The organism is Acanthopleuribacter pedis (assembly GCF_017377855.1).
In the GTDB taxonomy this organism is placed as follows: Bacteria; Acidobacteriota; Holophagae; order Acanthopleuribacterales; family Acanthopleuribacteraceae; genus Acanthopleuribacter; species Acanthopleuribacter pedis.
Genome location: NZ_JAFREP010000011.1, coordinates 1 through 230,686, shown reverse-complemented (window position 1 = coordinate 230,686; position 230,686 = coordinate 1). Strand labels below are relative to the sequence as shown.

General features: G+C 59.6%; 107 protein-coding genes and 1 CRISPR repeat array. Of the genes, 53 read left to right on the top strand and 54 right to left on the bottom strand.

The features are described from left to right. The first annotated feature begins 232 nt into the window (after window positions 1-232). Together J3U88_RS13490 and J3U88_RS13485 are read left to right on the top strand one after the other, a co-directional pair. Entirely contained in the window at window positions 233-754 is a 522-nt protein-coding gene (locus J3U88_RS13490; protein WP_207859346.1) for a hypothetical protein, read from the top strand. Then, window positions 751-2,271, top strand: a complete 1,521-nt coding sequence (locus tag J3U88_RS13485) for a Vgb family protein (RefSeq protein WP_207859345.1) — start codon at window positions 751-753, stop codon at window positions 2,269-2,271. The genes J3U88_RS13490 and J3U88_RS13485 overlap by 4 nt, the downstream gene beginning before the upstream one ends. Before the next feature lie 513 nt (window positions 2,272-2,784). Here the strand turns inward: J3U88_RS13485 and norR are convergent. After that, entirely contained in the window at window positions 2,785-4,302 is a 1,518-nt protein-coding gene (norR, locus tag J3U88_RS13480; protein WP_207859343.1) for a nitric oxide reductase transcriptional regulator NorR, read from the bottom strand. 173 nt (window positions 4,303-4,475) lie between these two features. Here norR and J3U88_RS13475 point away from each other — a divergent pair, with 173 nt between their 5' ends. Further along, the gene (locus J3U88_RS13475) at window positions 4,476-6,767 is read left to right on the top strand and encodes a nitric-oxide reductase large subunit (protein WP_207859341.1); all 2,292 of its coding nucleotides are present in this window, start codon (window positions 4,476-4,478) and stop codon (window positions 6,765-6,767) included. A 69-nt stretch (window positions 6,768-6,836) separates the two neighbouring features. Here the strand turns inward: J3U88_RS13475 and J3U88_RS13470 are convergent, their stop codons facing one another. Genes J3U88_RS13470 through J3U88_RS13460 form a run of 3 tightly spaced genes read right to left on the bottom strand, consistent with a single transcriptional unit; the run spans window position 6,837 to window position 11,844 of the window. Then, window positions 6,837-8,720 carry a serine hydrolase domain-containing protein gene (locus J3U88_RS13470; RefSeq protein ID WP_207859339.1) on the bottom strand — a complete coding sequence of 628 codons (1,884 nt, stop codon included), beginning with the start codon at window positions 8,718-8,720 and terminating at the stop codon, window positions 6,837-6,839. 12 nt (window positions 8,721-8,732) lie between these two features. Continuing rightward, a complete protein-coding gene (locus J3U88_RS13465) occupies window positions 8,733-11,096 on the bottom strand; it encodes an ABC transporter permease (protein WP_207859337.1) in 2,364 nt (787 codons plus the stop codon). A 1-nt stretch (window position 11,097) separates the two neighbouring features. Then, window positions 11,098-11,844 (bottom strand): ABC transporter ATP-binding protein, encoded by a 747-nt coding sequence (locus J3U88_RS13460; RefSeq protein WP_207859336.1) that lies wholly within the window; start codon window positions 11,842-11,844, stop codon window positions 11,098-11,100. Window positions 11,845-12,106: 262 nt separating this feature from the next. Here J3U88_RS13460 and J3U88_RS13455 point away from each other — a divergent pair, with 262 nt between their 5' ends. The 3 genes from J3U88_RS13455 to J3U88_RS13445 all read left to right on the top strand — a co-directional run bounded on the left by J3U88_RS13455 (window position 12,107) and on the right by J3U88_RS13445 (window position 24,773). Next, window positions 12,107-13,192 (top strand): sensor histidine kinase, encoded by a 1,086-nt coding sequence (locus tag J3U88_RS13455; RefSeq protein ID WP_207859334.1) that lies wholly within the window; start codon window positions 12,107-12,109, stop codon window positions 13,190-13,192. Then, window positions 13,173-13,904, top strand: coding sequence for a response regulator (locus tag J3U88_RS13450; protein ID WP_207859333.1), 732 nt, complete (start codon window positions 13,173-13,175; stop codon window positions 13,902-13,904). The genes J3U88_RS13455 and J3U88_RS13450 overlap by 20 nt, the downstream gene beginning before the upstream one ends. A gap of 675 nt (window positions 13,905-14,579) precedes the next feature. Continuing rightward, complete coding sequence (locus tag J3U88_RS13445; RefSeq protein ID WP_207859331.1) at window positions 14,580-24,773, top strand: SpvB/TcaC N-terminal domain-containing protein; 10,194 nt, start codon at window positions 14,580-14,582, stop codon at window positions 24,771-24,773. 96 nt (window positions 24,774-24,869) lie between these two features. On the opposite strand, the gene J3U88_RS13440 is transcribed toward J3U88_RS13445, so the two are convergent. The 3 genes from J3U88_RS13440 to J3U88_RS13430 all read right to left on the bottom strand — a co-directional run bounded on the left by J3U88_RS13440 (window position 24,870) and on the right by J3U88_RS13430 (window position 36,839). After that, the gene (locus tag J3U88_RS13440; RefSeq protein ID WP_207859329.1) at window positions 24,870-29,882 is read right to left on the bottom strand and encodes a WD40 domain-containing protein; all 5,013 of its coding nucleotides are present in this window, start codon (window positions 29,880-29,882) and stop codon (window positions 24,870-24,872) included. 184 nt (window positions 29,883-30,066) lie between these two features. Beyond that, the gene (locus J3U88_RS13435; RefSeq protein WP_207859328.1) at window positions 30,067-32,040 is read right to left on the bottom strand and encodes a caspase family protein; all 1,974 of its coding nucleotides are present in this window, start codon (window positions 32,038-32,040) and stop codon (window positions 30,067-30,069) included. Then, a complete protein-coding gene (locus J3U88_RS13430) occupies window positions 32,037-36,839 on the bottom strand; it encodes a CHAT domain-containing protein (RefSeq protein WP_207859326.1) in 4,803 nt (1,600 codons plus the stop codon). The genes J3U88_RS13435 and J3U88_RS13430 overlap by 4 nt, the downstream gene beginning before the upstream one ends. A 443-nt stretch (window positions 36,840-37,282) precedes the next feature. Between J3U88_RS13430 and J3U88_RS13425 the strand changes: the two genes are divergently transcribed. From J3U88_RS13425 to J3U88_RS13415, 3 genes are all read left to right on the top strand, one after another. Continuing rightward, on the top strand, window positions 37,283-37,465 hold the full coding sequence (locus tag J3U88_RS13425; protein WP_207859324.1) for a hypothetical protein: 183 nt from the start codon (window positions 37,283-37,285) through the stop codon (window positions 37,463-37,465). A 448-nt stretch (window positions 37,466-37,913) separates the two neighbouring features. Beyond that, window positions 37,914-38,972, top strand: coding sequence for a BMP family ABC transporter substrate-binding protein (locus J3U88_RS13420; protein ID WP_207859323.1), 1,059 nt, complete (start codon window positions 37,914-37,916; stop codon window positions 38,970-38,972). 2 nt (window positions 38,973-38,974) lie between these two features. Next, window positions 38,975-41,803 (top strand): ATP-binding protein, encoded by a 2,829-nt coding sequence (locus J3U88_RS13415; protein WP_207859321.1) that lies wholly within the window; start codon window positions 38,975-38,977, stop codon window positions 41,801-41,803. Between the two features lie 1,478 nt (window positions 41,804-43,281). Here the strand turns inward: J3U88_RS13415 and J3U88_RS13410 are convergent. Together J3U88_RS13410 and J3U88_RS13405 are read right to left on the bottom strand one after the other, a co-directional pair. Continuing rightward, a complete protein-coding gene (locus J3U88_RS13410; protein WP_207859319.1) occupies window positions 43,282-46,962 on the bottom strand; it encodes an ABC transporter permease/M1 family aminopeptidase in 3,681 nt (1,226 codons plus the stop codon). Further along, entirely contained in the window at window positions 46,952-47,854 is a 903-nt protein-coding gene (locus J3U88_RS13405; RefSeq protein WP_207859317.1) for an ABC transporter ATP-binding protein, read from the bottom strand. Before J3U88_RS13405 ends, J3U88_RS13410 begins: the two co-directional genes overlap by 11 nt. Window positions 47,855-48,103: 249 nt before the next feature. Here J3U88_RS13405 and J3U88_RS13400 point away from each other — a divergent pair, with 249 nt between their 5' ends. Both J3U88_RS13400 and J3U88_RS13395 read left to right on the top strand, forming a co-directional pair. Then, the gene (locus J3U88_RS13400; protein ID WP_207859315.1) at window positions 48,104-49,615 is read left to right on the top strand and encodes a sensor histidine kinase; all 1,512 of its coding nucleotides are present in this window, start codon (window positions 48,104-48,106) and stop codon (window positions 49,613-49,615) included. Between the two features lie 60 nt (window positions 49,616-49,675). Then, on the top strand, window positions 49,676-50,404 hold the full coding sequence (locus tag J3U88_RS13395; protein ID WP_207859313.1) for a LytR/AlgR family response regulator transcription factor: 729 nt from the start codon (window positions 49,676-49,678) through the stop codon (window positions 50,402-50,404). A 59-nt stretch (window positions 50,405-50,463) separates the two neighbouring features. Here the strand turns inward: J3U88_RS13395 and J3U88_RS13390 are convergent, their stop codons facing one another. The 3 genes from J3U88_RS13390 to J3U88_RS13380 all read right to left on the bottom strand — a co-directional run bounded on the left by J3U88_RS13390 (window position 50,464) and on the right by J3U88_RS13380 (window position 54,971). Then, window positions 50,464-51,369 carry a TolB-like translocation protein gene (locus J3U88_RS13390; RefSeq protein WP_207859312.1) on the bottom strand — a complete coding sequence of 302 codons (906 nt, stop codon included), beginning with the start codon at window positions 51,367-51,369 and terminating at the stop codon, window positions 50,464-50,466. 386 nt (window positions 51,370-51,755) lie between these two features. Beyond that, window positions 51,756-53,177 (bottom strand): right-handed parallel beta-helix repeat-containing protein, encoded by a 1,422-nt coding sequence (locus J3U88_RS13385; protein WP_207859310.1) that lies wholly within the window; start codon window positions 53,175-53,177, stop codon window positions 51,756-51,758. A 243-nt stretch (window positions 53,178-53,420) separates the two neighbouring features. Beyond that, on the bottom strand, window positions 53,421-54,971 hold the full coding sequence (locus J3U88_RS13380) for a S41 family peptidase (protein ID WP_207859308.1): 1,551 nt from the start codon (window positions 54,969-54,971) through the stop codon (window positions 53,421-53,423). Between the two features lie 627 nt (window positions 54,972-55,598). Between J3U88_RS13380 and J3U88_RS13375 the strand changes: the two genes are divergently transcribed. Beyond that, window positions 55,599-56,342, top strand: a complete 744-nt coding sequence (locus J3U88_RS13375; protein ID WP_207859306.1) for a hypothetical protein — start codon at window positions 55,599-55,601, stop codon at window positions 56,340-56,342. A gap of 31 nt (window positions 56,343-56,373) precedes the next feature. On the opposite strand, the gene J3U88_RS13370 is transcribed toward J3U88_RS13375, so the two are convergent. Next, window positions 56,374-58,875, bottom strand: a complete 2,502-nt coding sequence (locus tag J3U88_RS13370; protein WP_207859305.1) for an amidohydrolase family protein — start codon at window positions 58,873-58,875, stop codon at window positions 56,374-56,376. A gap of 26 nt (window positions 58,876-58,901) precedes the next feature. Continuing rightward, window positions 58,902-61,871: an ATP-binding protein gene (locus J3U88_RS13365; RefSeq protein WP_207859303.1), complete on the bottom strand. Its 2,970-nt coding sequence runs from the start codon at window positions 61,869-61,871 to the stop codon at window positions 58,902-58,904. Between the two features lie 619 nt (window positions 61,872-62,490). Between J3U88_RS13365 and J3U88_RS13360 the strand changes: the two genes are divergently transcribed. From J3U88_RS13360 to J3U88_RS13345, 4 genes are all read left to right on the top strand, one after another. Then, a complete protein-coding gene (locus tag J3U88_RS13360) occupies window positions 62,491-63,318 on the top strand; it encodes a S8 family serine peptidase (protein WP_207859301.1) in 828 nt (275 codons plus the stop codon). Next, on the top strand, window positions 63,315-65,276 hold the full coding sequence (locus J3U88_RS13355) for a S8 family serine peptidase (RefSeq protein ID WP_207859299.1): 1,962 nt from the start codon (window positions 63,315-63,317) through the stop codon (window positions 65,274-65,276). The genes J3U88_RS13360 and J3U88_RS13355 overlap by 4 nt, the downstream gene beginning before the upstream one ends. 375 nt (window positions 65,277-65,651) lie before the next feature. Beyond that, window positions 65,652-66,848, top strand: a complete 1,197-nt coding sequence (locus J3U88_RS13350; RefSeq protein WP_207859298.1) for a serine hydrolase domain-containing protein — start codon at window positions 65,652-65,654, stop codon at window positions 66,846-66,848. 1,321 nt (window positions 66,849-68,169) lie between these two features. Next, window positions 68,170-69,078 (top strand): 6-bladed beta-propeller, encoded by a 909-nt coding sequence (locus J3U88_RS13345; RefSeq protein ID WP_207859296.1) that lies wholly within the window; start codon window positions 68,170-68,172, stop codon window positions 69,076-69,078. 132 nt (window positions 69,079-69,210) lie between these two features. Further along, a CRISPR array of direct repeats spans window positions 69,211-70,363; the repeat unit is 37 nt; unit sequence GTTTCCATCCGCGCAACGACCCGGAGGCCGTTGCGAC. A gap of 188 nt (window positions 70,364-70,551) precedes the next feature. On the opposite strand, the gene cas2 is transcribed toward J3U88_RS13345, so the two are convergent. From cas2 to tnpA, 8 genes are all read right to left on the bottom strand, one after another. Next, complete coding sequence (cas2, locus tag J3U88_RS13340; RefSeq protein ID WP_207859295.1) at window positions 70,552-70,842, bottom strand: CRISPR-associated endonuclease Cas2; 291 nt, start codon at window positions 70,840-70,842, stop codon at window positions 70,552-70,554. Continuing rightward, window positions 70,836-71,873 carry a type I-C CRISPR-associated endonuclease Cas1c gene (gene cas1c / locus J3U88_RS13335; protein ID WP_207859293.1) on the bottom strand — a complete coding sequence of 346 codons (1,038 nt, stop codon included), beginning with the start codon at window positions 71,871-71,873 and terminating at the stop codon, window positions 70,836-70,838. Before cas1c ends, cas2 begins: the two co-directional genes overlap by 7 nt. Next, window positions 71,857-72,498, bottom strand: coding sequence for a CRISPR-associated protein Cas4 (gene cas4 / locus J3U88_RS13330; protein WP_207859291.1), 642 nt, complete (start codon window positions 72,496-72,498; stop codon window positions 71,857-71,859). Before cas4 ends, cas1c begins: the two co-directional genes overlap by 17 nt. Window positions 72,499-72,501: 3 nt before the next feature. Then, a complete protein-coding gene (gene cas7c / locus J3U88_RS13325) occupies window positions 72,502-73,509 on the bottom strand; it encodes a type I-C CRISPR-associated protein Cas7/Csd2 (RefSeq protein ID WP_207859289.1) in 1,008 nt (335 codons plus the stop codon). Window positions 73,510-73,511: 2 nt separating this feature from the next. Next, a complete protein-coding gene (cas8c, locus tag J3U88_RS13320) occupies window positions 73,512-75,395 on the bottom strand; it encodes a type I-C CRISPR-associated protein Cas8c/Csd1 (protein ID WP_207859288.1) in 1,884 nt (627 codons plus the stop codon). Further along, window positions 75,392-76,102, bottom strand: coding sequence for a type I-C CRISPR-associated protein Cas5c (gene cas5c, locus J3U88_RS13315; RefSeq protein WP_207859285.1), 711 nt, complete (start codon window positions 76,100-76,102; stop codon window positions 75,392-75,394). Before cas5c ends, cas8c begins: the two co-directional genes overlap by 4 nt. A 146-nt stretch (window positions 76,103-76,248) precedes the next feature. Further along, window positions 76,249-78,702: a CRISPR-associated helicase Cas3' gene (gene cas3 / locus J3U88_RS13310; protein ID WP_207859284.1), complete on the bottom strand. Its 2,454-nt coding sequence runs from the start codon at window positions 78,700-78,702 to the stop codon at window positions 76,249-76,251. A gap of 666 nt (window positions 78,703-79,368) precedes the next feature. Continuing rightward, a complete protein-coding gene (gene tnpA / locus J3U88_RS13305) occupies window positions 79,369-79,824 on the bottom strand; it encodes an IS200/IS605 family transposase (RefSeq protein WP_207859282.1) in 456 nt (151 codons plus the stop codon). A gap of 812 nt (window positions 79,825-80,636) precedes the next feature. Between tnpA and J3U88_RS13300 the strand changes: the two genes are divergently transcribed. Then, window positions 80,637-81,305 (top strand): hypothetical protein, encoded by a 669-nt coding sequence (locus J3U88_RS13300; RefSeq protein WP_207859280.1) that lies wholly within the window; start codon window positions 80,637-80,639, stop codon window positions 81,303-81,305. A gap of 401 nt (window positions 81,306-81,706) precedes the next feature. Here the strand turns inward: J3U88_RS13300 and J3U88_RS35310 are convergent, their stop codons facing one another. The 5 genes from J3U88_RS35310 to J3U88_RS13275 all read right to left on the bottom strand — a co-directional run bounded on the left by J3U88_RS35310 (window position 81,707) and on the right by J3U88_RS13275 (window position 89,844). Then, window positions 81,707-82,066 (bottom strand): transposase, encoded by a 360-nt coding sequence (locus tag J3U88_RS35310; protein ID WP_207859279.1) that lies wholly within the window; start codon window positions 82,064-82,066, stop codon window positions 81,707-81,709. A gap of 870 nt (window positions 82,067-82,936) precedes the next feature. Next, the gene (locus J3U88_RS13290) at window positions 82,937-84,145 is read right to left on the bottom strand and encodes a 6-bladed beta-propeller (RefSeq protein ID WP_207859277.1); all 1,209 of its coding nucleotides are present in this window, start codon (window positions 84,143-84,145) and stop codon (window positions 82,937-82,939) included. Between the two features lie 91 nt (window positions 84,146-84,236). Then, window positions 84,237-86,333 (bottom strand): ATP-binding cassette domain-containing protein, encoded by a 2,097-nt coding sequence (locus J3U88_RS13285; protein WP_207859275.1) that lies wholly within the window; start codon window positions 86,331-86,333, stop codon window positions 84,237-84,239. After that, complete coding sequence (locus J3U88_RS13280) at window positions 86,321-89,338, bottom strand: ATP-binding cassette domain-containing protein (protein WP_207859273.1); 3,018 nt, start codon at window positions 89,336-89,338, stop codon at window positions 86,321-86,323. Before J3U88_RS13280 ends, J3U88_RS13285 begins: the two co-directional genes overlap by 13 nt. After that, window positions 89,335-89,844: a hypothetical protein gene (locus J3U88_RS13275; RefSeq protein WP_207859271.1), complete on the bottom strand. Its 510-nt coding sequence runs from the start codon at window positions 89,842-89,844 to the stop codon at window positions 89,335-89,337. The genes J3U88_RS13280 and J3U88_RS13275 overlap by 4 nt, the downstream gene beginning before the upstream one ends. A gap of 132 nt (window positions 89,845-89,976) precedes the next feature. Between J3U88_RS13275 and J3U88_RS13270 the strand changes: the two genes are divergently transcribed. Then, window positions 89,977-90,501 (top strand): heme-binding beta-barrel domain-containing protein, encoded by a 525-nt coding sequence (locus J3U88_RS13270; protein WP_207859269.1) that lies wholly within the window; start codon window positions 89,977-89,979, stop codon window positions 90,499-90,501. Here the strand turns inward: J3U88_RS13270 and J3U88_RS13265 are convergent. The 5 genes from J3U88_RS13265 to J3U88_RS13245 all read right to left on the bottom strand — a co-directional run bounded on the left by J3U88_RS13265 (window position 90,483) and on the right by J3U88_RS13245 (window position 94,592). Next, window positions 90,483-90,794 carry a putative quinol monooxygenase gene (locus J3U88_RS13265; protein WP_207859267.1) on the bottom strand — a complete coding sequence of 104 codons (312 nt, stop codon included), beginning with the start codon at window positions 90,792-90,794 and terminating at the stop codon, window positions 90,483-90,485. The two genes, J3U88_RS13270 and J3U88_RS13265, sit on opposite strands and share 19 nt — an antisense overlap. A 19-nt stretch (window positions 90,795-90,813) precedes the next feature. After that, the gene (locus tag J3U88_RS13260) at window positions 90,814-91,869 is read right to left on the bottom strand and encodes an aldo/keto reductase (RefSeq protein ID WP_423842051.1); all 1,056 of its coding nucleotides are present in this window, start codon (window positions 91,867-91,869) and stop codon (window positions 90,814-90,816) included. Continuing rightward, window positions 91,859-92,485, bottom strand: a complete 627-nt coding sequence (locus J3U88_RS13255) for a DJ-1/PfpI family protein (RefSeq protein ID WP_207859264.1) — start codon at window positions 92,483-92,485, stop codon at window positions 91,859-91,861. Before J3U88_RS13255 ends, J3U88_RS13260 begins: the two co-directional genes overlap by 11 nt. 15 nt (window positions 92,486-92,500) lie before the next feature. Then, entirely contained in the window at window positions 92,501-93,505 is a 1,005-nt protein-coding gene (locus tag J3U88_RS13250) for an ABC transporter permease (protein WP_207859262.1), read from the bottom strand. A gap of 70 nt (window positions 93,506-93,575) precedes the next feature. Continuing rightward, the gene (locus tag J3U88_RS13245; protein WP_207859260.1) at window positions 93,576-94,592 is read right to left on the bottom strand and encodes an iron-containing redox enzyme family protein; all 1,017 of its coding nucleotides are present in this window, start codon (window positions 94,590-94,592) and stop codon (window positions 93,576-93,578) included. A gap of 2,129 nt (window positions 94,593-96,721) precedes the next feature. Between J3U88_RS13245 and J3U88_RS13240 the strand changes: the two genes are divergently transcribed. After that, window positions 96,722-97,957 carry a serine hydrolase domain-containing protein gene (locus J3U88_RS13240; protein WP_207859258.1) on the top strand — a complete coding sequence of 412 codons (1,236 nt, stop codon included), beginning with the start codon at window positions 96,722-96,724 and terminating at the stop codon, window positions 97,955-97,957. Window positions 97,958-98,051: 94 nt separating this feature from the next. Here the strand turns inward: J3U88_RS13240 and J3U88_RS13235 are convergent, their stop codons facing one another. From J3U88_RS13235 to J3U88_RS13225, 3 genes are read right to left on the bottom strand one after another with little or no spacing between them, the layout of a single operon-like run. Beyond that, entirely contained in the window at window positions 98,052-98,750 is a 699-nt protein-coding gene (locus tag J3U88_RS13235; protein ID WP_207859256.1) for a LytR/AlgR family response regulator transcription factor, read from the bottom strand. Window positions 98,751-98,763: 13 nt separating this feature from the next. After that, the gene (locus J3U88_RS13230) at window positions 98,764-100,509 is read right to left on the bottom strand and encodes a sensor histidine kinase (RefSeq protein ID WP_207859254.1); all 1,746 of its coding nucleotides are present in this window, start codon (window positions 100,507-100,509) and stop codon (window positions 98,764-98,766) included. A 51-nt stretch (window positions 100,510-100,560) separates the two neighbouring features. Beyond that, window positions 100,561-101,238 carry a DJ-1/PfpI family protein gene (locus J3U88_RS13225; protein ID WP_207859252.1) on the bottom strand — a complete coding sequence of 226 codons (678 nt, stop codon included), beginning with the start codon at window positions 101,236-101,238 and terminating at the stop codon, window positions 100,561-100,563. A 1,725-nt stretch (window positions 101,239-102,963) separates the two neighbouring features. Here J3U88_RS13225 and J3U88_RS13220 point away from each other — a divergent pair. Then, a complete protein-coding gene (locus tag J3U88_RS13220) occupies window positions 102,964-104,397 on the top strand; it encodes a serine hydrolase (RefSeq protein ID WP_207859249.1) in 1,434 nt (477 codons plus the stop codon). 118 nt (window positions 104,398-104,515) lie between these two features. Here the strand turns inward: J3U88_RS13220 and J3U88_RS13215 are convergent, their stop codons facing one another. From J3U88_RS13215 to J3U88_RS13205, 3 genes are all read right to left on the bottom strand, one after another. Beyond that, complete coding sequence (locus J3U88_RS13215; RefSeq protein WP_207859247.1) at window positions 104,516-105,367, bottom strand: hypothetical protein; 852 nt, start codon at window positions 105,365-105,367, stop codon at window positions 104,516-104,518. A gap of 340 nt (window positions 105,368-105,707) precedes the next feature. After that, complete coding sequence (locus J3U88_RS13210; RefSeq protein WP_207859245.1) at window positions 105,708-111,509, bottom strand: LamG domain-containing protein; 5,802 nt, start codon at window positions 111,507-111,509, stop codon at window positions 105,708-105,710. A gap of 495 nt (window positions 111,510-112,004) precedes the next feature. After that, window positions 112,005-113,654, bottom strand: coding sequence for a cyclic peptide export ABC transporter (locus J3U88_RS13205; protein ID WP_207859243.1), 1,650 nt, complete (start codon window positions 113,652-113,654; stop codon window positions 112,005-112,007). Between the two features lie 687 nt (window positions 113,655-114,341). On the opposite strand from J3U88_RS13205, the gene J3U88_RS13200 reads away from it, so the two are divergent. From J3U88_RS13200 to J3U88_RS13150, 11 genes are all read left to right on the top strand, one after another. Continuing rightward, entirely contained in the window at window positions 114,342-115,313 is a 972-nt protein-coding gene (locus J3U88_RS13200) for a TauD/TfdA family dioxygenase (RefSeq protein ID WP_207859241.1), read from the top strand. Between the two features lie 135 nt (window positions 115,314-115,448). Beyond that, window positions 115,449-117,572 carry an AMP-binding protein gene (locus J3U88_RS13195; RefSeq protein WP_207859240.1) on the top strand — a complete coding sequence of 708 codons (2,124 nt, stop codon included), beginning with the start codon at window positions 115,449-115,451 and terminating at the stop codon, window positions 117,570-117,572. Further along, window positions 117,572-129,829, top strand: coding sequence for a non-ribosomal peptide synthetase/type I polyketide synthase (locus tag J3U88_RS13190; protein WP_207859239.1), 12,258 nt, complete (start codon window positions 117,572-117,574; stop codon window positions 129,827-129,829). The genes J3U88_RS13195 and J3U88_RS13190 overlap by 1 nt, the downstream gene beginning before the upstream one ends. Before the next feature lie 5 nt (window positions 129,830-129,834). Beyond that, window positions 129,835-143,319 carry a non-ribosomal peptide synthetase gene (locus J3U88_RS13185; protein WP_207859238.1) on the top strand — a complete coding sequence of 4,495 codons (13,485 nt, stop codon included), beginning with the start codon at window positions 129,835-129,837 and terminating at the stop codon, window positions 143,317-143,319. Further along, complete coding sequence (locus J3U88_RS13180; RefSeq protein WP_207859237.1) at window positions 143,316-148,358, top strand: non-ribosomal peptide synthetase; 5,043 nt, start codon at window positions 143,316-143,318, stop codon at window positions 148,356-148,358. The genes J3U88_RS13185 and J3U88_RS13180 overlap by 4 nt, the downstream gene beginning before the upstream one ends. After that, on the top strand, window positions 148,355-152,920 hold the full coding sequence (locus J3U88_RS13175; RefSeq protein ID WP_207859236.1) for a type I polyketide synthase: 4,566 nt from the start codon (window positions 148,355-148,357) through the stop codon (window positions 152,918-152,920). The genes J3U88_RS13180 and J3U88_RS13175 overlap by 4 nt, the downstream gene beginning before the upstream one ends. Window positions 152,921-153,277: 357 nt before the next feature. Then, window positions 153,278-156,628, top strand: coding sequence for a non-ribosomal peptide synthetase (locus J3U88_RS13170; protein WP_207859235.1), 3,351 nt, complete (start codon window positions 153,278-153,280; stop codon window positions 156,626-156,628). Further along, the gene (locus tag J3U88_RS13165; protein WP_207859234.1) at window positions 156,625-163,365 is read left to right on the top strand and encodes a non-ribosomal peptide synthetase; all 6,741 of its coding nucleotides are present in this window, start codon (window positions 156,625-156,627) and stop codon (window positions 163,363-163,365) included. The genes J3U88_RS13170 and J3U88_RS13165 overlap by 4 nt, the downstream gene beginning before the upstream one ends. Continuing rightward, a complete protein-coding gene (locus J3U88_RS13160) occupies window positions 163,362-169,919 on the top strand; it encodes a non-ribosomal peptide synthetase (RefSeq protein ID WP_207859233.1) in 6,558 nt (2,185 codons plus the stop codon). Before J3U88_RS13165 ends, J3U88_RS13160 begins: the two co-directional genes overlap by 4 nt. Before the next feature lie 363 nt (window positions 169,920-170,282). After that, complete coding sequence (locus J3U88_RS13155; RefSeq protein ID WP_207859232.1) at window positions 170,283-174,866, top strand: non-ribosomal peptide synthetase; 4,584 nt, start codon at window positions 170,283-170,285, stop codon at window positions 174,864-174,866. Window positions 174,867-174,963: 97 nt separating this feature from the next. Continuing rightward, window positions 174,964-176,724 carry a serine hydrolase domain-containing protein gene (locus J3U88_RS13150; RefSeq protein WP_207859231.1) on the top strand — a complete coding sequence of 587 codons (1,761 nt, stop codon included), beginning with the start codon at window positions 174,964-174,966 and terminating at the stop codon, window positions 176,722-176,724. 194 nt (window positions 176,725-176,918) lie between these two features. On the opposite strand, the gene J3U88_RS13145 is transcribed toward J3U88_RS13150, so the two are convergent. Beyond that, entirely contained in the window at window positions 176,919-177,989 is a 1,071-nt protein-coding gene (locus J3U88_RS13145) for a hypothetical protein (RefSeq protein ID WP_207859230.1), read from the bottom strand. Window positions 177,990-178,376: 387 nt separating this feature from the next. Between J3U88_RS13145 and J3U88_RS13140 the strand changes: the two genes are divergently transcribed. Both J3U88_RS13140 and J3U88_RS13135 read left to right on the top strand, forming a co-directional pair. Next, the gene (locus tag J3U88_RS13140) at window positions 178,377-178,994 is read left to right on the top strand and encodes a hypothetical protein (RefSeq protein WP_207859229.1); all 618 of its coding nucleotides are present in this window, start codon (window positions 178,377-178,379) and stop codon (window positions 178,992-178,994) included. A 360-nt stretch (window positions 178,995-179,354) separates the two neighbouring features. After that, window positions 179,355-179,804: a GNAT family N-acetyltransferase gene (locus J3U88_RS13135; RefSeq protein ID WP_207859228.1), complete on the top strand. Its 450-nt coding sequence runs from the start codon at window positions 179,355-179,357 to the stop codon at window positions 179,802-179,804. 84 nt (window positions 179,805-179,888) lie between these two features. On the opposite strand, the gene J3U88_RS13130 is transcribed toward J3U88_RS13135, so the two are convergent. The 5 genes from J3U88_RS13130 to J3U88_RS13110 form a co-directional block, all read right to left on the bottom strand. Further along, a complete protein-coding gene (locus J3U88_RS13130) occupies window positions 179,889-183,575 on the bottom strand; it encodes an SH3 domain-containing protein (RefSeq protein ID WP_207859227.1) in 3,687 nt (1,228 codons plus the stop codon). A 364-nt stretch (window positions 183,576-183,939) separates the two neighbouring features. Beyond that, a complete protein-coding gene (locus J3U88_RS13125; RefSeq protein WP_207859226.1) occupies window positions 183,940-184,398 on the bottom strand; it encodes an MAPEG family protein in 459 nt (152 codons plus the stop codon). A 127-nt stretch (window positions 184,399-184,525) separates the two neighbouring features. Next, window positions 184,526-184,894 (bottom strand): VOC family protein, encoded by a 369-nt coding sequence (locus J3U88_RS13120; protein ID WP_207859225.1) that lies wholly within the window; start codon window positions 184,892-184,894, stop codon window positions 184,526-184,528. Between the two features lie 83 nt (window positions 184,895-184,977). Beyond that, window positions 184,978-186,198, bottom strand: coding sequence for a sigma-70 family RNA polymerase sigma factor (locus J3U88_RS13115; protein ID WP_207859224.1), 1,221 nt, complete (start codon window positions 186,196-186,198; stop codon window positions 184,978-184,980). After that, entirely contained in the window at window positions 186,170-186,562 is a 393-nt protein-coding gene (locus J3U88_RS13110) for a YciI family protein (protein ID WP_207859223.1), read from the bottom strand. Before J3U88_RS13110 ends, J3U88_RS13115 begins: the two co-directional genes overlap by 29 nt. A gap of 432 nt (window positions 186,563-186,994) precedes the next feature. Here J3U88_RS13110 and J3U88_RS13105 point away from each other — a divergent pair, with 432 nt between their 5' ends. Both J3U88_RS13105 and J3U88_RS13100 read left to right on the top strand, forming a co-directional pair. Next, window positions 186,995-187,420: a gamma-glutamylcyclotransferase family protein gene (locus J3U88_RS13105; protein ID WP_207859222.1), complete on the top strand. Its 426-nt coding sequence runs from the start codon at window positions 186,995-186,997 to the stop codon at window positions 187,418-187,420. Window positions 187,421-187,536: 116 nt separating this feature from the next. Beyond that, on the top strand, window positions 187,537-187,980 hold the full coding sequence (locus tag J3U88_RS13100) for an ester cyclase (protein ID WP_207859221.1): 444 nt from the start codon (window positions 187,537-187,539) through the stop codon (window positions 187,978-187,980). Window positions 187,981-187,993: 13 nt separating this feature from the next. Here the strand turns inward: J3U88_RS13100 and J3U88_RS13095 are convergent, their stop codons facing one another. Then, window positions 187,994-189,277, bottom strand: coding sequence for an alpha/beta hydrolase (locus J3U88_RS13095; RefSeq protein WP_207859220.1), 1,284 nt, complete (start codon window positions 189,275-189,277; stop codon window positions 187,994-187,996). 149 nt (window positions 189,278-189,426) lie between these two features. On the opposite strand from J3U88_RS13095, the gene J3U88_RS13090 reads away from it, so the two are divergent. The 8 genes from J3U88_RS13090 (at window position 189,427) to J3U88_RS13055 (ending at window position 203,179) form a co-directional block, all read left to right on the top strand. Next, a complete protein-coding gene (locus J3U88_RS13090) occupies window positions 189,427-189,870 on the top strand; it encodes a DUF1801 domain-containing protein (RefSeq protein WP_207859219.1) in 444 nt (147 codons plus the stop codon). A gap of 41 nt (window positions 189,871-189,911) precedes the next feature. After that, on the top strand, window positions 189,912-190,277 hold the full coding sequence (locus J3U88_RS13085; protein ID WP_207859218.1) for a DUF1622 domain-containing protein: 366 nt from the start codon (window positions 189,912-189,914) through the stop codon (window positions 190,275-190,277). Window positions 190,278-190,363: 86 nt separating this feature from the next. Next, window positions 190,364-190,717 carry a hypothetical protein gene (locus J3U88_RS13080; protein ID WP_207859217.1) on the top strand — a complete coding sequence of 118 codons (354 nt, stop codon included), beginning with the start codon at window positions 190,364-190,366 and terminating at the stop codon, window positions 190,715-190,717. A 772-nt stretch (window positions 190,718-191,489) separates the two neighbouring features. Further along, on the top strand, window positions 191,490-192,002 hold the full coding sequence (locus tag J3U88_RS13075) for a type III secretion system chaperone (RefSeq protein WP_207859216.1): 513 nt from the start codon (window positions 191,490-191,492) through the stop codon (window positions 192,000-192,002). A 32-nt stretch (window positions 192,003-192,034) separates the two neighbouring features. Further along, window positions 192,035-192,550, top strand: a complete 516-nt coding sequence (locus tag J3U88_RS13070; protein WP_207859215.1) for a CesT family type III secretion system chaperone — start codon at window positions 192,035-192,037, stop codon at window positions 192,548-192,550. Window positions 192,551-192,703: 153 nt separating this feature from the next. Further along, a complete protein-coding gene (locus J3U88_RS13065) occupies window positions 192,704-198,046 on the top strand; it encodes a hypothetical protein (RefSeq protein ID WP_207859214.1) in 5,343 nt (1,780 codons plus the stop codon). Between the two features lie 618 nt (window positions 198,047-198,664). Further along, complete coding sequence (locus J3U88_RS13060; protein ID WP_207859213.1) at window positions 198,665-199,540, top strand: ABC transporter ATP-binding protein; 876 nt, start codon at window positions 198,665-198,667, stop codon at window positions 199,538-199,540. Then, window positions 199,541-203,179 carry an ABC transporter permease/M1 family aminopeptidase gene (locus tag J3U88_RS13055; RefSeq protein WP_207859212.1) on the top strand — a complete coding sequence of 1,213 codons (3,639 nt, stop codon included), beginning with the start codon at window positions 199,541-199,543 and terminating at the stop codon, window positions 203,177-203,179. A gap of 63 nt (window positions 203,180-203,242) precedes the next feature. On the opposite strand, the gene J3U88_RS13050 is transcribed toward J3U88_RS13055, so the two are convergent. Beyond that, the gene (locus J3U88_RS13050; protein WP_207859211.1) at window positions 203,243-204,061 is read right to left on the bottom strand and encodes an AraC family transcriptional regulator; all 819 of its coding nucleotides are present in this window, start codon (window positions 204,059-204,061) and stop codon (window positions 203,243-203,245) included. A gap of 240 nt (window positions 204,062-204,301) precedes the next feature. Between J3U88_RS13050 and J3U88_RS13045 the strand changes: the two genes are divergently transcribed. Then, window positions 204,302-205,780 (top strand): hypothetical protein, encoded by a 1,479-nt coding sequence (locus tag J3U88_RS13045; RefSeq protein ID WP_207859210.1) that lies wholly within the window; start codon window positions 204,302-204,304, stop codon window positions 205,778-205,780. Next, a complete protein-coding gene (locus J3U88_RS13040; protein ID WP_207859209.1) occupies window positions 205,777-207,330 on the top strand; it encodes an NHL repeat-containing protein in 1,554 nt (517 codons plus the stop codon). The genes J3U88_RS13045 and J3U88_RS13040 overlap by 4 nt, the downstream gene beginning before the upstream one ends. A 300-nt stretch (window positions 207,331-207,630) precedes the next feature. Here the strand turns inward: J3U88_RS13040 and J3U88_RS13035 are convergent, their stop codons facing one another. The 3 genes from J3U88_RS13035 to J3U88_RS13025 all read right to left on the bottom strand — a co-directional run bounded on the left by J3U88_RS13035 (window position 207,631) and on the right by J3U88_RS13025 (window position 211,571). Continuing rightward, entirely contained in the window at window positions 207,631-208,338 is a 708-nt protein-coding gene (locus tag J3U88_RS13035; protein ID WP_207859208.1) for a LytTR family transcriptional regulator DNA-binding domain-containing protein, read from the bottom strand. Beyond that, window positions 208,335-210,074 (bottom strand): histidine kinase, encoded by a 1,740-nt coding sequence (locus tag J3U88_RS13030; protein WP_207859207.1) that lies wholly within the window; start codon window positions 210,072-210,074, stop codon window positions 208,335-208,337. The genes J3U88_RS13035 and J3U88_RS13030 overlap by 4 nt, the downstream gene beginning before the upstream one ends. A gap of 150 nt (window positions 210,075-210,224) precedes the next feature. Then, window positions 210,225-211,571, bottom strand: a complete 1,347-nt coding sequence (locus tag J3U88_RS13025) for an alpha/beta hydrolase-fold protein (RefSeq protein WP_207859206.1) — start codon at window positions 211,569-211,571, stop codon at window positions 210,225-210,227. A 571-nt stretch (window positions 211,572-212,142) separates the two neighbouring features. On the opposite strand from J3U88_RS13025, the gene J3U88_RS34995 reads away from it, so the two are divergent. After that, window positions 212,143-214,212, top strand: a complete 2,070-nt coding sequence (locus J3U88_RS34995) for an SBBP repeat-containing protein (RefSeq protein ID WP_207859205.1) — start codon at window positions 212,143-212,145, stop codon at window positions 214,210-214,212. Further along, window positions 214,170-214,730, top strand: coding sequence for a hypothetical protein (locus tag J3U88_RS13015; RefSeq protein WP_207859204.1), 561 nt, complete (start codon window positions 214,170-214,172; stop codon window positions 214,728-214,730). The genes J3U88_RS34995 and J3U88_RS13015 overlap by 43 nt, the downstream gene beginning before the upstream one ends. 1,132 nt (window positions 214,731-215,862) lie before the next feature. Here the strand turns inward: J3U88_RS13015 and J3U88_RS13010 are convergent. The 3 genes from J3U88_RS13010 to J3U88_RS13000 form a co-directional block, all read right to left on the bottom strand. After that, a complete protein-coding gene (locus tag J3U88_RS13010; protein WP_207859203.1) occupies window positions 215,863-216,840 on the bottom strand; it encodes an alpha/beta hydrolase family protein in 978 nt (325 codons plus the stop codon). 227 nt (window positions 216,841-217,067) lie between these two features. Continuing rightward, window positions 217,068-217,475 (bottom strand): hypothetical protein, encoded by a 408-nt coding sequence (locus J3U88_RS13005; RefSeq protein WP_207859202.1) that lies wholly within the window; start codon window positions 217,473-217,475, stop codon window positions 217,068-217,070. A 372-nt stretch (window positions 217,476-217,847) separates the two neighbouring features. Then, on the bottom strand, window positions 217,848-218,327 hold the full coding sequence (locus J3U88_RS13000; protein WP_207859201.1) for a hypothetical protein: 480 nt from the start codon (window positions 218,325-218,327) through the stop codon (window positions 217,848-217,850). Window positions 218,328-218,792: 465 nt separating this feature from the next. Here J3U88_RS13000 and J3U88_RS12995 point away from each other — a divergent pair, with 465 nt between their 5' ends. Together J3U88_RS12995 and J3U88_RS12990 are read left to right on the top strand one after the other, a co-directional pair. Further along, window positions 218,793-219,329, top strand: coding sequence for a hypothetical protein (locus J3U88_RS12995; RefSeq protein WP_207859200.1), 537 nt, complete (start codon window positions 218,793-218,795; stop codon window positions 219,327-219,329). Between the two features lie 187 nt (window positions 219,330-219,516). Then, on the top strand, window positions 219,517-219,942 hold the full coding sequence (locus J3U88_RS12990) for a GIY-YIG nuclease family protein (protein WP_207859199.1): 426 nt from the start codon (window positions 219,517-219,519) through the stop codon (window positions 219,940-219,942). Window positions 219,943-219,983: 41 nt separating this feature from the next. Here J3U88_RS12990 and J3U88_RS12985 read toward each other — a convergent pair whose 3' ends face one another. Both J3U88_RS12985 and J3U88_RS12980 read right to left on the bottom strand, forming a co-directional pair. Then, window positions 219,984-220,526, bottom strand: a complete 543-nt coding sequence (locus J3U88_RS12985; protein ID WP_207859198.1) for a restriction endonuclease — start codon at window positions 220,524-220,526, stop codon at window positions 219,984-219,986. Window positions 220,527-220,853: 327 nt separating this feature from the next. Further along, window positions 220,854-224,606 (bottom strand): hypothetical protein, encoded by a 3,753-nt coding sequence (locus J3U88_RS12980; RefSeq protein WP_207859197.1) that lies wholly within the window; start codon window positions 224,604-224,606, stop codon window positions 220,854-220,856. 680 nt (window positions 224,607-225,286) lie between these two features. Here J3U88_RS12980 and J3U88_RS12975 point away from each other — a divergent pair. The 4 genes from J3U88_RS12975 (at window position 225,287) to J3U88_RS12960 (ending at window position 230,144) form a co-directional block, all read left to right on the top strand. Next, complete coding sequence (locus J3U88_RS12975; protein ID WP_207859196.1) at window positions 225,287-226,486, top strand: ABC-three component system protein; 1,200 nt, start codon at window positions 225,287-225,289, stop codon at window positions 226,484-226,486. After that, a complete protein-coding gene (locus J3U88_RS12970; protein WP_207859195.1) occupies window positions 226,483-226,968 on the top strand; it encodes a three component ABC system middle component in 486 nt (161 codons plus the stop codon). Before J3U88_RS12975 ends, J3U88_RS12970 begins: the two co-directional genes overlap by 4 nt. Then, the gene (locus tag J3U88_RS12965; protein ID WP_207859194.1) at window positions 226,965-228,905 is read left to right on the top strand and encodes a DUF3732 domain-containing protein; all 1,941 of its coding nucleotides are present in this window, start codon (window positions 226,965-226,967) and stop codon (window positions 228,903-228,905) included. Before J3U88_RS12970 ends, J3U88_RS12965 begins: the two co-directional genes overlap by 4 nt. A 216-nt stretch (window positions 228,906-229,121) precedes the next feature. Next, window positions 229,122-230,144 (top strand): YaaC family protein, encoded by a 1,023-nt coding sequence (locus J3U88_RS12960; protein ID WP_207859193.1) that lies wholly within the window; start codon window positions 229,122-229,124, stop codon window positions 230,142-230,144. Window positions 230,145-230,686 lie beyond the last annotated feature (542 nt).

The window sequence follows — 230,686 nt, the reverse complement described above, 5'->3', positions numbered from 1 at the left end:
CCCTCCCTTTTGAGAGGTTTCATTGTAAGGGAGTGGGCCCTGCTTTGGCGGCACCCGCGGGGGATTTTACATTTTTAACAAGGTGTTAAAAGGCTCTTAAGGACTTGGCGTCGGGTAATTTTTTAAAGTAAGCGACGTCGCCCGCCCCAATGGCCCACAAGGGATTCTGCCGGAACCGCACCTGCCGGACCAAAGGAAGGCACGGCGAACCATTTCACGATGAGGTGACACCATGCAGTGGCTTTACCTGATGCTGACGTTGATGCAGCCGGCGCAACAACCCTTCGCGGGGCCAAACGGCTTCGATTTCTTTTTGGGCGCATGGCACGCGGAACAGCGCTGGCTCCAAGAGGACATGCGCTACGACGCCTTTACCAACCGCGTCAAGGTTTTCAAGATCCTCCACGGACATGGCATTCAGGACGACAACTTTAAACCGGTCGCCGGCCGCGAGACCTACTTCGGCTCGGCCTACCGTATTTACGATGCCGCCAAACAACGCTGGATTTGCCGTTGGTTTGACGGCGGCACCCAAAAGTTGAGCGACGACTTCTTTCTTAGCGCGGAGGGGGACGGGTTTTCCGGTTATAGCGACGGTAAAGACAAACATGGCAGCTACCGGAGCCACATCCGCTTTCACCACATCACGAAAAACCAATTCAAATGGCAGATGATCCGCCGTTACGAGGGCCTCGACCGCGACTTATTAATCGGCGAGATCACCTATACGCGCATCGAGGAGACACCGAAATGAAGTTAAGTTTATTGAGTATTTTATGCTGTGGCATGGCATTCGCTGGTGACTGGGTGGTACCCTGGGTCACCCACAACAGCCAATTCAACAGCACCCTGTTCCTGACCAACCCCAGCGCGCAAACGGTCGTGGTCCACCTTGCCGCCAAACGCAACGGCGGCGAACAATTTGAAGCCCAACTCAGCCTCGATCCCCTGGCCCAGCACGTCGCCCCCATCGACAGCCTGTTCCCCGAACTCGGGGAGGGCGCGGGCTTCGCGCTGTACCTAAGCAGCGAAAGCAACCGCCTGCTCGGTTCCTACATGGTGATCGGTACCCAAAGTGCCTCGGGCTCCTCCCCCGCCCAAGGCAACCTGCAACGACAAGACGCGGCGGGCCAAAACCTGGTTTTCCCGTTCCTACCCGATCCCTCCGCACAAATTTCGGCACCGGTGGTGGTGAACCTGGGAGAAACGGAAGCCAACCTGGTGATGACCGCCTACCAAGACAGCACGGTGCTCGGCCAACGGGCGCAAACCCTTGCGCCAGGCGAACCTTACGCGGCCGTGGCCCACGATTTGTTCCCCGACTTCAGCGGGCCGATCTACCTGCACGTCAGCGCGGACCAACCCCTGGCGGGCACCAGTTTCGCCTTTAACGAACTGCTCGAACCCTCCATCAGCGAAGCGCTGGTGGTCGCCGAGGCCCCGGCCACGCCGGTCGATCCCACGCCGGCCGGTGTCACCACCCTCACCCTCGACACCGCCATTACCCGCGACGGTGTCACCATGGGACCCGACGGCTTCCTTTACGCGGCCGAGGGCTGGTCGGGTCAGCGGGTGTTCCGCATCAGCCGCGAGGGCGCCGTGGAAACCTACGCCACCGGGTTACGCGGTCCCATCGACATGGCTTTTGATCGTGAAGGCAACATGATGGTGGCCGAAATAGCAGGTTCTCTGGTTCGCGTTGCACCTGACGGGACGGCCACCCGTTTCGCAACCCTAACGCAAACCCCCAACGGCGTGGCGGTCGGTCCCGACGGCAACACCTACGTCACCCACTTCGGTCGCGGCGGCTCGGGCCGGAAAATCGAACGGGTCACCCCGGACGGCACCGTGACCACCTTCGCGGAAGGCGGCTCGATTCAAGCGCCCATCGGTTTGGCGTTTGATGACGCGGGCACCTTGTACAACACCAATTTCCGCAACGGCGCGATCCTCAAAATCGACGCCAACGGCCAACAAGAAACCCTGGTCACGATTCCGAACACCTTGCTCGGTTACGTACGGGTGGTCGGCGACGACCTGATTGTCAGCGCCCACACCAACAACGTGTTGTACCGCGTCAACAAAGAAAGCGGCGATTGGACCGTGATCGCGGGCAGCGGTGCCGCGGGCGAAACAGACGGCCCGTTGCTCGAAGCACGTTTCACCAGCACCTGGGGTTTGGCGGTCTCGGCAGACGGCAAGGACGTATTCGTCACAAGCTACCGCGACAGCGCCGGCGACCCCATCGTGCGCCGCGTCCACTTGGATTAGTGCGTCATCCAACCCGCATTGCTTGTGTTCTCCGAGGCAAGCAATGCGGGCTTTTTTTCGTCTGCACATCCTTTGAATAAGGCCGAATGGATTCTGGATCGTGATAGCGCAAGGAACACGCGGCGTCCATTCGGATCAAAACCAGGTCCCAACGGTCAAAAAACATCGCTTGCGTCGTTTGAAGGATCCATCAAAAAAGCATGGCGCGTTTCTGCCTCAACCACTCATGCCAAACCGCCGTTAAAACAACTGCCCTTGATGAGATAAAACCGGCCGGACGAAAAGTGCGCACGAACCCATGGGTCCAATAGCTGAATAGCCGTTTCATCCCCATCCTAAAAGGCCGCAACCACGCTCGCCCTGGGACCCATCCAACTGATCCGGCGACTATAGGGACGCCGTTTTTGCTTCCTGGGGCTTTATGGCCACCTTTTCCAACCAGTCCCCAAAGCCGATCCCACGTTGTTTTGGCGGCCTCCCCCCTTCTAGAGCCGGATTTTACAGAGCAACGATCTACTTCAAACCCAAACGTTTGGCGAGGTTGTGGAGGTTGGAGCGGTGCATGCCCAGTTGGGTGGCCGCGCGGGTCCAGTTGCCGCCGTTGGCCGCCACCGCCTCCTCGATGGTTCTTCGCTGGAAGGCCTCGGTGGCCTCGCGTAACGGCAAGGCCGGCGCCGGCATCGGACCGGGTGTGCCCTCACCCGAAAACGACCCACGCACGTGGCGCGGATGCAACACCGGCCGGTCCGGGTTGTCGCGCGCCGCGTACAACAAACCGCGCACCAAGGTGTTGCGCAACTCGCGCACGTTGCCCGGCCACGCGCCTTGGGACAGCGCGGCCAAGGATTGTGGGTCGAGGGTTACCGCGGCGACGCCGAGTTGGCGTTTCTCCTTTTCTAGGAAATGGTGGACCAGGTATTCGATGTCCGCCGGCCGCTCGCGCAGGGGCGGGACATGGATCGGCACCACGTTGAGGCGGTGGAACAAATCTTCCCGAAAGCGCCCCTGGGCCACCTCGTTTTTGAGGTTGCGGTTGGTGGCGGCAATCACCCGCACGTCGACGTGTTTCAGTTGCTCCGAGCCGATGCGTTGGATTTCGCCTTCCTGCAGGGCGCGCAGGAGTTTGGGTTGCAACGCGGGTGGGAGTTCCCCGATTTCGTCGAGGAACAAGGTGCCGCCGTCGGCCAGCTCGAACTTACCCATGCGGTCCGCCTCGGCCCCGGTGAAGGCGCCGCGTTGATGCCCGAACAGTTCGGATTCGGCCAGGCTCTCGGGCAGGGTGGCACAGTTGACGTAAACCATTGGGTCCCCGCCGCGACGCGACAATTGATGCACTTGGCGCGCCACCAGTTCTTTGCCGACACCGGTTTCGCCGGTGATCAGAACCGCCAGTTGGGTCGGCGCCACGTAGGCGATTTCGGCGCGCAGCCGTTGCATCACCGGGCTGTCACCGATCAAGTTCCCGCCGGACCGGGTTTGCGCGGTGCGGGCCAGTTCTCTGGCCAGGTTGGTTTGATGGCGGTTTTTGGTTTCGAGCTGCTCCATCAGTTTTGCCGTGTGCAGCACGGAGCCGGCGAGGGCACCGAACAAGGTGAGTACCTGTTGGTTGAGGTGGTCGAACTTGCCCGGTTGCAGCGCGTCGGCAGTGAGGACCCCAATCAGTTGTTGATCGAAGAACAGCGGGCAGCCCAAACAACTGTGGACGTGGGTGGTGCCTGTTGAGGGCTCGATAAGTTGGTCGAAGGGATCGGGCAGTGGGCTGTCGGCGGCGAACAAAACGGGTTCCTCGGCCTGGGCCACAATCGCGAGCCGGGGGTGATCGCCCAGGGCGTAGGTGCGGGTCAGCGCCCGCGCCTCGAGGCCGATCCCGGCCCGTGGTTTCAACTGCCGCCCGTGGAGGGTCATCAAACAGGCGGCATCGTAGGGAATCACCTGGCTGACAGCCTCGAGCAAAGCCAGGTAGCGGTCGGCCGCGGTCATGGAACGGTTTAAGTCGAGTGCGATGGTGAGGAGGGTGTCCCAAGTTTTCATGTTGTGTAATTTACAACAGCGTTGTTAAATCAACAACAGCGTTGTTATCAATCACACAACAGACAAGCATAACCTTATTAAAACAAGCATATAAATCGCCGGCACGCGGCTTGTTCTATTACATTCCCCGGCGGGCCGGCCCCGCCGACTTTTTTGGGAAATGAGGGACACTTATGTCGTATCGCAGTTTATGGATGCTTTTGTTTGGCGTGTTGGTGGTGACCTTTGCGATCCTTGGCTTTTTTGGTCGCGAGATTTACCGCCAAGCACCGCCGATGCCGACCGCCTTTGTCGACACCGAGGGCGAGGTCCTGTTTACGCAAGAACAAATGATTGAAGGCCAACTGGTTTGGCAATCCATCGGCGGTCAACAAATCGGTTCGGTGTGGGGGCACGGCGCCTACCAAGCACCGGATTGGACGGCCGACTGGTTGCACCGCGAACTGGTGTGGGTACTGGACGATTGGGCGCGGGAACAACACCAAAAACCCTTTGCCGATTTGGCTACCCCGGCCCGCGCCGCGCTGCAAGCGCAACTCACCGAGATCGTGCGTACCAACACCTACGACCCCGACTCAGGCGAGGTGGTGCTCCACCCTACCCGACTCGCCGCGGCCAAAGCGATTACCAACTACTACGACCGCCTCTTCGGCGGCGATCCCGCCCTGCGCGATTTACGCGAAAGCTACGCCATCCACGAGGCGGTGTTGCCGGACCCCGAGCGACGCCGCGCCATGGCGGCCTTTTTTTACTGGAGCGCCTGGGCCGCCTCCACCGAACGACCCGACGCCTCGGTCACCTACACCAACAACTGGCCCCACGAACCACTCATTAATAATGTACCCTCCACGGCCAACCTGTTCTGGTCGATCATCAGCATCGTGCTCTTGCTGTGCGGCGTCGGCGCGCTGGTTTGGTTCGAGTCGAGCCGCAAGGAGGAAGCGGAACACCCCGACCGCATCCCCAGCCGCGACCCGCTCGACGGCCTGGCGCTCACCCCGTCGATGCGCGCCCTGGGCAAATACGTGGCGGTGGTGGTGCTGCTGTTCGTGATCCAAGTGATGTTGGGCGGCCTGCTCGCCCACTACACGGTGGAGGGTCAACACTTTTTCGGCATCCCCATCGCGGAATGGCTGCCCTACACGCTCACCCGCACCTGGCACCTCCAGTTGGCGATGTTTTGGATCGCCACGGCCTTCCTCACGGCGGGTTTGTTCCTGGCCCCGGTCATCAACGGCGGCAAAGATCCCGCCCACCAACGCCTGGGCGTGAACATCCTCTTCGGCGCACTCCTGGTGGTGGTCGGCGGCAGTTTGACGGGCGAATTCCTGGCGATCCACCAACTGCTGGACCTGGAATGGAGTTTTTGGCTGGGCATCCAAGGTTACGAATACACGGATTTGGGCCGCGTCTGGCAGATCGGCCTGCTGATCGGTTTGGCGCTGTGGCTCACCCTGATGCTGCGCGGCATTTTACCCCGCCTCAAGGTCCGCGATCAGGGCCGCCACCTGCTGTTGCTGTTCACCCTGTCCTGTGTCGCAATTGGATTGTTCTACGGCGCCGGCCTGTTTTACGGCGCACGCACCCACATTTCCATCATGGAGTACTGGCGCTGGTGGGTGGTGCACCTGTGGGTCGAGGGTTTCTTTGAAGTGTTTGCCACCGCCGCCATCGGTTTCCTCTTCGCCCAGTTAGGTTTGGTACGCATCGCCTTCGCCACCCGCGCCACCTTGTTCGCCACCAGCATCTTCCTGGTCGGCGGCATCCCCGGCACCTTCCACCACCTCTACTTCAGCGGCACGCCGATTTCGGTCACCGCGGTGGGCGCCTGCTTCAGCGCGCTGGAAGTGGTGCCGCTGGTCCTGATCGGCAAAGAAGCCTGGGATACCTACCGCAAACAACAGCTCAGCACCTGGACGCAAAACTACCGCTGGCCGATTATGTGTTTCATGGCGGTGGCCTTCTGGAACCTGGTCGGCGCGGGCATCTTCGGCTTTTTGATCAACCCGCCGATTGCGCTGTTTTACATGCAGGGCCTGAACACGACGGCAGTCCACGCCCACGGTTCCATGTTCGGCGTCTACGGCTTCTTGTCGCTGGGCTTGATCCTGTTCGTCGCGCGCCGTCTGACGATGGGCCTGGTCTGGCGCGAGTCGTGGATCGCCTTCAGTTTTTGGGCACTCAACATCGGCTTGGCCACCATGATAGTGCTTTCGCTGTTGCCGATTGGTTTGATTCAAACCTGGGCGAGCATCGAACACGGCATGTGGTACGCGCGAAGTGCCGACCTCCTGCAAACCAACCTGATCGAAACCCTGCGTTGGCTGCGCATCATCGGCGACGGCATCTTCATCGCGGGCACGCTGGCCTTCGCGGCCTTCCTGGTTGATGTGGTCCGACGCAGCCGCGGCGCCGGCGCGGGAAATTGGGAGACCACGCCGCTAACGGGGTCTCCCACCGGCTAACCGCTTGGAAAGCCCGCATTGCCCACAAGGATTCGTCCCTGAATGCCTTGTGGCATTTGCGGGCTGGATTCACCGGGCGGCAAGTACCAGGGAGGTCAGCATGGCGCGGCCTTCCGCTTGGTAGCAGTGGGTGAGGGTGCCCGCCTCGGTGGCCAAAACCCAGGCCAGGGTTTCCTCACCCACCGCGCGCTGCAACACCATGATTTGGGTGGCGCCCGCGTCACCGGCGAGGTGCAGGGTGGTTTTGCGCCAGTAGTACGGACCAACGGTGACGCCCGAGGTCACGCCTTGCGTCAGGGTCACGTCCGCGGCGGCGCGGGGTTCGAGCAAGGCGGCCAGTTCGCGGGGTCCCGGTGCGCCGTCAACCACACCGGTCCACAGCTTGTTGGTTTCCCGTTGGGCGGTGATCGCGTTTTCATCCGTGGTGACCGACCAGTTCGCCGCGAGCGTGAGACTGAGGCGACCGGCGTGGGTGGGTTCCGGGCGGTTTTCGGGGGCGGATTCCCCCACGCGCCGTAACCGGGTCCCGTTGTAACGCGCCGACAGCACCTCACCGGACCGCGACAAGGCCCAGAACATCGTCGTCGGGCTGCCGATGCCGCGAATCACGCAACGGGCCGAATTCATGAAATCAAGCCGACCCGCTTTGACGGTCTGGCCGTCGGCGACGACCTCGGCGTGCAACACGCCTTGTTCGTCGGCGGTCACGTCCACCTGCATGGTCCCCAAACCGCGCGCCGCGTAGCGACCGACAAAACGACGCCGCTGCGCCTCATCAAATTCAAAATCGTTGCGGGTTGGATCGGGCCGTTTGGGTTTGCCCCAATCCGAAAGGGGTTCACCCATGGCCGCGTGTAACCCGTTGTTGGCAATCGTGGTTAAATCGGCGAATCGCTGGAGATTCAAGGTTTCGATGTTGGCAAACACGGCGATGGCGATCTCCTGCTCCGGCACCAACATCGCAAAGGAGGTCATGGTCATGGCGTGGCCGCCGTGGGAAACGACCCGGCGGCCGTCGACCTCGCCGATCATCCAACCCAACCCGTATGCCATCGCACCCAAGCGCTCATTCTCCGGCATGCCGATCTGACCGCGCCACATTTCCGCCACGGCCGAGGCGCTGATAAAGGGCTGACCCGCGCCGTCGTGGCCGGTCAGCAACGCGCACAGATAGCGGCCGAAATCGCGGGCGCTGCACTGTTGGATCGAGCCGGCGGCGGCGAACTGGACCGAGGCCAAACCTTGCATCGCGGGCAAGCCGGCCTCGGCACCGGCGTAGTGACCGGTCAGGCCGCCCATCGCGGTCACCTCGGCGGGAATTGTGCTGGAATGCTTCATGGCCAGAGGTTTGAGCACCAGGTCGGCCAGGGTTTGGGCAAAAGGTTTGCCGTGGATGCGCGCCGCCACGGCACCAGCCACCACAAAACCTTCGTTGGTGTATTCAAAACCACTGCCCGGATCACGGTGCAAAACCTGACCGGCCAGCGCGGCGATCAATGCACCTTCGGCGTCGTCGGCCTGGTTGCGGTCGGTGATGCCGCGATCCATCGAAGGCAAACCCGAGCTGTTGGCCAAGAGCATGCGCACGGTGATGCGGTCGCTGCCTTGCTTGTCGGCGGTACGGAAATCGGGCAGGTAGGTGGTCACCGGCGCGTCCAAATCGAGCCGACCCTGATCCACCAAACGCATCACGGCTAAGGCGGTCATCGATTTGGTGATGGAGCCAATCGCGGTGGGCGTGTCGGCGGTCATCGGCCGTGTTTTGCCCACCGTCGCCACCCCAAACCCACGCGCATAGAGGATGTGGTCGCGCTGCACCATCACCACCGACAAACCGGGATAAGCAGCTTGGGCGAACGTCCGTTCCAAATAAGCGTCGAGCGCGGCGGTATCGGGCCTGCTCGCCCCAAAAACCGACATCAGCATCAACCAATTACAAACGATATTCAGCATTATCTCCTCCTTTTAATAGGCCAACATGTGGCGGGGATGCAGACGGGTCACGCCACGCGCGGGCCACCAGGCGGCGGCAAAGGCGAAGGCGAGCAGGCCCGGCACGATCAGGACGGTGCCCAGCGGATCAATGACCAGCGGGAAAGAAACCAGGCCGATCCCGGCGGCGATTTGGTTGAGCAGCAGCGGAAGCGCGACCAACACCATCGGCAGGAACAGCACCAGGCTGACCAGGGTGACGACTTGGGTACGCCACACCAAAACCAGGCGCAAGCGGCCCGGGGTCATGCCCGCCGCCTTGAGGATGCCCAGCGTTTGTTGTTGCTCACGCAAGCAGAGCAAGGTGTCGTTGTAAATCGAGATCAGGCAAATCGCCAGGAGCAACGCCGACAACAGCATCAAGGTGCCGCGAATGCCGGTAACCAGTCCCGCCAACTGCTCGGTTAAATCGGAGGCCAAGCCGACATCAACCGCTTCACCGTAGGTGCGAATGAGGTCGTCCTTGAATGCGGCCGGATCAACTCCGGCCGCGGTTTTAATTTCGAAGGTGCGCGCCTGCCACATCGGCAGCACCGCGTTCATCGTGGCCGCGTGCAACCGAAACCCAAGACCCAGGTTTTGGCCGGTTTGGTAAATCCCCACCAGTTTCGGTTTCAGGTGTTGGCCCTCAATGAACAGCGGGACGGGTTCCCCAAGGGCGTAACCCCCTTTCAGCGCACTGTTAATCGCCAGCGCGATTTCGCCGGCGCCCTCGGGATGGCGACCTTCCAACACGGTCAGGCCCACGGTTTCGGGGGCGCCGTCAAACACGCGACCACCGGTGCGGGCGCCGGCGATCCCTTTGACACCCTCGATTTCACCTTGCACGGTGCCACTGGTCACGAAGTCGGCAACCCGCGCGTCCTGGCGCAACCGCGCCGCAAAATGTTCGGACCGAACGCTAAAACGGGCGCCGCCGACGAACACGGTGAGATCACTTGCCGCCATGCCCCACATCGGGCGGTTCTCGCCAAGGCGCTCGAAGGTGGCGGTGAGATTGACGGCGCACACCAACACGGCCACGGCGACCCCCATGCCGATCACGGCGAAACCGGCGCGCACCGGGTTCAATGCCAAGCCGCGGGCGCCGAGAAACGCGGGCAAGGGCAAGCGGCCCAGGGGCACGGACCGGCGATGCGAACCGGCGCGCGGCGGCGGGGCACCAAACCGAATCGCGGGCATGGCCTCGACGCGGCCGGCCTTGCGGGCGCTCCACCAGGCGGCGGCAGCGACCGTGGTTAACACACCCGCGCCGGCGGCCAGGGCCGGGAGCAGCGGCGACCATTGCGGATCGGTTACACCTAAGCTACCCACCAGCAACGCCAAGAGTTGCGCGCTCACCAGCCAACCGAGCAGGAGCCCGAGCGGTACCGCGATCAGGGCCGGGATGGTGAAACGCAGCAAGTAGATGCGGTTGACCATCGCGGGCGTATAACCCATGGCTTTAAAGGTCCCGATCAGGCGGTAGTCGGCAAACACGGCGCTGCCGACCGCGCCCGCCACGATCAGAATGGAAACCAGCAGGGTCAACAACGCGGCCACGCCCAAGGCAACCGCCATGATGCGAAAAAACATGCCGTGCGCCATTTTGGCGATTTCGTGGGTCAGCGCGAAACCCGAGAGGCCGCCGCCAAAGGCCTGTTCCAGGTCGTCGCGCACCTGACCCGCGTCAGCGCGTTGGTGGAGCGAGACGCCGAGAAAAACCTCGTTCAAGTCGGCGAGGGGCAAGGCGTGGGCCAAGGCGCCGGGCGCGACCCAAGCCCGCGTCGGGGAAATGTTGTCGGTGCTGAAGTAGGGGTCAACCACCGTCGCCGAAACCCTCAAGGGCCAGGGACCGCCCTCGCGGGGAACCGTGATCGTGTCGCCCAATTGGATGCCGCGACTGGTGGCGAGTTGGTGGGAAATCCATACCTCATCCAGGCCCGGTGCCGCGGCTGTTGGGTCGCCGAGCCGGGTCACGATTTGCACCGCGTCCAAACCCTTGCGCGGCAGGTTTTCCGCCAGCATGAGGGCGCGGCTGAAGGCTTCTTCGTTGTGGACCAAGTCGCTTGACGTTTGGTAGATCGGAATCGGCGGTCCCACCGCGGCCACGGCCTCGTGTTGCTGTAGCCAAGCCTGCATCGCGGGGACGTCGTCGCTGTGGCCGTCGAGAAAGAGTTGCAGCGCGCTGGTGTTGAGCCGGTCACAGGCATCGTCGAGGGGCGCATCCAAACTCTGTAACAGCGCCGCCGCGGTGAACAGCGCCAGGGACGAAAGCAGCAGGGCGCAGGTCAGCGCCGCCGTTTGGCCGACGCGCCGGCGCAGGTCGCCAAGGGCTGTAAAAACAATCGCTTTCATGTTACCACCCCCGCTCGGACAACCAGTTGAGCAACAGGGCCTCGCGACCCTCGCTTGCGACATGGTCGGGGAAGGCGAATTCCTCAATGGAACCGTCGGCCATGTAGGCCACCCGTTGGGCGCGACAGGCCGCCGCCGGCTCGTGGGTCACCATCACCAGGGTTTGCCCGCGTCCGTGGATGGTGTCGAACAGATCAAGCATGGTGCGCGAGTTCGCACCGTTGAGGTTGCCGGTCGGTTCGTCGGCGAGCACGATGTCGGGGTCGTTAATCAGCGCCCGCGCCACCGCGCAACGCTGTTGTTCGCCGCCCGAGGTCTGTGCCGGCCGCCGGTCGGCCAGGTGTTCAATCCCCACCAACGCCATCAATTCGCGCGCCCGTTCACGCACCGCGCGGCGTGAGGTTGTGCCCAGGTAGCCGGCGACCAGGATGTTCTCCAACAGGCTCAGGTGGGGCACCAGGTTAAAGTCCTGAAACACGAATCCGATGCGCTCACGCCGCATCAGGGCGCGTTTGGTTTCGTCCATCGCTTCCAGCTTACCGCCGCCGATTTGAATCGAACCCGCGCAGGGCGTGTCCATGCCGCCGAGCAAATACAGCAACGACGACTTGCCCGAGCCGGAGCTGCCCATCACCACCACGTATTCACCGGGGTACAGATTGAAATCGAGCCCGCCGATGACCGGCACGCGCCGGGTTCCTTCCAAATAGGTTTTCTTCACATTCACCGCTGTTAACAAAGCTTCCATGGTTGCCCCCTGTGCGTGTCACGGCGAGTTCCGTTGCTCGCCCTTTAGCCAAACCTTACGCTGTCAGGAACTTAGAAGATGTCACCAATGGACCAACCACCCCAAAGACGCTCCCAACCGGCAAACCACCCCCGGTTCCGGTTCATCCCGTAAAAAACGGGTTTCGTCCAGCGCGGCGGCGGTTGATCCATCCCAACGGCGCTTTGCCGGCCGGGACGTTATACTGAAAGGCGTCCAGGACCACGCCGGCGCAAGGAAGCTTATGAGTCTGACCAACACCCCCCATTTCAAACGCCTCAAAATCGCGGCGATGTTCTCGGTGTCGCTGACCCTGGCCGCGATGGTCTATGGTTTTCAGGCGATCCGCCTCGACCCCATCCCCTACGGCAACGGCGCGATGGAGATCTTGATTGCCTGGGGTTACCTGGTCAACCTCCTGACCTTTTTGTATGGGTATGCGGTGTGGGTGCCGCGCTGGTTAGCACACCGATCCACGCCCCGATTTGTATGGGCCTTTCTCTGGCCCGGTCCCGCCGCGGTGCTCGTCAAATTGGCGATGGTCGCCATGGTCATTTACACCTACACCCTGGATATGAAGATGTTGGGACCGCTGCTGGGTGTTCTGCCACCGACCTACACCATCTTCGCCTGGGGCCTGGTCGCGCTCGGCGGCGGTGCCCGCTTCGCGGAGGCCTGGCTGGAGGAGCAACAGTTGCGCCGCGAACTGGAACACCAACGGACCAGCGCCGAATTGGCCCAGCTCAAACGCCAGGTGAACCCGCACTTTTTATTTAACACGCTGAACAATCTGTACGCGCTGGCCCTGCGCGAGGATGCCCCGCAAACCGCGGAGGCTGTGATGACGCTGAGCACCATGATGCGCACCATGGTCCACGAGGTCGACGATGAATGGGTCCCACTGGACCGCGAACTGAACTACCTGCGTGCCTACATCAAACTGGAACAACTGCGCCTGCCCAAGGACCGCGAGCACGACATCACCCTAACGGCGCCGGACGACCTGGCCGGAATCCGGGTGCCGCCGATGATGTTGATGACCCTGGTGGAAAACGCCTTCAAGCACGGGATCAGCTTCAAAGCGCCCTCGCCGATCCAGATCGCGTTGCGCATGGTGGCCGGGCGTGCGACCCTTCAGGTTCGCAACCGCATCCATCCCAACAAAACCCAGGTCGAGGAAGCAGGCGGCTTCGGGCTCAGCAACCTAGCCGAGCGCTTGGCCTGGTACGGCCCCGACGCGGGCAGCCTTACCACCACAACAAACGACGGCTGGTTCGAAGCCACGCTGGTCTGTCCCAAGGAGAAAACCGGTGAAATGCATCATCATTGACGACGAGCCGCCCGCGCTCGAACTGTTGCAAGCCTACTGCCGCAAGGCCCCGTTCCTCGAGGCGGTCGCGGCTTTTCACGACAGCCTCGACGCACTGGCCTGGCTACGTGACAACCCGGTCGACCTCATCTTCCTCGACATCAACATGCCCGACCTCAACGGCCTGCAGTTCGCCCGCGCCCTGCGCGACGCCCCGCCGATTGTGTTTACCACGGCCTACAGCGAACACGCCGTCAGCGGTTTCGAGCTGGACGCGGTCGACTACCTGCTCAAACCGATCCCCTTCGACCGCTTCCTGCAGGCGGCCGACAAAGCCCGGCGCCGCTTGGCCGCAACGGAACCGGTGGAGGCGGCGACCCCCGAGGCGGCGCCGCTTCAGCCGCCGCTGCAGCAGCGCGAGGGTTTCGTTTTCGTGAAAAGCGGTCACAGCCACGTGCGCCTGGAAATCGCCGCCTTGCGTTATTTGGAGAGCGAGCGCAACTACGTCACCTGGGTCACCAAGCGTCGCCGCATCATGGCGCTAATGAAGTTGGACGAGGCGCTCCAGATGCTGCCGGCGGGCGCCTTCGCGCGGGTGCACAAGTCGTACATCGTGTCGTTGGCCAAGGTCGACGAGGTGCGCCGCGGGGTGTGCCTGCTCGGCGAGGAGGAGATCCCCATCGGCGACGCCTACCGCAAAGACTTCCTCGCCGCCATTCAGCGCGGCGGGTGAGCGATAACACGCGCGAGGGCGGCCGGTGCTCTTTCAGAGCACATCGCGGAATCGGTCCGTAAACCCATGGTTGGTCGCCGGCTGCTGCGCGCCCGCGACCAACCATGGGCTGAAATCCGGCACGGCGTTGCCGTGCCACCGGTAGGCACGCCGGCGTCCCATCCGTGCCCGAGTGATTTTGGATGAAACAGGAACAGGTTGCCAAGAGCAGGGTAGCCAAATCCGATTCCTTTTGTCGTATGTCGCCGGCTTCCGTGGATCCAAGCTCGAAAACCAGGATCGCCGGCTCGCATTCCCCCTCAACCTTCCTTGGGACGCAGGCCCGTGAACCGGTGGCAAGGTGGAGCCTTGCCGGATTTCAGCCCATGGTTGGTTACCGGCGCGAAGCGACCGTTAACCAACCATGGGTCCGCGGAAATTTTGAAAATGTGCTCTGAAAGAGCACCGCAACCGCCGAATGTCTCACCGCCCAACGCCTCATGCACGAACACCAAACGGCGGATCCTCACACTCCCCGTTCCGCAAAAAACCAGACATGACATTTGTCACGACCGCCGATGACAACTTTCCGGCGGATCGCACGCGCTGTCACTCACACCGCTCATCCTCGCCCTGCCATCCTATGGCGACTCGATGGTGCCCCGTTGCACCGGTTTTATTTTTTGCGAGGTTCTCATGCGCTTTTTCGACGCCGCTCCCCGGTCACGCGGGCTCGCCCTGCTGACCGTCCTCCTGGTTTACAGCACCGGTTTCGCGCTCGGTCAAACCGAGGCCACCGTGATCGGTCGCGTCCTCAACTCAGACAACCAACCCCTTCCCAACACCCGTCTCCAAATCATCGAGAGCGACAGTGATCGCGTGCTCTACGTCGGTACCACCAACGCCGACGGCGAAATTCGCTACCAAGTGCGCGAACGCAGCCGCGTTCACCTGCGCTCCGAAATCCTCAGACATGATGCCTACAGCGACCCGGTCACCGTAACCGGCACCACCACCCTCACCCTGCAAACGGTCTCGGCCGGTGTTCGCCTCCGCAACGCCGACGGCAGCCCCTACCGCGGCGCTTACGTCAACGTGCGCAACGGTAACGACAACGCGGGCTACCGCACCCGCACCGACAGCGACGGCATCGCCCGCTTCGAGGTCTATCCCGGCACCACGGTTTTCTTTTACAACGACCGCGCGGGCAACCGCGGCACCACCCCGCTCACCAGAATCCCGGCCGACACCCTGGTCACCCTGCAAGCGGTACCCCTGATCGCCCGCGCTTTGGACGGCGACGGCAATCCCTTGAACAGCCAAACCGTTTTGTTCTACAGCGATACCAACCAGTACCTCGGCCAAAAACGCACCGACAACGCGGGCGAAGCCGTGCTCGACGTTTACCCCGGCTTTGGTTACACCGCCACCCTGCGCCGCTACGACGTCGACCTGCCCGCGGCCGAAACCGTAACTTCCGGCAGCGGCGCGGTACTGCGCCTCAACCTGACCGCGATCACCGGCGAACTCCTCGGCGCCGACGGCAGCCCGGTCCCCGGTCAATCACTCAAACTGTTCACCGAAAACAACGACGCCACCCTCGCCTCGGCCACGACCGACGCCCAAGGCCGCGTCCGCTTCCACGTGGCGCCCGGCCAATACTACGGGTTTCGCGTCCAACGCTTCCAACGCTGGGGCGAATCCAACCGCGTCCAAGCCGGCGACGGCACGCCGATGCGCGTGCAATTCGTCACCATCGAAACCGAATTCCTGCGCGCGGACGGCACGCCCCACCCCGCGGGCGTATCCGTCGCCCTCCACCCCGAATCCGGCAGTGGTTTTCTTGGCAGGACCGACACCGACGGCAACGGCGTAGCGGCCTTCGAGGTCCTGCCAGGCTTTGACTACACCAGCAGCATCAGCCATTTGCGCGCCACCGCGGTATCCACGCCGGTCACCGCCGGCAACGGCCAAAACATGCGCCTGCAAACCACCCGGCTCCTGGGCGAATACCTGCGTTCCGACGGCGCGCCCCACACGGAAAGCGCGGTGTTTGAACTCTGGACCAACGGCCCCGTCAACACCGGCGCCGCGGCAACCACCGACAGCTCGGGCCGCGTCGCTTTCGAGGTGTTCCCCGGCCACGGTTACCACGCCCGCCTCGACATCTTCAACCAAACCGTTTTGACCAATTCAGTTACGTCCGGCAACGGCAACCTGATGCGCTTGCAAACCCAGCGCGCCGAAGCCCGCTTCCTTCAATCGGACGGGACACCCCATGTCGGCCGGCCACTGATCCTCAAACGCGAGGGTTACACCGCTGTCATTGCCAATTTAACCACCGACGCAGAGGGTCACGCCGCGGCCGAGGTCCCGCCCAACCAACGCTACGTCGTCACCAGCCAACGTTATTTTCACAGTGCCACCTCCAACGCGGCCCTCGCCGGCTCCGGCGACACCCTGAACTTGCAAACGGTCGCCCTTTACGGCCGTATGCGGAACCCGGACGGCTCCGGCCTTGCCGGCCAACGCCTGATCCTGTACAGCTACAACCAAAACGCACCCGGCTGGGTCGTCACCAACGCGCAAGGTTTGGCCAAATGGGAAGTGTTCCCCGGCAAAAACTACTTCTTCCGCACCGACATTCAAGGTAGAACGCTGTCCTCCAACACGGTTGCATCCGGCAGCGGCGGGATCATGGAAATCACCACGGCCGCCCTGCGCGCCCGAGTTCTTAACGCGGACGGCAGCCCCTTTAGCAACGCCCGGCTCTACCTCGAACACAACGGCACGGTGACCGATTCGGCGACAACCAACAGCGAGGGATACGCGGATTTTGAAGGATCCCCCGGCGCGGATTACAACGTGCGCATGCAGTATTACGGCGCGATCGGACGCTCCAACACGGTCGCCGCCGGCGCGGGCGAACTCATGCAGATCCAGTTGCGGCGTTTTGAAGCCCGTGTCCTCGACGCCGACGGCAACCCGATGCCCGCCCAACACCTGCACCTCCTCGCCGACGGCGAACAAACCACGGCGCTTGAGACAACCAACAACAACGGGATTGCCGGCCTCGACCTGCTCCCCGGTGCAACCTACGGCTGGCGACACCGCATCAACGACAGTGAGAAAACCATCGTGGCGGGGTCCATCGACGAGCAGGTCCTGTTCCAGGTCGGCCGCATCATCGGCCGTCTGCGCACCAGCCAAAACCAACCGCACACCGGTCGCGCCATCACCCTGTACCGCGACAACACCACCCTGGGCCGAAGCAAAAGCGTGGACGGCAACGGCGAAGCCGCTTTCGACCTGTATCCCGGGTTCCCCTACCAAATCAGCACCAACATCAACGGAACCCGCGCCGTTTCCGAGCAGGCCGAATCAAGCAACGGCCTGATCCTCACCCTGCAAACCGTTTCTGTCGGCGCCCAGGTTTACGACCAGGACGGCAACCGCATTCAAGCCACGGTTTATTTGGGTCATGAAAACAGTGTGAACATCGAGGCCTCTGGCGTAACCGACAGCCAGGGCGTGGTCGACTTTGAAGTCTTCCCCGGCGACACCATGGTGTTGCGCTTGGCGGTCAACAACGCCACCATCGGCAGCGACACCCTTACCACCACCGACATCCAACCCCTTGCCCGCAAACGCGTTTTGCTGGTGCCCGGCCGAGTGCAGGACACTTGGCTGAACCTGACCCCGTTCCACCAAACTGTCGCCGCCGACGGCCGCCATACGGCGAGCTGGTTCTACGCCGGCACCGGTGGCGTGCAACAGTTCACCCTCCAGCGCGGCACAGACGACGTTTTTGCCCAGGTCCACCAGGAGGATGCCGACACCACGGCGCGCAACTACCGCTTCGAGGACCCCGATACCGGCAACGGCGCAAGCATCGCTTACAAAGTTCTACCTGTTTACGAGGCCGTGGTTCCCTGCGAACCGGCCACCAACCTGCGCACGGTCGCGGTCACAAGCACGACGGTCGACCTGGCCTGGGACGCGAGCAGCGACGCGGTGCGTTACCACGTTCGCTACCGCATCGGCGAGGACGGCTGGGTGCAAACCCCGTCTGTGACCGGCACCGGCTACCGGCTGGAAAACCTGACACCCGGGACCGATTACGAATGGATGCTGCGCACCGTCTGTTTGGGCAATTGGGTGTACACCCAAACCGCCGACTTTGCCACCCAAGCCGGCTGTAACCCACCCCCCATGGTCACCTTGGTTGATGCCACCGATACAACCTTGACGGTTGCCTGGCCCTCGGCCTCCAGTGCAACGGCCTACCGCGTGGAATACCAAATCGGCCAATTCGTCCTGTTCGACGAGGTCGCCGCGGCGGCGGGCACGTCCCAACAACACACCCTCGACCGCCTCAGCCGCGACACCACCTACACCATTCGCATTCGTTCGATCTGCGCGGGCGGCCAACAAAGTGACGCCACCAGCCTCCCCCTGCAAGCAACCACCGACGCGGAATCGCTTCTGGCCGGCTACACGCCCGACAGCTTCGCGGTCAGCCCCACCGGCCAAGCCAACTACAGCATCCCGCTGCGCGTGCCCCACGCCCTCGGCGGCATCACCCCCGGTCTCCAATTCACCTACAACTCAAGCGCGGGCAACGGCCCGATGGGGCTCGGCTGGACCCTCCAGGGTTTCTCCGGCATCACCCGCCAATCACCCAACCTCGACCGCGACGGCTTCACCGACCGCATTAACTACGACAACCGCGACTTTTTCGCCCTCGACGGCCAAACCTTGCTGCCAATCAACGACGGTGCCAACGGCGCCAACGGCACCGAGTACCGCACCGAACTGGCCTCCGACCTCAAAATCGTCAGCCATGGGAACAGCCGCAATGCGCCCACCCGCTTCGAGGTCACCGACGAAAACGGCGTGGTCCGCATCTACGGCCGCGACGCCGACGCGATCATCGAAACACCCGACCGTACCGCGGTGAGCATGTGGGTCCTCAAAGAGGTGCGCGACATCGTCGGCAACACCATGACCTACCACTACCGTGAAGAATACGGGCAAGCCCACGCGGAACGCATCGATTTCGCATCCAACAGCGCAACCGCGGCCACGGCACAAGCCCCGTTCAACGTCCAAATCCATTACGAAAATCGACCCGACACAACGTTCGCCTTTATCAAAGGCGAACCCGCCACGACGGAAGAGCGTATCCGCGCGGTTTCGGTTCATTACGGAAACGAGATGATTCGCCGTTACGACATCAACTATGCACCCATCACCAGTTCGACGCCCTCGCGGGTAGGCAGCATCGTCGAAAGCAACGCGGACGGCGCACGGATGCCAATCATTCATTTCGAATGGGACACCGACACCGGTTTCTTCCGTGAAGACGAAATCGATCAAGGCCAAGACCCAACGGAACTCAGCGACCACTGGGCCGGCATCTACCATCGTCAGGGTCGCATTCGGTTCGGTGATTTCAACGGCGACGGCCTGATCGACACCTACTTCATGCGGGGCTACGAGTTCAAAGAAAGCGCCAGTTGCGTCAGCGATGAGATCTACCTCGGCGACGGCCAAGGCGGCTATAGCGACATCATTCACGGCGTCGGCAGCCGCGTCTCCAACATCCCGGCCCATTACGATCCCATCGGCTTGGACCGGGACAGCATGCGCCGCAACTTCCTGCGCACCGGTGATTTCAACGGCGACGGCCTGACCGATCTGTTGTTGCTCAACGGCCACGAAGACCCGACCGGAATGGATGTGGGCGTCCATCTCTCCAACGGTGACGGCACCTACCGTCGCCGCCTCAACGAAGGGCCCGCCCTCCACAACACGGACGATTACCTCGCCCGCGCGGCACTTGACGGCACCCGCCTCGCCGATGTCAACGGCGACGGTCGCACGGACCTGATCTACCTGCGCACACCCGCCGCCGGCTCCATTTATTACGCCGATATCTATCTCGCCGACGCGGACGGCAACCTGCGCCGCGATTGGGCAAGGACCACCACCTTGGAGGCGCCGGGCAGTACCGGGGAAGCCAAATTGCGCGCGGTCCGACTCACCCACCTTGCCGATTTCGACGGCAACGGCTTGATCGACATCTTCCACGGCCAAGCCGCCATCCTCTACCTGCAAACCCGCGACGGTTGGCAGCCGGTCGACACCATGGCGCTCACCCTTTCCGGCGCCGACAGCGACGCCAAAATCCACTCAGCCTCCCGCTACAAAATCGGCGATTTCAACGGCGACGGCAAACACGACCTCTACCTCATCCGCGGTGATCGCAACGGCGGTGATCCCGATCATGACCTGGTGTTCCTGTCCCACGGCGACGGCACCTTCACGGAAATCGAGGGGCCGGAAACCCCCATCGATGGAGACACCGCGGACACGCTCGCCCGTGACCTGGCCCGCGTACGTTTCATTGATATGAACAGCGACGGCACCACCGATGTTTATTACGTGAACAACGGTAACGGCAACCAGGTCGACAGCATCTTCCTGTTCGACGCGCTCGGCGAACACAACCGCCGTCCCGGCTACGCCTCCAAGGTTCAAGCCGAGGACCCCATCCAAGCCATGGTTGAAATCAACGCCTTGCGCCTGGTGGATATCTCCGGTAACGCCTTCCCCGATATCGTTCAGTCCTACGGCCGTGACGGCGATACCCAGGTTCGGTTCAACCGCCACCGCACCCCGCTGCTAACCCGTATCGCCCATGAAAACGGGGCATCACGCACCATCGAATACAGTAACCTCAATGATCGCGACATCTACGACATCAGCCGTCCCCGCGAAACCGCCGCGGAACCACGGCGCATCTTCATCGACGGCACCCCCTTCGATTGGCGCAACTGCTGGCTTTATGACGGACAAGGTAACTTCGCCAACCAACGCGGCAGTTACACCGACGGCGGGGTTTCCACCAATCGCGTTTACTCGGTCGTCGACAACATGTGGCGCACCTTGGACTTAAGCGAAGGTAAGGACTGGGCCAACGCCCCCGTGGTCGGTCCCGCGTTTGACAACGGAACCACGGACATGAGGGTGCCCGCCTCAGGCTACCCCGCGACCTACTTCATCGGACCCATGACGGTGGTCGCGTCCACCACCGCGGACGACGGCGGCGATCACCGCAACACCCAAAGCTACGGCTACGAACAAGCACGGGCCCATCGCGCGGGTTACGGGTTCTTGGGTTTCAAACAGGTGACCATTCACGACGACGCACACAAAACCGTTGTGACCCATCAATACGGGCTGGCACCCAACGGCCGTTTCGGTGGCTTTTTGGTCAGCGGTACCACCAACGTCAACGGGTCACGCGCCCTGCATTTCACCAACCGTTACCAATGGCACCTCCGCGACGGGGTGAGTTACCTGGGCAACCTCACCTACAGCAAAAGAACGGAAATCGAGCCACGCGACGGTACGGTCCTCCGGGAAACCATCACGGACGCGGACTACAATGCGGTGGGTCATCCAGTCACCATCGTTCGAACGGTCCGCAATCCCGCGAAACCGGAACAAACCCTGACCTATCGCACGGAAAACCTGTGGCGGGAAAACGCCGTCTGGCCACGCGTCCAATTGCGCGAACGCCGTGAAACCATTGAAGAAACCACCGGTGCCACCACGCGCACGGAGCGCTGGACTTATGATGCCGACGGCTTACAAGAGACGCACACGGCGCTGGCCGGCACAGCGTACCAAGTCACCAAACACTTCGAATTCGATGCCTTCGGCAACCGAACCCACACCCGCGTTACGGCGACGGGAGAAACCCCAAGAACCACCTCCCAAACCTACGACAATCTCGGCCTGTACCTTGCCACCCGCACCAACAGCCTCGGCCATACCGTGCATACCGACTACGATCCACGTTGGGGCACCTTAACCGCCACCACCGACGTCAATGGAGAAACGACCCGCTACGAACACAACGGTTCCGGGGCGATCATCACCACCATCGATCCGCGCGGCAACCAAACGCGCGGCACCGCGGCAGTCGCGGGCCAAGGCCCCTACCCCGAAACGGCCCCCGCCTTGGGCCGCTACTACCTTCTGACCCAATACCCGGGTGGCGGCGAATCGCTGGAATGGTTCGACGCATTGGACCGACGAATTCGCGAGGCCAAACGCGGCTTTGACGGCCGCTGGATCTACCGCGACCAACGATTTAACGCCACCGGCCACATCGAAGCCGTATCGCGCGCCTACCATCCCGGTGAAACACCCGTTTGGGAGACCCGCGCCTACGACGATCACGGTCGTTTAGCCGCCGTGACCGCACCCGACGGGGTCGTCACCCAATACGAAACCCAGGGTTCAAACCACTGGGTCATCCGTAATGCGGGGCGAACCGACATCACCGAACAGCGCGAAACGGACCTTGCAGGTCGTACCATCGCCGTGACCAATCATGCCGGCGAAACCCTGCGCTTCCGCTACCAGCGCTTAAGTGATCGCATGATTCGCACCGCCGAGGATCCCGCCGGCAACCAAACCGTCACCGTCACCAACGTCCAGGGAAAAACGATTCGCTGGGAGGACCCCGCCATGGGTCTGCTGGAAATGACCTACAACGCCTTCGGCGAACGTGTGACCCGCCGTGACGCGCTCGGCCGTGAAACCCGTTACCACTACGACGGTCTCGGCCGCTTAACCGAGCAACACAACGGCGACGGCGTCACCACGCGAACCTATGACACCGCCGCCAACGGCATCGGCAGACTTGCACAGGTCACCGGTCCCGACGGCTACTTGGAGGAACGCGCCTACACGCCTTTTGGTGAATTGGCGCGCAAAACCGTGCGCCTCAACAGCCAAAGCTACACCGTTGAAAAAAGTTTCGACACGCTTGGCCGCCTTGAGCGCCTCGTCTATCCCAGTGGTTACACCCTTGCCTACGGCTTCAACAGCCATGGCTACCAAAACCGCATCTTCGAGCCGGACAACGAAAGTCGGCCCCTTTGGAACTTGACCGCCCTCAACGCGGCCGGCCAAACAACCGAAACGGTATTCGGCAACGGCGTCACCACCCGCATGGACTACCTCCCAAAAACTGGTTTGCTGAGCCGTATTGAGGCGGACCACAACGGCACCCAAATTCAGCACTTGGGCTACCGTTACAATGCACTGCGCCACCTCGACGAGCAGGAAAACCGCGTCGTGGGCGCCTACGAAGCCCTTGAGTACGATGAACTGCAGCGTTTGATCGGCGTAGAGAACGTTAACGAAGAAGATGAAATGGAGCTGTCGCTCGAATACGACAGCCTCGGGAACATCACCTACAAATCCGACGTCGGCGATTACCGCTACGAAGCGGGCGCCCCCCACGCGGTCACCGCCGCCGGCAACCATCGGTACCGTTACGATGCCATGGGTCGCATGGTCGAACGGCGCACCGGCGACGCGGTGGAAACCATTCGCTACAACGCCGCCGACATGCCGATTGAAATCCTCGCTGCTGATGGTTCCAAACGGCTCCAATTCACCTACGATCCCGACGGGATGCGCTACCGCCAACTGCGGACGGTGAACGGCATCACCACCGACATTCATTATGTGGACAACCTTTACGAGAACCGACGCGCGGCCGGCGGCAACGAACAGATTCACTACATCTTCGCCGGTTCACAACGGATCGCCGTCCATACCCAAACCGAAACCAACAGCCACACCCGTTACCTCCACGTGGATCGCCTCGGCAGCTTGGACGCCGTAACCGATGAAAACGGCGATGTGGTCGAACGCCACAGCTTCGACGCATTCGGACGCCGCCGCAAAGGCAACTGGGCACCGGCAACCGAAGACACGACACAACCACGGATCAATCGCGGGTACACCGGTCACGAAATGTTGGACGCCTTCGACCTGATCCACATGAACGGCCGCGTCTATGACCCTGTCATCGGTCGCTTCATGACCCCGGACCCGATCCGCCAATTCCCCTACCACCTGCAGGGTGTCAACCCCTACAGCTACATCCTCAACAATCCCTACAACGCAACCGATCCCAGCGGGCACTTCTTTGTCGGACTGGCCAAGTTCGCCCTCTGGTTGGGGAAAGCGACAACCACGACGGCACAGATCATCACCGCGGTGTCCGTGGGTGTGGTTGGCGCCGCCGCGGTGGCGATTTACACCCACCGTACGGGTGGTGAATGGGAGCAAGGCGCGATTAAAGGGTTCGCCTTGGGCGTCTCGCTCAGCGTGACATGGTTCAACCTGAAAGCGGCAAAAGCCGTGAAACGGGCGGCGAACGAACGCGCCCAAGAAACCATCCAAAACCTCAAAATGAGACGGCCGCCCCCCGGTACCGCGATGCCGATCCCAAGAAATCCAACCGAGCCGCCGAAGATGTCGGCGAACCTGGAATACATTGACCCCGCGACCAGAGCCAAAGACATCGATCTGGAGCTATGGCCGCCGGAGCCCCCGTACAGTTCGCTTACCTTCGACAGTTCAGCCAAAGCGTCGCTCATCGAGCCGGAACCTTGGGTCGCCGACACACCGGAAATCGCATATCACGAAAAAGCGGTCACCGCGGTTGAGGAAGTGAATGTAGACACCCTCGACGTGGAGCCCGAATTTCCGACACCCATAGCTTATAACCCCACCAACGGTGGCGGTCGCACGGCCGACAGTACCTACCATTCGCCGTTCAAACGACAAATGTCCCTACCCCGTTCCTCAACCGGTAAGTTCTCCGGCTGGGGGGGTTCCCAGAACATCCTAGCTTTCGATGAGTTGTGGAACTACAACAGCAGCATCAATCTGTGGGATTTTGATTCCATAAATGCCAATTTTCAAACCCAGGCAGGCAGGATTATCACGTGGTGGGAGGGCGTCCAAGAATGGTGGGGTGAGTTCCAACGCACCCACCCCATCAACGGTTACTAAACCCAACCCTTCCTAACAAATCCCAACAGGCGACGGCCGCTGCAACAGCGCCGTCGCCTGTTTTGGTTGTGATCAGCAAAAAAGAACAGGCAGGCGTTAATGGAGGTTTACTTCATCGAAAAGCCGACGCATTTCGGTTTCATAGTTTGGATCGTAATCAAACGAATACTGGAAATTTTTGCCGTCAAACGAATGGTCTATGCCAAAATCACCCGCGGGGAAACTAAACACTACCCATTGCCCGTTTTTCCGGTAGACATAGTGATAAAAGACCCGAGAGCATTGTTCTAAGAATTGAGGCGGTTTGTTGGCCGCGCCTTTTCGTTTCCGTTCCCGCGGCAGCCCATCTTTTTTCTTCTTCTCGGTTTTCGTTTCTTTTTGTTTCTGCTTCGGTTTGGCATCCCCATCTTTGGTCTTGGATTTGGGTGAACCCAACCGGGGCGCTTTCAATTTAGGAAGTTTCCATTTCGGCCGTTTCTTTTTGGGCTTGGGCTCCTGTTTGGATTTGGGCGCCGGTGCTTTTTTCGACGCGGTCTGCTGTCGCAACGGTTTGTTGATCAAGGGTTTGGACGGGGCCCGGCGTTGTGCCTGCCGTCGTTCTTTTTTCTCACCCTCGACCTGGAACGCGCGTTGCAACTTGCCCAGCACTTCACGAATCGGTTCGCGACGGGTGAAGAAACTTTTGGTGATCAGGTAATGAACCGGTTTGCCGTCAACCACCAGCCGTTGTTCATCAAGAACCAGGGTACGCGCCGGCTCCTGCTGGAACATTGATTGGACCGCACCCATTCTCCGGTAGGAACCCGCCGTGAGCCGATCCCGTATGGACGCAAAACTTTGATTCTCGAAGCCGACCGTCACAAAAAGTGGCGCGGGTTTTTGGGACACCCGTTCCCACTGGTAAACCAGTTTCACGGGTCGGGGTGTCGGCGGTTTTTCTAACTTGCCCGCTCGATAGGCTGCCATTTGATTTGCAATTTGTCGCGCCGCCAGTTCCGACGCGTTGCGCTTCTCACCCTGTTTGGTGAACAGCGCGCTCATGGTGAAGAAACCGTTTTGGTTCTCAGGCGGGGGCGCCCTGTCCTTCACTTTTTGCGGTGCATCCACCGCGGCGGTCTCAGCGGCAGCCTCGTTGTTTACCGCGGTGCGCTCGAGTTGGGGCGCTGCTTCTTCGATCTCTGCCTCGGCCCCTTCCGCCGCTAGGACAACGTCAAATTTCGGGTAATCCCTCTTTTTTGGCGTGATCAGCCTGTGGTTCCAGCGCTGAAGGTCGACGAACATCTCGGTTTCATTGCTGCTCATCACCTTTAACTCTTTAAGAAAAAAAGGATTGTGCTTCAAAAGATAGGCGGCGAGTTTTTTACCCAAGGTTTCGGCCTTGGGGCCTTCGGTCGTGTCGGCGACGGCAAAATCGTCGTAATGGTTGGCCTGGCGCAGCGTGGGTTTTTGCATGCCCTCGCTGAGTCGGGGCACCAACCAGGTCAGGTAATCCACCAGCTCCGAGACCTGGATCAATTGATCCTCGTTGGTATCGGCCAAACCGCTACGGATCCCGCTGTACGCCGCAAAGGTAAACACCCCGTTTTGCCAGTTCTCACCCTCAATCGAAATCTCCCGACCCGAGGAAGAAGCCAAAATCACGGAACCCGAGTTGCGGCGCAAGTCCACAAAACTCTGCCGCATCAGGGCAAAGCTGTCACCGCGCGACACGCGTTTGGCGGGGCGCAGCGTGTACACGTTTTTGCTGGTAAATTTGCCGACCGCTACTTTTTTAACCAGCTTGCCGCCGTCCTCGGGATCCCGGTCCCCCGAGTAGCAGGTGTCCAACATCACCAACTTCCGACGGCAAGGAAGTTCGTCAAGCAATTGTTCCAAGCGGTTCAAGCTGTAACCCCGAACACCCGGCGCGTCGGGATCCGCATCATGGGTGGCAAAATAATAATCAAAGGTCCGCGGATCGAGCAGACCGTGGCCGGAAAGAAAGACCACAATTTGGTCGCTCACCGTGGCTTGCTCCAGAAAATCCCGCATTCCGTCAATCGCCTCGCGGCTCGCCTCGTGGTTGGTAAGCATCCGGTGGTAAACGTTGTCAAACAAAGAGGTTTGCTCAAAAAGACCCAGAACGTCGTGCGCGTCTTTGACCGCGAAGGTGAGATTGGGATTGTGCTGGTATTCGTTGACGCCGATCAGCACCGCGTAGAGATTGGGCTGCGGTCGGGTGCCCTCGCGTTTGATAAAAAGCGTATCAAGGTGGGATCGGTTCCCCGTGGTCGAACGTACGGCCACCTGGATTTTGTTGGTGCCAAAGCCAAGCGGGATCGGCACCTTTTTGTGCAACCTGTTAACACCCTTTAGAGACAAACCGCGACGACCGTGGAGCGGCACGTCGTTGATTTTGACATGGAGCCGCGCCAAACCCTGTTCATCGGCGCCTCTGACGCTGATCGTAACGGATTCTTTTTGGGTATTCAGCGCCAGTTGTTTTTTGTTGGTGATCGAAACCGTGGGCAAGCGGGTCGTCGCACCGCCCTCCTCGGCGAAACCCATGCTCCTGCGTCGCCGCTGATGCGCCCGCACGTATTCTTCGCGCAGGATGATGTTATCGGGCGTGGTCACCGCCAGCACCTCGGAAGGTCGGTTGAGCGTTAAGTCATACTGTTCAAAAGAGTGCGCTTTACCACGATCGACGATCGCAACCGCGTCGGTACCACGCCCACTTGCCGTATAAAAGTGGTCGGGCGTGGTGATGATGTATTCGTCGGAGTCGGCGATGCCGACCATGGCGTACAGCACCCGTGTGCCGTCCTGGTCCCAAATTTCAATTTGACCGTCGGGTTTGAGGAGCATCAGCTTCTCGCCCGCCACGTCGTAACCCACGCCGTGTGCATAGACCCGCTTGCGCGTAAGCGGTTTCAGCGTTTCGGTATCCCAAAAGGTCAAAGTTCCCGAGGTATCGGTGGTGACCAAAACGCGGCCTTGGGGATGCAACGCCATATCGAGAATCTTGCCCTTGAAGCCCTCAACATTTCCGATAAATTGGCCGTCGGGTAACGACCAACTTGTCAGCCGACCCTGCTTATCCGCAACCTGGGCAAAAAAACGCCGTTTGGGATAACTCAGGGTAAACAACCGGGTGCCGCTTCGGTTGACCACCGATTGAACCGGGCGTTCGCCGGTTTCTAAAATAAGGTCGGACCCGTCCTCTTGCAGACTGAACACCGCCGTTCCGGTATCATCCGAACCAAACGCCATAAAGGTGCGTTGTTGATTGGCGACGACCAGGCCCGAGTCGGTGATCGCCACCGATTGAAAGGTAAACCAGGGACTCGTCAACGGCGTCAACGCGCGCGGCACCAGGTTTTCCGGTTTCTTTTTTGGATTTAACAGGTCCCAAACCAACACTTTACCGTTGGAACTCTTGGCACGGGGGCGTGCCGAGCCACTACTGACCAACTTCGTGCCGTCCTGGGAAAATGCGACCGATACCACCGGCTGTTTGTGGTTGTCCAACACATTGACCTGCTCGCCGGTTTTGGGGTCCCAAACCCGCAAGGTGCCGTCCATCGAGGCACTTACCAACAGGGTGCCGTCGGGACTGAACGCCAAATCGGTGACGCGTTTGGTATGGCCGCGTAACAGACGCAGCTTGACCCTACCGTCCAAGTGCCAGAGAAAAAAAGATTTGTCGCCGTAATGAGCGGCTAAGGTTTGGCCGTCGGGACCAAACACCGCATCCGTACATTTCCGCGTAGCGCCACGCATGCTTTTCACAAGAATGTTGCCGCGCGTGTCCCAAATATCCAAAAAACCTTTGGTCCCGTCCGCCACCAAATAAAAACCATTGCCGGAACGGGTCAGCGAATAAACCGGCCGGCCGAAGGTGATTTGTAAACAATCGCGGCCGTCGGCACGCCAGCGGCGAATCCCCCCCTTGTGGTAGGGAAACAGGCGACCGAAACCTGTGTTGTAAAACTTGTCTTGGGGTATTTCGCGGCCTTGGAAAGCCACCCCCTCCTCGAGTTGTTCCAGTTGCGAAAGCGCACCGATGCCCATCAACACCCCGGCCCATTTGCCTGCTTTCTTTTGGACCCACTTATTATTGGCCAGGCGCGCGGCGATCTTGGCGGTGGTCCGTAAGGTCTTTTTTTGGTCGATTTTTGGAGAGGGTTCTGCAGAGGGCGGCGGGGCCTCCGAAACTTGACCCGTGACCGCGTTAAAACGGGTTTCCCGATTGTCGGCAATGCTGGTGTATAGGTAGGAACCCTTGGGACTCCAAACCAGGTCGGTCACCCGGTGTTTATAGCCCTGAAAGTCGTGGCGTACGCGGTATTCGGCCAGATCGAGTTGCAGCAAACTGTAGCGACCGTCCTCCGCGTGCAAATCGTCCTGCCCGCCTTCCTCGGGTGGAGCCCAGTTCATGTTCTCCAAAGCGGCCGCCACCGTTTTTCCCGATGGGTGGACGGCCACCTTGCGCAACAAATCATTGCCGGGAAATTCCCCAATCGGTCGAAACCTTTCGCTGTCCCAGACCACCGCGGTGTGGTAGAGGCTGCCGGCGATGAACCGCCGTCCATCCGGCGTAAAAGCCACGGGATGCAGCGCGCCCAGTTTGGGGGCGAGGCGGTTCATCACCTTTTTGGTTTGGGGATTCAGCGCAACGATCTCGCCGATGACTTCCCCAAAGGGGTCGATGAGGGCCGCGGCACTCAACAACCATCCACTCGGGTGGAAGGCGATATCGCGCACGGGGAACGCATTCACGGCGATTTCTTGGGGCGGTTTTTTTTGGGTCAAGTCCCAAAGGTAAATGCGATGGTCGAGGTTACCCGCGGCAAGGAAACGCCCGTCCGGTGAAAAAGCCAAGCAGCTCCAATCACTGCTAAAACTGGGAAACACACGAATGGATTTTCCCGAGGTGGTTTCCCACAAAATGATCATTTCCGCGCTGGCGGAAGCAACCCAACGCCGTTGCGGATGGTGCTCCATGTCATTGAGACCGGTAATATGCATGAGTTGACCCACCACCTCGGGTGAGGCCGCGGCCTTAGCGCCGAGAAGGGCAAGCGGTGCAAAACAAGTAAGGGCGAATATCAAGGATCGGAAAAGCATAAAACCTCCATTGAGAACCCAACCCGTTGCCGCAAAAAATCCGAAAACTTTCACGAAGAAAATCACCAAAAAATGACAAGAACGAGGGGGTATTATTGCGTTCTTTTTCACCGGGCATGTTTTGGTTGGGTTCTCTATGGAAGGAAAAAACCGTTCAAGAAAAATTGTTCACAGAAAAATCCGATTATCTGGCCTTTTTCTTCTCAATCGAACTAAAAAACTCCTCGACGGTCACCCCGCCGTTGGGAATCACCTCAAAACTCACCTTGCTCAGGGTCCAACGATTTTCCTGATAGAAACCGTCTTTGCCGGTATTGCTATCTCTCGCCAAATAACCACGCAGAACCCGCTCCAAATCGGAACCCGCATTTTTGGCGCCGTGTTGCAGAGAAGTCGTCAGGTTGGACCAGTTGACATGGTTGTCAGGCATGGAGCCGAAGACAAACAGGTGACCTTTTTGTTTAAAAGGCGGACCGGAAATAAACGGATCGCTTGTAAATGTGTAGGTCTGCCCTTTGCGCAACAACACCCGCGACCCGTCTGACGGAAAACCGTAAAGCGAACCGTCCGATCCCGCCAAAATCCCACCGACCGCCAGCGTTTCTACCTCGCCGTCCACCAGGGAAACCGAAACGTGCCATTGAAAACAAAGCGGGATTTGTTGATGCCCGTTTGGGGGCTGTTCCGGCCAAACCCCCCGCGCGCAATCCAGTGGGTCATGGGGGTTCTGAACCGCCCGAACCTGAAGTGAAACATGGTCTTGCAGCAGGGTGCCCCCGTCTCCTTTGAGCGCGGCAAAGCCGCGAATCCGCGCAAAAGCCGACAGCCGCAAGGCCATTTCTTTGGCCGCCTTCTCGGGTGCGGCACGAAACCCGGCCTGGAAACGAAACCGCGTTTGCCCCTGCTCGTCCACCAGGTGAACGGTGCCGTCGGCATGTTCCTGAATTTCGAAAACCCAACCTCGTTCGACCTCCTTCACCAGGCGACCCAGCGCGGTAGTGCGCAAGGCCGCGCGCAATGCTTCGACAAACTCGGGAGAAACAGCGCCAAGGCCCCCGCGCTGAAGGCGGTAACCCACCAAAAAGACATCATCACCCGGCAACTCAAGCACCGCGCGGTCGTCGACCCGCACCGGCGCCCCCTTGCCTTCGCGCGCCACGGCCGCCACGGCCCGTGTCCCCTGGATCCGTGTAATCCGCAGTGTCCCTTTCACCTGGTTCGGCCGCGTCCCATCCAACACCTTGAGACGGGCACCCACGGAAAAACCCGCCGCGGGCGGACCCGTCAATTCCAGGTGTGTTTTGTCGCGCACCTCGGTCACCCGCCAACTGCCCGCGGGATAGGCGGCCGCATTCTGTTGAACAGGCTGGAACAACCGCTGGTCGAGGTCGCCTTCCAGCAAGGGTTTCATACCAAACGCCTTCAAGGCCGTGTGCAGGGGTTCTTGCAACGCGGCAACGCTAACACCCTTGGGTTGTTGGTTCAGCACCTCGAGCAGTGCACGGGTGAAGGCGCCACCCGAGGGGGTATCCACCGCGCGATGGTTGCCGCGTGTGGTGCACACAACCCAACGTGGTGCACCCGCACCAGGGGGCGTCCCGTTGGCAACTTCGCCGCGCCCGGGCATGCGGTCAAGCGCTTTGGATGGAAACGCGCCGGCCGGCATATGCCCAAAGCCGGCATCAATGATGAGTGTGACGGAACCGGCGGCGCCGGTCGACTCGGCCAAGAGCTGTTTCACCTCGGCGAGGGCGAGGTCCCCGCCCCCCTCCGTGCGCGAATCGCTTAAAACCAAAGCCAATTCTTCCCAATGATTCGTGTTCGATTCAGCGGCGGCACCGTAACCGGAAAAGTAAAAAAACAGCCGATCACCGCCGGTGGTACCTTTTCTGAGGTCGCGCAAGGCTTGGGATACCCGAGCACGGGTCGCCTCGTGCCCCTGGAGTAGGGTAATTTGGTGTTCAGCAAACGATCCCGTTTGCATCAAATGCCGTCGCACCGCCGCGGTATCTTTTTCCACACCCGAAAGGGGGGCGGCGTGGGTCCCCGCGGGCGCGGGCGCCCCCACGAGCAACGCGCGGTGGTCGGCGGCAAAGGTCGGCAGTGTCAACACAAGTGAATGGGTTAGCAGCACACAAAACACGAAACGGCAAATCATGGTCGAACCTCCTTGTTGCCAAGTGTTTGAAAAAACGGAGTAACCGGATCAAACGGCCAGCGTCGCAAGCCGCTATGCATCCCAAAAGTCAATAATTGTCGGTCCACCTCGCGAATCGCCAGTGCACCCAAATAAGCGTCGTTGCTTTCGATTAACGCGACGACCTGATCGCGGCGCAGATCCCAAAGCCGCGCTTGGCCCCGGTGTGCGCTGAACAGCCAGGGGCCGTGCACCACCAGCGCGCTGACCGCCGCCGGCTTGTCCGGGTACAGCAGATGACCGCGATTTCCGTCGGCATCGAACCATTGGAGGTCGCCACCCTCGTGCGCCGTGACCAATCGCCCGTCGGCAAACATCAGATGACTGAGTGGCACCTCGATCTTTATTTTTTGGTGCGGTTGCCCGGCCGCGTCCCAAAGGTAAACAAAGTGGTTGTCGTGGGTGGCCCAACGGCGCTGTTTGTCGCAGAAGGCGGCGTACTTTAGGGGCGGATGGTGGTCGGGTAAGGAAACGCGGGTCTCACCACCATCGCGGAGCAACCACACCACGCCGTCGGCGAAACCGAGCAACACCGCGTTCTCGCCGCCGACCGCCGCGGTGGTCACCCCAAAGTTCCCCCTCTGGGAGGCGACCACCCGCGTTTGGCTCAAATCAAACAAAGACACGCATCCGTCGGCGTCACCGGCTACGGCGAAGGTGCCCGTTTCATTCACCGCCAAAGCCGTGACTTCCTTGCCGGCCCAAGCCGTCGCTGTTAAACCCGTCTCGGCGTTCGGTGCCGCGACGGGAAAACGTTGCCGAACCGTTCCTGAATCGGCATCAACAAACAGCGTCGCACCTTGCCCCGTCCCCAACACCAAGATCCGCCCATCGCGGCTGAACACGCCTCGATTGACAACCTCATCGGGGGCGTCAAAACGCTGTACCACCCGGCCGGCGGGGAGATCCCACAGGGAAACACCGGACCGCGATTGGGTGAGCACCCGTTGCCCAAGAGGGTCCACCGTCAGCGGCAAGGTTTTTTCGGTGCCGTGTTGGAGATGAAGGGGTTGTCGATGTTCCGGGATCGACCATGCCGCCAAGACCCCGGAATCCAAACCAAGCCAAAGCGTGTTGCCTTGGGGGTTAAAGGCAAGCGCGCGAACCACGGGCGCATGGGCGATCAGCTCGGGATCGGGCGCCCATTGCGCCAGCGGGAAGCCGGAACGGCCGTGCGCCACCACCACCCGGCCCAGGTCGTCCGCTACCGCCACCAAGCGGCCGTCCGGCGACACCGCCGCCCGGCGCCACGCCGCCTCGCCGGCAAGATCGACCAGGTGATGGTTTTGCGAATGGTTGTCGGCCCACAACCAACCGGCCCGCCCCAAACCGATCCAGGCCACGCCGGAACCGGCCGACGCCACCTGCTGGATCGAAAAAGGCGGTTGATAGCGGTGCCGGTGTCGGTCCGTAAATCGTTGGACCGTCCGACCGTGGCGCACCACCAAATGATCGGGTGCGGTCTGGAACAAGCGCGACCCGGCCGGCCACGCCGAGGCGATGGGCTCCCCGAGGCCATCCCCCGCCACGAGAATCCGCGCCAGGAAGCCGTTCTGACCGTCGACAATCAGTTGTTCCGGTTGTTGCGCGTCGGGCTGAACCGCCAAAAGCCCGAATGAAGCACGCCGCACCCGGGGTTTCGCCGGGGGTGCCCAATGAACGCGGCGTCCGTCTTTGCCGAGACTAAGCAGGGCGCCCGTGGTCGGCTCGAAGAACAAGGTGGTGACCTCGCCGGTGTGCCGGCTGTGGAAATGCGGTTGGGCGTGGCGATCAAGTGAGAACAAGGCAACGGATCCGGCCCGGCTCGCGGTGGCCAAACGCGCACCGTCATCCGCCAAAACCCAAAGATCGTTGGCGTGGTTGGTTTCGTAGGTGATCTCGCGCTCTTTGCCGCGGTGGTTCCACAACACGACGTCGCGTTCGCGAATGAGCACCAAATGGTCGTTGCCGCGCGGCAGGATCCCCCGAATCGCCGACCGGCCGACCGCCCATTGGGCGATGCTGTTGCGCTGAACCAGCGCGCGGTAGGTTTCCCGTTCGAGATCGGCGTGGTTTTCCTCCGGCCCCACCCGCACCAAGGCCTCTTTGCCTTTTTTGCAATGGGCCAAGGCTTCCAGGTGGCGGCCTTGATCATTGTCGTTTTCGGCCAACAAAGCTTGAGAAGCCGCCAATCGTGTTTCCGCCAATCGCGTTTGGGCAACCGCTTCCCCATGCAGCCGCCTGTTCCCGATCAACGCGACCGCGAGCAACCCCGCCAGGACCGCGAGCAAACCCGTCAGCAAGGACAAGCGCGCGACGCGACCGCGGTGGGCGTTGAGGTGATCCCGCTGTTTGCGGCGGGCCGCGCCCAAAAAAGCCTGTTCCGTGCTGTTGAGCAGGTAACCCGCCGCACCATAGGCCGCTTCCCGCGTCTCCCAATCCTCACGTTCGGGCAGGTCCTGATCACGCCGCCCAAGGGTATCCCAGCTTTCGGCCTGGCGTTGTAGGGTGCGCGGTTGTTCCGGTTCAGCCGCCTCCCGGAAAGGCGCTTCAAGGATGGGATGGGCCGCGGTCGCAACGGGCTTTTCGCCGTCGTGGGTCACCGCGAGAAAACCCGCATGGGCCACACGTTGCATCATGTCCCGGCCCGTCGCGGTAAAAGGTGGCGCTGGAATCAACCGGCAAAGCGGCGTCGTCGCGGCATCGCGGTAGGTCAACCGGCGCAGGATGTTGTCGTAAAAGGGTTGGTTCTCCGGGCCCAACAGATCGCGACGAAACCGTTGTTCGGCGGTGTGCACCACACCCGCCAAACCACCCATCTCAACATAAGCCGCAACGATCAAGTTCCGACCCGCACGACGGTGCCAAAGCGCGATCAGCAACTGTTGGCCCCAGAACAGGGGACGCTGACAGGCCGCAAGATCCCGGCCGATCCGGGTTGTGAGGTCCGGTTCCAGTCGGTACCCACGCATCATCGCCTGATAACCCACCCATCCCGCGACCGTCTCGGCCGTCGGGGCCTGGACCGCGTAGCGCCGAACCGGGGCGACAAACCGCGCCGCGTGGCGCGTTTGACACACCAGCAAACAGCGCGGATCCTCCGCCAAAAGCCGGTTTACCGCATCATGTCCGCCTGGTTCCTCAAGATGTTCGTCAAAGGGTTCCAAAAGTAACCAGGCATCTTCAGGGTTTCGCCGCCACGGTCCCGGGGCCGACCCGGTAAGCCGCCGGAAAGGCAGGCCGCAATCGGCCAACGCGGCCAAGGCAAGCCGGGTTTTCCCGGCCCCTTGCGGGCCGTGGAGCACCACCGGGCCGCCCTCGTCCAGTAAGTCGGCTAGGGCGCGACGGTCCGGGTCGTTGTGGGGAACCTGTGCCGCGTCCGATACGCCGGGTTCGGCAAAGGGCAAGGTGTCGGGAAACACCGGTGGCCGTTTGTTTAAACAAAGGCTTTTGAATTGGAGGTCGAGTGAAGCGGCGCAAAGTGCATCGCGGCGACCACGCAACACATCACACGCGGCTTGCGCATCAGCGCTTAAGACCGCATCGTCGGCAACCTCGAGTAAATGCTGAAGGCGCGCCAACGGCTCGAGGAACGCGTCGCAGCCGGGCGCGTGGTTCAGAATCAGGTCGTGCAGTCGCGCATTGCCCCGTCGCTCTTCCGCTCGGGTTAAGGGTTTCTCCAAGCCGCTCACAAAAAGGGGTTTGCCCGCCAACCGCGAAAAGACGGTCGGCACCAATAAATCCTGCACCCCGGCATGTTCCTTGAGGTCGGCAAGTGCGTCGCCCAGAGCGAGGCCAACCCCGTGGTGATTGGCCAGATTGCGGTAAAAGCCACTGAACAGGGCTTTGGCCAAACCTGTTTCCAAGCGATCGTTCATGGCGATCACACAAGGGGTCCCAAGCTTTTCGATCAACACCTGCCCGAAATGGGGATAAACCTGACGGCGATTCGCCGCATGGAAGCCGCTGTAACACGCCCCCAGAAAAATCAATCGCGGCGGGGTGCGACACGCCAGCGCCCGTTGGAAAGCATCGCTGGTCACCGGCGCGTCACACCCCGCGGCGTCGTGCAAGCGCAGCACATGGGTTGGTGGCCGCCCGGCGCATTCACCGTGGGCCACCACATGTAGGACAGCCGGTTGGTTTTCCGCCACCAAACGTTCTAGGGCGGCTATGGTCGGCGGTCCGCGATGGGCCGCACGGAAAACGGGTGGCACCACCGACGCGGGCGCTAAGATACTGAGTTCGTAATCGGCCAAGGCCGCGCACAGGTCGGCCAACATACCGGCCGCATCAAAGGGTTCCGTGCCGGCGTCAGGGGCGGGTGGAGCCAGCAAAACCAGCGCGCGCGCGTTGTGGGGCCCTATATCGGGATAAGATCGCGTGCTGTTTCCCTGGTGCTGCAAGCCGAAGTCCACGCGCCGGTTTACCGCCAAAAAATCCCAGCCATTGTCAAAAGGTGCCTGAAGCCAGGCCCATTGCAGGTGGGCAAGCGCGCGTGCCTGCGCCAAGTCCAGCACGCAAACCAAGGGGGTGCCCGCTTCGCGAGCCGCTAGGCGCAATCCGTCACGAAAGAGGTGGCCCGGTTCCCCCTCGAACAAAACACCGCCCAAAAGGCGCCCATGGTTTTTGGCTTGGTCGAGGGTCGCCGAGGCTTCGTCGGTAGGAAGACACAAAACCGCGGTTACCACGCGCGCCGGATCGTGGGGACGAAGCAAGGTCGCGCGCAAGGCAATTTCTTCGTTACCAAGGGGTTGCAAATGGAGGACCAGTGTGACCATTGCCACCTCCTGCAAGGATGAGCCAGGTTGACATCGGGCGGTCCCTCACGACGGGATTCGCCAATAACCGGGAAGTGCGGGCTAAGGGACCCACTTGGTAGAAAACCCTTTGAAGGGATGGGTTCACGGTAAGGCGATTTTTTCTTCAAAAAAACGGGACATAATGCCTTCTACCGAGGTCGAACCCATCAAACCGGGGTGATCCTTCGCGGATAGGTCGCCGGCCGATACCGGTAAAACCGAAAAAACAGGGTGGGTGCCGCCTGGAACCGTCCCATGAACGGCCTCCCCCTCCCAAAACCCGACGGCCATCGGTATCTCGTTTTCCTAATGCTTTTGTTGCCGGCCGGACAGGCACGCAATCCCTCGTCGCATCAGGTGATTTATTATTAAACAATACCGACAAGGACATAATTAAACGGTGGTTCCAGGAGAACCATCCGGTGACCGTCATTCAGGAAAAACCGTTGCGCCGTCCACCCGGCTCGACCTTCAGGTTCTCCGGCGGGAACACCATGGTGTTGGGTGTCTTCATCAAACGCGCCACGGCTTCCGACCTCGCCCCGTTCTCCAAAAGCCATTTGTTTGATCGCTTGCGCATCAAAGACGCCGCCTGGCTCGCCTAACGACGGCACCATCGACGCCGCCAGTGGTTTGTATGCAACGCCGCGGGCAATAAACATCGGTGCATGCTTTCTGAACAACGGGAGCTTCCAAGACCGACGCATCATCTCGAGGGTTTGGCTTCAAGGCAGCGGCATCTGGTCTGGAACCAAATCAGGGTTCGCGATTCCGGGCTACAACTCGAGAAAACACAGATAACCCAAAACAGGTTAATATACGAATAAATGTGAATTTCTTAACAACCTCTAAGTAACTTCCTGATTTCAGCACGCAAAATTTCACGCGATTCATTTCCTTCTATCTCACTCTTTTATCTTCGATAAGATAAGATCATTCATAAGGATGTCGGCGCGTTTTCTTGACACATAACCCCGCCGGCACCTAGAATAGCTCAATCCTTTTAAAGCAACACTCACCCCACCAACCTCCTTCTTTTTGTGGCGGCCGTTTATGTCGAAACCGCTAAGCTTTTCACGTTGTTGCGTGCTGGTCTCTCTAGGCTGGTTGATGTTTTGCGGTCAAGGTGAACCATCCGAACCGGAAACGCCGGCACTGCCCAAGGTCGTTCTGGTTTTGGATACCGGCATGGAGGATGACCGAACCTTTAACGCCCACGGCTTAAAAGGCGCGCGCGCCGTTGCCGCCGAGGGCGGTTTTGAATTGATTGTTTCCCCTTCATCCTCCCAGGTCTATTACGAGCGCAACATCGAAGCCTTTGTTTCCCAAAAACCGGCACTCATTCTCACCATGGGTTTTCGCATGGGTGATCCCACCGCGCGGGTGGCGCGTCGTCACCCGCGGCAACGGTTTGCCGTGGTGGACGTCGCCTATCTGCCGGGACGCGGCTGTGCCGAAACCGTGGCCGATTGCTACACCGAGGAAGGTGGGCTCGCCAACATGACCAGCTTGGTGTTTGCCGAGGATCAGGTCGGTTTCCTGGCCGGCGTTTTGGCCGGCTGTATGTCTAAAACGGGCGTGGTCGCCTCGGTGGCCGGCCCCGAAATTCAGCCGGTCGTGGACTTCGCCACCGGGTTCGCCAACGGCGCCCGCCACGTCAACCCCGACGTCAAAACCCACCAAGTCTACCTGCCCGGTTTCAACGAACTCGAGTTGGGCAGGGCCAAGGCCCATGAGTTCATCGACAAAGGGGCGGATGTGGTGTTCGGCATCGGCGGGAACTCCGGCAACGGCGCCTTGTTGGCCTGCAAGGAACGCGGTGTGATGGGCGTCGGTGTCGACGGCGATCAGTACGAAACCTTTCCCGAGGTGCGCGAAATTTTGTTGACCAGCGCTTCCAAAAAAATTGATCAAGCGATGGTGATCCTGTTGCGTCGGCTGCTCGCGGGCAACCTGGCGCCGGGCATCATCCACGCCGATTTGGCCAACCAAGGCGTGGGGTTGGCACCCTTCCACGAATGGGAAGAACGCATCCCCGGCGCCTGCAAACAACGCATTCAAGAAGCAAACGACCTACTCATCCAAAACCCCAAACGCGCCCTGGCGGAATAGCGATGGATCGCGCCAAGTCAGGGTTGATGGGTTTACGCGACCACGACGAACATCCGTTTTGGTCCGTCTTTTTGCTTTCCTGTGCCGTCTGTGTCGCCGCCTTGAGCACCGTGCTGGTCGCCCTCTTTCACACCGGTGCCGTCCAGTACCAATGGCTTTCCGCCTTGCTGGCGGCGGTCCTCCTCAGCCATTTTGGCGCCTGGGCGGTTTTTGCCCGCAAAAAACGCTTCGGTAAGGCGATTTGGTGGATTGCCCACACCCTGATTATCAGCTCCGTTTTGGTGCCCCTGCTGATATCCGATTACCTGCTCAAGATGCCGCTGCTGCTGTTGGCCGTCCCACTCAATATATGTATTGCCAACCGATTGAGGAACATCCCCACCGCGTTCGCCTATACCCTGCTCGCCGCGGCCTTCATGGTTGCCGCTGATTTGGCGGCCCCCTTTCCGCGGCGGGCGCTGTTCGGGGATGTCCCGCAACTGCACCTCGTTCCCTTGGTACTCCAACTGGGCTACATCGCGGCGCTGTGTTTTTTGGTTTGGTTCTACCGCATCCGTCCCACCTCGCCGCGTTTCACCCGGCTCAACCTAGCCTCGCAACAAACCTTGCCGGCCACCGCCATTTCCGCCGCTTCGCTGCTGGCGGTGACCGCCCTGCTCGCCTTCCTCATTCGCGGCAGCCAGGTCACCCAAATCGGGTTAAGCCACCAACTGCTGGCCAATTCATTCGCGGAGCGCACCGCCGGCAACTTGGAACAGGCCGTTTACGCCCTCGTCCGACTTGGCCAGGACCCGATTATTCAAAAAGGTTTGCAGCAGGCCAACGCGCGTTACCCCGCTGACGCCGCCCAGGCCGCGGCCATCTTGCGCGCGGGTGAAGCACAGTGGGAAGCAGCCAAGGTCGGCAACCCCATGTTGTTCCCCTATCGCGACACCGATCAAATCTTGGCGCTGGCCAATTTCCGTCATTCAGAGCATTCCCACCGCGACCTGTTCCTCACCGACAGTCGTGGCGGTTTGGTCGCCGCGCAAGGCAACAAACCACCGCGGTTTTCTTTCGCCGACGAGGCCTGGTGGCAGGCGGTCTGGCAAGAAGGCATCGGCGGCATTTATTTCGGCCCGGTTCACATCAATCCGCGCACCAACCTCCCCTACACCTTCATCGCCGTGGGCGTGCTCGATACCCGCAGCAACAAACTCTTGGGTGTGTTGGCCTCGACCTTCGACCTGCTGGAAACCCAAAACCTCTACGCCGGCTTTGAGGGGACCGGCGGGGAGCGCGTGCAACTGGTCGCGGCCGACGGCCGCATCATCGCCGCCTCGGGAGACAGAGCGCCGGGGCAAAAGCAAACGCGTTGGCGCGATTTCGCGGGGCACGCGCGCTTTCAACAAGAAGCGACCTCTTTTGCGCAGGACCCGCCCGGCTGGTTACTGGGCGTGGATGAAGGGGGACGGGACGCCGTCATCGGACATGCACCGCTGCACACCTTCAGCGGTATTTTTAGCGAGGCACTCGCCTCGCTGGGATGCCGGGTCGTTGTCTCAAAAAGCCGCCAAGCCGCGTTGCTCGGCGTGACCCGCTCGACCAAAATAGCCGCGGTCGTCGGGCTGATCGCCATGGCGCTGAGCGTGTTCGCCGCCTGGCTGGCCGCCACCTGGGTTGCCAAACCCATCAACGAACTGACCCTCACCGCCAAAGCCATGGTCGGCGGGGATTTGGAAAAAGATGCGCGCCTGGCCGGCACGGAGGAATTGATTAGCCTCGCCCAATCCTTTAATACGCTGATGGACCGGCTCCGAGAGAAAATCGACGACCTCGAAGACACCAACCGCACCTTGGAAGACCGCGTCAGTGAACGCACGGAGAAATTGCGCCGTGCCCAAAAGAGCCTGATCGACGGCGCCCATTATTCGGGCATGGCCGAGGTCGCGCGCGGCGTGTTGCACAACATCGGCAACGTGCTCAACAGCCTCAATGTCTCGGTGCAAACCTCATTGCAATTGCTGCAGGAATCCCAGGTCACCAAACTGGAAAACATCAACTCGCTGATGTCCAAAACCGACGCCGAGCTCACCGCCTTCCTCGCCGATCCCGCCAAACGCGAGGCGCTGGCCGAGTACGTGTCGGAACTGGTGCAAAGCCTCCAAAATGAAAACCGTCTCTTCTCCAGGGAAGTGAACCAGATTCGCGAACAAGCCGAAATCATTCGTCAATCGCTGCTGGCTCAGTCCAAGTTCACCGACCGCGATCTCGGTTACGCGGAACGCCTGGACATCAACGAAATCATTGCCGACTTGCTCTACGCCGAAAAAGAGATGTTGGATCGGTTCCACATCCAGACGAGCGTGGATTTTGGCGCGGTGCCTGCCGTGGCGGCGATGCGCACCAAACTCTCCTACGCGGTCTTGACCCTGCTTGAAAACGCGGTGGACGCCTTAGCCGACAACCCAACGCGCGAGCGCCACATCAGCGTGCAAACCGCATGTATCGGCGAGGCGCTTCACATTCGGGTCGGCGACAACGGCAAAGGGATTCCCGAGGCGCTGCGCACCAAAATTTTCCAGTACGGCTTCACTACCAAACCCGAGGGCAACGGCTTCGGCCTGCACACCTGCGCCAACGCGCTGCGGGAAATGGGTGGTGATGTGCGGGCCGAAAGCGAAGGCCCGGGCCGGGGCGCCGTTTTTGTGCTCACGCTTCCGTTGGACGCGCAAGCCGCGGCCTCGGCAAACCCAAGCGAGGGCGAACCGGACAACGCGGGTCCAACCACCCTTTCCCAGCCGGAACTGGACTTGGCGCAACGCGGCACCGCCCAACCCCAGCCGGGGTAACACCGAAGAAGCGCTGAAGCGCGGACGATTGCAGCGAACCGCACTTCTCCCAAGTAATTCTGCCACGGGGCAACCCATGCGATGACGAGGCTTTTCCTTCCGCGGGGCGGCCTTCCGCGGGGCGGCCTTCCGCGGGGCGGCCTTCCGCGAGGCGGCCATCCGCATTACTCGCTTGAGCCGCCCTGCCTTAGCTGCTACGCCGAGAGGTCGGCCCCGCGAAAGGTCGGACCCGCGAATGGTTGGCCCCCCGAATGGTTGGCCCCCCGAATGCTCGGATCCCTGTCCTGTCCCTCGGTCGTCATCTTCAACCTCCCAAGGCTTTCAGCTTCTCGCGACGAATCCTTGTGAGAGATGAGGGCTAGAACCTCTCCGCGGCAAGTTAACCTCAATCTCTAGCCAACCTCTATCCCAACAGCATTTTTTCTCCTCAAAAGCCTTTCACAAACAGAAGGTTTTTGAGGAGAAAAAATGCCCCCGCTTAACGCGGACCTTGCATCGGCCGATAGGCCGGAGCCTGCCCGGATCTAACAAAAAACGGTGGAACCTGAGATTTCCTCTTGCAATCAAACCCACAACCCACCGACCCGCATTTCTCAAAAGGAATTCTGTCACGCGGCAACCCATGCGATTACGAGGGTTTTCCTTACCCAGAGCGGTCTTCCCCGGGGCGGTCTTCCCCGGGGCGGCCTTCCGCGTGGCGGTCTTCCCCGGGGCGGCCTTCCGCAGGGCGGTCTTCCCCAGGGCGGTCTTCCGCATTACTCCGTCGAGCCGCCTTGGCTAAGCTGCTAGGCCGATAAGGTCGGACCCGCGAATAGTCGAACCCGCGAATAGTCGAACCCGCGAATAGTCGAACCCGCGAATAGTCGGCCCCGCGAATAGTCGGCCCCGCGAAGGCTCGGCCCCGCGAATGGTTGGCCCCCGAATGGTTGGCCCCCCGAATGCTCGGCCCCGCGAAGGCTCGGATCCCTATCCCGTGGCTTGGTCGTCACCTTCGACCTCACAAGGCTTTCAGCTTCTCGCGACGATTCTTTTTGTGAGAAATGCGGGCTAGAACCGCTCCGCGGCAAGTTAACCTCGGTCTCTAGCCAACCTCTTTCCCAACAGCATTTTTTCTCCTCAAAAGCCTTTCACAAACAGAAGGTTTTTGAGGAGAAAAAATGCCCCCGCTTAACGCGGACCTTGCATCGGCCGATAGGCCGGAGCCTGCCCGGATCTAACAAAAAACGGTGGAACCTGAGATTTCCCCTTGCTATCAAACCCACAACACCTTGTCTGGCTGCAACGCCCTGCAAAAATGCTCACTGCACCCAGTGAAAACGTTCGTGCGCGACCCCAGCCCGCTTCTTCCAAACCCATTCTCTCCAGATTTTTAGCGACAATCTCACACTTCAGCGCTTCCTAAGTAACGAGGCAGCGCGACCAAAGAAGCACAACGGATTGCGCTTCTTCGGCCCGCGAATCCCCCAACGGACGGCGGATTACCCGCCGAACGGTTTTGCCAAAGCCCCCTTGGTAGAGTGTCGCTGCTCATCCAAGAGTTCTCGTTTGGGATCGAAGGTAATCCGCGTCGGAGCACCCGGTAAAATCCAGCCCAATCGGTTGGTCCCATTTTGCATCGGGAACCTTTTGGTCATTGTTTGCGCCGCGTCCCCCTCACCCAACGTGACCGACCAGGTCACCGGCTGGCTGAACGCCGTCTCGTGATCGCGACCGTCGTCGGCGTGGCGGACCTTGCTCAGGTCACAGATGACCTCCAGCGCCACCTGCCCGTCGGGGAGCGGGGTCAGCGTCACCCGTTCCACCACTGAACGGTAAAACACGACCTCGGTCAGCCATTCACGAATGAAATCGGCTTGATCCGGTGCCTCGGCGACCAACATGCGAATCAGATCCTCGGCGGTGGCCGCCGGTCCCGGATGGGCGTGGTCACCGACCAGTTGGCGCAGGGCGCGGTTGACAGCGGGCTCCCCGATGCGATGGCGCAGGGCGTTCATGGCCGCCGCACCCTTGGCGTACATCACATAGGCTTGGTCGCCGCGCACGCGGGACAACGGGTGTTCCATCTCGGGTTCACGCACCCGCGCGCGGAAATAACGTTCCACCTCATGGTCGACAAAACGGTGGGTCTGCTCGATGCCCGCCGTTTGTTCCAACAGCATCAGCTCCGTGTATTTGGCCAAGGTTTCCACCAGCAGCATGGCGCCCTCGTCAACCGCCGCCGGCGCAACCAGGTGACCCCACCACTGGTGGGCCGTCTCGTGAACGGTACGGCGAAACACCTGATTCATGCCGGTTTGGTTGGACAGGTCATGGTTAAAGCCACTGAATTCACCCATTAGAACCAGACCTGGCCCAGCGTAACCCGAGATGCCGGTGGTATTTGGGACTTCGGCAAAGCGCAACCGCGGTTGCGGCAAAGGTCCGAAACGCCGTGTTCCATAACGCAACGCGGCCTCGATGCCCTCCCAAATGGAATCGGTATTAAAGGAATGATCGGGATGGTAAAGCAAGGTCACCTCGTAACCCGCAATGTTCCGGTTCTGCGCCGCATAGGTCGCGGAAAGATAAGGAACGCCGTCCCGCATCGGCGCTTCGCCGCGATAGTGGAACCAAGCCCGTCCCGCCTCAACGCCGTGCCCGATAAGTCGGCCGGGCGCCACCGCGGTTTGGTCGTCGCTGGTGGAAACCAGCGTTTCGAACTGAACAAAGTCGCCGCCGCCCGGATCCTTTTCCGCGTGGGCCGCGGTTCGCGGGGGCGTGGGGTCCCCCAGCCCGTGGCTTGCCCGCCTCATTGGATCCTGAAGCTCACGGTCGGGAAGGTAACCCAAGGTTGGAAAATGGGCGGCGCCGTGGATCAGGGTTCCGTTGGGCGCCACCTGATGCCGCCCACCGATGCGGGTAAAAGCGGTGGTTCGGTGCTCGATGGAAAAGGTAAGTACCCGTGTTTCACCGGGTTGGAACGGCAGCGTCAGTTGCGCCGCGTAGGCGCCGGGCACCGCGGCATCGGTTTCGAAGCGCGCGCCTTTCAGCGCCAAATCCCGCACCACCAAATTGGGATTCACGGTGAGCAAAAGTGCCGAAAGCGCTTCCCCGTGGGGATTGGTGAGGCGGTATTCGGCCTGCAGGCTGTAGCGACCTTGGCGCGGGTAAATCGCCATCTCGGTCTTCACCGCCTGCAGGGTCGGCTGCTTCAGGTCGGTGAAATGGCGGTAGCTTTGTTCGTAAGCGACGCGGATTAACTCGGTTTCATCGGCGGTTCGGTAGGCACCCACTACATTGGTGAGATACCCAATGCGCCCGCCCACCAGAACGAACAGGAGCAGGCACCCCGCGACAGCCCAGCGTTCACGGCGTTTCAGGCGCGCGGGCAAGGCACGCAGCCGCATCAGCAGGGGTACGCTTTTTTCACGGCGGTTGAGGGCGGAGGCCGGCAGCAGCATCGCCCCGGCCAAGGCACTCCAAAACAGGGTGTAATGCCAAAACGCCTCGGGAAAGTACCCGTAACCGCTCATATCCGAATACTGATAACCGGGAACCGCGGCGAACCGCCACATCGGATGTTCCAAACCGACCATCGCGCAGAGGCCGGTGCTGAAAAACAGGAGGAACGCGGCCGCCGCCAACAGACCAACGTATTTGTTGGGCGACAGGGTTTGTAAAACCAGGCAGGGCACCGCGGCGAGACACAGCGGCACCCCGCCGTAAAGGTACAGCGACCCATACAAGGCCCAATCAAAGCGGAACCAACCTTGACTGATTTGAAAACCGACCCCGACCATAACGGCCACGGTAATCAGCGCGAGCGGAATCAGGCACAGCAAACCCAGCTTGGCGAAGAAAAACACCGTGTGGGGCGTGGCCGTGGTTGCCGACAGCGGGTGCATGGGGTGGGCGTCCTCGCGGCGGGCTAGGTCACCACTGTAGAACAGGATTAGGAACACCCCGAATCCAGGTAACAGATCAAATTGGAAACGTTCCAAAACCACCGCCGTCAACGGCAAGCTGGGTGCGGTAAAGGGATAGGGCCGGCCAATCGGAGCGATTTCACCCAACAGTAGCGCCGCCCACAACCCCATGAGTACCCAAAACGGGAAGCTTTTGACTAGGTACAATGCGTCGAGGCACAAGCAGGAAAGCCAGGCGCGGAACCATTGTGAACAACCAAATTGCGGTTGCAAGGGACGGTAGGCTGGGGCGGCCGCCCTATCCGCGATTAGCGTTTCCGCGATTAGCGTTTCCGCGATTAGCGTTTCCGCGATTAGCGTTTCCGCGACTAGCCCATCCCCGGCCGAGACCTGAACCGCGGCGACGGTACGGCGTTTCAGGCCGAAAGCGACAGACGCTGTTTGACGGAAGGGATCGGTCCGCCAAACATAGATCAGGATCAAGGCGGTCACCGCCGACCAGAGCAACCGGTTCCCGCGTATCAAACCGTCCCAAGCGGGGAAAACCGAGTCCCGCTGCAAGCGGGTCCAAGCGGCGGTGTCCTCGAAAAAGGCCGAGGTGCCCAGCGGATCAAGGAGGGCGGCCCAGAAGCGCGCATCGGGACCGGCGACCGCCGCTTCGCCCGCCATCAACGGCGAACCAACCAAAGCCGAGCACAGGAGATACAGCACATAAAGGGCCATCCCCGCGGCGCAGGTGGCCATGGCGTTGCGGGTACGCAGGGCGACCGCGAAAAGTAGGCTCGCGATCAGCAGGATGTTTGGCAAAGCGATGGTCAGCAAAATGCGGCCGTGTACCCATGGATCGTTGGCGGCGAAGTTGCCGTGCAGCCCGTGAGGCAACAAGGTGCGCAGCATGATCCCCAGTGAGGCACAGGCAAACACCGCGAAGGACACCAAAACCAGGCCCAACCACCGCGCGGCAAGGAACCGATTTTTGCCGAGACCCGTGGTGAACACCAGGGCCTCACAATCGTGGTGATGATCGCGCAATACGGCGATGCCGGCAAACACCGCGATGATCACCACCGCCGCCAAGGAAAGCAGTTGGTAGATGGGAATCAGGGCGTAAGGCGCGTTGAGGAGCGAACCCGCGCCGGAACCAACGCGGCCGGTCATCGCGAAACCCAATAGGAAAAAGATGAACGCGCCCAATCCGAGGAGGTGGCGCGCGTGGTAAAAACGCCATTCAAATTTAAGGGTTTCAAGCAACATGGCATGTCCTTTCCGCCGCGGTAGTTTCGCATTGGCGCAGCACGTGAAAGTAGGCGTCCTCAAGATCCGGCGCGACTTGGCGAAAGCCAGGTCCTGGCTGCTTCTCGGCGACGACATGCACGATCAAGCGCCCCTCGTGGAGCCGGGTCGAAATCACGTGGAAACGGTGGCACATGGCCGGCTCCTGATCGTGCGAAACCGCTTTGCGCCACACCCTTCCGGCCAAACCGCCGACCAAATCCGCCGGACGCCCCGCCAAACGGATGCGACCGCCCACCAACACCACCGCTTGGGTGCACAGGTCGCGCACGTCTTCCACGATGTGCGTCGACAGCATCACCACCCGATCCTGGGCCAACCGCGCCAACAGTTGGTGGAAGCGATTGCGTTCGCCAGGGTCCAGCCCCGCGGTGGGTTCGTCCGCGATGATCAGGGCGGGATCACCCAACAGCGCCAGCGCGATGCCGAAGCGGCGGTGCATGCCGCCGGAAAAGGCGCTGACCGCGCGATGACGATGTTCCTCCAAATTGGTTTGCGCGAGGACCGCGGCGACCTGCTCGCGCCGTTGTTTTTTGTGGGTGATCCCCTTGAGAATCGCGAAGTGGTCGAGCAGGCGGAAAGCCGAAAGCCGGGGATAGACGCCGAATTCCTGCGGCAGGTAACCCAGGCGCCGGTGCAGCGCTTGCGGTTGTTGCAACACATCGACACCGTTAAACAGAATTTGCCCGGAATCGGGTTTTTGCAATCCCGCGATGGTGCGCATCAGCGAGGATTTGCCCGCGCCGTTGGGACCCAGCAAGCCGAACATCCCGTGTGAAAGGGTGAGGTTAATCCCGTCGAGCGCTTTAACGCCGTTGGGGTAGGTTTTTGATAAGTTAGTGATGCGTAACATGATGGCCGCCTCCTTCCGCTTAAGCCCACGTAACCCGCGCGGTTTGCCCCAAACCTGTGACAAGCCGGCGCGTTCGTGCCGCCACCCTGAACCTACGCCGAATTTCCAGTCGCGTAACGCATTTGAGGACGAAGGTGTCTCAGGGCGTGATGAAAGGAACCGCGGGCCCCACAAAGCCTTCATCACGGAAAACAAGCCGTTGATCATCGAAATCAAGACAAGCCTGAACGGCCCGGTCATAATGGGGCCATGACGAAATTGCTAGAGCGCCTGGGGCGCATGCTTACCACCGACGAAACCTGGATTTTTCTCGGTCTCATTCTGGGCTTCAGCTTGTGGCGCGTACCCACCCATCAATGGTCGGACCTGGTGCTGATCGTTGGGCGGTATTGTCTGGAGCTGTCGCCGGTGCTGGCTTTTAAGGGTTTTCAACCCTTTGTCCAGCGAGCCTACCTGCGGCAGCGCGTGAACTTACTGCGCCTGATCGTGTTTTGCATCTACCCCTGCATTCTGGTGTTCATTGATTTAAACCCACCCCGCACCCATTACTTTCAAAGTAGCGACGGCGACATCCTGCTCGTCGTTTTTTTGGTCGAGACCCTGCTGGTCCTGCGCACCGGCTTAAACCGCAACCAACAGTTTCAAACCGGGGTGTACCGCTTGGGTTTTGATCGCGCCTTGCTGATGGTTTTTGGGGTTTCGGCTTTTTATCTTGCCGCGCTCATGGTTTCCAACCTTTCCGGCCCTTACCAGGATCAAACCCTCGCTTCCGAGGTGCGTTGGGCCCAAGTGGGAACCCACTTTTGGTTGTTCCTTGGGTGGGGCCTTCAACTCTTAGGCTTCTTCATGGCGGGGTTTTTAATCTACTGGGTACAGCGCTATCTCTTGGTAGAACAGGTTTTGGCACGGGCCGGCTGGATCAAGTACCTGATCGCGTCCACCGTGACCCTAATGATGCTGTACCCCTTACTCACGCAACTTTTTTTGTGGCTGCCCGTTTTTCGTGCCGGTCAATGGCTCGTTAGCGAAACGCGGGCCGATCCCTTCAGTTGGCGCTACGGCATGATGGTGGCCGTGGCCATGGTGATCAGTTTGCCGGTGGTGCTGGCTTTGCAATGGCAGCAAGAGATGCAACGCGCCAACGAATTGGAAAAGGAGCGCATCCGCACGGAACGGGACATGCTCAAGCAGCAAATCAGCCCGCACTTTTTGTTTAACACGCTGAACAACCTCTACGCCTTGTGCCTCAAAAAATCGGATCAAGCACCGGAGGTGGTGCTGCAGCTTTCCGATCTCATGCGTTATGTGGTTTATGAAGGCCGCAAAAGCGAGGTATTGGTCACAGACGAAGTGGCTTACCTACGTGATTACATCGGGCTGTTTCAGCTTCGCCGCCGCCAACAGGTCGCCTTCGAGTTTGAGGTACAGATCGCCGATGCAACCGCGAAAATCGCACCGCTCCTGCTGATCATTCCGGTAGAGAACGCCTTTAAACACGGTATCGAAGCGGCGACAGAGGCGGCCTTCTTGAAGCTGTCGCTGGTTGAAGAACGCGGGGTGTTGCGGTTTCGTTGCGAGAATTCGATCATCCCCAACGAGGAGACCCCGGCCGAAGCCGGCGTCGGCTTGGAGAACCTCAAAAAACGGCTGGCTTTGTTATACCCCAAACGCCATACCTGGACTACCACGGCACGGGACGGTGTTTTTATCGCCGAATTAACCATCCGACCCCCCGCGGCCGGCGACACCACGCGGGGTTGAACGCGTGAGTAAAACAAGCGCACGTGATGGGCGACAACGAAACAAAGCGGAGGTACGGGTTTGCTATTGAAAGCACTGATTGTTGATGATGAGCCCCTGGCCCACGAGGTACTGTTGGGCTACCTGGAAGAAGTCGCCTTCCTCGAGCCGGTCGGCCACTGTTATTCCGCCGCGGAAGCCATGGATGTGCTTGGCCGGACCCAGGTCGACCTGTTGTTTCTCGACATCCACATGCCCAAGCTCAAGGGTACCGATTTTTTAAAAATCTTGCCCCACCCGCCGCTGACCATCATCACCACCGCCTACGCCGAATATGCCTTGGAAGGATTTGAACTGGATGTTTGCGATTATTTGGTCAAACCCATCCGATTTGATCGCTTTCTCAAAGCCGTGCACAAGGCACGCGCGCGGGTTCAGTCAGGGACGGCCGAACCAACAACCGATAAGGAACCAACGTCGCTCCCCGAGGCGGCCGAACCGGCGGCGCTTTTTATTAAGGTCGACAAAAAATTGGTACAACTTGCGCCGGCCGACATCACCTACCTGGAAGCCTACGGGAATTACGTCAAGGTATGGTGCGGTGATCAATACCTGCTCACCCCACGCACGCTCGCATCCTTCGCGGCCCAACTCAACGGGGACCAGTTCCTACGCATCCACAAAAGTTACCTGGTGCAAAAGCAGCACATCCGTTACCTCGAAGCCGGCATGGTGGTGATGAACAACGGCAGTCAGCTCCCCTTGGGCAAAACCTACAAACACCTGATCAAAAGCCTGGAATCCCAGTAACGGAAACGAAGGTGGGGCAAGGCGACACCCGTTCGGTAAACCGCCCGTCCACACCAGGCCTATTCTTTGGGTCTGAGCGCTTCGAGAAAACCGGCATCGATCCAGAACAAATCGGATTGGCGCTCATCGCCGCCGTCCGCGCGTGGCACCATGCGGTTGAAAATGAGGTACTTCCCGTCCGGCGTGATGTGGGGTCCGCCTTCCTCGGCCTCGGTGTTGACCTTGTCACCCAGGTTAATCGCTTCGCTCCAAGAGCCGTCTTTGCGGCGGAAACTGATGTAGAGATCGTTGCTGCCAAATCCGCTTTCTCGTTCACCGTCCCACATGATGTAGCTTTCATCCGGGGCGATGTAGGGATGGGCGTTCCATTTGCCGGTGTTGATTTCCTTGCCGAAGGGTTTCGGATCTTCGTATTTGCCGTCGACCAGGCGCGAATAACGAAGAATGCCGTCGCCCTTGGAGGTGCCGCGCTCGTCAAGCACCAAAGTGCCATTGGCCGAGGCGGCCAAACCCATGATCTGGATTTTTTCAAAGGCCGGGCCGAGGCTTTTCATTTCCGACCAGCCGTCGGCCGTGCGAATCTTGTATTTCGCCCCGTAGTGGAGGGTTTTTCCGTCCGGCGCATGGAAGGCGCGGCGCGTGCCCTTGGGAAGCGCCACCTTGTGCCAGCCCTCACCAACCCGTTCGTAGGCGACGATCTCGGTTTCCCAGTTGCCCTCGTGGGAACGCCAACGAGAGACGTAAAAGCGGTTCATATCCGGGGTAAAACTGCCGGCGTCTCCCCAAGCTTGGGTACTAACGATGCCGGGTGCAAAGGTTTTGGCGGTGGTGCCAGGGGGTGTTTGCCCCAGGTAAGGACCCTTGAGCTCGGACAGCGCGTCCCCGGCAAAAATCATGTGAATCATCGATGTAGAAAGCAAGGCGGCGGTTACGGCGAACAGCCTGACGGCGGAACCTGATTTCATGTGTTTCTCCCAATTCGGTAACGTGGTACCCATGGATTCGAGACCGAATCGGTGGAGGAAGGTCCCGGTTTCGGCCGGAAAACCCGACCGTAAGCGGAGCGGTTCGCACAAAAACGCGGTGTCGACACTGATGCACCGACAGCCGCGGGCGTTCCGAACCTACCATTTGAACGACCGTGCGTGATACCCGTTCAGTCACGGGCACCCCATGGGCGCGTGCCGGCAGCCCAGCCGAATTCGATCTCACCCATCCTTACGCACGCCGACCCTCGCCCGTTCGGTAAGCAGGGATCAACCGTTTGCCCGCGTGATGAACGGTTAACCGCGGGATGCTCAACGCCGAAAGCAAACGGAAGCGCGGCATCCGTCACACGCCGCCCCCGCCCTCAATTGCCGACAAAGGCAGCCAGTTCCACAACGTCCACGAGCCTGTTGCGATGATGATCCACCGTGAAGGGAAGTTGGATGGGTTGGCGCCAATACTTCCAGAACGCTTGTCGTTCCGCACCGGCCTTGTTCACGTCGGCACCCATATCCAAACCGTCTGAGGCGGCGTTTTTGCCGGGGCTGCCGTCGGCGAGGCGATAGTCGCCCTGTCCCCTGTCGATGAAAAGGGGCTCCTGTTGCAGATTACCCGTCCCGGTCAGGGGCGCCGCGTCCACGGCGTAATACTGGTTGATGATCCGAACCGGTTCACCGAAACCCGCGCCATAAATCAGGTTGTGGTCGAAGGTGGTTTCGCTTTCGTCGGGAAGCAGGTAATCGGGAAAACCGTGATAGGGCCATATCGCGAGACCACGCATCTCACCATTGGTAAAACCGGCCACGAGGTTGTCGCGCACCACCGTGTTTACGGCTCCTAGGCAGTCGCGGCTTCGCGATAAACGGATGCCCCGCAAAGGATCGATCACGGTATTGTGGGTAATCGAAACATCGTGGCTCGCCAAAAAACCACAGGAAGCGCTTTCTTCGAAAATCCAGATGCCGGTTCCCCCCACATTAAAGATGACATTGTGGCGGATGATCGTTTCGGCGTTGGAAACCAACAAACCCATGGTTTCCTGATCGTAAATCAAATTGTTTTCAATAACGCTGGCCAACCCGTTATCTTGGCTGTGCTTGTAGTAAATGCCCTGGTTGGTGTTAAAAATGGTGTTGTTGGCAATATACAACCGCCCGGCATTAAACATAATAATCCCCGCGCTGTTGCCATCATCGCCGTTTTTATCGTACAAACGGTTATTCAAAAGCGTGATGACGTCGGTGCCGCCGTTAATGTAGATATTGGCTGAATTGTCACGGGCGACGAATTCGGACATATCACAGGATTTAATCGTGATATAGGTCGCGGTGCGATCATAGCCGATGCGAATGTTGGACCTTAAACCCCGTCGAATAGTGAGGCCTTCGAGGACCAAATGATGGGTGTCGTCGATCTCAAAAACCGGCTGATGGGCCAATCCATCAGGAGCGGTGAAGCCACCATCCACAATCGCTTCCTCACCGGGATAGTTGGTGATGCGGATCGACTGGGTCTCGCTGCCGGCGTTGGCGACCCGAATGCCCGACTCGTTGTAGGTACCGGCGCGAAGGTAGAGGGTATCCCCACTTTGGAGTAAATTGGGGTTAATCGTCGCCTCGGGGCAGCCAAAGGTCCCGCCGCAGGTGGCAAAAGCAATGGTGCGCCAAGGCTGTTCCAGGGTGCCGGGATTGGTGTTGTCGCCCGTGGGTGAAACGTAGAATTCACCGCCGAAAACCCCAAAAGCGGCTAAAAGAAAAAAACTGCTGAGCCGAAATCTTTTGATCACCCCATCCTCCTGAAGAAAAAGATGTTACCTCAAAACATCATACCCGGTACCGGCCGCTACAGGCGAGAACCGCTCCTTCTTGTGATGGATATCTCCTCCATGGTGAGGAAGAACCAGGAAAACGGACCACCGTGACAAAACTGTCGCCGGTCCGCCTTTTCCCTCCTTGTCCTCTTTCCCCCATCAGTCAGGGGATCCCCCGCGCGACGTCCGCGCAACCCGACAACGCGCGGGGGCCAACCTTTAGAGCGAGGCGGCCTCAGCTAAATGCTGGAGCGCCGCTTGCAAAGGGCGATCAAAACCCGAGCGAATATCGTCGACGGTCGGCAAAATAGTGCGGTCGGCAGGAATGCCGCGACCCACAATCGGTTGCCCATCCGGCGTGCGGTCCCGCTTCACACAGAACCGCACGTAACCACCTCCTGGCAAACCTTTTAGGAGTGGTTGACCGGTGGCACCGGAGGAGGCTTGACCGAAGATCGGCCCCCGTTTGGCGGCCTTGAACGCGGCCAAAAAATCTTCCGCGGCACTCGCGGTAGCAGCACCGGCAAGCACCACCACCGGGCCCGCGTAACGCGGTTGTTGTTCCGAGGTCTCCAGCTTGGCCGGCTCCTCGTACCAGGTCAATCGCGGCCAACCCCAGGGACGCAACACCGGTCGGTATGCGCGCACGGCCCACGGCGTTTTGTAGTATTCAGGGGCCAGGTGGCCCACCACCCACCAGCCGCTGTTGCCACCACCGTTTTTGCGCACATCAATGATCAACCCCTTGCTGTCTTTCAGCGCCGCCACCGCCTCGGCGACTGCTTCTTCCGTCAAACGATCACCAAAGGTGTTGATGGCGATATAACCCATCTCGCCGATGCGACGCCAGGACAACGCCGGTCGCGGGAAAGCATGATCCTTACCGCGCCGGACCTGCACCGCGTGCCGAACACCGTCCGCCGCGGCAACCTGCAAATTGATCGGTTTGTCCAAAGGACCTTCCAACACCCCCATCTGAAAGATGCTCTTCCGCACGGATTGGGGTGTCGAGGCCCCAAAATAGGGTGCCACCTGTTCCGCCGCATATTGCAACACCGGCACCCCGTCGATGGCGAGAATTTCACTGCCAACCCGAATCTCGGCCGGCAATTCAGCACCCTCGGCAAGCTCGGTGACCAGCACCCGGTTTTCCACCAGTTCGGTCAAAAACGCGGGACGCCGTCGGGTCTGGTCCACCAAATCCCACGGGTAGGCGACGTGGGTATGGCCTTCCTGGAGCCGGGCGACCAAACGTTTCAACACGCGGTAATAGGTCAAGGTATCCTCGGCGGCCGTCACCTCGGGAATGGCGTCCCGATAAGCTTGGTCCCAGTCCAAATCGGGGACTTTGTCGAAATGGGGGAACCCGTATTTAAGTTCCGACCACACCAACGACAGCCCGAACAGCCGCTCCGTCAGGGGCAGTTTCGCCACGTAGGGATAATGTTGGGGACCCCAAATCCTCTCGGCGAGTTTGGTTTCTTCCTGCACCTTGGCCAATAAGCTTGGATACCGGGAAGCGCCGCGCACCTCGGCCAAGCCGGGCTGTTCTTCCAGCCATTGCGGCGTCACCGGCGTGGCCTCGCAAAGCCAGGTGAACAGGGCCTCGGCATCCGGGCCGCGCCCGACTTGCCCGTAAGCGTGAATCAACTCGGTAACCTGTTCGATCTCAACCGCTTCCGGCCGCTTTTGCCAAGCGTCAACCAGCGGTTCCAAACGATGAATCGTGGCCAGAGCCACATCGCGGGTCTGAGTCTGAGGCGTTGTCATAAGCACCACCGGTGAAGGAGTTTGGGTTAAAAAAGGGGGCGAAGGAAACAGAAACAAAAGCGATAGAACATAAAAGGGAATCATGGATGAACCTCATTATAGGGGTCTTTTGATGGGGGTGGGTGCGCCTCGCGGCGATCCAAGCGTAAAAAACGAGGACGGGCGCGGCGATCATCGGTAACAAACCCGGTGTCGCCCGCGGGTACCACGCCACAAAGCGGCCAAAACCCGTCCATCGATAGAAGGTAAAACCAAAGAACCTCGGCTTCACCGCGGCGCGATGCCACCCTTGCAGATGCAGCCACCCGGATACGGGGCCGTCCGCATGGTTGTCATGACGCGGGTCCACCTCAAAAGTGAGCAACCCGAATAACATTCGGTGACAAGCCACACAACGCGCCCGAAACCTAAAACCTAAAACCTAAAACCTAAAACCTAAAACCTAAAACCTAAAACCTAAAACCTAAAACCTTCGAACTTAACCACGGGACACGCCTTCGCCAAAAACAAGCGGTTCGGTCAACAAAGCGGGCAGGTACGCATAAACCAGAACGGTTCGGTCAACGTTAGCCGGTAAAACCCACCCCATGGGCCACGGACACACACCAACACCGAAAAGGGTTCACCATGAACGTTGCATTGATCCGACCGTCCTACTATCGCGGACTTTTCCTAGAATTCACGGGTTACCTTCGCAACCCACACACGACCCCGAGCCAAAAAACAACCAAAGCCAAAATCACGGACCTGGCCGGGCTCTTTATCCTCAAGATCGTTTTTATGATCGGCCTCGGCCTGTTTTTCGCGCTACTCTCCCCTTTTTACGATCCCGAAAACCTGACCAAATCCACCATGGCGGAACGCTTCAGCCTACCGATGTTGCTGTTGGTCGGCGGTTTGATCCTCCCTCTCCTTGAGGAGATCCTCTTCCGGCTTTCCCTGCGTTTCAAGCCCGGCCATCTCGCGTTAACCCTCGCGGTACTCACCTATTACGTGGCGACCAAGGCGGTCTACGGCGTCTCACTGAGTTTGGTCGACGAAAGCTTGCCGACCCGTGTCGGCAGCGCGGTCGCCGTTGGCGTCCTCGCCTATCCCCTGCTGCGTGCGGCACCGGTTCGCGCGGTTTTGGGCAAGCTTTGGACCCAACATTTCCGGTTAATTTTTTATGTTACCTGCGTGGTGTTCGCCTGGATTCACATCATGAATTACGAGCGAACCTTGATCAACCTGCTGATGATGCCGATCATCACGCTCCCGCAACTGGCGAGCGCCTTCATTTACAGCTACACCCGCGTTAGCTTCGGGTTCCCCTACCCACTCGGCCTCCACTGCTGCAACAACCTGATCGCCCTCATCCTCACCCAGCTCTAGCGCCCTATCGGCTTTATTGCCACCAAACCCATCACGAGATGGGTGCCAACAAATCCGCCAGACCCGGTGGGGTATCCGGCGGGGAACCGGCTGCGTCACGCCCGAAGCGGAAAATACGCCCATTGCGGTTGAGCTTGCGCAGTTGGCTTATGGCCTCGTTGGGACTGAGCTCCAGGTCACGGGTCATTACCACAAAGATATGGCTGAAATCGTTGCGCAAGTTGTTGGCGAAAATGCCGGGGTTGTCCGAGGCAAGCACCACGATGGGCTCCGGCAAGTCGTTGCCCGCCGCCGGAATCCCCAACCAGCGGAAGAGGTGGTGCTCGCGGTAGTTGCGGTAATAACTGATGGCGACATTGCTGGTCGGCATGCTCTCCAAGGCAATCGAGCGCTGATTCAGGTCTGTGATCACCGCCGCTTGGAGCGCGGTGAGTTCGACCTCGGCAAAGAAATCGATGGGTACCTCAATTAGCTCGCCACCCCGCGCCACCACGTCTTGGTGGTGGTAACAACGCCACAGGGAAAAAGCGCGCGTGGCGGTTTTTTGTCGTTGCCACAGGCGTTTGGCCTCGACGCGTTGATCCTGATCCAGGAACCGCCGGTAAAAACGGTCCACCTCAAAGTCGACCAAATCCTCACCCAGCAGCAAGCCGTCCAAATCACGCATGCGCCAAGCATCGATCAGCACCGCCGGCTCGGGCATGGCGTCGAAATAAACAGGCGGCCGGTAGATTTTGGCGAAATGGTGGGCGATCTCGCCGCGCAAGGCGGGCAAGCGCCCGCTGAATTCGTGGCGTCGGGACAAGAGCATGTAGGCGAAAACGAGGTTGTCGAGCCATTCATGGCGGGTGATCGGCAGCAAAACCTCGCCGCAGCGTTCGGTCCACAGAGAGGGATGAATGCCGATGGCGGTAGCGTGGCCGATGCGGTTGCCCGCGCGGAAGTCGAGAAACGCGGCCGCCTCCCAAATGACGCGCATTCCCGACACGAGATGCACGAAATCCTCGCCGGCATGGTAGGTAAAGTCGAGAAAGCCACGACGGCGAAAGAGCCGAAAGGCGGGTGCAAAAACCTCGGGTAGCGCGTGTTGTTCATTCGAGGCGGCATCGAGCCCGGCAACAAGGTTGCGGGCATCTTCCCGACCGCGGCTTACGTTGGCCAAACGCCGCGTGCGCGACACTAACTCGCGGCGCAGGCTCGCATGGCGACAACCACTGTAGTGGGTAACATCGGGGTTTCCGTCACGACCACGCCCAGCCTCAGGCGCTTTCTTTTTAATGAGGTGCGCGGTGAGCTTCAGTTCAAAAGGCCGCGGCGCACACGGGGACACCGCGGTGGCGCCCTTGCTATGCGAAGCCTCATCCCTCAAAAATTGCTGGTAATCCCGGTGGATGCGTTTGATCAGTCCCAGGGTTTTCTCCCCGTTCGCCTTCGGTGCAAAACGCCCCTCCAAAAAGGCCAGATCGTTGCCGTAACGTCCTTTGAGTTGGCGAAACCGTTTCAAATAATGGATTTCGCTAAACTCACGAATCTCGTTAAGCGTGATTTTTTGGAATTGGTCGAAACCCACCTGATCCCCTTGTTGCACCAGCAAGCGGTTGAAATACCCTTGAATCAGCAGGTATTGGTGGAACAAACGCGCGGTGGTGCGATCCCCGGCGTCGATCTTGGCGTAAACGGCCATCAGCAACATGGCCTCACAAGCGGTGGCGGGCCAATCCCGACAGAGCGGCAACAGGGTTGCCAAGGGGTGACGGTCGCCTCGCTGGAGGAGTGGCTGCTCGTGGTGGTGGCAGAAAAGGACATGGGCGCCGAGGTCCTCGGGATAAGGCGTGCCTTGGTAGAGGTAGCGAACCAAATAATCGCGAATGCGGCAGGCCGCGGCGAGAAAAAGACGAACGTCCGCGGCAGTAAGCTCGGGATCGATTTGGGTGTAGAGTTCGTAGACTTCACGACGATCCGCTTTGAAGACCTCGGCCAGGTTGCGATACACCCTGTCGGGGAACGCCAAGGCGTCCTGCCAGAAAAAATCGAACTCGGTGGTGCCGTTGAGGTGAAGGTGCAGTTCGTTCAAACCTTCTTCTTGGATCAGGTCTTCCAAGAGCGGGTGGTAAATGGAAGGCAAGAAGCTGTGTTTGAGGAAGTTGTTGGTGAACAGGGTTTCCAAATCGGGGCCGGTCGCATGTTGTTGGTACACGGCGGCGACCAGAAGTGGCAGCGGTGGCAAGCGGGTGAGACAGCGTTGCCAGGCTTCAAAGTGTTGGATGCAACAGCGAATCTCGGTATCGCGAAACTCGAAATAGGTTTCAGCGAGTTGCCACAGGCATTCGGCCGTGGTGGCCTCGGTATGGGTTTGGCGGAACGCCAAGCCCTCGTAGTTTTTAAAGCGATAATCGGCCCAGTGGGGTTTGAGTTGGCGCGCCCGCACAAAGACGCGGGTTTTGAGTTCTTCAAGCGGCAACACACCGTCGCGGTAATAAACCCGCAGGAGAGAGGGGGCGCTGAGCGCCAGTTGTTGCAAAAGTTGTTTCATGGTAAACCCCTCCCAACAGGCGCACTTTAGACGGAAATGACAGGGGTTTCGTATTCCGATTGACTTGAAGATTGCGGTAGCGCAACAGAATTAAGTAAATGGTGACAGTGAATTTGGGTAGTTCGAAAATGGCCGTAACCCATGTGAATATGATAGGGAATGTCGTACATGGCCATGAGCCGTTTTTTCAAGGTTGCGGACGAACCCTCGTAGTCCCCTTTAGGAACATATTCCTCATTATCCGTCAGGAGCGCACCAAGGTTTTCAATGTATTTTTCAGAAATACCGTCTAGACTTTTCAGCGTTTGCTTCTGAAATTTGTGTTCTATTTGGTGCTTATCAAAACCCCAACGAGGCCTCAAGTAAAAACCCCACAAAGGACAACGAAACAATGTTTTCAAAAGAACGAACCTCTCATTGTTTTCTGGTAATAATGCATGAGTAAGGTTCGAAAAAAACAACACATCATTTGGATAGTTACTTGATAAGCTGTCCTTGCGATGAGAGCCAAAACCGTGAACAACCGACTCGATATAAACCGCGTTAAGAAATGAAACGATGCCGCGATGAAGATAGTCTCCTAAGAACCGGGGATCTTTCGTTTCTAAGAACTTCGAGTCAACTTGAATAAGCGAACGAATCAAACGCACCCAAACCTTTGACAAAAACCCCATGTTGAAATGTTCAAGTTGATTTAACGCCAACACCCAAGCCTGCATGCAATCGTAAAAGATCTCGGACGTATCATCATCACTCGCCTCCGAAGACCGCGCGGCCTCCTCGGTCGCGCTCTCGGGAGGACCCTCATCTTCTCCGGCAGGATCCGGGATAACCTGCTCAGAGCTTTCTTCCTGTTCCAGTTGGCCTTGTACCATAAACCCGGAATAACTTTTCAACTCAGAAAACACGGACAAGTCGCGCAGAAATAAATCGACCGTGCCATGCCCAACACTTAAACCACTAATCACACCAAGACTGTTATAGAGAGAAGCAACAGGAACAATAGATCCCTGCGCTTCATGAACATTTACAAAAGGCAGATTAACAAAACTACTATTCCAACCATCCACGACCTCATTTAAAGAAGCAAAGGTGTTAACATACCGCGACCATTTTATTCTTTGTTTGTTTTTTCCATTAAACACCCCTGCAACCTTCCAATAGAACGGAAAGATGGAACAATTCCGCGTAGCACCAAATAGCTCAAACCATTTGTCGGCGTCACTATTGAGATTATGAGGAAATGAAGCAATTGACAAATCGCCATACATTTTCACAATCAGGCTATCCGCCTTCCGTTTCCTGCGAGAATCAGAATAAACACGAAGTGTTCCAAAGTAAGCTAGTCGATGGGTCAATACAAAAGAGGAAATCTTGCGCGCAATTGCCTGAGAAGAACCGCCTGCTTCTAAAACCAAAAATTCCGCGATGCTGTTCAGCTTTTCTTTTATCGCCTCCTTTCCCTCAGGTTGACTTTTAAGGTGAGGATTCCGGTAATAAATTTCATGAAGCAGACCCATGCGAAGCCAATAATCAAAAATGGCTCCCGGATGACGCCGCAGGTAGACCTCGCAATGCATAGCAAGGCAAATCATCAAAAGATTCTGCTCGCGATCTACAAAATCGGGGTATAAATGCCAACCATTCAGAAAAAGGTCTGCATCAATCAACTTCCTTAAAATAATGCTATAACCAACTGCACCGTACAAACGCTCCATATCGTCCTGGTTAAACCCAAAGCGAGCCAAAACGGAAAAGAAAATCGACGATATGCGATTGACGAGTTGCTCTTCCTGAAGCCGCTGTCCTAGTGCTTTCGCGACGCCATGCTGCGCCGACGGTGCGCGTTTTTCAGCAATGGCGCGCATCACTTGAATAAAGGAACGCGCGGGCAGCGCCAAAAAAATCTCAATAACGATCCGTTGGTCACCCTCAAGAAAAACGCCCAGTTCGCTTTCACAAAAACGGCGGAATACCGATTCGACCGATTCGGTTTGTGAGTCACTTTTGAAGAACCGAATATTGATGGCGTACTGGTTGGCGTAATACCACCACAGCGTTTTGAGTTCGACGCGATTCTCCGGTTTGAGAATTTTTACCAAATACTGTTCTTCGAGGTGATCCACCTCTTTGCGAACCCGTTCCGGGCCCTCAAACGCCAAAAAGTCTTTTTCGAAATTCTCAAATTGTTTCTTGCGCACCAGCGTCGAAAACAGGCTGATATCACCTGCTATGATTTTGATGAGCCGGGGATGGGTGAGGTATTTCCGCAGCGTTTCCAGTACCTCCCAACCCTTGTCAAAGGCGGTGTCGATGTCGTCAAAGGCCAGAAAAAAGTATTTCTTGCGCAAGAGATCTAGGCTTTTGTCCAAAAACTTGTTGAAGTGAATCTCCAACCGATCACCGTGCAACGCGGCTTCCAACCCTTTACTCAGCACGTACTGATCGTCGTCCCATTGATCGCCCTGTAACGGGTCGTTACCCACCCCGTCCAACAAACGCAAACCTTTGGCAAGTTTACTTAGCGATTGCTTCCATGCTTCGTAATCCTCGGAACGCGTGACATGACCGCGGCTATTGTCGACTTTTTCTTTGATGCGCGCGATAATATTCACCAAAATATTCGAACGTTTTTCAAACAGGGTTGGATCAAAAATGGCCACGGGTTCGATGTCCTTCCCTATACCCGCCTTGTCTACTTCCCAGAGCTTGTCCTCCCGCAGCATGCGGAAAATGCTGAACAACAGCGTTGTTTTACCGCTGCCACGCCCACCACTGAGTAAAATCGCGTCATGAACCCGAACATACTCGATGTTATTCCTGCCGGAAGTGTCTTGCTCATCGAAGCGTTGATTTTTTTCAATAGTCTGCTTCAAAAGGTCTTGAATGTTCCTCAAGCCTTCCTGATGGATCACATTCGGCGTGTCACTGTCGGAATGGGCATCCCTTGAATAGGATACATCGATCAAGATTTGGTTCTCTGATACATTTGACATAGGTCCTCCCGCGATACGACCGTGACACGCCCAAGGCCCGCAAGGACAGAGCACGGCCTATACCCAACTCGGCGTGTTGCACACATGATTTTTTAGTTACTGAATATTCAAAGATCTTTCTTACCACATACACACTTCTTAAACAACCTATTGCCATAATTTAAATAATTATCTTTTAGTTTCTTTTTAGAACAAGGTATTTTACTAAAATCTCACGCCAAATAAACCTGGCATGTTGCGGCGATTCCCCACCCGTCGCGGCCTCCATACAACAGTCCCCCCAGGAAGATACAAGGCAGAAAATCCAGGATTGAGCGAAGAAAGCCACCACCATCCACCCTTGCAGCCACATACCCATGTCTCGGATTAAGGTCACAGTCATGCCGCACGACGACAGGATTCGGTGGTTTCGGCCAAGTGCGTCCGGCCGGCCCGTTGCGCGCCACCTGAACCGCCGATGCAAAGCTTTGCCCGCGTTGGCTTTTCCCGCGGCGACGCACAAGCCGGCATTCGCTTTGCCCTAGGGTTTTGCCGTCTCGTTCCTGGTCGGGCGATCACTGTATTCCTGCCCGGTTTAATGCATTCATAGTCTAGAAATGCATGTAACCCAGGAGTTTCCATGAGTCCAATCGATTCCCTAACGACCCTGATCCAAAAACATCTCCTTCAATCGCTTAAAAAAACCGCGCTCTGGGTCGGCCTCGGCGCCGGCAGTCTTTTCGCCGGCCCATTGCCCCCGCCCTTTCCCGCACCCGCCGAAACACCCACCCATCAAAGCGAAACCACCACCCACGAAACCCAATCGTGGATCCTGATCCTGGCGGGCGAACCCTTGGCCGCCTCCGGCAGCAGGATGACGGCACGCGGCGCCGTCGCCGGCAAACGCGACCTCACCCACCAAAAACAACAACTCCAAAACATCCGTGACCAGTTCCTCGCCTCGGCCAACGCCGGCCGGTCTTCCCACAACAAAAGCGCCGCCGACGCGATGCAAGCCCAACGCACCTTTGAGAACCTGATCCACGGGGTCGTGCTTCACGGCAACCGCGCCGACGCCGACCGCTGGGCCCAACACGAATTGGTCCAAGGCGTTTACCCCAACCGCCGTCTGCAACTTCAACCCATCGAACAAGGCACCTCGTCCCTGACCCGCGCCAAAGCCGCCGCGCACGGCTACGACGGTAGCGGCCAGGTCATTGCCATCCTCGATTCTGGGATTGATTACACCCATCCTGACCTGGGCGGCGGCTTCGGTCCCGGCTACAAGGTCATCGGCGGCTACGAATTCATCGACAACGACACCGACCCCATGGACGAGCATTACCACGGCACCCATGTCGCCGGTATCGCGGCGGCGGACGGTGACATCCAAGGCATCGCGCCCAAGGCCAAACTCCTGGCCTACCGCGTTTTGGACGCCACGGGTTCGGCACGGATGCGGCCATGATCGCCGCGCTGGAAGCGGCGCTTGATCCCGACGGCGATCCCGCCACCGACGACGGCGCCGACGTCATCAACCTCAGCCTGGGCGGACCCGGCGACGCCGACGATCCGGCCTCGCGCGCGGTCGACCAAGCCGTGGCGGCAGGCGCGGTGGTGGTGGTCTCCGCCGGCAACGACGGACATACGCCTTGGCAAATCGGCAGCCCCGGCGCGGCCCGCGATGCGATCACGGTCGGCGCGGTCGACGCGGGCGGCGCCATGGCCTGGTATTCGTCCTTCGGACCCGCCCTGCCCGACATCCCCAAACCCGACATCACCGCGCTCGGCGACGTCGAATCGACGGTTCCCGGCGGCGGTTCCTTCCTGATGAGCGGCACCTCAATGGCGAGTCCGGCCGTCGCCGGCGCCGCCGCGCTAATCCGCCAAGCCTACCCCGAGCTAGACCCCCAAGCGGTGAAATCCTTGCTCCAAGCCGGCGCCGATCCCATTGACGGCTTGCGTTATTACCAACAAGGCAGCGGCGTGCTCAACATCGAACGCAGCTTGACCACGGACGTCACAGCGGACCGCGGCCTGCTCAACTTCGGGCGCCTCGACCACGGGGCCGACCAACTGGAACAACAACAACACCTCAGCTTCACCAACCGCGGCGATGAACCCGTCACCATCGCGCTGCCCTCGTTACCGGCACGCGACGGCCTCGCGGTAACGGTCAGCCCGTCCGAACAACGCGTCGCTCCCGGCGAATCAGCGCAATTCACGGTAGGCCTCCAAGTCGACAACGCGGCTGAAGCCACCCAGGTCGTTTTGATCGCCACGGATCGCGACGGCAACCAGGAACGCCGCACGGTTCGCTTGGGCGCGGGCGCGGTCAAACCCGTGTTCCCGGCCGCCTTGTTCCCACAACAACACGACTACCAATTGCGGATGTTGGCCGACAGCGATGCGGTAACCATGGTGCTGGAGGACGGCCTCTCACCGGGCGACGCCGCCTACGCGGGCCAAGGTTTTGCGCAACTCAGCCAAGCGCAAACCTTGGTGAACGTGACGTTTGACGCGGAGGCGGTGCTTGAGGTCGGCAGCCTGTTCCCCGCGGGCATCCCGGCGCGTCCCTCCACGGTCACGGTGACCCTGTGGAACGCCGACGGCCAACAGGGCGAGGCACGCCTTGAACTGCCAGACGGCCGTCCCACCCCAACCCAACTCGACACCTTGTTCCCCGACTATGCAGGCAACCAAAGCGTGAGCCTACAACTGACGAGCAACGAGGGTTACAAACTGAGCGCGGGTATCCGTCATGGGAAAACCTGGACCGCGGGCATCGCCGACCGCTTCGGCTTTGACAACCGCCGTTTCTACCCGGTACCGGCGCGGCGACAACAGGAGGCGGTCACCCTGACGCTGCTCAACCGTCAATTCACCCAGCAGGCGATGCGGTTCACGGCACGAAGCCTGGACGGTGGTGAAGTTTGGGCCCACGCACAAGACCTGGCGCCCGGCATGACCACCCTCTCTTTGAGCGAGCTGGTGCCCTTCGACGGCGCTTACCATCTGGAAATCAGCAACTTCCACAACCATATCCACACGAGCTTGACCCTTGGCGAGAACGCAACGCGGATCCCGGCCGTGGACGGCTTGGCCTTGGGTACCACCCTCACCTTCGACCGTTTCTCGATGTTGCACGACACCCGCTTGATGGTGGGCGCCCCGGACAGCAGCCAGGACAGCGAGGTGCTGGTGCAAATGCGCGACCTCTTCGGCCGCCCGGTGGAAAAGGTGTTCACCCTCAAAGCGGGCGAAACGCGGGAAATCCGCGCGGTGGATCTGCTCGGGGTCGGCTTCCCCCGCTTGGACGGAACCACCTTAACCATCGCCTCCCGGCAAAACGCCAACCTGTGGGCCTACGGCATCGAACGCGGGCTGTTTAAGAACCCGCGCGTGACCACGGCGCGTCGCCGCTAACCGGAACGCGGGGTTTGGCGGGAAGGCGCCAACTCCCGCGTTTTCACAAAGCAGGATGAGGGGTCCCGGCCAAATCCGCGGCCGGGACCCGCCACAAAGCGACTTTCTTCCCGAAACCAAGTAAGGCATAATCCTAAGAAGCGCGATAAGAGCGTGGGATTTTCGTTAAAGATCTGGAGCGAAATGGTTTGGCGAAAGCGGACCGGGGTCGCGCACGACGCGCACCCTGTGGGTGCGGTGAGCATTTTTTCAGGCCGTTGCAGCCCAGAGGTTTAGCGAAAGTCACCGCGAGTTATCGTGCTTCTTGGGATAATGCCCCCAACCTAACCAACCCCATTTTGTTCCAACCGCGATTTTTGAAAAAAGGAAGGTGGGATGACGTTTACCTCGATCACTCTGTTGCTTTTGTTTTACGCGGGGGGCGACGCCACCCCCAAACCACCCGAAACCTTCGCGCCCGCCTGGGAACAGTTCCAGCAAATGCACAGCGGCGCCGCGGAACGCGAGGGCATCATCGGCTCCTCCGCCATGTTCCTGCAAAACGGCCGCATCATCGCCACCCATTTTCGGGGTTATGCGAACCAAGCCAAAAAGGTTCCCGTCACCGAGGACACCATCTTCCACTGGGGCTCGTGCACCAAAACCCTGACCGGCATCGCCATCATGCAACTGCGCGACCGCAAGCTGCTGACCCTCGACGACCCCATCGTCACCTACTTGCCGGAACTGCGCCAGGTCCACAATCCCTTCGGTGAAATGGAGGCGATCACCCTGCGCCACCTGATGACCCACACGGCGGGTTTCCGCCGGGGCACCTGGCCGTGGCAAACGAAGGATTGGCAAACGCAACCCACCCGCTGGTCGCAAATCGTGGCTATGTTGCCCTATTCCGAAATCCATTTCGAACCCGGCAGCAAGTTCGGTTATTCCAACCCCGCCATCATCTTCCTCGGCATGGTGATTGAGCAGCTCAGCGGCGACGACTACGAGGTTTACATCGACAAAAACATCCTCAAACCGCTGGGCATGCACCGTTCCTTTTTCGACAACACCCCGTACCATCTGGAAGCCGACCGCGCCCACGCCTACTACCGCATCAACGATGAACTCGAGGACAAAGGTGGCGATTTCGACAGCGGCATCACGGTCGCCAACGGCGGCCTCAACGCACCGCTCACCGACATGGCCCGCTACCTGGCTTTTCTGATCGGCGATCCCAATAACCCGGCCTACGCGGGCGTGCTCCAGCGAAGCAGTTTGGAGGAAATGTGGCGACCGCACATCTTCGCCCGCGAAAAAGAAGGCGCGAGGGAAGACATGGGCCTGATTTTTTACACTTCAACCCGAGGCGAACACCCATACCTGGGCCACGCCGGCTCCCAATTCGGCTACACCTCTTTCATGTTCTTCGATCCCCAAACCAAAACAGGCAGCCTGGCCGCTTTCAACACGAGCGTCTACACGCTCAAAGACAAAAAATACACGGCCCACCCGGAAAAAACTTTGTACAAAGTCCGCAACCACTTCTTCGACCACCTCTTCCCACTGTTCCGCAACAAACCCAAGCCTTAGCCGATTCAGCGGGGCGGGTGCAGGTGACATGTTATGCACGCCTGTTACCGTGGTCTCCGGGGAAAACCGGCGCTCCCGGTGGGCGAGCAGGTGTTGGTAAGCCGGGACACCATGCCTTAAAGGATGTGGGTATCGGTCAGACGACCCGGCGGAGGAGGTTGTGGCCGAGCGGGCCCTGCCCAGAGGCCGAGGCAACCTTCCGGGCCGGCACCGATAACGCGGCCCGTCGTCACAGAACAGATTCCAGCCTAAAGGACGTTGCTTCCTCGGCAGGTGCTCCGTTGCTCCGCCAGAGCAACCGGGCTGGGTCTTCGGTGACCCAGTGTTGGGTGCGGGCTGCCGCGCGCCCGCACCCAACACTGGGCTGAAATCCGGCAAGGCTTCACCTTGCCAACGGTTCACGAGCTTGCGTCCCAATCGAATTTGCCAATATCCGAAGAAGGGTTCGGATTTGCCGAACCACGACAAGCCCCTGGACACGGACGGGACGCCGGCGCGCTTACCGGTGGCACGGCAAGGCCGTGCAGGATTTCAGCCCATGGTTGGGCACGGGCGCACCGCGGCCCGCGCCCAACCATGGGTTCACCAACAATTCTCCAAAGTGCTCTGGAGGAGCACCGGCCCATCCAAAAACCATCTTTTTCGCAAACCTGTCCCTGCAATTCTTTCTCTTCTTCCTAGGCTTTACCGGAACACCCTTTTTTGTACATTCGGTAAACGTCGAACCATCTATGGACGGTTGCATAAACAAGCGCCTAATCCATTTCGCAACAGGTAACATTATTTTATTCGCGGATCACGCTTCAGATTTCGAATATCGAGAAAACACCGATAATCCGGTCAGCGATCCTACAACTATCAAGAAGCAAAAGACTCATCCCGCCATAAATTCCGGAAAACAGCCAAATGAGTACCGCAAACAACGTTCGCCTTTTTAGTGCTTTTCCCTTAGCGCTTTTCTCTATCACAAATCCTGGTTATGAATATTGTGCTAACCGCTTTGCTTCGCTATGCTGGACGCCAAACGCGGCGCAATACCTTGCGTAGATGAGCGACAGCTTTTTCGGTTGTTCCATTGTATGCGATACCGGCGGCGGTTCGGATAGCACGACGCCCCAGAAAGGCCCAGCCCGTCACCCTAAATCCCATCACCCGGGTTGACACCCAAGAAACGCGATACCACGTGGGATTTCAGCTCAATCACGGAGCGACAACGCGCAGCACCATTGCGCACCGCACCCAAAAAGCCCTCTAATCCTATTTGATCCAAACCCTTAGCGAATTTCACATTCCTAATGTGTATGCCATCCATGGAGTTTGTATGTCCCTAGTAATTTTTCTCAGCCTGCTCCTGGGCGATTTTAAAGACCTTAACCTGGCCGATCATGAGGTCTTTCAACCGGATATCGCCACCATCCACCGCGTAGGAAACACCTACCTTCTCAGCAGTCCCCTGGACCATGCGCTCCTGCTGTTCGATGAAAACGGGAAGGTCCGCCAAGGCTACCTCAAACCCGGCCAAGGTCCAGGTGAGTTGCAGCATCCCACGGTTTTTGGTGTATCCCCCACGCAACTGTTTATTCAAAACAGCAATAAAAAGTTTTTGGTATTTGATCATAAGCTGAACTATTTGGGCGACAACCAATTACCCAAATTACCTTTCGGCGAAATCGGAATGACCTACTTACCCCGTGGTATTTATTTAGGCGAAAACCGATTTCAATTCTTCGCCCAATTCACGCAATCTACCCATTACCAATTGACCGCGAAAGATGACCAATGGCAGGTTAAAGCATTTTTACCGCTTGAAGACCATCGCGACGGCGTGAACATTATCCAACATGCCGGCCATTTTTTTGTCTCACCTTCCTTCCAAAAAGAGGAGCGATACCACATTCGGATCTACACCGAACTCCCACAAAACGAGACCCAAAAAGACGCTATGGTTCAGGTGCTCAGTGGCCCGATTGATACCTTCCCTTTGCGCAAATCGCCAGGGGTTCCTTTTACCTTCCGTTCCATTTTACAAACAGCCGCCAAAACCAAGGACGGGTATATTGCCGAAATCAAAGCCAACAACAAAGGCTTCGATAATTATTGGGATTACTTCGATCAGCAGGGCCGTTTTATAAAACGCGAGCCCAAGGAAGACGCCCAACTGGTCCCCGTTTTCAACAGCAGCGACGTTTTTGCCATTAAAGACGGCGAACACCTGATCAAGCTCCCTTAACGCCGCCGGCAGCGGCTGGATTGAAACCAAATCAAAGCACTTTTGGCCAACAACCCCAAACCAAAACCAAGGGACACCCCCCCCCAGCGACGCCGGTGTCGGGTTCCGGCAAACAGCGCCCCTTGTTTCCCCGTTGAAATCCACGCAACGACCCGGAGGCCCATGCGACTGGTGCACGGCCGGTAAGCGATCCGTCGGCGATGTTTCCATCTGCGCAACGACCCGTAGGCCGTTGCGACCCTCGCGATTCAGCCAAATCACACCATGGTGGACGTTTCCATCCGCGCAACGACCCGTAGGCCGTTGCGACCCGGCATCGTAGCCAAGCCCGTCACTTGCGCGGGTTTCCATCCGCGCAACGACCCGTAGGCCGTTGCGACGAATCCCGATGGCCTCCACGATGGGGATGGCCGTTTCCATCCGCGCAACGACCCGTAGGCCGTTGCGACCTCGCCGCTTTCGAGCGGCTGGAACGCGAACGGTTTCCATCCGCGCAACGACCCGTAGGCCGTTGCGACCGACCGAGCTTTGCTTTTCCACGCATCGCCACGTTTCCATCCGCGCAACGACCCGTAGGCCGTTGCGACGCAGTGGCGGCAAACGTTGGCATCCCCATCACGTTTCCATCCGCGCAACGACCCGGAGGCCGTTGCGACAATCAAAGACGGCCGTTTCCAGTGGGTCATCCTGTTTCCATCCGCGCAACGACCCGGAGGCCGTTGCGACCCCTTCCGGTGACCTTTACGAATACAGCCAAGGTTTCCATCCGCGCAACGACCCGGAGGCCGTTGCGACATCCACACGGTATTGGATAGATTTTACTCGGCGTTTCCATCCGCGCAACGACCCGGAGGCCGTTGCGACGCTGTTTAACCCAGTGACTTTCGCCCGGACTGGGTTTCCATCCGCGCAACGACCCGGAGGCCGTTGCGACTCTCTTGCTGCGCCGGACTCGTCCCGAGCTGGAAGTTTCCATCCGCGCAACGACCCGGAGGCCGTTGCGACCACCTCCAACTTCTGTGGTTACATTGACTCTGAGTTTCCATCCGCGCAACGACCCGGAGGCCGTTGCGACTCGAGCAGATCGCCCCCATACCCACACAACGGCGTGTTTCCATCCGCGCAACGACCCGGAGGCCGTTGCGACCGCGCGTGCAGGGCGACCACTGGCGTTGCGATGTTTCCATCCGCGCAACGACCCGGAGGCCGTTGCGACACAGCTATAAACATTTAAAACATATGGGTTTAGTTTCCATCCGCGCAACGACCCGGAGGCCGTTGCGACTGCAGCCGTTTTAACACACTTATTCCCAGCATGTTAAGAGGCCGTTTTCGCAGATGTCTGTTTTTGAGCCCTTTTCAAACTTGCGAATATTCGCTAACTTCTCGCAACCAACTCAAAACATTCACCTTATAAAATCCGCCGATGTCCCGGGTTTTTATGTTCACTTCACATCGGCGGACCAGCCATACTCACACGATCAGCGTGCCGCGCATGTCCTGGCTTGGCTTTAAACCGTGGTGCTCCACGTTCCTGAATCCCGATTCGCCCATCACGTAAAAACGCAAGCTGTCTTCCTCCGGCTTAATCGCGCCCAACAACCTTGTCCGCAACTTGGCCCGCGTCGCCGGATCTACCTGGCACTCAAACACCGACTTCTGCACCCGCTGCCCGTAACTTTCGCAAATCTTGGCCACCCGCCGCAATCGCCCGCGACCCTCCTTCGTTTCCGTGCTCACGTCGTAGGTCACCAGAATCAACATCCAATCACCCCCAACAACGGCGGATACGCCGACACATCACCGCGAATCACCCGCGCCAACAAACGGGCCTGCAGGTGCGGCAACAAGCCCACCGTCGTCTGCTCGCCCAAAAAACCGTGGCGCGTCTCCTTGCGTTTCTCCTGCTGGTAGGCCTGAATCACCTTCTTCCGGCCCGCTTCATTCAACAGCACCGCACCGCTACCCTGCACCTCGAAATCACCTTTCTTCAACATCCGCCTGTTGATCAGCCGCAACGCAATCCGATCACCCCACAACGGCCGGAACTCTTCCATCAGGTCCAAGGCCAACGCCGGCCGGCCCGGTTTGGCCACATGCAAAAAACCGACCTGGGGATCCAGACCCACCGACTGCAAGGCACTGTCGCAATCATGGGCTACCAACATATAGATAAAGCTCAGAATCGCGTTGACCCCGTCGCGCGGCGGTCGCGTCGAACGCCCACCCCACTGAAAAAAGGGATCGCCCGCCAATAAATCGGGATAGTGATCGAACCACAACTTGGCGGCGCGCCCCTCGTGACCGCGGATCACTTCCAACTCCGTCTCCGCCTGCACCAAATCACAATGGCGTTCCAAGGCCTCGGCCAGGCCCAACAGCCGTTCTTTGCGGGCCGGGTCATCGCCCATGCGGGCGCGGCGCTTGGCCAAATCGCGGGTATTGAGGATTTTGCCCAACAAAAAACCTTGGGCCAAGCGCGCACAGGCGGCGGGGTCGTCGGCCCAGCGGTATTGATCGCGACGCAGCATCACGTTGCCGTGGCAGGGGCCGATCACCCGCGCCAAAAAGCGGCCCTGCTCGTTGAGGTAATTGATGGCAATCCCCTGCTCGGCGCAAGCGGCCATCAGGTACGGGCTAATGCTGACCTGGCCAAAGGCCACAATCGAGGCCAAGTGGTGCATCGGGACTTTGGTTTTGGTTTTGTCCTTAAAGCGGACTTCCACCGCCTCGTCCGCCTTGCCCAGCCAGGTGCCTTGGCTGGTAACGTACAAGGTATTATGGTGTTGCCGCATCGGCGCCTCCTTCCGTTTGCCCGAACCGGGCCAGGTACCGCTGCAAACCCGCCTCATCCGCTTGGGGCAAACACATCGCGCGCACACTGCAGAGACGGCAACGGTCGTCGTATTGCGCGGGCGGCGCCCGGTGCGCAACCAAGCTTTCGCGCGCCGCGGCGACCACGGCCGCCACCTGCTCGCGCAAAGCGGCGTCGAGGGTTACCACCTCGCGCCGCTTGCTCGCCTGGTGGTAAATCGCGCCCTCGGGCACGGCAACCCCCAGCATCTCCTCCAAACACAGCGCTTGCAGGCACAACTGCACGTGCTGCGAAAAACGCCGCCGCCCCTTACCCCGTTTGTACTCCACGGGGTAGGGACGGTTCGACTTGAAGGCGACGACGTCGGCCTGGCCGTATACGCCGAGCCCACGCGATTGGATGTGGACCGCGGTGTGAATGGTCAGGTCGCCGCGTTTCTGCACGCCGCCGCCGGTCACGCGACGATGCAACCAATCCCCCTCCACCAGCAGCTCGGTCACCACATCCACCCGCTCAACCCGCTGAAGGTAGGCTTGGCGCGGACAGTAGGCGAACTTCTCCACGGTGGAGAGGGGAATCATCAGCAGGGGCGCGCTTGCTCCCATGGGTTAGGCGCCGAACAGGTCGCGGTACGCGGCGGGGTCGCTCAGGTCGAAAAGCGACACACCGGCGGGCAGGTCGGCGGCGTCCACGGCGACCTGGTAATCGCCGGCGGAACGCGCGGGCAAACCACCCTCGGCGCGGGTCACCTGGATGCGGTCAAACAGGGCATGGGCGGGCGCATTGCCAAACTTCGAATCGTGGCGGAACACAAACAAACGACGGGTGGCCATAAACCCGCGCGAGGCGGAACGGTCGATTTCGAACATGTTCAGCAGCGCGTCGCACAGAACCTTAAAATCGGCCTCGGTGAACCCGGTCCGTTCGGCCAAACTGGGCGAGACGAACCAATGGTTGCGAAAAAAACCGTATGGAATCATGGTCTTGCGGCCGATGGTGCCGGTGATGCTGTTGTCCTTGCCCATCTGTTTGGCGGCGTCTTCCTCGGTCGCGACGGATTTGCGGGTGATCGCCAAATCCTGCAAAAACACGGGGTCAATGCTGCGCGCGAAGGTACATTGCACGGGGCCGCGCACCTGACCGGCGTTGGGACCGGTGGACAACACGGCGCCGAAGGTACGGATATCAAAACGCGACTGGCACAGGTAGGCCTGCACATCGCCGACACGGCCCTCGTTCACCTTTTTCAGGAAGGCGTACTCATCCTTCTCTTTCTTGTTGGCTTTTTCGACGAACTTTTTGTCGTATTCGGCGCGTTGCTTCTCATCCAACAAACTCAGATGGGCCTCGGCGATTTGGCGGTTGAGGATCTGGCGCTCCGGCAAGCCACTGTGCCCGAAGAAGATGTCGTAACCGTCGCCGGGTTGGCCCTCGCTCACGTGGCGCTGGTAGACCCAGTCGCGCACCTTGCGCTTCAAGCAGACGTCGCTGACCAAACCTTGCTGGGTCTGGGGATCGGTGCGGGGCATGTTGCCGGCGTCGGGATCGCCGTTGGGGTTGCCGTCCGTGCAATCGAACATCAATACCAAGTCGTAGCGGTTCTTTAATTCAGTCATGATCACTTCTCCTCTGCTTCGGTAATGGGGGTCTCGGCCGCTTTTTCTTTGCGCGCCGTAGATGGACGCACGAGGGCGGCGCGCTGGTGGTGGTAACCCAACATGAACAGGCCCTGCTCGGGCAGGTTCAGGAATTCACTAAAATTGTCGCGAATGCGCGCCATCACCTGGATGACCTCGCGCTCGCGATTGAACAAGGCGCCGGCGCGGTCGCCGTCACGGCCCTTGTGCAGGTGGTGGGTCATCAGTTTGAGCAGGCGGGGGAAACTCTGGCGTGGCGAAACCATGGCGTTGCCCAGGTAACGGTCGCCGATGCCGGCGTTAACGTCACCCAGCGCAAGCCGCTGAATTTCCTGGAGCAGCGCGAACAAGCGCCCCTCGTGATAGGCCTGGCTGGGATGTTCTGCATTGATATCCATGCGGATCTCCTCGGTTCGATGGGATGTGTCTTTGTAGTTGCGTTGCAAGATGGCTTTAATCAGCGCCATGGCGCCGTGGCCGCGGGTGTTCCGCTCGGTAGGCAGCCGCGCGTTGCGCAGCAATTCGCCCAGCAGGAAGTCGGGGTAGGCGTCGCCGAACAAGGCGCAGTTCCACAAACGGTTGAGCAGGTCGGGGGGCGGTTCGCGCAGGCGTTTGCCGCCGGGCTGACGCGGGTAGACGGCATCCACCAAACGGCGCAGGCCGCGGTAACCGCGCAATTCGCGATCCGGCCAAGGCGAAACAATCGCCAGCTCTTCAAAGTAGGTCAGGAGCCTGGCGGCCACCTGGGGCAGGCTTGACAGCCGCGCGGAACGAATCACCATGCGCGACTTCTCGCGGCTCATGATCAGCGTGAAGAGCCGGCCCAAATCCTCGGACACGGCGTCGGGCCGGCCGCTGAACGCGATTTTTTTCCAGACTTGCTCGGCTTTCAGGATTTCGTCTTCCTCGGCCTCGTCGAGGCCGACGTTCAGATCCATGGCCTGTTGCTCTTGGTCCGACCAGTACAGCGCCAGCGTGTTGTCGTTGAGACGCACGCATTGGCGTTTCGCGGTTTGGCCTTTGACTTCACCGTTACCCTGTAAGCGGGCAATCGCGGCGGCAATGCCGAAGGAGGCTTGTGCCGAGAACGGGGCGTTTTCGTTGTTTTTGGCGCCGTAGTGGTAGTCGGCGTCGTTGTTAAAACTGACCAGCGGGAGTTGGCCGGTGTCGCCGGGGAAATCGAAGACGATGTGTTTGTCGACGGGTTTCATCAATTCGCCGTAACCCAGACAACGGATCTCGCCGGCGCCTTCCACCTCGTAGAAGCTGAAAATGTTTTCGTGCAGCCAGGCCTCTACCGGCGGATCTTCCCAGACGCGTTTGCCGTCGACCACGTAGCCGAACAGGTGGTTGCCGAGCCAATCGGCGGGTACCTGACGAAAGGTGTCGTCCAAGGCGTACAGGGTTTTGCTTTTGCCGGCGACGTGCCAGTGGGCGAAGAGCAGGGCCGGTTCGGCCAGCAATTTTTCCATGGCACGGACTTGGGCGGCGACCAAGGCCGAATCGGTTTCGTCGGCAATGCGTCGGCACATGGCGATCATCTGCACAAAACTCTGGCGCAGGCGTTCAACCTTTTTGCTCTTGTCCCTGACGGAGGCGGTCGCTTTAACGCTGTCGGAAACACCCACGGCGTAGTCGGCTTTGTCGACCAAAAGCTGGGGCCGCACACCGGAGGAGCGGACCAAGCGGGTCGGGATCATGGCCTTGGGCCGTTGCTTGGCGTCCTCGGCAACCCGTTGCACCAGGCGTTGGATATCGCCGGCGGCATTGATGTGAATTTCCCAGTCGAGGGGTTTGAGTTGCAAACCGGGTTCCTCGATCAACTTCTCGCGTTCGGCCAGGTCGAGCAGGCTTTGCACAATCATAGGTATCGCCCCTCGTTTTGGCGCAGCACGGTTTCACGCGACGGCACCTCGACCACGCCCTTTCTCATTTCCGCCTTGAAGTAAAGCGGTTGGGCTTTGTTTGAGGCACCCTTCTTGGCGCGGCCTTTTTGTTTGGCGGGGAACAGGAAATCGTAGAGCATCAAGCCCTGGTCGTAATCCATGGAGATCGGCGCGGTTGGTTCGGCGGGGTCGGCGAGCCGCACGTCGGCGGCGAATTCGCGCATGCCCAAGTAGGGTTGGTGGAACTGTTGGCCGCGCTGCAAACGCCGCAGCAGGACCTCGCGGTATTTGCCGTGGTTGTCGTCGGGGCCGTTGGCGGGCACGGATTCGTTGAGTGCCATCTCGGCGGTAATGCGGTAGGCGACATTGCGCAGGATGGTGGCGTTGCGTTGTTGACGGTCCTGATCACAGAGGATTTGATCGAAGGGACCGGCCGAGGTTGGCGCGATCACGCCGCCGATTTCGTTGCGGCGCACGGAGAGGTAGCGAATCGGTTCCAAAACCTCGATACGGCGGACCTGGTAGCAGATGCGCGGCTTCCAAAAAACGGCCTCGAACAAGGCGCGTGCGGCGGAAGGCGTAATCCAGGGATACGACAAACGCTCGACGGAAGCCTCGGGTGTGGAGAAACACGCGAAGTCGCCGCGCACGTGGATGGTGAAAGACGGCATGTCTTGGGTTGTCATGGTGGGCTCCTCAAACACGGCCGGCGATGGCGCGCGTCGAGGCTGACACGCTGAACCGGCTGGGTTTATGTTGGGTTTACATTTTTATTTGCGTAATTGGTCACAATTTCAGATCAGTTCATTTTGATTTTTTTTGGTCTGCCCCATTAGAGCAGGCATAGGGCGGGATCGAGTTCGTAGTCCTCGAAGTAGCGAAAGCCTAGCCGCGCATCGTAATAGTCGCGGTAGGTCTCCAAATCGAGAAAAGGGACGGGGCAGTTGTCGTGCAGGGGTCGAACCGCGCCCTCGGTCATCAAACGCCGAACCACTTTCTCTGGAACGGCAACCATGGATTGGTTGAGCAAGCGCATGTCGCCTTTGTCCGGTTTGCCCGCCTCGCGGTAGCGCTGGAAGGCAAGCTCGAAGCGTTGCCGTTGGCCGAGCATTTTGTCCCGTTGTTCCCGTTCCTTCTCAGTGAGCGATCCATCATCCGGGTACAGCGCGGCCAAGGCCTCGGCGGACCAGGGCACCACCACCTGAACTTGATGTTTGTTGTCGATGAGTTGGTAGTTTTCGCCTATTTGGCGCAGCGCGTGATCTTTGCGCGCGGGCATCAGCTCCTTGGCATCCAGTTGCGCCGATTGGTAGAGGTCGCGGAAGTAGGTGGGGAACAAAGCGGGATCATGGAGATCGATGGCTTGGTTTTTGAAGCCGGAACGGGCGATGCTGTAGCCGGCTTTGAGCAACCCCTTGGGCGGTGCTTGCGGCGCGAGGAACAGGTAAAAGTCGCCGGGGATGGGTTCGCCGTTTGTATCGTCGCGGCGCAAACCGTTGCGGTTACAGCGGCCGGCGGATTGGGCCAAGGCCTCGTAGCCGGCCATGGCGCGGTACACCACCGGGAAGTCAACGTCGACACCTGCTTCAATGATTTGGGTGGAAACGAGTTTGCAGGGAATGTCTGCCGCCAACCGACGTTTGACCTCGGCCACGACCCAGGAACGGTGGGCGGCGACCATGGCGCCGGACAAATACAGCCAATCTTCACCGAGATCTTGTGCGAGTTCATAGGCGGCTTGACGACGGTCGACGATGATCAACACGTCGCGATGGGATGAAGCGCGCTCAGTGAGCGCGGACCAGTCGTCGGGGTGCTCGTTTTCCAGCGGGGTGTGGACCTGTACCCGCCGCATCTGGTCGAACATGGCGCGTTCCACATCGGGCGGGATGATCGGGTGGGGTTGGGGCAGGATGTTGCGGCAGCGTGTGTCTCGGTCCCTGGTGCGCAAGATGTCGGGCTCGGACAAGGCGGGTTGGGTGGCGGTACACAAGACCAGGCTGGTGCCGAAATCGGCGACGAGCGCGGCCAGGGTGTCGAGGGTGACGCGCAGGAGGTGGACCGGCAGGGTTTGTACCTCGTCCATTACCACCACGCTGTTAAGCACGCGGTGGAGTTTGCGGCAGCGGCTGGTTTTGTGGGCGTGCAGGGTTTCGAGGAACTGCACCGCGGTGGTGACGATGATCGGGGCGTCCCAGTTCTCGCACAGCAGTTTGTGTTGGTAGGCGGCGCGATTGCGCTTGTCCGCATTGTCTTCGTCGGCTTCCCAGTTGGCGTGGTGTTCGAGGACGTTGGCTTCCCCGAAAATGGCGCGATAGGTGGCCGCGCTTTGTTCGATGATCGAGGTAAAGGGCAGCACCACGATGATGCGTTCGTAGGGAAGGTCGTTGAGACCGCGATGGGTCAGCGCGTGGTCGAGGGCGAAGGCCATGGAGGAGAGGGTTTTGCCGCCGCCGGTGGGCACGGTCAGGTGAAACAGGCCGGGTTTGTGGGCGGCGGCTTCGCGGCAGTGGTGGAGCACCTGGGCACGCATGCGGTTGACCGGGGTATCGGGTGCATCGCGGAAGGCGTCGAGATGGGTATCGAGTTTGTGCTTGAGTTCGGCGAGGCTGTTTTGTTGGGCGTGAAGCGCGTCGCGGGTGGTGGCTTGTTCCGGGTCGAAATGTTCGGCGGTATCGGTGTGGTCGGCGTCGACCAGCATGCTGAACAAAAAACGCAGCATGAGTTCGAGGGTGGCGTAGGGCGCCTTGGGGGAAAAGTTGGGATGCAGCGTGAACTCGGGTTTTTGCAGCAGGCTTTCGGGCACGCGACCGGTGGCGATCACCTCATTGAGTTCAACATGGGCCTGGCCAAGTTGCCCTTTTTTGGTTTTCGCGGGATCGTTGAAAAAGGCCCGTAGCGAGGTGCGGTCAAGCAGACCGCCGTGGTGGCCGGCGATCAGCCAGGCCATGGGTGCGCCGCCGGCGAGGGCGTTGGCCCAGGCCGCGCCGGCCCATTTGTGGCTTTTGTCCTCGGGGTTGGGAAAGGATCGGAGGCCGCGCAGGTAGTCTTGAAAGTTGGGACGGTACTTGCCCAGGTCGTGCCAACGGCCCATCCATAGGGCGTAGTTTTCGAGGTCGAGTTTGGCGGCGTGGTTTTTGGCTTTGTCGCCGGTCCCATTGAGATGGTCGATGAGGGGACGGCCCTCGGACCAGTCGAGGGTGGCGGGATCGGCTTCGCCGTAGGGACGGCCCTCGGGATCGCGCGGCGAGTGGGAATAATCCCGGTCACGGAAGTAATCGGTCACATGGTTTCCTTTCAGCAATCCGACAAGGACAAGGACAAGGACAAGAAGCGACTTGTCGAACCAACGGTGTTTTTTCGTATTTCCAGGAGTCTACAAACTACATGCGCTATTCAGCAGCGAATCCGCTAATCAAATTTGAAAAGCGCTCTATTTTTACGAAACACCCTTAGACGGAAAAAGTTCACGGGTTTCCCCAAGATGAAAAAAACAAACCACTCAAGCCATTTATAGCCAAATACATAAAACAAAAAAATTTCCAGCAAAAAAGGACTTCGATAGAAGTACCCGATCCAAGGACAGCCCCCACTCGACTCCAGTAAGCCAGAATCTGCCAATTGCAGCCCCACTGGAATCAAGGCAACGGCGAAGGCCATCCTTCAATCAATGGGTGAAACCTGGTGCAACGAAAGCAGAAAAAACATTCCCCTCATTTGGGGTTTCCACGAACCTCATCTGCAACCCAACCGCGCAAACCATCACCCCTTCTTGCCGGCAACCGCCAAACAAAGCTGGGACGCAAGCTCGCAAACCGTTGGCAAGGTGAAACCTTGCCGGATTTCAGCCCAGGGTTGGGTGCGGGCGCGAAGCAGCCCGCACCCAACCCTGGGTCCCCGTATCAACCACGGGATGTGCTCTGAGAGAGCACCACCAACCTAGCCACCCACATCAATCCCAAAGGTAACGTTCGTCGTAATCCAGGTGATGCACCCGCAACAAGTAACGGAGTTCTTTTTTAAATGAAACCTCTTTGTGATGCCGTTTTTGATTGGCGATGTAGTGCTGGACGTAATCTAGGTGGTTCTCGCTGTGGGAAAAGACGGCATACCCTTTTTGCCAACTGAAGGCGGTCATGTGTGGCCAGGTTTTTTTTAGCCAAACATTGGATTGGCGCTTAACGGTTCGAATGAGACCTTGGATGGTTACATTTGGCGAAAGCAAGCACAGAATGTGGACATGGTCCGAAACCCCGCCGACAATCATGGCCGGACATTTCTGTTTGCGACAGATCCCGGCGAGGTAACGATGGAGCCTTGCCCGAACCGCTTCATCATCTAAAAAGGTTTCTCGGTGTTTGGTCGAGAACACAATATGCAGCCAGGTTTTGGCGAGAGACTGCCCCATGACGCCCTTCTTTTTTCTCTGTGAAAATTTAAGCCAGGCTAACATATTTTTACAGAAAAACAATCACTAAGTCCGCGAAGAGAACATCGCAACCGCCAGGGGAATTTGAGGTTGGCGCCGGGGCTCCGGTTCTCCTACAGAGAACCTTTTTTGTTCACATCCGAACCCAGGGTGGCCAACCGGCTGCTCCGCGCCGGGTGGCCACCCTGGGCTTAAATCCGGCAAGGTTTCACCTTGCCAACGGTTTACGGGCTTGCGTCCCTTTTATCGGTGCGAATATGCGAACATCCGACAAGGTTTCACCTTGCCAACGGTTTACGGGTTTGCGTCCCATTGATCGATGCGAATATGCGAACATCCGGCAAGGTTTCACCTTGCCAACGGTTTACTGGCTTGCGTCCCATTGATCGATGCGAATATGCGAACATCCGACAAGGTTTCACCTTGCCGACGGTTTACTGGCTTGCGTCCCATTGATCGATGCGAATATGCGAACATCCGACAAGGTTTCACCGAATAACCAGACTGGCAGCCTTTTCGTCCGCCACGCTGACCCCAAGGTAAAGATTATGCAAAACACCAAACTCCCCGGCGCAAAAACGCACGATCCACGCCTTAGGTAAGAGCAATGCTCTCCAGAATTAAAAAGCGCAATCTTCGGATAATCAAGACCGAGAGATACAATCAGATACCGCACTTGTCCTGCCATCGAAGACGCGCTGAAAACCAACAGCATATCGCATAGGTCGACCTATTGGTTCCCAGTAACATCTTCGTAATTTACAACTTTCAAAACAAAAGGAACAAGCAGCATGTTTCATTTATTATTTGCACTTTTTTTGGCTCAGCCACCGATTGCGAGCGGGGTGGAATCCTGGGCTTTCGAGGCGTACACCGAGTACGTCCAAAAAGAGGATCTTTACTATCGCGACCTTTACAAACACAAAAAAGAGGTTCTCGGGGTTCGGTTTGTCGGAGACAGCTTGGTTGTTGAATCAAGCGAAACGAGTCTTCCCCTGCAAAGCGGCCTATCGCATTTATTGATTTACATGGAGGCAGAAGAGCTGCGTCATCGCGTTCTCAGCACCCTTGAGAAACGAGGTATGAGCAAAGAAGACCTCTTGTATTTGCGCGAAATCGCGCCGGTTGGGGTAAACAATCTTGATGCGCTCAATGAATGTTACCAACAAGGCTACACGGCCTCCCCTTCCCTTCACATTTTTAACCAACCAACAACCGAAATTCCCGCTTTTGAATCACTGGTTGATGCCGTTCGAACCACACGGGAGATCCAAAGCGCGTGCAGGCAAGACCACTACTGGAACATTCTTGACGGGCTCAGCGGCCATGGTCGCCGGCTTGTTGTGGATTTCGCCGTCACGATCCAAGGCGCCGGCGCTTCAATGCGGTTCCAAACAGTTGAAGCAGAGGCCAACGAATGGCTCAGCGCATTCAAGGAAAAGAAGGCGCCTGGGCAATGAGCCAACGCGGGGAGAACGGCAACGGCTCGGCGCATTCAAGGAAAAGAAGGCGCCTGGGCAATGAGCCAACGCGGGGAGAACGGCAACGGCTCAGCGCATTCAAGGAAAAGAAGGCACCTGGGCAATGAGCCAACGCGGGGAGAACGGCAACGGCTCAGCGCATTCAAGGAAAAGAAGGCGCCTGGGTAATGAGCCAACGTGAGGAGAACGGCAACGGCTCCCACCCAATTTAGACGGATTTCCCGAGGGACGCAGCACCGGCAACCGGTGGCACGGCAACGCCGTGCCGGATTTCAGCCCAGGGTTGGGTGCGGGCGCGAAGCAGCCCGCACCCAACCCTGGGTCCCCGTATCAACCACGGGATGTGCTCTGAAAGAGCACCACCAACCTAGGCAGCCACATCAATCCCTTCGGTAACGTTCCTCGTAATCCAGGTGGTTCTCGCTATGGGAAAAGACGGCATACCCTTTTTGCCAACTGAAGGCGGTCATGTGTGGCCAGGTTTTTTTTAGCCAAACATTGGATTGGCGCTTAACGGTTCGAATAAGACCTTGGATGGTTCCATTCGGCGAAAGCAAGCACAGAACGTGGACATGGTCCGAAACGCCGCCAACAATCATGGCCGGACATTTCTGTTTGCGACAGATCCCGGCGCGGTCACGATGGCGCCTTGCCCGAACCGCTTCATCATCTAAAAGGGTTTCTTGGTGTTTGGTCGGGAATACCCTATGCAACCAGGTTTTGGCGAGAGACAGCCCCATGACGCCCTGCTTTTTGCTTCGTGAAAATTAAAACCAGGCTGACATATTTTCGCGAAAAAACAATCGTTAAATCCATCGCAACCGCCAGGGGAATTTGAGGTTGGCGCCGGGGCTCCGGTTCTCCTGCAGAGAACCTTTTTTCTTTACATCCGAACCCAGGGTGGCCAACCGGCTGCTCCGCGCCGGGTGGCCACCCTGGGCTTAAATCCGGCAAGGTTTCACCTTGCCAACGGTTTACGGGCTTGCGTCCCTTTTATGCTGAAAGTACAACCAAACAGTGATACCAACCGAATTACAATCCCAAATTGGCATGGGTATCTGTTCCTTGAAAGCCGCGCAACGACCCGTAGGCCGTTGCGACCTGCGCACGGCAACGTGGCACGTCCCAACCGGCGTTTCAATCCGCGCAACGACCCGTGGGCCGTTGCGACCCAATCATTATCGGTGAACCCTTCGCCCGGTTCGTTGAAATCCGCGCAACGACCCGTGGGCCGTTGCGACGGTCGCTCAAGATGACGGGGTGGTAGATGCACGTTGAAATCCGCGCAACGACCCGTGGGCCGTTGCGACTGCAGCCGTTTTAACATACTTATTCCCAGGGTGTTAAGAGGCCGTTTTCGCAGATGTCTGTTTTTGAGTCCCTCCTAACTTGCGAATATTCGCTGACTTCTCGCAACCAACTCAAAACATTTGCCTTATAAAATCCGCCGAAGTCCCGGGTTTTTATGTTCAATTAGGGTCGGCGGATTCACTTTGGAACCACCTCGCCCCACCCCCCACGACCGACCGCCGCGGATTAATCGCCGCGACCAAGTCGCGGGCCGATCCCCCGCCTCGTCCATCGGGTTCAGCGACGCCGGCTTCCACCCGTTAGGAGGATACCGGCTTGAGCGCGACGCGGTAACGCACCGCCTCGACATCGTCGTCCTCGGTGGTTTCCAAGGTGTAGGCGAAACCGTTTTTGAAAATCATGTGCTTGAAACCGTTGTTGGGATGGCTGAACGAACCCAAAAAAGCACCGTCCTTGCCATAAATGTCCACCAAGGACACCCGCGTCTTGCGGTTGTAGTCGTGCCACACCAACAAACTGCCGTCTTCCATGGTCGCCAACCCGTTAATCGGCATCTTGCGCGTTCCGTACCCCGCGGTTTCCACCACCTTGCGGTAGAAGTTGTCGTCGAACATCTCGTGAATGCTCGCCGGCAACTGATTCATCATGTCTTCTTTGTATTCGGCCACCGACGCTTCCATCTCCGCCTCACCCTGGAACAACGGCTTGAAATTGCGTTTGATCACCATCGCTTTTTCCAGCTTCGCGTTCCACTTGGTGATTTCGTAATGCTCGCCGGCGGCGGTGTAACAGTTGTTGTCGCGGTCGAAGGCTACGTAGGAAATTTTCCCCTTGGCGTACCAACTCAAGCGCGCCGATAAAAACGACAACCAGTAGGAACGATCCTGCATGCGCGAGGCGTCAAAACGTTTTAAGGCAAAATTCCCCAAGGAAATACGGGTTTTGTAATCGGGCCCGAATACCTCGCGCTTGCGGGTTTCCGAATCGCCGTCGAAGTAGGTCACGTAACCCGCGATCCAGGTCCCGTCCTCGGAATAGTCAACGGCCGAAATTAAACGGCCGTCACCCACCACTTTTTTGGTTTTCTCAAATTCGAGCTGCTTGTTGTAGTGGGTGTAGCTGGTTTGGAAGTTCTGCTGCTGGAAGGCAACGGCCCGTCCATCCTTAAATAGATGGAAGTAGACCAGCGCGTAAAACTCGTCAGGTCCCTCGCCGCGACGGCCGATTTGCCGCACGAACTTGCCGTTTTTGTCGAACATCACGATGCGGTCGTTGCCACTGTCGACAATAAAGAAATTGCCCTGTTGGTCGGCCTCAATCTGCAACACGTTGCCGTACCAAATGAATTCGTCGCCACCGGAATCGGGGCCGATACGCAGGTCCTCGGTCAACACCAAGGTCCGCGCGGCACCGGTCGGCTCGGGGCCGTGGGTCAAGGTTGGGACGGTCGTGGACGGCGCCCCCAGCAGGGCGGCGATCCACATCAAAATCGATCCAGACAGAAGCATGATGATCTCCTTTAAATTTCTTCAACCGAAGCGGTGCCACGCTTCGCGGCACAGCACCTCGGCCGAAAGCAAAAACCCGCGCGGCGCCCGCTCATCGGTGCGCCACCAAAATCAGTGTTTTTGCATGGCGCAGTACACACTGCAACGTACGTTCTTTGTTTTCAGCATCAAGGGCGGCCAAACTCTCGTCCAACACGACGATGTCCGGCCGCTGCAACAAGGCACGCGCGAGGAACACGCGCGCGCGTTCGCCATGGGAAAGCTGCCAACCGGTCTCGCCCACCCGCTGGCGCTCGCGCGCGGGCATGCGGTCGAGCACGGTGTCGAGGCCCAGTTCCTTGCACAGGGTCAAGGCACGTTCCTCGTCGGCCACTTGCGGCGGCCAGGCGCAGCCGATCAGGAGGTTGAACAGGAAGGTCCCCGTGAACAGGTGGTTTTGGTGAAATTGAGGCACGGCGACCACGGCGCGACGCCGTCGGGTCGGCGTCATGGCCCGGGCGTCGTACCCATTGAGGAACAGCAAACCGGCGTTTTGGCGGCGCATGCCGGCGAGCAAGGAAACGAGGGTCGATTTGCCGCTGCCGGAGCCCCCTTCCAACAGGATCAAATCCCCTTGGTTTACGGCGAAATGGCAATCGCGCAACAAGGGTCGGCGTCCGTTGTAGGCGAAACCCAGGCGCGCGGCCTCCAGCAGCGGGGTCCCCTCACGCGGCGCAACCGGGGTCGCCTCGGCCAACGCGGCGCCGGCAACGGGATCGTGCGGCATCGAGCCCGCGCGGTACAGGTCACGAATCCGGGCGGCGGCGATGGCGGCGGTGATTATGGAAGCACAGCCGGTGGTGAGCCGGCCCAAGGCCTGCCACACGAGCAAAATCCCACCCAGCGCGGCGGCGGTCGTCCCGACGGCGCTTCCGGTGCCGACAAATAACAGGGCGAAGGCGGCGGTCCCGACCAAAAGCCAGCCACGCGGCACCAGGGTCAACACCAACAGGGTGGCGCGATCCATGGCGACGGAACCCTCGTGGTAATCGGCCAGCGCGGCATCCTCTTCGCGGTGTAGGTCATGTAAAGGCTGTTGGGCCAAACGGGTGCGGTAACCCACCATGTGCTCCACCATATCGTGGGTCATGGCCAACCGCTTGTCGGTCCAGGTCTGCCGACGCAGCCACAAACGCCGCACCAGCACCGCGGTTATTCCGAGCCAGGCGATCAGGACCAAGGGCAAAAGCGGCCCGGTTTGGTAGAGCACCAGCGCGGCCAAAACCAACTCCACGATGGACAACAGCGCGGGCACACCGCCACTCACAGCCTGACTTTCCAAGGCCTCGGCATCCATCACCCGGCCGTAGAGGCGACCCACGCCCAAACTGCGCATGGTCTCGGGTTCCAGTTGCAGCACGCCGGCGAGCAGGCGCCGCTTGAGGAAACCGCCCAGTTGGATGGCGACGGCGCCCTGCAGGTAGCGCACGGCGGCGGCGAAGGGAATGCGGCTAATTAACAGCAAAACCCAAACGGCAAGCCAAGCCGCGGTGATCCCGTCACCGAGCAAGGCCCGGCCGACAACCCACCAGGCGGCGAGCATCAAGAGGTACTGAACGGCGTGGCACGCGGGCAAAGCGGCGAGCGCGATGGCACCGCGGCCGTCGCGAAGCTGTCGCGGGAGCGAAGCGCTCACGGGGGTCCGCACCAACCAAATGCCGGTCACCATGCGCGCGCCAATGCGATCCATCATCAGCATGGCGGCGGCCTTGGCGCGACGGGCGGGTGCCACGCGGGCATGTTCCAGAAACCGATCGACCTCGTCGCGGTGCGGTTCTTCCAAAACCGCGCACAACCGACGCGCCAGCGCTTGCCGCGTGATCCAGCGCCTCTGCCGACCCGGTGCCAACACCTGCAGCCGGGCGCCACGCGCGGCGATGATCACCAGGAAACGGGGTTCATCCCGGTCGTCCAGTTGCACGACGGCGCGGGTAACACGGTCCAAGCGACGGCGTGCCGCGGCATAGGGCAAACCCACGGGTTCCAGGTCAACGCCAAGCGCGGGACCCAGCGCTTCAATCGGGCCTGAACGCGGATCGGCGACGACGGGCGCGCTGTCGGACCCCGGCACACCCCAACCTTTGGCGGCGTGTTGCAGGGCGACCGGCAAGGCGGCGCGGTCCCAGGTCAGGCGGTTCAGTTCTTCCATGCCGGAACCTTTAGCCCGCATTGCTCACAAGGCGTTCTCCCGCGAAGCATGAAACCCATGCGATTACGAGGGGTGCGGCCATCCGCTTTACTCAGTCGAGCAATACGCGACGGTGCGCTGCTACGCCGAAGGTCGGCCCTGCTCCGTTTGCGCTTGGTCGTCATCTTCGTACTCACAAGGCTTTCAGCTTCTCGCGACGAATCCTCGTGAGCAATTCGGGCTAGCCCGCATTGCTCACAAGGCGTTCTCCCGCGAAGCATGAAACCCATGCGTTTTCTTCGTTTGCGCTTGGTCGTCATCTTCGTACGCACCAAGCTTTCAGCTTCTAACGACGCATCCTCGTGCGGCATGCAGGCTCGCTGAGGTTCCAGCAAACGGCCCTCGACCAGCCGCCACTTGCGCCAAGCGGAGCGATTGTCAAAATGGAAGGCCTGGGTTTGCAATTCTTGACGCATCAGGGCGGCGAAGCGGGAATCGGCGTCGGCCAACAAGCGCTCGGGCGCACCGTCCTCGACCACGCGGCCCGCGTCCATCACCAGCACCCGAGGGAATCGCGCGGCGGCGCGCACCTCGTGGGTAATACAGAACATCGTGGCGTGGGACCACAGGTCACGTGCCTGTTCGAACAGGTGTTCCCGTTTGCTTTGGTCCAAGCCGCGAAAGGGTTCGTCCAAAATGACGCAGCGCGCGTTGGGCCGGGCGAAGGCCCGCGCCAAGCGCACCCGTTGCCCTTCCCCGCCCGACAACAGCCCGCCGGCTTCACCCAAGGCGGTGTGGTAGCCGTCCGGCAGTGTTTCGAGGAGTTCGGTTAAATCGGCCTGGCGCAACAAATCCAGCGGAGGCGCGCTGTTGTCGGTGCCGTAACGAATGTTCTCCTCAAGCGAGCGGTTCCACAAACACACGGAACCGTCGACCCAGGCCGTCTGTGCCCGCCAGGCCTCAAAGCCCGCGGCGGTAAGCGGGGCACCGTCCAGCAAAATGCGGCCGGCGCTGGGTTCTGACCAACCCAAGAGCAAGCCGACCAAACTGGACTTGCCGGCACCCGAGGCACCCACCACGGCGATGTGTTCTCCGGCTGCAACGGTGAGGGAACACCCATGGATCACGGGACGGCCGCCCAGGTGGAGGGCCACCTGTTCGAAGCGAACCTCGGGTCCGCCGGCCGCGGCCGACGCGGCCGGGACCTCCGTTGCCGGCGGCGGCGCGCCGGGTGCGCCGAGGGGTTCCAACAACCGCAGGGTGACGTTGCGGTAGGCGGGGAACCGGCGTACCAACTCGGCGATCTGCTCACCGTACATCGGCACGTTGAGGGCCCAGTAAATCAGCAACAGGTCACCACCCTGGGCGCCGTCCAGCAGGGCGCCGACAACCAGCACGGTGGTCAAAGCGGTCAACAGCGTGCGTTGCAAGGTGTCGAGCGCGACGGATTGCCATAAAAAACGCTTGGCGGCCCGAGCCCAGGCGGTCACCAGTCCCTCGTGTTCGGTGCGGACGGCGCGCTCGGCGCCGTGCGCTTTGATGGGCACCAGTCCGCTTAAGGCGTCGAGGTAAAAGGTACCCATCGAACCCAAATAGGTGCGTACCTTGAGATCGGTTTCCGTCAGGAAGGACAGCGCGCAAAAGGGACCGTGCACGGCCACGACGGCGAGCAACCCAATCAGCGGCGCGTAGCGGGGCGCCAACCAAATCATGCCGGCGGCGGTGACCAGCAGGTTCCCCACCACGGCGACGCCTTGGCCGGCGAGGGTGGGCAAATCGCGAACCTGCATCAGGCGATGGGCGCGTTCGGCCAAATCAGAGGTGGGCCGGCTGTGGAAGTAGCGATCACCCAGCCAGGGGATCTTGTGCAGGATCGCGAGCCGCAAACGCACTTCCAGATGACGACCCAAGCGCAGAATCGCGTCGAAAATCGGCAGTTGCAAACAGAGCAGCGCGAAGAGAAACACCAGCAGCGCGGTCATGGTTCCGAGCCGTTCACCGACATCGCTCCCCACGCCCAGCGTCAACAGGGCGCGGAACAGCAGGGCTTCTAAAAGCACGCCGACGGCCGCGAACAAAAGGCCGAACCCAACCAGCCATAGGATCCCGAAGCCGTCACGTCGCAGCAGCCGCAGCACATGACGCATCGGCCGTTGGCTGTCGTCCTCGCTCAGAACGGCGGCGGTTGTCGCATCCACGGACGACTCGGTCGGCGCCGGTTCGGGCGCGGCCTCGGCCTTGGCGAAGGTCACCAACACGGCACCGTCCAACCCCAAATAATCCGCGTCGTCCACGGTTTCCCGCACGGACCAATAATGAATGGGAATGGTGCGCCCGCGGTCGCCGTCGCTAAGGCCGGAATGGAACAGGTGGTCCAACATGCGCGCGGCCTCGGCACCGCGTTTCAAGGCCCCGGCGCGGACCATCAGGTACACCATGCGGCGCGCGGCGTCCAAACAGGCCAAGGAAAACCAAGAGGCGTCGGCAACGGCGGTTGCGATCAAGGCTTCGACCGCATGCTCGCGACAACCCAGGGTGCGCATCGAACCCCGCAAGGTATCCAGCGAACCCTCGCCGCCGGCCCATTCACGCCAATCCTCGGCGCCGACAACGGCGCGGTGAATGTACAACTCCTCGGCCAAACGATCCTGGTGCACCCAACGCCGTCCTTTGGCGGGATCCATCATTAATAAATAGGACCCCAGCTTGCGCCAGATCACGGCGAAATGGGGCAGCCCTTGGGGTAGCCGCAACACGACCAACGCGGGCAAAAGTCGTTGGGGTTGGGTCAACAAATGGTCGACGGGCAACATCAACTGATCCGCTTCCAGGCCAAGCTTCGCGGCCACGGCCTGGATGGTGTCGACGGAGGTGCCGTCCACCTCGGTGTTGCAGGCCTCGCGCAAACGGTCGTAAGCCGCGTTGATGCCGAAGCCGGCCAACACGGCTTTTAGGGAGGCGGGCCCACAGTCCATCGCCGAGGTTTGAATGACCTCGGGAATGAGAAAACGACGCGCCCGACTCATGGGGCGGCTTCCGCGGTCACGTGTCGACGGCCAAGCGCGGCCAAAACCCGCTGGAGCGGGGTAGCCTGTCCGACGTGGACCCGCGCCCGTCCACGCAAACCGTCCTGAAGCGGTACCTTGAAGGCGGCGGCGTCCACGGCGAAATCAACGGGGATGCGGCCGTCCGCGGCGGCCGGCCCGCGCGTCCCGACAACCCCCTGCAAACGGCCGAAACGCGGTTCGGCCAAGCCGTCGAGCTGAATCAGCGCGGTGGAACCCGGTACCACATGGGCAAGCGCGTCACCGGGTGAAAAGGCGGCACGAAAGGTCCAGGCGGCGGATCCGTCCGGCAAAGTGACCGCCGTTAGCAGGCCGTCGTGACCGTGGGCAACCAGCGGGAGGGGTCGCCCAACAAACCAAGCAACCCACAGCAGGAGCACGGCGGATACGGCGATCGTCCACAAAACAAAGGGTTTATAATGATCATGTTTAAGCGATTCAAGCGTTTCGGTAAAAGAGATCGGCATCGATCACCCCGGATATATGGTACATTTTCCCCGTAAGAGTCTATTATCCACGTTCAAGCTATTTTCCCAAACGTAAAGCACAAGCGCCACATCACACAATTTCTTAAGTAAAAAAATTTTCAGGAGTTTTCCGTGACCGACACCCCCACGTCCTCCACGGCCCAAGCACCAACCGAGGCCATGCAACACCTGACCGCCCTCATCGGCCGCTGGCACGGCCGCGGTTCCGGCCACTTCCCCACCATCGACGATTTTGCCTACGATGAGGAACTGGTTTTCGAGGCCAACGACCACGAACCCCTGTTGCATTACGTACAAAAGACCTGGCGTCTCGAGGGCGGCGTCCGGGTCGAACCCTTGCACTGGGAATCGGGTTTTGTCATCCCCCAAGAAAACGGCACCATCGAGATTTCCAACGCGCAGAACGGGGGCCGGGTTGAGGTTTTGGCCGGACCGCTGAAGCCGACACCCAACGGCTTCGAACTGGATCTGGCCAGCGTGGTGCTCACCCACGACCCGCGCCTGCATGCCTCGCACCGGCTGTTGCGGGTGGCGGGCAACCAACTCAGCTACGATGTTTCGATGGAAACCACACGGGTTTCCCCAATCCACCATCACCTGCGCGCCGAACTGAAACGTCAGCCCTCGGATTCGTAAATTTCCATGGAGGCGCTTGCGATATTGGGCCAAACGCCGAGGTACCATTCGCGGTAGGCGGGATCTTGGATATGGGCCTGCAAGGCGGCGAGGTCGGTCCACTTCTCGACGATCAGCACCTCGTCGTCCGCGTGGCCGACTTGGCCGGGCATACCGCTGTCGAAATGAACCGCGGGCACGTATTCAATGCAGCCGGGTTTGGCCTGAACCACGGCAAGGGTTTCTTTAAAGGCGTTGTAAACGGTGTCCCGTTGACCCGGCTCGGTTTGAAGTCGGGCGATGACATGAATCATGGTGTCCTCCGTGTTTGGTTCAGGTACGCAACCCGGCGGGCGGGTCGATCAGTTCGTCGCAGTAGCCGAACAGGGCGCGCCGCAACGGGTTAGATTGCAAGAATTCGTGGGGAAAACCCAAGGGCACGGCGCTGACACGATCCAGCCGTTCCAACTGATCCTCGCTCAGGGTCACCGACAGGCAGTCCAGGTTTTGCTTGAGCTGGTCGAGGGTGCGGCCCGCCACGATGGGAATGACCGGTGTCGGCCGTTGGCGCAGCCAGGCCAGGGCGACCGGGGCGGGGGCGACTTCCACTTCGCGCGCTACTTCCACCAGGGTTCGCGCCACGGCCAGCTGTTGTTCGCCGAGGCGATGCCCGTTCATCCGCACACCGCGTAGGCTGTCTTCCACGGACACGCCTTCCTCGGCGGCGACGTACTTACCGGTTAAGACGCCGCCGGCCAGAGGCGCCCAGGCCAAGACGCCGAGATTGAGCGCTTCGGCCATGGGCAACAGATCGCGTTCCGGCGTGCGCGCCGCCAGGTTGTATTCCGCCTGCAGGCCGATAAATTGCGACCAGCCGCGCAACTCCGCCATCATGTTGGCGCGCGAGACCACCCAAGCCGGGGTGTCGGACACGCCGATGTACAGCACCTTGCCGGCGGAGACAAGGTCGTCGAGACCGCGCATGATCTCCTCAAGCGGGGTACCGCCGTCCCAGGCGTGCAACCAAAACACGTCCAGGTGGTCGGTTTGAAGGCGCTGCAACGAAGCTTCCACGGCGCGCCGCATGTTCTTGCGGCTGTTGCCGCCGCCGTTGGGGTCGTCGTGACGGGTCGAGAGGCTGTACTTGGACGACACCACGAAGAAATCACGGTCGTGGTTGATGAATTCACCGAGGTAGCGCTCACTGCTGCCCATGGTGTAGACATCGGCGGTGTCGATGAAGTTGCCGCCCACCTCACAGAAGGCGCGCAGCATGTCGCACGAGGTGTCTTTGTCGGCGCCGAATTGCCAGTCTTCGCCGAAGGTCATGGTGCCGAGGCAAAGCTCGGACACACGCAAACCACTATTGCCTAAATGTTTATACCGCACTGGTCTGCTCCAATTTTTGTTCGGCCTCAACCTCGGTTGAAAAATACAAGCCTTCGCCGACCGGTTGTGCCGAGGCAATCACCGCATCGCGGATGGACTCACCCAGGAATTGTTCCAAAATCCAGCCGACCAGGTATTGGGCCGCGAAACAACCGCCGGCGGTTGCCACATTGCCTTGCACCACAAAGGGTTCCTCCACCACCTTGACCCCGTAGGCTTCCAGCAGGGGTTTGGCCGAGGGATAGGTAGTCGCCCGTTTGCCCGCCAACAATCCCAAGGCACCGAGGAACAGGGCGCCGGAGCAGATGGAAGTAATCAACTGACGTTCGGGGTCCAACTGTAGGCGCGCCAAATAATCGGCATCATTGACCAAGGGTCGATTGCCTTTGCCGCTGCCAAACACCACGGCGTCGGCGTGGCGGGCCTCATCAATGGTGCCGTGGGTGAGCGTGGTCAGGCCGGTCATGGAGCGGTGCTCGGGTTGGGTACCCAAAATACGCACCTGCCACCCGTCCAAATGCACGCGTTTCAGGAGATCCCAGGTCAGGATTAGATCGATATCGGTGTAGTCGTCGAACACAATCAGTGCAACGGTTTTGGAAAAGGTTTCCGTCATGACGCCCTCGCTCGTTTAAATGTCTGCAAATTTCATGGGTTTACGGAACAGGTACTTACCGTGCAGCGGTCGGTAGTACTGCCGCAGTTCATCACTTAACAGAAAAAACACATGCACCAGGTCGTGAAGCTGGTTGGTGAGCCGGTTTAGGTCGGCACGGTCGTTAATGTGAATCAAATCGAGGTTTTCAGCCAACAGCCGACCCTGCCCCTCGTCGATCATGCTTTGTTGCAGGCTGAGGAAAGGCCCCAGTTGGGCGGCGTCCCAACCGTAATGGTGGGTCGCGTTGGCTAACAGCGCCTCGCATTGGCCGGCGTCGAGGGCACAGGCTTCAATCAGCGCGGCCACGGCCAAAGCCCCGGCGGGCAAGGTTTCGAAGAGTTCGCGCATCAGGAAATCGGCCAAGCGGGTCGCCATCATCGGCGTGGTTTCATCCACCTGATCGCGGGACACGCCCAGGTTCGCCAAGGTTTCCAGCAGGGGTTGGACCCGACGGCCGGTTCGCTCGGCGTAACGCTGCAGCAACGGGGCAAGTGCCGGTGAATCACTCGCGCGCGCGGCGGCGAGGAAGGCCCCGGGCAGCGCCCGGTAGAAATGAACCAACTCCACCAGCCAGGCCATGAACACCCGCGGTGGCAAATCGTCACTCATGAACTGGTTGCCCATGTTCATCATGTACAGCTCTTCCGCCCACAAGGCGCAGCCGCGCTGGAGCATGGTGCGCACTTGCTCTATGTCCGGCGGCGTGTCGTCGGCCTGACGCAAGACATCGACCTCGGCCATGGCGCACACCAGGGTATCGACCTCGTCGACGGTTAAACCCGATTTGGCGGCGATGTCGGCCTGCGATTGGAAACCCGTGCAATAGCTACGCATTTTCAGGAACTTACGCGCATCGGCCTCGGGCACCTCGTAGCGGGAGGAACTGGTTATCAACAAACTGGTTTCGGTGGCCGGGTTAATCAGCCACACATTCTCTCGGAAAACCGGAAACGCGCGTGCGCGGTCCTGTGCATTCATAGAACGGCTCCGTTTCGAAACACATGGGGGCAGACAGGGGCGTTGCAGCAACGCCCCCGTTCCACCATCCCTAGATAGCGGCGAAATCAACCTTTTGACGCGGGATGTATTTGCCGTTCAAAGACTGGTAGTACTCACGAATTTCAACACCCTGCAAATCAAACGCGTGTTTGATATCGTGCAGCTTGTTGGTGATCACGTTGAGTTTTTCAACGTCGGTCACTTCAATCAGGTGGAGGTTGTCGTTCAACAACTCGGCATGACCCAAGCCGACGTCGATTTCCTGGTGATCGAAATAGGGTTTAAAGGCGGCGGGATCGATCCCGTAAAAACCGGCCAACTTCTGCTTGAAGTGCTCGATGGCTTCCTCGTTAAACTCTTGGGCTTCCAACATGGCGGCCACCATCAAAACGGTGCTGGGTTCAATTTCGTACAGCTCGCGCATGGTGAAACCGATCATGCGGGTGGAAAGCATCGGCGTTGAAGCACGCGCCTCGGCCTCGGAGACACCCAACTTCTCAAGGGTGCGCAACACGAACACATCGTGGTTCATTTCTTCTTGGGCGTAGCGGTCCAAAACCTTTTTGAGTTCGCCTTCCGCGTGGTTGGCGGCATGCTGGATGGCGTGGGGAAAATCGCTAATGTAGTGGTACATCTCCAACAACCAGCCGATTAAGGCTTCTTTGGGTAAGTCGCCGCGAACAAAGTCGTTGCCGATGTATCCGGCTTGCAACTCGCCGGCCCAAATATCGCAAATGGTTTTAAATTTTTGACGCACCACGGTGACGTCCAGTTGGCCGGTTGCTTCCTCGGGCCCACGCACCACTTGGATTTGATCCAAGGACTGAATCACATCACGCACCTTTTCCAGGGACAAGCCGCTGCGTTCGGCGACGGCCTCAAGCGTGTGGTGACCGTTGCAATAACTGCGCATTTTGAGGAAGGTGAGCGCCTCCTCGGTGGGTACCTCGTATTGGCCGTCGGCGGTGATGAGCAGGGCTTCTTCGTGCGAGGGCACAATGTGCCAAACATTTTCGCGAAGTCGGGGATAGGTTAAGTGACGCGGTAAATCTGAGACGGTTTGCATAATGTACTCCCTAAATAGGTACCGTTGCGATGATCAAAACGAAAGCGGCTCGTCAAACAAGCCGTGGTTCGGCCAAGAAAAGGCCGTCCGCCGAGACGACAAAAAGGGCCTGGCTCCAGCCCGCATTGCTTACCAGGGCTTCTGCCGCGAAGCCGAAATCCTGGTAAGCAATGCGGGCTGGGGACCGGCGGTCGTCGGCAAAAAACCAAGGTTGCGCCTGATCGGGACCGGTCAACGGCGCTTAAACTGAAACCCCGCACAAACCGCGGGGCCGGCAAAAAAACAAGGAACCGAGACAAGGCGTGGGGAAACCCCTCGCAAAAGGCGCCCCCGGTAACCCGTGGACGCCTCCCATAGGACAACCGACGCTAAGGGCAAAAAATTACCCTAGCGCCGAGGCGGGGTTTAGCCGCATACGAAAACAGCGCCGTCACGGCCACCGGCTTTAACGCCGGTTTGGATAGGCATGCCTTTGGCATCTTTCTTTTCAGTTTTTTTGGTGTTGTCAACTTTTTTGATTTGCATTGGAAATCTCCTTAAAGTTTTGATGATACAGGTCGGCAGATAGCATTAACGATTTCTCGCCAAGATCACTATCGCTGTTTTTCAACCTAGAGCAAGCCGACTTGATTTGCAAGGCGTAATTACGCGCATTACCGATTTTTCGTATTTTATATCACTCACGTATTGAATCGCTTTTTCTTGCATAAACTTATTCATTTCACACCAAAAAGGCATTCATCAGAAATTTAACCAAAACAGGCAAAACCCAAAAAACTCGGTTTCCAAGGCACACAACAACCCAAATGTTTGTTTTTTGCGAAACTTTGGGCTGATTTTCAACCGAATCATTTTTGGCAAAGGTTGCCGAGGTCATCGTCCCAAAGCCGCTTCGCCAGAACACACGGCTATCATTAACTATTTTTTTTCAGTGCTTTAGATCCACTAATTCCATACAAAAAAAGGCATAGGCTTGCCGTGAAGCGTTTTCCGACTAGGGCACAAGTACGGTGAAATCAACGATCTGGCCGATCTGTTGATGAGCCGTCCATCAAGGGGGCGACAGTAGATAACTTAAATATCTGTATTTTCAATACTTACCAGTATTCGCCGCCGCTTCCCGCTCCAGCAGACCGCTTCTCTCACCGACACCACTCACGAAAACAAAGCCTTTCACATCTTTTTAACAAAGTAAGTTATTTCACAAAAATGAGTCGCAACTAACCGACCTTACGGGGTCAAATAATCGACTGTCGGCACGCTTTAATCCCTTGGTTTGACCTACTTTCTGAGCAATACAAGAGATCCTCAGGGTAAAGATCGGTCCGCGCCCTAGAAACTTTTACGAAATTCCACGCGTATAGGAAAACAGAATCCGGGTTACAATGCTCCAAGCTCATGCCTATTCATAACTTGCTTTCTTTTCGCACAATCGCCTGCCTCTTTTAGGTTTTGCGTCCTCCCCCCCCCACAAAATTCACCAACCTTCAAGAATTTGATTCTTGACATAAATCCCCCACATAACGCCAAACATCCCGGTTTGACTCGGGACATTATTCGCACATGTGCACGCGGGTGCTTTTGCCGACCGTATGCTCGGGTCGCTGATTTTATGCAAATTTATGTGAATTTTATAAAACACGCGTTGCTCAACTTGTCTTCTACATCCGTCAGGAAAATTGGCGAAACGTCCACATCATTCTCAAAGGGCGCTCTCCCGGGTTCTCTTTACTCATACTAATTCTCACAACAAAAAACGGAAAACAATCGCCACAACACTCAACATAACCCATAGTATGCATCAAGTCATACCCGGCAAATCTTTGTCCATTTTTCTAGGTACATAAAATTTAAGAACATGAAAACAAATCAACCCGACTCAAACCAAAAGACGCTCTAAGATCCTGAAAAAACAACAGCTTTTGGGCGAAAGACCTAAAACGACCCACTTTTATAGAGACCCGCCGTTTTCAAAACGTGGTTCCCTCCACCCTACGGCGGGTTTTAGGTTTAACACGGTGGTTGGCGGGCTAACGGTTAGTCACGCCGCCGAACCGTTGATCCCAGCCCCGGAAGCATTGGGGAAATTCCCTCCGTAAGCTACAGGCAGATCGAGACAGGAGGCCCCCATGTGGAACACCCAAATTACCCAAAGGTTCATGACCTTCACCCTATTCGTCAGCTTGACCTGCTTTGTCGCGGCGGGCACACCCCACGCTAAAAACCACGCACCCGAAGCCACCGCCGCCGAGGCCGAACTCAGCTTTTGGGATGTGCCCCAATTGGAAAAAGGATTTATCGACACCGCACCCCCCGCCCGAAAAGACGGCTTACCCGTCGGCCGTTTAGGCGTCGACGGCGGTGATAAACACAAAATCAACGCCCTCGCCGAGGAAATTTCCGCCGGCAAACGCGGCAAGTTCGACAGCCTACTCATCGCCCACGAGGGCAAACTCCTGTTCGAATCCTATTACTTGCGCGGCCGCATCAACCTGCCCCACCCGCAAGCCTCCACCGCCAAGGCCTACACCAGCCTGGTGCTCGGCCGCGCCATCCAACTGGGCCACCTCACCATGGCCGACTTGGACAAACCCCTCGTCAGCATTCTCAAAGACCTGGATCCCAGCAAATTTGTCGCGGGCGCCCAGAACATCACCCTCCACAAAGCACTCACCATGCGTGGTGGCATCAAGATCACCGAGGAGCAACGCAAAGCCTTTAAGGACATCCCCGACCAAATTAAAGGCCAAGGCATGGTGCAAACCCTGCTCGAACAAAGCAAACCCATCGCCGCCGCCGACCAACACTTTGATTACGGCAACTACAACCCCAACCTGATCATGCAGGTGGTCGACGCGGTCGTGCCCGGCAGCGCCGAGGACTTCATCAAAACGGAACTGCTCGACAAACTCGGCATTACCAACTACCAATGGCACAGGGCGCCCAGCGGCCTGCCCGAATCCGGCTGGCGCGTCAGCAAAACCACGCGCGACATGGTCAAATGGGGCACCCTGGTTATGAACGACGGCCAATGGCAGGGTGAGCAACTGATTTCCAAAGCCTACATCCAACGCGTGGTGAAACCGGTGATCCCTTTGACCCACGAGCAGGCCGGCAACTTTTTCGACATCACCGAACAGGTTACCAATCCCGGTTACGGCTACTTCTGGTGGCATGCCGATCTCAAAGTGGGCAACAAAACCTACACCACCGTTTCCGCCCAGGGCGGCGGCTGCCAGTTCATTATTTTGGTCAAAGAACTGGATCTGATGGTGGTGCTCACCGCCCATGATAATTCCATCGGGCCGCTGCAAGTCACCGCGGAACGCATCATCCCCGCCTTCACCCAACAGAAAATTAATTAAGCCGAAGGAAACCCCGTCGCACCGGCCGCAAGATGTCACCGTCTTGCGGCCGGTGTTGTTTTGTTTCGAAACCCAAGAACGCACCCGGCAAAGGTCAGCCCTCGAATTCGGCTTTCAAATCTTTGTAACGTGCACGACTAACCGGCAACCGACACCCATCCGAGAGGATCAGGTCGTGTTTGCCGCCGGAGGCGGTTTGCAGGCCGCGCACCTCGCCGCGCATCACCAGGTACGACTTGTGGATGCGCAGGGCGCGGTCCCCAAGGAGCGCGGCCAAACGGTTCAAGGTTTTTTCGCAATCCACCCGCTCACCGTTTTTCAGATGCAGTTCGCTGTAGACGCCGGCGCCCTGGATAAAACGCAGGGTGTCGATGGGAATCATCCGCAACCCCGCCCGCTCCCGCACGGTTAAAAATTTGAGATGCCGCCCGGCGTCGCTCGCCCCATCGAGCCTGGCCAGCGCTTGACGCAAGCGTTCCGCCCGGTAGGGTTTGGCGACAAAATCGAGGACACCGTATTCGAAGGCTTCCAGGGCACGGTCGGTATTGGCGGAAACGATTATGGTGTGGAAACGACAGGCGACGGCTTGCTTGAGGATGTCGAACCCATTGCGGCCGTGCAGGTTGAGGTCGAGGAACAGCAGATCGACCGGGCGTTCGGCCAAGCTGTCGAGACCGTCGTCCAGCGTGGTTTCGATGCGGATCGAGCTGAGCTTATCGCCCAGGAGCTCGCGAATCAGGTCTTGCAGATCCTCGGCAATCGGCCATTCATCCTCGACGATAAGTACATGCATGCTTCCCGATCCTTTAAGCCGGTTCACCGGTTTCTTCCTGCCACGGCGCGGTTCCTGATCGTTGCCCCGGCGGACCCGGTTCATCGATATCGATGCACACCTGCCAGCCGGAAGCATCCGGCCGCGAGGTTAACCGCCAACGGGAACCGTAGGATTCATTTAAACGGGCGCGCACATATTTTAGGCCGGTTCCCTCGCCGCCGTCAGCCGGTCCGCTTTGGCCGTCATTCTGCAAACACAGGTGCACCCCGCGCGCGTCGCGGTCATAACTGAGTCGAAACACACCGGTTCGCTGCTTTTCGTAGCCGTGGGTCAGGCCGTTTTCCACCAGGGTATGCAGTACCAAGGGTGGAATGGTCGCGTCCTCGGGAAGGTTGGCGGCTTCCAAGCGGTAGTCGGCGCCCTTGCGCAAGCTCATGATGCGCAGGTGGTTGCGACACAAGGCCAGCTCTTCCTGAAGGGAGATCAAACGGTGCTCCGCGATTTGGGCGAGTTGGCGGAACTCGTCGGCCAAGGCCTGTACCAGTTCGCCGGCGGTGTCCGGGTCGCGCCGCATCCAAGCGAGGACGGAAGTCAGCGAATTCATCAGGAAATGGGGTTTGATCGAACCTTTGAGCATTTGGTTTTCGAGCCTGGCCGAACGCAGCAGGGCGGCCTGTTTTTCGCGCTCTTGTTTGGCCAAACGGTTTAGCGTCAGGGTATTAAAGGCGAAAACCAACCAGCAGGACAGCCAGGAGAGGGCGTCGATCCCGGTCCGAATCGGCAAAACATAACTCAAGGCCGCCGCGATCCAGAAAAAACCGAGCACGGGCGCCGCCGGCGCCCGTTGCCTGGCGCCCGCCCACAGAACGAGGAGCAGCGCCAAAACAGCGACGAGCGCGGCCAGGGCGTCCGGGGTGGGGAAGGCGTAGCCCAGCGGCAGGAGCACGAGCCACGGGGGGAAGGCGCGTTTCGGCAGCGCAAGCTGGAGGCCGACCGCGGCGGTTACGGCCCAGGCGGTGAGCACGGTTGCGTGGCGTCGCCAATTCTGTTGCACATCGTAAAAACGGGTGTCGAGGGTGTCGAAGACCCACAGGTTCTCCAGTAGGAGCCGGCCCCCCAGCGAGAACGAGAGGGCGCCGATAAAGAGGTAAGCCGGTTTTTTGGCAGCAAAAAAGAACAGGCCGAGATGCAGCAGCGCGGTCATGAGAAAGACACCCACCACCAGGTACACCTTGATTTGCCAGACGGCGATGCCTTTGAGCAGATCGTCGTAGGGGCCGAAAATAATTTGCGCGCCGTTCCAAAAGTGTTGGTTGTGGTGGTTGGCGACGCGAATGGCGATGCGATGGGTGCCCGGCCGCACCAACGCGGCGGGGATGGGCACGGGTTCGTAGTAGCGGCCGGGTCGCGACTGGGTGGGGTCGGCGGAGACGACGCCGTTGGCGAGCATCAAGCGGCCGTTCCAATAAACCTCGGTCGCGCTCGCCAAGCCCTCGGGGCACAGGGCATAAAATTTAGGCGCGGGCAACACCTCGGCGAGGGTGAGTTCGGTACGCAGCCACCAATGGCCGCGGGTCGGGTGGGGTTGGTCGAGATAAGCTTCGATGGGTAGCCAGGCGTCGGCGGGGAGGGCGTCGGGATGCGCGGCGTCGGCACCGGCCTCGCTAATTTCCCAACCGGTCAACATGACCTGGCCGTCCACCACCTCGGTAAACTGGTTAGGCATGGGCGCGGGCTGTTGGAACAACCAGACGGTAAAAACGAGACAAAACACCATTCCCGATCTACCTCCACCCGTTTTTCTCGGGATGCATGTGAGCCATGCAGCTCAGCGGTTGGGGGTCGCGGTGTCGGCTTTTAGGCGCGACAGGTACAACCGTTGGTCGACATAATCGGCGTGGGCGTTGCCGGCCAATTGGCGCACGACCCACAGACTCGCCTCATAGCTTACCAGCGCGCCGTTGGAAGTGACCAGCTTGCCGTCGACGACAAAGCGTTCGCTTTCGGGTTGGACGGCGGCGGCGGGAAACCGTTTCTGCAGCAAAGGCCCGCCGGTGACGTAGGTGGTGGCGCGTTTGCCGTCGAGCAAGCTGGCGTTGCCCAACACGAAGGCGCCGGCGCAATGACTGGTCAGGTACCGGGCGGCGGGCGCTCGGGCCTGGAGGAACCGGCGCACGGCGAGGTTGTTCTCACTTTTGGCAGCGTTGTAGGAGCCGGGCACCACCAGCACATCGAGCGGCGGGCATTCGGCCATGGTGGTGTTGGGCAAAAAACGCAGACCCTCGTGGCTGGTCACGGCCGCCTTGGTTTCCCCAACCAACCATACATTAAAGTAGTGGGTGCCGTCGGCGGCGGGCATGCCGTAGGTTTCCAAGGCGCCGGTGACCTCGCTGATGGTTAGGCCGTCGTAAACCAAAATGCCGACGGCAAGCGGTTTGTCACCGGCGTGAAGCGACACGAAGCACAGAAAAGCCAGGGCCTGCAAAAACAAACGGTTGATGAACATGGGAAACCTCCCCTTTTGAATTCAGGAAAGCGGCGCGCGATGGTTGGGCGCGCCGCTGCATCGCATACTAAGGGTGCTTGCGACCCTTATCGGGAACGGGTTTGCCAACGGCATTGTTAGCTTGCCAACGGCACGGCGGGCGCGCTGAGCTTAGCCGACACGGCGCCAACATGCGGCGCGGTCAGCAAAGCCGGCTTTGAAGATTGCCAAGGCGCGGTTGAAACGGTGGTATTGGGAGAGAGGCAGCGTTCATGAGCAAAAACCTCTTGCGACCGAGGAGGTATGCGGAAATAGGTTGGTACAACGCAATCGTAACGACCAGGGGGATTTGGGTTTGGTTCCGGGGAGGCTCCGGTAGGCTTTCAGCCTACTTCTTTATGGGTCTCTCTTACCCAGGGTGGCCAACCGGCTGCTCCGCGCCGGGCGGCCACCCTGGGCTTAAATCCGGCAAGGCTTCACCTTGCCAACGGTTTACAGGCTTGCGTCCCATTTGAATGCTACCGATTAACGAGCTTTTGCTCACTACCTTCCGCATGCCTGTCCCTCGTTCCCCACCAGGGCATCTCAAACCAAACCAACACCTTGCGCAAGCCTGTCTCCCGTTTCCCCGTGATGCAATCCATGGGGCCGGCCACAATAATCGGGGTCGCCGTTTCACTCAGGCGAACCTTCACCGAACGTTATTGTTCCCATGGGACGCAGCTCGGGTAACCGGTGGCACGGCAACGCCGTGCAAGATTTCAGCCCTGGGTTGGATACGGGCGCGCAGCAGCCCGCATCCAACCCAGGGTCACCGCACACCCTACCAAAGGTACGCTGAAGGCGTACCGGGCCATCTCAAACCAAACCAACACGTTGCACATGCCTGTCCTCCGTTTTCTGGATTCGGGGAGCCGGCGGTAGGCTTTCAGCCTACTTGTTTTTAGGTCTCTCTAACCCAGGGTGGCCAACCGGCTGCTTCGCGCCGGGTGGCCACCCTGGGCTTAAATCCGGCAAGGTTTCACCTTGCCAACGGTTTACAGGCTTGCGTCCCATTTGAATGCTACCGATTAACGAGCCTTTTCTCACCGCTACCACTGGTTCACCTTCCGTAGGATCGCATCGAAGTGATGCAATCCATGGTGTTGACTACAAAAATCGGGGTCGCCGTTTCACTCACTCGGACCAACACCGTACGCTATTGTTCCCGCGAGACGCTGCTCGGGTAACCGGTGGCACGGCAACGCCGTGCAAGATTTCAGCCCTGGGTTGGATGCGGGCGCACCGCGGCCCGCGGCCAACCCAGGGTTACCGCACACCCCACCAAAGGTACGCTGAAGGCGTACCGGGACATCTCAAACCAAACCAACACGTTGCGCATACCTGTCCCCCGTTTTCCTATTTCGTATTGTTTCGGAGCGTGGCACTCCTATCATCAATGCGGGAATTTAAACCTTTTCATCTCAGACGGAACGATGGCGAAAACACGGGAACAGGGCTGCGCCTGACGGTTACCCTCATCGGCCTTCGCCAAACACCCGGTCCAACCGATTGCATGAACGGAAGACGCAACCCGCCGCGAAGCGACGACGTACAACCTCCTGCCCGTTACGTGACGGCCGGATAAATCTGGTTTATTCTCAAACAGCACCAAGGTCGCATCCCCTTTTCAGCATACTTCCCGCCACGAAACCCACCAGGCAGCTTTGCACCTCGCTTGATCTCACTCAACCAAAGGATTCGCACGTGATTCGATTGATTCTTTCCTTCCTCCTCGCCTTCTCCAGTCTCCCGGTTTGGGCTTCGTCCCTACCCAGCAAGGCACAACAAGACATCCAAACCCTTTTGGAACAAAACCAAAACCAATACGGCATCGTTGGCCAAGCGGTCGCCGTTTTGATCAACGGCAATCCGGTTTTCACCGCCGCCGCCGGTTTTGCCGACAACGCGTCCGGGGTAGAAGCTACCGACACGACGGTATTCCAAATCTTTTCGGTCTCCAAACTGTTCGCCCTGCAACGGCTGGGGGAACTGGTCGACGCGGGCAAACTCGAATGGGATGCACCGGTCTCACGCTACCTCAAGGACCTCCCCACCTCCTGGCAACAGGTCACGGTGCGTCAATGCATGAACCATGTCTCCGGCCTGCCCGAATACTACCGAGACTTCGATAAACCGATGCCCAAAACCGCCGCGCTTGCCCTCGACCGCGTTCGCGAAGAACCCTTTGAATTCGAAACAGGCACACAGGTTAAATACAACCAAACCAACTACCTGTTGTTGAAAATGATCGTCGAAAAACTGAGCGGCGACAGCTATGCCGAGGGTTTCGCCGCCTTCACCAAAAAAGCCGGGCTCAAACACACCCGCCACGGCGATATCAACGCAAACATTCCCGGACGCGCCACGACCTACGAGGCGGTACCCGGCGGTCTGGAACCCCTGACCAAATTGGACCAACCCCACTACATGATCACGGCCACCGGCCTCAACAGCAACGCGCGCGACTTGGCCGACTGGTTCTCGCGTTTGTTGGCCGGCGAATTTGTCTCCAAAAAAACCCTGACCAACATGTGGCAACCCGTTCAACTCAAGGACGGCTCCGTGGCCCGCTTCGCGGGGGGTTTCGAACGGTTTGAAAACGATGCCGTGATCGCGGTCGGCCACGGCGGCGGCGGTCGCAACGATGTGCGCCACTTCATGCCCAAAAACGGTGGCGACACCATCTCGGTGGTGTTCCTCAGCAACGGCGGTTCCACCTTCCGCAATCCACGCGATAGCTCACAACGCATCGCCAACATCGTCACCGGCGGCAACCTGTTTCCGCTGACGGCCCTGAGCGACACCATGGCCGCGGCGATTGCCGACGATGACTGGCCGGCCGCGCGCGCCGCTTACGACACCTTCAAAAAAGCGGACAGAGGCAAACAGGCAACGGAAGACATGCTCAACAGCTTGGGTTATGCGGTTTGGGGAAAACACGGTGCGGAAAAAGCGCTGCCCGTGTTCCAGCTCAACATCGCGGAACACCCGAAATCGGCCAACCCCTACGACAGCTTGGGGGAAGCACAGTTGCACCTGGGCGACAAAACCAACGCCCGCAAAAACTACCAGAAAGCCCAGGACATTGCGCCCAATTCACGCGTGGCCGAGATTCTAAAAAAGCTGGAAACGCCTTAATCAAGGCCCGGGTTCACCCAATTGAAACGCGGCAGAAGGCAAGGAACTAAAACCCGCGGCAAGCGGTATTTAAAACGGGCGTCTGCAACAGCTTGCAGGCGCCCGATGCGCACGGTGATTACTCCACAAAATCGTAGGTGGAACTCACGCGGTTAATGCGGTAAAGATTGGCCCAATCGCGGCCAGGCTGGCGAAAGGTGATCCATTTGCGCCACAAATCAATATTGATGTAAAACCCATTGCGATCCGTGGCGCGCAGGTACACCGTCCATTGATCTTTGTTGATTTGCTCGAAGGGGAAAACCCGACCGTCCGGTTTACGTTCCTCCCAGCGATTGCCCGATGTTTTAACAAAGCGGCCACCCTGGTAAAACGCCACATCCAAATTGTTGGTGGTGGCATAGTCATAGCATTGTTGGTTAACAGCCGCGCGACGCTCCGGCGTTTCCCGCGCCACACGCGCCTGATGTTCGGCAAGGCGCCGCTGGGCGGCCTCGAGTTGGCGAAGAATCTCGGCGCGACTTGGGCAACTAGGACACACGGAAAGAAGCGCGGTCAGGGCAATCACCTGGTTCGTCAGGGACATGGTTGCGGCTAAATTTTTATGAGTCCACCGCTCGTAGACGGCATGACCCATCTTACAGAGGGTCCCTTGGTCAATTCCGGCCTTGTCGTTTTTAAGAACATCCGCGAAACGCGTCGCATCGGCGGCCATGGCCTGTGCGACCAAGTCCTGCAGCGCGTTGCCTTCGGGCGTGTTTTCCAAGAAGTCAAGCGCTTCATCGAGGGGGATTTCCCCCTGTTGGAACTGTTCTACAAAAATCCAGGCCTCCGGGGAAAGATCGTCCCAGGTCACAACGGTTTCAGCATCAACCCAATCAGCACCCGATTCCACGACAGGAACCTTTTGGGCAAACAGACCGACCGTCATCAATAAGAAACAGGACAGGGCAACTTGGCATATTTTCATAGCGATATATCCTTGGTGATGGTTTTTGGGATCAATAAACGATAGGAACAAGCATCGAACTAGGTCGGAATTCAAAGCCCGTCTGCCTAATTCGCATCTCACTACTACCTACACGCGCACGAATCGCTATCTGCTCGATTTTTCTCACGATCTTTATTTTTTCTCACTTCAGCCGATCAAATAAAATACCAAGGCACTGCCTTTTTTCGCACAGGTCATCGCTGTCTGTTCGCAGGAACCAGAAGAAAAGAGGGCTGCACGGGTTAGTGTGCTTGTTAACCCAAAAACCCCGGCGCCGCTTCGCCCGCCGGGGTTTGATCATAGGTTATTTGGCCCGTGATTATTGCGGGGCGTCCGCGTCCCAAAGCGCAAGCACCTCGGCAGCGCTCAAGGCGCGTCGGTAATAACGCACCTCGTCCAGCAACCCGTCGAAGCGACTGACGTTGCCCATGCTGCCCAATTTCAAGGGGTGTTGGGTGGTAATCGCCACGGCGGGCGGACTTGCAGACTTCTTGAACTGACCATTTATGTACAGGGTCAGTTGGTTGCCCTCGCGTACCGCGGTCACCAGAAACCACTGACCCGGTACCACGCCGCTGTCAGCGATGGATAAGTTCAAGCCGGCGCCCCAGTTTTGACCGGCGGTGAAACGCAGGTGACCCTGATAGAAACCGAGCAAGAAACCATTGTCCCCATTCCAATCGCCCTTGGAGACGATGGTGTCGCCAAAGTCGGCGGAAAACGAGTCCAGGGTTTCGGGTTTGATCCAAGCACTGAAGGTGAAGTCACCGCTCGGGTTCAGTTCCGCCTGGTGCGCAACCGTGGCGGTGCCGGCGACGCTGTCTTCCAGATCGAGGGCCAGGTCGCGGATGCCGGAAGCGAAGGCGGCGGCCGGCAGGTCGGCGGCAGCACGTAGACGGCCCATCCCGCGCCCGTTGCCGTCAAGGCGCCAGCGCCCATCCACGTATCGGTCGCCGGCGGGTTGAACATCCTGGCGGATGCTCACATCCTCGATGTTGCCCTTGAAGGCATGGAGATGGCGGGGGTCCCCGATGTACAAGGGACTGTCATTACACGGCAAACCCTCCATTTGCGCGGGGTTCTCGGCACATGGAGCCGTTTGGCATGCGGGGTCAAAACCCACCGCAAAGTCGTTTTGGTGGACCACCTCGTTGCCGTCGATGAAAATCGCACGGTAACTGCCGTCAACCACGGCGGTAATCGTGTGCCAGGTGTCGGGTTGCAGATGGGTCAGCTCGGCTTGGAGACTTTTCGCGCCCCAGTTGGAGCCAAATGCGAAGCGCAGGCGGTTTTTCGTCAACAGCAAGCCGTAGTAGTTACATTCGTTCCAATTCCCCTTGGAGACGATGGGGACGGGATCGTAAAAGGTCACGCCGTTTTTAACCGGAAAGGCACCTTGCCAACGGATCCGCGCGGAAAGGGTAAAGCGTTGACCCACGGGATTGAGGCCCTGATGATGCCCCACGCGAACATACCCTCCCGGACCAAACAAGGCGTGGCCCTCCCCATCAAGCGTCACGTCCACGGCCAACCCGTGGTGTTGGTTTTGGCTTAAATCGTCGCCGGTGACGACGCCGTCGCGGTTAATCGGAAACACCGCGGTAGTGTTGGCGGCGTCGATCAAATCGTCAATCATGCCGGGCGACAAAACACCACGGTAGATGCGGGCATCAACCAGCTTGCCTTGAAACCAAGAACCGCCGTTACGACCGCCCAGGTACAGCCCATCGGCACCCAAACCGCTGGGACCGGACAGATTGGTCGGGGTCAGGGGTACTTCCTCCCCGTTGAGGAACATGCGGTAGCTGCCGCCGTCAATGATCGCGGCCACGTGGAACCAGTCCCCGTCGTGGAGCGAATGGTCCTGGGCGACCCAGAGTTTGTCGTCGCCGTGTTTGATGTGCAGGCGCGAATTATGGATGACGAGGTAGTAACCCCGCTCATTGGGATCGGTGGGGTGATCGGTTTTGAAGAACAGCGTTTGATCGGCGGTTGAAGCGCCGGCGTTGTGCACGCCCTGGACCACCAGGGTCAATTGGCCGGAGGAACCGTCGGCGTTGGGAACCGCGGCCAGTTTGGCGTCATCCGCGACGTGCAGGCGTGTTTCTTCCGCGATGGTCAGCGCGACACCGCCGCCGGCTTGACACGCGGAGAGGGTTCCGTTCACAAAGGTTGCGTGGTGGGCGTGGCCACTGGTATCGAAGGCGGTATCGCCCTCGGTCTCTTCCAATTTCCAAACGGCGCCCAGGGTGGCATCGAGGTAACGGCGGTTAATTTCCGCGCTGCTGAGCGCGCGCATTTCAACGCGTGGCTCGGCAATCAAACCGTCGAACCGACCACCGGCACTGTTGGCCAAGCGACCGATAAACAAGTCGAAGTTTTGGTCGCTCATGGTCCCCGGCACGTCGTCGCTTTGGGCCCGCAACACGCCGTCGACGTACAAGCGGTGACCGCTCGCATCCGCGGTACCGACGAGATAGTACCAGCGGTTGTCCAAAAGGAGGCTTTGGTCCAAAACAGCGCCGCGCGCCCAGAGGTCGCCGGCCACAAAACGCAGGTGGTTTTGGTAGAAACCCAGAAAGTACTGGTTGGTGGTGTTCCAATCACCCAGGTTGAGGATGCTTTGGGCGTCGGGGCCGGCGCTGTTGAGATCGCGGCCGTTGATCCAAGCCGATACGGTCACACCGTGGCCCACGGCGAGCAGGGAACCGTCCAGTTCGACCTTGAGGTCGTCGGACCGCGCGGGTGAATAGTCAAAGGCCCAACCGGAAGGCGCGGGTGCGAAATGGCCGGCGGGGTTGATGGGCACATTGGAAACGGGATGATTGGCGTAGCCGGAGGTATCGGCGAGCGACCAGTCGGCCCCGTCTTGGGCAAGGGTCCAGGCTCCGACGAGGGCGGCATCGCGGTAGAGCGCCGCGGCTTGGGCGGGTGAGGGAACGTAGTTGTAGAAACGAACCTCGTCCAGCACACCGTGGAAACGGTGGTTCGCCAAGGCGCCGATGGCGGCGAGGCCGCGCACGGCCGCTTGGCCCTGGAGGTTTTGCCCCACCGAAACCATGGGTTTTCCGTCGACAAAAACCGCGGCGGAAGCCAAACCGGCGCCGGTATCCACGGCCATCACCACGTGGTGGAAGTTGCCGTCGAACAAATCGGCGGGCGCGGCGAAGTCGTGGTAGTAGTTGGGGCCGAGTTGGACGCGCATGGTGCGGGTTCCGTTGGTAACCGCCACATCAAAACCGACGTCGCCGTCCCAACCAAACAAGGGTTGGCGTGCTGCGGTGGGGCTGGGTTTGACCCAAGCGGATACGGCGAAGGTGTCGCCCTGCAAAACAGGGTCGTCGGCCAAAGCCACGCTACCGGTGCCGTCCTGGCTCAAACCAAGACCGATGCGACCGTTGCCGCCCAAGCCGGCGCCGCCGTTCAGGGTGCCGCTTGGGGCGTTGTCGCCACCGGAAACCGCGGCCCCGCTGTGTTCCTCAAAGCGCCAGGCCGCTTCGAGGCCCTGTCGTTCCAGGACCGCCATGTGGCCCCAAGGCAGGTCGAGGTCCACCAACAGGCGACCGTTGCGCTCGATCAGGGGGGCTTGGACGGCGCGGGCGACGCCGTTTTCGTCAAAAAGGGTGACCTTGATGTCGTCGGTCTCTGCGGCGTCCCAACCAAAATTGCCGGGTCGCACGGTGATGATTTTGTTTTTGCCCAGCAAGTAACCGCGATGCAATTCGCGCGGTTCAAAGGGGTGGATCGCTTCCAACGCGTTGTAGGGATCCTGGGAGGCCACGTCGACGTAGGTGCTGTAAAGCATGCCGAACATCACGGTGTGGCGCATGTTGGCCATAACGTGGCGCGGCGAGGCCTCGGGGATGCGGAACGCCAGCGGGGTGGACAGCAAACCGGAGGAAATGCGGTGGGGCAGGTTGTCCTCGTGAACGTTCAAGACGCGGTGGTTGGCGGCGGCTTCCATTAAGGTATGGCTGGCGGCGCCTTCGTTGGTGATCACGAACTTGCCGGCGTCGTAGATTTGGTTCAGCAGATCGCGGTTAAAGGGCGCGGAGGCCTTAATCATTTCGATGGTGTCGCGGGTTTCGCCATTATCGAAAAATTCGAGGCTGTTGCTGTAGGGCGAATGGTACCCCTTGTGGATGTTGGCGCCGGAGAACAAGTCCCAGAAGATGCCGTCCACATCGAGGTGTTCCAACATCAGGTCGACGGCGGGTTGCAGGACCTGGTCGCGGAAGGGATCGTTGGCGGCGTTGGGCTCACCGTAGCGGGCGAAAAAGACCCGCTCCAGTTTGTACGCGTAGCGGGGATCCTCGTCCTCGCTCGGGTCATAGGTATGTTTGTATAAGTACCATTCTGGGTGGCCTTCCTCGTTGTGCGTGGCCGGATTTTCCGTGGTGAGGAAGCTGTTGAAGTAATAAAGAACCTTAATGTTGGGATCGATGCTTCGCACACGGGCGGCGGCCTGATTCACCAAGGCGGTGAGTTCGTTGTCGCCTTGGTTGCGGCTAATCGCATAGTGGAACCCATGGCCGTGGAGTTCGGTGCGCGCCGATTCATCCTCGCTCCAAGGATAACCGTCGGGCAAATGGTCCTGGGGAATATCGCCGTCGCGCACCGCGGCCACTACCAGGTAGCGCACGCGGTTGCGTTTCAAGCGTTCGGCAAGCAGGCCGAGGTCCATGTTCACCGCGGTGGTCGGCATGATGACCATCATGCGGCCGTCCATGGCATAGTTGAGGTTCCAGTCTTCGCGAATGCGGTTCATGGTGGGGAGATAATCGGGGCTGTCCGCGGGGTAGATCACCCAGTGTAGGGAAAGCGAGCCATTGGCGGGGACACGCAAATCGTGGCTGCCCATCACCGCGGCGTCGGGCTCGAGGTGGGATTCGTAATGGGTGCGCGCGACGTCTTGGGTCGCCAGCAAACCCAGCCCGGTGTGATGCCCTTGCAGGAATACGCTGGGATGGTTGGGTTGCAATTCATCCAACACCTGTTTGCCGCTCGCGGGCAGTTGCATTTGGCGGCCGGCCAGGATACCGAAAGCGGGCGAGGGCGCCGTGCCCGCAAACATGATGCGGTTTTCGAGGTGAACCCCCATGTCGGTCGCCGTGTGATTGGTCAAAAGGTCGTCGACGGTCACTTTTCCACCCAGCTTGGTGAAGGTGCGCACCAAGGTGAGTTGTTGGTCGAAGGTGGTTGCGGTCAGGACCCATTGTTGGTCGGGAATGACCGGATCGACACGGAAGTCAGACCAACAGTTGCTACAGTCGACTAAATCACGCGTTTCAACACCGCCGTTTTGGGTGCGAATCAATCGCCCGTTTACCGCGTAGGTTTCCCCGTTAAGGGAGACACGGGGCGCCGTGGTTTCGGTAACGGTGAAGGTGAAGGGCGTGTTGCCGGGGTCACGGGTGTAGCCGGCGGCCACCTCACCCACGGGCGGTAAATCATTGGAAAAAGCGGGGGTGGACCCGGTGACAACCGAGAAGCCGCAGAACACCAGGTCCCCGTTCCACTGGGTCGCGATGTTGCGAAACACCACCTGGTTGGTGCCGGTTTCCATGAGGTCGCCGACTTCAATTTGGAAATGGAACAGCTGTCCTTGATCGCTTTCAGCCGGCGGCCAAAAGGCGTCAAATCCGGCAGCAAAGGCAAAATCCTCGGCGGTGAATACCAACCAACCCGCGCCCCAGTTCCAGGGAACCAAACCACGGCGACGGCTTTGGTATTCCAGCGGTTTGTTGACCAGGCGCGATTGCAACCCATTGGCGGTGGTCACCATCGGGTCAACCCGGGTCCCGTTGACATCAATCTCCAAGGCGGGCCAGAGGAAGTGGTTGGATCCGGGATCCAAGCGCACTTCAAAGTCAAGCAACACACTCGCGGAGGCGGTAGCAAGGGTGACCGTGGTTTCCGTTTTGCATTTATCGGGCACGGTGAAGTCGGTGTGTGAAACGGTTTGAGCGGCGACACCAACCCCGACACAACAGCCAAGCAAAAAAATGAAACGGGACGCGATGTGCAAGGCGCTTTTGGGGCGGTTTAGGGGGTTGTGCTGATGGGTTACCGGTTTCTTAGCTTTCAACAAAGACGCAAAGGAAGAGGAATAGAGCTTCAAGGACAGGTTCTCCTGATGTGTGTTGGCAGAGGCGTGATAATGATAGGCGGGATGCGAAAGAGACACATAGCAAGGGACCTCTAAGAGACCACAAAAGCCACGACATTTGCCGACATTCAGTTCACCCTGAAAGGTCAAACCGACCTCAAGAATAGACCAAAATTTCAGCGTGCCACTTTTTTTTACAACACCTTTTCTCGATCACATTCGTTCCAACGACGGGCAGTTGTCTTGTCTTACCAACCCTTCACGTCCGTTTCGGGCAACAACCCGGTCACACATCGCTATTTTTTTTAAAAAAAGAAACCTTTTCCCTAAAAGCGCTAACGCAACCCAGGCGGTGGTTGCCTCGCAGCTAAAGGGAAAGCGCTGATCGCGGTCGGCCGCGGCGGCGTAGGTCGCAACGATGTGCGCCACTTTATGCCCAAAAACAGCGGCGACGGCGGCTCTCGGGACACCGTCCCCCTTTTTTGTGGCCGCGGGCCGGCAGGCCGGTTACATCCGCGCCAAAGGGGCTGACGTAATGGATTCAATCGGCAGTTGGCGGGGGACGCCGTTTTCGAATTTGAACAGGCGATCGGCAAGGCCGAAGTAACGGTCGTCGTGGGAGATGACCAGCAGGGTTTTGCCCGCGTCGCGCAGCTTGGGCAGCAGCTCGCGGTAAAACAGTTCACGGAACACCGGGTCTTGGTCGGCCGCCCATTCGTCGAACAGAATCAGTGAACGATCTTCCAGCAGGGTGTGGATGTAGGCCAGGCGTTTGCGTTGGCCCGCGGAAAGATCGGTGCGGGACAACACACCCGCCTCGCTGTGGACCTTGTGGTCCAGGCAAAGGTGTTCGAGGTAACGTTTCACCCGTGCGTCTTCCGGCGGTTCCCCCTCGGCGTCTAAGAGTTGGTCAAACAAATGGTAATCGGAAAAAACGGCGCTGAAATGGTTGCGGTACCAGTCGAGGTTGTCGGCATCGATGGGCACATCGTCCAGGTGGATCGAGCCCGCCGCGGCGGGGTACAATCCGGTTACCAGTTTGGCAAAGGTGGATTTACCACTGCCGTTACCACCGATGATAAACACGATTTCGCCGCGTTTGAAGGTCATGTCGATCGGGCCGACCGCAAAGGTGTAGTCGTCGCCCTGATCGGGATAACTGAAGCGCAATCCTTCCAAGCGCAGTTGTTGCCAATTGCCCGCGGCAACCGGTGGGGATGCGTCGGCTGCCTCGCGCAGCGGCGGCAGGTCCAAATCCTCAAATTGGCGCAAGGCGATGCGCCCGCGCGAAAAGGCGGGCAAGGCTCCGACCAGCGAGTTGAGCGGCCCGCGCAGGTAGATCAGCGTCAAGATGTAACCAATGACCACCTCGCGACCGGCACCTTCAACCAGGGGCGCCGCGAACAGCACCGTGGCCAGCACCGCGAACAGGATGAGGTTGTTCCAATTGTTGGAAACGATGCCGAACAAATCAGCTTTCATGCCGGTTTCGAACAGGCGATCCACCGTACCCTGGAACTGTTGGTTGTAAAAATATTGGGCGCGGCCGCGGTTGAGGCGCAACTCCTTACCGCCGTAAACCACCGAGCCGAAGTGGCGGAACAGGCGGTCGTAACGGCGGCGATTCTCTTCAAATAAGCCACGCATGCGCTGCAACAGTAACTGGGTGCCGCCAATGCCGAACACCAATAATGCCAAGGTGGCCACCAAAAACAAGGGCGACAACCAACCGAGGTAGGCAAAACCCAGCACGGCAATCATGGCGTTCATCGCAATCACCGGAACCATGCCAAAGGCCCAAGACAGATTGCCGATATCGCTGGTGAGCAGCGTGTAAATGCGATGGCTGCCAAGGGCTTCGACGGTCGCCAAAGGCGTGGCCAACACGCGCCGCACCATCATGCAACGCAGTTCGCGCACGATGTGGGCGCCGAGGCGATTGAGCAGGTTTTGAGACCAAACCCCTGATGCAAACAGAACCAACACCAAGCCGACAAACAAGGGCACCCCGCCCTGGAACTGCAAGTCGGGCGAAGCAACGGCATTGTTGATCAAAGCCACGAGCAACACGCCGAGGGCGGCACTAAAAACGTTGGCGGCCAGCGCGGAAAGCAACAGGACACGCGATTTACGAAACAAAGCAACAATCAGCGGCATAACGTCTCACTTGGTAATGCGGCGAGAGCCAAAAAAGACCCTCAACGGCGAAGCTCAGTGGGGCCGGCACCAAATATTTTTAACGCCTGTGCCGCACAACAAAGCATTCGGATGAATTCAAACCAACCGTTCTATCCTAAAACAACCAAAACCAAAAAAATTCACAAACCCACTTATTTCAAACCATTTTCGCCTTAGGATAACTAACCACAGAGACGCGAAAAAAACAAGCGCTCAGAAAACAACCAGAAAGCACCTTGCCGGCTCACAACCAAGCCGGAGGAGACTCACAAAAGCCTGACATTCTTACATAAGTCTTACAATATTAAAAGAAATTACGCCAAATAATTGAAATCAATCATCTTAATGATTTTCTTCATCTAAACCATTGGTAAAGGTGACCTATCACACGGCGCCTTGAAACGACAAAAGTTCATCAACTTTACCAACTGAATCGTCTCAGATGCTGCATTTTTTGGTTGTGACGCCGCGAACTTTGGTGGTAGGGTTTGCCCCAAGAGGAAACAACCGCACTTACCAATTTTCAAAAAGTCGCGAAAACTCAAATTTTTTTTTGCCTTTCCCGCCATCTTAGGGTCACGATTCCAGTTTGTGGACGCCCATTCATCATCATTTATTGATCTCATTAGATTTATTAGAGTTAATTCATACTCTGAGGTCCTTCCTATGACACTTCACGGTCTCACACACACGGCTTTTCCGGCCGAAACCTGCGCTCTTCGTAAATTTCACAACGTAAATCTCATCACCCTCTCGAAAACGAATACCGCTTCTCAAGCTTTCTCACAACTCGTCCCTTTTCTCAAGGCTCGTATCCGTCACGAGGGCGCCTTTTTGTTGCGCGGCTTCGACTGGCGCACACCCGATGATTTCCAAAACTGCTTGCGCGCCTTTGACCTGCCCCTGCTTGGCTACGATTTTGGCTCAACGCCCCGTAGCGAACTCGCGCAAGGCATCTACACATCCACCGAATATCCCGCCCACCAAGCCATCCCCCTCCACAACGAGCAGGCCTACACCACGCGCTGGCCCGATTTGATTTGGTTTTTTTGCCAAACCGCGGCGGCAAGCGGCGGTGCGACGCCCCTGGCCGACAGCCGTCGCGTCTACCGCGAGCTGGACGCCGAGGTGCGCGAGACCTTTGAACGCAAAGGCCTGATCTACGTGCGCAACTACGACGACGGTCTCGACGTGCCCTGGCAGAAGGTCTTCGCCACCGAGGAGCCCAAGGCGGTTGAGGCTTACTGCGAAGCGCAAGGCATCGAATGGACCTGGACCGAGGGCGGCCTGCACACGCGCCAGCGTTGCCAAGTCACCACGGAACACCCCGTTCGCGGTGAAACGGTGTGGTTTAACCAAGCACACCTGTTCCATGTTTCCGCCCTGGAGCCTCAGCTCCGTGAGCTGTTGGTGTCGATTGCGGGCGAGGAGAACCTGCCCCGCAATGTGATTCATGCCGACGGGTCCCCCATCGATGAGGACCACCTCAACCATATTCGCGCGGTATACGCGGACGTCGCGGTTGCCTTTCCCTGGCAAAACGGCGATCTGCTGATGTTGGACAACTTACTCTATGCCCATGGGCGCCAGAGCTTTAGCGGCGAACGCCGCGTGCTCGTCGCCATGGCCGCTGTCTAACCCGCGTTTATTTACCACAAACAACCTAGGTTCCCACGCGCCGAAACGGCAACAGGTCGGCTCGCGCGGTAACCTTTTCCACTCCAGACGTTTACCGATGAATGCTGTTCCCGGACGTCGTATTAAAGGTGCATCATGACGCATGAATTGTTTGGTTCGGCGACGAACCTGGTCACCCGTTTGCGCGATTTGGCAGATAACCAAGGTGAAAAACCGGCTTTCGATTTTTTAAACGAACAATCCCTCGAAACCACCCAGCTTCGTTTTTCCGATTTGGATTTACGCGCGCGGGCCGTCGCGGGCGCGATCCAGCAAGCGGGCATCCGTGAGCGCGCTTTGCTGCTGTTTGACCGGCCCGGCGATTTTGTCGGCACCTTCTTCGGTTGTCTTTACGCCGGCGTGGTCCCGGTTCCCGCCTATCCGCCCACGGCCAACCCCGCCCATTGGCAACGCTTGGAACGCATCGCCGTTGACGCCGCCGTGGACGGCCTGTTGAGCAGCAGCAAATTGTTGCCTGCCATTGAAAGCGCGCTGCAGCACAAACCGACTTTTTCTCGGGTTCGCTTGCTGGCGGTTGATTCGCTGGACGATTCAGCCGCGTCCTTTTGGCAACCCCCGACCTTGAGCGGGGACAGCCTCGCCTTTTTGCAATACACCTCCGGTTCAACCGGCGATCCCAAGGGTGTCCAGGTAACCCACGCCAACCTGATGGCCAATATCGGAACCTTCGGTCGCGAATTCGGTTTTCACCGCGAGAGCCACATGGTGAGTTGGTTGCCCCTGTTTCACGACATGGGTTTGATTGGTTGTATGCTGGGGCCGGCCATCGTGGGCTGCCGCGCGTTTTTAATGTCACCCACCTCCTTCATCAAAAACCCGGTGCGCTGGTTGCAATCGATTACCCGTTTCGGCGGCACCATCAGCGGCGGCCCCAACTTCGCCTACGACCTGTGCAGCCACAAAATTACCGAAGAACAACAAGCCGCGTTAGACCTCTCCACCTGGGAGGTAGCCTTTAACGCCTCCGAACCCATTCGTGCCGCCACCTTAAAACGGTTCGCCAAACGTTTTGCAGCCGCCGGCTTGCGCGGCAGCGCGCTCAAACCCAGCTACGGCTTGGCCGAGGCGACCCTGTTCGTGTGTGGCGTCGCCACCAACAGCCTAGCCGAAACACGCACGGTTTCGGCCAAAGCGCTGGCCGCCAATCAAACCGCACCGGAACCCGTCGACGCGGCGGATCGTTTGGAGCTGGTCGCCTCGGGCCGCATCAACCGCGACCAACAGGTACGCATCGTTGCGCCGGAATCCCTGGAAACGCGGCCCGACGGCGAGATCGGCGAAATCTGGGTGCAGGGCAGCGGCGTCACCCTCGGTTACCGAAACCGACCGGAACAAAACCAGCGCGACTTTGCCGCGCACACCGCCGAGGGCGACGGGCCTTATCTGCGCACCGGCGACCTGGGTTTTGTCCAGGCGGGTTCGCTGTATGTCACCGGCCGCATCAAAGATTTGCTCATTTTCAACGGGCGCAACCTCTACCCCAGCGACATCGAACACACGGTGGAACGCACGGCACCGGGCCTGCGCCCCGGTTGCGGCGCGGCCGTCAGCGTCGCGGGCGAAGCGGGTGAAGAATTGGTCATCTTGCAGGAGATCGCGCCGCGCCACTTTGATGAAAGCCGCGCCGACGACACGGTGCAAGCGATCCGGGAAAAGGTGTGGCACCTGCACGGTGTCCAACCCGTCGCGGTGGTTTTGTTGCCCCCCAAAAGCATCCCCAAAACGTCCTGCGGCAAATTACAGCGCTACCAAGCCCGCCGAGGATTTTTGGATCGTGCCTGGAAACCGGTGGCGGCCTGGCATAAAACGGAGGCAACCGCGACGGCCGAGATCACCGCGCCCGCGGCGACACCGCGACTCGGCGACATCCACCGCCTGACCCGGGAACACCTCGCAGCCACCATGGGTCTGTCCAACGCGGGCGCCTTGCCGGGCAGTCAAAAATTATTCGAACTGGGTCTTGATTCCATCGGCGCACTTGAATTCAAAGGGCGCTTGGAAGACGAATTCAACTGTGAACTCGAAGCCGGCTTGGTGTTTGATTACCCGACCATCGACGATCTGGTCGCGCACCTCGCCGAAACGTGCGGGCTTCAGCCACAACCAACCCAAAACGACGCCGATTTGGACGCCATGAACGAAGATCAGCTTGCCGAATTACTCGCGCAAGAACTCGGTAGCAGCCAAGGCGGGCGCTGATGACGGGAACCACCGACCGGCGCCGCCTGCTCCAGGAAGCCATTCGCGAGATCCAACGCCTCAAGCAGGTCAACCGCGACCTTGGTCAACGGCAACAAGCCCCGTTGGCGATTGTCGGCGGCGCCTGTCGTTTCCCCGGCGGGATCAATACCCTGGCGGATTTTCACCGCCAGCAGCAGGAAGGCCGCTCGGCGGTGTCGCGTCTGTGCGATCACCCGCGCTTCGCGGACCAAAGTAACGACCCCACCTTGGCCGGCTTACACGCGGCCTTGTTGGAGACAGACCCGTCCGACCCGGTAGAACCGTTCGACCCCGTCGAACTGTTTGACGCAAACTTCTTCAACATCCCGGCCCGCGAGGCGGCGCTGATGGATCCCCACCAGCGCCTGTTGCTGGAAGTCGCCCATCACGCGCTGGAAGACGCGGGCCTCACCCGCGCCGGATTGGCGGGAACGGAAACCGGCGTGTTCGTCGGCACCGGCAGCCTGGACCACGCCCTGCGTTTGGGCGGTATCAAAGACCCCGATAGGGTCAACGCCTACACCGGCACCGGCGCCGCGCTCAGCATCAACGCGGGTCGCCTTTCCTACGGCCTAGGTCTTACCGGCCCCAGCATGGTGGTAGACACCGCTTGTTCTTCCAGCCTGGTTGCCATCCACCTCGCCTGTCAGAGTTTACGCCGCGGCGAATGCCGTACCGCAATCGCCGCCGGCATCAACCTGATCCTCGCGGCAACCTCCAGTCAGGCGCTGGCCGCCGCGGGCGTGCTCTCGTCTTCTGGTGCCTGCCATACCTTCGCGGCGGCCGCCGACGGTTATGTTCGCGGCGAAGGCTGCGCGGCGCTGATCCTCAAAACCTTGAGCGATGCAGAAGCCGACGGCGACACCATCCTCGCGGTGATTCACGGCAGCGCCACCAACCACGACGGCGCCAGCAGCGGCCTGACCGCGCCCACCGGGCCGGCCCAGGCCCGCGTCATCGAACGCGCGCTGGCCGACGCGGGTTTAAGCGCGGACGACATCGATTACATCGAAGCCCACGGCACCGGCACCCAACTCGGCGACCCAATCGAGGTCAACGTCTTGGGCCGTTTGTTCGGCCGAAAACATCCCGTCGCGATGGGTTCGGCCAAAACCATCATCGGCCACCTGGAAGCGGCGGCGGGCATTGCCGGCGTTTTGCGCACGGCGCTGGCGCTCCACCACGGCAGCCTCCCGGCCCACCTGCACTTCGACGAACCCAATCAGCACATCCCCTGGGCCAAACTCCCCCTGGAAGTGAACACAAAAAGCAAACCCTGGCCACAACGCAACCGCCCACCTTACGCGGGTGTCAGCAGCTTCGGCATCGGGGGCAGCAACGCCCACCTGGTACTGGGCGGCTACCAACCGCCAAAACCAACCGAAGCCGACCGGCAACCGGAGCGACCGGCGCTGGAACTGCTCACCCTTTCCGCCCACGGCCCGGCCGCCTTGGCATCCCTGGCTCAAAGCTACCGCGACCGCGCGGATTTGGCGGACTTGGTTTATGGGGCGCGCCATGATCGCGACCACTTCCCCACCCGTTTGGCCCTACTCGGCAAAGACGCCGACGAACTGCGCGCGCAATTGGATCATGTCATTATTAATATGTCCAAAACCGAAAACGCACCGTTGCCACCTCGGCGCTTGGCGATGATGATCGGCGGGCAGGGCACCCAATACGCGGGCATGGGTTTGGGTTTGGCGGCGGCGCATCCGGTTTTCCGCCAATCCATGGACCGCTGCGCCGCGATCTTGCATCAAATGTGTGACGTCGCACTCCACGAAATCCTCGCCGACCCCGAGCGCTTGGCACAAACCCAGTACGCGCAACCCGCCATTTTTTGCACCGCCTACGCCACGGCCAAACTGTGGCAACACTGGGGTTTAGAACCCGAAGTGGTGTTCGGCCACAGCGTCGGCGAATACGTGGCGGCCTGTTTGGCCGGCATTTTTAGCCTCGAAACCGCGGTGTCCCTGGTGGCCGCGCGCGGGCGCGCCATGCAGGCGGTACCGGTCGCGGGCGCCATGGCGGCGATCCATCGCGACGCGCCGCGGACCCGCGCTTTATTGGAAGCAATGGGCCGTGACCTCGATATCGCGGCGGTGAACAGCCCCAAACAAACGGTGGTGGCGGGTGACCGCGATGCGGTAACAGACTTCCTCAACCAATTGAAACAAAAGGGCATCGGCGGCAAACTTTTGCCCGTGGGTTTTGGTTTCCACTCATCGCTGATGGAACCGGCGGCGGCGGCCTTTGCGGCCGTCATCGAAAAAGCCGTGTTTTCCCCGGCGACCAAACCCATCATTAGCAACCTGACCGGGCGCCTGGACAACGGCGCGATGCAAACACCGCAATACTGGATCGACCACATTCGCCAACCCGTTTTGTTCGCGGCCTCGTTGCAACAGGCGGCGGAAATGGGCGTTAACTGCTTTTTGGAAGTGGGCGCGGTTTCGGTGTTAACCGGCTTAGCTCGCCAAAACCTTCCCGACCCCTCATTGCAATGGTTGCCAGGACAGAAACAAAAATCCAAAACGGACGCTGCAGCGGCGTTGCATCCGTTGTTTTCCGATCTGGGACGCTGGTACACGGCCGGCGGCAACGTCGATTGGAACGCTTTTGACAGCCACCACGCCAAGCCGACGAATCGCCCCAAAGCCCCGCTTTACCCGTTCCAACAGGAGCGGTTCCCGTTGATCGGCAAAAGCGGCGTTAAGACGCAAGTCAAAGAAACCGCGCCGGTCGAAGCAAGCAGTTCGGTATTGGACGGTATTCTCACCCTGCTGGCCGACGTGTTGATGATCCCCAAACATAGCATCGACCCTGACAGTTCGCTGTTGGAACTGGGCAGCGATTCGGTCGCCCTCGCGGACGCCGCCCAAAAACTAGAGCGCAAGTTTAAGGTACAACTTCAGTTACGCCAATTTTTTGAAGACCTGCACAGCCCGCGCCTGCTCGCGGAACACATCGCCGCCCGCACCCCCGCCGCGACGGTACCGGCCGAACCCGAGCCGGCCGCCACCCGTTTGGACGCGGGCGACGATGCGGTCGCGGTTCTGTTCCAGCAACAGCTCGACATCATGCAACGGCAACTCGCCGTTTTGGAGCAACGGCAACTCGCCGTTTTGGAGCAACGGCAACTCGCCGTTTTGGAGCAACGCCAACTCGCGGTGCTGGAACAACGCGGTGCCGCGCCCCAACCCGCGCGTGCCGAGGCACCCAAGCTAGCCAAAACACCACCCCAAAAAGCGGGCGCCGCCACCCTGCCCTTCGGCGGCTTGAACCTGAACCGCGGCCGACTCAGCGAACAACAGCAGGCCCACCTGGACAGCCTGACCACGGCCTATACGGCACGAACCGCCGCGTCCAAAGCTTACGCGGCCAAAAGTCGCAACCAACTCACCGACAACCGCGCCTCGGCCGGCTTCCGCTTTTCCACCAAAGAAATGCTGTACCCGATTGTGGCCGACCGCTCCCAAGGCGCGTATTTCTGGGATTTGGACGGCAACCGCTTTATCGACATCACCATGGGTTTTGGCAGCAGCCTGCTCGGCCACCAGCCCGATTGTGTGACGGCTGCCTTGCAAGAAACGCTGGCGCGGGGTTTCCAAATTGGGCCGCAATCCGCGCTTGCGGGCGAAACCGCCGCCTTGCTGTGCCGCTTAACCGGCACGGAACGCGCGGCGTTCCTCAACTCGGGCACGGAAGCGATCATGACCGCCTGCCGCTTGGCCCGCGCCAAAACGGGGCGCGCCAAAATCGCGATGTTCGCCGGTTCCTACCACGGCCACGGCGACGCCACCCTGGGTTCGGCCGACGAACAAGGCCGCACCATCGCCCCGATCGCGGGGATTCCCGACAGCGCGGTGGCCGACATGGTAATCCTGCGCTACGGCGATGACGCGGCCTTGACGTTCATCGAACAACATGGCCGTGAACTGGCGGCGGTTCTGGTCGAACCGGTGCAAAGCCGCAACCCGGCGCTGCAACCCCGCGCCTTTTTGCAGCGCCTGCGCACGCTGACCCGCGCGGTGGGCTGTGCGCTGATCTTTGACGAAATGATTACCGGTTTCCGCTGCGCGCCGGGCGGTGCGCAAGCCTGGTTTGACGTCCACGCCGACCTGTGTACCTACGGGAAAATCGCGGGGGGCGGCATGCCGATCGGCGTGGTCGCGGGCGATGCGGCCTTTATGGACGCCCTCGACGGCGGGACCTGGCAATACGGCGACGCCAGTTACCCGGCGGCGGACACCACCTTCTTCGCGGGCACCTTCTGCAAACACCCGCTCACCATGGCGGCCGCCCACGCGGTGCTTCAACACATTGAAACGGCCGGGCCGGCCCTGCAAGACGGGCTCAACCAACGCACCGCCGCTTTCGCCGAACAGCTCAACCAATGGTTCGCAAAAGAACAGGTCCCGATTCGCATCGACCACTTCGCCTCGCTGTTCCGCTTCAACTTCCAGCAAAACCTCGACCTGTTTTTCTACCATCTGGTCCACCAAGGGGTGTACATCTGGGAAGGGCGAACCTGTTTCTTCTCCGCGGCACACACCGAGGCCGATATCGCGGCCGTCGCCGACGCGGTCAAACACGCGGTCCAGGAACTGCGCCGCGGTGGTTTTTTGCCGGGCTCAGCCGGATCAAACCGCGCGGAGGCGGTAACACCCAAATCGGGAAACAGCCGCTTTCCCTTGTCACGTGCGCAACAGCAAATGATGCTGGGCGTCGCCCGCGACCGTCGCGCCGACAGCGCCTACCACCTCAGCGCCGACCTGGATCTGAACGGCAGACTCGACCGCATCCGTTTGCAAGCCGCCTACCGCGCGGTGCAACAACGCCACCAAGCACTGCGCCTGCGCAACGACGGCGAACACCAATGGGCCGTTGAGGAAACCAACGGGATCACCTGGTTCGATTTGCGCGAAACAGCCGATCCCGACGCCGCCTTGCGCCAAAAGCTTGAGGAAGCGGCGCAACAGGTTTGGGATTTGCGCGAACAAGCCCCCTGCCGCGCACTGGTCTTCCAACTTTCGGAAGAAAAAGTCCGCCTGCACCTGCGCCTGCACCACGTGGTCGCCGACGGTTGGTCGGCCGGTTTGGTGCTGCACGATCTATGGTCGGCCTACGCGGGCGAAACCTTCGACGCACCGGCCCCTAGCTTCCAAAACTTCTTGACCGAAACGGGCGGCGTCGATCCACAACAACGCGCCTACTGGCTGCAACGGTTCCGCGGGCATCGCTTTGCCAACCCCTTCCCGGTCCGCGACCGGCAAGCCACGCGCTACGCGGGTCGCCGCACGGGCTTCACCCTGCCCGCGGCCGCGATCAAAACCACCGCCGCCGCGCGACGGGCCACGCCGTTTATGGTGCTGCTCACCGCCTGGTGTCGCCGTTTGCAACAGGTCGCCGAAACCCGTGATTGGGTCATCGCCACGCCCAGCACCGGCCGCAAAGGCGCCCATCAAAACGCGGTGGTCGGCTACTGCACCCACCTCCTGCCGTTGCGCGCCAACCCCGGCGGTGACAACTTCGACGAACAACTGGACGCCACCCGAGCCCAAGTGCTTGAGGCCTTTGAAAACGCCGATGTGCCCTTCGCCGATTGGTTCGAGGCGCTGGCCCGCGAACAAGGTCCCACGCCCGCGCCGCCCGCGTTGTTTAACTATGAAAAGGCACCGACCCTGCCCAAGCTGGAAGACCTTGCCGTCACTTTTGCCGGCGGCAGCGTCGCCTACAGCGCCTTCCCGATCATCCTGAACGCGGTCGATTGCGGCGATCACTTCGTGTTGGCATGCGAATACCAAACGCGGTACTTCGACGCGGCGACCATCGCCGCGTTGTGCGAGGGTTTACGCCGCGACCTCAGCCAAGCCAACGAGACCCCCGCCCAAGTTGTGCCCGCAACCCCCGCGCCCCAAGCCAACCAGGCGCCAAGCGAACCCGGCTTGACCCTGAGCCAAAAGCTGGCGGCCCATGCGGCGGCCTGCCCCGAACAAGCGGCGCTGTCCGACGGGCAAACCACGCTGACCTATGCCGCGCTCTACCGCCGTGTGCAACACTTGGCCGCGGATCTACGCCGCCGCGGCATCGGACCCGAAAAACGGGTTGCCGTCGTGGCGGAGCCGTCAATCGCGCGCCTGGGCGCCTTGCTCGCGATCTGGCACAGCGGCGGGGTCGCGGTCGTCATCGACGCCGATCAGCCCGAGCCACGACGTCGCGCCATGTTGCAACGTCTCCCGATCCACTGCCACATCGGCACGGGACAAAGCGGAGCACTTGACCTGCAGGGTTGGTGGCACGAGGCTGATCAAAGCGAATCCACCCCGTGCGACCCGGTCGCGGTCGACGCGGCCAACGCGGTGTACCTGGTCCACACCTCCGGCAGCAGCGGCCCCCCCAAGCCGGTATGTGTCACCCACGGCGCCTACCAACAGGTGCAGGCGGACCTCATCCAACGCTACGCGGTCCAACCCGGCGACCGTGTGCTTCAATTGGTGGGACTGCACTTCGACGTGGCCATGGCGGATGTGGCCCTCGCCCTCGGCGCGGGCGCCTGCCTGGTACTCGCCCCCAAAGATTGCCTGCGCGACGGCGAACAAACCACGGCCTTCCTCGCCGCACAACGCATCAGCCACGTACAAATCCCGCCCTCGGCCTTGGCCCACTGGCCCGAAACCGATTTGCCCAACCTGCGTCACCTGGTGCTCGGCGGCGAAACCTGTCCGCCCGCGCTCCTCACCCGTTGGGCCGCGGGCCGCACCCTCCACAACGCTTACGGCCCCAGCGAAACCACCATTACCGTCTGCGCCGACCGCTATGGCGACGACCAAAGCTGGACCCTCGGGCGTGCCTTGCCGGCCTGCCGACTAACCTTGGTCGACGCGCGCGGTCAAGCCGTTGAAGCCGGTACGCCGGGCGAGCTGCTGATCGGCGGTCCCACCTTGGCGCGCGGTTACGCGGGCGATGCGCGCCGCACCGCCGCCACCTTCCGCCCCGACCCCTTCAGCACAGAACCCGGCGCACGGGTTTACTACAGCGGCGACCGCCTCGTCGAAAGGTCGGACGGCCGTCTCGAATTTTTGGGGCGCCTGGACCGCCAGATCAAATGGCGCGGCTTGCGCATCGAACCCGGTGAAATCGAACAGGTGTTGCAACAATGCCCCGGCGTGGCCCAGGCCGCGGTGGTTTTTGACGCCGAGGCCCAACGTCTCGACGCCTATGTCGCGACCGCCGGCAACCGACCCGAACCCGCGCGCTTGCGCCAAGCCTTGGCCGAGTTGCTGCCGGCAACCCATATGCCGAGCAGCGTGCAGGTGCTTGAGGCCTTCCCGCTCACCGTCAACGGGAAACTGGACATCGCCGCGCTGCCACAAGCGACCACCAACCCACACCAACCGCTGCAAACCCAGACGGAACAGCAAATTGCACTAGTCTGGCACGAGCTGCTGCACGGCGCCGCCGTCGGCGCGGACAGTCACTTCTTCGAACTCGGCGGCCATTCCTTGCTGGCCGGCCAAGTGCGCACCCGCTTGCGGGAACGCTTCGGCATCGACCTGGAACTGCCGCTGCTGTTTGAGCATCCCGTTTTGGCCGATTTGGCACGGGTCGCCGACCAACACCAACGCCGCGCCCACAAAACCCTGACCCCGGCCCCCGCCGACGCACGCATCCCACTGTCATCCCAGCAACAACGCCTGTGGTTCCTCGACCAATTCGACGGCCCGAGCGCCACCCACAACATGCCGCTCGCCCTGCGCCTCAAGGGTCAGTTGGATCGCGACGCGCTGAACGCCGCCGTCGCCGCGCTCAACCAACGCCATCCGATGCTGTGCAGTTTTGTAGCCGTTGACGCGGGTTCCGGTTTCATCGCGATGGATCCAAGCCGCGCCGCCGAGGTGTGCGCTTTTGACCTCACCCCGCTCGACCCGGACCAACGGGAACGGGAACTCCAGCGCCAACTTGCCGCGCAAAGCCAAACCCCGTTCCAACTGGAACAAGGTCCCCTCGTGCGCTGGGCGCTTTTTGCGCTCAGCGAGGAGGAACACGTCCTCTCGCTGACACTGCACCACCTGATCGCGGACGGTTGGTCAATGGGCGTGTTGCTCGGCGACCTGACCGCGGCTTACAACGCCGCGTGCGCCGGATCCCAACCCAACAACCGCGCCGAGGGTTTGCAGTACCGCGACTTTGCCTACCACCAACAGCACCGGTCGAACGCGGCGGTTTCGGAACGGTTTTGGGCCGAAACCCTGGCCGGTCTGCCGCCGCTGCTGGCATTGCCTACCGACCATCCCCGTCCCTTACAACAGAATTACCAGGGCGCGTTGCGCCCGGTCCATTTCCCGCAAACCCTTGCGGTCCAAGTTGATCGTCTGGCACAACACGAGGGCGTCACGCCTTTTATGGTGCTGCTCGCCGCCTTTAACCTGTTGCTCGCCGACTGGTCCGGCCAAGCCGATATTGCGGTTGGTACGCCGGTCGCGGGCCGCGATCACGGTGACCTGGAACAGGTCGTCGGTTTGTTCCTCAACACCCTCGTACTCCGCAACCACGTCCATCCCAAACACAGCTTCGCCGAACTCTTGGCCACGGTGAAACGCAACAGTCTTGCCGCCTTCCAGCACGCCGACACCCCCTTTGAACGGGTGGTCGACCTGCTCCAACCGGAGCGCAGCCTGGCCCACGCGCCGCTGTTCCAGGTGATGTTCATCCTCAACAACGCGCCCTTGCCGCCGCTCACGCTGGACGGCCTCGAAGCGACACCCATCGACCAGGCGGGCACCCGCTCCGAGTTCGATCTCACCCTCTCGCTGCGCCAAACCGAAAACGGCTATCAAGGCGACCTGGAGTACCGCACCGACCTGTTCGAACCGGCAACCATGCAACGCCTGTGCGAAAGCTTGGCCCAAGTGCTCGGCCAGGTTTGCCGCCACCCGGACCGGCCGCTGTCCAACCTGACCCTGATCCCGGCCGCGGAACAACAGCAGTTGCGCGCCCTGGGCAGCGCGCCGCCCCTGCCACCCGCGGCACTCACCCAAAACATCGCTGCCCGCTTCGAGGCATGGGCCGCCCGCCAAGGCGCGGCCGCGGCGGTCGTCGACAACGGCAATGCCCTGAGCTACGCCGCCCTCAACCAGTCGGCCAACCAACTGGCCCATCACCTGGGCACGCTGGGACGCGCGCCCGAAAGCCAAATCGGGATTTGCCTGCCGCGCGGGGCCGCCACGGTGATCGCGGTGCTCGCCTGCCTCAAAGCCGGCCAGGTCTACGTGCCACTGGATCCGCGTTTGCCCGCCGCCCGCTTGGCGAGCATGGTGGAACACGGCAAGGTGCGCCTGCTGATCACCAACAACGAAACCGACGAACAGGCGCGCCAATTCGGCCGCGCCACGCTGAACCGCGACACCGCCGCCGCCATCATCGCCCGCCAACCCGAGCACAACCCGGACTTGGTGATCGACCCCGACCGCGCCGCCTATGCGGTGTTCACCTCCGGTTCGACCGGCACACCCAAGGCGGTGGTCAACACCCACGGCGCCCTGGCAAGCAGCGCGGCCGCGTGGTTGCAAGCCTACGACCTGCAACCCCACCACGCCCACCTGCAGATGGCCGCCTTCTCTTTCGACGTTTGGGGCGGCGACCTGATCCGCGCCTTGTGCAGCGGCGGGCGCCTCGTGCTTTGCCCGGCCGAAACCTTGCTCGACCCCCCCGCGTTGTACACCCTGCTGCGCGAACAGGCCGTGAGCCACGCCGAATTCGTGCCCGCCGTCTTGCGCCACCTGGTTCAGTGGGTCGGCGACACCGGGCGGCGGCTCGATTTCATGACGATGATCATCACCGGTTCCGATCTGTGGTACGCCCGCGATCAAGCCGCGCTGGAAGCGGTTTGCGGCGCCGAAACCCGGCTGGTCAACAGTTACGGCCTGACCGAGGCGAGCATCGACTCGACCTGGTACCAACCCCAACGCGGCACCGCCGCCGACGACGCGGTTTTACCCATCGGCACGGCCTTCCCCGGCGTGGAAACCTGGGTGCTCGACCGCTTCGGCCGCCTCACCGCCACCGGCGTGGTCGGCGAACTTTACATCGGCGGGCCCGGCTTGGCCCGTTGCTACGGCGGCGACCCCGCCAAAACCGCGGCGGCCTTTGTGCCCCATCCCTTCAGCGACACGCCGGGCGCCCGTCTTTACCGCACGGGAGACTTGGCGAGACGGGGTCGCAACGGCTGTCTTGAATTGGTCGGTCGCCGCGATCAACAGGTCAAAATTCGCGGGTTCCGCATCGAAACGGCGGACATCGAAGCACACCTGACCGCCCACGACCAAGTCCAAGTCGCGGTGGTTCAGGCCCGCGGCGACAGCCACCACCGTTTCCTGGTTTGCAGCTACACGGGTTCGGCCGACAGCGACAGGTTACGCGCCTGGCTGGCCACGCGGCTGCCCGACTACATGGTCCCAAGCGTGTGGCAGCACCGCGACAGCATGCCGCTGACCGCCAACGGCAAAATTGATCGCTTGCGCTTGGCCCAAATGGAGATCGCGGCGACGACGGAGAAGGAAACAGAACCCGTTGCCGCGCAAGGTCCCGCCGCGGTGTTGCAGCGCATTTGGCAAGAACTCCTGCCGCAAAAAAACATCGGCCCCAACGACAACTTCTTTGCCGCGGGCGGCGATTCCATCCTCAGCCTGCAAGTCGTCGCCAAGGCCCGCCACGCCGGCCTAACCCTCACCGCCAAGGACATCTTTGAACACCAAACCCTCGCCGAACTGGCACGCGTCGTCACCGTCGAGGAGGACGCGGCAACCGAGGTGCTCACGCAACAGGCCGTGTCCGGCCCCGTCGCGTTAACCCCAATCCAAATTTGGTTTTTCCAGCAGCGTTTGCCGCGGGCACACCACTTCAACCAAGCGCTCTTGTTCGAACAACAAACCCCGCTGGACACCGCGCTGACCCGCGCCGTCCTGACCCACCTCGCCAACCACCACGACCAACTGCGCGCCCGCTTCAGCCAAGACGCGCTCGGCGCGGTGGTGCAGTGGTTACCCGAACAAGAAACCGCCGACCTCGTGGAAACGGTCGCCTTGGGTGACCTGGGCGATTGGGACGAAACCCGTCGCCGCGCCCACATCGCCGCGCGTTGTGCCGACCTCCAAAGCGGCCTCGATCTGGAAAAAGGCCCGGCCCAACGGGTGTTTTTGTTGGATTGCGGCACGGCCCCCTCGCTGCTCTTGTGGGTCTGCCATCACCTGATTGTCGACGGTGTTTCCTGGCGCATCCTGCTCGAAGACTTTATGACGGCCTACGCCCAAGCGGCCGCCGATCAACCCCTTGCACTGCCCGCAAAATCCCTTTCCTTCCAACAATGGGCGCAACAGCAACAGGCCGCCGCCCGCGCCGACGAACGCCGCGAGGAACTGGCCTACTGGCAGGCGGCACTGCCCAAAAACCCGACCCTCCCGGTCGACCATCCCAACGGAACCAACCACCACGCCGATTTGGCCTTGGTGCGCGAGTCCCTGGACGCGACCGGCACCGCGCAACTGCTGCATGAGATCCCGCAAAGTACCGGTCTGCCGCTGCAAACCCTGCTCTCCGCCGCCGTCGCCGCCGCATTGGCGCAATGGAGCAACGAGGACGGTGCCTTGCTTGAAGTAGAGAGCCACGGACGCGGCAACAGCGATGTGGCGCGCACCGTGGGCTGGTTCACCGCGATTTATCCGCTGTGGTTACCCGTCGACGGCGACCTGGACCGCTTGCTCAAGGAAACCAAGGAACGCCTCAAGGCCGTCCCCAACGACGGTCTCGGCTTCGGTCTGCTGCGCACGCTGCACCCCGACCCCGCCGTGCGTGCCGCCATGGCGGCGCTGCCGCAACCGCGGGTGGGTTTTAACTACCTCGGCCAGCTGGACGGCGTCCTCGACGCGGACACCCCACTACAACCCGTCGACGACCTGCTGCTCGGCGACATCCACCGCGACAACCCACGCTCGCTCGAACTGGAAATCACGGCCCAGGTCCAGCACGGCCGCCTGAGCTTCCTGATCGACTACAGCGCCGCCCGCTTCGAGGCGGCCACCATCGAAGCCCTGCGCGACGAACTGAAACGCGGCTTAACCGCCCTGATTACCCACGCGCTCGCCGACGACACGCCCACCTTCACCCCTTCCGACTTCCCCAACGCGGACTTGGCCCAGGACGATCTGGACCAACTGCTAACCTTTTTAGGCTGAACACGATGACAACCACCACGCTTTCCAAAACCAACATTCACTCGATCTATAATCTGTCGCCGCTCCAAACCGGGCTGCTGTTCCACGCGATTGAAAGCGAGGCCGACAGCCCGTACCACGCCCAGCACACCTTTGCGGTGGAAGGCGCGCTTGAGCCGGCGTTGTTTGCGCAAGCGTGGCGCACCTGTTTGGCCCGTCATCCCATCCTGCGCTCCGCCTTTTTCTGGCAGCAGGTACGGCAACCCATCCAAATCGCCGCCAAGGAAGTCGACCTCCCCCTCCAGCACCACGACTGGCGGGATCGCTCATCGGCGCAACAGGAAGACGCGCTCGCCGCCTTACTGGCCGAGGACCGTGCCCAAGGGTTTAACCTCAACCAGCCGCCACTGCTGCGCCTGCACCTGATCCAACGGGGCGCCGCAACCTTCTGGTTCATCCTCAGCAGCCACCACCTGATCCTCGACGGCTGGAGCATGGCCTTGGTCCTGGGTGAAATCGTGCAGATGTTGCTCGCCGACGCTTCAACGCCGCCCCTGAACCAACCCCGCCCCTTCGAGCAATACATCGCGTGGCTCAAAACCCGTAACCCCGTCCAAAAAGAAGCCTTTTGGCGCAAGCAGCTAGCCGGCTTCAGCGCGCCGACCTCGTTCGGCATTCCCGGCGAACCGTTCGGCATTCCCGGCGAACCGTTCGGCATTCCCGGCGAACCGTTCGGCTATACCGGCAAAACCCCGCCCTACCGCGAACGGCTCGAATCCCTCGGCCCGGCGCTTTCGGCACGGCTCGAAGCATGGTGTCGTCGCCACGGCCTCACCACCGCGACCTTGGTCAACGGCGCCTGGGCGCTGCTGCTAAGCCGCTTCAACGGTCAGGACGACGTGGTTTACGGCACCACCGTGGCGGGCCGTCCACCCGAACTGGACGGCAGCGACGAAATGGTCGGCATGTTCATCAACACCTTGCCCAGCCGGGTGCGCCTGCCCGCCACGCAAAAGGTGACGGCCTGGTTGCGCGACCTGCAAAACCAACAGCACCAAATCCAGGACTACAGCGACACCCCGCTGGTCGACATTCAACGCTGGAGCGATCTGCCCGAAACCCAACGCAACGCGCTGTTTGACACCCTGGTCGTGTTCGAAAACTATCCGGTCGACGAGGAACTGCGCGCCAACCGCCGCCTGCGTTTTGAACCCCGCTACGCCTGCCTCGGCCACGAGGACGGCGCGGTCATCACCCACGGCCGCAACCATTACCCGCTGACCCTGATCGCCGTGCCGGACGGTGAATTGCGCCTCGGTCTGGCCTACGACCTACGATTTGTGGACCATGCCCAGGCCAAGCTGCTGTTGGCGCGCCTCAAAGAAACCCTGCTCCAGCTCTGTGAACACCCGGACAGCCAACTGGGCCGGCTCAGCCTGTTGCGTGCCGATGAACGGCAACAACACCTCGCCCACCAGGGCCGGGCCGCGGCCGCCGACGAAGATTTTGCGGCGCGGTTCCGCCGCATCGCCGCCGAAAATCCGGCCGCGACGGCCCTGGTTTACGAGGACCAACGGCTGAGCTATCGCGAACTCGACACCGCCGCCGAACAACTCGCGGGCCGGCTGTTTGCCGCCGGGGTACGGCCGGGCGGTCACGTTGCCTTGGTATTGGAACGAGAACCCCAATGGATCGTCGCCGTCTTGGCGATCCACAAAGCCGGCGCGTCCTTCGTTCCGCTCGACGCCGACTATCCCGCCGAACGCCTGCGTTTTATCCTCGCCGACAGCGCGGCCGGCTGGGTGCTCGGCCGCGGCGACGCCACATTTACACCGCCCGCCGGCTGCCGCACCCTCGACCTGGACCAACCCGGCGAAACGGCACCCGCGCCGGCCCCGGTTTCCCTGGGCCGCACCCAACCCGCTTACCTGATTTACACCTCCGGCACCAGCGGCACGCCCAAGGGGGTGGCCGTCAGCCACGGCGCGCTGCTCAGCTACGTGGACGCGCTGCAAATCCGTTTGGCGAGTGCGCCGGGCGAATCCCTGGCCGCCCTGGCCACGGTCGCCGCCGACCTGGGGTACACCGCGATCATGGTCGCCCTCGCCCACGGCCGCACCTTGCGCCTTCTGCCCCACGCCTTCAGCTTCGACGGCGACGCCCTCGCCGCGAGTCTGGCCGCGAACCCGGTTGACCATCTCAAAATCACCCCGTCCCACCTGCGCGGCCTGCTCAGCGTGGACCAACCGCAACGGGTCCTCCCGCGCAAAACGCTGATCCTGGGCGGCGAAGCCTGCGAGCAAAGCTTGGTTCAGCGTGCCTTGGCTTTGGTGCCGGGCTTGCGCGTGCTCAACCACTACGGTCCCACCGAGGCCACCGTCGGCGTGCTCACCGCCGACCTCGACGGGCGCACCGCGCCGATCCTCGGCGAACCGCTGGCCAACAGCGAGGTCACCGTGCTTGACCGTCGCGGCCTGCTGCAACCCCCCGGTTTCCCCGGTGAAATCATGCTTGCCGGCCACGGGCTCGCCAACGGCTACCACGGCAACCCGCGCCTGACCGCCGAACGTTTCCGGCCCAATCCCTTCAGCCGCATCGCCGGGGCCAGGCTGTACCACAGCGGCGACCGCGGCGTGGTGTTAGCGGAAGGGGGAATCCAGTTCTTGGGTCGCATCGACCAACAGGTTAAGATTCGCGGGTTCCGGGTTGAACCCGCCGAAATCGCGGCCCGTCTGAAAACCCTGGACGGTGTCGACGACGCCGTTGTCATCGCCCGCGAGGGTCGCTTGCTCGCCTACCTGATTGGCAACGTTGCAGCGAAAGAAACGGCCGCCGTCCAACTGGCCCGACACCTGCCCGACTACATGATTCCCGCCGCTTTCATCCACCTCAATCAGTTGCCCCTCACCGTCAACGGCAAGCTGGATACACGTGCGTTGCCCGAGCCGGATCAGGTCGAAAACGACGCGACCGGTGTGGCCGAACCACGCGACGCCGTCGAAGCCCTGCTGGCCGAGGTGTGGCGTGACCTTTTGCAGCAACCCAAGCTGGGCATGGACACCAACCTCTACAGCGCGGGCGCCGATTCGATCCTGGTCCTGCAAGCCGTGGCCGCCCTGCGCCGCCGCGGCGTGAAGGTCGCCCCGCGCCAAGTGTTTCAGCACCCGACCATCGCCGAGCTCGGCGCCGTGTTGGAAACACCGACCCGCCAGGTGGAAAAACAGTTGCTGGAACTGTGGCGGGAGCTGCTGGGCAACGATCGCTTGGACCGCCACGCCGATTTCTACGCGGCGGGCGGCGATTCCATCAAAGCGCTGCAAATGACCGCCGCCGCGCGGCGTCTCGGCCTGCCGCTCAACCCGCGACTGCTGTTCCAAAACCCAAACCCGGCCCTGCTCGCGCAAGCCTTGGGCGCCCAAAACGAACCGGCCGCGCAAAAACCCGCCGGCCCGGCGCCGTTCAGTCTGGCCAAGCTGCCCGCGGAGCGCTTGGCCGCCCTGCGCGCCAACCCGAACGTGGTCGACGTTTACCCGGTCGCCCCCATCCAACACGGCATGTTGCTGGACTGCCTGCTCGACGAAAGCGCGCGTCCCTACTTCAACCAGGTGGTGCTGGATGTCGCCGTCGCCCTCGACCACGCGGCCATGGCCCGCGCCTGTGATTACCTGGTCCAGCGCCACGACATCCTGCGCACCGGTTTCGTGTGGGAGAACCTGGACGTCCCCCACCAAGTGGTGTTCGCCAAAGTGGCCAACCCGTTCCAAAGCCACACGGGCCCCGACGCAACGGAGCAACACCTCAAGGCCTATTGCGCCGCCGACCTAAGCCGCGGCTTCGCCTTCCAGCAAGCGCCGCTGTGGCGCCTTGCCGCCTTCGCTTCAAGCGATAACCACACCCGTTTGGTATGGAGCCACCACCACCTGATTCTCGACGGCTGGAGCCTCCCGCAACTGTTGCAAGAGCTGTTGGAAATCTACGCCCTTTTCAAAGCGGGGCAGACACCCACCGCGGCCGACGCCCCGCGTTACGCCTGCTACCTGCAATGGCTCGGCGCGCGGGAGGCGACGGCGGAAACCACCTTCTGGCGCGAACAACTGGCGGATTACCCGGGCGGCGCGCTGCTGCCGGGACAACCACGCAAAGACGCCGCCGACGCCGTGCTGCGGGTTGCCCTGGACCGCGACACCACCCACCGCCTCAACGTCTTGGCCCAAAGCGCCAAGGTCACCCTTAACACCCTGGTCCAAGCCGCCTGGGCGCTGACCCTCGCGCGCCGCAACGACCGCGACGACGTGGTCTTCGGCATCACCCACGCCGGCCGTAACCTGCCCGTCGACGACATCGACCGCATCCTCGGCGTGTTCATCAACACCGTTCCGCTGAGGCTGCAGATCCCCGACGAGCTCAGCGTGCGCGACTGGCTGACCGCGATCCAGCAACACAACCTGGCGATGGACACCTTCGTCCACACCCGCCTCAGCACCATCATACAACGCGCGGAACAACCCGCCGAATCGCCCTTGTTCGAAAGCATCGTTTCCTTCAAAAACCTGCCTGCCCAGGATGAAACCCAAGGTCTCAGCGACCAACTGGGACTCCGCTTGGAAGAACGCCACCTGGGCCACAACAACCTGCCGCTGAGCTTGATGTTCGAACCCGACGAAAGCCTGGGCATCGAGGCCTATTACCAAGCTTCGCGTTTCACCGCCGCCGACATCGACGCGCTGTTGGCGAGCTTCCAAACACTGTGCCGCCGTTTTGTCGCCAACCCACGCGCACGGGTGGCCGACCTGCACGTCCTCGACGATTCAGCCTGGACCCAAATCCAAGGCTGGAGCCGCGGCCCCGAACCCGGCCCGGCCGCCACCGTACCCGCCTTGTTCCACGGCAACGCGGCCCGCCGCGGCACGGCCCGCGCGCTGGTCGAAGGCACGCGCACCTGGACCTACGCCGCCGCCGCGCGCCTGGTCCGCCACCGCGCCCGCCAACTCCGTCGCGACGGCCTGTCGCCCGGTGACCGCGTCGGCCTGTACCAGGACCGCACCGCCGACATGGTGATCAACCTCCTCGCGGTGATGGATTGCGGCGCGGCCGTGGTGCCACTCGATCCCCGCCTACCCGCCGCGCGCTGTCGTTTAATGCTGGAAGACGCCGAACCCAAGCTGGTGATCGGCAGTGGTCCCCATCCCGATTGGATGCCCGAAGCGCTGACGTGGCTGACCTTTGACGCCTTGCCGGCCGACGTCGAGGACGACGTCGAGGACGACGCCGGGGACGGCGGCGAACACCCCATCATCCCCAGCCCAACCGACACGGCGTACATCATTTACACCTCGGGTTCGACCGGCAAACCCAAGGGCGTGGCCGTCAGCCACGCGGCCATCGCCAACTACAGCCTCGCCGTCAATGAAGCCCTCGCCCTGCCCGCGGACGCCGAGCTGACCACGCCGGCCACGGTCGCCGCCGACCTGGGCCACACCGCCCTCTACGGCGCCTTGCTGACCGGTCGTTGTTTGCGGCTGCTCCCGGTTGAGGCGGCCTTCGATGCAAACCTGTTCGCGGCAACCCTGGCCGAACACCCCACGGACGCCCTCAAAATCGTGCCTTCCCACCTGGAGGCCCTGCTCGCGGCGGAACAGCCACAACGCCTGCTCCCGCGGCACACCTTGATTTCCGGCGGCGAAGCCCTGACCGCGCCCCTCATTGAAAAGCTGCGCGCCTTGGCACCCAACCTGCGCATCGTCAACCATTACGGACCCAGCGAAGCCACCGTCGGCGTGCTCACCCATCGCGGCGGCAGCGAGGATAGGGTGGTCCCGGTCGGCCTGCCGCTGCGCGGTTGCGAGGCCTGGGTACTGGACAGCGCGGGTCGTCCCCTGCCAATCGGGGTGCCCGGCGAACTCTACCTGGGCGGGCGCTGCTTGGCAGACGGTTATTGGCGCAATGAAGCCCAAACCCGGGCCGTTTTTGTCGCCCATCCCTTCAACGCCGGCGCGCGCCTCTACCGCAGCGGCGACCGCGTGGTCCGTCGTGAGGACGGCGCGCTGGTGTTCCTCGGTCGCGTCGACGACCAGGTCAAAATCCGCGGCTACCGCGTCGAACCCGGCGAATGCGCGGCCTGGCTGCGTGCCCAGGACGAGGTCCTCGACGCGGCGGTGAAGGTTTGGTCCGATGAACGGGGTAACCGCCTCGCCGGTTACTGGGTACCGGCGCAACAGACCGACGCCGACCGCCTCCTGGAAAAGATGAAAGCGGCCTTACCCGACTACCTGGTCCCCGCCGATCTGATGCAACTGGCGACGCTGCCGCTCAACCTCAACGGCAAGGTCGACCGCGGCCAACTCCCCGACCCGCGCGCGCGAAACACCGAAAAAACCGCGATCACCGCGCCGCAAACCCCGCTGGAAACCATCCTGCACGCGATTTGGTGCGCGCTGTTCCGCAAGGACGCGCTCGACATTCACGCCAACTTCTTCGAGCTGGGCGGCGACTCGATCCTCAACCTGCAAGTCACCGCCAAGGCCCGCGCTGAAGGGGTGCTGTTCAAACCGCGCGACCTGTTCGCCAACCCGACCATCGCCTCGCTGGCCGCCGTCGCCAAACGCAAGAACAGCCAAGCCGCGGCGACACCCGTCGCATCAGCGCCGGCGGCACTCACGCCGATCCAACAGTGGTTCTTCGACGGCAAGCCGGCCAACGTCCATCACCACAACCAATCGCTGCTGCTACGCCTGGTGAAACCGCTCGAAACCGCCACGCTCGCATACGCGATCCAGGTGCTGTTGCATCGCCACGAGGCCTTGCGCACGCGGTTTGAGGGCGCCGCGTTCAAACCGCGCGCGTTACCCGTCGACGAGATCGTCGGTGTTTTCTCCGAGCACAGCGACGACATCAGCTTAAAAGATTGGGATCGCGCCGTTCAAAGCAGCCTCAACATCAAACAAGGCCCGCTTTGGCGGGTCGCCCTCCGACGCGGTGCCGCGGGCGACCACCTGCTCTTGGTTTGCCACCACCTGGTCATCGACGGCGTTTCCTGGCGTTTGCTCCTGCATGATTTGGTCGCGGCCCTGCAAAACCCGACCGCCCCGCTGCCCCCGCTGACGGCTTCGCCGCAAGCACGCTGGGTCGCCGCCGCCCGTCGCTGGGTCGGCACGGAAAAAGCGCGCGACACGGCGGCACGCTGGCGCGCTCAGCTTCCCACCGAAGCGCCCTCCTTCCCGAATCCGCCGACAAGCAACCGGATCGGCGACAGCGCGCGGGTACAACGCCGCCTGACCGCCGCGCAAACCCAGCAGTTGCTGCACCAAAGCGGCGCCGCGTACAACACCAACATCCAAGAGCTGTTGGTCGCGGCCATGGTCACCGCCTTGCGGGAATGGCTGCCGGGCGAGCAGGTCCACCTGGACATGGAAGGCCACGGCCGCGAGGTTTTCGGCTTGGACGTGGATGTGAGTGATTGCCTCGGGTGGTTTACCGCGCGTTACCCCGTCGCCTTCCCCAGCGCGACCCCTGACCCGGTGCAACGGGTGTACCAGGTTAAGGAAACCTTGCGCGGGCTACCCGCGCCGGCGACCTTCGGCGTGCTGAAAACCTTTGGCGACGGTTCCTTGAAGGGTCCCGCCCCCCGCGTCAGTTTCAACTACCTCGGCCAAGTCGACGCGGGCACGGCCCACGGCGACCTTGCCGAACCCGTTACCGGATTTGAGGCGGCCGATCAAGATCCAAACAACCCGCGCCGCCACCAGCTCAACCTGATCGCGGACATCCACGGCGACGTGCTTCACCTCAACTTCTCGGCCAACCGCTTGCAACGGGACGCGGCAACGCTGGGCCGCCTCGCGGACAGCACCCACGACGCCTTGCTGCACCTGATCGCGCTCACCCAACGCGAGGATCTGGGTGGCCGTCAACCCTGCGATTTCCCCTTGGTTGATTTGGACCAAACCGCGTTGGACCGCTTGTTGCCCGCGCCTTTGTGGCGTCGCGTCGCCGATCTCTACCCGACCACGCCGATGCAAGCCGGTTTGTTGTTCCACGCCGTCAGCGATCCCGACAACGACGCCTACCTCAACCAGTTCAGTTGCCGCCTGCACGGCCCCTTGGACGAGGCTGTTTTTGAGCAGGCCTGGCAAGCGGCGATCCAACGCCACGCGGTGCTGCGCACCGGTTTTGTGTGGCCGCAAGACGCCGCGCCCCTGCAGGTTGTGTTCCGCGACGCACCTTGCCCGCTGCACCGCGCCGACCTGCGCGACTTAAACGCCGCGGCCCAAAACCAAGTGGTCGCCGACTACCTGCAAGAAGATCGCGCGCGCGGTTTCGATTGGCAGCAAGCCCCACTGATGCGCCTCGCGCTGTTCCGCCACGGCGAGGACGAACGGAGTTTGGTGTGGACGCGCCACCACGTGCTGATGGACGGCTGGTGTTCCGCGTTGCTGATCGACGAGGTCCTGGAAAGCTACACCGCGCTGTGCCAGGGTCGCGCCCCGCAACGGGCCGCCGTCAAACCTTACCGCGATTACATTGCGTGGTTGCAGGGCAGGGACACGGCCGAGGCCGAGGCTTACTGGCGCAAGCGTTTGGCCGGCTTTACCGAAACCACGTCGCTGCCGCGTCGCCGCGGCGGCCACCAGGGTGCGGCCTACGGCGAGCGGGAACTGCGCTTCACCAGCGGTGAAACCCAACAACTGCAAACCTTCGCCGCCGCAACCGGGGTCACGCTCAACACCTTGTTCCAAGCCGCCTGGGCCTTGCTGCTCGGCCGCTGGTGTGACCGCGACGCGGTGCTGTTCGGCATCACCGCCGCCGGTCGTCCCCCCGAGGTCGAAGGTGTCAACGACATGCTCGGCCTGTTCATCAACAGCTTGCCGTTGCGCCTGAGCGCGCCCCAATCGGGGTCGGTGGCGGCATGGCTAAACGAGGTCCAGCAACACAGCGCCGCGGACCGCCGCTTTGAACAGCTCGCCTTGACCCGCATCCACGCGCAAAGTGAATTACCCGGCGACGCGGCCCTGTTCGACAGCCTGCTGGTCTTTGAAAACTACCCCGGTCAGGACACGGTTTTGCCCAACGGCTTGCGTTTTGAAACCCAAACCAATGTCGACCGCACCCACTATCCGCTGACCCTGATCGTGCAGCCGGACGCGGAACTGCGTGTCCAGTTCAGCTACCGTCGCGAGGCTTTTGACGCGCCTTTCATGGAACGGGTTGCGGCGCGCTTTCAAATGATTTTGCAAGCACTTACCCAAGCCGACGACCTCGGCGAGGTCACCTGGTTCGACCCCGCCGAATTGGAAACGGCGCAAACGCCTGAAGCCGACTTCCAGCCGGTCCAACGTTGGTTCGAAAGCCAGGTGGCGGCGAAGGGCGAGCAGACGGCGGTCATCGCGGGGGCGCAACGGCTGGACTACGCCGGCTTAAACCGCGCGGCCGAAAGCTGGGCGCAAGTGCTGCTGCAACGGGGTGCGCGACCCGGCCAACGGGTCGCCGTCGCGCTGGAGCGCGGCCCGCGCATGATGGTGGCGGTGTTGGCGGTGCTCAAAAGCGGGGCCGCTTACGTGCCGCTCGATACCCATCTGCCGCCACAACGTCGCCAGGCTTTGTTGGAACAGGCGCAACCGCTTGCCGTGCTCACCGAACAGGCCGTCTTGGCGCGCACCGGTGATCTGTCGCCGCACCAAATCCTGATGGACGAAGCACCTGAGGCACCGGCCGAGCGCTTGACCGCGCTTGAACCCGCTGCCGAGGATGCGGCCTACCTGATTTACACCTCCGGTTCGACCGGTCAACCCAAGGGCGTGCTGATGAACCACGGTGCGTTGAACAACCTGATCGCCTGGCACGCGGCGCGGGATCTGCCGGGTTCGATAACGGCCTTCTTCGCGGCGTTCAACTTCGACGTCTCCTTCCAGGAAATGTTGAGCACCTGGGCCGGTGGCGGAACCCTGGTGGTCGTCGACGCGGCGACCCGCGCCGACAGCCACGCATTCATCGATTTGCTGGCCGCGCACCGGGTCACCCGTTGCTTCCTGCCGGTGATCGCCTTCCACCACTTGACCGCGGCCTTGGCCGAACGCGGGCAACACTTGCCCGCGCTGAAACAGATCATCACCGCCGGCGAAGCACTGCGCCTGCCCGACAAGGTTCGTCGCGCCGTTCACGCGCACTTGCCGGGCTTGACCCTGAGCAACCACTACGGACCCAGTGAAACCCACGTGGTGACCAGCCTCGACTTGGAAGGCGACGCGCTGACGTGGCCCGCGCTGCCCGCGATTGGTCGCGCCATCACCGGGGTGACCGCCCAGGTTTGCGACCGTCGCGGCGTCCCCCTGCCCAGCGAGGTGCCGGGTGAATTGTGGCTGGGCGGCGCCGCTGTCGGCCTGGGTTACTGGAACGACGCCGAACAAACCGCCGCCCGTTTCGTGGCAGGCGAGGCGGGCCGCCGTTACCGCGGCGGCGACCGCGTCGTGCGTGACCGCGACGGCCTGCTGCACTTCCTCGAACGGATCGACCGCCAGGTGAAAATCCGCGGCTACCGCATTGAGCCGGCCGAGATCGAACAGGCGCTGGGGCAACATCCCGACGTCGACGCCGCCGCCGTGGTGGTCCGCGCCCATGCCGGCACCCAATCGCTCGAAGCCTTTGTCGCAACAACCCGCGTTTCCCCCGAGGCGCTGCGCGACCATTTGCGCACCACCCTGCCGGATTACATGGTGCCCGCGCGGCTCACCGTCCTTGAGGCTTTACCACTGACCACCAGTGGGAAACTGGACCGCCGCGCCTTGCCCGCGGCAGGCGAAAACGATCATGAAGCGCCGCAAAGCGTTTGGGAGACCCGTTTGTGTGCGCTGTTCCAAAACCTATTGGAACGCGAGCAGGTCGGCCCCAACGACAACTTCTTCGAATGCGGCGGGCACTCCCTGCTCGCGGCGCGTTTGATCGCGCGGCTGCGCGAGGAAAGCGGTGCCGCGCTGAAGATTCGCGACCTGTTCGAACGGCCGACCCCGCGTTTGCTCGCGGCGTTGTGCGAGACCCCGGCCGACGCGGCCCGCCTGCCGGAACCCAGCGTTGTCGACCGCGACGCGCCCTTACCGCTTTCCTTCGGGCAGCAACGCCTGTGGTTCCTCGACCAACTGGAAGGCCCGCAAGCGGCTTACAACATCTGTTTGGCGCTCGACCTCAAAGGCGCCTTGCGTCCAGAGGACGTCGAAGCCGCCTTACGTCTGGTGCTCCGCAACCACGAAGCCCTGCGCACCCGCTTCGAAAGTCGCGGCGGCAGCGGCCGCCAGGTGGTTGAAGCCGAGCCGATGCTGCACCTGGCCGTCTCGGACGCGCCGGACGAAGCGGCTGTTACCCGCGCCTTGCAAGCCGAAAAGAACCAGGTCTTTGATCTCGAACGGGCGCCGTTGCTGCGCACTCGCCTGTTGCGCCGCGGTCCCGACCACCACGTGCTGGTGCTTACCTGCCACCACATTGTTTTCGACGGCTGGTCGGTCGGCATTTTGGCGCGTGATTGGGCGGCGGCCTACCGCGCCGTCCGCGCGGGCGACGCACTCGCCCCGTCCACCGCGCTGCACTATGCCGACTTCGCGGCCTGGCAACAACGGCTGCTCAGCGGTGCCGAGCTCACCCAACGCCGCCTGTTCTGGCAACGCAAACTCACCGGCTTGGCGGCCGAACTTCCACTCCGCGCCGATTTCGAGACCGTCGACCCGGCCGACACCCGCGGCGCGGCCTGCCGCCACATCCTACCCGCCGAAACCGGCGCGGCGCTCCACGCCTTGTGCCGCGCGCACCAGGTCACCCCATTCACGGCCCTGTTGGGCTTGTTCCGGGTGTGGCTGGCCAACCATTGCGGCGTTTCCGATTTCGCAATCGGCGCCCCCGACGCGGGCCGCCACCACCCCGCCTTTGAAAACACGATCGGCTTTTTTGTGGACCAAATGGTGTTGCGTGCGATGGTCCAAGCGGACCAAAACGTGGTCGACCTGGTCCGCAACGAACGCGACGGCTTCCTGGCCGCCCAAAACCAAAACCTACCTTTTCCGATGTTGGTGGAACTCTCGGGCCATCCCCGTGTCACCGGGCGCAACCCCTTGACCCAGGTCCAATTCAACATGCACCACGCATCGGTCGGCGCGCTCGACTTACCCGGCCTCACCGCGACCCCGCGCGAGGTCGACACGGTCCACGCCCGTTTCCCGCTGGCCCTACACGCCGCCGACGAAGGCGACCGCCTCGAACTCAGCCTGGTCTACCGCGCGGCCTGGTTCCGTCCCGCAACGGTCGAAGCCTGGCTGACGGAAATCGCGGCCTTGATCACCCACGCCTTGGCGGAACCCACGACCCAGGTGGCGGCGCTGTGGCAACCGTTGCAAGAACAACGACAAGCCAAGCAGGCCCGCGCCGAGGACCACAAAGCGGCCTCGCTGCGCAACCTACGCGGACGCCGCACACCCCGCGGCGGCGAACGCCAAAACGCCGCGCCTCGCGGTCGCCGCCGCGCGGTGCGGGTCAGCGGTGACCAGCTCGTCGGCGAACAACCCCTGTTTCCCCAGGACGGCTTCGGCTTGATCCTGACCCCCAACCACCAACCCTTCGACGGCCGCGGTTGGATTGAAGCACAGCGCGACAGCCTGCACGCCAAGCTGCAACAGCACGGCGCCTTGCTGCTGCGCGGCTTCAACATCGCGGGCGAGGCCGACCTGGAACAACTGATTCAACACTGGTGCCCGTCCGGCCCGGCCGACTACGCCTTCGGCTCCACCCCGCGCAGCCAACTGCACGGCCGCATCTACACCTCGACCGACTATCCCGCCGATCAAATGATCCCGCTTCACGGCGAAAACGCCTACACCAACCGCTGGCCGATGAAGGTCTTTTTCCACTGCATCACCGCGGCGGAACAAGGCGGCGAAACCCCGATTGCCGACATGCGCGCGGTCTACCACCAACTCGATCCGGTGGTGCGCGAACGCTTCGCGGCGAAGAAGCTGCTGTACGTGCGCAACTTCAGCGCCCTGGCGGTTTCGTGGCAAGACGCTTTCCAAACAAAAGACCGCGACGCGGTGGCCGCCTACTGCCGCGCCAACGGCATTGATTTCACCTGGCTCGACGCTTCCCGTCTGCAAACCCGCCAGATCCTCGCCGCGGTGCAACGCCACCCGCAAACCGGCGAACCGCTGTGGTTCAACCAAGCCCACTTGTTCCACCACTCGGCTTTGCCGGAACAGGTCCAGCGCGACCTGTTGGCGGAAATGACCCCACGCGAATTCCCGCGCAACGTGTTTTACGGCGACGGTTCCGCCATCGAAGCCGAGGCGCTGACCGCGATCCGCGCCACCCTCGACGCCCACACCCGCGCCTTCCCGTGGCAGCCGGGCGATGTGCTGGTGCTCGACAACATGCGTTGCGCCCACGGCCGCAACCCTTTTCAAGGTGACCGCAAAATTGTGGTCGGCATGGCCGAGGCGATCAGCGCCGAACAATGCGAACAGGAAAACCCCTCACCATGAACACCGACCAAATCCAAGGATACGAACTCTCGCCCCGGCAACGGGACCGACACCGAGCCGCCGGTGCGCACCCGGCCTGCCGCGACCTGCAGGTCGCGTTGCGGTTCGTCGGCGATGTGGACCGCGACGCTTTGTGCGCGGCCCTGGAAGACCTTGTCGCCGAACACGAAATCTTGCGTACCCGCTTCGAAAAAGTTCCCGGCATGGCGCTGCCGCTCCAGGTGATCGACGATGCAGATACGCTGGTTTCGGTAGGAAACCTCGCGTGTTCCGAGCACGACCTCGGCGCGTGCTTTGACACTTGGCGCACCTCGTCCGACGACGGCGAAATAAAGGTCACCTTTACCCTGGTTGACCTGGTCGAGGGCGGGTTTGTTGTGCTGATGCGGCTGCCGTTTTTGGTGGCCGACCGCGCCACGGTCGCCAATATCGCGCTTTACCTGCGTGACCATCTCGGCGAGAACTTGCCGGAGGCGGCCCCGCTCCAGTACGTCGACTTGGCCGACTGGCTGGCCGAGATGTTGGTCTCGCCCGAAAACGCGGCGGCCCAACACCATTGGCGCGGGCTTCGCGAGCAGCCGGCCGAGACGGCGCGGTTGCCCTGGCGGCGTGGGTTGGCGGCGTCGCAAGGCTTCGAGCCGGCCCGATGCGAGCTAACCCTCGACGCGGCCGTGCAAGGTTGGCTGGAAAACCAAAGCAACCCGGAACAAACCCTTTTGGCGGCCTGGTCGGTGCTGTTGTGGCGCCACGGCGGCAACACGCGGCAACGGATGCTGTGGACCTTTGACGGGCGCAAGTTCGACGAATTACGGGACGCGCTTGGCCCGTTGGAACAGCTGTTGCCGCTTGATCTCGAACCGCTCGCGCACCAAAGCTTCAACAACTGGGTCGGTCAGGTTGGCTTGGTGACGAAACACGCGGCGTTATGCTCGGAAAGCTACGGCTACGATGCCGCCGACCAAGGAAGTGAGGCGGTTGTGTTTCGTTATGAACCGAACCGCGACCACGACAGCGGCCCGATCCGCGTGTCCCTGCTCGCGGTTCAAGGCGATGCACAACCCTATAGTTTGCAGTGCGTCGCAACAGAAACGACACAGGGCTTCAAACTGCAACTGGCTTTCGACCGCAACCAAAACCACGCGGACGACGTGGCTTGGCTCGGCTTGCGCTTTGGCGAACTGTTGCAACAGTTGGCCGCCGGCGACGAGCAGCCGCTCGCGGCGCTGCGCCGGCTGCCCGTTAACGAGGTGCCGGCACGCCCAGCCATGCCAGGCGACCACGATCTCTTCGCGGTTTTCGCCGCCCAAGCACGCGCTTTTCCCAACCGCACCGTGCTCCTTTGGCAGGACGAAACGCTGTGCTACGGCGACCTGCACCGCGCCGCCGGTCAACTCGCGGCGCACCTGCGCGCCGGCCACGGCATCGGTCCCGAGCAATGCGTCGCCTTGTGCCTGGAACGTTCGCCGCGCATGGTGATCGCGGTGCTGGCCGTCCACCAATGCGGCGCGGCGTTTTTGCCGCTGGATCCCGATCACCCACCACAACGCCTGGCCGAAGTGGCGGCTCAAGCAGGCGCCAACCTCTGTCTGACCCATGCGCCGACCCGCGACCGCTGCAAGGCGCTCGACGTCCCACTGCTTGACCTCGACCACCTCGAACCCAGCGAGGCACCGACGTGGTCCCGCGCGATCCAGGGCGACAACCTGGCTTATGTGATCGCCACCTCCGGCAGCAGCGGCACGCCCAAATTGGTCGGCAACAGCTTCGCGGGACTGGCCAACCGCATCCACTGGATGCAGCACCACTACGGTCTGGACGCCGACGCGGTGGTCCTGCAAAAAACCCCGCTGAGTTTCGATGTCGCGTTGTGGGAACTGTTTTGGCCGCTGTGTCACGGCGCCGGCCTCGCGCTCGCGCCCCACGACGGGCACCGCGATCCCGCCGTGCTGGCCGACTGCATCCGCCGTCACCAGGTCAACGTCCTGCACTTCGTGCCCTCGATGCTGAGCGCCTTCCTGCAGGAGGATCGCGGGCCGCTGCCCAGCCTGGATTTGGTCGTCGCGGGCGGCGAGGCGGTCACCCCCGCCATGCGTGACCGCTTTTACGCGGCCTATCCCCAGGCCCGCCTAGAACAGAGTTACGGCCCAACCGAGGCGAGCATCGCGGTGTGCGCCCACCGGGTCGCCGCCGACTCTGGCGAAACCCCGATCCCCATCGGCCAAAACATTCCCGGCAGCGCGGCCCACGTGCTCGACGCCGATCTGAACCCGGTCCCGGACGGAACCATCGGCGACCTGTACCTGGCCGGCCTCTGTCTGGCGCGCGGTTACCTCGGCCGCGGCGATCTCACGGCCGCCGCTTACCTGCCCAGCCCGTTCAGCAGCCGGGGAGAGCGCATGTACCGCACCGGCGACCGCGCCCTGCGCCGCGCGGACGGCAAGCTGGTTTTCGCGGGCCGCAACGATCACCAAATCAAACTGCGCGGGTACCGCATGGAGCTGGGCGAAATCGAACAAACCCTGCTCACCCATGCAGGCGCCGCCGCCGCGGTGGTGGATGTGTGGCGTCACGAACAGGGCGAAGCGCTCACCGCCTGGTTCGTCCCCGCGCCCGGCGCGGCCGACACGGGCGAAGCATCCTTGCGCGACACCTTGGTACAACGGCTGCCCCACTACATGGTGCCGACCCATTTCGTCCGCCTGGACCAACTGCCCACAACGGCCAATGGCAAAACGGATCGCCGCGCCTTGCCCGCGCCGTCCCTCGCGGGCGGTGACATCGAGCAGGCGCGCAACCCGCGCGAGGAAACCCTGTGCGCCATTTGGCGCGAACTGCTGCCGCGCTTCGACGGCCACATTCACCGCAACTTCTTCGACTGCGGCGGGCATTCGCTGACGGCAACGCGGGTCATCGCCCAGGCGCGCGAGCACTTCGCGGTGGCGCTGTCGGTGCGGCACATGTTCGAGGCACCAACCGTCGCCCGCCTCGCCGAGCTGGTAGCCGAGCTTCAGCAATCCGGGCAAACCCTGCTCCCACCGCTGAACCCGGCGCCGACCGAAGTACCGCTCCCGCTTTCCTTCGCGCAACAACGGCTGTGGTTCCTGCAAGCCTGTCATCCCGGGAGCAGCGCCTACAACATCCCGGCAGCCTTGCGCCTGCGCGGGAAGCTCAACCAGGCCGCGCTCCGCGACGCGCTGGCAACGCTGATCGCGCGCCATCCGATCCTGCGCACGCGTTTCGTCGGCGACGAACAGGCCACCCAACAAATCATCGACCCGGTTCAACCCTTTGCGCTGCCGCTGGAAGATTTAAGCGCCGAGGATCGCGAAACGAGGGAACAACGCTGTCAGGCCCTGGTCGAACGGGAAACAACACACGCCTTCGACCTCGCTGGGGAGCAACAGCTGCGCGCGCTGCTGATCCGCAACAGCGCGGACGACCACGTGCTGGTGGTCACCCTGCACCACATCGCCTGCGACGGTTGGTCGAGCAGCCTGCTGATCCGCGAACTCAGCGACGGCTACCGCCGTTGCCTCGAACCCAACCCCGTTCATCCCGCGCCGGCCAAGCTGCACTATGCCGATTTCGCCTGGTGGCAACGGAGCGAGGCGGGCACGGCCCACCTTGACCGGCAGCGCGACTATTGGCACCAACAACTGGCGGACCTGGGCGAACCCCTCCGCCTCCCCGGCGATTTCTCGCGACCCAAGGCGTTCACCGACGCGGGTCACATCCTGCGTTTCAGCCTGCCCGCTCCTCTGGTCCAGGCCCTGCGCAGCTTGGCCCGCAACCACGACGCCACCTTGTTTATGGTGCTGCTCGGCGCCTTCAAGTGGTGGTTGCACCAACTCAGCGGCGCGGTGGATCTGTGCGTGGGCACGCCCAGCGCGGGCCGTAACCGCGCCGAGCTGGAAACCATGATCGGCATGTTTGTGAACACCCTGGTGTTGCGCGGCAAGGTCGACATGGCGGAATCTTTCCCGGCCTGGTTGGCTCGGGTCAAAAACACCACCCTCGACGGATTCGCCAACCAGGACGTGCCCTTTGAGGCCTTGGTCGACCGTTATCAGCCGGAACGCCGCCTCGACACCACGCCGCTCTTCCAGGTGATGTTCGTGTTGCAAAACACGCCGGACGGCACGCTCGCCTTACCCGGCCTAAGCTGGGAAAGCATGGACGTGCCCCGCGACGCGGCCCGTTTCGACCTCACCCTTTCGGTCAACGAACAGCCGGACGGGGTGACGGCCTCGCTAGAGTACCGCACCGATCTGTGGACGGCGGCGACCATGACGCGCTGGTGGCAACACTACCTGAAGCTGCTCGACGATCTGGTGCAATCCCCGCAACGCCCCTTGTCGCAACGGCCCTTGCCTTACGCGGCGGGCGTGATCCCCCTCGCCCCGGCGAGGGTAGCGCCCCTCGCCGTACGCGGTTACGGGTTGGATCCAGACCGGTTGGCACGCGATCTCGCCGTGTACTGTCGCGCCGAATCGGCCCAACTGCAAACCACGGTCAACGGCCGCGGCGAACCGCAACTGGTCGCCTACCTGGTCCATCCCGATCCCAACCTGGACCTGGACGCGGTCAAACGCAAATGGAACCAGTCGCTGCCGTTGGCGATTCAATGGAACAACCTCGTCGCCGTTGACGCCTTGCCGAACGACGACGAAGCGCCGCCCCTGAGCGGCGACTACGCCGAACCGGTGACCCACCTCGAAATGGACGTCACCGAAGTCTGGCAAGACGTGCTGGCGGTGGAACCGATCGGCCTGCACGACGATTTCGGAGAACTGGGCGGCCACCCGGACCTAGCGCGTTTGCTGGCGCGCCGTTTGGCCGAACGCTTTGCACGCCCAATCCCGGTTGAGACGGTTTTGGCGCACGCCACGGTCGCCCGCTTCAGCGCCTGGCTGCTAACCCAACAGACCGCCGGCGACACGGCCGCGCTGATCCAACTGCTCGACCAACTAGAACAAGACACAACACAACCAACCCAGGACTTTCCGGGGAACCATGCAACCCATGTGGAGGAAACATGACGCACGAACTTGAACACGAAGAACTTCCCGGCATCGCCATTGTAGGCATGGCCGGGCGGTTTCCCGGCGCCGACAATGTCACCCAGTTCTGGGACAACCTGGTCGACGGGGTCGAAGGTACGACCTTCTTCACCGACGAGGAACTGATCGGCCTGGGCATGGATCCACAAATCGTGGCCAACCCGAACTACGTGAAAGCGGGCGGCTGCTTGGACGACATCGACCTGTTCGACGCCTCCTTCTTCGGCTTTAACCCACGCGAGGCGGAAATCACCGATCCACAACAACGGCTGTTGTTGGAAACCGCCTACCAAGCGCTGCAGGACGCCGCTTACGATCCCGAACGCTTCGACGGCCGTATCGGCGTCTTTGCCGGGGTCGGGCTGCCCCAGTACTTTTTGGAGAACCTGATCAACCGCCCCGACGTGATGTTGCCCCTGGGTGGGCACCGCACCATGATCGCCAACGAAAAAGGGTTTGCCTCCACGCTGATCTCCTACAAGCTCAACCTGACCGGTCCCAGTGTCAACGTCGACACGGCCTGTTCCACCACCCTGGTCGCGGCCCACATGGCCTGCAAATCGTTGCTCAACTACGAGGCCGACATGGTGCTCACCGGCGGTTGTAAACTGCGCGTGCCGGAGAAGTCGGGCTACTGGTTCGAGGAAGGCGGGATTAGCTCCCCGGACGGTCGCTGTCGCGCCTTCGACGCCGACGCCAAGGGGACGATCTTCGGTACGGGCATGGGGATCGTGGTGTTGAAACGCCTGGACGACGCCCTCGCGGACGGCGATTCGATTTACGCGGTCATCAAAGGATCGGCGATTAACAACGACGGCGCCGGCAAAATCGGCTACACCGCACCCAGCGTGCCGGGTCAGAGCGAGGTCATCGCGGAGGCCCACGGCTACGCGGATGTAAGCGCCGACAGCATTGGTTACGTGGAAGCCCACGGTACCGGCACCCAGTTGGGCGATCCGATTGAGGTTGAGGCGCTGACCGAAGCCTTCCGCCTGAGCAGCGACCGCACCGGTTACTGTGCCCTGGGTTCGGTGAAAACCAACATCGGCCACCTGGACAACGCGGCCGGGGTGACGGGTTTGATGAAAGCGGCGCTGACGGTTCACCACAACCTGATGCCGGCCACCCTTCACTTCAAGGAAGCCAACCCGCAAATCAACTTTGCCGACAGCCCCTTTTTCGTGAACACGGAGAACCGCGCTTGGCCCGAAGCCTTGCACCCGCGCCGCGCGGGCGTTAGCAGCTTCGGCATCGGCGGGACCAACGCCCACATGGTGTTGGAGCAGGCACCGGAATCCACGTCCGCCACCGCGGCGGCGGGCCCGCAAATCTTCCCGGTTTCGGCCAAAACGGAAACGGCTTTAACAGAAAACAGCAAACGCCTGGCCGCCTGGCTTCAGGCCAACCCGGAGGCGGCCGAGGCGGATGTGGCGTGGACGCTGCAACAAGGGCGCACGGCCTTCGACCTGCGCCGCTTTGTGGTAACGGACGGGGCCGCCCCCGCCGCGGAACAGCTGCTGACGCAAAAACAAACCAACAGTGCCGAATACGGCGGCCAGGTCGCTTTTCTGTTCCCCGGTCAGGGCGCGCAACACGCGGGCATGACCGCGGATCTGTATCAAAACCAAGCCGTGTTCCGCGAGGAGCTGGACCGCTGCGCCGAACTGTTGACGCCCCACCTGGGCGAAGACATCCGCACCCTTCTGTTTCCGGCCGAATCGGAAGGCGAAGCGGCGGACCGTATCAACCAAACCGCCTACACCCAACCCGCCTTGTTCTGCGTGGGTTACGCTTTGGCCAAACAATGGGAACACTGCGGCGTAACCCCCGCCGCCATGATCGGCCACAGCATCGGCGAATACGTGGCCGCCTGTTTGGCCGGCGTGTTCAGCCTGGAAGACGCCTTGATGCTGGTGACAGAACGGGCCCGCCTGATGCAAAGCCAACCGGCGGGGCACATGATCGCGGTGCCGCTGGACGCTGCCGAGTTGCAACCGCTGCTGCCCGAGGGTTGCGCGATTGCGGCCGAAAACGCACCCAAGCTATGCGTGGCCTCCGGTGATTTCACCGCGATTGAAAAGCTGGAAGCCAACCTGAAGGCGGCAGGCCACGCGGCCCGCGCGCTGCACACCTCGCACGCCTTCCACTCGGCGATGATGGACCCAATCCTGGAAGCCTTCCGCGCGACCGTCGCCAAGGTGACTTTGTCGGCACCGCAACAAACCGTCATCAGCAACGTGAGCGGCGACGTGCTCACGGCGGAACAAGCCTGTGACCCCGATTATTGGGTGGACCACCTGCGCGGCACGGTGCGTTTCGCCGAGGGCCTGCGCTGCTTGGCGACCATGGGCGAACACCTCTTTTTGGAACTGGGTCCCGGCGGTTCATTGAGCACCTTAACCAAACGCACCTTGGGTCGCGGCACGGTGGCGGTGGCGAGCTGCCGCAAGCCCAACCAGACCGGCGACGACACCTTGTTCCTGCTCAACGCCTTGGGCACGCTCTGGTGTCACGGTGTCGACGTCAACTGGGAGGCTTTGCACGAGGGACCGCGCCGTCGCCTGCACTTGCCGACCTATGCCTTCGACCGTCAGCGTTATTGGATCGACGCCAAACCGCCTCAATCCAAGGAACACAAAACCAAGGCGACCGGCATCAAACGCGGCGGGCGCCAACCGCTCGAAAACTGGTTCTACGAACCGACTTGGCAGCGCCATGAACGTCGCCGTCGCGCGGCGACGGCGTTGTCCGCGGGAACGAATTGGTTGATTTTCGGCAACGGCGACGAGCTCGAAAGCGCGCTGTCGGCACAGTTGCGCGAGGCGGGCCAGACGGCGGTGGTGGTTCGCGCGGGCGAAGGTTACAACGGGGACGACGCGGCCCAAATCCAGGTGGTCCCCGGCAATGCCGAGCACTTGCAGCACCTGGTCGCGAACCTTGCTGAAAACAACCACTTACCCAACCATATCGTGCATCTTTGGAACCATGAGGACCAGGCCGATTTCGCGGCCACCAACCAACGAGGACTCAGCAGCCTGATCTACCTGGTGCAAGCACTGACCAAGCAGAGCTTGCCAGGGGTGGTGCGGCTGGGTGTGTACGGGCGCAAGCTGGTGGATGTGAGCGGGGATGAACCCGCCGATCCCAAAAAGGCGCCTTTGCTGGTGGCGGCGCGGGTCATTTCCCAGGAGCACAGCAACATCAGCGCGGCGGCGATTGACCTGGGCGCGGCGGACGCGGTTGCCGATCACGTGGCCAACATCATCCGCGAACAAAGCAGCGAAAAACGTTACCCAACCGTGGCCTACCGCAAACGCACGCGTTGGTTGCAGACCTTCACCCGCACCGAGTTACCTGAAGAAAACAAGGCCTCGCTGTTGGAAAAGGGTGATACCTACGTGATCACCGGCGGGTTTGGCGGCATCGGTTTGGTGACGGCGTTGCACCTCGCCAAAACCACCGCGGCCAACTTGGTGCTGTTGGGCCGCACCGCCTTGCCGGCGCGGGAAACCTGGGCCGAGGTCTTGGCCGACGAAAACGGAACCGCGGCGATCAAGCAACGCATCGAGGCGGTTCAGGCGATGGAAGCGGCGGGTGCCGCGGTGTTGCCCTTGTCGGCCGACGTCGCCGACGCCGGCCAAATGACGGCGGCCTTCGAGGCGGCGCGGGAACGGTTCGGCCGCATCGACGGCGTGTTCCACGGCGCGGGTTTGCTGGACAAACGCGCGTTCACCCTGGTGGCGGAAACCACGGCGGAAGGCAACGACGCCCACTTCCGCGCCAAGGTCGACGGCCTGCACGTGATCAACGATTTGGTGCAGGCGTTTCAGCCGCGCTTCTGCCTGCTGATGTCCTCGATTTCCACGATCCTCGGCGGCCTGGGTTACCTGGGTTATGCGGCGGGCAACAGCACCATGGACACCTTCGCGCAGAACCAAAGCAACGACCCAACGCTGTGGCTCAGCATTGATTGGGACGCTTGGTCCACCGACGCCCCCGCCGGCGAGAAAGCGGTGATCGACGCCGAGCAAGGCATGGCCGCGCTCGACCTGATCCTGCAAGCGGAAACCCCGCCACGCCTGGTGGTCTCCACCGCGGACCTGGACGAACGGGTCAGCGATTGGATTTTGCAGGAAGCGGCCGCGGGCAAAGCGGTGAAACAGGAAACCAAGGTCGAGGGTCATGCGCGCCCGGCGTTGGCCACGGATTACGCGGCCCCACGCGACGCCATCGAAGAAGGTTTGGCGGCGATTTGGCAGGAGCTCCTCGGCTACGACCGAATCGGTATCCACGATCACTTCGCGGATTTGGGTGGACACTCGCTGCTGGCGACTCAGCTCATTTCCCGCATCCGCGACCAGTTCCAGGTGGAGATGCCGCTGCACGAGCTGTTCAACACGCCGACCATCGCGGGTCAAGCGATGGTGATCCTGCAACGGGCCGCGGGCGAAGCGGGCGGCGACGAACTGGAGGCGATGCTGTCAGAGCTGGAAGGCATGGACGAGGCGGAACTCGCCGCCCTGCTCGAAGAAGAAAGCTAGAAAAGGGGCCGTCGCGCCGGTGCAAAACACATCGAAGCGACGGCGCCGGCCAAACCATCGTCAAAAGACCAAACGGCCATCGAAGCGAAGGCACCATCAACGTCGGAAAGCGGTGAGCCCAAGGGCACCTTGGGCGGAAGCGGGTGCGAACAACCATCCGCATCCCACCCCCGCCCTGAAAACCCCAACAATCACCACCCAAGCCCCGGCCAACGCACCGACACCAACAACCATCCTCAAACCATCCTGAGTAAAAAAACCGCCCCCAACCCAAAAGGCATCGACAAAAAGCCACACGCCCATCCAACCCCACCAACAACCATCCTCAAACCATCCTAAATAGAGAGAAAGCTGACTATGAGCGACATCCACCAACGCATCGCCGGCCTATCGCCGGAGAAACGGGCCCTCCTCCTCCAGAAGCTGGGCTTGGAGCAGAAAGCGGCGACGCCGTCCGGCATCCCCTACGCGGAAAACCGCGACCAAGACTTCCCCCTTTCCTTTGCCCAGCAGCGGCTGTGGTTCCTCCAGCAGCTCGAAGGCGCGGGCGAGGCGTACCACATCCCGCTCGCCTTCCAACTGGACGGTTTTTTTCAGCCGGAACTGTTCGAGCGGGCGATTGAGGCGTTGATCGACCAACACGAAAGCCTGCGCACGGTGTTCAGCGAACGCGACGGGGTGCCGGTGCAGCGCATTGGGCCGACACGCACCAACATCCAGCACCTGGACCTGAGCGACGTAGCGCCGTCTCAGGTGAAGGCGCGGGTGGAAGCGATGGCGGAAGAAGAAGCGGCGCGGCCCTTTGACCTGAGCAGCGACCCGCTGTTGCGCGCCCAGGTGTTGCGCCTGTCGCCGCGTTCCCACGTGGTGCTGCTGACGATGCACCACATCGTCTCAGACGGCTGGAGTTTGGGCGTGTTGATGGGGGACTTTGTCGCCCTGTACCGGGCTTTTGCGGAAGACCGCCCTTCCCCGCTGAAACCGCTGCAAATTCAGTATGCCGACTTCGCGGTGTGGCAGCGCAACACCCTGCGCGGCGAGAACTTGGACCGTCAGCTCCGTTTCTGGAAAGAGAACTTGGCCGACTTGCCGACCTTGTTGGAATTACCCACCGACTTCCCGCGCCCCAAGGCGATGAGTTACCGCGGCAACGTGGAACCGCTGGTGTTGTCGAAGGATTTGAGTGATCGGTTGGCGCGTTTGAGCCGGGCCCAAAATACGACCTTGTACACCACCTTGTTGACCGCCTTCCAACTGTTGTTGGGCAAGTACGCGCGATCCACGGACATCACCGTGGGTTCCCCGATTGCCAACCGCACCCGTCGCGAGGTGGAGGGGTTGATCGGCCTGTTCGTCAACACCTTGGTGCTGCGCAACCAGTACGAAAACACGCACAGCTTTTGCGAGGTTTTGGCGCGGGTCCACCAGCACGTGTTGGCGGCGCACGATCACCAGGACGTGCCCTTTGAGCAGCTCGTCGACGTGTTGCAACCGGTGCGCAGCACGGCCCACACACCGCTCTTCCAAGCGATGTTCGTGCTGCAAAACGCGCCTGGCGAAAGCGAGGGGTTGCCAGGCTTGACGTTGTCGACACCGGAGCGGGAACACAAGGTTTCAAAGTTTGATTTGCACCTGTCGATGTCTGAAACCGACGCGGGTTTGCGCGGCAGTTTGGAGTACAGCACCGACCTGTGGCGACCCGAAACCATCCAACGCTTTTTGGGCCATTTCGAACGCCTGCTGGAAGCGATTACCGCCGACCCCAACCAGGCGGTCGGCCGCTACAGCTTGTTGGACGACGCGACGCGGGCACTGGTCTTGAACCATCCCGAAACCACCTTGTTCGCCTACGACGTCAACCACACCGCCCATCGCCGCTTCGAGGTCCAAGCCGCACGGGCACCGGAACGGCCGGCGGTGATTTTCGCCGGTGAAACCATGAGCTACGGCGAGCTGAACCAACGCGCCGAAACCATGGCGCGACAGCTCTACGCACGCGGGGTGCGTTTGGACGACACCGTCGCGGTTTATTTGGAGCGCGGCCACGCTTTGATCGTGGCCTTGTTGGCGGTTCACAAGCTCGGCGCCGGCTACGCGCCGATTGATCCGTTTTACCCGCAACAGCGCATTGCCTATGTGCTGGAAGACGCGCAACCGGCGATGGTGATCACCGAGTTTAGCTTGGTGGCCGACCTGCCAGGCGACATGCCGACCTTCATCGTGGAAGAAAACCACGGCGCGGCGCCCGCCTATCCCGCCATTCCCGACGGGTGCGAGGACCGCCTCGCCTACACGATTTACACCTCGGGTTCGACGGGCAAACCCAAGGGCGTGCAGATCCCGCAAAAGGCGCTGACCAATTTCTTGGTGTCGGTCGAGCGGCGCGTGCCCATCGACCGCGACGACACCTTGCTGTGCGTCAGCTCGCTGGCCTTCGACATCGCCGAATTTGATGTGTGGTTGCCGCTTTCGCTGGGTGCCGCGGTGGTGCTGGCCCACAAGCAAGACATTCTGGACGGTACCCGTTTGGTGCAGCTCATTCAGAAACATCGGGTTACCTCGATGCAGGCGACGCCGTCCGGCTGGCGGCTGTTGCTGGACGGACTGGGCGAACGGCGCTTGCCGGGTTTGAAGATCCAGACCGGCGGCGAGGCCTTGCCGGGCGAATTGGCCGCGCGCATGGAAGCGGCCGGTTTCCAAATCTTCAGCCTCTACGGTCCGACCGAAACCACCATTTACTCGTCGTTTTTCCCGGTGACCGAACCCTTCCAGGGCAACGCCTCCTTGGGTGACGCCTTCGACAACACCCAGTTGGTGGTGCTCGACGAGAACCTCGAACCGGTGCCGCCGGGCGTGCCGGGTGAGATGTACATCGGCGGCGACGGTTTGGCGCGCGGTTACCACGGGCGTCCCGCGCTGACCGCCGAGAAGTTCCGACCCAACCCGTTCGCGACGGTGCCGGGCGACCGTTTGTACCAGAGCGGCGACCTCGCCAAACGCGAGAGCAACGGCCACTTTACCTTCCTCGGCCGCGCCGATTTCCAGGTCAAAATTCGCGGGTTCCGCATTGAACTGGGCGAAATTGAAGCGCGCCTGGCGAGCCACGCGGGGGTACGCCAAGCGGTGGTGCTGGCCCACGACGGCGGGCCGCGCGGGCGTTTTCTGGTGGCCTACGTGGTGGGTGAAGGCAAGGCGCCGAGCAGCGACACGCTCAAAAGTTACATCGCCGAGGCCTTGCCGGAATACATGGTGCCGGAACAGATCATCGCGCTCGAAGCCATGCCGCTGACGCCCAACAACAAGCTCAACCGCAAGGCCTTGCCCGCGCCCAACCAACAGGAAGCAGTGACGCAACGTTTTGTGGCGCCGGCAACCGAGGCCGAGAAGAAGTTGGCCGTGATTTGGCAAAACGTCTTGGGCCTGGAGAAGGTGAGCAGCCAGGCCAATTTCTTCGACATTGGCGGGCATTCGCTGCTGTTGGCGCGGGTGCATGCGGCGCTGCGCAAGCAGTTCCCCAAAAACATTACCCTGCTGGATTTGTTCCGCTATACCACGATCAGCAGCTTGGCCGCGTACCTCAGCGACAGCGGTACGGCCGAGTCGGCGCGTGGCTTGTCCCAGGACCGCGCCCAACGGCAACGGGAGGCGGCCATGAAACAACGCCGCAAATTGGTGCGCCGACCCCGACCGCAAAGGAGTTCCAATTGAATCAGGAATTAGAGAAACGGCTCGCGGCCCTGAGTCCCGAGAAGCGGGCGCTGCTGATGAAACGCTTGGAGAAAAAACAGCCGGCGACGCCCAAGGCCGCGTTGCCCCCGCGCGAACCGGGTCGCACCCAGTTCCCCCTTTCCTTCGCGCAACAATCGCTGTGGATGATGGAACATTTGGGCGCGGAAACGGCGGCCAACCCGGCGGCGGGCAACCTGCCCTCGGCATTTATCCTGCGCGGCAAGCTGGACCTAGCCGCCTTGCGCGGCGCTTTCCAAGCCGTCGTTGACCGCCACGAACCGCTGCGCACCGGGTTCCCGATGGTGGAAGGACAGCCGGTGCAACAGGTCTACGAACAGGTGGCGCTTGAAGTGCCGCTGACGGACATCAGCCGGCTGGACGACGGAAGCCGCACGGCGGAACGCGACCGCTTGGCACAACACGAGGCGGGTCAACCCTTTGACCTTGCCACGCCGCCGATGGTGCGGGTGGGTGTGGTGCGTTGCGCGGCGGAAGAACACTTGGTGCTGGTCACGCTGCATCACCTGGTCACGGACGGCTGGTCGACGGGCCTGTTCATCAGTGAATTTGTGGCGGCCTACACGGCGATGGTCACGGGCGAATCCTGGTTACCCGAACCGCTCCAGCACCAATACGCGGACTTCGCCTTGCATCAGCGTGATCAAGCCGCGTCCGGCTTGAAACCGCACCTCGAATACTGGCGCAAGCAGTTGGACGGGGTGCCCACCTTGCTCAAAATCGATACCGACATGGAACGTCCGGCACGCCAAACCACCCGCGGCGCGGTGATCCCGTTTGAATGGCCGCGGTCTTTGGTCGACGACCTCAACCAACTGGCGCGCGACCAGGGCACGACCCTGTACATGGTACTTCTGGCGGCCTACAAGGTGCTGCTGTTCCGCTACTCCGGTGAGCAGGACATTGTGGTAGGTTCGCCCATCGCGGGCCGCCGCGAGCGGGCCTTTGAAAGCATGATGGGGTTGTTCGCCAACACCCTGGTGATGCGCACGCGGGTCACACCGCGCCAAGGCTTCACCGACCTCCTCGCCGAGGTGAAACGGGTCAGCATGGAGGCCTTCGTCCACCAGGCCGCGCCCTTTGAGTACCTGTTGGAGGAGATCAACCCGGAACGCAGCTTGGCCCACACGCCTTGGTTCCAAATGATGTTCACCCTGCAAAATGCACCGGCGAGCGAGATCGTGCTGCCAGGTTTGGCCGTCGAACCTTTTTGGCGGGGCAACCGCGCCGCCAAGTTGGATTTGTCGGCGGCACTCACCGAAACCGAGCAAGGTCTTTGGGGCGAAATCGAATACAACACCGACATTTTCCTGCCCGCCTCGATTCGCACCGTCATTCGCCACTGGGAAACCCTGCTGCGGGAAATTGTGGCGCAGCCGCAAGCCCCGGTCGCCCGCCTGCGTTTCTTGAGCACGACGGAGCAAGAGACGATTTTGAAGCGCTTTGTCGGCGAAAGGGTCGCCTTCAGCAAAACCCCGATGCACCACTTCATCGCCGAACGCGCCGCCGCCCACCCGGAGCGGCCCGCGCTGATCAGCGCCGAGGGGACGATGCGCTACGGCGAGCTGCAGGCCGCGGTCGACCGGCTGGCGGCGCACCTGATTCAACGGGGCGTGGGTCCCGAGGACGCGGTCGCTGTCTACCTAGAACGCGGCCACGCCATGGTGATCGCGATGTTGGCGGTGTTGCAAGCGGGCGGTCAGTACATCCCGCTGGATCCCTTTTACCCGCAACAACGGATCGCGCTGGTGCTGGAAGACGCTCAACCGCGCTGGGCGTTGACGCAACCCTCGTTAAGCGACGATTTACCCGCCGACGTGGAAGCGCTGGACACGGCCTTGCTCTTGCAACAGGAAGCGAGCACAACCGCGGCCGAGGTGGTGCCGGCGCAATTGGCCTACACGATTTACACCTCGGGTTCGACGGGTCGCCCCAAGGGCGTCGCCATCCAACACGACGCGCTGAGCAACTTCGTCCACGGCACCCTGAATGCGCTGCCGATTGAGGCCTCGGACTGCCTGCTGGCGGTGACCTCGATTTCCTTCGACATCACGGCGCTCGACGTATACGTGACCCTGGCGGCGGGTGCGCGCGTGGTGATCGCCGACCGGCGCGACATCCTCGACGGCGCCCGTCAGTTGCGCTGGATTCGCGAGCAAGGGGTGACCGTCTTGCAGGCAACGCCGGCCCACTGGCGCCTGCTACTCGACCGCCTCGGCGACGACCGCCTCGACCACCTCAAAGCCCTCGTCGGCGGCGAAGCGCTCAACGCACCGTTGGGCCGCTTGCTGGCTGAAAAAACGGCCTCGCTCCACAACCTCTACGGGCCGACCGAGGCCACGGTTTGGGTGTCGCAAGCGCCGTTCGACGGCAGCTTTCCCATGCCGCTCGGTCAAGCTTATGCCAACGTGCAACTCTACCTGCTCGATTCCGAAATGAACCCGATCCCCTCGGGCGCGCCCGGTGAACTGTACATCGGCGGCCCGGCGGTGGCGCGCTGTTACGCGGGTTTGCCCCAACAAACGGCCGACCGTTTTGTGCCCGATCCCTTCAGCAAGGAGCCGGGTCAACGGCTCTACCGCACCGGCGACCTGTGCAGCATCCAAGGCGGCGACAAGCTGATTTTCCACGGGCGCGTCGACTTCCAGGTTAAGGTGCGCGGGTTCCGCATCGAGCTGGGTGAAATCGAAACACGCCTGCTGGAACACGCGGCGATTCGCGAGTGCGTGGTCGGCGTGGTCGGCGGCGAGGAAGACGAGGCGGAGGCGCGCCTGGTGGCCTGGCTGTGCGCGGACGGCGAAGCCAACCCGGTCGACCTGCAACAATGGGTCACCCAAACCCTGCCCGACTACATGGTGCCCGCCCAGTTCGTGCAACTCGAAAGCATGCCGCTGACACCGAACCGCAAGGTCAACCGCAAGGCGCTGCCCATTCCCCAGGCGGAAATCCTGGAACGGGTGGTGCGCGCACCGGAAACCCAATTGCAGGCGGTGCTGGTCGCGCTCTGGGCGGCGGTACTCAACCACGACCAGGTCGGCATTGAAGACGACTTCTTCCGACTGGGCGGCAACTCGCTTAAAGCCACCCGTTTCGCCTATCGCCTGTTGCAGGAACAGGGCATCGACATGCCGGTCCATCTGCTGTTTGAAAGTTTGACCATCGAAAAACTGGCGGCACGCCTGACGGCGGAATTCCCCGAGGCGGCCGCGCTCGACGTCCCCGAAACGGCGATCCCCGACCGCAACCGGCTGGAACATTGGCTGGTGCAGTGCTGGCGCGAGGTTTTGGTGGACCGTACCCTTGAGGCGGACGCCAACTTCTTCGAGGTCGGCGGCGATTCGCTCAGTGGGTTGCAGGTCGCGGGCCGCATTCAAGAGCAGTACGGCCTGGGGATGTCGCTGGAGACGCTGTTCGCCAAACCCGAGCCGGCCACGCTGAGCGCTTGGCTCCACGAACAACTTGAGGCCGGACACGGCGGGGTCGCGGACAAGGACGCCGCGGAGACCCCAATCGAACGCCCGCTCAGTCAAGAAACGCTGATGCGCGCGAGTCAACGGCGGCTGTGGTTGTTGGAGCGCCTGGAAAACGGCGGCCCGGCTTACCACATCTCGCGTTTGCTGCACATTGACGGCGACCTGGACGCGGACCAACTGCAACGGGCGCTGGTCCTGCTCCAACAACGCCACGAATCGCTGCGCACCACCTTCGGCGAGGAGGACGGGCTCGGCTACCAACGGGTGAACCCGCACGTGCCGCTCGCCTGGGAACAGGTTGACCTGCTCGATCTGGCAGAGGATCAACGCGAGGTCGCGCTCCACGATCAGGCGCGCGCCATCGCGGTGGTTCCCTTTGATCTGGAAAACGGCCCCTTGTGGCGGGTGTGTTTGTTCCAAACAGCACCGCGCACGTTCGTGTTGCTGATCGTGTTGCAACACCTGATTGCGGATGGCTGGTCGCTTGACCTGTTGCACACCGACCTGTGGCAAGCCTACCGCGCCGCGGGCGACGAGACGGCCGCGGTCGCGGCGGTCGCCACGCCCCAGTGCATCGACATGCCCGAACCCGATTACGACTTGGCGGCGGAAAGCGCCTGGTGGCGCGACTACCTGGCCGACCTGCCGCCCTTGCTGGAATTACCCACCGACTTCCCACGACCGGCCGAGCTGGGTCAAGCAGGCGGCTGGGTGCGCACCCGCCTGAGTGCTGAAACGGTGGCCAAGTTGGAGGCCGGCGCCGTCGCCCAAAACGCCACCCTCTACACGGCGCTGCTCACCTGTTACCAACTGTTGTTGGCGCGCTACACCCGCCGTCGCGACATCGTCACCGCCTCGCCGGTTGCCAATCGCCACACCAGCGGTGCGGAGCAGGCCGTCGGCTGTTTCGTCAACACCTTGCCGATTCGCGCCGACATCAACCAACACCTTTCTTTTACCGACCTGCTGGCCCACGTGCGCGACCAGGCCTTCGCCGCCTTCGCCCACCAACACATCCCCTTCGAACAAATCGTGGAAGCGCTTAATCCGCAACGCAACCTCAGCCACGCCACCTTGGTCCAGGCGATGTTCGTGTTGAACCGCGGTCGCGCGGTACCCGACCGACCGAAAGCGTTCAACAGCCGCCTGGAATACCTGCCGCTGCCCTTCGCCCAGTTCGACCTGCAACTGCACGTCGACCGCGACGAAAACGGCGCCGGCCTGACCTTCATCTACAACCGCGACCTGTTCCGCCAGGAAACGGTTGAACGACTGGCCGGGCATTTCCAAACCTTGGCGACGATTTGCGCACAATACCCGCGGACCCCGGTCTACCAAAAGATCATGATGGCGCCGGAGGAAACCCTGCGTTTGGCTTCCTGGGCGCGGGTACGCGGCAAACGTTGGTCGACGGACGACGTGGCCGCGGCGATTTGTGCGCAAGCCCGACAACGACCCGAGGCACCGGCCCTGGTCGACGAAGTCGAAACCCTGAGTTACGCCGAGCTGATTGCACGGAGCAGCCGTCTGGCGCATTTCCTCACGGCCACGACGCCGGCCGACGGCACCCCGGTGGCGCTGCTGTGCGAACGGCGCATCGGCACGGTGGTTGCGCAACTGGCGACGCTGTTGGCGGGGCGGCCTTGGCTGGCGCTGGATCCCGAGCTGCCACCGCAACGCATCGCCGATTTGTTGGCTGACGCCCGTCCCGCGCTGTTGCTCACCGAGGACGACCGCACCGCGGCCTGGTCCGAGGCGGCGATGCCGGTTTACGCTTTGGACGCGGACGATGTGCCCTGGTTGGATCAGCCGCCAAACCCGCCGCCGCGCGCCGTGCCCGAACGCGCCGCGGCCTACACGCTGTACACGTCCGGCTCGACCGGGCGACCGAAAGCGGTGAGCGTGCCGCGCCGCGCGCTGCACAACCGCTTGGCCTGGATGCAGGACCGTTTTCGCTTGGACGCGGCCGAAGCGGTGCTCCACAAAACGCCCTACAGCTTTGACGTCTCTATTTGGGAATGGTTGTGGCCGTTGATGCAAGGCGCACGGGTGGTGGTCGCCCCGCCGCAAGCGCAACGTGACAACCAACATTTGATCACCTTGATCCAACAGCACCAGGTCACGACGATCCACTTCGTGCCGCCGATGTTGCAGGCCTTCCTGGAAACGCCGGCCGCCGCCGAATGCCACTCGCTGCGGCGCATCATCGCCAGCGGGGAAGTGCTCACCGCCGCCACGGTGCGCCTGTGCCGCGAACGGCTGCACAGCGGTCTGTTCAACCTGTACGGGCCGACCGAGGCCGCCATCGACGTGAGTTGCTGGGACGCAACCTGTGCCGAGGTTGACGATCCGCTGCCGATCGGCACCGCCGTCAACAACGTCACCCTGCACGTGCTCGACCCCTGGGGTTCGCCGGTGCCGGTCGGCTTGCCGGGCGAACTCTTTATCGGGGGCATCGCCTTGGCGGATGGGTATGTCGGCCAAGCCGCGCTTACCGCCGAACGCTTTGTGCCGGATCCGTTTAGCCCCGACGGGGGGGCACGCCTTTACCGCACCGGCGATTTGGTGAAGCGCCGCGAGGACGGCGAACTCGTCTACCTGCGTCGCCGCGACCACCAGGTTAAGTGGAACGGCCAACGCATCGAGCTGGGCGAAATTGAACACGCGCTCGGCGGTTTCGACACCGTGGCCCGTGCCGTGGTGGTGTTGCACCGCGCCGAGGACGGCCGCACCAACTTGGTCGCGTACGTAACCGGCGACACCGCCGCCCTAAGTCCCGACGCGCTGCAAAGCGACCTGCGCAAGCTGTTGCCGCGCTATATGGTGCCGACGCACTGGGTTGTGCTGGAACGGTTCCCGCTGACCCGCAACGGCAAAATCGACCGCAAGGCGTTGCCCGCGCCGGTGCAAGACGCCGCTGCCGACCTTCGCGAGCCGTGCAGTGAAACCGAAATCGCGCTGGCCGAACTGTGGCAGCCGCTGCTCGGCGTCGCCCGTTTTGGCTTGGACGACGACTTCTTCGGGCTCGGCGGCCACTCGCTGACGATGGCGCGGCTGGCCGCCCAAATCGATACCCGCTTCGGCGTTGTGCTCAGCATGCGCCAACTCTTTAACAACGCACGCCTGCAAGCCATGGCCGAGCTGATCGACAACCAGTTGTGGTTGCTCGAAAGCCGCCTGACCCCGGCCGGCGCGGGCGACGACCTGGAAATGGGGGAACTATGAACGCGTTAACACACCTCTTGTCGCAACTGCGCCGCGCGGGCATCAAGCTCTGGACCGAGGGCGGCAAGCTCAAATTTTCGGCGCCGCCGGGTGCGCTCACCCCCGCGCTGCGCGATCAAGTTGTCACCAACAAACCGGCCTTGATCGCCCTGCTCGAACAACAGGCCGAAACCGACGACGACGGGCCAGGCCCGCAAGCGGCCGACCGCAAGCAACCGCTGCCGACGGCCTCGGCCCAGCAACGGCTGTGGTTTTTGGAACAGTTAGACGGCCCCTCGGCCACCTACCACATCCCCCTGGCCTGGCGGCTGGAAGGGCGCATCGACGCGGGCGCACTGCAACAAGCGCTCGATACAGTCATCCAGCGCCACGAAAACCTGCGCACCCGTTACGAACGCCGCAAGGGACGCCCTTACCAGGTGATTGAGGCGGAACCGCAAACCCGCTTGCAGGTCAGCGACCTGCGCAAGTTGCCCCCGGCCAACCGCGAACCCCGTTTGCAAGAAGGCTTGACCAACGACATGCAGCAGCCGTTTGACCTGGCGGCGGCCCCGCCTTGGCGCATCAGCCTGTGGCGACTCGGCGACACGGAGCAGGTTCTCGCCCTGACGGCGCACCACATGGTCGCGGACGGCGCGGCCCTGATCCTGCTCTTCCGCGAGTTGGCGGCCTGCTACAACGCGGCCCGTCGCCAAACCAAGCCCGACCTGGCCCCGCTACCATTGCAGTACGCGGATTTCGCGGTCTGGCAGCAACAGAACTTGGAGAGCAACCGCCACAAACGGGCGTTGCAATTCTGGCGCAAAACACTGCGTGACCTGCCGCCCCGTCTCGACCTGCCCACCGATTACCCGCGCCCGGTCCACGGCGGTCGCGAGGCCCTGGTCCACCGTTTCGCGGTCAACCCCGAACTCTGGCAACGGCTGCAACACTTCTGCACCCAACGCGGCCACACCCCGTTCACGGTCTTGCTCGCGGCGTACAAGGTGTTGCTGGCACGTACCGCCGGTCAAAACGACATCGTGGTGGGGACGCCGGTCGCCAACCGCGACCTCGCCGTCTGGCAACCTCTGATTGGTTTGTTTATCAACACCCTGGTGCTGCGCTCACAACTCAACATGGATCAGGCCTTTGCCGATTGGTTGCCGCAACTGCGCGACAGCGTACTGCAAGCCCGCGAACACGGCCACGTACCTTTCGATAAGCTGGTCCAAATCACCGCCCCGGAACGCCGTCACGGCGACGCCCCCCTGTTCCAAACCCTGTTTAACCTGGAACTGGAAACCGCGGGGGATTTCGATTTCGACGGCCTGCGCAAAACCCCGCACTACCGCCCCACGGTTACCGCCAAGTTCGACCTGCTGTTTTCCATCAAACACGCGGAAGACGGCGCTTGGATTGTGATCGAGGTGCCGGCGGCGGCCTACGAACGCGACACGGTGACGGCCCTCGGCGAAAGCTACTGCCACTTGCTGGACGCGCTGCTGCACCAACCCAACCAAAGCCTGCAACAGGCGCCGTTGCTGCCCGCCCACCGCGAGACGCAACTGGTCCAGGGCTGGAACCAAACCCAAAAGGACCACGGCACCACCTGGTTGCCCGACCTGGTTCGGACCCAGGCGGCGCGCACACCCGACGCGGTCGCGCTGGTTTTCCGCGGCGAACAACGGTGCTACCGCGACTTCGACCAAGCAGTGGACCACCTCGCCGCGGCACTGCACCAACGCGGTATCGGCCGTGAAAACATCGTAGGCATCTGCCTGGAACGCGGCTTCGACATGGTGATCGCAATCCACGCCGTCTTGCGCGCGGGCGCGGCCTACCTGCCGCTCGATCCCGAGCTGCCGAAGCAACGTTTGGCGGCGATGGTCGACCAAGCCCAACCCGCGCTGATCCTTACCCACGAAGCATTTGCAGCGCTGCTGCCAAGCACGGCCCCGCACCTGGCGCTGGACACGAACCCACCCGCGCCGGCGACCTTTGCCGCACCCGCGCTTGAGGGCGGGCATGCCGCTTACCTGATTTTCACCTCGGGTTCGACCGGACAACCCAAGGGTGTGCTGGTCGAACACCGCGCGATTCACAACCGCATCCAGTGGATGCAGGACGCCTTCCCCCTGCAACACGACGACGTGGTGCTGCAAAAAACCCCGTTTAGTTTCGACGTCTCGGTCTGGGAGTTCCTGTGGCCACTCAGCGTCGGCGCCCGTCTGGTCGTCGCCGAACCCGGTGATCACCGCGATAACCGCCGTCTCTGTAGCCTGATCCAACAGGAACAGGTGACCACGCTGCACTTCGTGCCTTTTATGCTGCGCGCCTTCCTCGAATGCGACGCGGTAACCGACTGCATCTCGCTGCGGCGCGTGTTCGCCAGCGGCGAAGCCCTGGACGAAGCACTGCGCCGTCGTTACCACCAATGTCTGGCGGCGGACTTCTTCAACCTCTACGGCCCAACCGAGGCCGCGGTCGACGTCTCCTTCCACGACTGCACCCCGGCCCGCCGCGAGGGCGTGGTCCCCATCGGCCGGCCCATCGACAACCTGACCCTGTACATCGTCGACGAACAGGGGCGACCCGTCCCGCGCGGTGTCCACGGCGAGCTGATGATCGGCGGCCTGGGTCTGGCGCGCGGGTACATCGGCGCGCCGGCACGCACGGCGGAACGCTTTGTGCCCGATCCCTTTTCCGACCAACCCGGCGCCCGCCTCTACCGCACGGGCGACCGCGCCCGCTTCCTGAGCGACGGGTCGATTGCCTTCCTCGGCCGCAACGATTTCCAGGTCAAAATCCGTGGGTTCCGCTTGGAATTGGGCGAAATCGAAACCCTGTTGACCCGCTACCCCGGCGTCGGCGCGGCGGCGGTTGCGCTTCACACCATCGCCGACAACCCCCACCTCATCGCTTGGCTACAAGGCGATCCAGAAACACTAGAACCCGCTTCGATCCAGGCTTTTATGAGCGAATCACTGCCCAGTCATATGATCCCGGCCCAGTTCATTGTGCGAGCCGATATGCCCACCACCAGCAGCGGCAAACTCGACCGCAACCGGCTACCCTCCCCGGAACAAGCCCAAACCGCGACCCGTCGCTACCGCGCACCGAGCACCACCCAAGAACAGCAGATGTGCGCCATTTGGGCGGCGTTGCTCGGGCTGCCGCGTATCGGGGTCGACGATTCGTTTTTCCACGCGGGCGGCCACTCGTTGTTGGCCACCCAGGCGGTGTCCCTCATCGCCGAGCGCATGCAGGCCCGCCTGGAACTGCGCGATCTGTTTGCCGCGCCCACGGTGGCCGAGGCGGTGCAACGCCTGCAACCGCTGCAAGAGGAACCCGGCGTGTCCCCGCTGCAACGGCGCACCCGCCCCGCGGTCCTGCCGCTCTCCTTCGCCCAGCAACGGCTGTGGTTCCTCGAACGCCTTGAAGCACCCGGCCCGACCTACAACATGCCGGCCGCGCTGCGGATTCGCGGCAACCTCGACATGAAAGCGCTGTTCACCGCGGTGGAAACCATCATCGACCGCCACGAAAGCCTGCGCACCAACTTCACCGAGGTTGACCACATGCCGGTGCAGATCATCCACGCCCACCAGCAGCTGGAAGTGCGCCGCCGCGACCTGCGCGGGCTCGACCCCGACGCGCGCGAATCGGCCGCCCACGAATGGCTGCAAGATCAAGCCAACCAGCCTTTTAACCTAGAGGAGGACGCGCTGTTCCGCATGGCGCTGGCCCAACTGGGGGAACGGGATTGGGTGTTGCTGGTGGTGATGCACCACATCGTCTCGGACGGCTGGTCGCAAGGGGTGCTCGTGCGCGAGTTCATTCAACTCTACGACGCCTTCGCGGCCGGCAAACCCTCGCCGCTCCCCCCGCTCCCGCTCCAATACGCGGATTTCGCGCTCTGGCAACGGGAGAAAATGGACGCGCGCGAGGTGCAACGGCACCTGGCTTACTGGGCCGAACAATTGCGCGACATCCAACCGCTGGAGTTACCCACGGACCGGCCGCGCACCCCGATTCAAAGCCATCGCGGCGACACGACCTATTTCGAATTGGAACCGGAAACGCTGGCCCCGCTCCAAGCCCTTAGCCGCGACCAGGGCGTCAGCCTGTTTATGACCCTGCTCAGCGCCTTCTACATCCTGTTAGGGCGCTACGCCGGTCAGGACGACATCGCGGTGGGTTCGCCGATTGCCAACCGCACCCGACGCGAACTGGAGGGCATGATCGGCTTTTTCGTGAACACCCTGGTGCTGCGCGCCAACCTTTCCGAAAGTACCGACTTCACCAGCTTGCTGGCCCAAGTGAAGGACATGTGCCTGGCCGCCTACACCCACCAAGACCTGCCCTTCGAACACCTCGCCGACGAACTCAATCCCGACCGCGACCTCAGCCGTCCGCTTTGGTTCCAGGTGATGTTTAACGTGCAGCAAGGTGTGCCCGAGGCCAACAGCCTCGGCGATCTCGATGTCAATACCTGGCTGTTCACCACCCAAACGGCGAAGTTCGATCTGACTTTTGCACTGCACGAAAGTGATACGGGCTTGTACGGGAGCATGGAGTTTAACCGCGACCTCTTCGACCGCGAAACGGTCGACCGCCTGCTCGCCCATTACGCAACCCTGCTACGCCACATCGCGGCGGCACCGAACACGCCGCTCAACGCGTTGCGCTTGGAAGAACCCGAGGCCTTGGTGGCCGCGGATCACCCGCTCACGCACGCGACTTGGCCGGACTGGTTCGAAACGGTGGCGCGGACACACCCGCAACGGCTCGCCCTCGACGACGGCCAAGACCAACTGACCTACGCCGAACTGGACCAACGCGTGAACCAACGCGCCCAGGTACTGCGGGACATGGGCGTCGCGCGCGGCCGTTGTGTCGCCCTGGCCTTGCCGCGCGGCATCGACTTCGTGGTATCCGCCCTGGCCGTGCTCAAAGCGGACGGCTTTTACCTCCCGCTCGATACCCACACGCCGGCGGAACGCATCAACCAACAGTTGGCCGACGCCGAACCCGTCTTGTTGCTCGGCAGCGTCAGCGATATTCGCTTGGCCGCGTCGGCAAGGTGCCTGACCATCGACCAACTCGCGGAACGCGCGGCACATGCCCCCGGATCGCCACCCCCCCGCGAAAACAACGGCGAGGACACGGCTTACCTTATGTATACCTCCGGCTCCAGTGGGCGCCCCAAGGGCGTGCTTGTCCCCCACCGTGCCCTCGTCAACCACAACCAAGCCGCCCTCGATTTGTACGAACTGGACCCGGCCGACCGCGTCAGCCAGTTCAGTTCTATCAGCTTCGATATCTCGGTTGAGGAGATCTTTGCCACCCTGGTCGCGGGCGCCTGTCTGTGTCCCTTCCCGCAAGACTTCGACCTGACCCCGCGATCCTTCGAACAACGTATCCGCGAGCAACGCTTGAGCGTGGTCAACCTGCCCACGGCCTACTGGGCCGACTGGAGCCGCACCCAAGACAGCCCGCCGGCGGGTTTGCGCGCGGTGATCATCGGCGGCGAGGCCTGCACCCCGGCCGCGCTCCAACACTGGCGCCGCAAAAGCGAAGGCCGCATCACGCTGTTCAACACCTACGGCCCCACTGAAACCACCATCATCGCCACGGCCTGGCGTGACGACCCGGATCAACCCATCCCGCAAGTGGTCCCCATCGGCTTGCCGATCGCGGGGGTCACCTGTCAGGTCTTGGACCCCAAGGGCCAACCGCTGCCGACCGGCACACCGGGTGAACTGGCCATCGGCGGCGCGGGCCTGGCCCACGGCTACCACAACCAACCGGCGCAAACGGACAAGGTGTTTGTCACCGACGGCGACGGGCGCCGTTACTACCGCAGCGGCGACCGCGTCAAACGGCTGGCCGACGGCAACCTGGTCTTCCTGGGCCGCGTCGACGAGCAGGTCAAGATTCGCGGCTACCGCGTCGAACCCAGCGAGGTCGCGCAAAATCTACAGGGGTTGTCCGGCGTCGGCCAAAGCGCGGTGCTGGTGCAACATGTGGAAGGGCAAGCTCGGCTGGTCGGGTTTTATACCAGTCCCACCGGGATGAACCCCTTCCGCGTGCGCGCCGCCCTGTCGCGTTTGTTGCCGCGCTACATGGTGCCGGCGTTGTTGGTGTGCCTGGACAGCTTGCCGACGACCACCACCGGCAAGGTCGACCGGCAGGCGTTGCTCGGCCGGATTCCCGACCGCGAGGCGCAAGTGGGACAGCGGCGTTTGCCGGAAGGTCCGACCGCTCAAACGATTGCGACGATCTGGGAATCGGTGCTGGGTGTGCCCCACATCGGTCTCGACGATAACTTCTTCGACCTGGGTGGCAGCTCTTTACCCGCGGTTCGGGTGGTGACCCGGCTCCAAGCCGAGTGGGGAGTCGACCTCAGCATTCGCACCTTGTTTGAGGCACCGCAACTAGAGGCTTTTGTGTTCACGGTGCTGCGCGAGCGCGCCAATCTCTGTGACGAGGATGAGCTGGAAGCGCTGGTGGCCGAGGTGCCGGAGGATCGGGTGGAAACCTTCCTTGAGGCTTTGGCCGAAACCCTGTGAGGATGGTTTGAGGATGGGGCTTGGGTTTTGCCGGTGAAGCAGGACCCTCCTTTGTTCTCTGGGAAACTGATTGGCAAGGATGGTTTGAGGATGGGGCTTGGGTTTGGTTTTTCTGGTGGCGGTTTTTCGCGGCTTTGGTTCGCTTGCGGGCCTGGGGCTGGATGCGGATTGGCCGCGCTTCCCTTTTCGCCTTGGTTCCCGACTTGGATGGCGCCGTTGCTTCGGAGGCCGGATGGGTTTTGGTGATCCGTCGAAAGTTGCTCCGTGACGCGATGACCGATTCCTCAACCTGCTTGGCCGGTGATTTTTCTTGTACCCATTTGTAACACACGCCTAGGGCGTTCACGATCTTAAGGTGACTCCATGACACAGAACCAAGAACCTGCTTTGTCCTCTAAGAAGTTGAAATTGTTGGCCGCTTTGCGGGCGAAGAAAAAGCAAAACGCCGGTGCCGACGACCGGCCCGTGCCGCGCGCGCCGGGAACGGTCGTGCCCTTGTCCTCGGCCCAGATGGGGGTTTGGTTTGCCTGTCGCGAGGCGGGCACCAGCGCCTTGTTTCACATTCCCCTGCGTTGGTGTTTGCCGGTTCAGGCCGATGGTTCGCTGCTCGGCGCGGCGATGGCTGATGTGGTGGCCCGCCACGAAACCTTGCGCTGTGCGGTGGTTGAAGAAGCGGGCACACCCCGTTTGGATGTCCAGCCGGCCCATGGCGTTCACACGGTTCCTCTGGATTGGGGATCTTGTGGGGACGATGAGGCCGAGACGCGGCGCGCGGCTTTGCTCGCCGAGGGTTTTGCCTTGGGTGAGGCGCCGCTTTGGCGTTGGGCCGTTCGCGAAACACCCGCCGGCAAAACCGAGCTGTTTGTGGTGCTGCACCACATCATTTCGGATGGTTGGTCGGTCGACATCCTGAAGCGCGAATTGGCGGCCGCCGTCACCGCGCGTCGCGGCGGCCAAGCACCCGCCTTGCCCGCGTTGCCGGTTCAGTTTGGGGATGTGGCCTTGTGGGAGCAGCAATGGTTGGCCGGCGCGGCCGGGCGCAAGGCGGTTGCCTTTTGGGAAGAACAGTTGCGCGGTGCGCGGGCTACCGAATTGCCGACCGATGCACCCCGCCCTGCCAACCGCACCTATGCGGGAACGCGCCTGCGTTTTTGTTGGCCCGAGGCTTTGGCGGTTGCCTTGCGGGATTTGTGCCGCCAAGAACAAACCACTTTGTATGTGGGTGTTGCGGCGCTTTGGACCATGGTTTTGGCGCACTACAGTGGGTCCCGCGAGGTGGTGTGCGGTACCACCGTCGCCAATCGGGAACGCCATGAATGTCGCGACCTGGTCGGCCTGTTTGCCAACCTGTTGGTCTTGCGCGAAACGGTCGCGGAAGAGCTCCGCTTTAGCGAATGGCTGGCGCGCTTGAACCGCACCGTATTGGCGGCGTGGGAGCACCAGCGCGTGCCCTTCGGCCACCTGGTACAGGAACTGCGACCCGAACGGGATCCCCGCCGCTCGCCGTTTTTCCAAATAAACTTGGTCCTAAATCAAAGTGAAATTCCCGGTGAAACCGCCGTTGGGGTTGTCAACCACGGTGATGCGGTCGCCTTGTTTGATATCTCGCTCCATCTATATGAGGACGGGACCGGGTTGGCCGGGGATTTGGTGTTTAACCGCGACCTTTACAGCGAAACCGAGGCGCGGCGCTGGTTGGACCTGTTCGCGCGTTTGGGTAGCCAAGCAGTGCAAATGCCAGGGCGGCCACTCGCGGACTTTCGCCACGCCGAGGCGGTTGAGGCCGCCACGCTCGTGCGTTATCCGCAAAATCGCACCTTACATGCTTGGTTCGCCGAGGTCGCGAAACAGCACGCCGACGCCGTGGCACTGCGCTGTTTTGACGGGGAAGGCCGGGGTTATCGCCTGACCTATGCCGCGCTCCAACGCGATGCCTTGCGTCTGGCGGGCGTGCTGCAAGCGCGCGGTGTGCGTCGTGGTGACCGGGTCGCGCTGCTGCTCCCCCGCGACGACGGTTACGTCCGAGCCATTTTGGCCGTATTGCAGTGTGGCGCGATTTATGTACCGCTCGCGGCCCACACGCCGCCCGAACGCATTCACTATATTGTTGCGGACGCCGAGGTCGCTTTGGTGGTGACCCATGAAGCGTTGTGGCGGGAACATCGTCTCGAAGGTTTGCCCTGCCTTTGTCTGGATGCCTTGCCCGACGAATCGCCCGAACCGGTGCCGGTTGCCGTCGACCCGCAACAACCCGCTTACCTCATTTACACCTCGGGCACCACCGGCAAACCCAAGGGCGTTCAGGTTTGCCATGCCAACGTGGTTCGGCTTTTGCCCGCGCTCGATCCTTTTTTCGACTTCAGCGCGGCGGATGTTTGGACCTTGTTCCACGCATTTTCTTTTGATTTCTCCGTGTGGGAGATGTGGGCGCCCCTACTGCGCGGTGCGACCTGTGTGGTGGTGCCTTATGCGGTCAGTCGCTCGCCCTCGGCCTTTTGGCAACTCTGCCGCCAAGAAGGAGTGACCGTATTGAATCAGACGCCTTCGGCCTTTAGCAGCTTGATCGAAGCGGATCGGCGGCAGCCGGAAAAGCTGCCGCTGAAAACGGTGATCTTCGCGGGGGAGGCGTTAATTTGCGGTCGGTTGGCGCCTTGGTTCGACAAATACGGCGACGACCCCGGCCTATTTAACCTGTACGGCATTACCGAAACCACGGTGCATGCAACGGTGCAACGCATCACCCGCGCGCACCTGGCTTTGGAAGCGGCGCCCATCGGCCACACCATGGACGACATGGTGGTGCGCGTGCTCGACGCGCGTGGGCGGCCGGTGGCACCCGGCGCCGTGGGCGAACTTTATTTCGGCGGCGACTGCGTCTCCCACGGGTATTGGCGTCGCGGTGCCTTGACCGCGGCACGTTTCGTGCCCGATCCCTGGTCTGAGACGCCCGGCGCGCGCCTGTACCGCGGCGGTGATTTGGGTCGCCTGAACCGACATGGTGAGTTGGTGTACCTCGGCCGCGCGGATCGCCAGGTAAAGATTCGCGGGTTTCGCATTGAGCTGGGCGAAATTGAGAACCAGTTGTGTCGTCAGGCGGAGATCGCCGAGGCAGCGGCTTTTGTGCGCCGAGACGCCGAGGGTGGGGCCGCCTTGTGTGCCGCGCTGGTGTGTGCCGGCGCGATGCCGGAACCCGCCGAGATTCGCCGGCGCCTGCTCGGTTTTTTGCCCGATTACATGGTGCCCGCGTTGTTTGTCGCAACCGACACGCTGCCGATGACGGTCAACGGCAAACGGGATACGCAAGCCTTGCTTGCCTTGCTGGAACAAACCACCGAGGTGGTCCGCGACGTGGTTTCGCCGCGTAACCCGATTGAGCAAAAGCTCTTTTCGCTTTTTACGCGGTTCCTCAGCGCGAAACACTTTGGCGTTGACGACCATTTTTTTGCGCTAGGCGGCGATTCGTTGCGCGCGGTGCAACTGTGTTTTGCGGCGGAGCAGGAAGGGTTGATTTTTGACGTGCGCGATGTTTTCCAGAACCCAACCATTGCACGGCTGGCCGCGCACGTGGGCCGCAAACAAACGGTTAGACGGGAAGCGATTGAAACGGCTTCGGTTCAGTTGTCTCCTGAGGCTTACGGGCCGAACGCGGTCGACGCCTACCCGCTTTCAGCCATGCAACGGCGGATGTTGCAGGCCTACCGCGACCAAGACGGCTGGGGTCGTTACCACACACAGCAGTGTTTTACCTTCCGTGATCCCCGGTTTGAACCCGCAATGCTGGAAGCGGCGCTGACCCACCTCATCACGCGTCATCCCACCTTGCGTACCCAATTTGATTTGCAGGCGGGCGTGCAGTGGGTGCGTGCGCCCGAACCCGTGTGCCTGCCGGTTACTTCTTTGGCACACCTGGCTGAAAGCGCGCAACAGATTTGGATTCAGGACTTTATGGATAGGGACCGCCGCAATCCCTTCGCGATCGACCAACCCGACGCGGTGATGACCCGTTTCCAACTCTGGCATCACGGCCGTGATGTTTGGACCTTTTTCACCGCCAAACCCCACGCGGTGGAGGACGGCTGGGGCAACGTGCAGTTTCTCAACGACTTGGTGCGGTTATACCACCAGGTGAAAGGCGGGATGACCTTGCCGGCCGCGACGGTGGATCCGAGCTACAAGGAATTCATCGCGTTGGAACGGGAGCAGGCGCAAAACCCCGCCGGCCAGGCGTTTTGGCTCAAACATACGCGCGGTTTTTCGCCGTTGCAGCGCGCGGTCCTCCCAACCCCAGCCGCGCGGGTCCGCCAACCGTGGCGCAGCAGCAGGCTCCCGGAGCACGTGGTCACCGCCGTCGCCGAGGCGGCCCAAGCGCGGGCCGTCCCGCTCCGCGCCGCCTACTTAAGCGCATGGCTTGAGGAAATCGCGCGGCTCGCGCGGAACCCCCGCGTGTGCGTGGCCTTGGTCGCCAACGGGCGCTCCCCCCGCTTGAGTAACCCCCTCGAAAGTTTTGGTTTGTTCTGGAACCTGATTCCCTTTTGCCACGATTTCGGCGCCGTCGACGCGGCCCAACCCGGTGCCCTGTGGCAGGCCGTCAACGGTGGTTTGGTGAACGTCGAGCCCCACACCGCCTACCCCGTGGCCGACCTGTTCCCGGAAGAGCGCACCTTCGCCTCCTTGAACTTCGTCCACTTTCACCACGATCAGCGCGGCGGCACGGACGAACCCGGCGAGACCGGCTTTCAATTACTGGGCATCCAACAACACGACCGCTTCCACCTACCGCTCAACCTGTTGATCGCCGTACATCCCGTGCGCCAAAGTGTCGACCTCGTGCTGCACTACGACCCAACCTACGTAAGCCACGCCGAAGCCGAGGCGGTATTGGCGCGAACCGAGGCGCGCATCGCCGCGTCGGTCGGGACAGCGCACGACCCAACCCCGGTTGGCTGACACTTTTCCAAGGGCATCTTCACAAAAATACTTTTTCAGGAAAACGCGACATGCGAGGATAAAACAACCATATCGTTATGAACATCAGGGGGATTGTATGAGACGAGGGTTTCTTCTATTGGCGGTGTTGATCTGTTTCGGTTGCGGCAGCGGTGTCGACGACATCACCATTACCATTCCAGACGTCACCACCCCGGACACCACGCCGCCGGGTTCCACCCGGGACAAAATCACCGTCTCGGAACTAACCGGATCGTTCAGCCCGACGCGCATGATCCACAACGCCTACTTCCTCCCGGTGGGCCCCGAGCAAGCGGCCCAACACGCGTTGGCCGGCCGCCTAACCGTGGGGGCCGACACGATGAAACGCAACCCCGGCGGGGCCGCCAACCAAACCTTTTTTCCCGGCTTCTCGGTTGATTTTTTCACCCACAACGGCTTTTTGGTGCCGGTCAACCGCGGCATCCAGCAACCGAGCAACCGCAGCTTTTGGACGATTTTGTGTTCACCGGGTCGCGTTTGGTCCGAACCCGGCGACGAAGGCCGATCCCGCGCCGCCTTCCCGTTCGTGCTCGGCGACCATTTTGACAACGCCGCCCACAACGGGGTGGCTACCTTCGTTTTTGACGACCAAGGCGTGTCGCAGCTACGCATGCAAATCATGCAGGAAAGCGCCGCCTGGGATATGTTCGACGGCTGGGGCCAGTATCCGATGCAGTACACGCCCGGCGACGCGGCCGGCTTCGCCGACGCCCGCGCCGCGTTTGAAGCCGAGCGCGCCCAACGCCTTCCCGTCCGACCTATCGCGGAACTGGGTTTGGACGCCGGCCGCCTGCAATTTTTCGACGCCGGTTTGACCGCCAACGAAATCACCTTTCGCGCCATTGTGAAAGACGGTGTGATTTACCAAGACACGCCGGAAACGCGTTTGGGTCCGTTTCCCTTTCCCGAATACATGCGCGGCGGCGCCTTTTCCGTCACCAAATCCATCGGCGCCGGCCTGAGCCTGATGTTTTTAGCCCAAGCATTCGGCCCCGAGCTGTTGGATGAAAAAATCGTCGACTGGTTGCCCGTCAACGCCGGCCACGACGGCTGGGCCGAGGTCACCTTCAGCGACTGCGCCGACATGCGCACCGGCATCGGCGACCTCAGCCCCAACCGCAACACGCTCGACGTGTTCGCCGACGAAAACAAATCGCGCATGGGCGAGTGGTCCAACCAGCTGAGCGAGAGCGGCAAACTCACCATCTGCTGGAACTACGGCAATTATCCCTGGGGTCCGGGCGAGGTGACGCGTTACAACACCACCCATACCTTCGTTTTGTCGGCGGCGCTGCAACGCTGGGCGGCCGCCAACGGCATCCCCAACGGCGATTACCACGGCTACATCGCGGAACACCTGCTGGCCCGCATCGGCGTGGTCAACGCGCCGATGATGCGCACCGTCGAGACCAACGGCGAACAGGGTAGCCCGATTCTGGGCGTGGGTTTGTACCCCACCGTGCACGACCTCGCCAAAATCACCGAGTTCATGCAGCACGGCGGCACCCTTGACGGCGAACCCCTGCTCCATCCTCAAACCCTGGCCGAAGCCTTGTTTCTGCAACCCGACACGGCCTATGCCACCGGCAACCGCATCAACGGCTTGCCCGAACTGTACCGCCACGGCTTTTGGTCCTTCCCCACGGCCGGCGACACCTGCACCGTCCAGGTCCCCTACATGAGCGGGTACGGCGGGAACATGGTGGTGGTCGCACCCAACGGGTACACCGGCATTCGTTTCAGCGACAGCTTAAACTACACCATCGAAGGCATGGTCAACACCCTGCAAGCGCTGGAACCCTTCCCGTGCCCCTAATCCCAAGGTTGGCCGGAAGGGTCGCCCTGTACACCGAATCTTCCGGTGGCCGCCTCTGGAGTCTTTTTGGAAATCGTCCTGATCCGTCACGGCAAACCCACGGGTTAAACCAAAAAAGCCCGGTCGGATGGTTCGACCGGGCGATTCATTCGCGGCGCATCCGCGTGGGCGGGGACGCGGATTCAGATTAGCAACTATTGGCTGATGGGTTCACCGGCATCCCGGTCCAGCACCACATTCCAAAGCGGGCCGTGGCCGCGGCCGTGGACGTCGAGACCTTGAACCACCTCGCGGCCTTGTTTTTTACGGGTAACGAATGCATCCACCCCGCGCTCGGGAACCTGCACGGCAACGGGCATCGCGTCCTCACCGGCGGCAACCAAAAAGTTCACCATGGAGACGACCAGGTAGGAACCCACGGTGTCGGCCGGGCGGTATGCATGGGTCGCACCGGGCGCGAGTTCCAGGGTCTCGAAGAAGGTTGTTCCGCTGTCGTCAACCATCATGAGCACGACCGGCAGCGTAAAGGTGTGGGGATTCGTCAGCCAGGCGGTTTCACCGGAAACCAGGTCGGCCGTGTAATGGCGGTTCAAGCCTTCGCCGGCCAGAGCGGCGGCAAGTTGCGTTTCGGTTGCACGCCCGGCCGCCGCGGCTTTGCGCGGGGCGCCGTGGTCACAAGCGGGATCGACCTTGGAGACCACCCGCACGCTGCGCGTCTCCCACTCGCTCGTGAAAGTCGTCCCGTAACAAACCTTTGAGGTGCGCACCCGCAAGGTGTAGGTTCCGGGTCGGAAGGGCAAGCTGTTGATTTCCACGGACGGGGACGAGGTGGTGGTGGACCAACCGGTCCCATCCAATTGCCAATGGTATTGTTCCGCGTCGTAATGGTAGGACGTGGTGAAGGTGCCCAGGAAACACCAAGAATTAGGGCCGGAAAGATAACAAGGGGTCGCCATCGTCCGACACAAGCTCAAGCGATTGCTTTTCACAACGACGGGCAAGCCGTTGGCGAAATCAATTTGTTCATAATAAGGATTGTAGGCCGCTTCATCATCAAGTACCTGGTAGCTGGTGGCCTGCACGGGATAGAATTTTTTGCCACAGGGTTTCCCGTAGCAATGGGGGAGGGTTTCGAGCTGAAGGATGGGAAGGTTGTACTGGTTACTCCACGCCTCGCCGACAACGCGGAAACAGTTGCCGAAGACGTGGCCGGAAAGGGTACAAAAAAGGAGGAACATCAACCCTTGAGGAAACAGGTTTTTCATAAAACATCCTTGATCGATCTGAGTAGTGGTCAACCACAGCGCGCGATGGGGAGGTTCGCATAAACGACCTGGCCGACAGCCCGTGATATGTCAAGAGCCGTACCAAAGAAACCCTACCTAGGTAACACCCTATTTTTCAAACAACTTAGCTACCTCAAAGCGTTTACCCGCGCGCACGCCTATGTCAAAATACGGTCACCTGCCGTTATTCAGACAGGCCACTGACCAAATAAGGTCAAGCCGAGACCGTCGGCCAACGGTGAACCCGCCTCGCACGGCGATGACCCCAAAAGCCACGGGCCACCGCCTGAGCGGAACAGTTGACCCCTTATTTGACTTAACCACCATCCTGTCGGAACCCACGACCGGCATCCCCAAGGAGTTTTTATGTTACGCAACATATTCGGCCCTTCTCGCGCGGAAATTTGGTCGCAAATCGCGGAAGACATCGGCGGCGACTTCATCGACGGCGGTTTCTGGAAGCGCCACCAACTGCATTACGACCACGAACAATGGACGATTCTGCTCGACACCTTCATGGTCAGCACGGGCAAAACCACCATTCCTTTCACCCGCATGCGGGCGCCTTTTCTCAACAAAGACCAGTTCACCTTTAAGATCACCCAAGAAGGGTTTATGGGTTCGGTCAGCAAATTTTTCGGTGCCCAAGACATCGAAATCGGCGATGACTTTTTTGACAACCAGTTCATCATTCAAAGCAACGATCGGTTCAAAATCAAACGCCTGTTAAACGACCAACCCTTAAAAACACTGATCCAAAACCAACCCAACATTTTCCTTGAACTGCGCGAGGATCAGGGCAACTTCCGCAACCGTTTTCCCGAGGGCGTCAACGAACTTTATTTCCAATGCAGAGGCATCATCAAAGACAAACAAGTGCTCAAGGATTTGTTCGACATCTTTTCCATCATCTTGTCGCGCCTGGTGCAAATCGACTCGGCTTACGAAGATGATCCCAATATCGTCATCGACGGGGAAAGCTAACCCGCAATTCTCACAAGGATTCGTCGCGAGAAGCTGAAAGCCATGCGAGTACGAAGATTACGACCGAGAGACGGCACAGGGGTCCGACCTTTCGGCGTAGCAGCGCTACGGCGAAGGCGGCTTGACCGAGTAAGCGAAGTAATCGCATGGCTTTCAGTTTCGTAGCAGAATTCCTTGTGAGAATTGCGGGTTAATCCCAAGGCGACCAGCCGGCGTTCAACCACATTCCCGAAGGATGTTCTTGCAACCGGGTGAAACCCGAATGCTGTCATTCGAGGGGGCGGCGCGACGCCGATCGCGATCCAAGCAGTGGATTCTTTTTAAAAAAGTGCAGACACCCATTCCGAACAGGAGCAAGCCATGATCCCTACGACCTTCCGCGCCTTCCAAGCGAGCGATGTTCAACCTTGTCTGGCCCTTTTTGACGAAAACTGTCCCCGGTTTTTTGCGGCGAATGAACGGGACGACTACGAACACTTCCTCAAAACGCCCGGCGATTACCGCGTGGGTTTGCGCGAGACAACCATTGTGGCGGCCTTCGGGATGAGCGCGGACCTCGGCCAAAAGCGACACCGCCTGACGTGGATTCTTGTATCGCCGGCCGCGCAAGGCACCGGCGTGGGCAGGCAGATGATGGATCAAGTCCTTAAACACAGCCGCCGCCAAGGCGCGGTCGCCGTCGACATCGCGGCGAGTCAACACTCCGCGCCCTTTTTTGCCAAGTTCGGCGCCCGAACGACCCGCACCATTCCCAACGGCTGGGGTGCGGGCATGCATCGGGTCGATATGGTGCTCGCCCTGACAGAGTGAAACGCCAGACGAAACAAGCGCGCCCCGGACAGCGCTACGCCCCAAGCCGTTCTTCACAGCGGAAAACCCCGTCCACGGGGCGGGCTAGCTCGGGATCCAGCCCACCAACGCTCCCCATTGAACGCGATTCCAGCCGCCCTCGACCTGTTCCAAAACCTCGACCGCCGCACCTTCCGGCACCATGCCGATCACCGGGGCCTCAGCGGACGGCGCCGCCCGCAACCTTTGTCGACCCGGCCCGCGCCATCGCTTGGCCTTGCGCGCCGCGGTCGCACGCACCTCGGGATCCGTGTGCTCTTCCGCGATCAAGGAGAACGCCGCCAAGCTGGGTTCCGCGGTTAGGTTCCCGGCGAGCGCCGAGCTCCAATGAGACTGGGCCACCACGTGGTCATCCATGGTGAAGGCAACCTCGAGATCACCCACGCCCATCCGTTCGATGCGCATGCCGACCAGGTCCCAGGAATCGAAGGCTGCCGCACCGTTCATTTCCGGCGCGCCCAGCGACACCTTGCTCCCCTTGGAAAAGATGCGGTAGAAACTGTTGACCCCGGCGCCGCGTCCCGCCAAATCGGGCGGACAATGAATTTCGGCAAAACCCGGTAACCCCAAACGCTGCACCTGCAACACCGCCTGTCTTTTCGGCGCCTCAATCGAACTGGTTTTGACGGTCCAAATTAAGCGGGTCACCCGCGGGCGCCGGCTTTGGGGTAAGGGGGGCGAAAAGCGAAGGTTTATCGTGAGCGGCGACCAAGCCGGCGGCAAAGCCGTTTTTTGCCGGATCACACCCTTCTTATCGCCAAGAATAAACTGGAGCATATCCTCGGCCGCGTCGCTGGTCGTATGTTCCTGAATACGCGCCCCTTCCGCCGCGGCGGAAAGATAACTCCAACCCCATGACCGCGGCTGCTCCCCAAACACGGCAAACAGCGCCTCGCCTCTGCGCAGGGTACCGTGCCGGTCCGGCGACACCGAAATAATCAGGTTATGGTTTTCCGGTAGAGACGGCCCGCCGGGGTCAAATTCAAGCCGCGAAAGGACCAGCTCGCTCAAACGCGCCGCCTGGCGATGGGGAAGCACCAATCCCAGCGCCATGGGATCCACCACCAGCCCGCCGGTCTCGTTGAGGCGCGCCAACGCACGCGGGGTTTGCGCTTCGCTCAGAGCAAACTGAAGCGGCATGTCGTTTTCACTGAAATTGAAATCATCCACCAGGCGTTCACGAATCCGGTTTAAGTTCTCTTGGAAAATCGGTTTCAAGGCCTCGGCGTAGTCCGCCAACAGCGCGGCGGAAAAGGCCTGTTTCCCTTGCAGCAAGTTCGTGATTTTGTCGGTCACTTTATCCAGCGACCAGTCGACCTCAATGGAGGTCAACACCGTAGACTCGTAGGCCTTGACCATGAGGTATAGGTAATAAACCAGGGTGTTGCGGGCACGCTGTCCCATTTCGCGCACGGCCGTCGCAGCCTCCAGATCAAGCCGTACCAAGTTTTCGCTACGCGCACGCTGCATTTGGGCGGCCGCCAGACCCGCCGCCGACAGATCGGCATAGCCTTCGCCCACCTTGTGTAAGGCACGCATCAGCTTGGTGAGAACCGTTGTTTTACGCTGGTTCAAGTCGCGGATTTCCTCACTCAGGGCCTGCATCTCCGGGCTGTTGGCACTAAGCCGCTGAAGCTCGGCCTCCACCTCCGCTTCCGGGACCTGCAGGGCGGAAACAGCACCGGAAAACTGGCTAAACGCCGGACCCAAACCGGCCCCCGCCTGATGCAACAATTTCTCCCTTCGGCTCGGTTCCTGTTCCACAAACCGCGCGATCTCCTCCTCGGTAACCCCCTCGCCGGACGGCGCGTTGCGCTCGCTAAACTTGTCTCGGAAGGTTTTGACCTTCATCCGCGTACCTTCCGCCTTCTGAGCCGCGGCGTGGGCCTTCTCAAACACCTTGCCGATTTTGGAAAGGGTGTCCGGGGCACTTTCCGCATCGCCGCCCACCAAGTCCGCGGTGACATTCGCCAGGGAGCCCACCGTTCCCAAGACCGGTTGTCCGACGGGAATCACCTGCAGCAAGGCACCGGCGGTTTTCATGCCGAAACGAATGAAGGCCCGCTTCTGGGTTTCACCACGCGCCTCATTCAAAAGCTCGTTTTGCAGGACGACCAGTTCCTCGCCTTTCTTTTCCAGTTCAATTCGCAAATCCGCGAGCTGTGCGCGAATTTCGCTGATTTCGGTTTCGGTTTCCACAACCTCGGCGGCGGTTTGTTTGATGCGGTCATTCACCTGGCCCAAGGTTTCGGCAAGGACCGCGTTTTGTGACTGCAAGCCGTCTTTTGTCTGTTCGACCCAGCGAACCAACAACAGCATGTGCAGCGCGCGATCCAAGGCCTGTTCATAAAGTTGAATGCTGCCGCGCAAAGACAGGAAGGGCGTAAAGCCGGCGGGGTTCCCGAAAAAGTCGCGGTTGGTACGCAGGTGTTGGAGCAAAACAGCCACCTCCGTGCCGGAGCTGGTCCAGTGGGAGCCGAAGGCGTGGTTCCAAGCGGGATCGTTGGGAGCGTCCTCGGCCAGAGCCGCCGCGTAATCTGTTAAAAAAACCTGGAGTTGGTCGCGCGCACCGCCCAAAAAGAGGTCGCGTGCCACCTCAAGCACACGGCGCAGTTGCAAGGGATGCAACCAACGATTGCGTTGGTCCATAAACCGCGGGGCCGGATTTTCGCCGCTCGGCTTTTGCGCGGATTGCCCCGGCGCATCTTTGCCGGAAGTTGTGGTTTTCGGACCACCCGTGGTATCGACCTTGGTGCGCGCGTCACGGGTACCAAAAGCGTTCAAAATGAGTTTGGCGTGGTATTGGGCAGAGCGCGTGGGTGTCCCCGCGGAGCCACCCCGATACCGACGCGTCGGCCGTCCCCCCTTGCCGGGCTTCACATCAATTTGCCCCAGCAAGGTTCGGCTGTTGGTGATCACGGCGCCCCCGTCGCCACCGTTCCCCGGTTTGCCGGGTGCCAGCGCGTCGGTGCCACTGGTGGGAAAATCGCCCCCTTTGGTGTGCAAACCCGTGGTGCCGCGGATGCCGATAAAAGTCCATTCGTAGTCGATTTTGACTGCAATCGGGTCAAAATGAACCGTTGCGCTGTTTTTGGTGGGACTGTACACCGTATCGGTCAGCGTCGCCCAAGCGCGACGACTCACCCCGTCGCGACCATCCAGCCCCTCACCGCCGTGTTGACCCGGTCCCCCATGTGCTGTCAAACGGGCGCGCCCGGTATCGCCGTCGGGATGAACCACTTGGGCGACCCAGAGTTTGAGGGAACCCGCGTGTCGCCCGTGGGCACCATCTTCGCCCGAGCGTCCTTCACCCGCGTTGCGGGCTTTGTCAAGGGTCCAGGGCAAAGGCGAGGTATTGACAGCGGCACGATCATCGGCCCAGATTAAGCGACGGGCGTAAAGGGTGACGGCGGTTTCAGGGAGCCGCAAGGGGTCGTGTATTTCAAGCGTGTCACAAATGATTTCCAGTTCACGAACCGCAACGCGCGGGTTGGCCGGGTCTTGCACCCCGGTTTTGGGATCGACATGCAGGAGCTCATAAAGACCGTTGCTGTGACCTTTTTGCAACACCAGATGAAAACCAACGATGCGATGGTTTTGGGATTGGTCCGCGTTTTCGTGGGTGGTGTGGTCAATGTACCGGGAACTTTTGGGATCCGGCGGCGTGGGATGAGACTGCAAGAAGCGGCGTTGCGGGACGATATGAGAAAGGTCAATCGGTTCCATCGGCATGAAACAGCTCCAAAAAAGGGATGAGGTGTTGCCAGGCATCACGGTGATCAATAGGGTGTCGCTTTGGGTTACCTAAAAAGATAACGACTAACCACCCCGCCACAAAGGGATTTCGGTAAAAAATCTGCATGGGTACCACCCCGTAGCGCCGCCGCCATAGGCCCGCAAAAGGAGCCACGGGCATAGAACCTAAGAAGCCCTTTAAAAAAGAACGCCACCCGCCCACGGCCCGGCACTGAAAAACCGTTCAAACCCAAACTCTTGCACAGGACCGACCCCTAATCATTCCATCCAAACGAAAGCAAGGATTCCAAGCGCCGCGGACGGAACCCATGATCGGCCCTCGAAATCCCCGCCGCGATTTTTACAAGGACAACGCTTGCCCGATGAGACGCGTACCGGCATGGATCCCGGTCACGATCAGGATCAACCACGCCGCGGCATAACTGTTGCGGCGAAGCAGCGGTCGTTGGGTAAGGTAGGCCGCGGTATGGGCCGCACGCGCCAAGAAGAAACCGCCGAAATAAAACATCCCCATCAGCGGTGCCGCCCCGGAAAGAAGATAAATGCCGCCCAACGCCAAAAAGGGAACCAAGTTTTCCAAATTATTGCGGTGGGCTCGGCCCAACCTGGCCGGATCGGGGTGTTCGACGACGACGGTTTCGCCACCGAGCCAGGCCGCATCCTCCTGATTAATAAATTGTTTTAACTGACCACGTGTCCAGGCGGTCGCCGTCCCCAGCACCAACGTTTTTAAGGTTTCCGCGATTAAGACCAAGGCGAACACCGAAAACAACGGCGTATCAAAAATCGAACTGTTCATCGTTCACTCCTAGAGAATCCCCACGTTTTAAACAAGCAGGTGGGTTGGGTTTGGGTTGGTTTTCCGGTTCACCGCACACCAAAGCGAAACCAGGGCAAGGCCCTGATTTCGCCAGGGGAAAAAGGGGTTAGGAATCGGCGTAGGTGATTAAAGCGATGCGTGCGCCGTGGGGATCGCGAAGGGTACAGATTCTTCCCACGCCCGGTGCGGTAAAAGGGGCTTTTTCCAGCGTCGCCCCCGCTTCAAGCGCTTGCCGCGCACGGCCGTCAACATCATCAACGGTCAGGTAGGGCAACCAACGACCGTCGCCCTCGGCGAAACCGCCGATCGCTTGGCCGTCCACCTGAATACACGAATAGGTGCCGCCGTCCGGCATCGTGATCGTGGCGATCTCCCAGCCCAAAACCGTTTGGTAAAACGCAAGCGCCTCGGCCGGTTGCGGTGATTGATGTTCGATCCAGCTCGGCATGCCGTGCCGGGTTTTGTTGTCACTCATGTTGGAACTCCTTGTTCAAAGTCAACGCGGGATGATGCGTCAAACCAAGGACGACGCCGCCAAGGGCGCCCCGACATAAGCGATCAAAAAAGATGAAATTTTTTCATTTCGTGGTGAAGATGGTCTCGGTGCGCGTCGGTTGGCACCAAGGTCAGCGCGCGTTCAAAGGCTGCACGGGCCGCCGTATCGCGGCCTAATCGCGCATAAAATCCGGCAAGGGTTCCGTGAAAATAAAAATAACCGTCGAGCGCTTGGGCCAAAGGTTCCGCGACGGCGAGACCCGCCGCAACGCCGTACGCCTCGGCCGCGGCAACGGCTCGGTTGAGCTGGACCAGCGGGGAATCCTGCAGCCGCGCCAGCAATGCATACAGCCGGGTGATTTCAACCCAATCGGTTTCGTCCGCCGACCGCGCCTGATTGTGGACCGCGGCGATGGCCGCCTGGATTTGGATCGGCCCAGGTTGCTTTTGTTGCAGGGCCTTTTCAAGCAGCGCCGTCCCGGCGGCAATTTTTCGTTCATCCCAGCGCGCACGATCTTGATCGGCCAGAAGAACCAGGCGGCCATCTGAGTCCAGGCGTGTTTCGGAACGGGCGTCCTGGAGCAGACAAAGCGCAAGCAGACCCATTACCTCGGGGTCGTCGGGCAGCAAAGACAACAGCAGGCGAGCGAGGCGAATCGCCTCGTGACACAAGGGTCTCCGAACCGGGTCGGGTCCATGGCTGCCGGCGTAGCCCTCGTTGAACAACAGGTAAATCATGGCAATGACCGCGGCAACCCGATCCCGACGTTCCCGTGGATCCGGGGTTTCGAGCGTAGACACCACCTCGCGAAGGCGCCGCTTGGCACGGGTCAAGCGTTGCTCCATTGCCCGTGGCGCCACCAAAAAGGCCTTGGCAATTTCGGCGAGGGTCATCCCGGTGAGGATCCGCAAGGCCAGGGCTACTTGGTCCTTGGGTTGCAGGCTGGGATGGCAGCAGAGGAACATCAAACGCAACACATCGTCCCCAAAAGGTTGGGCGTCAAGGAGCGCTTCCGGCGAGGCTTCGAGCGGCGATGGACGATCTTCAAGGGTGCCTCGCGGCCGAGTCGAACGCCACACATCAATCGCACGGTTCCGCGCGACGCGGATCAACCAGGCGTCGGGTCGTTGCGGTAGGCCGGATTCGGGCCAGGTTTCCAAGGCGCGAACGCAAGCGTCTTGGAAACAGTCCTCGGCCAGGTCCAGGTCACACAAGACCGCGGTTAAGGCCGCCATGACGCGCGGACGCGCGTCTTTAATCGCCTCGGAGAACAAGCGCGTCACCCTGTCGGAAATCGCCGCCTTCAAAAAAGGCCACGGGGCGAATCTCAAGGGCGCCGCCGCCGATGGGTAATTGCCGGGCGGCCGACACGGCTTCTTCCAAATTCGCCGCTTCCACCAAATAAAACCCGATCAAATGCTCCTTGGTCTCAGCGAAAGGGCCGTCCACCACCACGTCTTCCAGCATGGAACGCCGCACGGTGACCGCGGCGGCCGTCGGCGCCAGTTTGACCACCGCGCCTAACTGGTTCTTGTCGCGTAGGTTATCTTGAAAGGCGAGGTGCTCTTGCAAACGCTGCTCATGTTCTTCCGCGGGCAAACCTGCCAAAAAGGGTTCCGAATCGTAAATAAGCACCGAGTAAAGCATACCGCGTCCCCTCACCGTGTTCGAAAAACCCCCTTCGTCCCCATCAATCATCGGTAACGAAAGGTGCTGGATTCCGCCTCATTTTTAGTAAAGCGAACCGCCCCACCTCAAGCAACCTAAAATTTCAATGGCTTTGCTCGAGACAGCTTAGCCCAGAACAGCACGAAAAAAGCGCGTGCCGAAACCGACACCTACCCTTTGGTTTATGAACATTAGGGCAGTTCGACGAAAACCTTGATACAAGCCCGGCACCGCAAACCGCCTCCCCGTAAATCCTTTTGGGAATAAACAGAAGCAACCCGGTGGCCACTTATTCACTTCAGCAAGGAACAACCCATTCAAGCTTATCTGCCGACGAAACGCCGAGTAGGCGCTAAAATAACTGCATCGCACAATCGCTTGAACTGGGTAAAAAAAGATGGAGCTTGCAGGATGAAAACCGTTTTTTTCTACGGCTTATTTATGGACGTCGCGTATTTGGAACAACAAGGCCTGAAAACGACCATTATCGGCAAAGCGCGGTTGCCCCATTACCGCATCGTGATTGGCAAACGGGCATCCCTGATCCCGGCCGAGGCTTCAACTGCTTATGGGGTGCTCATGAAGCTGTCTGACGCCGAAGCGCAACAACTTTACGCCGAACCGAGCGTGTGTGATTATCTCCCGCAAGCAGTTGTTGCCCAATCCCTGGAAAACGATCAGCCGATAAACGCACTTTGCTACAACCTCCCTCCCGAAGCAGCAACCATCGGTACCAATGCGGCCTATGCCGCACAACTCGCCGCGCTTGCTGAACAACTCGGCTTTCCAGAGCACTATGTTTCGGAAATTAACACCACCCATACCGAACCCTCGTAACGCAAACAAGGGTTGTCTCCAGCTCGTTTCTCGCGGAAACCGCGAGACGCGGGCAGCAGAACCTCAAGCCATCCCGCCCTTGATAAGAACAACCAAAAGCACGATGGAGGAAACCCATGAAAAAGGTGCGTTGTTGCGAGACCATGGCCTATTGGTACGATCAATTGTGGAACCAGCGAAACCCCGAGCCGATTGAAACCGTGTTAGCCGACGACTTTGTGTTGCACGGGCACGGCGGCGAAAAAATTACCAAGCAGGGGTATCGCGCGTTTTTTGACGCGATTTGCCAAGGATTCCGCGAAATCCATCTCGAGGTGGTGGACCAAATCGAGGAAGGCGACCGCTGTGCGATGCGGCTTGCCCTCACCGCGACACTGAACTCTACCGGCAAAAAAGCCGAATTTCAGATGCAAGCGTTCATTCGCTTTGATGACGAAGGTCGCGCGGTTGAAGCATGGGACACCGTCGATTGGTACGGTTATTTGACACGCGTCGATGCACTGCCGGCGGATACCCTCAATTTGGTGATCGAGGAAGGTAAAACCTTCACCGCCTTGTAGGGCACCCAGCCGGCTATTTGGTCTTGGCGGCGGTTTCCGCTTCGGCCAGTTGTTTTTGGTAGGTTTCTACCCGGTCGGGAGTGTACTTTTTGGCGCGGGCCAGGGCCTCGCGATGGGCTTTTAACGCCTCGGCCCGGCGACCCGCGCCGGCGAGGGCCTTGGCTTGTTGGGCGCACAGGTACGGCGATTGCGGGCGATAGGCCGCCGCGCGGGCGAACAGCTCGGCGGCCTCGGCGTAGCGTTCGCGGCCCATCAGCCGACGGCCGTTCGCCGCCAAGGAACGGCCGGTGTTCCACTGATCGGCGGGCGCGAGGATGGGAAAGCCGTATTCTTGCGAAAGCCCCGCGAAATAGGCGTCAATCTTGGCGAGAGCATTGCCTTCCACGGCCTCGAGCTTATCGTAATCTTGGCTGAAACGCGCTTGGGGATACACCTGTTCCAGGACCTCCAGCCAGGCCGGCAACAGAATCGCGTAGTGGTCGTCGTTGGCGAACAGTTTGGCCGTGAGCGGGCGTTTCTTTTGCTGGAGCGGCACCATCTTCTGCGCCAGCTTTTTGATATTTTCGGCGATGGCCGGACTATAGTCCGCGTCGGACAAGGCCGAGGCAACGTACAAGGCGCCGCGTTTTTTGGGTGGCGACGGCATTTTTTGGAGCTGCTCGGTGAGGTGTTCGATAAAGGTTTCGCCCTCGCGGTAGCCCATGCCGAGGATGTCGCCGGCCGCCACGGCGACATGGACATCAAACAAACCGGGGCGACGGCAAAAACTGTCCAACACCAGCACGGCACGGCTCGAGGCGCCAACCAAAAAACGGTAGTCGGCGGCACGGTAATGTTGCTTCAGGTAAGGAAACAATTCGGATTCGAAAAAATCGAGCAGCCGGTCTTGCGGCTGATCAAAAGGCATTTGTTTCCAGTTGGAGGGCCAATAATCACTGCCGTTGGTGTAAACCCGGGGCGCATAAAAGGGATCGTCCTCGCCGGCAAGGGTCACCACCAGGGTTTCCGGCATGCGCCCGGTCAAGACCAGATGGTTCACCGTACCCGCGATCATGGGTGCGAACTGGTGCTCCAGCACCACCACCACGGGATAGGTATGATCCGGCGAAGAGACGGCAAAAGCCTCGGGAAGATAAAGGTGCACCTTCTTATCAGCACCCAACACCTTCGATTCCAGGGTTAGTTCGGTGACCGTGGCAACCGGCCGCGCCTCACCCTTGATCGTGGTTTGCGCCAAGATCCCCGCCGCACTCAAATAAAACAAAATCAACAACCCAACAAAATGCATTTTTCCCATGGGGACACCCTCTCCAAGTTCGTATCAATTTTAGGAATTCCTTGGCAATATACGTTTTAACCGCTCCTTGGTTTTGATTTTCGGTAAAGTGAAACAGGCATCACATCCTCGCGACACCCGCCAAACCCCCGATCCAAAAGGAAACTTTTTTGACCACCAACGTCCATCCCATCCCCTTCCAAACACCCGAGGTCGCAATCGTTTTCGACCGCTTTCCCGACCACCTACGCCCCCATCTGCTCGGCTTGCGCGACCTGATCTTCGCAACGGCGGCCGCCACCGACGGGGTCGGCCCGCTCCAAGAAACCCTCAAATGGGGCCAACCCAGTTACCGCACCACCCAAAGCGGCAGCGGCACCACCCTGCGCCTGGGTTTGCTCAAAGGACAAACCAACTGCTGCGCCCTGTTCGTCCACTGCCAAACCACGCTCATCGCCGATTTCCGGGCACGCTACCCCGACCGACTGCGCTTCGAGGGCAAACGCGCGTTGGTTTTCGCGGCCAACGCGCCCCTCCCCGTAACGGCCTTGCGCACCTGCATCACCCTGGCCTTGACCTACCACTTGAGGAAGAAACCCGGCGGCGACGTCTAACCTGGTTATAATGCGCGTGAGACGGCCAAGGGAGTACCATCATGATGTTTCATATCGCGGAGATCGGCGCCACGGCAATCGGGTTTGTCGGCATTCTGTTTATCTTTTTGGGCAGTATTTTGGCGCTTTGGCAGTACCTGAACTTTGTGGCGTGGGGCAAGTTCTCCATTGACCACGTGCGCCACACGCTCGGCACCTACATCCTGATCGGGCTGGAATTTATGGTGGGCCAGGATATTGTGGAAACCGTGCTGCACACCGACCGCGAACACCTGATCAACCTGGGCCTGATCGTGATCATTCGAACCGTGCTCGACTTCTTTCTGAACAAGGAAATCAGTCATCTCGGCAAAAAGATCCAGGCGCTAAAACACAAGGAAACAGCCGCGGAGAACAGCAAAACCTAAACACCTTTCGCGCATGAGCGAAATGATGCTTCCGCCAAGTTTTACGGTTTACAATCGGGTAAACCAGCCAACTTGGAGGCATGTTCATGAGCAACCATCCCGTGATGGAGTTTTATTATTTTTGGTTAAAAGAAGGGATCACCCACGAGCATTTTATGAAGGTCGACCGCGCCACGGCCCAGTTCCTGAGTACCCGCAAAGGTTTTATTAAGTGTTACACCACCCACGACCCGGTCAAGAATTGCTGGGGTTCGGTGTGTATTTTTGAAACGCACGAACTGATGGCGGAAACGCTCAAGGCCTTTGAACCCGACGGCAGCGGCGCCGCGGGTCAAATCTCCCGTGATTTCTGGGACTGTATCGAAACCTACACGGTTTCGGGATTTCACTTCGACATTCGCGACGAGCAATTCGCACCGAATTACAAGGTTCCGAATTAGCCCGCGTTGTTCCCGCCCACCCGGTTGTGAGGCATGCTCAGGGCGCAACCACTACTTGATTGCGTCCCCCGCTTTTGCCCTCGTAAAGGGCCAGGTCCGCGCGCACCAGGCAATCCTCAATCGCTTCATCGGCGCGGCGGGCAGGACCGGTCGCGCTTCTTAGGTTCAAGGCCCTGGAAAAGGATCACCCAATGGTGAGGCTCACTGACGGCGCTTCTTTAGAATCAAAAACATCCCGTCTCATGAAATTTACAACATGAGCCCATATTCACTTTCGCCTATTTCCTGGATTATTTTTCATACCTCCATATTTTCTCCAAATTAGACGCATAGATTGACGACCAACATAGGCATTGGCTTGTTGTCAATCCCATGGTGAGCGCGGCTTTTTCCATTTTTATCCATGCCGCTGTTCGAAACCCAAGTGTTTCGATTTTTTTAAAACCAGGTCTTGCAATCACGACCTTCTCACCCCCCGATCCATGTTTTGCCATGAGCCGGCAGACTTGCCCCTTCTGGTAAACATGCGAGTGACAACACACCCCTTCGCACCGCTTAATCCATCGTGCCGATCATCCCGACACGGAGCACACCCAAGGCCCCGGTGATCGTGGTGAAAAGCAACACCCCCTGCCGACACGCGAGCCACGACGGGACGCGGTTCCCAGAACATCCCCGCGTGTCCGAGGCGATCACCCGTGTCCGCCGGCTTGGTTCGCCCCTTAGCGGACGTCTGCCGACGCGTGGCCGCCACCCTTCTTAAGGAGCCATTATGACGACCCTCCACGCCCCCTGTTCCGCGGAACTTGAGGCGCTCCGCGCGCGCTTTAACCTGGAGCAACCCGACTGCATCGGTGAACCCGACCGACTCACCCTCCCACTCCAAGACCACGGCCTGGTTTATTTCAAATACCAACCCGACGAAAACGTGGTTTGCCTGAGCACCCGCTTTTTTGAGGTTTCCGCCTCTACCGCCCTCTACGAAGCCTTGCTCACCGCCAACCTATTCACCGAACCGGTCGACTCCCGGCTCGGCATCGAGCCGGCCGGGCACTGCATCCTCTTCGAAGGTACCTATCAACCCGGCGCCGGGAACCCGACGCTCACCGACTACACCCAATCCTTCGTCAACCAAATTCGTCGTTGGCAAGGGTTCCTGGCCGACCATCACGACGACCTCGCCGCGGAGACCGAAACCGGTCACCGCGACGTACCGGATGGTCTGGATGAGCCGGAAAGCTTATTAACCGGTGCCGACTTGCCCCCCATCGGGCTGTTCGCTTAAGCAACCCACACGACCGAATCGGAGGAACCACCATGATGAACCAAACGACCCCTGCAACCACCGACCTGTTGGACACCCTTATGGCTGATTTCGCGGAACGCACCGGCATCGATCATCCAGAACGCGATGACGATGCCTGTTACGGCCTGCTTTTCAATCCATCAACCGTGCTCTACCTGCGCGAGGACCCTGAACGCAACCGCATCACCCTTTTTACCCCGTTCGACCGCGCCACGGATCGCGACCAAGGTAAAGATTGGTGCCGCCTGCTCCAGATCAATGCAACCGAGCCGACAACCCTGCTCCGTTTCGCCCTTGAACCCCAAAGCAAGATCCCGATCCTTATCCTCGAAATCGCGGCCAAAGGTTTAACCATCGACCTTTTGGAAAACGCGGTTGAAGCGGTCCTCGCGGCAGCCGAACGGGCGGAAAAACCCGCTAGCCGAGAAGCCAATCCCGGCGACGGGTTTCAGCCGGAACCCGATTCCGAACACGACGCACCGGTCGAGGAATTCGTCGCCCCGGTTCCCGCCTACCTGTTGGCTTAGCCAACCACCTTCGCCAACCCACCCAAAAATTCAGCCGCCACAAAAAACCCAATTGCCTTTCCGGTTGAACACCCCTTTCGCCAAGTGCCGTTTCGGCCTTCCTTGCCACTCCTGCGAAGGGTCCCCCCATCGATATACAGAGGAGTTCCTACTATGAGTCCCACCCTTCAACAGTTCCGTTCCATTGCCCAAAACCAATCCAACCAGGTCCTTCAAATGGGTCATCAACAAAAGCTTTCCGTTCTCGGACGATTCGGGCACCGCCAGGTCCAATCCATCAAGGGATCGTTGATTCCCAAACTTTCCAAAACGGAGCAAGAAAACAACCAGCAGGTGAAACAGCAGTTCGCCAAAGTATTAAGCAAAAACTTCGACGGTCTGTTTGTGCTTTCCGCCTTGCAGCAGATGGGTCTCAAAAGCGACCGGCCACTGACCACCAAAGACGTGGCATCGATCCTCGAGCAAGGCAAACGGTTTCAAATACTCACCCCTACGGAAGTGCAACAACACCTAAAAAGCGACGGTTTCGGAGAACAGGTACAGCACATCGCAAAAATGGTTCGGGAAGAAAAGCAATACTTCAAGGAGCCCCCTCCCCAAAAACTTCCGAAAAGCCTGGCTCCCATCGCCAAACAGGTCGCCCAAAACCTGAAAAACCTCAAAACACCGGTGACCCGCGCCTTGCTCGATACCGTGGTAAGCCAGGTGGTCACCAAAATGCTCAACAACCAAAACCCCAACTCGGTTGGCGGCTTCCCGGGTCCAAGCCAACTCTTGCACTTAAAAACCCTACCCAAAACGACCCTGGGCATCCCCAAACCCTTCAAATCCAACGCGCCTAAATGGGTGAAAAACCTGGTAAGGCTTCCAAAACTCAGTACACAAAAACAAGGTTTCGGTTTGTCTTCCATCTACTCGAAACTTCAGAAAACCTCATCCAAGGCGACCTACTTCGATAGGGTGGACCTCAAACACAAAAACAAAAATATTACCGGTCAAACCCGTGAATGGGCGCTGAACTTCAGCGCGCTCAAATCACAGCTTGACAACCCCAAACTAACCCTGGACCAACGAAAAATCATCACCAGCCGCGCCTTGGGGTACCTGTACAAATTCGCCGAGGTCGACAACCCAGGCAAATTCGGTTGGCAAAACCATATGTTGGGCACCAGTGCCGGCAGTTATTTCCGAGAAGGGGTTTCGCAACTGTTCAGCAGCTTTAAAGAAGAATTGGAGAATGGGCTTGGCCTGCCCAAAAGATCGGCCTACCCGGTATTCGACCGCAAAGCCATCGATGAAGTGAAACGTCAGTTTGGATTTGCTGATATAAACAAAAAAGCTATTGATATCAACAATTTAAACGACCCAAGCGTCTTCAAAAACATTGCCGCCGCGGCCCTCAAAAAAGATGGTGGCTGTTTTCTCGACATCTCTCACCTGATAAAAAACATCCAAGTGCCCAAAGGCCTCGGCAGCGATAAAGCCGCGGCGGTCGGCAAACAAATCGAGAAGGTCGTTAACCAGGTACGCAAGCAGATTCGTTTGCAGGTCGAAATCCAAGTGCGCCAAAACAACCCCAAAAACACCCCGGTGCGCACCATCGACATCCAGACTCGTGAAATCATGCGCACCATTACGAACCACACCGCCTTGGGCGGCATGATCCGTGTGGGTGACCAGGACCTCTTGATCGTGCGCGGTTTTGACCGATTCAACAAGAACTCGGTGGAGGTCGTAGCCGGGGACGTAATGAACCATAGCGGACACCTGCTCGGTCCAACCCATACCCTTGAAAGCTGGGCGTCGCTGGCACCCAACATGGCGTCCATGTTAAACCGACTTTCCCAGAAAATAAACGACTTACGCCTACCCGACTGGGCAGAATTCCCCAACCCCAATTACCAACTGCAAACCTATCAGGACTTGGATGACTTTTTCAAGGATCCCCATGTCACCAAATTTTTTGGTGCCACGCTTAACCAAAAGGCGCCCACTTACGCCCAAACCTTGGTTCCCCTGGTCCACCGTCAAATGGACGGGCTCCGCACTTCCATCGGAAAAGTACTGTCCGACAAAAATTTGGGTGGCTTGGCCCAATTCGCCCTGAACCGCATGGCCGGTCACATGGAAAAAGCCCTGTCGCAGGTGGGCGACATGCCTCGGTTCCTCAACGACATGCATTTAATTAACGAAGAACTGGCGACGCTGATCGCCTTGGTTAAACCCTACGACCCACAAAGCTTTTCGAAATTGTATGAGCAGGCGGCCGGCATCAAAACCAAAAAAGTCACCGTCGAACCGCGCCACCAATTTAAAAACGGCGGCATGCATGCCTTTAACGCGGTGCTTTCCGGTGTCGAGCAATTAAAGGGCCGGCGTGACCTCAATGTTGTTGCGGTTAAAGGGTCTTATTACGAGGAGTCAGACTACGTCCTCGGTAAGACGGCCCACTACCAAAAAGCCACATTAGATAGCGGCGACATCAAGGGATCCATCCAAAATATCCGCAAAAGCTTGCCCACAGGACAAAAACTCGACCTGTTTCTCGGTGAGTTCCACCACAACATTTCAGCCTCGGTTCAGAAAAGCTACAAGGCTGAAAACCTCATCAACCAGGTTAAGGAACTCTACCAACAAAATCTTGTTTCAAACCGATTCACGGTCGCGATTGACACCACCATCGCCAAAACGGACGGGCCCGAGATCAAAGCCTTCCTGGAAGCGTTTGCCGACAAAATCAACAAGGGCGAGCTCAACGTGGTTTTTTTCCGCAGCGGTCAAAAATTCGACATGGGCGGCAACGACCATTACAACGCGGGGTTTATGGTCTCCTACAACAACGGTAATCAGTTCAAAGGGTTTAACCAGGGTTCCGCCAATATCGGCAGCCCTTCCATTGGGAACCTACAGGGCATGATGCATATCGAACTCACCGCCCAAAAAGAGCTCAACAACTACCGCAAGGCGATTATGGGGGCACACGCCAAACTCCTTGATCCCAATAGCTCGTTGGCCTTACCCCCAAGCTTGCGTGGCACGCAAAAAATGACCGGCAACGAAAGCCTGATGATCACCCCCAACGAGGATCTGGAAAATACCGTGTTCCTCGATATCCGCTCCCCCATCCTCAACAAAATCCCCAAACCAAAAACCAAAACCTTTTTGACGACGGATCCCCAAACCCAAACCATGCGACTGATCGAATCAACGGCCTCTCGCCGAGGTTTACTATTCGCGGGCCGACCCAGTTTCGGATTCGCCCATACCAACACGACCCTGATCGGTGGTCAAAATTTTCGGCTCACCCTGGGAGCCGTGACCGATCAAGAAATCAAGGGTTGGCGTGACCTCTTTGTGGACTTCCGCGACGTCGGTGACCTGGCGGTAGGCTTGCTAAAAGATCCCGTCGCCTTCCGAGATTTTTTGAAGAAAGCCTCACCCAAGTTACTCGATCTGCACCGCGCGCTGAAAAACCAAAAGAAAAGTTACCAGTTTCAAGGGTCCCGGGCGCAGGGCAACCTGAAGGTGGTGTTCAAGGGCAATCCTCAGCCGAAAGAAATCCTGGCATTGGCTAGGGAATGGAACGAGGCAGGGGTACCTTGGGCTGCAGAAGCCTTTTTGACGCGCCTCGAACAATTGAATAAGAACAATCAATTGGGGATGGTCGACCAAATTCACCAATTGAAGTTGTCGGTCATCACCGAATACGCGGCCGGAGGCATGGTGGATCAAGCAACGCGCTTGCTAAGCCATACCCCTATGGACAAGCCCACCCAATCCAAAACGGCGGTGGCCGTGTTGAAGCAGCGGACCTTCCACAATGCTCCGCTTTCCAATGCGGAGAAAAAAACATACAGCACCCTGATCAACATGGCGGGCGCAGACAAAAAGGGGCCTTTGGCGGCCCAGCCCTATTTGGTGCGACTCGCGGAGCGTGAAATCGACAAAGATCCCACATGGGCGTCGGCACAAATCAAGGATCTGGTCCAAAACCACGCCAAGCTCAAGGACGAAGACGCATCGATTCGGGCGATGGAGTTGGCGCTGACGTTCGTCGAGAAACAAGGTGACCTGACGGGACGCGGCGCGGTCCTGAAGTACCTTGCCGACCCGATGAACAAAAACCCCAGTGAGAAGGTCAAGGGGTTAATGCGCAAATTCCTGCTCTCACTCCAAAACCCCCGGCCGAACTTGATTACCGCCCAAACACATTACCAGCAATGGACCAAAAACCTTCCCACTGCATTGGCCTCCGATAACCCCCTGTTTCACATTGCCATGGTCGATAACATTGCGGTTGCCGCGCTTAATGAAGGGAAACCCAAGGTAGCGCTCGGGGCGATTAAAAATCTGGTAACAAATGTGAATCTTAAAAACCCAGCAGCCCAAGGTGAATTCAGAAAACGCATGGTCGCTTTCGTAGATCGTTTGGTGCAGCAGCAACCGAACGAAGTGAAGCCGTTGTTATCCGTTTTGGGCAAAAGCGCCAACCCACTGATCAATTCCATGACCGACGCCGACACGGTCAAACGCATCTTTCACCACCTTGCCGGCAACTTCGCGAGCGCCCCCAGCTTGTACACCCCAATCTTGAAGGCAATGGCTAACTCGGTGAGTCCACAGAATTATGCGGCCATCAACACCGACCTCAAAACCTTGGTTTCGAAAAACAAAAATCATTTCGAGAACCACCCGGAACTAATCAAACGGATACAGGACGGGGTGGTAAAAAATGCCCTGGAAAACAGTGATTACCAAACCTTTTTGGACGCCTTGGAACAACGGGTACGAACCGAACTGGACCTGCCCCCCCTGGTGCAACACCGCAAAGTGTTAAAGGTTATATTGCCCTACGCCATGGACAACTTGGCAATGGATTCCTCCTTTATCGAAAACCGAATGGGCCGTTCAAGCAATGGAAGAGACGCCCAGGTGATGGCACCCATTTTGGCCGAAATGGCTTCCCGAGCTGTAGCAATCAATCACGATGCAGCGGCCTTCGCACTGATAACCCAGCTCATCACGCAACCCGACAGTGCCGAGGACGGCATCACCAAAAAGGTGACGGAGCTTTTGAAACAGGTTCGTGATCGCGAAATCGGTACCGACCGCCTCTTTAAAAAGAACCATTTCGGCATCACCTCCACCCTGATTCAGCAACTGCGCAAACGTATACCAAAGACCTACGGCGCAGAGGGATTAGCCCGCCTGCGCGACCAGATGGGTGACTTGGAAAAACTGGTGGCCATAGACCCAAATAAAAAGGGCGACCCATTAAAGAAATTACTGATCGAAACCTATTTTGAAATTGCGAAAAAGGCGGCTACGTTTCGGGACGGCGCTGAAGTGGTCATTGACGTTTTTGATCACGCCAAAGCCTTGCGAAACAAGACCCTGCAACAGGATTTCGGCATTCGGACCGTCCAACTCACCAAAAAGCTTGGCAGCAGCAAACACCCCAATCTTGTCCAACTCATTCAAAAAAAGGCCCTGTAAAGTTTGAACTGAGGCAACCGGATTCCCCAACCCGGCGACCTTTTCCAAGAAAGGCCGCGGGCAAGGGCGTCCGGTAACCTTGGTTTTACCTAAGAAGCGCGATAAATCGCGGTGATTTTAGCCAAAGATCTGGGCTGCAACGGCCCGTGGACATACGCATCGCACCCGGCGGGTGCGCATCGCGCGCGACCCCGGTCCGCTTTCCCCAAACCATTTCGCTCCAGATTTTTAGCCAAAAACCCTCGCTCTATCGCGCCTCTTAGGTTTTAAGGTCGTCCTCCGCGTCAGAGTCCGGCAACAGCATGCTGATCTGGGGAGAACCGTATCGCTTCTCGAATGAACGCATCATGAGACGCCCCGCCCCGTCGGATGGGGTCGTTTGCAACCCCGCCTTATTTTCCAAACCACTTCACTGCAGATCTTTAGCCAAAACCCCTCGCGGCGGCGCTTCTTAGGTTAAAAGGTTGGTTAGCACGGCTCGCACACCAACCCAGCCAAGGCGACGTGCACAATCGTTCTATCTTCGCACGCGGTCGCGACCCTAAATTGGGTAACACGGCCGACAATTGCCTCCCCACCGTCGGCCGGACACCGCGGGAAAGGAGCCAAGCGAACGCTATGCTACAGATCAATGACTTAACCAAAACTTATGACAACGGGGTGCGCGCGCTCGACGGCGTGACGCTTTCCGTGCCCAAGGGCCTGTTCGGCCTGCTCGGACCCAACGGCGCCGGCAAATCCTCGCTGATGCGCACCATCGCCACCCTGCAAACCGCCGACAGCGGCAGCGTTCGCTTCGACGGCATCGACGCCGCCGCCGCGCCCCACGCGTTGCGTCACCGCCTCGGTTACCTGCCCCAGGATTTCGGCGTGTATCCGCGCATTTCCGCCTACGACCTGCTCAGCCATCTCGCCGTTCTGAAAGGCTTCACCAACCGGGCCGAACGCCGCGAAACCGTTGAGGCCCTGCTCGCCCATGTCAACCTGTTCCAACACCGCAAACACGCGGTTAGCGGGTTCTCCGGCGGTATGCGCCAACGCTTCGGCATCGCCCAAGCCCTGCTCGGCGATCCCGATCTGCTCATCGTCGACGAACCCACCGCCGGCCTTGACCCGGAAGAACGCAACCGCTTCCACAACCTGCTCGCCGCCCTCGCCGAGGACAAGGTGGTCATCCTCTCCACCCACATCGTGGAAGACGTGGCCGAACTCTGCCCGCAGATGGCGGTTCTTGCGGCGGGGCGGATCCTGCTTGAAGGCGCACCGGCCGATTTGATGGACGCGCTCAGCGGCCGCATCTGGCGCAAAACCATCACCTTGGACGAATTGCCCGCGGTTGAAACCGAACTGGAAGTGATCTCCAAACGCCTTTCCGCCGGACGCACGGTCGTCCACGTGCTCGCCGATCAGGAACCCCAAGGGTTCAGCGCGGTGAACCCCGACCTCGAGGACGTTTACTTCTCCACGCTTTTTTCCCATCGAGGTGCCGCCTAAATGTTTCGTGAAATGGTTCTCTTCGAATGGCGTTACCAGTTGCGCCAAGCCTCTTTTTACGTCGCCGCCGCGGTCCTGTTTTTCCTTTCGTTTCTGATTACCGCGATTCACAAGGTCAGCATGGGCGGCGCCAACCTACTCAAAAACGGGCCCTACACCACGGCGCTGATCATGCTGGTTTTTAGCGTGTTCGCCATCTTCCTGTCCGCCACCTTCATGAGCAACAGCGCCACCCGCAACCACACCTCTAAAATGGCGGAGCTGCTTTACTGCAAACCCATCCACGCCGCGCCCTACCAAATCGGCCGCTTCCTCGGCGCCTTCTCCGTGGTACTCGCGCTTTTTGCGGCGGTGCCGCTCGGCCTGATCGCGGGCACCTTGATGCCCTGGGTCGACCCCGACCGGCTCGGCCCTTTCGACATGGGGATGTACCTCAAAACCTTCGCGATTCTGTCGGCACCCAGCCTGTTCGGGTTCTCCTGCCTGTTCTACGTGTTGGCGGTCCGGTTCCGCTCGGCGATGGCGGTTTACCTGGCGGCACTGGCTCTGTTACTCGGCTACGAAATCGGCAGCGATCTACTCAACACACCGGATCACCGCGCGCTGGCCGCGCTGTTGGATCCCTTCGGGTTAACGGCTTTTTTCGAAACCACCCGTTATTGGACCATTTTTGACAAAAACAACGGAAGCCTGTCGTTGAGCGGCTTAATGCTGTGGAACCGCGTGATTTGGGTTGGTTTCGGCCTGGGTACCGCCCTGCTGTTCGGCCGATTGTGGCAACCGCTGGTGCTGCATCCCCCCAAGAAAAGCCGCCGCAACGCCAAAAAAGAAACCCAAGCAACGGCGCCCACCACCGCGCGCCTCAACATCCAACCCCGCCCCGCGGGGAACACGCACAAGCTGCTTTCGCTGATTCGCTTCGAGGTCGGCCAGGTCGTGAAAACACCGTCGTTTGTGTTGCTGGTCCTGCTTGCCGTTTCGCTGCTGGTCGCGATGATTGCAAGCCCGGCCAACGTCTACCAAATCAGCAGTTGGCCGCTCACCATGGTCATGGCCGACACCGTGCGTCATTCCCTGCAAATCTTCGCCCTGGTGGTGATCACCTATTACAGCGCGGAAATCATGTGGCGCGAACGCGAGACGGGCATCGGCGACATCATCGACAGCACGGCGGTTCCCAACGTGGTGTTCTGGATCGCCAAACTCGCGGCGGCCTGGCTGGTCCTGTTCGTCATTCTGGCGGTGGGCACGGCGGTCACCATACTCAACCAAATCATCGCCGGCCATGGCAACCTGGACCCGCAACAATACCTCACCACGCTGTTTGTTTTCGCGGCCTTGCCTTGGATGATGCTTACGGTAGCGGCCTTCCTCTTTCAAGTGTTGAGCCCCAACAAATACGTGGGCATGCTGACCTTCGTGGTGGTGTTGGCCTGCGGATTCGGCCTAAATCTCGCGGGTTTTGGCAACAACCTCCTCATCTTCAGCACATCGCCAGGAGTAACCATCTCGGATTTGAACGGTTACGGATGGGCACTGACCACCCACGCCTGGTACATGCTCTACTGGGGCAGCCTCTCGCTGGTCATGAACTTGGCGGGTTACGCGCTGTGGCGACGCGGCCCACGCGCCGGACTGAAGACCCGCCTGCAAGGCGTCGGAACCCGGCTCGGGTCGGCGGGTACGTTGATCGGCGTCCTAGCCGTAACCCTGTTCCTCGCCAGTGGTGCCTTCATTTATTACAACACCCGCGTGCGCAACCAGCACGTCACCCCGGCCATGGCCGAGGCCGATGCGGTCGCCTACGAAAAGGCCTTCGCGGACCAGGCGGCCATGCCGGTCCCCACCATCACCAAAATCAACGCGGTGGTGAACCTCGATCCTGAGCAGCGCAGCCTGGTGGCAAGCGCCGATTTCGCGGTGATCAACAAGGCGGAGCAGCCAATCAACCGCTTCTTGGTGATGAAACCGGAACACACGCCCAGCGTTTCGATGACCCTCGCCGGCGGCAAACTCACGAACGAGGGAGGTCCCGGTCACACGTTCTGGTTTGTGTTCGACCAACCTCTTTTGCCGGGCGAAGAACGCGCCGGCCGCTTTGAAGTGACCCGCGCGCGGCAGGGCTTCCGCGAGGGCGGCGACGACACGACGCTGGTCCGCAACGGCACCTTCATCAGTAACTTCGAGCTCTTTCCCAGTTTTGGTTACCAGGTCGCCATGCAGTTAACCGACGCCCGCAAACGCCGTCACCACGAACTTCCCGAAACCCACCGGGCCCATAAAATGGACGACGCCCATTTCCACCATCAATCGTTTTTGGGGCCGGGTGTCGGTTTCATCGATTTCGAGATCACCATCGGTACCAGCCCGGATCAGGTCGCGGTGGCGCCGGGTTACCTGCAACGGGAATGGACGGAGCAAGGCCGCCGTTGGTTCCACTACAAAATGGACGCACCGATGCTGAACTTTTATTCGATCACCTCAGGACGCATGGAAGTCACCCGCGACGAGCACAACGGGGTGGCGATTGAGGTTTACCACCACCCGGACCACTTCATGAACGTGGCGCGCATGGTGCAAAGTACCAAAGATTCGCTGGACTACATGACCCGCTGGTTCGGTCCCTACCAGCACCGCCAATTGCGCATTATCGAATTCCCACGCTACCGCGGCTTTGCGCAAAGCTTTGCGAACACGGTACCTTTCACGGAGATTGGCTTTATTCGGGACATGCGCGATCCCCTCAAGGTCGACATGGTTTACAACATTACCGCCCACGAGGTAGCCCACCAATGGTGGGGCCACCAATTGGTGGGCGCGGACGTGCAGGGTAGCGCGGTGCTTTCGGAGACCTTGGCCCAATACAGCGAGTTGATGGTGATGAACGCCAACCTGGGCCTGATGAGCGTGCGGCGCGCATTAAAGGTCGAGTTGGACCTGTACCTGCGCGGTCGGACCCGCGAAGTGTTTGAGGAACAACCCTTGGTGCTCACCGAGAACCAACAGTACATCCACTACAACAAAGGGGCGCTGGTGATGATGGCACTCCATGGTTTGTTGGGCGAGGAACGACTCAACGGGGCGGTGCGTGCATTGCTGGAAGAAAACCGCTTCACCGAGCCGCCTTATCCCCTTTCGGTCGATCTTCAAAAACACCTGGAACAGGTGGCCGATGCGGCGGAACAGGTGGTGATCAAGGACCTGTTCGAGCGCATCATCCTCTACGACCTGAAGATGGCGACCGCGACGGTAACCCCCCAGACGGACGGCCGCTTTAAGGTGCGCCTCGAGGTGGACGCCGCGCGCTTCGAGGCTGACGGGCAAGGTCGCGAAACGGAAATCCCCCTTTCCGAAACGGTGGAAATCGCCTTGTTCGCCGAGGATCCCGACCAGATGACCGACGACGCCGGCATTCTGTACATGGGTCGGCATGGCGTCACCACCGGTCGCAACAGCATCGAGGTGTTGGTAGACAAGCTGCCGAGCCACGCCGGGGTGGATCCCTTGCTGCGGTTTATCGACCGTGACCACGAGGACAATGTCAAACGCGTGACCAGCGCCGAGGACGCAACCACGGAGGAAGAGGTGGTGAAGGAATCGCACGGGCGGCAAGGCGCCTTAGGGACGCCGGCGCCCTAAACACCCTCTTTGAATTGCCGGGAAGGCCGGGTTTCTCCCGGCCTTTTTCATGTGTGTAGATGGTTAGCGCTGAAGCGCGGCCAACCATCTTCTGGGGGTGATCCCGTAGGTTTTGCGGAAATGGCGAGTCATGTGGCTTTGGTCGGAGAACGCGCAATCCACGGCGACATCGACCAAAGCGGCACCTTCCGCCAGTCGTTCGCGCGCCCGAGCGAGCCGGCGCATGACCAGGTACCGGTACGGACTGGTGCCGAACAAGGCGCGGAAATCGCGCGAGAGTTGCCAACGGTCGCGGTCGCAAACGGTTTCCAGTTCCTCCATGGTGACCGATTCATCCCAATGCCGGCACAGATATTGGCGGGCGGTTTCGGCGGCCTGGTAATCAAAGCGCTTGCGCCGTGTCGAGCCCTGGCCCGCGACGGCGTCCATTGCTTGGGCCAGATCGAAAATCGCGTCTTGGTATTCCAAAGGCGCGAGCTGATCCTCGTAACTGCCGAGCAAGCGCGTCACCGCGCAACGCAGGCGCGGGTCGTTGGAAACGCCGTCGGGCACAAAAGGCAGTGCTTTGCCGCCGAGCGCGGCTTGAATGTCGGCGGGTTCCACGTACAGCACGCGGTACCGGAACCCCTCGTCCGTGCCGGCAAAACCGTTGTGCAGTTCGTCGGGGTGCACAATGACGGCGTGGCCGGGTAAGCTGCGTCGCACGGCGCCGCGGTAGTCAAAGGTTTGCACGCCGGCAAGGGTCCAGCCGATCGCATAGGTATCGTGGCGGTGTGGGGCGTAGGCATTGTCGGCAAAAAAAGCCTCAAACCGCTGCACGGCGCCGGGCGCCTGAAAAATCCAATCGGAAGAGGTTCGGTGGTGGGGGTTCGGTTTCGTCATGATGGGGCCAACGGCACGGAACCGTGGTTCGTTTAGTCAAAAATGCTGTCCATCCAGAAAAGCCCATGCACCGGCCGGGATCAATGAGACCAAAATGCCAACCACGTTTTTCGGATCTTCATTTCCCAACTTTTTTAGAATCACGCCCGAACAACCTTTCCCATAGAAAAGTACAGGTGCCTCAGGGTAAAATTCTCCCAACCCAACTTTTTTCATTGTCTTTTACCGGCGGAGCGCGCCATGACCGCTTTATTTCTTTTCTTTTTCTGTCTCGACCTGGACCCTCATTACGGCGAACTGGGTCGCTTCACCTTGGATTTCCCCGACGGCTATCTCACGGCGGAAGTGTTTGGCCCCGAAGGAGAAACCTACCTAGCCGGCATCCAATTTAGCGGCACGCCGAAACAACAGGTGGTTGTCGCCCGCGTCACCGCCGCCGGCACCCTGGACCAAAGCTGGGGCCAACAAGGCTTGTCAATCATTCCCCTACCCGGCGAACACCTCGATGTGGGAACCTTGGCGATCACGGACGACGGCGGTTTGTACGTGGTCGGGAGTTTTGTGGCGCGCCTGGATGAGACCGGCCAACGTGATTTCACCTTTGGCGAATCGGGTTTGGTGGATCTCGGCGGAGGCGCATTCATTCGTACCGAATACGCGGCGGTCTACGCGGGCAACCGTCTCGCCGTGGTGGGGAGACGCGCCTATCGGTCGGGTACTTTTTTATACGCCTTCCTCCCCAATGGTTCTATAGACACCGACTTCAGCAACGGCGGCGTCATTGAGCCACTCGATACCAGCCCCAACGCCCTACGTATCCCCACCGCCCAACACCGAGGCAATGACGGCACCACGACCATCGTCCTCGGTAGCTTCGCAAGGCCTGACTTCGACGAGCATTTCGGGACAACGCGGCTTTCCATCAGCCCGTCCGGCGCATTGTCTCGATCCACGCTCACCGCCCTGCCCCTACTCGGGTATTTAGGTTACGCCGTGGAGGTCAACGACATCACCTACCATCCCGACCGAGGGAAGCTGCTCTACGCGGGGATTACCACCTTGGCTGACGTCGGCTTAGGCTCAGGCCCCGACTTCTGGACCATGTATTTCTTTTCCGATGTACCCTACGCCGGTTGCGCGGACGCCTTCTCTTCGCGATCCACCGCGGTTCGTGTGGATCAAGCGGGCGGCCTGCTGTTTTTTTACGGCGGGTATGTGCAGCGTTACCGCTATAACCCCGACGATCAAACGTGCAGGGTACTCCTAGCGGATCACCTTTACGGGATTGCCGGGCGGCGTTTTTTCAGCGCGTTGCCAGGTTGGGTGAATGCCGTTTCTCAGCCGCGCGAGGGCGCTTTTTTGATGCGTTCCGGCAATTCGCTGTTTCGTTTTGTCGAACCCTTCCCCTGCGATCAGGACATCACTATCACCGGCCCGGCGGAACCGCTAACCTTTTGCTTGGACCAAAATTCCCTTCCCCGCATCAGCGTGACCACGGATCAACCCACCCACAAAATTATCGGCACTTTTTGGTTGAAGGACGGAGAACCGGTCCAGCGCCAGAGTCACCGGTTGTTTCTTCCGCTGCCCGCGGCGACCGGGGCCTCAGGCACCTACCGCTGTCAGGTTCTGGTCGAGGACTGCCGCGACGGTTTTTGGTCGGAACCCATTGAAGTAACCCTGACCGAAACCTGCGCATCGGGGGAGGACGCGCCATGATGATGAGCATTGCCCTCTGGTTCACCCTGATGCAACTGGACCCTACCTTTGGCAACGAGGGTGTGTTGGCACTGGAATTTGAAGGTTATGATTCACGGTTCGAGGCTGTTTCGGTTTTACCGGACGGGCGCATCCTCGCCATCGGTTCGCGTACCACCACGGAAGAAGCGGCGGTTTTTGTCACGCTGCGTTTGGCCGACGGCGGCGCGGATACCTCCTTCGCGGACAACGGTCTCTTGCTCTTGGAAGCCGAGGCAGGCGACGGCTTGGAACCCGTGGCGGTTTTTCAGCAGGATACCCGGTTTTTGGTGGTGGTAAACCGAGGTTTTTATGCGCTGAATCACCAGGGAGTTCTGGATGCCCAGTTCGGCGAAGGCGGCTTTTTGCCCCTGGCCGTACCTTGGCCGGTATCGCTGAACAAGGCCGTGGAAACCGCGGACGGAAACATTTTGGTCGCGGGCGGCGTGACCCGGTACGGCGCCGATGAAGATGCATTTTTTGCCAGACTCACCAGCCAGGGTGTTTTGGATCCCAGTTTTGGGGGCAGCGGCTACCGGGTTTTTTCCCTTCACGGCAACGAACGGGTCTCGCATCTTGCGCTTCCTGAAAGCGGCGGCATCCTGTTTGCCGTGGACCAATGGCAGCCGTCCCGTTGGACCTTCATCGGCCGGATCGGCGCCGACGGTGAACCGGACGAAACCCACGGCTTCGCCGGTTGGTTGGACCGCCCCTTGAGCGGAACCAACATCTTTCGCGACCACCGCCCAGGCGGTTTCGGTATGGATCCGCGGACGGGTCGCTACCTGGTCGGCCTGAATGGCCTGAACGGCCTGAGCAGCCGGTATCTAGCGGTTTTTTCAGCGGACGGAACACGCGATGAAAGCCTGGATAACCGGATCGGCACCGGCCATGTTCCGATTAGCCACATCCAGGTTCAGCGCAATGGTGGGATCTGGGTGGTGCGCAGCACCCTCATGCGCTTGTACCAATCGGACGGAACCTTGGATCCCCGCTTCGGTAGCAACGGCACCTATTACGCGCCGGTGCAACCCAGGGCCGTCCACCTTACCGAGGACCGGCGTATTCTCTTACCCGGCTACGCCGACGCCGACGGCAGGAAAGCGCGGCTGGCCAGACTCACCGCACTGCCCTGTAACCCCCTGGGAACGGTGCTCCTCTCCCCGCAAGACAGCTTCTGCTTAACCGTCGACACCCGGCTAACCGTGACGGCGGCGGGCGCTGAATCGTATCAGTGGTTCCACAACGGCATGGTGATCGCGGGCGCCGACAGTGCCGAATTGTCTTTGGTCGCCGAGGATCCCCATGTCGCGGGCACCTACCGCTGCGTGGTTCGGGGCGACTGTTTCGACGACGGGGTCGTGCTGGAAACCGTGGTAACCACCTGTTCCATCTCGGCCGTATTGTTAGCGGCGCTTCCCGCGTGGCAAGGCGATCAGCCGGACGCGAATTTGTGCGAAAACGGGAACCCGAGCATCGTGGATTTTGTTGCTTTTATCAACCGTGGTAATGCGTGCCCAACCGCTGAATAGCGCGGTGGGGAAACAGGTTCTCAGCCAAGGGGCGCTTGGGTTTTCGGTCCAAGAACGCTCATTCGGATCTTAGCCCTTGCTTCCGTCGCTCGACATCCGCCTGAACCCATTCGAGCACGCGGTCTTTCCACGCCTTGATGTCATCGAACGTGAGCGGAATGGTGTGGTCGAGAAGCAAGGTCATGCTTCTGGTATCTTGGAAGCGGTACAGCCGTTTCGCGTACATCACCGTCAGGCATGAAGCGGCAAGGCAAAGGGGGCGGCAAGCCACAAGCCTGTCGGCAAGCGGGGAACCCAAGGTCAGGGGCCGTCCTCGTTAGCGGGGCGTTGCTGGAGCGCTCGGTAGCTAACCCGATTGACGGGAATGGTGGAACCGGAAACCAACACGGCCTGGTAGCGACCACCACCGCGGTTGACCAGCCGCGTGATCGCACCACGGGCCACCAGGTAGGAGCGATGAACCCGCAGAAAATCATCGGGTAACAAGGCTTGCACGCGCTGGATATTGTACTCGTGGAGCAGGCTTCCGCCGGATCGGCGCACGATTTCCGCATGGTTTTTGGCCGCCTTGATGTAATCGATATCCGTCACGGCGACCATGTCGACGCGCCCGCGACTTTTTACGGCAAGGTAGGCCACCGCGCGATTCGGGCTTTGTGCAGCGCGCAGGAAACGCGTGACGGCGAGCGCAAAACGCTGCTCGGTAATCGGTTTGCGAATAAAATCAAACACGCCTAAATCAAAGGCACGCGCCGCCTCGCCGTCATGGGCGGTGATCACCACGGTGCGGTAGCTCGCGGCGGGGTCGATCAAACCAAATCCCTCGCGACCGTGTAGGTTGAGGTCGAGAAACACCAGATCATAAGGCCGCTCGGCCAAAGATTGGGCCGCTTGGTCGTAGGTTAACGCCACATCCAGCCGCGCGATGGGTTCGGGGAAGGTCTGCTTGACCAAATACGCGATGCGCTCCGCGACCAAAACCACATCTTCCACGATTAAAATTCTCACGCGGGTACCTCCACCACGGCCTCCCAACCACCGGGTACGGGGCCGGCATGGAAACGCCAACGGCCCGGGTAGGCTTCCTCCAAACAGGCCCGCACATAAGCCAGCCCGGTGCCCGACCCGGCGGCGGGTACCCCGTCGCCGCCGGTCACCCGGCTATCGTTAAACAGGCGGTAGCGCACGACCCCGTCCGCGCGTTCCCCGGTGAGCCGAAACACGCCCTCGGTGCGCCCGGCATAACCGTGGGTCAGGCCGTTCTCAACCAAGGTGTGCAGCACGGCGGGCGGAAGGGTGGCGGACCCGTCCACGTTTTCGACACACCAACGAAAGTCGGCGCGCTGCTGCATGTTCATAATTTTTAGGTGGGTGCGGCAAATCGCGCATTCCTCGTCGAGCGTCACCATTCGGCGGCGGCTCATTTCCCGCAGCAGGTGCAGCTCCTCGGCGAGGGCGTCCAGCAGCGACACGGCCTGGGTTCGGTCGGTCATCAGCAAATGCTGCAAAGCCGTCAGCGTGTTCATCAGGAAGTGGGGATGCAGGTGTTTGCCCAACAGTTCTAACTCCAGCCGCGAGGTCCGCAGTTGCGCCTGATCCAGGTCGCGGTTCTGTTGGATGATGCCGGCCGCGGAGACGATCACCATCACAAACGCCATCAGCGCGAAACCGACGTAGTCCAAGTAATAAAACAAGGAGGTGACGACAAAATTGTGCCGCGCCACGCCGTCTAACAGATTGGCTTCGTCACCGTAAACCAAGGCGGCGAACACCAGCAGCGCGGCGCTCAACAAGCGACCGTTCTTGAGGCCCCGGTACCCGGCGCCGAGCGCGAAAAGCAAGGGCGGCCAACTCATGAAGAAGTAATAGAGGGGATGGTCACCGATTACCAAAAACGCGGTCGCCGCACCCGCAACGAGACACCCCCAAAGGGGACGCGCCGGGGTGCGGAACAGGTCCCGAAACGTCCAGGCGACCGCCAGGTTCAATAGCAGAAAGGCCGCGTCGTCCAATCGGCCACCCATGACGCCGAGATGGCGGAAGGCGACACCGGCCGGAAACCGATACAGCCACACGTCCTCGGCCATGGCCCAGAAACACACGGCAAACAGGCCGGCGAGGAGCAGGAACGAAAGCCGTCCTTTGAAGGCAACGAGAAAGGCGAGATTGAGACAGACAGCGAGGAGAAACACCCCGCACAACACCAGCGGCCCATACACCCAGGGTCCGGTTTTTGCCTCCGCCAAGCCGTTGGGTCCGAGCGAGATATCAAAAAAGTGGCAGCCTTGAGGAAACTGAACATTGGAAAAACGGATGACGAGCGTGTTGCGATCCCGGCCGGCGTCGCCGGTACGAATCCAATGCCTGGGTACTTGGCGGCTGACGATGTAACGCCCGGCTCGCTCACCTTCCCCGTTTTCGGCGACGGTCCCGTTTTGGAGCACCACCCGATCATTGAACAACACCTCGAAGGCGGCCACATCACTTTTGATAAATAGCTGAATATCTTGGGCGTCGCGCAACGCTTTCGGCACGGCGACCTCGGTCTCCAGCCACCAGAGGTCGGAACGGCCGGCAATCTGTCGCGCGGCGGCACCCGTATCCAACCCCCCCGCCACCGGTTCCATGGCGACGCCGCGGTACAAGGTAAACCAAGGTTGTCGGCTTAGCTCAAGCGGTTGCCCCTCGTAAACGGCGGGCACGGCCAAGCCGGAGGTGAAAAGCATCAAACAAAAAAAAGACATGGAACCTCACCAAAAGGTTGGGATTCACCGCGTTTGCGGCGCGCGCGACCCCTATTATAAGGAAACCTTGAGAGGGCGCGGCGCCGAGGATCCGGCGACCGGCACGAAACGAGGCCCGTACCGGGCGGCACCGGTGCGAAACACGCCGGCTCAGCGCGGTTTCGCCGCGGGCTGTTGCGCCAACTGTTTTAACCGGGCGCGATAACGGTCCAGGTCCCGGTCCTGTTGCGACTCGGCCAAGGACAAGGCGCGCCGAAAGGCGGCGTGCGCGTCCGCCGTCCGCCCCGCCCGTTGCAGCGCTTCGCCCAAGCTGTCCCAGGTGTTGGGGGATTGCGGGTAAAATCGCGTGTTGCACTCGAATAAAAACACGGCCTCGGCGAAGCGGTCACGCGTCAGGTAGGCGTACCCGAATTGGTTGAGGAAGGCTTGGCGCGGCAAGGGCGCATCGTCCGGGTAGGGTGTCGCGATGCCGTGTCGGTCCCAGTGGGCGACAAACCCGGCATCACCCGGATCGACCCGATCTGGATGGTAATGCCGCATCAGCGCGGTGATTTTGGCGGCGGTTTGCGGGTCGTTCTGCGCAAAGTAATGGTAACTCCAGTGTTGGCTCAGATCGCGATAGGCCGGCACCACGGGGTACCCAAAAGCGCGCGAGAGATTTTTGTAGTAGCCGACCACGGCGTCGTCGGCGAGCAGTTGTCGCATCTGTTCCAGGCTGGGCCGGGCTTGGACGAATTGGGCCTTCAGCGCGCTGTAAACACCCACGAACGGGGTGGTGCCGTGTCCGTCGTGGGGAAAGGTTTGGAAGCTTGCGCGCAGACCGGCGGGGGCATGGCGCGCAAAAACATCTTCTAAACGTTCGAACTGGGCGCGGATGGGCGCGAATTCCATGCCCCCGATATTGAGGTAGATGCGGCTGTTCCAGTCCTCGGCGCCCGCGAAGGCCGCGGCCAAGGAATCGACCAGTTTGGGATGATGGTGCAGCGACGGGCTAAAAACCAAACGCGATTGGAACAGGTCGGGTTGGGTGATGAGTTGGTGCAAAACGAACACGCCGGCCGCCGAATGGCCCAGAATCAGCCGATGGGGCTTGGTACGAAAACGGGCCTCCACCCAGGGAATCACTTCCTCGGCGAGAAAGGCCCCGAAGGCGGTTGCACCGGGATTGGCGGCCCCCGTTTTGCGATCCCAGGGATCGTAATCGCGGCGGCGGTTGCCGGTATGGGGAATGGAAACCAGGATCAGCGGTGGCATTTGGCCGCGTTCGATCAAATAGTTCGTGATGGTCAGGGTATCCCGCGTACGCTTTTGCCCGTCCAAAATGTACAGCACCGGGTGACCTTGTTGGGTGTCGTGGTAGCCATCGGGCAGGTGCACGGTCACGGGCCGGTCTTCGCCGAGCAAGGTCGCTTGAAACAGGTGGGCGACCTGCTCGGCCGCGGCCGGCGGGGACGGTGCGCCCGCCCAACAAAAAATGCTAAAGAAAAAAACAATCATGATGCCTCCCAAGGTGTTGCGCCGGCGCCGAACGGCCCTAACAAGGTGGAACCGCGAACAGGCCGACGGCGCATGCGGCAAAGCTAACCGAGGTCGGGCACGAAACCTCGGGTTTTAGGACGAACGCCACCTGGCCGGGACGAGGGTCATCTACCCTCGCCCGCATTTCTCACGAGGATTCGTCGCGAGAAGCTGAAAGCCTTGTGAGTACGAAGATTACGACCAAGCGCAAACGGAGCGGGGCCGACCTTCGGCGTAGCAGCGCTACGTCGCGTATTGCTCGATCAAGTAACCGAAGTAATCGCATGGATTGCCCCGCAGCAGAACGCCTTGTGAGATATGCGGGCTAGTCCCATTCCGTTGTGTACTTTGCCGAAATCCGCGCCTCGGTTTCATTCGAAACCCCTAACCCGCGATTCAATAAGCCGGAGCGCCTGTGCGAGGCGGCACGGCTTGCACCCTCGGGGATTTTTTGTCTTTGTTTCGGCGCCCGAGTTTCTTTTTTGCGCGTACCACCTGTGAAGGGTCAAAGCAAAGGACCCGTCGTTCGACAGGGCGCCCGACACAAGGGGTGATCACCAAACTCAACAACGACGGCTCGGCGCTGATGTTCTCCACCTTTCTGGGCGGGTCCGGCCCGGATACCGGCTCGGATGTGGTCGTCGACGCCTCCGGTGCGGTCTACGTTGTGGGCACCACCGCCTCCGACAACTTTCCCACCACCAGCGGCGTCCACGGGACTGCCCACGGCGGCGGCACCGATGTGTTTGTCACCAAATTCGACGCTGATGGTGATTTGGCCTATGCCACCTTTATCGGTGGCGACGCGGACGAGACCGGGTTGGCGATCGCCGTCGATGCAACCGGCAACGTCGCCCTCGCGGGCCTGAGCCGGGGCGACGGTTTTCCCGTCACCAGCGGTGCCTTCAACCAAACCTTTGGCGGCGGCGAGGACGGCTTTGTCGCCAAACTGAACCCAAGCGGCAGCCAATTGATCTTTGCCGGCTATCTGGGCGGGGTATTGGACGATCACATCGAGGACCTTGCCCTCGACGCCGACGGCAACCTGTATGTGGTGGGGCGAACGCGATCACCGAACTTTCCCACCACACCCGGCGCCTTCCGCGAAATCTACAACGACAACGGCGACGCCTTCCTCGTTAAGATTGACAGCACCGGCAGCAACGTGGCCTACGCCACCCTGCTCGGCGGCGAAAGTGCCGACCTGGCTAAAGCGGTTGCCGTCGACGCGGCGGGGAACGCCGTGGTGACCGGCGACACGAGCTCCTCGAACTATCCCGTCACGAGCAATGCCTTTTCGCAAACGCGGAGCGGCTTCACCGATGTTTTTGTAACCGGCGTGAACCCAACGGGCACCGCTCTGAATTTTTCCACCTTCTTAGGTGGTCGTGGTTTTGATTTGGCCGAGGCTCTGACACTGGACGCTTCCTGCCACATATTTATCACCGGGAGCACCGAATCCTTCAATTTCCCAGTCAGCGCGAATGCCTTTTTCTCTGAAAGGCAGGGCTCAACCGATTTGTTTTTGGCCCGTCTCAGCCCGAGCGCCGACCAACTGTCCTACAGCACGTTTTTCGGCACCATCCGCGAGCACACCATCGGGGTGGGCATCGCGGTTGACGACACCGGCACCATGACGGTCGCGGGCCATTCCAGCGGCGACGCCATCCCCGTGACGGACAACGCCTTCGACCAAACCGCCAACGGCGGCCTGGATATTGTTTTGGCCCAGTTCGACCCCGGCGGCACCCAACTGCGGTATTGCACCTACCTGGGCGGCGAGCGCGATGACCTGCCGGCCGCGCTGGCGCTGACCCCCGCGAGAGACGCGGTCCTGGTCGGCACCACCAACTCATCGCTGTTTCCCACCATCGGTGGCGCGGCCGACACCACCCTGGGCGGCACCAGTGACGCCTTTGTAAGCATGGTCTGCCTCAACCAGCCCCCGGCACCGGCACGCATCGAGGGTCCCGACACCGTCTGTGTCGACGAGGGTGTCGTGATGTTTCAGGCCGCGGCCGTCGACGATGCCAAAAGCTACACCTGGACCGTACCGGAGGACGCCACCATCACCGGCGGTCAGGGAACCGCGTCGATTACGGTCTCCTTCGGTGCGACGGGCGGTACCCTGGCGGTGTTTGCCGTCAGTCATTGTGGTCCCGGCGAGGTCCAAACCAAAACCATTACCGTGACCAACCGGCCACCGCCGCAACCGGGTGTGCTGACCGGCGGGACGGTGATTTGCCCCAACGACACCGGCATCACCTACACCATCCCCGAGGTACCCGGCGCGACCGGTTACCTGTGGAAAGTGCCCGACGGGGCCGCAATTGTCGCCGGGGACGGCGAAAACACCATCACCGTTGATTTCGGCGCCCAGGCCGGCACCGTCCGTGTCGCCCCGGTCAACGGTTGTGGCATCGGCCAATCCAGCGCGCTTTCGGTTTCCTTGTTGGATGACGCGATTGTATCGGTCGGAACGGCGACCCAGCCGGTTTGCAGCGGCGATCAAACAACCTTAACCGCGTCAACGGCGGCCAATCCGAGCATGAGCCCCAATGGACCAAGGACGGGGTCGTGCTGGACGGCGCCGTCAACGGCAGCTTGCAGCTCACGGTGACCGAGGCCGAGACGGGTGTCTACCGTTGCGAGGTCACCGGCCCCCGCGGCACCTTTGTGTCGACGCCGACAGAAATCACGCTGGACACGTTAACCGGCATGCGGGTTACGCCGCGCGTACAAACCTTGGGCGATACCGTGCCGACCTTCACCGTGGCCGGCACCTGCTCGCTGCAAAATCCTCAATACGAATGGACCGCCTTCCCGGCAACCACCTTGAATGAAAGCGGCAACCAGGTTTCGGTTGATCCGCCGCCGCAAGAAACAACGCGGCTGGACGTGACCGTCACCGAGGGTGCCGACCAGGTGACGGTAAGCGCCTGGCTGCTGGTGGCGGCCCATCCCGGGTTCGACGACTTCAACGGCGACGGCTGCCAAAACGTGCAGGATCTGCGCGATCTGGCCCCGTTCTGGCGGCAAGCCTTTGAAGGCGACCTCTCGGGTGACGGCCGCATCGACGTGCTCGATCTTCTCTACCTTCAGGTGGTTGATCCCGTTCCCTGCCCACCCCAACCCTAACCAACGCGCCCGACGGCCGTATGCAACCAAAGCACGACCGCCGAGCGCCCACTTATTTTCACAAGGGTGTCAGGGTTTTTTTGCGCGGCGGCGTATCCCCAAATGACAGGCGTTCCGCCTTTCAATGATTGCAAGCACCATTCACAGCGAGGGTTCCATCCCTCGCTTTTTTTTTGCCCCGGCTTCGGTGCACCACTTGCACTCACCTGTCACCACGAGCCCCCCACAAACCACAAGCCTATCAAATCCAACCCCTTTCGCTTGCCTGTCACCACAAAACTGTGACGAAAGAGGATCTGACGAAGGCGCACCCCGTTGATTCGTCGGTAAAAAGCCATCATTTTCGATTCTTGAAACATTCCCTGAACCGTTACCGATCTCCTTTTCGCAAGTAACAGATGAAGCAGGCCTTCAACCTAAGAAGCGCGGGGCTGTTTCGCGATCCGTTCCAACTCAAGGAAAACCAATATGGCACACGTCACTTTTCTCATTGCCTTGTTCGCTTGCGCGACGTTACCGGTTTTGGGTTTTCAGGAGACTGAAGCGCCGGCCAATGACAAAGCCCAGGTCGTATTCGTCACAAAGTCGGGGAAAAAATACCATGCCGACGGATGCCGTTACCTCAAAAGCAGCCGAATCCTACACAAGAAGCAAGAGGCTGTAAATTTGGGTTTTACGCCTTGTTCTGTCTGTTTTAAATCGGAAAAGGCAACACAAAAAGACCCATCGCCCACGCTTTCACGAGGGCAATGCACCGCGAGTACCAAAAAGGGATCACGGTGTAAGCGAACCGCGTCACTCGGTTCGAGCCGGTGTTGGCAGCATTAAACCAAGTTCAAACGCGAAATACCGGGGCACCTTCGCCGGCTTAGATTTGTGCAACCCAAGCGTGAACCGGAATTTCAGAAGGCGAACCGAGCAGAAAGAATAGCGGGAACAGGGTCCATCCAATCAGGCCGATGTGCGGTTCGATCCTTACCAGGTTGGCATGCCACCACGCATCCATGGCCCAAGTGGGGCCAAGGCACCGGGGAGCCCTACGCCCCACGGTAAGACTGATGGAGCACCAAAGCAAGGCGTTGGGACCAAGGCGTGAGGACAGCCATCACCACTATTGGCGAAAGCGGGCCTTCTATTCGGGTGACGGGGGGGGTTCCATGTGATCGCGCAGCATTTGGAACAGCCGATCAATCATTTCCCCGTGCTCCGGTTGGATGTGTTCGCCGGGCAAGTCGATGCGTTTCCTTGGTTCGCGCGCGCTGTCGAACACCAAATCGGCACAGCTTTTGGGAATGCGTTCATCGTCCGCGGCGGTGACCAAAACGAAGGGTCTGGGGCTGATTTCGGCGACCCAGCGCTCCGGGGAAATGGTGAGCAAGAGCCGCTCAATGATCCGGGCCGCCAGGTAGCGCGGCGGCGCGCTGGGAATTTTTCGTTCGAGGAGATGGTAGAACAGGGCGAAGGGATCACCCCCACCTTGAACCGCCCACACCCTGGTGAAACGGGCATCCAAGGCACCGGCCACGCACACCAGTGGGGCGCCCATGCTAACGCCCACCAACTCGATGCGCGCGGGGTCGACCTCGGGCAGGGTGATCAGGTAATCGAGGGCCAGCATCAGCGCGGGCGGGGTATCGTAGATGGCGCCGCGAATTTGCGGCAAAGCGGCGACGGCGCGAAACCCTTTTAATGTTCGTGCGCCCGGCAACGGGTAATCGATGGCGGCCAGAACCATGCCGTTGCCGTCCGCGGCCAGGTGAACCGCATTTTTTCCAGTACGGTAGCCACCGACGAGCAACACCAGTGGCAGGCCTTGTTGCGGGCGATGTTCGGGGCGACGCACGGCGAGGTCAACCACCAGCCCACTGTCCGAGGCGAGGCGAACGTGGCTCACGGGCGCCCTGCCTTCTTCAACGATGGATTTGACGGCGGGGGCCGCCGCGACGGTCCCTTTTCGTTCCATAAAGTAGTCGCGCGGTTCCCCGAAAAGGGGCAGACCGCGCGGGGTCAGCCAAGCCCACAAACCCAGAAACCCGAGAACGGTGAGGCAAAGCGGTGCAAGCAGGAACCACTTCCAAAAACGGCGTGATTTCAAAAGGGGGACAGCCAAGGAATGCTCCTGAAATTGAGGGCAAAGCCGGACGGGTGATGGAATAGGATTGGCGCCCGGCTTAAAAAGAGGGTGAAAGGGTATTCAAGGCGGAACAGGGTTCCTCATCTTAACATTTGGGGCGACCGCCGGCATCCGCGTCCAGGGTTGAACGAACCCGCATTTCTCCCAAGGAATACTGCTACGGGGCAACCCATGCGAAGACGAGAACCCTTTTCACCTTTCTGTCACCCGGTTTCTTTACACCTTTTTGTCACCCTGGTTGCGTAGCTCCTGTACGCCTTCAGCGTACCTCTTAATACCGATACGGACCCAGGGTGCACACCCGTCTGCTTCGCGCCGGGTGCGCGCCCTGGGCTGAAATCCGGCACGGCGTTGCCGTGCCACCGGTTCGCACGCCGGCGTCCCACCCGGTTTGGACCGATCTGCGCCGCGGTGCATTCGCCACCGTCCCACCCGGTTTGCGATGATTTTTGCAGCACGATGGATTCGCCGCCGTCCCAACCAGTTTGCGCCGATTTTTGAAGCGCGATGGACTCGCCGCCGTCCCAACCGGTTTGCGCCGATTTGTGCAGCGCGATGGATTCGCCGCCGTCCCAACCAGTTTGCACCGATTTTTGGAAAACGCCTTGCACCGTTCACGCCCCGCCGATCCCCAAGCCGGCAGGGGACGCCGGCCCGCCACCCGGTGGCAGGGTGGAGCCCTGCCGGATTTCAGCCCAGCGTTGGCCAAAGGCGCGCAGCATGCCTTTGGCCAACGCTGGGTTCGAGCACCACCATGCCATGCGCTCTGAAGGAGCACTTGAACAGTCTTCTATGTATCTTGAATTATTAAATTTGGCTTCGTCGGCATTCGATCTTGCGACAGATAGGCGACAACGGGCCGCCTTACAAAACCTTTACTCTAGCAAGGGCGTTTTTTACATTGGTCCATCTGGCTAGTTTGATCCCGAGGACAACTCAAAAATGGGGGACAGATTTCCAACATACGTCATCGATCCTCTTCGTCAGACCTGACCAAATGATCGCTTGCGGGTGTTTCGTGATCGACGAGGTTTCATGGCATTCAGGAACTCAGTGTATGGTGAGTTGCCCAGTTTCGAAAAGTCATCAATGATGAAGTGAAAGAACTTCCGAAGGGTATCGCGCACAAACTTTTTGCTTGGCTTCTTCCCGATCATTTTTTCCTGGAACCACCTAACGAACGGCCAGATCTCCATAGCTCCCTCCACGATAATGCTTCCACAATTGAGGATCAAGTAGTCGTTGCCATACGTTTCGAGAATCCATCTGGTTTCTTGGACTTCCGCATCACTGAATTTTTCTCGAACCTTCAGCTGGAGAATGTAGTGATCCAGAATTGCGGCGTTGTAGGCCAAAATACCCTGGCGCTTTTTTCCATTGGTCTCGATTGTGGGTGGAAGTGGAGGGGTACTCATCAGGAAGAAAAGGAAAAATCGGTGAAAGGCTACCGGAATTGCCACCACTGAACAAGAACCGCCTGCATCTCAACAATGGGGGCCAGAGTTGGGTCGTATCTCTGGGCAAGAATGCTTCAGCAAGAAAAGGCTGCTCTTGAAAAACTCGATGTCCGAAACGAAACAATAAATGGATAACTATCAGAGGCGAGGGTTTCGAATGAAAAAGATGAATCGAAAGCAGTCATTCTGATAGGATTAAGGAAATATCAAGACCTTAACCGCACTTCTCTATTCGTTGCCAAAGTAAAACACCCTGATCTTAAACAGGGTACATGTAACCGAAGCCAAAGCGAAATGAAGAACCAACGGACCAACTCTTGCCGAGAAGTTGGTATGTGATCAGCAAGCTCTATAAGAAAGCTTGGTGAAACTGACAACAATCTTCTAATGAGACGAGCCAACTAACGAATAGGAATATGAAATAATTTGGAGGGTTTGTGAACAAGGTGCAGAAACTCATGATCTGTAATATTGACTCAAAAGTCTGAAATGCAGCAACACCCTGAATTTGAAAATAAGGATTTGAAAATAGATCCCACAGTCATAAGTACTTTAGCTCTTGCCGTTTCATTGCTTACAGCATTGTTTGCCGGGGTTAATGCGAGAGCCATTGAAAAGCTTAAGTTTAGGTTGAGTGATTCAGCTCAAAAATTAGAACAACTGAGTTTGTTAAGAAAAAAAATACTTGATTCCAGAAGAATTGTAAACCAGGGCGTGATTGATATGGAGAAAGGGGATATTGAAGCACCTATTGTGTATACACAGCTTCTCGAGCTTGCTGGCAATTTAAAAAATGCTATTGTCGATAATTTACCAAATTTTGATGATAGTATTCAGCAAAGTTTTAAAGAAATATTTCATGAAATGGAGATCCATCGAGCAAACTTTTTATCTGATCAATCCGACTCTTTTGCCTCGAACTACGTGAATTCAAATGTGGATTTTTTTGATGTAGCAATAGATGGAATTGAAAAACAGATGTTATTACTGAAGAAAAAATTACAGTGAATGCCGTGTTAGACACCAACTTATTTCCAAAAGTTAGAAAGTGCCAACGAGCGCTGACGGGCGATTTTAAAAAAAGCACCAAGAGATTGAATTTCAGATACATGTCGCTTATGTTGAACATAATCCAACCAAGATCAGGTTTTTGATAAAACCGGGCAGGATGCGAAGTGAAAGGAGTTGTAATATTTTGAAAGACTACAAACGAAGAGAGCATAATATTTATGCCCTTTACAATTACGATGAAAAAGATCTTTGGGTGTACATCGGACGGAGCATAGATTTAAAAAGAAGGTTAAGGCAACATCTTGCATCGGCGCGGAGAGGTGGGGAAGAGTTGACTACCCCATGGCTCAAAAAGGTACTACCTCTAGGAAGGGAGCCGCAGATAATTAAAATAGATACTGTTTGGGGTAATGGTTTTGATGGATGGTGTTATGAATTCATTTGGCAAGTAGTGGCAATTCGCGATGGAGCTAAATTAGCCGTTGAAAACCAGGTCATTAGTACAAAAGAACACCTTCCAAAATTGACAAGGTACCCATGGATGCAAAATGCTGTTGATGAAAGAAGTCTTTTTGCGGTCCAAGGCTTTGAAAGTTTTCTCAAGAAGTAACTGTCATTTAATGATGTGACTATTGTTTTCGGAAATTCAATTTAAAGATTCAGAGCTTTCTTAAGGGCACCCTGAGTGTCTTTTGCGTTGAACATTGAAATAAAATTAGAGTGAAATGTTCGTGCAAAAATATGCGGCATTCCTAACTTATCTAGGAGAGCATAGCTCGCTTCAAAATTTTGTGAACGTGCGGATAGTGCCAATCGCCCATCACAAACCGTAACAAGTGCAATTCCATGTGCATCAGCGTATGTCTTTGCGCCTTCCTGAAAGCGAGAAGTAGTAAAAACAATACCTTTTTGAGCACCAACTGATTGCATTTTTGCATGCAAAGTTTGAACAACTTCTCGTTTAATAGGATGTCTGTGGTGTTTACACTCAACCAACATCAAAAATTCAAAATCGCCTATTGAGAATCGACAAGAAACATCGATTTCATAAACTCCATCATGACCAGGTATTTTGTCTAAGTGTTTTGCCTCAAATTTTTCAATTGAAAACTCGTTTTCGAGAACCTGCTTCACCCATAGCTCAAAATCCTTGGGGGCCATGCTCAAATCGAAGCTGGGATGGATTTCATTCATATACTGTCCTACCTCTCTTAATCTCCGCTCGGGTCTTGCATGACTGTCGGGGCACATTCCCAACTCTACCGTGATTGTCCAAATCGGTCTAGACTAGTGATGCTTGTTTCAAAAATCCCTAAGTCGAATTTTGGGGTCGAAGGCAACGCCCTCTCAAGCAGGCGGAATTGATTGAAGGTCGCCGGCAACTTTCCCTCAGAAGTAGGGGTGGGGAGCCCAGACAACCGGCCACCAGCAAGGACTCCGCATTATTTGACAGGTTTTCTCAAGAACTTAAATACTAGGAAGGGCTCTTCGAAACTCCTCTTTATTTTCTAATGACGATGCCTACCAAAGCCTTTCTTCTTCATCTTTGGCCCTTTTGATTTCATCGTTGAGGGAAGAGAGAAAATCAGAATAGAAGCGTCTGACATTCGGGTTCTGTTGGTCTTTTAGAAGTTCAGCAAAATGGTTCTTTTTGTTTTGATAGTAGTCACTAGCACTCCCCACCCATGATCCGCTGGAAACATTTGCGTGCAGATTGCGCTGAACATCATCTCTCTCACCATACCGAATCAGAGTTTCTCGTACCCAATTAAATTGAGAACCATCCGTGGGGAGTATAGGGGGCACAAAGGTTGCTAATCGCCAAGCCCGATTATCTACGTCTTCTTCAACCCATTTCCAAATGTTCTCTGCTGGCACGTACAGCAGAGCCCCGTCTTCTTTTTGGCTCCAATTATGAGAACCCTTTAACCAGTGGGCAAGTACAAAGAAGCGTCGATCTCTTTGCAGAGACAAGCATTCTTCGATGTGTTTCCACGTTTCCTCAGGGCGAGCCTTCAGGATTTTGGTCAGGATGGAAAGGGCGGGAGAAGTCGTCCGTGCAAAAAGGCCTTCGCCCAAATGTTGAAATATGAACGGTAAGATGTCCTCAATTGATTCCGGGGATATCTCCAGCAGTTTGGTGGCGAGGCCGAACCATTTGTGTGAGCTTTCGGAACCCTGGCTATCGCATTCTTCACTGGAAAACAATGCCGGATTCAATACTGTGTGCATAAGAAGCTGTTGGGTATTAGCTCCTTTTGAATCCGTCCCGCGAAGCCGGAAAAACATGAAGTAGAGGGCAATATCAGCATCAAATTTCTGATTCGAGTTGAGGAGGAATATTTGCCAGCTCCCAAAGGCATTCAATGACAATTTGCGAAGGTACCCACCATAAATAAAAATCTGGAAATAGTGGGTACTGAGGTGGTCTCGAATTACTCGCAGTACTCTGTCTGCTGAAGGGTCGTTAGATACTTCTGACCTCGCTGTGACTTCGGGAACCCATTTTCGTAAATGTTTCTCGTCTGCAATTCCCACCATGATCTCTTCCCATTTATTTTGATCTCGCTCTGCCACCGCCTTTAAATATCCCCCCAGAAAAACTGCGCTCTCGTTTGGGGGTTTCGTCAGGTGTGCTTCGAGAATGGCCGAAAAATGCTGCAAGTCAGTATCTTTTTTCCCAACCTCATAACCGAAGGAATGCCCTTTAATGGCTTCGGCAGTAACAAGCCACTCTAGTTCGGGGTTCAACAGTTCAGGGGTGAGGGCTGCCTTCTCCGCGAGTTCCTGAATTTTCGGGTGCACTTGATGGTAATCTCCCTGGTCATCAAAATTGTCAGAGAGATAATTGGTACCCACGTAGCGTTTCAGCAGTGAGGAATAGTCTGAGCCTTCAAGAGCCTCCCGGATGGCCTGTAATCGTGGAACAGCCTCATCGGGTAGACGTTCTTTGTCATAGCTCAGCATGTCCGAAATAACGGGAATCATTGGAAGGCGGTTTGGTGGATCGGCAGCCAGTTTTTCGAGGGAATCCAGAATCATGGAGCTCAAATCCGGGTATTGACAAAGTGAGCCGCAGTGTCGAAGCAGTATTTCCAGGATTTCTCGATGTGGTGCATCTTTGGATGATGACAAGGCCTCAATCAGATATTCCCAGGCTTGTCGGTAGGCATCGAAGAGCTCACCATAGGTCTTGGGCTTCCACAAGATCAGGCGAGGTTTTAACAATGGAGATCGATGAACGATGACCTTTTGAGAATGGTACATTAGCGCTTGATTGAACCCTTGGAGAGCTAATGCCCTTCTCACGCTATTTCCGGATTCAAATGCCTCTTTGAGCACCAGAAACCGCGCCGGTGGTGCAGCCTCGGTAGAGCCAAGTTCCCCGTATAAATCAAGAGCGAACAAATCGACAAAAGTACCGCTGGCATTGTTTGAGTAGGGCTCATTTTCTGCTTCGGCAAGGCGTAATAAGAGGCGGGACGCTTCCGGGAAGGTATCTCGCCTACGCGCCAATGACTCCAGCGTTTCTACGATTTCCCTTCTTCCGAAATGAAATTCCTTGAGCGTTTGGTAATCCCAGGTGCCGATGGTTTTCTGTAAACAACGAGTCGCCTCCAAGGGGCACGTCTCAGCGAGGTGAAAAAAAAACCGGGCAAAGGCCTTGTCGTTGTAGATGGATGGCATCTTGACGAAGGGGCCCTGATCACCCAACAAGGTTTTAATGCGTGCTGTTGCCACAGGGGATCCGGCTGCATACTCGAACATTTCCAAAAACCATTCTTTGAGTTGATCCGGAAGAGTAGGGAGAATATCCGGCTCTGAAATATCGTAAGTTTCCCAGTAATCGATCCAGAGTTTGACATGAAGGAGTTTTGGGGTGATATAGAGGGTCGTGGTACCCTGGAGAATTTTGCGGTTCCGGAGATCCTTGACCACTTCCCGAAATCGGGCTGGCGAAATAGATCGATCAGCCTTTTCGATCAAGCGAGCTATACTTTTGGCCTCATTGTCATAGGGGAATTCAAAACCGAACCGCTTAAACAGAGCCAAATGTCGCAATATAAATGCGCGTTCTCGAACCATTTGGCTATCCATAGAATCGTTACCAGCAATATATCGATCCCAAATCCGCACATTGGCAGGTTCTTTCAAGAGGTCATCAGGGTTTGACAGCAAGTTTTGCCCGATTACATGAGCAACCCGAGGGGAGCCATTACATTCCCGAACCCATTGCATAGCCACATCTTCCGGGATTTTATGGCCAATCAGAATAATTTTGATTTTTTCTTCCGGAAGTCCAGGGATGTCAAAATAGCGAATTCCTGTCGCATCCTCATACTGATTGTAAATGCAAATAACGAAAATTCTGTCAGAGAAACGTTTGAATTTGTTCCAGATGTATGAACGATCATCGGCATTACATTCATCCAGAACAAGAATCGCTCGAACCTCCTGTCTTCTCAGGAGCTGGGGCATAAGACGGCTGCTGCGAAATTGACTGGCTTGACAGTAAATCACATAAGGGCGGATGTCGTCCCGCTTGGTTGCTTCTAAGATAATTCTGGTCTTGCCAATACCAGCCTCACCCCAGATCTGGAGTAATTCGGATACATTTTCCTTGGTGAGTTCGGCTTGGAGGCCGGTAATTATTTTTTGTTGGTCTTCCCCTGCCTGAAATGCCGGGAGCATGTCATCGTTATTGGACCATTCTTCATGAGCTTGAAATGGCCCAAGCTCGTTGCGGTTGAGTCTCAGCGCAAGCGCGGGAAAGTGCTGAAAGAAGCCGATGAGGGTGTTTTGCCGCCAGACCTCGATTTTTGCTTCTTGGTATACGGGGGGGAGGTATTCGCGTATCTTTTGGTCGAGGAAATCATCTGTGGTTTGCGGGTCATCCCAGCCGAAGAGAATGATGATAAAGGTCCCGTTTTTCTCGAAGCAAGTCTGCACTCGTGGTTTGAGTTCGGTTTTGTTTTTTTTGAAAAAAATATCCTGTATGTAGCTCTTTTGGCTGAGGTTGAAGTTGCCGGTTTTGATCTGGTAGCGGGTGATTCCCTTTTTGATCACGCCTTGGCCGGATTGGATTTCTGCGTGTTCCACTTCCGCGTCGATTCCCCCATCGGCAACAGTGATCGAGCTGGGGACATTGATCCAGTTTTTGGCAATTCCTACAGCCGAGGCTTCTGCCCAGAGTAATTCCCGGACAAAATCAACAGCCTGGTCAGATGATAATTCGTCCAGGTCTCTATTGGTGATGGTGAGGATGTTATCCATGGCTGGCTCTTTGAAGTGGTTTTTTGTAGCATACCTAAAGTAATTGGTATGTTTCAACGTAAGCGTTTAACCCGGAAGCGGAAACGTTTCCTTATTCGGCAAAAGGGCAAGGGCATCGGAAGATTCATTAGCGCTACTAAGTAAACCGTTCAAAAAATGAGCCATGCAGGCGTGGCTTTCCCAGCTGTTTACCTTGTCGCTTCAAAAAGGGGCAAGAAAGTAGCGGCCGCATTAGCTCCCTCTGAATGACCTTTTCAAGGTGGTGACAAAACTGAAGGCACCCAGCCGCGTGCTCAAGGTTCCTCAAGGCGATGACCCGATAGGAAGCTCTCGGCCGCGTCGCCAAGGTTCCTCAAGAAAAAGATCCCCCAGGCCGTCATGATCGGTTCCCCAAGTTTCCTCAAAAAGTTGGACTCGCTACCAGCCATGATTCGCAGGGGTAACAGCAAGTATTTGCCTCAAGAAGCTGATGATCACACAGAAGTATCCACAGAAAACGGTATAGAAAATAGAATCCTAGGATAAAAAAATGATAGATGTGGTAAACCTTGAAGGCTGCCGATTAGCTGGGTCATAGTTTGGTCTTTTGCAAGCCATTGAAGATAGCAGATATCTCTACCCAAAGGTAAAGTATATGATAAACTAGAAAATTCGATGAAAAGACCCAAAAAGAGGTAAACTTGGACAACTTACACTCTGGACTTGATTCTTCTCTAGGTTTCTATTTTCAAGGGGTTTACGCCTTGCTAGTGATGCTTGAGCAAGATTCCGATGCTGCAAGCATCATCATTGAAGGACAAGACGATTTGCAGCTAGTCGGCCCGAACCCCACGCTGTTCCAGTTGAAACATTCTTTAAAGTCAGAGCCACCGCCAATCAGCATCAAGAGTGTTCAGGTATGGAAAACTTTAAAATGCTGGATTGACTCTTCAATGAATGACCATAAGTTAGTTTTAGTGACATGTTCTCCAATTTTGAATGGAGATCTTCTGGAGATCTTAGCGAACATATCAAAAAGGGATAATTTACATACGGTTGTTAAAGCATTAGTTAAGGAAGCAGAGCGAGTAACAAAGGAGAGAGAAAAATCAAAGAAAGCAAAGTTACAGCTACCCTACAAAGAGAAAGCCTCTGGAGTAGAAGCATTTTTAAAGCTAACGGATACGCAGAAAGAAGCTTTAGTCAGGCGAATTTATATAACTCCAAACTCAATAAACATCAAAGATACCAAAGCAAGGGTATCCACTTTTTTTCGAAGAGTTCTTGCGCCAAATATAAGAGATATATTTATAGACAACTTATTGCAATGGTGGGACTACAGGGTTTGCAGAAGTTTAATTGGTGAACTTCCGAAAGAGATTACATATATTGAGTTATTCTCTAAGCACAAGGAATTGATCTCAAAAATAGATTCGCCTTTGATGCATGATTCGTTTGGAACCAAATCGCCAGACAATCCGATGGAAATAATTGGTGAATTTATGAAAAGTCAAATTGATCTAGTAAATGGAGGGCCTGGTCGAAAAAGAAGGGCGGCAATCGTCTGGTGGAAAGCAAGGCACCAACGAGAAGAGTGGCTTTCTCAAGATTTAAGCTTGCAAACAAGATTTATGGAATTTGATGAGTTACTTGAAGAACGATGGAAAGAACGATTTGATCCAATGGCATATGATTTTAAAGATAGCAATTTTACAGATTGTCAAAAGCCTGGACGCGACCTTTTAGATTGGTCTCACTTGGATGCAAGGAATGAGATGCAACTAATTGAGAACGGCTCTGTTGGTGATTATGTTGTCCCAGGTTTTTATCAACAACTAGCCGAGGAGCTTCGTATTGGGTGGCATAGAGACTGGGAAAATGTTCTAAAGGAGGAAGAATGAAGGCAGCACTTGACATTAAGGCAATGGCTAACCCAGCATTCGGATCACTAATTGTTAGAGAAATAGTTAAAGGTCATATGGAGCAAGATGGAAAGCCACTTTCTATTGCGGTGACCTTTGTGTCTGTTCCTTTAGTTTTTTCGCCAAAATATCTTGGAGACGTTTTTTCTAATTCAAACAAGTCGACAGGATTTGTCAATTGGATAGGTCGCCATCCTGAAATTATCCCTGGTTTCCCTGTAAGAGTAAAAGCATTAAAGACATATGTAATCAGTTCGCTGAATTTTGGTTTGCGACATCAAATATTTTCATTGAACAATGCGAGTTTAGCTTCTTTCAAAAAGGGGTTAAAAAAAGAACCTCGATGGCCTGCGAGTGATGACCGAGGCGAGTTATTACGGAGTGCAAATAAACTAGGGTTCTGGATCAATAACGTGTCTAGCCTATCTACGATTTATGCATCTTTAGGGGTAAAGCCATGAACCGCTGGAATATAAGGTACATTCATCTTTTTAGCAGAGATGGCAGGCGTTTAGATTTAGAACTTAAAACAGGCGAAGTGAATGTTGTTTGCGGCGCATCTAATACTGGTAAATCCGCTTTAATTGAAATAATAGATTATACAATTGGCTCAAGCCGATGTAAAATCCCTGATTACATCAGGCGTGCCACCTCTTGGGTTGCGACAACCTGGGTTAAGAATGACCAAGAAGTTTTGCTTGCCAGAAAGATACCGCCGCGCACTCGAAAGACCTCCGAAGATTGCCTTTTTAGAACAGGTGATTTGTCCGAGCTTACTACTGATGGCAAAGAGTTAACCCCTAACGCGAATTGTGAAGGGTTGCTGAATCAGTTTGCCCAGGTGCTGGGCCTCGGGACCATGGTTACGGAGCAATCGTGGGGCAAAGAGGCAAAAGCTATTGGGCCAAGGTCTTTCGCTCCCTTCCTATTTCAAAGCAGTGGTGTAATCACAAACCCAAGTATTCTTCTTCGTGGTCTTGAAGGAAGCAAACGGCAATATATTATTGATTGTTTTCCATATCATGTAGGAGCTGTTGATGAAAAATCAGTAGAACTTCTTGAAAAACTCCGACGAAGACGGCGCCAAAAAAAGAGTTTAATGAGAGAGGTTTTAAATAACGAATTGTTAGTATCAAATAGGACAAGCAGAGCTGAGACACTTGTGACGGAATCTGTTGAACTAGGCCTAATTGACCCAAGCTACATGGAAGTTGATACTGACACAAAAATAATTGCCCTCTCCAAGCTTCAGGAGTGGACCTCTTCGCCAGAAAAAGTTGAAGAAGACTCGCAGCTTGCTGCTTTTTATTTAAAAGAAGAGGAGACAGTTAAGAAGATTGCACAGTTACGTAGCCGCCTGAGAGCGGCTAATGAAATGATTAATGCCTCGGATAATTTTGGTGGATCGGTAAGAAAACAAAAGAAGCGACTTGAATCAATTGAGCTGTTCAGAGACTTTGAGTCAATTCATGAGTGTCCTTTTTGTGGCAGTAGTGATGAACAAGATGTAGATTGCGAGATGAATCAATTGCGCGAGGCTCTGGATAAACTTCAAAATGAGCTGAAAACAGTTGGGAAGGGACGTCCGCGATTAGATTCCTACATTAGAGAGCTTCAAAGCGAGATAGAGCAAGAAACCCAGATCCTCAAAGGTATAAGAGCGAACATAGAGGCCATTGTAAGAGAGAGAGAAAATCTAATGAAAGAACTGGCTCTCGATGCAAGAAGAAATAGAGTAATAGGCCGGGTGTCTTTGTTCCTCGAATCCTCTAAGGGTTCATCTAGGGGAATCAACTTACAAGGGGAGCTTGATTCCATTAGGAGGGAAATATCAGACCTGGAAAACCTTGTTGGCAGAGATGTTTTAGATGATGCACTTCAGGAGGCTAGAGCTAGAATAAATCACTTTGCGACAGAGTTGCTTGCTGAGCTGCCTATGGCTGGGCATTACCGAGACAACACGGCTTCAATTAATTATCGAAATCTCGAAGTAAGCTTAATTGCCCCCTCTCGAGCAATTCCAATGGAAGACTTGGGTTCTGATGAGAACTGGCTATCTCTTCACCTTGCCTTCGCCCTTTCTTTTCATCGACTTTTCGAGGAGAGGGAGCGCCCAATTCCAGGTGTTCTTGTGTTAGATCAGGTTAGTAGGCCGTATTATGCCGAAGAAAGCGCAAAGGAGGAATCCGATTTAACCAGCGCAGACAAAAAAGCAGTTCGACAATACATTCATTTTTTATTTTCAGAGGTGTCGAGAAGAGAAGGGCTACAAATCCTCTTGCTTGAGCATGCTCGTCTTTTGGATGACGATGTTTATCGCAATTCTATTGTCCGAGAATGGGAAGTGGACGATGGGCTCATTCCCTCAGATTGGCCTCTTGATGAGTCTAAAAAGTAAGCTAAGCCATATGATGTAGCGGAGTTAGGGTTACCAAGGAGAAGGGTTATGGCGAAGTTGCTTGCGTTGATTTAATGATGTCAGTTGTGATAAAATTCTCCAATTCCTACTAATGATGCTGGTTTCACCGCGTCGACAAGGTCAATCCAGTACCATTCCGATATTGCATAGTTTTCTTTAGCATTAATATTCTTTTTATGGAGGAGCGTTGGATATATGTGGAAAAGCATTATCTATAAAGAAAAGGAACTAACGGTTCATCGCGCAGTTAGTGCGCCAGTATTTAACGATAAAACAGTTCTTGTTAATAGCACCTGGGATTACGTTGATCTATGGCTGAGAAGGAGGCGGAATAAGGAAGCGATTTTTTTTTGGAATCAGGCGAGAAGCTTTTTCGAAGCAACAAAAACTCTCAACAAATCTGCTGCCCCGCTAACAGCCTATTACTGTTTTTTGAATGCAACAAAGGCATATCTTTTGTCTCTTGGAGTTCAATTTTCTGACCAACACGGTGTTTCTGGAGAAAGAGCGTCACAAAAAACATCTTTGGAAAAAGAGGTTGTTAAATTCAAAACCTCTGGAGTATTACCTGCTCTTTCTCGTCAGCTTGATGATGCAGTAGTAAATACCGAATACACGTTGAAAAATATTTTCTTCAATCTACCAATGATTCACCGTGCATATGATCTATCATACAAAACAGAAAAAGAAATGTTTATCCCATTGAGCCACCCTAGAATCATGACAGATGATAAAAAACCCTCTGAAGCTTGTTTTTTTGCAAACATTAATGCTCGATATAAAAGTTTGCTTAAATATCTTCCGAAAGGTTATGAGATCTCTTTCAACAATGGAGAAAGTCACACAATCAGGAAAAAGAAGAGGTTTAAATGGGACTCTCTGCATGAAGAAGAAAGCATTTCTAGATTTCATAATTACCACAAAGGGTTAAGGAAAAGCATATATTGCATTTCTGGAGAAAGGGATTATTGGTATATAAAGATAAAAAACAAAAAAACTATTGAGCGAAAATCCCTAGCTCTCATATTTGCTGCAATGCATCGCCTATCCGAGTTAGCGCGATATGAACCTAATAATCTAAGTAAACATTTTGATACTCAACATAATTGGTTGATAAGCGAGTTTATCGAAACTGCTCCTCAGCAATTCCTAGCTGAAATTTCTTCAGAGATTACAGGGCAAGTGTTTTTATCGCCTGGAAGAAAAAATATATTTTAAAGCACCTTGAATCACACTCTACTCGTCTTCTCTGTTTTTCGAAGTTTAACACTTAAGGTGAATCGCCGTTCGGCCGAGAGCCTTCCGCAAAATACAGAAGGCGGTTGCAAATGTTTCTGTTATTTGTCGACCAGGTTACCAAATTCTTGTAAGCCTACCAACGAGCAGGCAAAAACGCGCCCTCGCTTCGGTTAAGCTAGAACCACGAGCCAACGCTAGATCAGGTTGAAGGTCTCGTGCTCATTGGCAAATGCATAGGGAAGCTGAAAGCCGCGGCCGTTGCGGATTCGCATAATCGTTTCCGACAGATACTCCTTCGGGTCGACACCGCATAGAGTGCAGGATACGCAGATCGAATACAAGATCGCCGTCACCCTCGCCCCCTCTACCGAACGATTGAACATGAAGTTTTTTCGTAAGCCTACCAACGAGCAGGCAAAAACGCGCCCTCGCTTCGGTTAAGCTAGAACCACGAGCCAACGCTAGATTAGGTTGAAGGTCTCGTGCTCATTGGCAAATGCATAGGGAAGCTGAAAGCCGCG

Bases quoted from the DNA above. Each gene is read 5' to 3' on its own strand.
- J3U88_RS13380 (WP_207859308.1), bottom strand. From the start codon at position 54,971: ATGACAACGCCTCAGACTCAGACCCGCGATGTGGCTCTGGCCACGATT.
- J3U88_RS13230 (WP_207859254.1), bottom strand. From the start codon at position 100,509: ATGGTGTTTTGTCTCGTTTTTACCGTCTGGTTGTTCCAACAGCCCGCG.
- J3U88_RS13360 (WP_207859301.1), top strand. From the start codon at position 62,491: ATGAGTCCAATCGATTCCCTAACGACCCTGATCCAAAAACATCTCCTT.
- J3U88_RS13130 (WP_207859227.1), bottom strand. From the start codon at position 183,575: ATGCCGATGGAACCGATTGACCTTTCTCATATCGTCCCGCAACGCCGC.
- J3U88_RS13475 (WP_207859341.1), top strand. From the start codon at position 4,476: ATGTCGTATCGCAGTTTATGGATGCTTTTGTTTGGCGTGTTGGTGGTG.
- J3U88_RS13025 (WP_207859206.1), bottom strand. From the start codon at position 211,571: ATGATTGTTTTTTTCTTTAGCATTTTTTGTTGGGCGGGCGCACCGTCC.
- J3U88_RS13095 (WP_207859220.1), bottom strand. From the start codon at position 189,277: ATGGGAAAAATGCATTTTGTTGGGTTGTTGATTTTGTTTTATTTGAGT.
- J3U88_RS13185 (WP_207859238.1), top strand. From the start codon at position 129,835: ATGACAACCACCACGCTTTCCAAAACCAACATTCACTCGATCTATAAT.
- J3U88_RS13135 (WP_207859228.1), top strand. From the start codon at position 179,355: ATGATCCCTACGACCTTCCGCGCCTTCCAAGCGAGCGATGTTCAACCT.
- J3U88_RS13370 (WP_207859305.1), bottom strand. From the start codon at position 58,875: ATGAAACAACTTTTGCAACAACTGGCGCTCAGCGCCCCCTCTCTCCTG.
- J3U88_RS13470 (WP_207859339.1), bottom strand. From the start codon at position 8,720: ATGCTGAATATCGTTTGTAATTGGTTGATGCTGATGTCGGTTTTTGGG.
- J3U88_RS13050 (WP_207859211.1), bottom strand. From the start codon at position 204,061: ATGACGAAACCGAACCCCCACCACCGAACCTCTTCCGATTGGATTTTT.
- cas8c (WP_207859288.1), bottom strand. From the start codon at position 75,395: ATGATTGTGCAAAGCCTGCTCGACCTGGCCGAACGCGAGAAGTTGATC.
- J3U88_RS13215 (WP_207859247.1), bottom strand. From the start codon at position 105,367: ATGAAAATATGCCAAGTTGCCCTGTCCTGTTTCTTATTGATGACGGTC.
- J3U88_RS13485 (WP_207859345.1), top strand. From the start codon at position 751: ATGAAGTTAAGTTTATTGAGTATTTTATGCTGTGGCATGGCATTCGCT.
- J3U88_RS12980 (WP_207859197.1), bottom strand. From the start codon at position 224,606: ATGGATAACATCCTCACCATCACCAATAGAGACCTGGACGAATTATCA.
- J3U88_RS13245 (WP_207859260.1), bottom strand. From the start codon at position 94,592: ATGCAAACCGTCTCAGATTTACCGCGTCACTTAACCTATCCCCGACTT.
- J3U88_RS13250 (WP_207859262.1), bottom strand. From the start codon at position 93,505: ATGAATGCACAGGACCGCGCACGCGCGTTTCCGGTTTTCCGAGAGAAT.
- J3U88_RS12985 (WP_207859198.1), bottom strand. From the start codon at position 220,526: ATGAATGAAATCCATCCCAGCTTCGATTTGAGCATGGCCCCCAAGGAT.
- J3U88_RS13205 (WP_207859243.1), bottom strand. From the start codon at position 113,654: ATGCCGCTGATTGTTGCTTTGTTTCGTAAATCGCGTGTCCTGTTGCTT.
- cas4 (WP_207859291.1), bottom strand. From the start codon at position 72,498: ATGGGAGCAAGCGCGCCCCTGCTGATGATTCCCCTCTCCACCGTGGAG.
- norR (WP_207859343.1), bottom strand. From the start codon at position 4,302: ATGAAAACTTGGGACACCCTCCTCACCATCGCACTCGACTTAAACCGT.
- J3U88_RS13180 (WP_207859237.1), top strand. From the start codon at position 143,316: ATGAACACCGACCAAATCCAAGGATACGAACTCTCGCCCCGGCAACGG.
- J3U88_RS13110 (WP_207859223.1), bottom strand. From the start codon at position 186,562: ATGCTTTACTCGGTGCTTATTTACGATTCGGAACCCTTTTTGGCAGGT.
- J3U88_RS13240 (WP_207859258.1), top strand. From the start codon at position 96,722: ATGTGGAACACCCAAATTACCCAAAGGTTCATGACCTTCACCCTATTC.
- J3U88_RS13160 (WP_207859233.1), top strand. From the start codon at position 163,362: ATGAACGCGTTAACACACCTCTTGTCGCAACTGCGCCGCGCGGGCATC.
- J3U88_RS13125 (WP_207859226.1), bottom strand. From the start codon at position 184,398: ATGAACAGTTCGATTTTTGATACGCCGTTGTTTTCGGTGTTCGCCTTG.
- J3U88_RS13255 (WP_207859264.1), bottom strand. From the start codon at position 92,485: ATGACGGAAACCTTTTCCAAAACCGTTGCACTGATTGTGTTCGACGAC.
- J3U88_RS13030 (WP_207859207.1), bottom strand. From the start codon at position 210,074: ATGTCTTTTTTTTGTTTGATGCTTTTCACCTCCGGCTTGGCCGTGCCC.
- J3U88_RS13060 (WP_207859213.1), top strand. From the start codon at position 198,665: ATGCTACAGATCAATGACTTAACCAAAACTTATGACAACGGGGTGCGC.
- J3U88_RS13155 (WP_207859232.1), top strand. From the start codon at position 170,283: ATGACACAGAACCAAGAACCTGCTTTGTCCTCTAAGAAGTTGAAATTG.
- J3U88_RS13235 (WP_207859256.1), bottom strand. From the start codon at position 98,750: ATGCATGTACTTATCGTCGAGGATGAATGGCCGATTGCCGAGGATCTG.
- J3U88_RS13365 (WP_207859303.1), bottom strand. From the start codon at position 61,871: ATGTCAAATGTATCAGAGAACCAAATCTTGATCGATGTATCCTATTCA.
- J3U88_RS12965 (WP_207859194.1), top strand. From the start codon at position 226,965: ATGAACCGCTGGAATATAAGGTACATTCATCTTTTTAGCAGAGATGGC.
- J3U88_RS13045 (WP_207859210.1), top strand. From the start codon at position 204,302: ATGACCGCTTTATTTCTTTTCTTTTTCTGTCTCGACCTGGACCCTCAT.
- J3U88_RS13070 (WP_207859215.1), top strand. From the start codon at position 192,035: ATGATGAACCAAACGACCCCTGCAACCACCGACCTGTTGGACACCCTT.
- cas1c (WP_207859293.1), bottom strand. From the start codon at position 71,873: ATGCGGCAACACCATAATACCTTGTACGTTACCAGCCAAGGCACCTGG.
- J3U88_RS13175 (WP_207859236.1), top strand. From the start codon at position 148,355: ATGACGCACGAACTTGAACACGAAGAACTTCCCGGCATCGCCATTGTA.
- J3U88_RS13415 (WP_207859321.1), top strand. From the start codon at position 38,975: ATGGATCGCGCCAAGTCAGGGTTGATGGGTTTACGCGACCACGACGAA.
- J3U88_RS13435 (WP_207859328.1), bottom strand. From the start codon at position 32,040: ATGATTTGCCGTTTCGTGTTTTGTGTGCTGCTAACCCATTCACTTGTG.
- J3U88_RS13420 (WP_207859323.1), top strand. From the start codon at position 37,914: ATGTCGAAACCGCTAAGCTTTTCACGTTGTTGCGTGCTGGTCTCTCTA.
- J3U88_RS13265 (WP_207859267.1), bottom strand. From the start codon at position 90,794: ATGATTCATGTCATCGCCCGACTTCAAACCGAGCCGGGTCAACGGGAC.
- J3U88_RS13345 (WP_207859296.1), top strand. From the start codon at position 68,170: ATGTCCCTAGTAATTTTTCTCAGCCTGCTCCTGGGCGATTTTAAAGAC.
- cas2 (WP_207859295.1), bottom strand. From the start codon at position 70,842: ATGTTGATTCTGGTGACCTACGACGTGAGCACGGAAACGAAGGAGGGT.
- J3U88_RS12960 (WP_207859193.1), top strand. From the start codon at position 229,122: ATGTGGAAAAGCATTATCTATAAAGAAAAGGAACTAACGGTTCATCGC.
- J3U88_RS13075 (WP_207859216.1), top strand. From the start codon at position 191,490: ATGACGACCCTCCACGCCCCCTGTTCCGCGGAACTTGAGGCGCTCCGC.
- J3U88_RS13445 (WP_207859331.1), top strand. From the start codon at position 14,580: ATGCGCTTTTTCGACGCCGCTCCCCGGTCACGCGGGCTCGCCCTGCTG.
- J3U88_RS13300 (WP_207859280.1), top strand. From the start codon at position 80,637: ATGTTTCATTTATTATTTGCACTTTTTTTGGCTCAGCCACCGATTGCG.
- J3U88_RS13055 (WP_207859212.1), top strand. From the start codon at position 199,541: ATGTTTCGTGAAATGGTTCTCTTCGAATGGCGTTACCAGTTGCGCCAA.
- J3U88_RS13120 (WP_207859225.1), bottom strand. From the start codon at position 184,894: ATGAGTGACAACAAAACCCGGCACGGCATGCCGAGCTGGATCGAACAT.
- J3U88_RS13140 (WP_207859229.1), top strand. From the start codon at position 178,377: ATGTTACGCAACATATTCGGCCCTTCTCGCGCGGAAATTTGGTCGCAA.
- J3U88_RS12970 (WP_207859195.1), top strand. From the start codon at position 226,483: ATGAAGGCAGCACTTGACATTAAGGCAATGGCTAACCCAGCATTCGGA.
- J3U88_RS13430 (WP_207859326.1), bottom strand. From the start codon at position 36,839: ATGGTCACACTGGTCCTCCATTTGCAACCCCTTGGTAACGAAGAAATT.
- J3U88_RS13375 (WP_207859306.1), top strand. From the start codon at position 55,599: ATGAACGTTGCATTGATCCGACCGTCCTACTATCGCGGACTTTTCCTA.
- J3U88_RS13460 (WP_207859336.1), bottom strand. From the start codon at position 11,844: ATGGAAGCTTTGTTAACAGCGGTGAATGTGAAGAAAACCTATTTGGAA.
- J3U88_RS35310 (WP_207859279.1), bottom strand. From the start codon at position 82,066: ATGGGGCTGTCTCTCGCCAAAACCTGGTTGCATAGGGTATTCCCGACC.
- tnpA (WP_207859282.1), bottom strand. From the start codon at position 79,824: ATGGGGCAGTCTCTCGCCAAAACCTGGCTGCATATTGTGTTCTCGACC.
- J3U88_RS13400 (WP_207859315.1), top strand. From the start codon at position 48,104: ATGACGAAATTGCTAGAGCGCCTGGGGCGCATGCTTACCACCGACGAA.
- J3U88_RS13150 (WP_207859231.1), top strand. From the start codon at position 174,964: ATGAGACGAGGGTTTCTTCTATTGGCGGTGTTGATCTGTTTCGGTTGC.
- J3U88_RS13350 (WP_207859298.1), top strand. From the start codon at position 65,652: ATGACGTTTACCTCGATCACTCTGTTGCTTTTGTTTTACGCGGGGGGC.
- J3U88_RS13190 (WP_207859239.1), top strand. From the start codon at position 117,572: ATGACGGGAACCACCGACCGGCGCCGCCTGCTCCAGGAAGCCATTCGC.
- J3U88_RS13405 (WP_207859317.1), bottom strand. From the start codon at position 47,854: ATGTTACGCATCACTAACTTATCAAAAACCTACCCCAACGGCGTTAAA.
- J3U88_RS13105 (WP_207859222.1), top strand. From the start codon at position 186,995: ATGAAAACCGTTTTTTTCTACGGCTTATTTATGGACGTCGCGTATTTG.
- J3U88_RS13275 (WP_207859271.1), bottom strand. From the start codon at position 89,844: ATGCCGATCTCTTTTACCGAAACGCTTGAATCGCTTAAACATGATCAT.
- cas7c (WP_207859289.1), bottom strand. From the start codon at position 73,509: ATGACTGAATTAAAGAACCGCTACGACTTGGTATTGATGTTCGATTGC.
- cas5c (WP_207859285.1), bottom strand. From the start codon at position 76,102: ATGACAACCCAAGACATGCCGTCTTTCACCATCCACGTGCGCGGCGAC.
- J3U88_RS13290 (WP_207859277.1), bottom strand. From the start codon at position 84,145: ATGCTTCTGTCTGGATCGATTTTGATGTGGATCGCCGCCCTGCTGGGG.
- J3U88_RS13490 (WP_207859346.1), top strand. From the start codon at position 233: ATGCAGTGGCTTTACCTGATGCTGACGTTGATGCAGCCGGCGCAACAA.
- J3U88_RS13065 (WP_207859214.1), top strand. From the start codon at position 192,704: ATGAGTCCCACCCTTCAACAGTTCCGTTCCATTGCCCAAAACCAATCC.
- J3U88_RS13280 (WP_207859273.1), bottom strand. From the start codon at position 89,338: ATGAGTCGGGCGCGTCGTTTTCTCATTCCCGAGGTCATTCAAACCTCG.
- J3U88_RS13355 (WP_207859299.1), top strand. From the start codon at position 63,315: ATGATCGCCGCGCTGGAAGCGGCGCTTGATCCCGACGGCGATCCCGCC.
- J3U88_RS13285 (WP_207859275.1), bottom strand. From the start codon at position 86,333: ATGGAAGAACTGAACCGCCTGACCTGGGACCGCGCCGCCTTGCCGGTC.
- J3U88_RS13100 (WP_207859221.1), top strand. From the start codon at position 187,537: ATGAAAAAGGTGCGTTGTTGCGAGACCATGGCCTATTGGTACGATCAA.
- J3U88_RS13225 (WP_207859252.1), bottom strand. From the start codon at position 101,238: ATGTTCATCAACCGTTTGTTTTTGCAGGCCCTGGCTTTTCTGTGCTTC.
- J3U88_RS13085 (WP_207859218.1), top strand. From the start codon at position 189,912: ATGATGTTTCATATCGCGGAGATCGGCGCCACGGCAATCGGGTTTGTC.
- J3U88_RS13465 (WP_207859337.1), bottom strand. From the start codon at position 11,096: ATGAAAGCGATTGTTTTTACAGCCCTTGGCGACCTGCGCCGGCGCGTC.
- J3U88_RS13145 (WP_207859230.1), bottom strand. From the start codon at position 177,989: ATGAAAAACCTGTTTCCTCAAGGGTTGATGTTCCTCCTTTTTTGTACC.
- J3U88_RS13390 (WP_207859312.1), bottom strand. From the start codon at position 51,369: ATGAAATCAGGTTCCGCCGTCAGGCTGTTCGCCGTAACCGCCGCCTTG.
- J3U88_RS13170 (WP_207859235.1), top strand. From the start codon at position 153,278: ATGAGCGACATCCACCAACGCATCGCCGGCCTATCGCCGGAGAAACGG.
- J3U88_RS13455 (WP_207859334.1), top strand. From the start codon at position 12,107: ATGAGTCTGACCAACACCCCCCATTTCAAACGCCTCAAAATCGCGGCG.
- J3U88_RS13195 (WP_207859240.1), top strand. From the start codon at position 115,449: ATGACGCATGAATTGTTTGGTTCGGCGACGAACCTGGTCACCCGTTTG.
- J3U88_RS13440 (WP_207859329.1), bottom strand. From the start codon at position 29,882: ATGCTTTTCCGATCCTTGATATTCGCCCTTACTTGTTTTGCACCGCTT.
- J3U88_RS13200 (WP_207859241.1), top strand. From the start codon at position 114,342: ATGACACTTCACGGTCTCACACACACGGCTTTTCCGGCCGAAACCTGC.
- J3U88_RS13080 (WP_207859217.1), top strand. From the start codon at position 190,364: ATGAGCAACCATCCCGTGATGGAGTTTTATTATTTTTGGTTAAAAGAA.
- J3U88_RS13040 (WP_207859209.1), top strand. From the start codon at position 205,777: ATGATGATGAGCATTGCCCTCTGGTTCACCCTGATGCAACTGGACCCT.
- J3U88_RS13410 (WP_207859319.1), bottom strand. From the start codon at position 46,962: ATGTTGCTTGAAACCCTTAAATTTGAATGGCGTTTTTACCACGCGCGC.